The following is a 229,743-nucleotide window of genomic DNA, read 5'->3' as shown; positions in this document are numbered from 1 at the left end:
TATGGTACGAGCCGTCGGTCAGCGTGACCGCGACGTCGACCACCGGGAAGCCGAGCGGTCCATGCTCCAGCGCGTCGCGGCATCCTTCCTCGATCGCGCTGAAATAATTGCGCGGCACCGCGCCGCCATGCACGGTTTCCTTGAAGACGAAGCCCGCGCCGCGGGGCAGGGGCGCGACATCGAGCACGACGTCGCCGAACTGTCCATGGCCTCCGGATTGCTTCTTGTGGCGTCCGCGCACATTGGCGGTCTGGCGGATCGTCTCCTTGTAGCCGACGGCGGGTCTTTGCGTCTCGACGACGACGCCGAAGCGAGCCGCCAGACGCTCCAGCGCCACGCGCACATGCATTTCGCCCTGGCCGTTGAGGCGCATTTCGCCGGCCTCCTGGTCGTGGACGAACACCAGCGAGGGGTCTTCCTCGCTCAGCTTGGCGATGGCGGTGGCCAGCCGCGCCTCGTCCTTGCGCTCCTTGACCGTCACCGCCAGCGCATAGGCCGGCTGCGGCTGGGCGACGGCGGGGACGACCGGCGCGGGAACGCCGCCCTTCGCGTCGCCGAAACTGTCGCCGGTGGCGATATGGTCGAGCCGGCCGAAGGCGACGCAATCGCCTTCCTCCACCTTGGGCTGCTTGGCGCCCGCCAATCCGATCAGGCGGGACAGGCCGGACACGCGGTCTTCGCCGCTGGCGCTTTTCACAGCGGCGCCGTCCGCGAACGCGCCGCGCAACACGCGCGCGAAGGTGAGCTTGCCGCCATGGGCGGTGTGGATGGTCTTGAGCGCATGGGCGAGCGGCGCGCCCGTGTCCGAAACGCCAAGCCGCGCGCGGGTTTCGGCGACGCACGGCGCCTCGTGGCGCAACGCCTTGAGCAGGCGGGTGACGCCATGGCCCTCCGCCGCCGAGCCGATCAGCACCGGGGCGACCTTGCCCTGGCGCAGGTCGCGGGTGAGGCCGTCGAAAATCTGGTCGCGCGGCGGCTCGATGTCGGACAGCAGTTCCTCCATCAGCGCGTCGTCATAGTCCGCCAGCTTTTCCAGCATGGTGTAGCGCGCTTCCTTCTCGCTCGGCAATTCGCCGGCCGGCACGTCCACCACCACGGAGGGGGCGTGTTCGCGATAGACGAAGGCGCGTTCGAGCGCGAGGTCGATGAAGCCGGTGACGATGCCGTTCTGCCAGATCGGGATCTGGCGCAGCAGCAACGGCGTGCGCGAGGCCGGTTGCAGCACCCCCAGCGCGTCGCGGATGCGCAAGGTGGCGGCGTCGATCTTGTTGACGAACAGGACGCGCGGAAGGGCAAGATCCTCAAGTTCGCGCAGGATCACTCGCAAGGCGGGCGTCTTGCGCTCGTCGGCCTCGCAAACCACTACGGCGGCGTCGCACAGCGGCAGGACGTTGCGGGCCTCGTGCGCGAATTCGAGCGAGCCGGGAAGATCGACGAAGGTGAAACGGTCGCCGAGATAATCGACCGAAGCGATATTGGCCTCGACGCTGGCGGCGTGGGCGCGCGCCTCGGGGCTGGAATCCCCCACGGAGGAGCCGTCCCGCACCGAGCCCTGGCGGGCGAGCGCGCCGCCGCGGGTCAGGAGGGATTCAAGCAAGCTTGTCTTACCGCTCTGGAACGGGCCCACCAGCGCGATCAGGCGCGGGCCCGAAACTCTTCTGTCGCCGGGCAGAACTTCGCTCATGTCAGCCTCCTTCGGCTTCCTCCGGCCCGAATTTACGCGGGGCCTTGTCGCAAATATTTCACTTTTGGCGCTTTTTGCCAATGATCAAGATCATGGCCCGCCGGTAAGCTTCTGACGAACCGTCATAAACGCGGGCCGAGTCTGTTCGGCGCCGCAAGAAAATATTTGACTATTTCACTAGACAAAATATTCTGCAGCTCTGGATGGGAGCTGCGGCCGATGCCTTGGAATGGAATTCTGGAATGGCCCTTTGTTTTTTCGGGGCTTTTGGTTGGCGGCATGGTCGGTTTGACCGGCGTGGGCGGCGGCTCGCTGATGACTCCGCTGCTGGTGCTGCTGTTCGGCGTTCATCCGGCCACGGCGGTCGGCACCGATTTGTTCTATGCCGGCATCACCAAGATCGCCGGATCGACCGTCCACGGCGCCAACAAGACCATCGACTGGAAAGTGGTGCTGCGTCTTGCCAGCGGCAGCGCGCCGGCGGCGCTGCTCACCCTGTTCGTTCTCGGGCATATGGGCTTCAAATCGGGGCAGGCCGGCTCCGCCATTTCCTGCGCGCTCGGTCTGGCGCTGTGGCTCACCGCGCTGTCGCTGCTGTTCCGGCCATGGCTGGTGGCGCGCTTGGCGCCCCGGTTCGACAAGCTGTCTGACCGCGTGATCGCCGGGCTGACCGTGGCGCTCGGCGCCACGCTCGGCGTCCTCGTGACCATTTCCTCGGTGGGCGCCGGCGCCATTGGCGTGACGGTGCTGCTGATGCTTTATCCGCGCATGCCGACGCTGCGCATCGTCGCCTCCGACATCGCCCATGCCGTGCCGCTCACGCTGATCGCCGGGGCCGGCCATTGGGCGATGGGGTCGGTGGACTGGAGCATGCTGGTTTCCCTGCTTGCGGGCTCGATTCCCGGCGTGGCCCTGGCCAGCGTCTTCGCCTCGCGCGCGCCCGACAAATTGTTGCGCGGCCTGCTCGCGGGCGTGCTGGCGCTGGTCGGGGCGAAGCTCGCCTTGCAGTAACGACACGGTCGGCGGGCTAGTTGTAATAGCCCACGCCGCAGGCGAACTCCTGGTTCACCCTCGTCACGTAGCTCGTCTTGAGGGCGGGCTTGGGGTCCTTCGGCTTGGCGAACAGATAGTCGACCTCGGTGATCTCGCCTTCCTTCTTTTGTCCGGCGGCGTAGATCTCCTGGCCATAGGCCTTGCCGGTCTCGTCCTTCAGCGTTCTCACGTCCTGGCCGAGCAGATCTTTCGCATTGGCGTTGCCCATGGCGACGAACTTGCCGGTGTCGGCGTTGACGCAGAACACGTAGATATTGCCGTCCATGCCGGTAAGGAATTTCCCCTTGCCCTGGTTGAACGTCTCGAAGGCCTGCTTGCTGTCGGAACTCACCTCGGCCGCCGCGGTCATCAGCATGGCCTTGGCGATGAATTTGTCCGCCGGATGAGCGAACGCCGGCGAGAGCGCGAGCACCGCGCCAAACGCCGCGACAACACTATTCTTGCGCACCATGTCGTTTCCTCCGCATCGCCTCGCGCCGCCCGGTCAATCCGGCGCCTGTCCCGGCGACGCCGGCGACTTTAGCGCGAGATGGCGCGAGCGGGCAGCGCCGCGAAACTTAATTAGCTCTGATGAAGCTGTTTGTTCCCGCCTTTCCGGCGCGGCCCGACCGTCTAATGACGGGGCGCGAGCGCGATCGCCAGCAGCACGGCGAGCAGGGCCGAAACGGCCTGCCAGAACAGCAGCGGGTTCTTCTGATAAAGCGCTTTCTTCGGCGGCTCGGCGGGTCCGCCGCGCTTGACCCCGTTTTCGATCTCGAAGGCGAATTCGAGCACGTCGCCATAGCGGCGCGCGGGATCGACGGCGATGGCGCGGGCGATGGCGCCTTCCAGCCACGCCGGCAAATCCGGTCGCCGCGCCGCGAAGGACGCCGCTTTGCCGAAGCGCGGCTTGCTGAACGGCTCGATCTCGCCATACGGATATGCGCGCGTGAACAGGCGATAGACGGTGACGCCCAGGGCGAACAGGTCGGTCGCCTCGTCGCCGCGCGCGCCGGCGAAAAGCTCGGGCGCCATATAGGAGGGCGTGCCGGGCGCATGGTCGTCCGGAAAATCTTCGAGCTGCGGCAGCCTGGCCACCCCGAGGTCGAGCAGCTTCAGCCCGCCGTCCCTGAGCAGCATGACATTGTCCGGCTTGACGTCGCGGTGAATGATGCCGGCGCGATGCAGGGTGACGAGGGCGCGCGCCATGCGGGTGGCGAGCCGCGCGCCCTCGTCGAGGCCGATGGGCGGATCGCGCTGAAGGCGCGCCTCCAGCGTCTCGCCGTCGAGAAAGGGCATGGCGGAATAAAGCCGCGTCTGCCGCTTCGGGGGCAGTTCGATGGTCTCGCCGATCCAGGGGCTGCGCACGCGGCTGGCGACGAAAGCTTCGTTGAGGAAGGCGCGCCGGTAAACCTCGTCTTCCGCGACATCGGGTTTGGGGAATTTCAGCACGACCTGTCGGCCCGCGCGCAAATCCTCGGCGCGCATCAGCCGGGCGTAGCGCCCGTCGGACAACAGCGCGTCGATGCGGAAATCGTCGATGACCGCGCCGGGCTCCGGCGCGTCCGGCAGGGGCAGGCTTTCGAAGCTTTCCGAAATTTCCTCGGCGCTGGCGGGCGGCGTGTCGAGAATATCGACCACCAGAACGGTGCAATTGTCGGCGCTACCCGCCGCGAGCGCGGCTGCGACCACATCCCCGGCGGTGCGCTCGGGCGTGGCGCGCTCGACCAGAATGCGCCGGAGTTCGGCCTCGCGCAGACTGCCGTGCACGCCGTCGCTGCACAGCAGGAAGCGTTCGTGCGGCCGCAACGGAAAAGTGTGATGGTCGATGCGCAGGTTCAGCTCGACGCCGACGGCGCGGCGCAGCACGTTGAGTTCGCCGCGCCCGAGCACATGGTCTTCGGTGAGTTGTTCGAGCGCATTGTCGCGCAGCCGATACAGCCGGGAGTCGCCGACATGCACGCAATGGCCCGTCCGTCCATCGAGGATCAGCGCGGTGAAGGTCGTCGCCATGCCGGCGCGTTGCGGATCGACGCGGCCTTGCGCCACGATCCAGCCGTTGATGGCGTCGAGGGCGCGGGCGGCGGCCTGCCGCACGCCGAGCGGCGCGGGCAGGCTGAAAAAACCGTCGAGAAAGCCGCGCACGCAAATTTCGGCGGCGTCGCGGCCGCCCTTGCGTCCGCCGACGCCATCGGCCAGCGCAGCGACGGTGGCGCGGCGCGCGTCGACGCGGGGCCTGCCGATGCGCGCGGCGGCGTAATCCTGATTGTCGGCGCGTTTTCCGGTTTCGCTGGCGAAGCCGATTTCAAAGCGCAGGTCGTGATCGAAACGGTCGAGGCGGGACATGAAGGGCCGGGACGTGGCTCCCTCTCCCCGCGTGCGGGGAGAGGGCGGGGGTGAGGGGGAGCCGGGCGGGGGGCTCAGCATTCAAGCTGGTGAGACTGTTCTGCAAGCATTTTTCAGCGGCGCGCCCCCCTCACCCTAACCCTCTCCCCGCATGCGGGGAGAGGGAATTGGCGGCGTCAAATCCGGGCGCCGGAGACCGCGCCCCAGGTGGTGCGCCAGCGCGTCTTCACGAAGGTGAGGCCGGCGACGCCCAGCAGCGCCAGCACCGAGAAGAACAGGAATCCGGCCATGAAGCCGCCGGTCATGCCCTTCGAGGTCGCCAGCGCCTTGGCGAGGAAAAAGCCGCCCAGGCCGCCCGCGAAGCCGACGAGGCCGGTCATCACGCCCACCTCGTTGCGGAAGCGCTGCGGCAGCAGCTGGAACACCGCGCCATTGCCCATGCCGAGGCAGAGCGTGCCCACCGAGAACAAAGCGACGGCCAGCCAGCCCATCGCCGGAAGCTGGGTCAGCGCCCAGCCGCCATTGGCCGGGGCCGGCCTTCCGGCAGCAGCGCCACGCCGAAATAGCAGGCGGAGACCACGACGAACATGATGGTGAGCGACTTGATGCCGCCGACGCGGTCGGCGATGGCGCCGCCGACGGGACGGAAGGTGGAGCCGAAGAACACGATCAGCGACACCATCAGGCCCGCCGCCACCGGGGTGACGTGGAAATGCGCCGTGAAGTAGAGCGGCAGGGCGGAGGCGAGGCCGACGAAGCCGCCGAAGGTGATGAAGTAGAAGAACATGAACCAGCGGCTGTCGGCGTCGAGCAGCAGCCGGCCATAGGCGGCGAGCTTGATCGGCTTCACCGATCCGGGCGCGTCCTTCACCGTCGCCGTATAGATGGCGAGAATGACGATCATCGGAATCAGCAGCGCGAGGTAAACGCCCTGCCAGCCCCAGGCCTCGGCGATGGAGGGCGCGAACAGGGTGTCGAGCACCACGCCCATGTTGCCGGCGCCGGCGATGCCCATCACCACGCCTTGCAGGTGCGGCGGATACCAGCGGCTGGCCTGCGGCAGCGCCACCGAGAACGAGGCGCCGCCAAGCCCGAGCAGCGCGCCGAAGATCGCGACATGGTTCGGATTGGCGAGGCCGAATTTCCAGACGTAAAGGCAGGCGATCGTCAGGACGATCTGCGCGATCACGCCGGTGATCTTCGACCCGATCATGTCGGCGAGCACGCCCATGGGAATGCGCAGAATGGCCCCGGACAGAACGGGGATGGCGACGAGCGTCAGCTTCTGCTCGACCGGGATGTTCATTTCCTTGGCGATGTAAACCATGAGCGGGCCGAGCGAGACCCAGGCCATGAAGCTGATGTCGAAATAGAGGAAGGCCGAAAGCAAGGTCGGCCAGTGGCCGGATTGCTTGAGGTCCGAGAGTTTCATATGCGCCCTTTCCGGTTTTAGACTGTAGCGGCCTGCGCCGCATTGTGAAGAAGCCTTTCAATTTCGGGCCGGCACGAGCCGCACCCTGTTCCCGCGCCGGTGGCGTCGGAAATCTGTTCCACGCTGATCAGGGATTTGTCCCTGATGGCGTCGAGGATCGTGTTGACGCCCACATTGAGGCAGACGCAGATTTTGCGGCCGGGATCGCGCGCGTCGCGCGGCGGCTGTCCCGCGAGCAGCGCCAGCGGCGCGGAAGGGGCGGCGAAAGCTTCGCACGCCCAGGCGCGCGCCACCGCGACCGGCTCCGGGGCGAGATAAAAGGCGCCGAGGATTTCGCCATCCTTCGCCGCCACGCAACGGAAGGCGCCAGCGCGCTCGTCGCGCAGCGCGGTGAGTTCGCAGTCCCCCACGCAAAACAGGCTTCGCGCGAAAACTTCGGGATCTGCGAGCGGCGCGAGGCCGGCGAGTTCGATGCGCCAGCCGCCCGGCGTGCGCGCGAGCGCCCAATAGGCGGCATCGATGTGTGCGGGTTTTTCACGCGTCAGCGCGAAGGCGAACCACGCCGGCGCCACGGCTTGCGCCGCGACCGTGGCGGCTTTGCTTTCCGGCTGCCCGGAAACCGGATCGACGACCGGCGCGATCAGCGCGGCGACGCGGGCGTTGGCGGCGAATTGATCGGTCCAGTGGATCGGCACGAAGATCGAGCCTTGCCGCTGGCGTTCGCTGATTTGCGCGCGCAATAAAACCTCGCCGCGCGCGTTGCCCAGGCGCACCAGCCCGGCGGCTTCGACGCCCAGTCGCGCGGCGTCGAGCGGGTTCAGTTCGGCGAAGGGCTCGGCGATGTGCTGGGCCAGCTTTTCGGCGTCGCCGGTGCGGGTCATGGTGTGCCACTGGTCGCGCAGCCGCCCTGTGTTGAGCACGAACGGATGTTGCGCATCCGGCGTCGCGGCGGGGGCGCGAAACGACGTGACGATGAAGCGCGCCTTGCGGCCGGGGGTGAAGAATTTGCCGTCGGCGAAGAAGCGCTTGGGTTGGTCGTCCGGCGCTTCGCCTGCGGGCGCGGGCCATTGGAAGGGCGCGAGCCGGTCATATTGCGCGGCGGAAATTTCGGCGTGGGCCGAAATATCGAAATCGCGCGCGCCGCCGTTTTTGGCGCCGCTGAGGCGCGCGTGTTCGGCGAAGATTTCCGACGGATGTTTGTACGCGAAGGCGTCGCGAAAACCCATCCGTGCGGCGACGTCACAGATGATGCGCCAGTCGGCGCGGGCTTCGCCGGGCGCCGCGCGCAGCGGTCGCTGGCGCGAAATGCGGCGCTCGGAATTGGTGACGGTCCCGTCCTTCTCGCCCCAGGCCAGCGCCGGCAGCAGCACATGGGCGTGGGCGTTGGTGTCGGTTTTCTCGACCACGTCGGACGCCACGACGAACGGACATTTTTTCAGCGCGTCGCGGACGAAATCGGCGTCGGGCAGGCTGTCCACCGGATTGGTCGCCATGATCCACAGGGCCTTGATGCGCCCGTCATGCGCCGCCTTGAACAGATCGACCGCCTTGAGGCCGGGCTTGTCCGGCAGGGGCGCCGGCGCGTTCCAGAAGTCGCCGACCAGCGCGCGATGCGCGGCGTTGTCCAAATCCATATGCGCCGCGAGCATATTGGCGAGCCCGCCGACCTCGCGTCCGCCCATGGCGTTGGGCTGTCCCGTGACGGAGAACGGCCCGCAGCCCGGCTTGCCGATGCGCCCGGCGTAGAGATGCGTGTTGAGGATCGCGTTGACCTTGTCGGCGCCCGCCGAGGACTGGTTGACGCCCTGCGAATAGACGGTGACGCATTTGTCATGGGCGATGACGAGATCGTAAAAGCGGCGCAGGTCGTGCGGCGGCAGGCCGGTGGTCTCAGCTACGCGCGCGAGCGTCCATTGGCGCGCTTCCGCGAGCGCGTCGGACAGGCCCTCCGTGTGGCGCTTGACGAAGGTTTTGTCCGCCTTGCGGGCGCGCCGCAGCGCGTCGAGCAGGCCGAGGAACAGCGCGACATCCGAACCGGGCGCGAGTTGCAAATGCAGGTCGGCGATTTCGCTGGTCGCGGTGCGGCGCGGGTCGATGTTCACGACGAGCGGCCTGCCGCCTCGCTGTTCCCTTGCGCGCGCGATGCGCTGGAACAGGATGGGATGGCACCAGGCGAGATTGGAGCCGGTGAGCACGATGAGGTCGGCCTGTTCCAAATCCTCATAGCACCCCGGCACGGTGTCGGAGCCGAAGGCGCGCTTGTGGCCTGCCACCGATGACGACATGCACAGCCGTGAATTGGTGTCGATATTGGCCGAGCCGATGAACCCTTTCATCAGCTTGTTGGCGACGTAATAATCCTCGGTGAGCAATTGCCCGGAGACATAGAAGGCGACCGAGTCCGGGCCATGCGCGGCGATGCTGTCGCGGAATTTTTGCGCCACGAGATCCAGCGCTTCGTCCCAGTTCGTGCGCCGCCCGTTGACGCGCGGATGCAGCAGCCGTCCCTCAAGCCCCATCACCTGGTCGAGCGCCGATCCCTTCACGCACAGGCGGCCGAAATTGGCGGGATGATCCGCGTCACCGGCTACGGAAATCCTCTCGCCGTCAACCGTGGCCGTCACGCCGCAGCCGGTTCCGCAATAGGGACAGGTGGTGTTGATCGTTTGCGTCATGCTTTCCGTTCGTTCTCTCCCTCTCCCCGCGAGCGGGGAGAGGGCAGGGGTGAGGGGGAGCCGGGCGTGGGGCGCGGCGCCAGTTGCGGTGAGGATCAGAGTGGCTCACGACGCATAGGCGTCGGCTGCGAGTCGCCCCTCACCCCAACCCTCTCCCCGCATACGGGGAGAGGGAGCGCGCCCGTCACTCGGCCGGGGCGAGCACGCCCATGTCGATGTAGATGTGGCCGCGCTCGATCTTCACCGGGAATTTTTTCGCGCAGCCGTGGTCGGCGCCGGTCGCCTCGCCATCTTCCAGATTGATGATCCAGTTGTGCAGCGGGCAGGCGACCTTGCGCCCGTGGACGATGCCTTCGCTCAAGGGGCCGCCCTTGTGCGGGCACTTGTTTTCCAGCGCGAAGATGTCGTTGCTGGCGGTGCGGAATACGGCGATCTCGCGGCTCGGCGTGCGCACGGTGCGGGCGCCGCGCAGCGGCACGGCGGAGACGCGGCCGACGTCGAACCAGTAGGTCTTCTCTTCCATGGCGAACATCCTTATTCGGCGGCGACGGGGGATTTGGGGCCGAGCACGGCCAGCGGCATGAATTCGTGCATGTCCTTGCCGGCGGCGCGCTCCGCCCAAGGGTCTTTTCGCGCCGCGCGCTGCGAGATCATGAAGCGCTCGTACAGGCCCTTGCGCGCGTCATGGTCCTCGAAGATCAGCTTGCGCAGGTTTTCGAGGCCGAACTTGTCCACCCATTTGTAAACGCGTTCGAGATAGGCCGACTGTTCGCGGTAGGCCTGGAGAATGGCGGCGCAAACTTCCAGCGCCTCCTCCTCGGTCTCGACATGGCCGAGCAGGTCGGTGGCGCGCACATGCAGGCCCGCCGCGCCGGACACGTGAATGTCGTAGCCGGAGTCTACGCAGATCACGCCAATGTCCTTGATGGTCGCCTCGGCGCAATTGCGCGGGCAGCCGGACACGGCGAGCTTGACTTTGGCGGGCGTCCACGAGCCGCACATCAGCTTCTCAAGCTTGATGCCGAGGCCGGTCGAGTCCTGCGTGCCGAACCGGCACCAGTCCTTGCCCACACACGTCTTCACCGTGCGCAAACCCTTGGCGTAGGCGAAGCCCGAGACCATGCCGGCGTTCAGCAATTGCGCCCACACAGCGGGAAGATCCGCCTTCTTCACGCCGAGCAGGTCGATGCGCTGGCCGCCGGTGACCTTCACCATCAGCTTGTAGCGGTCGGCGAGATCGGCGATCACGCGCAATTCGTCGGGCGTGGTCACGCCGCCCCACATGCGCGGAACGACGGAATAGGTGCCATCCTTCTGGATGTTGGCGTGGACGCGCTCGTTGATGAAGCGGGCCTGATAGTCGTCTCTATATTCGCCGGGCCAGGTCGCGATCAGGTAATAGTTCAGCGCCGGCTGGCACGACGGGCAGCCGCCCGACGACTTCCAGCCCAGCTCCTGCATCACCGCCGGCAGCGACTTGAGCTGCTTCTCGCGAATGAAGCCGCGCACCTCTTCGTGCGTCAGGTCGGTGCATTTGCACATGTGCTTGCGCGCCGCTTGGAACGTGTCGCCGAGCGTGGCGGCGAGCAGCAGATCCACCTTGCCGGCGCATTGGCCGCAGGACGCGCTCGCCTTGGTGTTGGCGCGCACCTCGTCGAGCGTGGTCAGGCCGGATTGGATCGCCTTGACGATGGCGCCCTTGTTGACGCCGTTGCAGCCGCAGATTTCCGCATCATCCGGCAAGGCTGCAACGGCCGCCGTAGGGTCCATCGGGGACCCTCCCTGATAGGCCTGTCCAAAGATCAGCATGTCGCGGATCGCGCTGACGTCCTCGCCCTTTTTCAGTAGGTCGAAATACCAGGCGCCGTCGGCGGTATCGCCGTAGAGCACCGCGCCAACCACCTTTTCGTCGCGCAGGATCACGCGCTTGTAGACGCCGCGCGAAGGGTCGCGCAGCACCACTTCGTTGTTCTCGTCGTCGTCGGAAAAATCGCCGACCGAGAACAGGTCGATGCCCGTCACTTTCAATTTTGTCGAGGTGGCGGCGGGAACGAAACCGGCAGGCTTTTCGCCGGCGAGTTCAGCCGCCAGGGTTTTCGCCATGTCGTACAGCGGCGCCACCAGCCCATAGGTCTGGCCGCGATGCTCGACGCACTCGCCGACTGCGTAAATGTCGGCGTCCGACGTGCGCATCAGGTCGTCCACGATCACGCCGCGATTGGTGTCGAGGCCCGCCGCCTTGGCCAGCGTGGCGTTGGGGCGGATGCCCACCGCCATCACCACGAGATCGGCCGGCAGCACGCGCCCGTCCTTCAGCTTCACGCCGGTGACGCGGTCGTCGCCGAGAATGGCGTCGGTGTTGGCTTCCGTGAAGACGTCGATGCCGCGCGCGGCGATGGCGTTCTTGAGCAGATAGCCGGCGCTGGGATCGAGTTGGCGCTCCATCAGATGCGGCATCAGATGGACGACGGAGACCTTCATCCCCTTCACGGCCAGACCCGCCGCCGCTTCGAGACCGAGCAGGCCGCCGCCGATCACCACGGCGTGGCCACCCGCGTCGCAGGCGGCGTGCATCTTCTCGACATCGTCGAGGTCGCGGAAGGACACGACGCCCGGCAGGTTGGCGCCGGGAACCGGGATGATGAAGGGCATGGAGCCCGTGGCGATCACCAGTTTGTCGTAGGACACCCGGTCTCCCCCGGCGGTCTCGACATATTTGGCGGCGCGGTCGATGGCGACCACGGCCTCGCCGCGGCGCAGATCGACGGAATGGGCGGCGTACCAGGCGTCATCGTGGATGACGATGTCGTTAAAGCTTTTCTCGCCGGAGAGGACGGGCGAGAGCATGATGCGGTTGTAGTTCACGCGCGGTTCGGCGCCGAACAGGGTGACGCGCGCCGGCGTCGTGTTGCGGGCGAAAAACTCTTCCAGCAGGCGGCCCGCCGCCATGCCGTTGCCGATCACCACCAGCTTGTGCGCGGCCGCGTCCGGGGCTGGCCGATGCGGCTGCGGAAATTTCTCGATCTGTCCCATTGCGGCGCTCTCGTTGCGAGACGATCCGCGCAAAGGTTCGCTGGCGAAGTTTTTGGGGGAGAGATCAACCCGACCCGCATCGCGGCGCGCATGCGCCGAGGCTCCACGCAGCAAGCCGCCGTTGGCTTGCGCGAACCGATGAACGGGGTCGTCATTGACCTTTGATTATTAATGCAAAAGCGGCGCCATGCGAGGCGATGTCGCCGTCTCTCCTGAAAAGCGGGAGTTTTTGCAGAAATGTCTATAAAACAGGCAGCAAGGTGTTGCCTAACGTATAAGCGTTCGGCGCCTTTGTTCGGGCGGCAAAGGCGAAAAATTGGGCGTTTGGGCGCGCTATGCGCTTGGTGGAAATGTCTCCAGCGGCCCGCCCGCGTAAGTCTGGCCCAATAAATGCGGCGCCGGCGGCGCCTGTTCGCTGCTCCAGAACGCCTCGCGGGCGACGGTCTGGCTGGCCGCGTCGAACGTCGCCTGTCCCGCGAAGGCGAGCAGCGCCAGCAGGAAATCGGCCTGAAGCGCGCTGAGGCCGGTCGCCGCCGCGTCGAGCCGCAGCCAATCCGCGTCCAGGGCGGGGCGCACGGCGGATTCGGGCAGGTCCGGCGTCAGCGCCTGCGCGACGATGCGCGGCAGATCGGCGCGGTTCTGTTCGCCCCACAGCGCGGCGCGGCGCAGTGCGCGGGCCGCCGCCTTGGGAACGTCCGGGTCGGCCTCGGCCGCGCCGCGCGGAAAGGCCAGCACCTTTTCCGGGCAATTGCGCATCAGCGCCGCGCATGGGAACAGGATGCGCGAGGCGCCGCGCTGCTGCGAAAACGTGTTCCACGGCGCGCCCGCGCAAAAACCGTCGATCACCCCGGCCTCGATGCTCGCGGGCGCCAGCGAAGGCGGCGTCACCGTCAGGCTCACGGCGTCGCGCGCGACGCCGCCGAGCCGCAGCCACAACAGCAATTGATAATGGTGCATCGACCAGGGAAACACATGGGCGAAGCGCAACGGCTTGGCGCCCGCCGTCCACAGCGCCGCGAGTTTTCGCGCCGAGCTTGGCGGATCGCCGGCGATGGCCTCGGCCAGGGCCGGGGAGACCGAGACGGCGTTGCCGTCAAGCCCGAGCGCCGCCGCGCCGATCATCGGCGCGCGAAACCCTTCGAGTCCGAGCGCGGAGGCCAGCACGGCCGGCGCGAGCATATGCGCGGCGTCGTAAAAACCATACGCCAGCTTGTCGCGCAGATTGGCCCAGGACGTCTCGCGATGCAGCGTGAAGGTCAGCCCTTCCTCGCGGTCGAACCCGTTGACCGAGGCCACATGCAGCAGCGCCGCGTCGGTGAGCGGGAGATAGCCGATGCGCAGGGGTCGGGTCATCTGAGCAATTCCGCCGCGGTGAGGATGGCGCGGGCCACATCCGCAATTTTCTTGCCTTCGTTCATGGCGACCTTGCGCATCATGGAATAGGCCTGCTCCTCGGAGATTTTCTTCGCCTTGATCACCAGCGCCTTGGCCTGGTCGATGGCCTTGCGGTCGGCGAGTTGGTCCTTGGCCGCCTGCAATTCCTCGCGCAGCCGGGCGAAGGCATTGAAGCGCGAGACCGACACGTCGACGATCGTCCTGACCCGCTCCTTCTTCAGCCCGTCGACCACATAGGCGGAGACGCCAGCGTCAATGGCGGCGTTGATCATGGCGGCGTCGGAGGCGTCGGCGAACATGGCCACCGGGCGGGCGTCGGCGCCGGAAATGCGGATCATCTGTTCGAGCACGTCCCGGCTGGGATTTTCCAGATCGATCAGCACCATGTCGGGGTTCAGCGCGCAGAGCCGGGTTTCGAGGTCGAGAAACGTGTCGATCACGGTGACGTGGACATGGCCGGCCTCGCGCAACCCGTCGCGCAAAATGGAGGCGCGCAGCGGGTTGGGGTCGGCGATGACGATTCGAAGCTCTTTGTCTGGCACGTTTTTTCCGCTGGGAGCGCGACCGTTTCGATTATAGCCGCCGCCTCGTCCGGCTCAAGCGGCGCCCAGTTCGGCGGCGAGCCGCCGCAGCCGCCCCGCCTCGACCGCCGCTTCGGCGCAGCGCAGCCGCAAGGCGGCGGCGGCGTCGCTCTCGTCGGACACCTGCGCGCAGGTCGGCGGCGGCTGCGCGCAGCTTGGCCGCAATTGCGCCAGCACGGCGGCGCGGGTGTCGTCGAGCAGGGCGGCGCTGTCGCGGGCGTCGAGTTCGTCGATCCGGTTTCGGATCAGCAGGCGAATGGTGACGATCTGCGCCGCCGTGAAATAAGCCTGCGCGATCAGCTTGCTGTAGCGCGGCCAGAATTTTCCCACGCCGGGATTGTCGCGGGCCAGTTTCGAGGATTCGCCGAGGCTGGAAAAACTTTCGATCAGCGCTTTGCGCGCCAGCCGGTAATCCTGCGCCGCCACATCCCAGCGCAGCACCTTGTCGGCGTAAGAGGCGAGCCGGTCGAGAAACGCGTTGGCCAGCGCCCGCGCGCCATGACGCTCGTAATTGGGCAGCATGAAATTGAACAGGAAGGCGACGCCGGCGCCGATCACCGTGTCGATCAGGCGCGACACCACCGGCGCGCTTTCGCCGGGGTCGAGCAGATGCAGGCCGAGCAGGGCCATCACCGAGGCCGCGACGGAGGTCACCCGGTAATCGACGCGGCCGAAGGAATGGGCGATTCCCACGGCGGAGAGTTGCGCGAACAGCAGCAGCGGCTTGGAATTCAGCCACAGCAGCGCGCCGGCTATGCCGCAGCCGACCACCGAGCCGAACAGACGTTGGTCGCGGCGCTGGGTGGTGGCGCTGTAGCTTGCGCGCATGATCACGGCGATGGTCAGCAAAATCCAGTTGCCGTGGCGCAGCTCCGGCGCGACGGCGATCAGCGCATAGCCGCAGGCGAGCGCCGCCGACAGCCGCAGCGCATGGCGGAACACCGGCGAGGCCCAGCGCAGCTCCGCCCGGATCGGCGCCAGCGAGACGCGCAGCGGCGGCGCGAATTTGGTCAAGTCGAGACCTGCGAGGGCCTTCTCCGCCTCGGAAATCTCCGCCACCACCGCGGGAATGCGGGCGAGATGGTTGAGCGCCCAGGCGAGGCGGGCGCGGGTCATGCGCGCCGCCCGCAACACGCGGGGATCGGCGGAGTCCAGATCCGCGATCTCCTCGGCCAGGCTTTCCAGCGCCGTGGCGTGATCGGGAAAAGTCGGGGCGCGCCCGACGATCAGCAGATCGAGCGACAGGGCGTCGAGATCGTCCGCGACCTGGCGCAAAAGCGTCTCGACGCGGCCGGCGATGTCGGCCTGCGCGCTGGCGAGGCGCAGGGGCGCGTGGTCGGCCATGGTCGAGATCATGCCGTCGAAGGCTTCGAGCAGGACCGCGAGGGCCGCGATCAGGCGGGCGCCGGATTCGGGATTGGCGGCGTAGACGCTCAGGCTGCGCGCCGCCTGCAACTGATCGGAAAAACTCGCCTGCTGCTCCACCACCTTCAGGCAGGCCGCGCCCTCGTCGGCGCCGGGCCGGTAAAAATCGGCCATCCGGCGCAGCAGCGTGGCGAATTCGCGGATCAGCTCCGCCAGCATCACCCGCCGTCCCGAAGCGTCAAGCAGCCGGGTCAGGGTCAGCGCGATGGGGATGTAAAGTGCGCCCCCCAGCGCGATCGACTGGCAAAATTCCAGCTTGCCCCCGGGCGCGCCCAGGGTGAACACCATGGCGAGCTGGGTGAGGATCGACAGCGGGATGGCCCAGCGCCCCCAAGCGATCTGCAGGCCGGCGACAAAGCCGATAGTGGTGACGGCGGCCGCCTCCAGCGCGAGGCTCCCGTCGGCCAGAGCGGTGAGCAGCGACGCCGCGACGGCGCTGCACCAGCAGATCGGCAGGATGCGGAGCTTGGAGGACAGCGGGGAGGGCGTGTCGCCGACCGAAACGCATAGCGCGCCCGAGGCGGCGGCCAGCGCGGCGTCGAACCCTTGCAGCGCCCCGACCCCCAGCCCGACCAGCAGCACGCCGAGCGCCACCGCATAGCCGTTGAGAATGTGTTGGCCGAGCAGATATTTGAACAGGGACGGCGGGATGCGCATCAGGACAGGAGCGTCGCGATCCGGCGCAGCGCCAGTTGGTAACCTTCCGTCCCGCAGCCGGCGATCACGCCGTCGGCCCGGCGCGACACATAGGAATGGTGGCGGAATTCCTCGCGCTTGTGGATGTTGGAAATGTGCACCTCGATCACCGGCCCGTCGAACGACGACAGCGCGTCGAGCAAGGCTACGGAGGTGTGGGTGTAAGCGGCGGGATTGATGACGATGGCGGCGGCTTTGTCGCGCGCCTCCTGCACCCAGTCGATCAGTTCATATTCGCGATTGGTCTGGCGAAAGTCCAGATCAAGGCCGAGCGCGTCGCCGAGCGCCAGGCAGGCGGCCTTCACGTCGGCGAGCGTTTCCGAGCCGTAAATATGCGGCTCGCGCTGGCCGAGCAGGTTAAGATTGGGGCCGTTGAGGACGAAGACGTTACGATTCATCGCAAGGGTATTCCGGGCGAACTGTCGGCGCGGACCCAGCCAAAAATGTGGCCAAGCCTTTGTGGCGACAAAGAAATGATGCGGCTGCGGCGATGACCGAATTGCGATCTCCGTGCGGGTCGTGAAAGACGGGCGTTCGCCGATTTCCAACCGCAGGATAGGCGGGACCGGGGGGCTTGGGCAAGCCGCGCCGAAAGGCGCCGCCCTAGTCGCGTCAAAATCAAGGTGCAGAGTGTTCTTCGCGCGACAGATTCGTGTCGTAAGGTTGACGATGCAATCTTGACGGGCGCCCTTGCACGCTGCGGCGAATTTGTGCAGGTTCTGTGATTAGAGATGCGTTTACCATCAATAAATCATGGCGCGACCGCGGCGCCGAGGACTAAAAGCATGGTGAATCAAATTGACAGGGAAATTGGCGAGCGTCTGCGACGCCGAAGGGAGACGCTGGGGCTGGCGTGCGTCGCCGTCGCCAAAGCCCTCGGACTCGACGCGCAGACGATCGAAGCCTTCGAGCGAGGCGAGCGGCGCTTGAGCGCCCGTCAGTTGCAGCAATTGTGCGGCGTGCTCGACGCGCCGCCGTCCCACTTCCTGGTGGCCGATGACGAAGTCGCGCCCCCCGACGGCCGCCCGAGCGAGCGCGACGCGTTGCTCAACGACGCGCATCGGCTCTACCGGGCTTTCTTTCAAATCCAGAGCCCGGAACTGCGCGGCGTGCTGGCCGATCTGGCGGAATCCTTCGCCAAGGGCGGGCGTTCGGCCGAACTGGTCGAAGCGGCGCAAATGCTGCGTCCCGCCAGCGATCTGGACAGCAATATCGCGCAATTGCGCGCCTTCCGCCAAGGGCCCTGGTCGAACTGAAGCCGGACGCCGGCTCCGCCTTTTCGGATGTTTTTGCGCGCGAACCTCTGGAGACCGCGCGCGAAAAGTTTGGGCCAGCTCAAGAATTGGACTGGCGCCACGCATGGCTGGCGCGGACGGAGCGGGCGCTGACTTGGCGTTCGGCCGGCCGTTATTTCAGCTTCAGCGGCAGTCCGGCGGCGACGAAGACGACTTCGTCGCAGGCTGAAGCGATGCGCTGGTTGACCAGCCCTTGCGCGTCGCGAAAATCGTTGCCGAGCTTGGTTTCCGGCGACACGCCCAGGCCCAGTTCGTTGGAAATGAGCACGATCTGGCCCGGCGCGTGCGTGAGGGCCTCGGCGAGGCGCTCCGTCGCGGCGACGCAGTCCCATTCCCGGAAGAACAGGTTGGACAGCCAGAGCGTCAGGCAGTCGATCACCACGATGCGGTCCGGCCGGGCGATCCGCCGCAGCAGCGGCGCCAGATCGGTCTCCTCCTCGAACACGGTCCAATCTTCGCCGCGCTCGGCGCGGTGACGGGCGATGCGCTGCGCCATCGAGCCGTCGAGCGTGGGCGCCGTGACAATCATGAAGGCCGCGAGGCCGGAGCGGCGGGCGCGTTCGAGCGCGTGGCCGGTCTTGCCGGAGCGGGCGCCGCCGAGAACGAGCGTCGCGGGCATCAGCTTTTCAATTCGCGGTAATAGGAGGACAGCGACTCGAACCAGACGTGACGCGCCTCCAGATAATTCGCGCCTTCCACTCGGGAGGGCAGCCGCAAGTCGCTGACCAGGGTCGCGATCTCGCGCCGCGCCGTCATTTGCGACGGGGTGAGCTGGCAGTTGGCCTCCTCGATGGCGTCGAGCGCCGTGAGGCCAATGGGGAAGAGTTCGCGGAAGATCACCCGGTCGCGCAGCCCCTCGGCCACGCGGAACTGCAATTCCACCGCCAGCTTGCGCAAGGCCTGATCGACCTGGCGCGCATTGTTGGAATGGAGCGCGGCGATGCGGTTGCGCACGAGCACCCAGTCGATCAGGCCATTGTCGACCAGCCGCCTTTTGCGCCGCGCCTCCAGCACGATCTCCGCATATTGCGCCACCGCGCCGCGATGGGCGCGGTCGTGATGCACTTTCGACAGCACGTCCATGTCGATGAAACTGTCGTTCATCGGCGAGATCAGCGTGTCGGCCAGCGAATGGGCGAGGCGCATCAGATAGGTGTCGCTCGCCGGCGTGTCGATCACCACGAATTCGTAAGCGTGCTCGACCTCGCCGATGGCTTCGGCGAAGGCGGCGAATTCCGCCGATTCATTGTCCTGCGCCTGGGCGCCGCGCACATGGTCCAGCGCGAAATGCCGCGGCAACTCCACCGCCCAGGGGGCGGTGCGGGCGAAAGAGGCGCGGTTTTCGTAAAAGCGCGTCAGGCTGCGCTGGCGCGTGTCGAGGTCGATGGTCGCGACGCGATAGCCCGCCTTCATCAGCGCCACGGACAGATGAATCGACAGGGTCGACTTACCGACGCCGCCCTTTTCATTGGCGACAACGATGACATGGGCAGGCCGCAGGTCCGGCGCTTCGGCGTCAAAACTCATGGGGCCTCGTAAGGAGAGGAGCCGGTGAGCGACTCAACCCACAGTCATAAAGTTTACGTTGATTAACCCTTATGCGCGCGCCCCTCAAGCCGAATAAATCCAGTTCTGACGCGCCATCAGGCTGCGGGAGGGCGCGAGGCGCAGCACGAGATCGCGGGCCAAGGCCCGCGCGCCTGCCATGTGGTAGACGTCCGCCTGGGCGCGCGAGGCCTGCTGGATTTGGCTGGCGCGGGGCAGGCGCGCGATGGAATATTGCGCCAGCGCCTTGCCGGGGTCCTTGCCGAATTCGAGAAAGGCCAGCGACAGCGCCGCCGAGTCCTCAATGGCCTGCGCCGCGCCCTGGGCCAGATAGGGCAGCATGGGATGGGCGGCGTCGCCGAGCAGGGCGGTGCGGCCGCGCGCGTAGGATTCCAGTTTCGGCCGGTCGAACAGCGGCCAGCGCAGCCAGCGGTCGGGCGCCGACAGCAGCTCGCGCGCGGCGGGGCTCCAGCTCTTGAACCGTTCGAGCAGGGTGTCGCGATCGCCCACCTGCTCCCAGAAGCGCGGCGCGTCCGGGCGCGTCTCCTCGCCGCGCCAGTCGTCCTCGACCAAGGCGACGATGTTCACCAGCGCGCCGCCGCGTAGTGGATAATGCACCAGATGGGCCTTGGCGCCGAGCCACAGATTGGAGGCGGGTTCGCTGAAGGCCGGCGGCAGATCCGTCGCCGGAATCACCGCCCGCCAAGCCGTGTGGCCGGTGTAGCGCGGCTGATCCTTGTCCGGGTCTTCCAGCCGGGCGCGCGCCAGCGAGCGCAGGCCGTCGGCGCCGATCAGCGCCGCGCCGGAGGCCCGATGGGTCTCGTCCTGCGTGCGATAGGTGACGGCGACGCCCTGCTCGTCCTGGACGAAGCCGGTCACCGTGGCGTCGTTGCGAATTTCGATCAGGCTGTTCTGATTGGCGAGCGTCACCAGCGCCGACAGCAGGTCGGCGCGATGGACGTTGAAATAGGGCGCGCCCCAGCGTTTTTCCGCGTGGCGCAGCGACAGGCGGGTGAGGCGCGCGCCATCGCGCCCCCGGCGGATCACCACGGCGGCGGGCGCGACCGCCAGCCCGTCGAGCAGCTCCAGCGCGCCATAGTCGCGCAGGATGCGGGTGGCGTTGGGCGCGAGCTGCAATCCGGCGCCGACTTCGCGAAAGGCGGGCGCGCGCTCCAGCACCAGCGTGGGCCGGCCGACGCGCGCCAGCGCCAGCGCGGCGCACAGGCCGCCGACTCCGCCGCCGGCGATGACGATGGGCGATACCTCCACGGGGCCGGTCCGCTCAGGCCGCCTGCGGCTTCAGTTCGCACTCCGCCGGGTCGGCATGGCCGTGCAACGCCGCATCATAGACATAGCGGGTCGAGCAATAGGGGCACAAAGCCTCGGTGTCGCCGCCCATGTCGATATAGATGTGCGGATGGTCGAACGGCGGCAGCGCGCCGATGCACATGAATTCCTTCGCGCCGACCCGAATCGTCGCCAGGCCCGGCTGGTTGTGGAAATGCGGAATGGCGTGGTCGGACATCTGTGATCCCTGGAGGTTGGGCGCGACATGGCGCCGCACAGGGCGCGCACCATAATCAAAGCGCCGGGCTTTGGGTAGAGGGGAGGGGCGCGGGCGGCCTCGTCACATCAGCCGGCGCGCCCCCTCTCGCCGCCCGCTCACAACGGCTCGTGCGCCTCCCGCCGGCGGCGCAGGTGGTTGACGAGGCCGAGCGTGACATTGGCGACCGCAGAAAACGACGATCCCTGCACGCGCTGGGCGTGCTTGATGATCAGGTCGCGAAAGCCGCGTCCGTCGGTCGCCTTCTTGTCGCCGTACCAGACATAAGCTTGCAGGTCGCGCAGTTCGATGCCGAGCAGTTCGGGCGACGCGACCGGCACGTTCACCGTGGCGGTCAGATAGGCGAGCGCGTCCAGCGGGATCTGCTCGGCGCCGATCTGATGGCCGATCTCCTTCTGCAAAGTATAGAAGAACTCGTTCTTTTCGGGGTTGTAAACGGCGTAGACGCTCGCCACCACCACCTCATAGCGGAAGGGTTTGCGCGTTTCGTCGACCAGGAAAATCACGTCCACAATATGCCGGGACAGGTCGTTGCGGACGATTTCGCGGGTCCGGCATTTGAAGGCGATGAAGTAATCGAGATATTTCAGCCTGTTGTTGGACAGTTCGTTACGCAGCGCATCCATCAGTTCGTTGCATTTGTCCTGAATGTCCGGCGCGACGGCCCGGCCCGTTGTAAAAGTCTGAAAAATGCCCGACAGTTTTTGGGCTTCGGCTATTTCTGTCGTCATCAGGCGTTATCCTCGGCAACCGAACCATGCTACGCGATGTCACAAATGCGCGCCCGCGCCGGGATGTCACGAAATGCGCGCCTGCGCGCGTGGCGGCGGCTCATGTTACTCCGAAACTCCGCCGACAAAAACCGCCTGCGCCTGCGACAGCAAGGCGCGGCCCGGGCTGGAGCGCGACCGCGGCGACGGACGCCGGTTTGTTGAAAAAAAGACAGGCGCGCCAAGCGTCCAAGAGGGAAAACGATTGGGAATGCAGGAATTTTCGTCCGATGGCGTGCGGATCGCCTATCTCGATTTCCCGGCGGAGGGCGAGGATCGCGGTCAGCCGATCCTGCTGATCCATGGCTTCGCCTCGAATCACGGCGTCAACTGGCTGTTTCCGCAATGGGTCAAGACGCTGACGCGGGCAGGCCGGCGGACCGTCGTGTTCGACAATCGCGGCCATGGCCGCAGCGAAAAACTCTATGACCCCGAGGCGTACCGGCCGCAGATCATGGCCGACGACGCCGCCCGGTTGCTGGACCATCTCGGAATCGCCCGCGCCGACGTGATGGGCTATTCCATGGGCGCACGCGTCGCGGCGCATCTGGCGCTGGCCGCGCCGGAACGGATTCGTGGCCTGATTCTCGCCGGGCTTGGCGTCCATCTCATCGACGAGGACGGGCTGCCCTCCGGCGTCGCCGAAGCGATGGAGGCGGAATCGCTGGAGGATCTCGTCGATCCGAAGCAGCGCATGTTCCGCGCCTTCGCGGATTCGACCCGCAGCGACCGGCGCGCGCTCGCCGCCTGCATTCGCGGCTCGCGACAGGCCATGGCGGCGCGGGAGATCGCCGCCATAACGCCGCCGACGCTGATCTGCGTCGGCTCGGAGGACGACGTCGCCGGCGATCCCGCGCCGCTGGCCGCGCTGATGCGCAACGCCCGCGCCCTGACGATCCCCGGCCGGGATCACAATCGCGCGGTGGGGGACAAGGTTTACAAGGAAGGCGCCCTGGCCTTTCTGGACGGTTTGAAACCGGTGGTTTAACGCCTATCTGACAAGCTGGATCATGCGGGGCCGTCGCCCCCGAGGAGAACGCCATGGTCGCCGCCAATGTGCTGGCCCTGAACAAGTCCGCCGACCCGGTCTTCGCGCAGATTCGCGTGGAAGCCGAGGAGGCCATGCGGCGCGAGCCCGATCTCGGCGGATTCCTGTCGGTCTCCGTGCTCAACGCGCCCAATGTCGAGCACGCCGTGGCGCATCGCATCGCGGCGCGGCTGTCGCATCTGGATTTTCCCGGCGACCTGATCGAGCAGAATTTCCTGGAGCTGGCCGCGCGCGACCCCGCCGTCGGCGAGGCGATCCGCGCCGACCTGCTGGCCGTGGCCGACCGCGACCCCGCCTGCACCCGGCTGATGGAGCCCTTGCTCTATTTCAAGGGCTTTCACGCCCTGCAGACGCATCGTCTCGCCCATGCGCTGTGGAACGCGGGGCGGAAGGACTTTGCGCTTTATCTGCAAAGCCGGGCCTCGGCCGTGTTCCAGACCGACATCAATCCGGCGGCGCGGATCGGCAAGGGCGTTTTCCTCGACCACGCCACCGGCCTCGTGGTGGGCGCCACCGCCGTCATCGAGGACGAAGTCTCCATTTTGCACAGTGTGACGCTGGGCGGCACCGGCCACGAGCGCGGCGACCGCCATCCCAAGATCCGCAAGGGCGTTCTGATCGGCGCCGGCGCGAAAATCATCGGCAATATCGAGGTCGGCTGCTGCTCGCGCGTCGCCGCCGGTTCGGTGGTGCTGAAATCGGTGCCGCCGGGCGTGACCGTGGCCGGCGTGCCGGCGCGGGTGGTCGGCGCCTCCGGCTGCAAGGAGCCGGCGCGCGAAATGGACCAGATTCTTCCCGGCAAAACCGAGGAGGAGGCGTAGCGGCCCCCAATCCAGCTTCCCGCTACCTTGGTGTGGCGTCATGGTCGGCGGACGGATCTGAAGAATTCGCGTCGAACGGGAGGCTGGAATGGTCGCGGCGTTTTCTCACATTCTCAGGCGGCAGGCTGGGGCGACGTTCAAGGAACTCGTCGTCATCGCCGGACTGATCGGATTTTCCCTGGCGTCGATGGTCGGCATGGTCGGCTATGGCGTCTATATGACCAGCGTGGCGGTGAGCCAACGCTAGGCGTCGCCTCCAGCGCCTCGATCAGCCCCGCCGAGGCGGAGGGACCGCGCCGCGTCGCCATGGCCTTTTCCGGCCCGTGAACGTGAAATGCTGCATTCCGTTACGTTATACAGTCGTATCCACCGCGCTTCACGCCGCGCCCCTTGCGTGGCGTCTTCGTTTTTGGCAAGCCTGCCCCCTCGAAACCGCCAGGGAGTCGCGCGTTGGACAAGAGCGAATTGCGGAAGTTGCAGGAGTTTCTGCGCCAATCCTTCGGTGCGCCAGGCATCAAGGTCGGCCTCGACCCCAAGAACGAGGACGCCGCCGTCGCCTCCTTCGGCGAGCGCGTGCTGGGTCCGATCACCGTTGACGACGAGGATGGCGACCGTTCGTTCTCGTTCGCCATGAAAATTCCGGTCGAGCGCCCGGTGCTGCAGGAATATCTGCGCCGCCTGTTCGACAATGACGCGTTGAAGATCGTCGCGCGCGCCCGCAAGACCGATTCCGTCGAGCTGAACAAGGGCGACGACTTCCTGGCGGTGATTTCCGCCGACGATCCCAAGGGCAAGACCTATACGCTGCAAATGGCGATCCTCGACATTGACCTCGACGATCTCTGATCGACAGCGTCGATCTCTGATCGACAACGTCGATTTCTGATCGACAAAGTCGATTTCTGAAAGCTTCGCCCTGACGGTGGGGAACATTTTCCCGCCGTCCGGCATTTCGGCTTAAGTCGCCTGACCGAGGGCGGGGCGGCTTAAGCCTTCGGCAAGTTTCCGCGCGCAGGCTGTGACAAAACGACGCAAACAGAATAGCGTCGGCTGAGGGAGTTGCGCAGTGGAGTCGCGCCATGTTCGGATTGAACTGGAAGAATTTCGAGCGTCCGGGTGAATCCCTGTCCGCGGCGGGCGGCGGAGGAGCCGCCGTCGCCGTCAAGACGGAGCGACGCCCGCGCATTGGCCTGGCGTTGGGCGCGGGCGCCGCGCGCGGCTGGTCCCACATCGGCGTGCTTCAGGAGCTTGACGCCCGCCGCATCCCGATCGACGTCATCGCCGGTTCCTCCATCGGCGCCGTGGTCGGCGGCTGTTACGCCGGCGGCAAGCTGGCCGATCTCGAAGCCTTCGCTCGCTCCTTGACCAAGCGTCGCATGATCTCCTTGATGGATCTGTCCTTTTCCGGCGCGGGCATGCTGGCGGGCGCCAAATTGCGCGACGAATTGTGCCGCGCCCTGGCTGGCCAGCGGATTGAGGATCTGCCGCTGCAGTTCGGGGCCGTAGCGACCGAAATCGGCCTTGGCCACGAAGTCTGGCTGCGGCGCGGCGATCTGGTGCAGGCCATCCGCGCCTCCTATGCGCTGCCCGGCATTTTCGAGCCGGTGCGCTTCGACGACCGCTGGCTGTTCGACGGCGCGCTGGTCAATCCGGTGCCGGTCACGCTGTGCCGCGCCATGGGCGCGGAGATCGTGGTCGCCGTCAATCTGATCGGCGATGCGGCCTATCGCGGCGCCCTGATCTCCGATCTCGGCGGCAAGGGCCCGCTGGAGCCGGCGTCGAAGGACGAGGGCGCCGCTCCGGCGCCGGCCCCCGCCAACGACGCGCGCCGTCTGCGCCGGCAGTTTCTGCCGGGCGCCAATGGCGCGCCGGGCATCGCCACCGCGCTGCTCGAAGCCTTCAACATCACCCAGGATCGGATTGCGCGCTCGCGGCTGGCGGGCGATCCGCCCGACGTGCTGATCAACGCCCGCCTGGCCAAGATCGGTTTTTTCGAGTTCCACCGCGCCGAAGAACTGATCGCGCTCGGCCGCGAGGCCGCGCGCCGCGCGCTCGACGATATCGCGGAAATGGCCACGCTGGAGCGCAAGCTGCACGAAATGGCTTGACGCCGGTTCTGAACCGGCCGCGCCGGAGCGCGACGCGTCGAAACGCGCCGCGGCCTTGCACATTCCAGCCGCGTCGCCGGTTTACGCCGTGGCGATATAGTCGCGAATGGCGTTGAATTCGCTTTGCATGGATTCCAGGCGATATTTGACGACGTCGCCGATGGAGACCACCCCGACCAGCCGGCGATTGTCCATCACCGGCAAATGGCGGAATCGCCCGCGCGTCATCATTTCCATCACCTGATCGACCGCTTCGCCCGGCTCGGTGGTCACGATCTTGCTGGTCATATGCGCCGACACGGGGTCGCGCAGCACGGATTCGCCGGCGCGGCCGATCTCGCGGACAATGTCGCGCTCGGAGATGATCCCGAGCACATCGCCGCCGTCGGAAACGATCACGGCGCCAATGCCTCTTTCGGCCAGCACGGCCGACGCCTCCTGCAGGGTGTGGTGGGGCGATATCGTCACAACATCGGGGCCTTTGGCCGCGAGAATTTGCGCCACGCTCATGCGTTTTCCTCCCCTGGAAACCGCGGTTTATATTTTAAGTTTAAACGCGGCCGCCCCGTTTCGGGTTCCCGACGCGTGCGCGCGCCGCCGCATTTGTCGCAAAACGGCGCGTGAACCCGCCTTGCGGGCGCGGCTAGGCCTTGCGGCGCCGGTCGAACAGCGGCGCCGCCAACAGGCCCAGCAGGAAGCCGCCGATATGCGCCTCCCAGGCGATCGGCGCGTCGGACAGGCCGCTCTCTTGTCCCGCCAGCCCGGTGAATAGGTTCAGCGCGAACCAGAAGCCGACGAAGGCCAGCGCCTGTCGGTTGCGGATCATTTCGCCGAAGCCCGCCAGCGGCGGCGCCTCATCGGCCGCCCGCGCGTCGCGCGCGAAGGCGCCGGGCAGGAACACGAACCGCGCCGCGGCGCCGAAACAGGCCGATATGCCCGCCGAGGCGCCGACCATCGGGTTGAGTTCGAACGGATGCAGCGCGAATTGCGCCGCCGCCCCGGCCAGGGCGCCCAGCAGGATCAGCGCCAGGAACCGCGCTGAACCGAACCGCCGCGCCACCGGGGCGCCAAAGGCCGCCAGCCAGACGCCGTTAAGCGCGAGATGCGTCCAGGAGCCATGCAAAAAGGCGTAGCTGACCGGCGTGATCCAGAGCAGGGAAGGCGGAGCATAGGTCAGGAAGAATTGCGCGAGCTGGGCCTGATCGTCGGAAACGCGCGCCAGCGCGTTGAGATGGGCGATCACGCCCGACGGGTCCAGCGCCATGCCGAACCGTCCCGGCACGAACGCGAGGGTGGCCAGCACCTGGATGTCGACGTCGTCGGGCAGGGCCGCGCGGACGCCATGCGCCAGCGTCAGGACAAGCAGCAGCGCCGTAACGACGCCCGGAAGATTGAAAATTTTCTCGCGCATGAACCTGACTTAAGGATGACGGCCACAATTCGCAAACAAAAGGGGAGAGCAAAAAGCTCTCCCCAATGATCTGCGACGCGAGGACCTTAACCAAGCCGAACCCCGCGCGGTCAGGACGCGTGCGGCGCTTTCGGCGCGCGCCTTGACGATTTCTCAACCCCTTCGTCTTCCCGAGCAGAGAGTTCCAAGGGAAAAATCGTCCAATTACAGCGTCTTGCATTTCTTTTCGAACGCTGCGTCACCCGAGTCGCTGTTCGTTTCGGCCGCGTTCAATGAGGAGAGAGTGCCAAAGTCCTAAGAATTTGACAATGTCAACTGGTCGTTAACCTTAACCCCTGGCGTCCGATCTGATGAAGACGCCGCGGACTTCCGCATGGTCCCGCCGCGCCGTCCGGGGCCGCCCAGGACCCGATCATGGCCCGCCCTTCGCTCCTTGTGCGTTGAAAGCAAAAGAGAAGGGTGCGTCCGTGCCGCATCAGGACGGAAACGCCCCGCAACAGGTCAAGGATAAGAAAATGAGACAGGCGGCGACCCAGGAACTCTATTCCTACTGGAACCGGCTGCGCGGCGCGCGCCTGTCGCCCGAGCGCGAGGAGATCGACCCCACCGCCATCAGGCATATTTTGGCCGACACCATGATCCTGGAGGCGGACGAAGCGCTCCAGTTGCCGATCCGCATCGCGGGGACGCGGCTCAACGCGCTGTTTCTCGACGAGCAGAAGGGGAATCCTCTCGTCTCGCTGTTCGCGCCGGAGGACCGCGCCGGGATCAGCGCCATGGCGCAGGCGGTGCTGGACAGCCAGCGGCCGGCCATCGCCGGGCTCGCCGCCGAGGCCGAACTGGGCGAGGACGTCCCGCTGGAGCTGTTGATGCTGCCGCTGCGCCATCGCGGCAAGACGCACGCCCGGCTGCTGGCTTCGCTGACGCCGCAGACGCTGCCGAGCTGGTTCGGGCTGCGCGCCGCCCGCCGCCTGCGCCTGATCGCCATCCGCTTTCTCGACAGCGATGCGGCGGTGCCGACCAGCGCGCTGCTGCAACGGCCGGTTGAGCCGGCGAAAAAGCCCGCCGCCCTCGCGGCGCCACGGTCGAAATTCCGCCGCTTCTCGTTTTTCGTCATCACCGGCGGCCGCGACAAGCCGGAGGCGGAGCTCTGACCGGCGCGCGTAACGCGCGGTTAAGGCGCGCGCCCTATAGTCGTCGCGAAAGTGTTAATCTGTTGGCGGCGCCATGAGTCCCCTGCTGAAAGTCAATGCCAAGCCGGTGGAGCGGCGGCGTCATGCGCGCGTCAAGCTGGCGCTGCTGGGCCGCTACATGCTCGAAGACCGGCGCGAGTTTCCCTGCCAGACCATCGACGTCTCGGTGGGCGGCCTGGCGGTGACGGCGCCGGTGCGCGGGGCGCTCGGCGAGCGCGTTGTCGCCTATTTCGATTCGCTGGGCCGCGTCGAGGGGACCATCGTCCGGCACCTCGAATATGGCTTCGTCATGACCGCCAACATGCCGGCCTTCAAGCGCGAGAAGCTGGTCAACCAGCTGACTTGGCTGGTCAATCGCAAGACCCTGGGTCTGCCCGAGGACCGTCGCCACGAGCGCATCACCCCCAACAGGGCCCAGACCACGCTGCGCTTTCCCGACGGGACGCTGGCGCCGGCGAAAATCGTGGACATTTCCGTGTCCGGCGCGGCGATCGTCTGCACGGCGCAGGCGCCGCTGGGATCGATGCTGCATATCGGCCGCCGCCCGGCGCGGGTGGTGCGCGTGTTCGATCACGGCATGGCGCTGGAGTTCGCGCTGCCGCTGTCATTCGACGTGTTCGACGAAAACGTGGTGCTGTGAGCCGCCGGCGTCAGTCGATCCGCTTCAGCCCTTCGCGATAGCGCCGCCCGTTGGCGGCATAGTTGGCCGCGCTGGCCAGCAGCTTTTTCGCGACTGCGGGATCGAACGTCTTCTTCAGCTTGGCCGGCGCCCCGACAATCAGCGAATAATCGGGAAATTCCGCGCCTTCGGTCACCAGCGCATTGGCGCCGACAATGCTGAACCGGCCGATCCGGGCGTTGTTCATCACCGTCGCGCCCATGCCGATCAGGCTGCCTTCGCCAATCAGACACCCGTGCAGGATGACGCCATGGCCGACGGTGACGTCGTCGCCGATGGTCAAGGGGCAGCCCATGTCGGTGTGCAGCACCGACCCGTCCTGAATGTTGGTCCGCGCGCCGATCTCGATCCATTCATTGTCGCCGCGCAGCGTCGCGCCAAACCAGACGCTGGCGTCCTCGCGCAGCCGCACCCGGCCGATCAGATTGGCGTCCGGCGCCACGAAATACCGGCCCGCCTCAGGTAGTTCGGGCGACTCGCCGTCGAGCGAATAAAGCGTCATGGTTTTCTCCCTTGCGGCGTCGACCATTATCGGCTCAAAGCGGTCGCGCCTAGATTATTTGAGCTTACCATGCGCCGGTTCCTGCTTGTTCTCGGTCTTTCGCCTCTTTTGCTCGCCCTGGTCGGCGTCGCGCTGTGGCGGCTGTGGCCGTCGCCGCCGCCGCCCGGAACCGTCGAAGCGACCATCGGCGCGAAACGGCTGCATTTCGCCTCCGCCTATCTGCGCCAGGGGCCGCAGGAGCCAAATCGCGCCGACCTCGTGGTGCTGGCCCCCGATTTCGCGCCGGCGGCGGGCGATCCGCGCCGTCTGCCCGGCGCTGGTGAGGCCGAAACGGCAGGCGCGGCGCAGGTGTTCATCACCTTGACGCCGGACGTCGGAGATCCCGGAAGGCTCGCCCCCGCCGACCGTTATGCGGCCTATCTGGAGCCCGACGTTCAAGTGAGCGAAGGCGGCCTGCTGCGCCGCCGCTTCGAGGACAAGTCGCCGTTCGCGGACGAGGATTTTTACCTGAGCGCGCCGGACGGCCAGGAGTTTTCCGCCCGCTGCCAGCGGCCGAAGATTCCCGACGACGGCCTGCCGCAGGTGTGTCTCGCCCATCTCGCGACGGACGGCGTCGATATCGCCCTGCGGTTCGATCCGCGCTGGCTGCCGCAATGGGCCATGCTGCGCGACCATGCGCTAAAACTGACGCGCGGCGCGCTGCGCCCGCAAGCGACGGAGTGACGGGCGAGTCCAACCCGTCTCAGGCGCCCGCCGGCAGCGCCCCGCGCCGGAAACGCGCCGCGCGCAGCATGACCTTGAGCCGGTCGCACAGCGGCGTCAGCGCGGCCGAACCGCCGAGCGCGACGCCCGCCGCCAGCAGGGCGCGGCGCGGATCGTCGGCGGGGAACGGGCTGAGAGCGCAGGCGAGGCAGATCAGCGGATAATGCAGGCAGTAGAGCGGGAAGGTCAGCGCCCCCGACCGGCGGATCAGTCGCGTCACGGCAGGATGCGGCGCGGCTCCGGCGCCAAGCAGGCCGCGCAGCGCGACGAGCGTCAGAGCGAAGCCGAAGGCGACGCCATAGTCCTGCGCCAGATTGCGGTTGAACGCGCCGCAGCCCCAGGGGAATTGCACGCCGAAATTGTCATAGGGGCCGAACAGTTCGGGCGCGAAGACGACCAGCGCCAGACCGGCTGCTGCGGCGGCGGCGAGAAGGGCGCGGGGCGCCGTTGCGGGCGGCGTCCAGGCATAAAGCCCAAAACCCAGCGCCCAGATTGGCGCGAGAACGGCGACGGTGGGGCCGGCGCACAGCAGCAGGCCGGGAATGGCCAGGGTCTGCCAGCGGCGGGGCGCGAACAGCACGAGGCCGGCCAGCAGGTAATAGGCCGCCTCGAAACTCAGACTCCAAAATGGCGCATTGCTGCCCGGCGTGAGGCCATCGAGGCCCAGGCCCCGGAATTCGTTGACGAACAGGCCGGAGGCGGCGTAACCCGCCGCGCTGACCGGCCGCCACAGCACTTTTTGCGCGGCGTAGAAGTCGGGATTGAGCCAGCTTCCCAACGAATCCGCGAACAGCGTCACGGCGAGGGCGGGCAGAACCACCGAATACAGCCGCGACAACCGCGCCAGCGCGTAATCGCGCGCGGTCCGCTCGCGCGCGCCGACCACATGGGCGATCACGAAGCCCGACAGAACGAAGAAAACCGTCACGGCGATATCGCCATAGGCGCCCAGCCGGGCCGGGATCGCGTGTTCGGTGAAAGGCGCGGAGGAAAGATGGTCGAAAAAGACGCAGAGGGCGGCGAGGAAGCGCAACGCGTCGAGCGCGAGAGAAAAATTCTGGGTCATTCGGGATCCCGCTCCGGCCCTCCGGAGCATGGCCGTCTGGGCCTGCGCGAGGCTTGCGGCTTTACGGGCGCGAGGATTTGTCCTAACCGAACGCCCATGAACATCTTTGCCGACTTTCACGCCCGAATCGCCGATCTGCTCAAAGCCATGGGCGACCAGGGGCGCCTTCCCGCCCTCGATCCCGCGCGCTTCGTGGTGGAGCCGCCGCGCGACGCCAGCATGGGCGATCTCGCCTGCAACGCCGCCATGGTGTTCGCCAAGGACGTGAAGGCCGTCTTCCTCAATCCGCGCCAGTTTGCAACCGAACTCGCCGCCGCGCTGGCCGAGTGCGACGACGTGGATCAGGCCGAGGTCGCCGGTCCCGGCTTTCTCAACATCCGGCTCAAGCCGAGCGTTTACGGCAAGGTGCTGGGCGCCGTGCTGGCCGGGGGCGCCGACTATGGGCGCGGCGCCGCGGGCCGGGTCAAGGCGCGCGCCGTCAATGTCGAATATGTCTCGGCCAATCCCACCGGCCCCATGCATGTCGGCCACGGGCGCGGCGCGGTGTTCGGCGACGCGCTGGCGAGCCTGATCGACTTCGCCGGCTCGAAGGTGACGCGCGAATATTACATCAACGACGCCGGCGCGCAGGTGGACGTGCTGGCGCGCTCCGCCTTCCTGCGCTACCGCGAGGCGCTGGGCGAGACCGTGACCATCCCCGAGGGGCTGTATCCCGGCGATTACCTGAAGCCGGTGGGCGCCGCGCTGGCGGAAAAATACGGCGCCAGCCTCAAGGACAAGCCGGAGGCGGACTGGCTGCCGCAGGTGCGCGACGCCGCCATCGCCGCAATGATGGACATGATCCGCGACGACCTCGCCGCGCTCAACATCGTCCATGACGTGTTCTTCTCGGAGCGCAGCCTGCACGACCATAGCCAGGGCGTTTCCGACGTTGAGGCGGCGCTTGAGGAACTGTGCGCCAAGGGCTTGATCTACGAAGGAAGATTACCTCCTCCAAAAGGTCAGCTTCCCGACGATTGGGAGGATCGCGAGCAGACCCTGTTCCGCTCCACCCAATTCGGCGACGACGTGGATCGCGCGCTGAAGAAATCCGACGGCTCCTTCACCTATTTCGCCTCGGACATCGCTTATCACCGCAAGAAGATCGAGGCGGGCTATGACGTTCTGGTGGACGTCTGGGGCGCCGACCATGGCGGCTACGTCAAGCGCATGAGCGCGGCGGTTCAGGCGCTGTCCGGCGGCAAATGCGCGCTCGACGTCAAGCTGTGCCAGATGGTCAAGCTGATGCGCGACGGCGAGCCGGTGAAGATGTCCAAGCGTTCCGGCGATTTCGTCACGCTGCGCGAAGTGGTGGATGAGGTCGGCGTGGATGCGGTGCGCTTCATCATGCTGATGCGCAAGAACGACGCCCCGCTCGACTTCGACCTCGCCAAGGTCATTGAGCAAAGCAAGGATAATCCGGTCTTCTACGTGCAATACGCTCACGCCCGCGCCCATTCGGTGCTGCGTCAGGCGCTGTCGGTTTTTCCGGATATCGACCTGTCGACGGCGGCTCTGGCCACGGCGAATTTGGCCTTGCTGGAGGACGAGGGCGAACAAGCTTTGATCAAGATTTTGGCGCAATATCCGCGCGTGATCGAAGCCGCCGCCAGCGCCCACGAGCCGCATCGACTGGCGTTTTACCTGCACGATCTCGCGTCGTTGTTCCACTCGCATTGGAATCGTGGTAAGGATCAAGCCCAATTACGCTTTGTTAATCAAGATCTGAGAGAGTTGAGCTGCGCCAGGCTAGCCCTTGTGACGGGGTTAATGATTGTTTTGGCGTCAGGTTTATCTGTCTTGGGTGTGAACGCGCCGGACGAGATGCGCTGACCTCGGGTCCGCTCTCCTCCCGTCCCTTCCACCTTTTGCGCGAGGGTTGGTCATGGGTGAGTCCGCCGCCAAATATCGTCCCGAACTCGATCTCGACGAGTTCGAGCGCCGCTTGCGCGCAGCCGCGCCGACGTCCAAGGCGCGTCAGGCCTCGGCGAACGCGCCCGATCCGCTGGCCGAACTGGCGCGTCTCGTCGGCGGCGCCGGCGACGGCCGGCCCGATCCGTTCGAAGCCTTGTTTCGCGCCCAGAAGGCCGTCGCCGAAGGCTCGCCGGCTCCGCTGCAGGCGCCGCAGTCGCACGAGCCTTATTTTGAAAACGCCGCGCCCGCGCCGTCACGGGGCTATGCGCCGGAACCCGACCCTCATTGGGTCGAGGAGCCGCCGCATGTCGACGCGCCCTGGGCGGCCCAGGCCCCCGAATTCGCGCCGGAATCCCAGGCTTTCGCGCCGCAGGCGCCGCGCCCGGCCGGCCGCCGCAAGGTGGTTTACGCCATGGCGGCGGTGCTGGTCGGCGGCGTCGCGCTGTTCGCCGGCGGTCTCGCGCTGAAGAAAGGCTCGACCTCGGGCGAGGTGGTCACGATCCAGGCCGACAAGGACCCCGCCAAGGTCAAGCCGACGGCGCAGGAAGCCGCCGCGAACGGCTCGGGACAGGCGCTGTTCGACCGCAAGGACGACGCCTCCGCGCCGGCCAAGGTCGTCAGCAAGACCGAACAGCCCGCCGATCTCGCCATCGCCGCCCGGCAAGCGCAGGGGCAGACCGCCGCCGCCGCGGGCATCGCCACGCCGACCCCGCCCGCGCCGGGCTCCGCCGCCCCGGCTGCGGCTGGCGCGCAGCCGTCCGGCGAGGCGCCGCTGATGGCGCCCAAAAAGGTCAAGACCGTCTCCATCCGCGCCGACGGCAGCCTGCTCAACGCGCCGGCCGAAAAGCCGCGCAGCGGCCTGCCGACCATGGCGTCCAGCGGAGTCTCCGGCGTCACCCCGACGCCGGTCGCCCGTCCGGCCGCCCCGCGGGCGCCCTCGACGACCGAAGCGGCGCTGCAGGCGCAGAAGCCCAAGGCCAAGCCGGAAGCCAAGGTCGAACCCGTCGCCGCCACGCCCGCCGCTTCGGGCGATTGGGCGGTCCAACTCGCCGGCGCGCCGACGGAGGCCGAGGCCCGCGCCGCGGCCAACCGCTATGTCGCCAAATTCTCCTCGGCGCTGCAGGGTCATCATCCCAGCTTCGTCTCGGGGCAGGTGGGCGACAAGACCATCTACCGCGTGCGCGTCGGCCGCCTGAGCAAGGATTCAGCCACCAGCATGTGCAACGCCATCAAGGGCCAGGGCGGCGCCTGCTTCATCGTCAAGAACTGATGTTCAAGGCTTTTATCGCCGGCTGCGCCGGTCCGGCTCTTTCCGACGAGGAAAGAGCCTTTTTCGCCGACGCGCGGCCGTGGGGGCTGATCCTGTTCCGCCGCAACGTCGAATCCCCGGCTCAGGTCGCCGCGCTTACGGCGGCGTTCCGCGCGGTCGTGGGCGAAGACGCTGCGGTTCTGGTCGATCAGGAGGGCGGGCGCGTCCAGCGTCTGCGCGAGCCGCATTGGCCGTCCTATCCCGCCGCCGCGCGCCTGGGCGCCTTGCCCGACGCCGAGCGCCTGATTGAACTTTCCGCCCGGCTGATGGCGGCGGACCTGTTGGCACTGGGCGTTGACGTCGATTGCCTGCCGGTGCTCGATACGCCGATCGAAGGCGCGCATGACGTGATCGGCGATCGCGCCTACGCTCGCGCTCCCGACGAGGTGGCGCGGTTGGGGGCGGCGGCGGCGCGCGGTCTGATGCGCGGCGGGGTGATGCCGGTGATGAAGCACATCCCCGGCCATGGCCGCGCTTGCGCCGACTCCCATCTAGAATTGCCGGTGGTTTCGGCCGGTCGCGCCGAGTTGGCGCGCGATTTCGCGCCGTTCCAGGCCAATGCCGGCCTGCCCGCCGCCATGACCGCCCATGTGGTTTACGAGGCGCTCGATCCGACCGCGCCGGCCACTCAGTCTCCCTTGGTCGTGCAGGACATCGTGCGGGGAAATATCGGCTTCGACGGTCTGCTGATGACCGACGACCTGTCGATGAAGGCGCTGACGGGATCTTTCGCCGAGCGGACGCGCAAATGTTTCGCGGCGGGGCTCGATCTGGCGCTGCATTGCAACGGCGATCTCGCCGAAGCGCGCGAGGTGGCCGAGGCCGCGCCGGACCTCGCGGGCAAAGCTCTGGACCGCGTGCAGGCGGCGCGCGCCGCCGTGGCGCGGGAGCGGGCGCGCGGCTTGCAACATTTCGATGCGGAGGAGGCGCGGCGAACGCTGGCTGCGGCGCTGGCTTGACCGCGCCGCCGCTGTTCCCTGTGGACGAGTCTTAACAAATCTTTTCCGCCCTTGCGGGTTGCGCCAGCTTCCCACACCCTTCACATGGTTGATTCGCCTTGATGGAGCGCGATGGGGTTGGAAAACGACGGGCGGCTGAACTTCGAGGAAGACCGGGCGGACGAGGCTTTTCGCGTCGATCTCGACGGTTATGAAGGTCCGCTCGACCTGCTGCTCGACCTCGCCCGACGCCAGAAGGTCGATCTCGCGCGTATTTCCGTGCTGGCGCTGGCCGAGCAATATCTGCGCTTCATCGAGGAGGCGCGGCGGGTTCGGCTGGAACTGGCCGCCGATTATCTGGTGATGGCGGCGTGGCTGGCCTATCTGAAATCGCGCCTGCTGCTGCCCGCTCCGCCCAAGACCGAGGAGCCGGACGCCGCCGCGCTGGCCGCCAATCTCGCGCAAAGGCTGAAACGGCTGCAAAAGATCCGCGCCGCCGCCGAACTGCTCGGAGAACGCCCGCAACTGGGCCGCGACCTGTTCGCGCGCGGCGCGCCGGAAGGCGTGGACGTGGTGAATGCGCCGCTTTATCAGGCCAGCCTTTACGACCTGCTGTCGGCCTACGCGCGGCAGCGGCAGAAACAGGCGCTGGCCAATGTCGCCCTGCTCAAGACGCGCACGGTTTGGTCGCTGGCGGAGGCGCGCGAGGCGCTGGAGCGCATTCTCGGCATGGCGCTGGAATGGACCGCGTTGGACGATTTCCTGATTCAATGGGTCGCGCGTCCCGATCAGGCGCGCACGGTGCGGGCGTCGACCTTTTCCGCGACGCTGGAGCTGGTCAAGGAGGGGCGCATAGACGTGCGCCAGGACCGGACGTTCGGGCCGATCTGGCTGCGCCGCAAGGGCGAGCCGCCGCCGGTCGTCGCCGCCGAATGACGCCGGGCGCTCCGCCTGCTAGTGTGAAACCATGTCCGATCAGGAACAGCTTTTCGACCTGCGCGCCGCCGATGATGCGGCCTCGCATCCCATAAGGGAAACGCCGAGCGAGGCCGAGCGCACGCATATGCGCCTGTGCGAAGCGCTGATCTTCGCGGCGGCCGAACCGCTCGGCGAGGAGGAAATGGCGAAGCGCCTGCCGCAGGGCGCTGATCTCGCCAAAGCCCTGGCCAATCTCAAAGCCGAATATTTCGGGCGCGGCGTCAATCTGGTGCGGGTGGGGAAGCGATGGTTCTTCCGCACCGCGCCCGATCTCGCCTGGGCGTTGCAGCGCGAGCAAGTGGAGCCGAAAAAGCTTTCGCGCGCGGCGATGGAGACGCTGGCGATCATCGCCTATCACCAGCCCTGCACCCGCGCCGAGATCGAGGATATCCGCGGCGTCGCGCTGTCGAAGGGCACGATGGACGTGCTGCTTGAGACCGGCTGGGTGCGGCTGCGCGGCCGCCGTCGCGCGCCCGGCCGTCCCGTGACCTATGGCACGACCGACAAGTTCCTGCTGCATTTCGGGCTGGAGCAGATTTCCGATCTGCCCGGCCTCGACGACCTCAAGGCCGCCGGCCTGTTCGACGGCCGCTTGCCCAAAGGGTTTGGCGTGCCGCAGCCGAACGATGGCTCCGCGCTCATGGAAGACGAGGAGCCGCTCGGCGAGGAACCGCTCGCCGACGCCTTTGCATCGGATCTGCCCGAGAGCGACGCGGCGGACTAGTCCGCCGGGCGGCGCTCAGCCCTTGAACTTCGGCTTGCCTTCGCGGCGCTCGCCATTGGGCTTCTCCCCATTGACGGGCTCATAAGCCTTCTTGGCGAAACGCGGCTTCGCCCGCGCCTGCAGCTCGTGCTCGGTGGGGGCGTGGGTCAGGTCGGCCGGCAGCTTGTCCGGGCCGGGCCGGCGCATGGCTTTCAGGAATTCCTCGGCCTTGGCGGCGGCGATCTCCACTTTGGTGTCGTCCTGGAAAATCCTGATGGCGCCGATGTCCTCGCGGCGCAGGCCGCCCTTCTTGCACAGCATGGGCAGCAGCCATTTCGGCTCGGCCCGCTTGGACCGTCCGACGGCCAGCCGCACCCACACGGTTTCTCCCATCTCGCCCCGGCGGCGCGGTTCGTGTGGCGTCTTTTGGCTCTTGTCGCGCGGCGGCGGCGCGAAGCCGGGGTCCTTCAGCTCCTCTGCGGCCGGCCAGCGCGCGGTGAGGATTCGCGCCAGCGCCTCGGCGCATTTTTCCGCGCCATGCTGCTCCAGCAGGCTTTTCGCGAATTCCACCTCTTCCTCGGTGGGGAGCGCCAGGAAAGCCGGGTCTTCGGCGATGCGGCTGCGGTCGAGCTGGGCGATTTCCTCGGGGCCAGGCGCCGTCTGCCAGTGCGGGAACACCTGCGCGTCATGAAACAGGTTTTCGGCGCGGCGATTCATTTTCGGCGGAATCAGCAAAGCGGACACGCCCTTGCGCCCGGCGCGCCCGGTGCGGCCGGAGCGATGCTTGAGCGCCTCGACGTCATGCGGGAAATCGGCGTGAACCACCAGGCCGACGCTGGGCAGGTCAAGGCCGCGCGCGGCGACGTCGGTGGCGACGCAGACTTTCGCCCGGCCGTCGCGCAACGCCTGCATCGACAGGTTGCGCTCGTGCTGGCCGAGTTCGCCGGACAGCAGCACGGCGGAAAAGCCGCGCTCCAGCAGGGTCGCCTGCAAATGGCGCGACGCGTCGCGCGTGTTGCAGAACACGATGGTGGTCGGCGGGTCGAAATAGCGCAGCAGGTTGACGACGGCCTTTTCGATTTCGCGCGGATCGACTCGCACGGCGCGATACTCGATGTCGGCGTGGCCGTGTGATTCGCCGGCGACCTCGATGCGCAGGGCGTCGCGCTGGAATTTCTTGGCCAGCGCCGCCACGCCCCGGGGCATGGTCGCCGAGAACATCACGGTGCGCCGGCTCTCCGGCGCGGAGCCGAGAATGAATTCGAGATCCTCGCGAAAGCCCATGTCGAGCATTTCGTCGGCTTCGTCGAGGGCGATCGCCGCGATCTGCGACAGGTCGAGCGCGCGGCGTTCGATGTGGTCGCGCAACCGGCCAGGCGTGCCGACCACGATATGGGCGCCTCCCGACAGCGCGCGGCGCTCCAGGTGCGGGCTCATGCCGCCGACGCAGGTGACGACGCGCCCTCCGGCATAGGCGAACAGCCAGGTCAGCTCCTGCGCCACCTGCAACGCCAGTTCGCGGGTCGGCGCGATCACCAGGGCGCCGGGCGTTGAAGAATCGGGCAGGCGCTCGGACCCGGCCAGCAGATCGGCCGCCATGGCCAATCCGAACGCGACGGTCTTGCCGGAGCCGGTCTGCGCTGAGACGAGCAGGTCGCGGCCTTCCGCGTCGGGCCGCAGAACGGCCTCCTGCACGGGGGTGAGCGTGGCGTATTCGCGTTCTTCAAGCGCGCGGGCGAGGGCGGTGGGAAGCATGGGCAAAGTCAAGGAAGGGCCGATCTGGATTGGTCTGTTCCCCGAACGGGGGCATACAGCACAAGGTGACGTCATGCCCGGCCGGCGCCGGGCCTCCACGCCAATCCACGGGGCAGGACCCTCCAGGAGTTCCTCTGACCATACCGCAAAACTGGCCGGGGCGAGCCCGGCCTTGACGGTTCGTGTTCGTGGCGTTGCCTGTCTCTATAAGGGAGGAAATCCCCCCCGTCACTGCCCGCGTTTGACGCTGGAGGCGAATCGCAGGGCTTCTTCCGCCGCGCGGAACAAAGCGCGCGACTTGTTGACGCATTCCTGCTGTTCGCTCTTGGGGTCGGAATCATAGACGATCCCGGCGCCCGCCTGCACATGCATGAATCCGTCCTTCACCACGGAGGTGCGCAACACGATGCAGGTGTCCATTTCGCCGGACGCGCCGAAATAGCCGATGCAGCCGGCGTAAATGCCGCGCTTGTCCGTCTCCAGTTCGTCGATGATCTCCATCGCCCGGACTTTGGGGGCGCCGGACACGGTGCCGGCGGGGAAGCCGCCGCACAGCGCGTCGATCACATCCTTGGACCCGTCGAGCGCGCCCACCACATTGGAGACAATGTGCATGACGTGGCTGTAGCGTTCGATGACGAACTGCTCCGTCACCTTCACCGTGCCGGTCGCGGCGACGCGGCCGACGTCGTTGCGGCCGAGATCGAGCAGCATCAGATGCTCGGCGCGCTCCTTGGGATCGGCCAGCAGTTCGTCGGCCAGCTTGTTGTCCTCTTCCGGCGTGGCGCCGCGCGGCCGCGTGCCGGCGATGGGCCGGATCGTCACCTTGCCCTCGCGCGCCCGCACCAGAATTTCCGGGCTGGAGCAGACGATCTGGAAATCCGCGAAATCGAGATAGCACAGGAAAGGCGCGGGATTGACGCGGCGCAGGGCGCGGTAGAGGGCGAAGGCCGGCAACTGGAACGGCGAGGTGAACCGTTGCGACAGCACCACCTGGAAAATATCGCCGGCGCGAATGTAGCTCTTAGCCTGCTCGACCATGGAGAGATAGCGCGCTTCCGGCGTGTTGGAGACCGGCGCATGCGCTTGCAGCAGCACCGCGTCCTCGGCCTGCGCCTCGTAATTCACCGGACCTTCAAGCGCCGAAACCGCCGCCTCCAGCCGCTCCAACGCGTTTTCATAGGCGGCGCGGGCGGGGATTTCGCCGTTGGGGCGCACCGGCGTCACCAGCCACACCTCGTCGCGCACCGAATCGAACACGGCCATCAGGGTCGGCCGCACCATCAGGGCGTCGGGCGCGCCGATCGGATCGGGCTTGGGCGAGGCCAGCCGCTCCATTTCGCGCACCATGTCATAGCCGAGATAGCCGAACACGCCCGCCGCCATCGGCGGCAGGCCGGCGACCGCCGGAATCGCCGAGGCGTCCAGCAAGGCGCGCAGGGCGTCGAGCGGCTTTTCGGGGCAGGGGACGAAGGCGTCGCGGTCGCGCAGGGCGTCGCGGTTGATCTCCGCCTGACCGTCCTTGACGCGGAAGATGACGTCGGGATCGAGGCCGATCATGGAATAGCGGCCGCGCGCGGCGCCGCCCTCCACCGATTCGAGCAGGAACACGTCGCCCTTGCGGCCCGCCGACAGCTTTAAAAAGGCGGACACCGGGGTTTCCAGGTCGGCGACCAGCTTCAGACTGACCAGCGACGGCGCGCCGCTTTCGTATGCTTTTGCGAAAACGTCGAATTCCGGGATGAACATGGCGCTCATTGCTCCGAGCCGAGCGCAGCGCGCAGCGCCGCCTGATTGATCTTCACGCCGAGCTGCGCCTCCAGTCCGCCGACATATTGCACCAGCAGATCGTCGGCCATCGCGGCTTCGAGTTGGGGCAGGGCGCGCGCCATGGCGGGGTCCTTCATGTCGAGCGGCGGCACGGCCGAATCGGTCACTTTCAGCACGGTGCGCCCGCCATTGTCGGCCAGCGCCACGCCGGAGGCGCCCACGGGCAGAGCGAAAATCTGCGCCACGGCGGCCTCGCTCAAGCCCTCGCCGCCTGAGCGCCGCACGTTGGCGGCCTGCTGCGGCTTGGCCCCATTGGCGTTGGCGACATCGGCGAGGGCCGCGCCGCCTTCGATCTTCCGGGCGAGGTCGTTGGCCCTGGCAGCCAGCGCCTTCTGCGCCTCGGAATTTTTCAGCGCCTGCGCCACCTGGTCCTTGACCTCGTCGAGCGGTTGCTGGCGCGACGGCTCGATCGAAGCGATCTCGAACCAGGAGAAGCCGCCGTCCTTGCGCGCGACCGAATCGTTGTCCACGCCGACGTCGGAGGCGAAGATCGCCTTGACCAGTTCGGGAGAAGCGGTCAGCGCCGGGTTCGGCCCGTCCTTGCCGGCGCCGGAAGCGTCAGCGACATAGGTCTCTGCCTTGAGGCCAATCTCCTGCGCGGCCTGGGGCAAGGTCTTGCCGGACGCGCGCAGATCCTCGATGCGGTCGCGCGTCTTCTGCACTTCGCCCTTGACCTGCGCCTTGGCCAGTTCGGCCTTGATCTGGTCCTTCACCGAATCGAACGGCTGCATCGCGCCGGGGACGATCTTGGCCACCTTGACGATCACGAAGCCGAACTTGCCCTGCACCGGGCCGACCACATCCGGTTCGGCCGGCTTGAAGGCCGCTTCGGCCACCGCGGGGTCGAACACGCCCGCCTTCGCCACCTCGCCGAGATCGGCCAGCACGCCGCCCGAGGCCTTGTCGGCGGCCACCGTCATGAACAGCACGCCATTGTCGATGCGGGCGCGGGCCTTGTCGGCGGCTTCCTTGCCGGTGAACGTCAGTTGCAGCAAGGCGCGCTTTTCCGGCGTTCCATATTTGCCGATGTCGCGGTCGTAAACCGCTTTGGCCGCCGCGTCGGAAATGGTCACGCTCTTGGCCAGCGTGTCGGCGGAGACGGTCAGCACCGTCACTTTGCGATATTCCGGCTTGCGATAGGCGTCCTTGCGCAGGTCGTAAAAATCCTTGATCGCCTGCTCGCTCGGCGCCGGCAGGCTGGAGGCGTCGGGCGCCGGCAGGATGAAGTAATCCGCCTTGCGGGTTTCCGCGTTGAAACGGTTGATCGCCTCCAGCATCACCTGCGGCGCCTTGAAGCCGCCGCTGATGGCGGCCGCCAGTTGGCGGCGCACGGCGGTGGCGCGCTCCTCGTGCAAATAACTGGCCTCGTTATAGCCGTTGTCGCGCAGGATCATGTCGAATCGCGCCTGGTCGAACTTTCCGTCGGCGCCGGCGAAAATTTTCTCGGCCTTGATCGCCTTGGCGACTTCGGCGTCCGAGAGGCTCAGGCCGAGACGGGCGGCGTCCTGGTCGAGCGCGGCGTCGGTCAGCATGCGCGCCAGAACCTGCCGGTCTAGGCCCATCGCCCGCGCTTCGTCATTGGTGACGGCGCGGCGGGCCTGCCGCTGCAGACGCTGCAATTCATTCTGGTATTCCGCGCGATATTGCGCCGCGCCGACATTGACGCCGCCGACGGTCGCGAGTTCGTTGGCGCGGAAATTGGTGAACACGTCGCGAATGCCGAAAAAGCCGAAGCCCACCACGATCAGGGCGGCGAAGGCGGCGAGGATCGAGCGCCCCAACCAGTTTTTCGACATGATCCGCAGGCCGTCGAGCATCTCTTCTCTCTTGTTCGGCGCCGGGGTGGCGCAAGGCGCCGGACTATAGAAACGCGCCGCGTCCCGCGCAATCCATTTGCGACGGTCGCGGCGCGGTTGCGCAGGGTTTTCCCTGGGCCGCTCGATGACCGGGCGCCGGCGGCCCGGTCAGGACAAGGCCGAGGTCGGGATCAGACCCGGGCCAAGGCCTCCTCGTAGGTCAGTTTGGGAAAGCTTTCGCCATATTTCGCCGCGCCCTCGGCCAGGGCGTCGATCTTGGCGGCGGTGTCGAACTTCTTCATCTTGGTCTTGTCGAGATAGAAGAAGTCGATCAGTTCATTATAGACGGAAACGTCGTCATACGGCAGCACATAGACCAGCGTCTCGCCGAGGGCGATCTGATAGCGGTCGCCGCGCTTCACATCGCCGACATAGATGAAGTACTTGCCATTGGGCGCGAGCGCGTCGCCCAGGGCGTCGGCAAGAACCGGCAGTTGGCTCAGGGTCGCCAATTGTCCCGCGAGAAAGGACAGGCTGGCGGCGTTCGTATCGGCGGAAGCGATGGCCGAGGTCAGCGCCGGGGCGGCCGCTTCGGTCAGGAGAATCTCGCCGCGGAAAGCCACGCGCCCCGCGACATGGGTTGGCCCCTTGTGGGTCGGCTTGACCAATCTTGCGTCAAGGGCGTCGAGGGCGGAATTGGCGATGGCGGTCATGAGTGGACTTTCGAAAACCGGCTCTCTCTTGAACTATCCAGGAGTGTAGCGGGCAGGCGCTGATGTGTCGGATGTGCGACGCCGAAGCGGGGAGAGGTGGAGCGTTCCCAACAAATGGGGGCGGTTTGGCCGGGAGGTCGAGGGACGCGCCAGGGTGGCGGACCGATTTCGCCTCCGAAAATCTCCCGCAAACAGACAAGCAATTGGCGGGCCAGCGACTGTTTGTCGCATCTGCGACCGCATTTGTCTCCTGTGCGGTTTGGCGCCACTGGGCAACGAGCCGCGCCTCTGCTATCGCAACGGCAGATTTTTGGAGCCCGCACATGACAGACATTCGCCCGCTCGCCGCCGGAAACTGGAAGATGAACGGTTCTATTGCGTCGCTCGCGGAGCTGGCCGCCATCGCCAACGCGGTCAAGGCCGGCGAGGCGGGCCGCGCCGAGGCGCTGATCTGCCCGCCTGCGACTCTGATCGCCGCGGCGGTCCAGGCCGCTGGCGGCATGCCGGTCGGCGGACAGGATTGCCACGCCGCCGCCTCCGGCGCGCACACCGGCGACATTTCGGCTGAGATGCTGAAGGACGCCGGCGCGACCTATGTGATCGTCGGCCATTCCGAACGCCGCGCCGATCACGGCGAGAGCGACGCGGTCGTGCGCGCCAAGGCCGAGGCCGCCCTGCGCGCCGGCCTGACGGCGATCGTCTGCGTCGGCGAGACCCGCGCCCAGCGCGAGGTCGGCCAGACCCTGGCCGTGGTGGGCGCCCAGCTCGCCGGTTCGCTGCCGTATGGCGCGACGGCTTCCACCCTGGTCGTCGCCTATGAGCCGGTCTGGGCCATCGGCACCGGCCTCACCCCCACGCTGGCCGATGTCGCCGAGGTTCATGGCTTCATCCGCCGCGAACTGATCGACCTGTTGCCGGGCGAAGGCGACAAGGTGCGGATTCTCTACGGCGGCTCGGTCAAGCCGTCGAATGCGGCCGAACTGATGGGCGTCGAGAACGTCAATGGCGCGCTGGTCGGCGGCGCCAGCCTCACCGCCAAGGATTTTCTGGCGATCGCCGGCGTCTATAAGTGACGATTTTGCCTTCTCCCGTTGCGGGAGAGGGCGGTTCGCGTTGAAAGCGCGAGGCGGATGAGGGGAAGCCCTTCCTTTGGATCGTAAATTGGTCTAAGACGCCTGAAATTTCCGCCGCCGGCCCGCGTTCCGGCGGCTTGCCTTGTTGGGAAACACCAATGCAGACGGTTCTGATCGTCATTCACATGCTGATCGTCGTGGCTTTGATCGTGACGGTTCTGTTGCAGCGCTCCGAGGGCGGCGCGCTGGGTATCGGCGGCGGCGGCGGAGGAGGCTCCTTCTTCACGGGGCGCGGCAAGGCCAATCTGCTGACGCGCTCGACCGCCATTCTCGCCACCCTGTTCTTCGCGACCAGCCTCGGCCTCACCATTCTCGCCAGCTATACGCGGGCGCAAAAATCGGTGTTCGAGCAGACCGTTCCGGCCACGGCCCCCGGCGAAGCGCCGAAAAGCGGCCAACCGGCCGCGCCGCAGGGCGGCAACCTGCTCGACCAGCTGAAGAAGATGGACCAGAACCAGCCGGCGGCGCCGGCTGCTCCGGAACCCGCGCAGGCTCCGCCGCGCTCTCAGTAAGACGCCGCCGCGCGCAAGAGATGCGGCGGCCTGCCGGAAACGTCCGGACGCCGTCGCGCTCGCAACAAGTGGATATCGCGCGCGCTGTAACAGACGCGTCGCGGGATCTCGTCTAAAATCCGACGGCGATTCGCTCGCATCGGATCTCCCCATCGCAGAATGCGCGACAAGCGAAAGACTCCCGTTTTTCGCGCCTAAAAACGTGAGGATCTGACATGGCGCGGTATATTTTCATCACCGGCGGCGTGGTGTCCTCGCTTGGCAAGGGCCTGGCCTCCGCCGCGCTCGGCGCCCTGTTGCAGGCGCGCGGCTATTCGGTCCGCCTGCGCAAGCTCGACCCCTATCTCAACGTCGATCCCGGCACCATGTCGCCGTACCAGCACGGCGAATGCTTTGTCACGGACGACGGCGCGGAAACCGACCTCGATCTCGGCCATTACGAGCGCTTCACCGGGCGCTCGGCCAATCGCCAGGACAATGTCACCACCGGCCGCATCTATCAGGACATCATCGCCCGCGAGCGGCGCGGCGACTATCTCGGCGGCACGGTCCAGGTGATTCCGCACGTCACCAACGCCATCAAGGAGTTCGTGCTCGACGGCAACGACGCCTATGACTTCGTGCTGGTGGAGATCGGCGGCACGGTCGGCGACATCGAGGCCATGCCGTTCCTGGAGGCGATTCGTCAGCTTGGCAACGACCTTCCGCACAATCACACCTGCTTCATCCACCTGACGCTGCTGCCGTTCATCCCCTCGGCCGGCGAGGTCAAGACCAAGCCGACGCAGCATTCCGTGAAGGAGCTGCGGTCCATCGGCATCCAGCCGAACATACTGCTGTGCCGGTGCGACCGGGAAATCCCGGTCGAGGAGCGCAGAAAACTCGGCCTGTTCTGCAACGTGCGCGAATCGGCGGTGGTCGAGGCGCGCGACGCCGCTTCGATCTATGACGTGCCGCTGGCGTATCATGCCGCCGGCCTCGACCGCGAAGTGCTCGCCGCCTTCGGCATCGACCCGGCGCCGCGCCTCGATATGAAGCGCTGGCAGGCAGTGTCGCAGGCGATCCACAATCCCGAGGGTCAGGTCACTATCGCGGTGGTCGGCAAATATACCGGGATGCTCGACGCCTATAAATCGCTGATCGAGGCGCTGACCCATGGCGGCATGGCCAACCGGGTCAAGGTGCAGCTCGACTGGATCGAATCGGAGATTTTCGAGCACCAGGATCCCGCGCCCTATCTGGAGCATGTCCACGGCATTCTCGTGCCCGGCGGCTTCGGCCAGCGCGGCGCCGAGGGCAAGATCGCTGCGGCGCGTTTCGCCCGCGAGCGCAAGCTGCCCTACTTTGGCATCTGTTTCGGCATGCAAATGGCGGTGATCGAGGCGGCGCGCTCGCTGGCGGGGCTGAAAAAGGCCACGTCGAGCGAATTCGGCCCGACGCCGGAGCCGCTGGTCGGCCTGATGACCGAATGGCTCAAGGGCAACGAGTTGCAAAAGCGCGAAAAGAGCGGCGATCTCGGCGGCACCATGAGGCTCGGCGCCTATCCGGCGCGGTTGAAGGCGGGCTCGAAGATCGCGGAGATCTACGGCAAGACCGAAATTTCCGAGCGCCACCGCCACCGCTATGAAGTCAATATGGCGTATCGGGAAAAGCTCGAAAACTGCGGCCTGATCTTCGCGGGAACCTCGCCGGACGGCCTGCTGCCGGAGACGGTGGAGCTGGCCGACCATCCCTGGTTCATCGGCGTGCAGTATCATCCCGAACTGAAGTCGCGCCCGTTCGAGCCGCACCCGCTGTTCGCCGGCTTTATCGCGGCGGCGAAGGCGCAAAGCCGGCTGGTGTGACCGTAGGCGGCGCCCCGCCCGGCGCGCGGCCCAGGCTGTCCGCCAGCGCCGCGCCCCACAACAGCGCCGCCAGAATCAGCGCGCAAAACACAGCCGCCGAGCCCATGTCCTTGATGTCGCGGATTTCGCCGTTTTTCTCCGGCGTGACGTGGTCGCACAGTTTTTCGATGGCGGTGTTGAGCAATTCCACGCTCATCAGCGCTAAAACGCCGCCGATCAGCAGGGCGCGGCGGACGGGATCGCCGGTGAGCGCCAGCGCGGCGGGGATGGCGACGGCCAGCAGGATCATCTCCTGTCGAAACGCTCGTTCGCTTCGCAGCGCGGCGCGCAGGCCGGCGAGTGAGTTCAGCAGGGCTTGCAACAATGCGGACAAGGTTCACCTGAAAGCGCGTGAGCGCTCGCCGGTAAGGCCGAAACATTTCGCTTTAATGACAAGCCGGCGTTGCGTCTGGACGGGCGGGACCGCATGGCCCATAAAGCCGTCTCCAAACCTTAGACCAAAGCCGAATGCCTCATTTTCTCAACAGCGTCACGCTCCTGTCCGACCCCGCCGAAGCCCTGCGCGAAGTTTTTGCGCGGCTGGGGTTCTCCGTCGCGCCCGGCGGCGGCGTCGCGCTGGAGAATGCGACGCTGGCGCCGCGCGGCGCGGTCGAGGCCGGCGCGGCGCGCGAACCGCTGAGCCTCGTCATGACGGCCCGGCCGAACGACGAAACCGCCCACACGCCCCATCCCAATGGCGTCCGCGCGCTGGCCGCCGTCGTCAGGACGCTCGAAAACCCCGCTGATCACGCGGAAACCTTTTCTCGCGCGGCCAACCAGCGCGAGATGCGGGCCACTTCGGCCGGGCTGGAGCTGAAACTGGCCAACGCCCGGCTGGAAATCCTAACGTCCGCCGCGTTCGACCAGATTTACGGCGGCGCGGGAGACGCCCTGGTGTTCGCCACGCCCGATCTCGCGGCGACCCGCGATTTTTTCGAGCGGGCGCAGGTCGCCTTTGAGGAAAAATTCGGCCGCCTCGTTGTGGCCGTCGGCGCAACCCTCATGCTCGCCTTCGAGGCGCAGGAGCGATAAATGTCTGAAGCCGCCCGCCACGTCACCATTGGCTCCGGCCCGCGCGCCGCGCGTTTCGGCAACGATCTGCCGTTGGCGCTGATCGCCGGACCCTGCGCCATGGAAAGCCGCGACCACGCGCTGTTCATGGCGGAAAAACTGGCGGTCCTCGCTGAGCGGCTCAAACTCGACCTCGTGTTCAAGTCCTCGTTCGACAAGGCCAACCGCACCTCGGCGTCGGGCCGGCGCGGCATTGGCCTCGATGCGGCGCTGAAGGTGTTCGTTGAAATCAAAAGAGACTTCGGCCTGCCGGTCGTCACCGACGTGCATGAGCGCGAACAATGCGGCGCCGTCGCCGAAGTGGCCGATCTCTTGCAAATCCCGGCGTTCCTGTGCCGCCAGACCGACCTGCTGCTGGCGGCGGCCGCCACCGGCAAGCCGGTGAATGTGAAGAAGGGTCAGTTCCTGGCGCCCTGGGACATGAAGAATGTCGCGGCGAAAATCACCGACGCCGGCAATACCAATGTTCTGGTGACCGAACGCGGCGCCAGCTTCGGCTACAACACGCTGGTCACGGATTTCCGCGGCCTGCCGATCATGGCGCGGGAGATCGGCGCGCCGGTGATCTTCGACGCCACCCACAGCGTGCAGCAGCCGGGCGGGCAGGGCGCCTCCACCGGGGGGCAGCGCGAATTCGTGCCGGTGCTGGCGCGCGCGGCGGTCGCGGTCGGCGTCGCCGGCCTGTTCATCGAGACCCATGACCGCCCGGATGAGGCCTTTTCCGACGGGCCGAACATGGTGCCGCTCGATCAGTTGCCGGCGCTGCTGGAACAGCTGATCGCCTTCGACCGTTTGGCCAAGGGCCAAGTCTGAGTTCGGCGCTTTATTTCATCGCCGCCGGGAACGCGCGCCGTCCTTCGATGTTGCAGGAGCGGAGAGACAGGCCCTGCAAACGATGGCGGCGACATGGATTCGGACACGACGGTCAATCGCGCGGAACAGCTCGCGGACGAGCAGAAAAGCGCCGGCGCCAGCCGGCTTGACGACGTGGCGCGCGCTGTTCACGGCGCCGCTGACGAACTGAGCGGCGAGATGCCGCAGGCGGCCGATTTCGTCCATGCAGCGGCGTCGCGGCTGGAGCAGGGCGCGGGGCTTTTGCGCGACAAAAGCCCCCAAGAGCTTGTCGGACATATCAACGATTTCGGCCGGCGCGACCCGCTGGCGCTGTTCGGCGGCGCGCTGGTCGCGGGCTTCGCCCTGTCGCGCCTGCTGAAAAGCGCGGCGCAGCCCACCCGCTGAGGAGATCCGCATGGCTGATCCATCCCAGCGTTCGGTCGTCGAGATCGTGGGCGACCTGTTCACACAGACCACGACGCTCCTGAGCAAGGAAACGCAGTTGGTGCGCGCGGAAATGTCGGAGAATGTCGCCAGCGTCGGCCGGGGCCTCGGCCTGGTCGTCGGCGGCGCCGTTCTGCTGATTCCCGCGCTCACCGTGTTATTGCAGGCCGCCATCGCGGCGCTGACCGAATTGGCGAAGCTGAATTCCTACTGGTCCGCGCTGATTGTCGGCGGCGCGACGCTCATCGTCGGGCTGATCCTGCTCGCGGCGGGCGCCGGCCGGCTGCGGGCGGAACGACTCATGCCCAACCGCACCGTGCAGCAGTTGAAGCGCGACGCCGCCGTCGTCCAGCAAGAGGTAAGGGGGAGCGATGACATACGCCGAGCAGCTTGAGCATGAGACCGAGGGAACCCGCCGCCGCGTCGCGGAGACGCTGCACGAATTGCGCGAAGTGGCGACGCCCGGCCATGTGCTGGACGAGGTCATGGAGCGATTCGGTTTGCGCGACGGCGATGGGGCGCTTCTGGCGGGCAATTTCAAGCGCCAGCTCATCGAAAATCCGATGGCGGCGGCGCTGGTCGGAGCGGGCGTCGCCTGGCTGGTCTGGGGCCAGCGGTCCAGCGCGGCCATGATCGCCGACAGCGACGCCGAATCGGTCGGGGATTCCGTCCGGTCGGCGGCTGAGTCGGCGAGCGACACTGCTTCGGATCTGGCGAGCGACATGCGCCGGCGCGCTGGCGGCGCCGCCGAAAAGGCCCGGCAGACTGGCGACGCGATGCGGGCGGGCGCCGGCTCCGCGCTCGACGGCTCCGCGCTCGACACGGTGCGCGGCGCCGCCTCGACGGGCTACAAGTCCGTGTCCGATGGCGCGCGTTCGGCGGCGCATGGCGTCGCGGCTTCGGCGCGGGCGGCGCGGAGCCAGACCGTCCGCTCCGGCGGCGCCTTCGTCGACTTCTGTCGCGAGCAGCCGCTGGTGCTGGCGGGCCTTGGCCTCGCTATCGGCGCGGCGGTCGGGGCGCTGGCGCCCCAGAGCCGGGCCGAAAAGGAAGCGCTCGCTGACGCCGGCGCGGACCTCAAGGACAGCATGGGGGCGCAGGCCGACGATTTGCGCGACGCAGCGGAAAGGGCGGTGGACGCGGCCGCGTCGGCCTTCGACGGCCGGTCGAAGCCCTCCGGTGACACCCGGGGCGAGAAGACGCGCGCCAACGAAAGCTCGACCGACGCCGCCGATCAGGCGTCCGACCCGGCGCCCCAGGCGGCGCGGACCGAGGGTTGACGGAATGGGGCGGTCGCTCGGCGAGGACTCCGGCGCCTTGGCTCGGCCGCCGCTCTGGGCGATCGCGGCGGTCGCCGCCCTGATCGTCGTGGGCTTGCGTCCGAACCGGCGCGAGCCGCCCGACGGCGCGGAGCCGCGCGAGCAAATCAGCGAGGGCGGGGCGGAGGACGGCGGTCGGGGCCGGGGGGCGACGACTCCGGGAGAGATCCCCGCGCGCGGCTGGAAGGAGATCGCCCTCCGCGTTTACGGCAATTTCAGCGAACACCGAATCCTGGCTCTGGCGGCAGGGATGACGTTTTACAGCCTGCTCGCCGTGTTCCCGGCGCTGGCGGCGCTGATGGCGATCTACGGCCTGTTCTTCGATCCAACGACCATCACGACCCATGTGGATCAACTGTCGGGAATTCTGCCGGGCGGCGCGCTGGAGATCGCGCGCAGCCAGATGACGCGCATCGCCTCGAAGGGAACCCAGGCTCTGGGGCTGACTTTCGCGGTCAGCCTCGCCGTCTCGCTGTGGAGCGCCAATTCGGCGATGAAAAGCCTGTTCGATACGCTGAACGTCATCTACGGGGAGCAAGAAAAGCGCGGGTTCTTCAAGCTCAACGCGCTTTCGCTGTCGTTTACGCTGGGGGGAATCGTCTTTGCGCTGGCGGCGGGCGCGGCGGTGGTGGCGCTGCCCGTCGCCTTCCAGACCTTCGGCGTGCCTCAGGCGGGCGACGCGCTGTTGCGGTTTGGGCGCTGGCCCGCGCTCATCGTCGTTCTGGCTCTGGCGCTGGCGGCCATCTACCGTTATGGCCCCAGCCGCCGAACCGCGCGCTGGCGCTGGGTCACTTGGGGCAGCGCCCTGGCCGCGTTTCTCTGGCTGGTCGCTTCGCTGCTGTTTTCCTGGTACGCGGGCAGTTTTGGCAATTTCAACGAGACTTACGGGTCGCTCGGCGCCGTGATCGGTTTCATGACCTGGCTGTGGATTTCGGCCACGGCTGTTTTGCTCGGCGCCGAATTGGACGCCGAGGCCGAGCACCAGACCGCGCGCGACACCACCGAGACGGGCCAGCCGATGGGGCGACGCGGCGCGAAAATGGCCGACACGGTCGCTTGAGAGCCGCGCCGGCCGGCTTGGTCAGACGCCCTTGAGCAGGAAGCGCCGGCCGATGGCCTGCAACGGGCGGGCGTTCATCGGGAACAGGTTGACGAAGGCGCGAATGTCGTTCTCCGCCACCTCGACCGGCTGCTCGAACACGTTCCAGTCGACGATTTCCGAGCAGGGCGGCGTCGTCAGCGAGCCTTCGTAGCGGAAACGCGCCTTGGTTTTCGGCAAAAAGCTTTTCGGGTCGATGGCGGCGGCCAGCGCCGCCTCGCCTTCCGCCTTGGGCGCCGCGGCCATGATGGCGGAGAATCCCTTGTGGGCGGCGCCGGACTTCATGAAGACGCCGACCACCGCCAGCTTGCCCGCCGCATTGGCGTGCACGAAATGCACTTCCATGTCGGTGCGGGCGCCCGACAGCGCATGCTCGCTCGGCGTATGGAAATGATATTGTTTCAGAACGAAGGCCTCGCCGTCGAGTTGGGCCGTGCTGGCGCCGGCGACATTGAGCTGGATGGTGTGGCCGTTGTTGACGATCTTGTTGGCTTCGGGCGTCCAGCCGATTTTCAGCGTGCCGATATCGGCCTTGGTGGCCTTTTTCAGATCGATCGGCGATTGCTCGGCCCCGACGGCGCAGGCTTGGAATTTCGAATCCAGCTTGCCCCATTCGTCGGCGCCCCCATGTCCCTCATAGGCCCAATGCGCGCCCTCGGCGCGGGCGAGGCCGGCGCAGACGGGGCAGGCGAGCAAACCGGCAAGCAAGCCACGGCGGTTCAGATTCATTAACGTTCCTCCCGTTCAGGTTGTGGCAAGGTAGCACGGTTTTCATGACGAAAGCGCCACGAGTCGCGCTTGGGTTAATGCGACGTTCGCGTTATAAGGGTGGTCCGCAGGAATGCCAAAATGATGTTACGCCGCGCGCCCGCCCTTGTCTGGCTGACCCTTCTCGCCGGTTGCGCCGGGCGGCTCGACGGCGGTCTCCTGCCGGTGAGCGGGACCGTTCCCGGCGCGAGCCAGGTCAATGTGCTGGTGGCGACCACGCGCCGGCCCTCGCCCGAACCCGAGAAGATGTTTTCCGGCGAGCGCGACACCCGCTACAATTTCGCCGACATTCTGGTGTCGATCCCGCCCGACGCCAACCGCGTCATCGGCGAGGTGCAGCAGCCCGAAGACCGTTCGGGCGATCCGGCCCGGCAATTCGTCGCGCTGCGCGCCGAAACGCTCGACAAGGATCAGGCGAAGATCCGCTTTCACCAGCGCCTCGCCGCCTCGGGCGACCGCCGCGTGCTGGTGTTTATCCACGGCTACAACACGCGCTTCAGCGAGGCTGTGTTCCGCCTCGCCCAGTTCGCTCACGATTCCGACCTGAAGGCGACCCCAGTCCTGTTCACCTGGCCCTCGCGCGGCCGGCTGCTCGGCTATGGCTATGACCATGAGAGCGCCAGCTATTCCCGCGATGCGCTGGAGGGGCTGCTGGCGGCGCTGCAGAGCGATCCCGCCGTGGGCGAGATCGACATTCTCGCCCATTCCATGGGCAATTGGGTGACGCTGGAGGCGCTGCGGCAAATGGCGATCCGCGACAGAAGGCTCGCGCCCAAGATCAAGCAGGTGATGCTGGCCGCGCCCGATGTCGACGTGGACGTGTTCCGCCGCCAGATCACCCAGATTGGCGAGAACCGGCCGCCGTTCACGCTGTTCGTCTCGCGCGACGATCAGGCCCTGAACGCGTCGCGCGCGCTCTGGGGCGACATGCCGCGCGTCGGCGCGGTCGACGCGCGGGCCGAGCCCTACGCCTCGATGTTCCGGGCCGAGCGGATCACGCCGATCGACCTCACCGACATCCAGACGCCGGACAGCCTGGGCCACACCAAATTCGCCGAAAGCCCGGAAGTGGTGCGCGCCATCGGCGCCCGGCTGGCCAGCGGCCAGACTTTTGCGGAAAAGCCGGGTCTCGGCGGCGTGCTGGCGCAGACCGCGTCCGGTGCCGTTTCGACCGTCGGCTCCGCGGCGGGGCTGGCGATTTCAGCCCCGCTGTCCATCGTCGATGGCCACGCCGATGAACTCGGCGACCGCTTCAATCAGGTCGGCGGCAACCTTCGCTCGACGGTGGGCGGGAGCTACTGAGGGCCGGCCTTACATGCCGTCCATTCGGCGCATCCGCCGCATTTCCTGGTGATGGCGCCAGCGGCGCATCTCGTGCATGCGATGCCGCATGCGCCAGTCCTCGTGATGACGCCGCATCATCTCATGGCGAGGATAGCCGTCGCCCCTCGGTTGGGCCTGCGCCTCGATCGGGGCGAGGCTGAACGACGACGCGACGATCACGGCGGCGAAAACGGTTTTGAGCATGTGTCCTCCTGAGCCGCGCCAACGCGGCGCGGCTCATTAGGAAACGCGGCTGTATCGCCGCCGTTCCTCAGGCGCGGCCGAATACGCGCCGGAAGATCGTGTCGACATGCTTGAGATGGTAGCCGAGGTCGAATTTCTCCTCGAGTTCGGCGTCGGTCATCAGCTTCGACACGTCCGGGTCTTTCTTCAGCAGCGCGAGGAAATCGCCCTCGCCGCGCCAGACCGGCATGGCGTTGCGCTGCACGAAGCGGTACGCGTCCTCGCGCGAAGCGCCTTTCTGCGTCAACGCCAGCAGCACGCGCTGCGAATGAACCAACCCGCCGAGCAGGTCGAGATTCTTCTGCATGTTGTTGGGATAGACCAGCAGCTTGTCGATCACGCCGGTCAAACGCGCCAGCGCGAAATCGAGCGTCACCGTGGCGTCCGGGCCGATCATGCGCTCGACCGAGGAATGGGAAATATCGCGCTCGTGCCAAAGCGCCACATTCTCCATCGCCGGCAGCGCCATGCCGCGCACCAGCCGCGCCAAACCGGTGAGGTTTTCGGTCAGCACGGGATTGCGCTTGTGCGGCATGGCCGACGAGCCCTTCTGGCCCTCCGAGAAGAACTCCTCGGCCTCCAGAACCTCGGTGCGCTGCAAATGGCGGATTTCGATGGCGAGCCGCTCCACGGAGGAGGCGATCACGCCGAGCGTGGCGAAGAACATGGCGTGGCGGTCGCGCGGGATCACCTGCGTCGAAACCGGCTCGGGCTTCAGGCCCATTTTGGCCGCGACATGCTCCTCGACGCGCGGGTCGATATTGGCGAACGTGCCGACGGCGCCGGAAATGGCGCAGGTCGCCACTTCTTCACGCGCGGCGAGCAGGCGCTTTTTCGCGCGGGAGAATTCCGCATGGGCCTCGGCCATTTTTAGGCCGAAGGTCACGGGTTCGGCGTGGATGCCATGCGAGCGGCCGATGCAGGGGGTGAGCTTGTGCTCGAAGGCGCGGCGCTCGATGGCCGCCAGCAGGCCGTCGATGTCGGCGAGCAGAATGTCGGCGGCGCGGGTGAGCTGCACGTTGAGGCAGGTGTCGAGCACGTCCGACGAGGTCATGCCCTGATGCACGAAGCGGGAATCCGGCCCGATGAATTCGCCGAGATGGGTCAGGAAGGCGATCACGTCATGCTTGGTGACGCGCTCGATCTCGTCGATGCGATCGACGTTAAACGTGACATTCCCGGCCTTTTCCCAAATGTTTTTGGCGCTCTCCTTGGGAATGACGCCGATTTCGGCGAGGGCGTCGCAGGCGTGCGCCTCGATCTCGAACCAGATCTTGAACCGGGTCTGCGGCTCCCAGATGGAGACCATTTCGGGGCGGGAATAGCGGGGGATCATGGCGCGCCTGGGTTTTGGAAAGGAAAGCGACCAACTAAGCCCAGCTTTTCCGCGATGCAAGGGGCGGCGCAGGCGTCGCGCGCAAATGGCGGATCGGAAGGACCTCGCCGTCCAGACGGGCTTGCCCCGGTCCTCCACGCCGAGCCGTGGAAAGAGGGCCGCCTTCCCGGCCAAAACGGGCAGCGCGCCAAAACAAGAATCGAAATCGCCGGGGTTGACAAACGTCAAAAATCGTTCCTGTTATGTTCCACGTGAAACCGCTGCGAATTAGATCGCTGATAAACAAGGTTTTTCCGCAGACGCCTCCATGCCGGCCCCCACGCCGGGCGTGATGCAACCGCGAAAGTGCGGATGCGAAAATGAGCGTGTTTTGATCGCTTTTTCGCGTAAAAACACAGAAAATGAGCGGATTTCGATCAAATTTTGGCACGGAGATCTCAACCTTGGATTGAATTTCTGCAAATCCGGCGGCCGGGGCGAGCGAGGCGGTCCCTGCGCCTATCTGGCGTCGCAATATGAATGGCTTCACACGGTGCTGAAACGGCTCAAGCCATATCTGGCTGGTTGAGTCACGGCGTTCCGGCTCAACCCGTTGTTCTTGACGCCGGCGGGGACGCCTCGCGCAGGGCGGCGTCACTTTTTCGCAACCGCGAAACGTCTCCCGGCTGACGTTAACGCCTCCTACATTAGGATGACGCCATCGTCTAACATGGCGCGCGTTGTGCTAGGTTGAAAACATGATCAACAAGGATGTCGCCGTGCTCGGGGCCGGCATTGTCGGCGTGGCGACCGCCCTGCATTTGCAGACGCGCGGCCGGGATGTTGCGCTCATCGACCGGCGCGGGGCGGGGGAGGAAACCTCGTTCGGCAACGCCGGCATTATCGAACGCGCCACCATCTACCCCTACCTGTTCCCGCGCGACTGGCGCAAACTGGCGGTTTACGCCGTCAACGGGCTGAACGAGGCGCGCTACAACTGGCGCGACCTGCCGGGCTTCGCCCCCTTTTTGTGGCGCTATTTCATCGAGAGCGCGCCGCGCCGCGCGCTCGATCACGCCTTGTCGGCCCGCCCGCTGATCGAGGCTTGCCTCGGCGAGCATGAAAAGCTGATGCGCGACGCCGGCGCCGACCATTTGTTACGCAAGACAGGCTGGCTGAAACTGTTTCGCAACGAGGCAAGCTTCGACGAGGGGCGCGCGGCGGCCGAAGCGATCAAGCCGTTCGGCCTGAATGTGGCGATTCTCGACGCCCAGGACGTCCGGCGCGCCGAACCGGCCTTGCGCGAAACGGTGGTGGGCGCGGTGCATTATCTCGACCCCGCTTCGGTGTCCGACCCGCAGGCGCTCACGCTGGCCTATCTGCGCCTGTTTCAGGAGCGGGGCGGGCGCTTTGCGCAGGGCGACGCCCGCAGCCTCCAGGCTGATTCCGACGGCTATGTCGTCGAAACCGCCGAAGGGGTTTTGCACGCGCGCGAGGTGGTTTTGTGCCTTGGACCGTGGTCGGATCTCGCCTTGGCGCCGTTCGGCTACAAAATCCCGCTGGCGGTCAAGCGCGGCTACCATCGCCATTTTCGCCCGGAGGAGGGCGCGAGCCTGTCCCGCCCGGTGCTCGACGCCGATCGCGGCTATTTGCTCGCCCCGATGGCGCGCGGAATCCGACTCACCACCGGCGCGGAATTCGCGCGCCGCGACGCCAAGCCCGATTACACCCAGATCGAGAAAAGCGAAATTTTCGCGCGGCAACTGGTCGCGCTTGGCCCGCGCGTCGAGGACGAGCCCTGGATGGGCCGTCGGCCCTGCCTGCCCGACATGCTGCCGGTGCTCGGCGCGGCGCCGCGCCACAAGGGATTATGGTTCAATTTTGGCCACCAGCATCACGGCCTGACCCTTGCGGCGGTCTGCGGCCGGCTGCTGGCGGAAATGATGACCGGCGAAAAGCCTTTCGCCGATCCCTCGCCCTTTTCCATCGAGCGTTTCGCCTGACGGGCCGGTCGTCCCGGCCCGTCCTTGGGGCTCACCAGCCGCGATAGTAATGCCGACGCGGGCCATAATACGGGCCGGGGCCGCCCCAGCGGCGCGGGCCATAATACGGGCCGCCGCCCCAATAACGGCGGTTGGGCACGCAACGGCCCCAGGGATTGGGATGCCAGCCCGGGCCGCAGCCCCAGGCCGCCTGCTCGACCGGCGCGCTCGCGGCCGGCGCCGCGCCGGCCAGCGGCATCGCGCCGGCCTGCGACGCCCCCGCGACCGCTGCGCCGGCGAGAACGGCGGCGAAAACGACAGTTCTGAAATTCGGCTTCATCGGTTCCTCCTGTTTGGCGGCTTTTTGGCCGACCGTGGAACATATTCAGCATAGGCCGCGCCGCTGAACAGGTTCTGAACCAAAACGGGCGAAACGGCGCCCGGTTCGCCCCATCGCGGCGGTTCTGCTAACTTGCGCCAACTTGAGTCGGAATCGGAGCGGAATTGCGGCGAGGGTTGATTTTTCTCCTTGTGCATTTGGCGCTGCGCGCGGCGCCGGCGCTCGCCGGCGATTTTGACACCAAGCACATTTTTGGCTTCACCGAGGGAACCGACATCAACGCGCCCGACGAGCGCGAGGCCGAATTCGTCACCACCGCGCATGTCCTCAAACGCGGCGGCGGCCGGTATCGCGCCGTCGAACAGCAGGCCACCGCCGAGGGCGCGTTGACGCAAGCGCTGGGCTACGAGCTGACGGTGCATGGCGCGGCGGTCGATGCGCGCGGCGTGACGGGCCTGGACGCGCTGCGGCGGGTGGAGTTTTCCGGCCTGTCGGCGGAGCCGAAATTTGTTGTGCTGGCGCGCGAAACCGCGCCTTTCGGGCTCGCCTTCTCGATCGAACCGGAATGGTCGCGGATCGACGCGACCAGCGGGCGCCGCGCCCAAGGTTTTTCGGCGGGGATGCGGCTGATGGCCGACGCGGCGCTGGGCGAACGCCTCTACGCCGGCGCCAACCTGATCTACGAGCCGGAATGGCGGCGGGAAGCGGGCGCGCCGCTGGCGAAAGGCGCGCTGTTCGGCGCCACGGGCGGCCTGACGTGGCGGTTCGCCGACCGGCTGGCGCTGGGCGGCGAGGTCGAGGGCTACGCCGCGACCGAATCGCTCGGCCTGGCGGCGCCAGTGGGAACGGCCGTCTATGTCGGCCCGACCTTTTTCGTCCGGCTGGCGTCCAATCTGTTCTGCGCCGGCGCCTGGTCAGTCCAGGTCGCCGGGCGCCCCGCCGCCGGCCGGCTCGACGATTACAATGGGGCCGAGTTCAGCCGCCACAAGGCGCGGCTGACCGTCAGCGTGGCGTTCTGATTACGGACGCGGCCACAGCCGGACCGGCTCGCGCTTTCGGGCGACGGCGGCGCCGCGCTCGCGGGCGAATTTCTCCGCCTGATCGCGGCTGACGAACAAGCCGCCTTCCTGGCCATCCGCGCTGCGGGCGGCCCAGAATCCATTCGTATCGCGGCCGATGACGAAACGGGGGCTGTCTTCGGAGCGTTCAAACGCATTCATCGTCTTGGACCTTCGGCATTAAAATTGCGGGCGACGTTGTCGCGGAAAAAAATGGCGGAACCGCGCCAGAAAACATGAAATCGACATTACGGCGCGGTCATGTCAACGCGCCGATCAGCGCCCCGCCCATCAGCGACGCCAGCGTGCCCGCGATCAAGGCGCGGCCGCTCAGGGCGATAATGTCGTGCTTGCGCTCCGGCGCCATCACGCTCAGGCCCCCGACCATGATGCCGAGCGAGCCGAAATTGGCGAAACCGCACAAGGCATAGGTCAGGATCAGCCGCGAGCGCGGGCTGAGGGAGGTTTCGCGCGCCAGATCGAGAAAGGCGACGAATTCGTTCAGCACCGTCTTCTCGCCAAGCAGTTTCGCCGCCGTGGCGACATCGGCCGGTTCGATCCCGATCAGCCAGGCGAACGGCCAGAACGCCCATGACAGCGCCCGTTGCAGCGACAGCGGCGCGCCGAACGCGTCGGGCAGGGCGCCGAGCGCCGCGTTGACCAGCGCCACCAGCGACAGCAGCACCACCATCGAGGCCACCACATTGGCGAGGATGACGATGCCGTCGCTCGTGCCGCGCGACAGCGCCTCCAGCGCGTTGCGCGGCGGGTCGGCGACCACCAGCGGCTTGTCCGCGTCGGCCTGGGTCGGGAAGGGAACCATCAGCGCGGCCACCGCGATCGCCGCCGGGGCGGAAATCAGCGCCGCCGTAAGGATATGGGCGAAGGAGCCGGGCAGGACCGGCAGGAGGATGGCGCCGTAAATCGCCATCACCGTGCCGGCGATGCCCGCCATGCCCACGCTCATCAGGCAGAACAGTTCGCCGCGATGCATGTGGACGAGATAGGGCCGCACCAGAATGGGCGCCTCGACCATGCCGACGAAGACATTGACGGCGGCGCCGGTGCCCAGCGCGCCGCCGACGCCGATGGCGCGCCGCAGCACGAACGCCATGCCCGCGACCACGCGCGGCAGCACGCCCCAGTGAAACAGCAGCGACGCCAGCGCGCAGACCACTAAAATCATCGGGAAGACGCGAAACGCCAGCACCAGCGGCGAGCCTTTGCCGTTGAGGTCGAACGGGGCGGGCGCCCCGCCGACATAGCCGAACACGAAACTGGTGCCCGCTTCCGTCGCGCGGTCGAGCGCGCCGACGCCTTGCGCCAGCCAGGCCATCGCCTCGGCCGCCGCCGGAACTTTCAACAGCAGAACGGCCAGCCCGACCTGAAGCGCGACGCCGGCCGCGACGACGCGCGGCGCAATGGCGCGGCGGTCCTCACTGAGCGCGAGCGCGACGCCCAGCAGGACGGCGAGGGCGATAAAACCGTGGATCAGCGACATGGCGGTTCTTTGCGAGGGGAGCGACGCAGAGGCTTTAGTCGCAGCGGCCGGATCAGGCCAGAGCCATCGCGCAATTTGGTTGCGAAAACGTGCGGACGTTTTGCCGCGCGCCGGGCAAGCTTGACCGCTTGCGTGGATGCCGAATTCGTCAATGCGCAGCTTGCATTAACCACTGCAACTTTTTGCTTTGTCGCTGGTTACGTGTCGCAAAGGCCCCCGCCTCCACGTCCCGTCCAGGCGAGCCGGCCAAAACCAAAGCGCGTTATGCGCCGCCCTTAAGGGCGAGTTTTTGGCGGACGGGGCAACGCCAAGCTTGGAGCTGAAAATGTGCGACTATTCGCTTGAATTCTATGCGACCCGCCAGGCGCAGGAAAACGAGGTCTATGTCACGACCCGCTTCCCCAGCGGTTCGATGGGCTTCGCCGCCCCCGGCGATTGCACAACCGCTGTCTGCGTCACCTATGGAACCAAGATGACGCTGGAAAACCTGCCGCCGGAACTGCAGCATGAACTCGGGATCGGCCCGATCGAGAGCGTGGTGTTCGCGCGGATTGAGGAAGGCCTGCATCACGATGGCGTGCGCTTCTCCAACGGTCGGACCGTGCTGCTGCACCGTCTGGGCGTCGGCGTGCTCGGCAGCATGGTGAGCGACACCGCTCTGCCGGAGCGCAAGGAAGCCAAGGCCGAGGCCCAGGCCGAGATCAAGACGGAGAGGCAGATCCCCGTCGAACCGGCGGAGTGAGCATCGTCTCACTCCACGATTAAAGCCGCCGAAAGGCGGCTTTTTTTGTAGGTCGGGGAGGCGTTGAAGATCAGCCGGCCTGACGCTCATGCGCCAGCCCGCCGGCGAACACGCGGCTGGCCTCGATGTCGGCGCGCGTCAGCGTCGAGAGCGCCTGGGCGTCGACCGGCGCGCCGGCTTCGAACAGGCGGTTGGCCTGCCGCAGCCGCGCCCGGTCGAGCGCGTTGCGGATCGAGCGGGCGTTGGCGAAATGCGGCAGCGCGCGCCGCGCCGCGATATAGGCCCGCATCGCCTCCTGACCGCCCGGATCGAAGCTGTATTCGTTGTGCTTCAACATGGACTCGGCGATCCGCAGCAGTTCGGCGTCGGTATAGTCGGGAAATTCGATATGGTGGGCGATGCGCGAGCGGAAGCCCGGATTTGAGGCGAAGAACTGGTCCATCCGGTCGGCGTAGCCGGCGAGGATCACCACGAGATCGTCGCGATGGTTCTCCATCACCTGCAACAGGATTTCGATGGCTTCCTGGCCGTAGTCGCGTTCATTGTCGGGCTTGTAGAGATAATAAGCCTCGTCGATGAACAGCACGCCGCCCATGGCTTTTTTCAGCACTTCGCGGGTTTTTGGCGCGGTGTGGCCGATATACTGGCCGACGAGATCGTCGCGCGTCACCGAAACCAGATGTCCCTTGCGGATATAGCCGAGCCGGTGCAGCAGCCCGGCCATCTTCAGCGCCACCGTGGTCTTGCCGACGCCGGGATTGCCGGTAAAACTCATGTGAAGCGTCGGGGTGTCATGGGCCAGCCCCAGCTTCTTGCGGGCGCGGTCCACCAGCAGCAGCGCGGCGGTTTCGCGGATGCGCTGCTTGACCGGCGCGAGGCCGATCAATTCCTCGTCAAGTTCGCGTAAAATCGCGGCGACGCCGGAGGTTTCAAAATCCTCGGCGAGATTGATCTTTTCGGGTGTTTCGGCCGGGAGGACGGCGGCTTCGGACATGGGCGTCTCCTTGATGAAAAAAAGGACCGGCCGTCTCGGGGCGAGCGCTTTTGGGCGCTCGCGCCTTGCCGGACCGGCCCTGTCCCGGGGAGGGATTTCTTAAGGCTGCACGGTGGAGAGCGTGTAGGTCATCGAACGTCCCCGCACGTCGGTGCGGGTCATGGAGAAACGCGGCTCGACCTTCGGACGCTGCACCAGGAAGGCGGTGCGCACGGTCTCGAAGCCGCGGGTGGAATCGAAGGCGATCAGCTTGATGTAGTCGTCGGGATTGGCCTTGCGGCAGGCGTCCAGCTCCATCATCACGCCGGCGGCGTCTTTTAAGTCGAACATGGGATTGCCCCACATGTTCCAGTACGTGTTCCGGGGATGGGGATCGTCGGTGTATTCGATGCCGATGGCCCAGTCGTTGCGCAGGCAATATTCGACCTGCGCGCGGATTTGTTCGTCGTCGAGATCGGGCAGGAAAGAGAAACAGCCCTGGGTGATGCGCATGGGGTGACTCCGAATTTTCGGGAAAGGGCGAAATCTTCTCCCTCTCCCCGTTTACGGGGAGAGGGTGGGGGTGAGGGGGAGGCGGGCGTAAGCCTCGGCGCTTGTCGCAGATTGAAGCCAGCGCCGGAGTCCCCCTCACCCTAACCCTCTCCCCGCATGCGGGGAGAGGGGACAAATCCGTGGTGAGTGACGGCGCTACTCCGCCGCGACCGCCGGGGTCGGCACGAAGTCCGACGTATCCGTCGAGGCGTAGTTGAAGGTGATGTTGCCCCAGGTATCCAGCGCGGCCTCCAAGGGTTTGCACCACTTCGCCGCCGCGCGTAAAATTTCCGGGCCTTCGTTGGCGATGTCGCGGCCCTCGTTGCGGGCGAGCACCATGGCCTCCAGCGCGACGCGGTTGGCGGTGGCGCCCGCCTGAATCCCCATCGGATGCCCGATGGTGCCGCCGCCGAATTGCAGCACCACATCGTCATGGAACAGGTCCAAAAGCTGGTGCATCTGGCCGGCGTGGATGCCGCCGGAGGCCACCGGCATCACCTTGCGAATGTCGCACCAGTCCTGGTCGAAGAACACGCCGCGCTCCAGATCCATGCGCGTGAACGACTCGCGGCAGACGTTGTAATAGCCCTGCACGGTTTTCGGGTCGCCTTCGAGCTTGCCGACGGCGGTGCCCGCGTGAATGTGATCGACGCCGGCGAGTCGCATCCATTTCGCGATGACGCGGAACGACACGCCATGGTTCTTCTGCCGCGTGTAGGTGCCGTGTCCGGCGCGGTGCAGATGCAGGATCATGTCGTTCTGGCGGCACCATTCCGACATCGACTGGATGGCGGTGTAGCCGATGACCAGGTCGATCATCACGATCACCGAGCCGAGCTGCTTGGCCAGTTCGGCGCGGCGGTACATTTCCTCCATCGTGCCGGCGGTGACGTTGAGATAATGGCCCTTGATTTCGCCGGTTTCGGCCGTGGCCTTATTGACCGCCTCCATGCAATAGAGAAAACGGTCGCGCCAGTGCATGAACGGCTGCGAATTGATGTTCTCGTCGTCCTTCATGAAGTCGAGGCCGCCCTTGAGGCCCTCATAGACGACGCGGCCGTAGTTCTTGCCGGACAGCCCCAGTTTCGGCTTGGTGGTGGCGCCGAGCAGGGGGCGGCCGAACTTGTCGAGACGCTCGCGCTCGACCACGACGCCGGTCGGCGGTCCCTTGAACGTCTTCACATAGGCCGGCGGGAAATACATGTCCTCGAGGCGCGCGGCCTTGAGCGGCTTGAACGAGAACACATTGCCGATGATGGACGCCGTGAGGTTGGCGATCGAGCCTTCCTCGAACAGGATGTAGTCATAAGCGACATAAACGAAATACTGGCCGGGCTGGCCGGGCACGGGATCGACGCGGTACGCCTTGGCGCGGTAGGAATCGCAGGCGGTGAGGCGGTCGGTCCACACCACGGTCCAGGTCGCGGTGGAGGATTCGCCGGCCACAGCCGCCGCCGCCTCGATGGGATCGACGCCGTCCTGCGGGGTGATGCGGAACAGGGCGATGATGTCGGTGGGCTTGGGCTCGTATTCGCCGTTCCAATAGCCCATTTGCGCGTACTTCAGCACGCCGGCCTTGTAACGTTCCTTGCCCTTGATTTCTGTGCTCTTGCTCTCCATGGCTGCGCTCCCGTTAACGAAGTTGGTTCTGCTTGGCCCGCAAGTTACGCATCGAAATCATTTTGTTTAAGTTCATTGTTTTCAATGTTACGTGATACTAGAGTCAAACGATGCTGCGACGGATCACGCTCCACCAACTCCGCCTGTTCGCCGCGCTGGCGCGCAGCATGAACATGACGCGGGCGGCGGAGGAGCTGCATATGACCCCGTCCGCTTTCTCCATCCAGATCAAACAATTGTCGGAGAGTTTCGGCGCCGCCCTGCACGAGCAGGTTGGCAAAAAACTGTTTCTCACCGAGGCGGGCCGGACCGTGGCGGCGGCGGCCCGCGACATGATCGAGCGGCTCGATCTGCTCGGCATGGAGATCGCGGAACAGCAGGGGCTGACGCGCGGGGCCTTGCGCGTCGCCATGATCACCACGGCGCGCTATTTCGCCACGCGGATGATCGGCGATTTCTGCCGCGCCTATCCCAACATCGAATTCGTGCTGGAGGTGGTCAATCGCGACCAGATTCTGCAACGCATGCGCGACAATCTCGACGACCTCTACATCATGGGGCAGGTCCCCGAGGAGCTGGACGTGGTCGCCCTGCCGGTGGCGGAAAACCCCCTCGTCGTGATCGCGCCGGCCAACCATCCGCTGTGCGGCGAAACCGCAATCGCGCCGCGCCGGCTGGCGCAGGAGCCGTTTATCCTGCGCGAGGCCGGGTCCGGCACGCGCCAGGCGATCGAACGCTATTTCGCCCGCCATGGCGTCACCCCGTCGGTGCGGATGAGCCTGGGGTCGGACGAAACCATCAAGCAGGTGGTGGCGGCGGGCCTCGGCGTCACCGCTTTATCGCGGCATGTGCTGGCGCTCGACGCGGCTTCGGGGCAACTGCGCGAACTCGACGTGCAGGGCTTTCCGATCCAGCGGCAATGGTATCTGGCGCATCTCGCCGCCAAAAAACTCTCGCCGCCCGCGCGCGCCTTCGTCGAACTGTTGACGGGTCAGGCGCGCGGAAGGGCGTCGTAAGAGTCGAATTCAAGCCGCCCTGGCCGCGCAACTTTCTCCTGGCTTGGCGGTTTGCATTTCGTCGCAGCTACGGCGCGACTTTGCAAAAAATGGAGATTGACCATGAGAACTGCCAAACTCGCCTTGATCGCCGCGACTTTGTTTGGCGCCTGTCTGACCAGCGACGCCGCCTTCGCCGGGTGCTACCGCATGGGGCCGACCGGCTATCATTGGTATCGCTCCTGCGTCGGACCCGGCTTCCTCTATCCGCACCACCGCCGCTGCTACCGCCATCACCATCACCGCGGCTGCTGGTATCGCTGACCCTTTCGCCTCGCGCGCGGCGGTCTCCGGCGTCAAACCTTGGGCCACAGCGCCGCGCGCTTGGCGATGAAGAAATCGCGAAATTTGAGGGCCGCGCGGCTCGGGGCGGGGTCGACGCGGGTCAGCAGGAACCATTGCCGCACCAGCGGCAGGCCGGTCACCGGCAGCGAGATCAGATGGCCGTCCTTCAGCTCCATCCGGCAGGTGTGGGCCGAGATGATGGCGACGCCCAGCCCCGCCATCACCGATTGCTTGATGGTCTCGTTCGTCCCCATTTCGACCACGTTGAACGGCCGTCCGCCGCCCAGCCGCGCCAGAAAGCGCTCCATCAGGATGCGCGTGCCCGAGCCGGGCTCGCGCGCCAGAAAACGCTCCTCAACCAGATCTTCGGCGAGAATCTGGTTGTCGCCCTGTAGCCGGTGGCCCGGCGGCGCGATCAGCACATGCGGGTGATCGCCGAGCGTGGCGGTCTCAACCCTTATATGCGCGGGCGGGCGGCCCATCATCGCCACGTCATATTCGTCGCGCTCCAGCCCCGCGATGATTTCCTCGCGGTTGCCGATTTCCAGCGTCACGCGAATGTCGGGGAAGGCGCGGTTGAAGGCGGCGACGAAATAGGGCGCGAGATATTTGCCGGTGGAGACCACGCCGAACGCCACCGATCCCGTGGCGCCGGCGATCAGCGCGTCCACCCGTTCGCCGGCCCGCGCCGCGAGCCGCTCGAAGTCCTGGGCGAGGCCCAGCAGCTCCGCGCCGATTTCGGTGGGGGCGAAGGGATGGGGGCCGTCGCGGTGGAACAGCGGCGCGCCCACCATTTCTTCCAGCAGTTTCAATTGGGTCGAGATGGCGGGCGGGGTCACGCCCATGGTGATGGCGGCCCCGCTGACCGAGCCGCGCTCGACCGTGGCGGCGAAGGCGCGCAATTGCCGGCGGGTCAATCCGCGAAAATCGGGCATTTTTGTCCCTCAATCAGGGGGTGTTTTAGATAATCTAAATCCGATTTCCATTTTTTAAAATTTATTTTCCCCCCTCACCGACGTTATGTATTCTCGTCGCCTAAAGAGAACGGCCTCCAGCCGCCCGCAAGGGCGAGGCGAACAGGAAAGGACCGGCGCCAGCCGGACGGGAAGCACCCATGACCGCGATCCAAGCGCCGGCCGCACACGCCGGAGGCGAAAGCCTCATTGCCTATTTGACCGCCTGGGCCGCCAGCGCCCCGGACGCCGCCGAACGCGCCGCCGTCGCCAAATGCGTCGGCGTGCTGGCCGAAGCCGGCGCGGCCATCGCCGAAGCCATTTTGCGCGGCCCGCTCCAGGGCAGCCTCGGCGCCGAGATCGGCGTCGCCAACGCCGACGGCGACAAGCAGCGCGCGCTCGACGTGCTCGCCGACCAGAAAATCGTGACGGCGCTCAAATCCGCCGACGTCGCCTATTACGCCTCCGAGGAAGAGGAGGCGATCCTCACCCTCAACGCCGGCGGCGCGCTGGCTGTCGCGGTCGATCCGCTCGACGGCTCCTCCAACATCGACGCCAATATTTCGGTCGGCACCATCTTTTCGGTGTTTCCCGCCTCGGCCGGCGGCGCGACCGAGAGTTTTTTCCGGCCGGGCCGCGAACAGCTCGCCGGCGGCTATATCGTCTATGGCCCGCATGTCGCGCTGGTGTTCACCCTGGGCGCGGGCGTCGCGCATTTCGTGCTCGATCCGGCCGACAAGGTGTTCAAGCTGGTCGCCGACGGCGTGAAGATCGCGCCGAGCACCCGGGAATACGCCATCAACGCGTCGAACTACCGCCACTGGATTCCGCCGATCCGCACCTTCGTCGACGATTGCGTCGCCGGCGCGCAGGGGCCGCATGGCAAGGATTTCAACATGCGCTGGGTGGCCTCGCTGGTCGCGGAAACCCACCGCATCTTCGTGCGCGGCGGCGTCTTTCTCTATCCGGCCGACGAGCGCAAGGGCTACGAGCAGGGCCGCCTGCGCCTGCTCTACGAGGCCAATCCGATCGCCTTCGTGGTGGAGCAGGCGGGCGGCGGCGCCATCGACGGCTTCAACCGCATCCTCGACAAGCAGGCCTCCACCCTGCACCAGCGCACGCCGCTGATTTTCGGTTCGGCTGAAAAGGTCAACCGCATCAACTCCTATTACACCGACGTGCATTTCGAGCGCACGCCGTCCCCCCTGTTCGGCCAGCGCGGCCTGTTCCACGCCTGAAATCGGAATCATCCCATGTCGATCCAGCATCCCATCATTTCCGTCGTCGGCTCCTCGGGCGCGGGCACCTCGACCGTCAAGCACACGTTCGACCAGATCTTCCGCCGCGAGGACTATATCACGGCGTCCATCGAGGGCGACGCCTTCCACCGCTACAACCGCGCCGACATGAAGGCCGAAATGGCCAAGCGCAAGGAGGCGGGCGACGCCACCTTCAGCCATTTCTCGATGGACGCCAATCTGCTCAAGGAGCTGGAGGGCACGTTCCGCACCTATGGCGAGACCGGCGTGTGCAAGTCGCGCACCTATGTGCACGATAACGCCGAATCCGAGCTGCATGGCGTGCCGCCGGGCCATTTCACCGACTGGCGCGAGGTTGGCGAGGGCTCCGACCTGTTGTTTTACGAGGGCCTGCACGGCGCCGTGAAGCAGGACGGCGTCGATATCGCCGGACAGTCGGACCTCAAGATCGGCGTGGTTCCCGTCATCAACCTCGAATGGATCCAGAAGATCCACCGCGACCGCGCCCATCGCGGCTATACGACGGAAGCGGTCACCGACACCATCCTGCGCCGCATGCACGCCTATGTGCATGTCATCTGCCCGCAATTCACCCAGACCGACATCAATTTCCAGCGCGTCCCGGTGGTGGACACCTCCAACCCGTTCATCGCCCGGTGGATCCCGACCGCCGGCGAGTCCCTGGTGGTGATCCGCTTCCGCAACCCGCGCGGAATCGACTTCCCCTACCTCACCGCCATGATCCACGATTCCTGGATGAGCCGGGCGAATTCCATCGTCATTCCCGCCGACAAGCTTGATCTGGCGATGCAACTCATTCTAACTCCGTTGATCACCCGGCTGGTCGAACGCGGCCGTAGAGCCAAGTGAAGCGACGGCAAGTGAAGAGACGGATTGAAAGGACGTATTCCATGACCGAGGCCCTGACCGCCGACAAGGCGAAAGCCGTTCCCTTCAAGGATCTGGCCAACGCCATCCGCGCCCTGGCGATGGATGGCGTGGAAAAGGCCAAATCCGGCCATCCCGGCATGCCCATGGGCATGGCCGACGCCGCCGCGGTGCTGTTCACCAAATTCATGCGGATCGACCCGGCCGATCCGGCCTGGCCCGACCGCGACCGCTTCGTGCTCTCCGCCGGCCACGGCTCCATGCTGATCTACGCCCTGCATTACCTGCTGGGCTATGACGACATGCCGATCGAGCAGCTCAAGAACTTCCGCCAGCTCGGCGCCCGCACGGCCGGACATCCCGAATATGGCCACGCCAAGGGCATCGAGACCACCACGGGACCGCTGGGGCAGGGCATTTCCACCGCGGTCGGCATGGCCTTGGCCGAGCGTCTGCTCAACGCCCGTTTCGGCAATGATCTCGTCGATCACTACACCTATGTCATCGCCGGCGACGGCTGTTTGCAGGAAGGCATTTCCCACGAGGCCATCGACCTCGCCGGCCATCTGAAGCTCGGCAAGCTGATCGTGCTGTGGGACGACAATTCCATCTCCATCGACGGCGCCACCAGCATCTCGACCTCGATGGACCAGCTCAAGCGCTTTGAAGCCGCCGGCTGGAACACGATCCGCGTCGACGGCCACGACGAATCCGAACTGACCGCCGCCATCGAAAAGGCCCGCCAGCACAGCGACAAGCCCTGGCTGATCGCCTGCAAGACGGTGATCGGCTTCGGCGCCCCGACCCGCGCCGGCACCTCCAAGGCGCATGGCGAGGCGCTCGGCCCGGACGAGATCACCGGCGCCCGCGTCGCGCTCGGCTGGCCCTACGAACCCTTCGTCGTGCCGGAGCCGATCCTCACCGAATGGCGCAAGGTCGCGCAGAAGGGCGCCTCCGCCCGCGCCGAATGGGCCAAGCGCCACAACGCCTCCGACAAGGCCGACCTGTTCGACAAGCATATGTCCGGCAAGGTTCCGGAGGCGCAGGCGGCGTTGAAGGCGCTGATCGCCAAGCATGTCGCCGAAAAGCCCAAGCTGGCGACCCGCAAGGCCTCGGAAGTGGCCCTCGGCGCCATCAACGCCGCGACCGAACTGACGCTCGGCGGCTCGGCCGACCTGACCCATTCCAACCTGACGATCACCAAGGGCATGGAATCGGTCAAGCCCGGTTCGTTCGGCGGCCGCTACATGCACTACGGCATCCGCGAGCACGCCATGGCCGCCGCCATGAACGGCGTGGCGCTGCACGGCGGCTTCATCCCCTATGGCGGCACCTTCCTGGTGTTCTCCGACTATATGCGCGGCTCCATTCGTCTGTCCGCGCTGATGGGCGTGCGGGTGATCTACGTGCTCACCCATGATTCCATCGGCCTTGGCGAGGACGGCCCGACCCACCAGCCGGTGGAGACGGTGGCCGCGCTGCGCGCCATCCCGAACCTCCTCGTCTTCCGCCCGGCGGATGCGGTGGAGACGGCGGAAGCCTGGGCCATCGCGCTGGATCACGAAAAGACCCCCTCGGCCATGGCCCTGACCCGTCAGGCGCTGCAGCCGCTGCGCACGACCCCGAGCGAAAACCTCACCGCCAAGGGCGCTTACGTGCTGCGCGAACCGGAAGGCGGCCGCGACGTGACGCTGCTCGCCACCGGCTCCGAAGTGGAGCTGGCGGTGGCCGCCGCCGATCTGCTGGCGGCCCAGGGCAAGAAGGCGGCGGTCGTCTCGATGCCCTGCTGGGAGCTGTTCGAGGCGCAGAGCGCCGACTACCGCAAGCAGGTGTTGGGTTCGGCGCCGCGTGTTGGCGTCGAGGCCGCGCTGCGCTTCGGCTGGGATCGCTGGCTCGGCGACAATTCCGCCTTCGTCGGCATGACCGGTTTCGGCGCTTCGGCGCCGGCGCCGGAACTCTACAAGCACTTCGGCATCACGGCGGAAAAGGTCGCGGAAGCGGCCAACGCCCTGATCGCCTGACACGGCAAGTCCCCTCTCCCCGTTTACGGGGAGAGGGTTAGGGTGAGGGGGACTCCGGCATTAGCTTCCGCCTTTGGGAAGCGCCGGGATTGAAGCTAACGCCAGAGTCGCCCTCATCCCCCGCCTTCTCCCCGCATGCGGGGAGAAGGAGCCACGCCCGTCAAATTTTGAAAATTCGAGCGCGACTCCGTTTCGCGCCACGGGGACGCTCGTCCCCACGACAGGAGACCCCATGGCCCGCATCACCCTTCGCCAGCTTCTCGACGCCGCCGCCGAGCGGTCCTATGGCGTCCCCGCTTTCAACGTCAACAATATGGAGCAGGCCCTCGCCATCATGGAGGCCGCCCGCGCCACGCAGGCCCCGGTCATCATTCAGGCCAGCCGCGGCGCCCGCGCCTATGCCGGCGACATCATGTTCGCCAAGATGATGGAGGCGCTGGAGCTGATGTATCCGGAAATCCCGCTGTGCATCCACCAGGATCACGGCGAGCGCGTCTCCACCTGCCTGTCGGCCATCCAGAACGGGTTCACCTCCGTAATGATGGACGGCTCGCTGAAGGAAGACGGCAAGACGCCCGCCGACTATGACTATAATGTCGCGATCACCTCGGAAGTCGCCCGCCTCGCCCATATGGTCGGCGCCTCGGTCGAAGGCGAACTCGGCTGCCTCGGCTCGCTCGAAACCGGCCATGGCGAGGCCGAGGACGGCCACGGTTTTGAGGGCAAGCTCGACCATTCCAAGCTGCTCACCGACCCCGAAGAAGCCCAGCGTTTCGTCGCGGCCACCAAGGTGGACGCGCTCGCCGTCGCCATCGGCACGTCGCATGGCGCGTATAAGTTCACCAAGAAGCCGACCAGCGACGTCCTCGCCATCGACCGCATCCGGGAAATTCACGAGAAAATCCCGAACACGCACTTGGTCATGCACGGCTCGTCCTCGGTGCCGGAAGAATATCGCAATCTGTTCAACGAGAACGGCGGCGAGATGCGCGAGACTTATGGCGTGCCGGTCGAAGAAATCGTTCGCGGCATCAAGTTCGGCGTGCGAAAAGTGAATATCGACACCGACCTGCGCCTCGCCGCGACCGCCGAATTCCGCCGCGTCGCCACCAAGAACAAGTCGGAGTTCGATCCGCGCAAGTTCCTCAAGCCCGCCATCGACGCCATGAGCAAGGTGTGCCGCGACCGCTTCGAAGCCTTCGGCTGCGCCGGCCAGGCGCAATACATCAAGGTCAAGCCGATGGCCGACATGGCCAAGGCCTATGCCGCCGGCAAACTCGACCCCGTCATTCCGGCGCAAGCCGCCGCTCAATAAAGCCAGTTTTTCCGAATTAAGGAGAAAAAGATGGACCAGTCAGCCCGTTACGCCAATCTGAACCTGAAAGAGGCCGACCTCATCGCCGGCGGCAAGCATGTGCTGTGCGCCTATACGATGAAGCCCAAGCGCGGCCACGGCCCCTATCTCGCCGCCGCCGCCCATTTCGCCGCGGAATCCTCGACCGGCACCAATGTCGAAGTCTCCACCACCGATGATTTCACCCGCGGCGTCGATGCGCTCGTTTACGAGATCGACGAAGCCAACGAGATCATGAAGATCGCCTATCCCGTCGAGCTGTTCGACCGCAACATCATCGACGGCCGCGCCATGATCGCGTCCTTCCTGACCCTGACCATCGGCAACAACCAGGGCATGGGCGACATCGAATATGGCAAGATGCACGATTTCTACGTGCCGCCGGCCTATTTGAAACTGTTCGACGGCCCGTCGACCGGCATCAAGGATATGTGGCGCGTGCTGGGGCGTCCGGTTGTTGACGGCGGCTTCATCGTCGGCACCATCATCAAGCCGAAGCTCGGCCTGCGTCCCGAGCCTTTCGCCAAGGCGTGTTACGACTTCTGGCTCGGCGGCGACTTCATCAAGAATGACGAGCCCCAGGGCAACCAGGTGTTCGCGCCGTTCAAGGAAATGGTGCGCCTCGTCAACGACGCCATGGTGCGGGTGCAGGACAAGACCGGCGCCGCCAAGCTGTTCTCGTTCAACATCACCGCCGACGACCATTACGAAATGATCGCGCGCGGCGAATATATCCTTGAGACGTTCGGCCCCAACGCCGACCACGTCGCCTTCCTGGTCGACGGCTATGTCGCCGGTCCCGCCGCCGTCACCACCGCGCGCCGCGCCTTCCCCAAGCAGTACCTGCACTATCACCGCGCCGGCCACGGCGCCGTGACCTCGCCTTCGTCCAAGCGCGGCTACACCGCCTTCGTGCTGTCGAAAATGGCCCGTTTGCAGGGCGCGTCCGGCATCCACACGGGCACGATGGGCTTCGGCAAGATGGAAGGCGACGCGTCCGACCGCAACATCGCCTTCATGCTCACCGACGACAGCGCCGACGGGCCGTTCTACCATCAGGAATGGCTGGGCCTGAACCCGACCACGCCGATCATCTCGGGCGGCATGAATGCGCTGCGCATGCCGGGCTTCTTCAAGAATCTCGGCCATTCCAACCTGATCATGACGGCCGGCGGCGGCGCCTTCGGCCATCTCGACGGCGGCGCCAAGGGCGCGGTCTCGCTGCGTCAGGCCGAGCAGTGCTGGAAGTCGGGCCTCGACCCCGTGGAATTCGCCAAGGACCATATCGAGTTCGCCCGCGCGTTCCACAGCTTCCCGCAGGACGCCGACGCGCTCTATCCGGGCTGGCGCGAGAAGCTCGCGTTCGCCGCGAAGTAAGAGTAGTTCCCTCTCCCTGCTTTAGCGGGGAGAGGGTTAGGGTGAGGGGGACTCCGGCGCTGGCTTTCGCCTATGCGCGAGACTAAAGCCAATCCCCGACTCCCCCTCATCCCCCGCCTTCTCCCCGCACGCGGGGAGAAGGAGCCTCGCCGAGGCCTTCATCGTTCCTGAGAGAATCCGCCCATGTCCTTCGACCGCAGCATCAAGATCGCGCCATCCATCCTGTCCGCCGACTTCGCTAATTTCGGCGCGGAATGCCGCGCCATCGAGGCGCAGGGCGCCGATTGGGTCCATGTCGACGTGATGGACGGCCATTTCGTCCCCAACATCACGTTTGGCCCCGCCACCTGCGCGGCGATCAGAAAACACATCAAGGGCGTGATGGACGTCCATTTGATGATCGCTCCGGTCGATCCCTATATCGAGGCCTTCTGCAAGGCCGGCGCCGACATCGTCACCGTCCACGCCGAAGCCGGCCCGCATCTCGACCGCTCGCTGCAACTGATCCGCGGCTGCGGCAAGAAGGCCGGCGTGTCGCTCAACCCTTCGACCCCCGCTTCGGCCATTGAATTCGTGCTCGACCGCATCGACCTCGTGCTGGTGATGACCGTCAATCCCGGCTTCGGCGGCCAGAGTTTTATTCACTCGCAGGTCGAGAAGGTGCGGCAATTGCGCGCCATGATCGGCGACCGCCCGATCCACATCGAAATCGACGGCGGCATTACGCCGGAAACCGCGCCGCTGGTGGTCGCCGCCGGCGCCGACGCGCTGGTGGCCGGCTCCGCCGTGTTCAAGGGCGGTTCGGTGGACACGCCCGAAGTCTATGGCAAGAACATCGCCGCCATCCGCGCGGCGGCCGAAGCCGCGCGCGTCAAATCGGCGGCTTGACGAAAATCACAGACCGGCGGTCAACAGCCGCCCGGCCTTGAGATAGCGGGTGGGGTCCACGGCGGCCCCATCCACGCGCACTTCGTAATGCAGATGCGGGCCGGTGGAGCGCCCGGTCGAGCCGATCCGGCCGATCACGGCGCCGGCCTCCACCCATTGCCCCTCGCTCACGTCGATCTCCGACAAATGGCCGTAGCGGGTCGCCAGCCCGGCGCCGTGATCGACCTCGACCAGATTGCCATAGCCGCCCGACGATTCGGCGACGCTGACGCGGCCGCTGGCGGTGGCGCGCACGGCGTCGCCATAGGGCGCGCGCAAGTCCATCCCCGAATGCAGCGCCGGACGGCCCAAGAACGGATCGGTGCGGTAGCCGAACACCGAGGTGACGTCGAGCGCGCCGGGCAGCGGCTGGCGCAGCGGCGCATAGGGCAGGGCGCGGCGCAGTCCCTCCATCAGCGCGACGGAGCGGTTGACTTCGCCGAACAGGCGCTCGAACGCGCCGCCAGCCGGTTCGAACGGGCCGCCCACGGCGTCGGCGGGCTTGTCGGCGTTGGCGCGGCGCATCATCCGCTCGACCGGCAGGCCGGCTTCGGCGAAGGCCAGACGCAGGTTTTCCGCCCGCGCCGCGGCCGGCGCGCGAAGAGTCTCCAGCGCCGAAACCTGCTTGTGTTCAATGCGGTCCACATTGGCGGCCAGGGCCTGCAGCCGGTCCTGCGGCGAGAGAAAATCGGCGGCGTCGGACACGTCCTCGGGAACCGGCGCGCCTTCCGCGCCGCGGCGCAGGTCGAATCCTTCCGGCGCCGGCTTGGCGGGCGCGACGGCTTCCGGCGTCAGCTTGCCTTGCGCCGGGGCGGCGACGGCGGGTTTCAGCGGCGCGTAGGCCGAGGCGGCGGCGGGCAGGGGGACGCGCGTCGCGCGGTTGATGGCGCTCACGCCCTCGGACGCCGCCGGAGCGGGCGCGATCTTCGCCGCCAGCGCCGACACCAGCGCCGAACGCGATTCCAGCCGGGCCTGGCGCATGGCGAGTTCGGCCACCTTGCCCTCGACGGTGTCCTGATTGGCCAGTTGCCGCGTCGCCATCTGATCGACCTGATCGCGCAGCGCGGCGATGCGGTCCTCATAGGCGAATTGCATCTGCGCCTGACGGCGCATCAGCGCCGTCAGCATGTCGTCGCGAAACACCAGATACAACCCGGTTCCGAGCAAGGCTGCGACCAGCATGGGAACCAGCCCGAACAGCAGATAGACCCAATGCGGCGCCAGCCGCAGATCGCGGCGGAACGAGCGGAAGGCGAGGCTGATCGCCAACAGGTGCGGGTCTTGCGCGGTCGGATTTTGCGCGGCCGGGTTTTGCGCGGTTGGAGCGTGACGCATGGGGTTCCGTTTCCCCCGGCCTCGGGCAAAGGCCGGACATGGTTGAGAAACCCTATGCGATCGTGGTTAATGTTTGGAAAATGGGCGCCCGTCACATCTCCTGAACGGCTTTCAGCACCGCCGCGGCATGGCCGGTGGTCTTCACCTTGCGCCAGATGTTGACGATCTTGCCCTGGCCGTCGATCAGAAAAGTGGTGCGCTCGACGCCCATATATTTGCGGCCGTACATGCTTTTCTCCACCCAGACGCCATAAGCCTCCAGCATGGATTTGGCCTCGTCGGACAGCAGCGGGAACGACAGTTCGTATTTGTCGCGGAACTTGTCGTGCGCCTTGACCGGATCGGGCGAGACGCCGACGACGGAGGCGTTGGCCTGCGCGAACTCCATCAACAGCGCGTTGAAATCCTTGGCCTCGGCGGTGCAGCCCGTGGTGTCGTCCTTGGGATAGAAATACAGCACGAGCTTTTTGCCGCCGAAATCCTTGAGGCCGAGCGCGCCGGCGCCGTCGCGCGGCAGGCTGAAATCGGGCGCGGGATCGCCGATCTGCGGAAGCGGGGACATTGGTCTTCCTTTCGTCAGAATGTTGTGGCGTTGCTCGGCATGGCGAAGCGCCATTGTCAGCGGCGGCGACCTGCGCGAAAAACGTTCCGTCGCATATTGTGCGATTCGGCGCGCTTCGTCAGCCTTTCAGGCAAAGCCCGAGGGAAGCGCGTCACGTGCGAACGTCCCGGCGAGAATGGATCCGATCGCCAGGGGCATGAGGAAGAACCGGCCATGCCGGAAAAGCGGGGGAACGTGACGGAACGGCCGGACATCTCCATCAGTCTGCGTCCCGCGCGGCGCCGGCGCCGACGCCGCTGGCGCGCAGCCGGAGCGGCGCTGTCCCTGCTGCTGATCACGCTGACCGCCGTCGCCGGGCTGGGAGTCTATACGTTCGCGGGCGGGCGCGTCGATCTGGAGGCGGTGCGGCCGCTGGCCGTGGCGGCGTTGCAGGATCGCGTCGGGGCCGGGCGCAAGCTCGCCATCGGCGGCCTGGCGTTGGAGCGCGACGAGCGCGGCCTCGCTTTGGCGCTGACGGATCTGGCCATTTTCGATGACGACGGCCACAAGCTTTTGTCCGCGCCCAAGGCCGATGTGCATGTCTCGACGCTGGCGCTGCTCACCGGCGCGGTCGAGCCGAAGCGGGTCGATGTCGAGGATCTGCTGGTGCAATTGCGCATCCTGCCCGATGGCGGCGTCGATCTGAGCCTGGGCGCCGATGATTCCGCGCCTGTCCCCGACGCCGCCCAGACGGCCGCCCCGCAAAACCCGGCCGCGCAAGTCTCGTCCGAAGCCTCGCCCGCCCCGGCGCAGCGCGCGAAAATTGTGGCGCAGATCGGCCGCGCCATCAACGGCGTGTTTGATCTCGCCTCGGGCAAGGACAGTCCCATTGCGCAACTCGATCATTTCGGCGTGCGGCGCGGCAAGCTGGCGCTGATCGATCTCTCCGCCGGTCAGACGCGCGGCTTCGACAATTTCGCCTTCTCGCTCGACCGCAAGCGCCTCAAAGGCCAGGGCGCCGCCGAGGTCAATGTGGCGGCGGACGGGCCGAACGGCCGCTGGAGGCTGCGCGGCGAGGCGCGCGGCGCCCGCGACCAGCCGCATGCGCTGACGCTGGAGGCCGGCGGCTTCACCATCGACGAACTGGCGCTGGCGCTCGGCAAGTCCAGCCTGCCGGTCGATTCCGACATCTCGCTCGGCGTCAAGGCCGAGGCGGCGTTCCAGGCCGACGGCCACCTGCTCGACGCCCACGCCCGCCTTGGCCTGAGCGCGGGCTTCTGGCGTTATGACGATCCCGATTTTTCGCCGATCTTCATCGACGAGGGATTCGCCGCCCTGCATTGGGAGCCGGAGGCGCATCGGCTGGTCGTCGATCAGGCCCAGGTGTTTTCCGGGCCGACGCGGCTGTTCCTCAAGGGATCGCTCACCGCGCCGGCCGGGGAGGGCGACGGCTGGGCGATCCTGTTCGATCAGGTCGAACCGGCGACGATCGGGCCGGATCGCGCCGGCGAGAAGACGGTGACGCTGACCGGGTTCCACGGCGACATGCGCCTCGACCCCGCCGCGAAGAAGCTGGACGTTCGCCGCGTCGAATTGCGCGGGCCGGAAGTGGCGGCGGCGGTGCAGGGCGTGGTGGACTGGACCGAAGGCCCGCATCTTCGTCTGGGCATGTCGGCGGCGAAAATGCCGGCGGCGGGCCTGCTCGCGATCTGGCCCAATGCGCTCGGCGCCGCCGCGCGCGGCTGGCTCGGCGACCATTTGCAGGCCGGAACCCTTGACAGCCTGCGCCTTGCGGTCGATCTCGACGACATCGACCTGCGCATGATGCGCGCGCAACGCGCGCCGATGGGCGACCGCATCCTGATCGATTACGTCGTCAAGGACGCGGCCTTCACCTTTCTCGACGGCGCGCCGGCCGTGATCGGGCTGAACGGCCATGGCCGCACCACCGGACGCTCGACGCTGTTCACGGCGACCAGCGGGGCGATGGAGACGGCGCCGGGCCGCCGGATCGAACTGTCCGACGGGCAGTTCTCCCTGCCGGACCTCGCCCAGAAGCCGACGCCGATGAATATCGGCGCGCGGGTCAAGGGCGGCGTGGACGTGCTCGGCGACATTCTCGCGCGCCCCGGCTTCGCCAAGGTCGCCAGCATGCCGGTCGATCCCAAGGCCATCAAGGGCCAGTTCGACGGGACGTTCTCGTGGCGCACGCGGCTGGGGCCGGCGCCCGATCCCGCGCCAGTCCTCGATGTGAACTGCAAGGTCGAGAATTTCTCGCTGGATCGGCTGGTCGGCAAGGAAAGGCTGGAACAGGCGACCCTCAGCGTCACCGTCGCCAATGGCGCGACCAAAATCGCGGGCGCCGGAAAGCTGTTCGGCGTCCCCGCCACGCTGGATCTGCTCCGCCCCGGCGACGATCCGGCGCAGGGCACGGTGAGCTTCGTGATGGACGAGGCGGCGCGGACCAGGGCGGGCCTGCCGCTCGGCGCGACATTGACCGGCCCGGTGGCGGTCAAACTCACCGGCGCGGTCGGCGCGGCGCATCCGCAGGCGCAGGTGGAGATGGATCTCGCCAAGGCCGGCCTGAATTATCCCATTCCCGGCCTGTTCAAGCCGGCGGGGCGCCCGGCCAAGGCGAGCTTCGCCTATCGCGAGGACGAGCGCGGCGCGACGCTGGACCAGATCGTTTTCGAGGGCGGCGGCGCCGTGGCGCGCGGCTCGGCGCAACTGGGGGCGGAGGGCGGCTTCCAGTCCGCGAAATTCACCCAGCTCAAGCTGTCGCCCGGCGATTCGATGCAGGTCGAGATCGGCAAGAGCGGCGATGGGCTGAAAATCGTCGGCAAGGGCGAATCGCTCGACGCCCGGCCCTTCCTGAAGAGCCTGGCGGCCAATGGGCCGGAGCGGGCCGACTCGAGTGATCTCGATCTCGATCTGCAGGCCACGGTCATGTCCGGCGCCAACCGCCAGATCATCTCCAACGCCGCGTTGCGCCTGTCGAAAAAGGGCGCGAACCTCCGCGGCCTGACCTTTTCCGGCAAGATCGGCGGCGATCTCGTCGAGGCGAGCCTGGGCCGCGCGGAGGGGGGATCGTCTCTGTTGAAGGCGACGACGACCGACGCCGGCGCGTTCCTCGCCTTCCTTGACCTTTACAGCCATATGGAGGGCGGCAAGCTGCGCGCCGCCTTCCGCGTCGCCAATGGCGGGTTCGCCGGCCCGGTCGATATCGACAAATTCGTGCTGCGCGGCGAACCGGCCATGCGCGCCTTCGCCTCGCAGCCGGGGGGCGAGCAACTCACGGCGCGGATGCGGATCAATCCGGAAACCGTGGCGTTTACCCGGCTGCATGCTGAAATCGAGAAGCGCGACGGCGTTCTGAAAGTGCGCGACGGGGTGATCGCCTCGCCCAATATCGGCTCGACGCTGGAAGGCTCGGCCGATTTCAATCGCGATGCGGTGGATTTTTCCGGCACGTTCGTCCCGGCCTATGGCGTCAACAATCTTTTCGGGCAATTGCCGGTGGTCGGCCTGATTCTCGGCGGCGGCGACAAGGAAGGGCTGATCGGCGTCAATTTCCGCGTCACCGGGCGGCCCGGGGCGCCGGTGCTGTCGGTCAATCCGCTGTCCGCAATCGCGCCGGGTTTTTTGCGCAAGATTTTCGGGGTGATTCCGATGGATGGGGCGCCCTCGCAGTAATTCAGATTTTCTGAAGGGCGCTTGAAACTTTTAAACTACCGCTTGGGCTCACGCTGCCGCATCGTGGCGTGGGAGGCGCCATGATCAAAGCCGTGATTTTCGATGTCGATGGAACCCTGGCCGAAACCGAGGAGGTCCACCGGATCGCCTTCAACCGCGCCTTCGCCGAAGCCGGGCTGGACTGGCGTTGGGACGAGGATTTGTATCGCCGCCTGCTCAAAGTGACCGGCGGCAAGGAGCGCATCGCGCATTTTCTGGAAATCTCGGGCGGCCCCCGGCTGACGGCGGAGCAGATCGCAGCGCTGCACAAGGCCAAGACCGCCGCCTACACCGCCATGGCCGAGAGCGGCGAAATTTTGCTGCGGCCGGGCGTGGCGTCGCTTCTCGACGCCTTGACGCAGGCGGGGATTCTGCTGGCCATCGCCACCACCACCAGCCTGCCCAATATCGAGGCGCTGCTGTCGTCGGCCTTGGGCGAGAATTGGCGCGGGCGGTTTTCCGCGCTGGCGGCGGGCGACATGGTGGCGCAGAAAAAGCCGGCGCCCGATGTGTATCAGCTCGCCCTGAGCCAATTGGATCTTCCGGCGCAAGCCTGCGTCGCCATCGAGGATTCCCGCAACGGCGTGCGCGCCGCCCGGGCGGCGGGGCTGCGGACGATCGCCGTGCGCTCGGCCTATTGCGCCCAGGACGATTTGAGCGAGGCCGAGCTGGTGCTGGAGGACAGCCGCGCCCTGACGTTTGGCGTGCTGGCGACGTTCTAGTCCTTGTCGGGCCTTTCGGTCAGGATCGCGCCGGTGCTGGGATCGGCGTGGAACTCCATGCGCTGGCCGTTTTTCACGCCCTCGCCCTCCCAGCGTCCGTCGTCGGCTTCGATTTTATCGACCTGCGTGTAGCCGGTCTGGCGCAGTTTGACGATCACCTGATCGGCGGGCATCCAGTTGGCGCCGGCCTGTCCGGCGGAGGCGGGCGCGACGCCGCCAACGAGACTCGCACAAGCGGCGGCCAGGACGATGGGTCGGTTCATGTCGGACTCTCCTGTCTGTCGTCCGGCAACGAACGGCGCTCGGGAACGGTTCCGGACCCGCGCTGGCCGCGCCGCCGCAGCGCGACCATTTCCGCGACAATGGACAGCGCGATTTCCTCGGGCGTGACCGCGTCGATGTCCAGCCCGGCCGGCGCGCGAATCCGGTCCAGCGCCTCTGGCGCGAATCCCTTGCGGGCGAGCGCGCTCTTGAGGGCGGCGGCGCGGCGCGGCGGGCCGACCAGAGCGAGATAGCGGGCGGGTCGGCGCAGCATGGCTTCGAGCGCCGCGCGGTCGCCTTTTCCCTGGGTCGCGACCACCAGATAGTCGCCGCGCGCCTCCGCGAGCGGCGCCAAATCGTCCACCACGAGGTCGGCTTCGGGAAAGGCGGCGGCGTCGGCGCCCGGCGCGCCCGCCACGACAAAAAATCCCATGCGGCGCGCAAGCTCGCACACTGCGATGGCGACCGGCGAGGCGCCGGCGACCGCCACAATGGGACGCGGCAGCATCGGCTCCACAAGAACTTGCATGCCGCGCGCCGAGCGCAGGGAAATCAGGCGGGGGCGGCCGTCGCCCAACGCTTCGCGCGCCGCGCGGGCGACCGCGCCGGCGTCGCCTGTCGGCCAGGCGCCCGAAAGCGCGCCATCGGCGGCGATGACCGTTCGCGCGCCCGCCTTCGCCTTTCCGCACGCGCCGGCCCGGACCACGGTGGCCACCGCCACGGCCTCGCCGTCGGCCGGCGCGGCGCTGACGAGGTCGAGAATATCCTTCGCGACGCTCATGGCGCCCCGTCCTTATGGTTCATCGTTTCCTCCCCAACGCGCTCTGGCGGCGCGTTTTCTCTTGAAATGGCCCTGGCCGCGCCGGGCCGCCATGGCGCAAGCACAGCCTGTCGTTCAAAACTTTGTGATCGCCGGAGAAGGTATGTAATACGTGAGCTTTGCTTGTGTGCTGTTGAGAATGACTGGGCTATTATTTATATTGCCCCTGGCGCGCGCGAGGAGAAAACGAGACCTCACAAGACCGGCGGTCGCCGCCGCCATCGCGCGCAAATGGAGGAAGCCATGAATGTAGCGACGGAAAATCCGGGCGGTTGTCCCATGCATGGACGCGCCGGGCGGGGCAACAAGGAATGGTGGCCCAACCGCCTGAGTTTGCAAATGCTTTATCAGCATTCGCCGCGCTCGAATCCTATGGACAAGGCCTTTGATTATGCAAAGGAATTCAAGACGCTCGATCTCGACGCCGTGATCGCCGACCTGCGCGCGCTGATGACCGACTCCCAACCGTGGTGGCCGGCGGATTTCGGCCATTACGGCGGCTTGTTCATCCGCATGGCCTGGCACAGCGCCGGCACCTATCGCGTCGCCGACGGGCGGGGCGGGGCCGGGGGCGGCCAGCAGCGTTTCGCGCCGCTGAACTCCTGGCCGGACAACGCCAATCTCGACAAGGCGCGCCGGTTGCTTTGGCCGATCAAGCGGAAATACGGACAAAAACTGTCCTGGGCCGATTTGTTCGTGCTTACCGGCAATGTCGCGCTGGAGAGCATGGGCTTCAAGACTTTTGGGTTTGCGGGCGGGCGCGTCGACACCTGGGAGCCGGAGGAGCTGTATTGGGGGCCGGAAGGGTCATGGCTCGGCGACGAACGCTACAGCGGCGAGCGCCAGCTGCAAGGCCCGCTGGCCGCCGTGCAGATGGGCCTGATCTACGTCAATCCCGAAGGTCCCAACGGCAAGCCCGATCCGGTCGGCGCCGCCAAGGACATCCGCGAAACCTTCGCGCGCATGGCGATGAACGACGAGGAGACGGTGGCCTTGATCGCGGGCGGACACACGTTCGGCAAGACCCATGGCGCGGGCGATCCTTCGCTGATCGGCGCGGAGCCGGAAGGCGGCGAGATCGAGGACCAGGGTCTCGGCTGGCGCAGCAAGCACGGCGCGGGATTCGGCGCCGACGCCATCACCGGCGGCCCCGAGGTGATCTGGAGCCAGACGCCGACGCGCTGGAGCCAGAACTTCTTCGACAATCTGTTCAACTGGGAATGGGAGCTGACCAAAAGCCCGGCCGGCGCCTGGCAATGGGAGGCCAAGGACGCGCCCGCCGACGTGCCCGACGCCTACGATCCCAACAAAAAACATCGCCCGCGCATGTTGACCACCGATCTGGCGCTGCGGTTCGACCCCGCCTACGAGAAGATCTCGCGCGATTTTCATCAGAACCCGGAAAAGTTCGCGGATGGCTTCGCGCGCGCCTGGTTCAAGCTGACCCACCGCGATATGGGGCCTCGTCCGCGTTATCTCGGCAAGCTGGTTCCGTCGGAAATCCTGATCTGGCAGGACCCGATCCCGCCGGTCGATCACCCCCTGGTCGAGGCGCAGGACATTGCGGCGCTCAAACAGCGGGTGCTGGACTCCGGCCTGACGGTCCGGCAACTGGTTTCGACGGCCTGGGCGTCGGCCTCGACCTTCCGCGGGTCCGACAAGCGCGGCGGCGCCAATGGCGCCCGCATCCGGCTCGACCCGCAGAAGAACTGGGAGGTGAACGATCCGCCCCAGCTTGCCGAGGTGTTGCGGAAACTTGAGGCCATCAAGGCGGAATTTGACGGCGCCGCCAGCGGCGGCAAGAAGATCTCGCTGGCCGATCTGATCGTTCTCGCTGGATGCGCGGGCGTCGAAAAGGCGGCGCGCGACGCCGGCGTCGCGGTCGAGGTTCCCTTCACGCCCGGCCGCATGGACGCCTCGCAGGAGCAGACGGATCCGGTGAGCTTCGCGCCGCTGGAGCCGGCCGCCGACGGCTTCCGCAATTATTACCGTGCGGGCGTCTCGCTGATGGCGCCGGAGGAAGCCTTGGTGGACCGGGCGCAACTGCTCACCCTCACCGGGCCGCAAATGGCGGTGCTGCTCGGCGGCTTGCGCGTGCTCGACGTCAACGCCGGCGGCGCGCGGCATGGCGTCTTCACCGAAAGGCCGGGGCGGCTGACCAACGACTTTTTCGTTAACCTGCTCGACATGAGCGTGGAATGGGAGGCGACCGGCGAGAACGCCTATGCCGGCCGCGACCGCCAGACGAAGCAGCAGAAATGGACGGCGACGCGGGTCGATCTGATCTTCGGCTCGCACTCCGAACTGCGCGCCCTGGCGGAAGTCTATGGATGCGCTGACGCTTCCGAAAAATTCGTGCAGGATTTCGTGGCGGCCTGGAACAAGGTGATGATGGCTGACCGCTACGATCTCGGCCGTCACATCTGATCGGTTGTGAGGCGGCGGTTCCGCCGCCTCCATTTTCCCAAAATTTTCAAGGGCGGGTCTCCCGGCGCGAATTTGTGCGCCTAACCTCCTTGTATCCAAGGCAAAAATTGGGGCGCCAAAACAGCACGGCGGTGTTCGCCGCGCCGCCGTGACGTGTCGCCGCCGGCCTTGGCCGCTTGGCGTGCATTTGACTAATTTTTTAAATAAAACAGAAAGTTATCGTCGCGCTTGTAGGGAATTCAGACGGTTGAGTTCTCGGCGGACGTTACGTAGGCGAGAGCGTTGACCAAAGGGAAGCGGTGTCATAAAACGCACAGCTTCAGGTTGATGCTCAAGATTAAGATGAACAATCTATCGCAGCGCCTCGCGGCGTCCTTCGACACTTTGGAACCCGTCGTTCTCGAGAGCGGCAGGGTTTTTTCCTGTCGCGCCGAAGCGGAAGCCGTGTGCGAGGAGGCGAGCCGCGCGCTCGGTCTCGTGGCGGCCTGGAAGCTCGGCGCGACCACGCGCGCCGGCCGCGAAGTTTTGCGGCTCGACTCTCCATTTTTCGGTCCGCTTCCCGAACGGCGCGTGTTCGCCGATGGCGCGACGCTGACGGGCGCGGCGGCGGGGTTGCGCGGCGTCGAATGTGAATATGGCTTCAAGCTGGCGCGCGATGCGCGGCCCGACGATGCGGGTTTGAGCGATTCCGATTTCCTGACGCTGTTCGCCAGCGTTCATCCCGCGATCGAGATTCCCGGCGCGCGCTTTTCCTCGCTCGGCGCCTATGGCGGCCTGGGGCTGGTCGCGGATTTCGGCGCCGCGGGCGCGCTCGTGGTTGGCCCGGGGGCGCCGCTCGGCGATCCCGCCGCGCTCACCCGCGCGCCGGTTCGGTTGTCAATCGACGGACGCGAAGCGGCGGTCGGAAGCGCGGAAGCTCTCGATGGCGGCGCGCTTCCTCCCGTGCGCGGCTTTCTCGCCGCCGCCTTCGCGCGCGGCTACGCGCCGCGCGCCGGTCAGGTGATCGTCACCGGCAGTTGCACCGGCTACGTGATCGCCCCGCCCGGCGCGGAGGTCGTCGCGTCTTTCGACGCGCTGGGGACGGGCGTTCGTTTGCGGATGGGTTCCGACGCTTTTGAACGAAACAAATCAGGAAATCTTGAAAAAAATGCCTGAATACAAGGAGCGGGAGCCGCTTCGGCGCGCAGGGACGCGTCGGCCCGGCTCCAACGCGAGGCGGGTGTGGTGAAAATGGAGTCTTCGTCGATCGGCAGTCTGGCGGTTTTGTCACGCTCGTTTTCGCGGCATGAGATTTTGCGTCCGGAAACGCTGGCGCGCTATCCCGGCGCCGTTTTCAACGACAGCGGCCGCACCCTGGCCGGCGACGAACTGATCGCCTTCCTTGCGCCGCACGACGCCGCCATCGTCGCGCTGGAGAAATTCGACGAGGCGCTGTTTTCGGCGCTGCCGCGCCTGAAGATCATCAGCAAATATGGCGTCGGCCTCGATAATGTCGATCTTCATGCGGCGGCGCGGCGCGGCGTCAAGGTCGGCTGGCGCGGCGGCGTCAATCGCCGTTCCGTGTCGGAACTCGCGCTGTCGTTCATGATCGCCGGCCTGCGCGGCCTCGGCCATTGCCAGGCGGAAATTCTCAACGGCGTCTGGCGGCAATATGTCGGGCGCCAATTGTCCGACGTCACCGTCGGGCTGGTGGGCTTTGGCGCGGTCGGGCAGGATCTGGCCGGGCTGCTGCGGGCGTTCGGCACGCGCGTGCTCGCGCACGACATCCGCGATCTCTCGCAGGCGGCTTCGGGTCTTGGCGTCGAACTCGTCAGCCTCGACGAATTGCTGGCGCGCAGCGACGTGGTGTCGCTGCATGTGCCGCTGACGCGGCTCACCGCCGGCCTGATCGACGCCGACCGCCTCGCGCGGATGCGGCCGGGCGCGGTGCTGGTCAATACGGCGCGCGGCGGCCTGATCGACGAAGAAGCGGCGCGCGCGGCGCTGCTCGACGGACGGCTGGCGGGGCTGTGCCTCGACGTGTTCGCGGTCGAGCCGCCATCCGCCGCGCCGCTGTTCGGCACGCCGGGGTTTTTGGGGACGTCCCATATCGGCGGCAGCGCCCGCGAGGCGCAACTGGCGATGGGCCGCGCCGCCATTCAGGGCCTGTCCGAAGCGCGCGACGCGCTGGCTTTCATTCCGGACTGGCCGATCTAGGCCGCGCGTCGAAGGAGAAGAAACGTGAAATCCTTGGCGATGATTCCGGCGCGGATGGGCAGCCAGCGGCTGAAGCAGAAAAACCTCATGCCCCTGCGCGGCGAGCCGCTGATCGTCCACGCCATCCGCAAGTGCCTGCAATCCCAGGCTTTTGACGAGGTCTGGGTCAATTCCGAGCATGACGCCTTCGCCGAGATCGCGGAGCGGGAGGGCGCGCGCTTTCATCGCCGCCCCGAGGCGCTCGCCAACAATGTCGCCACCAGCGAGGATTTCGTCGCCGAGTTCCTGGAGACGCATCCCTGCGACCTGCTGTTCCAGGTCCATTCCATCGCGCCGCTGCTGACGCTGGATTGCCTCAAGGATTTCGTCCACGCCATGCAGGCGCAGGAGGTCGATGCGCTGCTGTCGGTGGTGGACGAGCCGCTCGAAGCCTTCTGCAAGGGCGAGCCGGTCAATTTCTCGCTCGAACGCAAGACCAACAGCCAGGAGCTCGATCAGATCCGGCGCATCTGCTGGGCGGTCACCGGCTGGCGGCGCGACACGTTTCTCGAAGCCGCGCGCGCCGGCCGCTGCGCCACCTATGCGGGCCGTATCGGCCTGTTCAGCGTCGGCCGCCTCGCCGGTCACGTGGTCAAGACCGCCGAGGATCTCGCCATCGCGGAGGCGCTCTACCCCCTCGCGCATGGAGCGGCGTCATGAGCGACATTCTGCTGCTCGGCGCGGCGCGGTCCGGCCTGTCGGCGACGGCGCAAAGCCTTGTCGCGGCTTGCGGCGCCGAACGCGTCGATGCGCGCGGCCTGTCGCCGCAGGCGCTCCCCGCCGCGGCGGGAAAAATCCGCCTGCTGTGCGCTGGCGACGACGCCCCGGACATCGCCCAGTTGCGGGCGGCGCCGGCCTGGCTCGACGCCTTGCCGGAGGCGCGCGCGCTGGTGGTGTGGCGCTCCGCCGTCGATTTCGTCAACAGCCGGCTGCGCGCCCGCCCGGGCGCCGACTTCATCGATCATTGCGTGCTGTGGACGCGGGCGCAGCGGGCCGCGCGCGACTTGGCGGAACGCCATGCGGGGCGTGTTCTGGCGGTCGAGCAACGCCGCCTGCTCGCCGAGCCGCAGACTGTGGCCGAGGAAATGCGCCGGTTTCTCGGCGCGCCGGAGTTCTCGGCGTCCGCCGCCGCCCGAACGCTGGCGGCGGCGCGGCCCGGCCGCAGCGCGGCCATGATGGGCGCCGCCGTGGACAATCCGGCGCAGACCGGCTGGTCCATGGCCGAGGTCGAACTTTTTCTGTCGATCTGCGGGGCGGAGAGCCATCCCGGCGAGAGCGCCGCGCTGCTGCGCGCCGCCGAGTCGCGGCGTCCGATCGACCTTCGGCAGGCTTTGCTGGACCGCGCCAGCCCGCAGGGCGTGCGGATCGAGCCGGCCGAAGCGCGCGGCGGGGCGGCCGTGGTGCGCTTCCCCCGCCGGAGCGACGCGGCGTCCGCGCAGCCGGAGGCGTTGCGGCTGTTCTCCATTGAGGCGGGCGGCCGCCGCATGGCGCGTCTGTGTTTGAAGGCGCTGGAGGGCGAGGGCGAGGCGCAGTTCGAAATCGTCGAAAGCCTCACCCGCAAGCCGCTGTGCGTCGAGAGACTGGCGCTGTCCGGCGGCGCCGAATTGAATCTGGCGCGGCTGCTGCCGCCGCATGGCGGCCTGATCGACCTGACCATCGCGCGGGCGGTTCATGACGGCGGCGGCGCGTTCGCCATCGAACGCGCCAGCCTGTCAACCGCCTGAAAATTTCGCGCCGGAGAATTTCGCGCCGACCTCGCACAAAGGCTTCCGAGACTCATATGACCACCAGCGATTTCAAAAGCATCATTGAAGCTTTGCGGACGGCGTCCTTGCGGCGTCTCGACCTGTCCGACGATTTCGGCGCTTCGTCCTTGCTGTATCGGCGGCTGGAGCGGGCGGCGCTGGAGAGCTACCAGGATGAGATCAGCGGTCTGAGCGGGCCGGACGGGCTGCAATGGCTGATGCGGCGCATGGCCCGCATCGAGGCGAGCCTCGCGGTTCTTCAGGCGGCGCTGTTGGGCGGGGACGCGGCCCCCGCCGCGACGCCCGAAGCGGCGGCGGCCGGCGTCGAGTCCGAGGTTGTGTTCGAGCCGCGCGCGGTTTCGGTCGATATGGACGAAAATGTCGTCCAAACAGGGTTTTACCACCACGAGAACCTGCCGAGCGGCCGGTCGTTCCGCTGGCTGGGTCCCGATCCGCTCGCCAGCGTCTATCTGCCGCGCATTGACGGGCCGGTCCGCGTCGTCATCCGCGCCATGAAAGCCTTCGACGGCGTGCCGCTCGACGAAACGCGGGTCTGCGTCGATGGCGGCGAATGGACCGGCGTCGTCGCCGAACGCGACGACGGCGTCCTCAAGCTGACCGCGACGCCCCGGCGCGGCGCCGCGCCGGCGACTTCGACCACGCGGGTCGATATCGACTGCATCAGGACGGCCAGCCCCGAGGGCGGCGACACGCGCCTGCTCGGGATCGCCATTTACGGCGTCGATCTCGAGCAGATGGAGAACGGCGAGGCATGAGCAGGCCGCCCCGGATCGCCTATCTCACGCCCAACGCGATCTATCCGATCAATCGCGGCGGCCGGATTCGCGCCCATCATCTGTGGCGCGCGATGAGCGCCTTCGCCGATGTGACGCCCATCGTCATCGGCGACGCGCCGCCGCCGGCCTGGCGCGGCATGATCCGGCTGGCCTCGGGCCGTTTTTATCCGCGCCGCCGCTATCGCCGCGAGGATTTCGCGCGGGCGCTGGCGAGCGAGGGCAAGATCGCCACACCCGGCCTGTGGGAGGCGCTCGGGGAAGACAATCTGGGATCGCTGGCCGCGCAATTGACGACGCCGGACGCCCTGATGCGGCACGGCCTCAATCCGGCTCGGATCGAACGGCTGCTGGCGGAATTGCGGCGGATTCGGCCCGATCTCGTCTATCTCTGCGACACGACGCTGGCGATTCTGGCACCGCATGTCCGGGCGCTCGGCGTGCCCGTCGTCGCCGGCCCGCACAATTACGACAGCGCGCTCTACGCCTCGATGTCGGCCAATGCACCGAACGAACGCCTGCGCCAGTGGAATGCGCTGGCCGCTCAGGCGTTCGACGCGGCGGAGCGGCTGATGGCGCCGCATGTGACGCAGCTCTGGGTCTGCTCGCACGAGGATGCGACGCGTTTCGCCGAGGCCGGTCTGGCCGCGCCCGAAAACATCCGGCTGATCCCCAACGTCTACGATCTCGGCGCGCCGACGCCGCCGCCGGAGGGCGCGCGCGATCTGGTGTTCATCGGTCAGGCCAATTATTACCCCAACGAGGACGCCATCCGCCGCCTGTTCGAGATCAGCCGCGAACTCGACAGGAAGAAAGTGGCGCATCGCATGCGCATCGTCGGCCGGATCGGCGACGACGTCCGGCGCGCGGCGGCCTCCTCGCCTTCGGTCGATATTGTCGGCGAGGTCGATTCCGTCCTGCCCTATATCGAATCCGCCGCCGTCGCGCCGATCGCCCTGACCTTGGGCGGCGGCACGCGTCTCAAGATTCTCGAAGCCCTTTCGCGCGCGAGACCCGTGCTGTCCACGCCGATTGGCATTGAGGGGATCGAGGCCGAAAATGGCGTCAGCGCCGTCATCGAGCCGGACCTGGCGCTGTTTCCCGAGCGGATCGCCGAATTGCTCGGAGATCCTGACCGCGCCGCCCGGATCGGGCTGGCGGGCTGGGAACTGGCGCGCGAACGCTACAGCCACGAGGCCCTGCTGGAGCAGGTCGGCGCGGCCTTGCGCGATCTCGGCCTCGTTCAGGGCGGCCCGACCGCGCGGGCGCTGGCGCGCAATCTCGGCGCGAAAGTCGTCAAGGAAACCGCGCTCTACCATCCCGCCACCCGCCTGCTCGACTGGCGCGTCGAATGGAGCGCGGCGGTGGATCACACCAATATTTCCGCGCATTTCGCCGCGACGGGCGCGGAGCCGATGGCCAACGCCTTCGTTCAGGTCAAGCGGCGGTCGCCCGGCCGTGTTCTGCTCGAAGCCACTGCGATCCTGCCGGCGCATGTCGAGCCGTCCGAGGCGCGCATCGCTGTGCGCGCCTGGGGCCGCGACGTCGACGTCACCCCGCCGCCCGCCGATCCGGTGGAGGAGAAGGCCGGCCTGCTGACGCTCGACAAGCGCGGCGAGGGGCTGGAAGCTCAGGCGTGGTCGCTCGACGGCGACGCCGCCTTTTCGCCCGATGACGCCGAGGTCGAGACGCTCGGCCGTTCCGACAGCGCCGGCGTGACGCTGCTGCGCGCGCGTTTTCCCGGCGCGAGGGCGTCGGTTGGCGTCAGCCCCGCTGAGGGCGCCGGGCAGGCGTTCAACTTCCTGGCCGAATGGATCGGCGCGCAGGCGCCGACATCGGCGCGGCTGCGGCGGCTGAAGGACAAGCACAAGGGCGAGACCGCCTGGCTGATCGGCAACGGGCCGTCGGTGCGGATCGAGGATCTCGACCGGCTCGCGGGACGGCTGACGTTCTGCTTCAACCGCTTTCATCTCGCCCATGACAAGACCCGGCTGCGCGCCGCCTATACGCTGACCGGCGACAAGCAGATGATCGAGGATTTCGGCCAGCAGATCGTCGATGACAGCGGCGGACAGGTGTTCGTCGCCCATCATTCGGCGCCGGATCTGGTCGGCGATTATATCTGGCTGCGGCAGGCCTCCGTCTTTCCGCCGCTGTTTTCGCGCGATCCCGGTCTGGTGCTGTCGCCGGGCGGATCGACGCCGTTCGTGGCCATGCAGCTCGCCTGGTACATGGGCGTGCGCAAGTTCAACTTCTACGGCGCCGATTTCTCCTTCCGTTTCGATCCCGGCCCGGCCGGCGGCGACGCCTTCCGCTGCGCACGCGGCGAGGGCAACCATTTCATCGCCAATTATCGCGCGGGAAAACCGTGGTGTCCGCCCAGCCTGCGCGACATCGGCAAGGCGTTCTACGCCGCGCGCCTGCTGGCGGAGGCCGAGGGCGGCTTCATCCACAATGTCACGCGCGGCGGCGCGCTGGAAATCTTTGAACGCGAGGATTTCGACCGCGCCCTGGAGAGCGACCGATGAACGTGAACGCAAGGCCCGAGCGCGCTTTTTCCGACTGCGCGGCGCAGATCGCGCCCGGCGAGGCGCGGCGGGTGGCGGTGATCGGCACCAACGATCCGCGCAATGTGTCGGGCGGGCGCTATCATGCGCTGATGCTGGCTTTCGCCGTGGCGGCCATCGGCTGGGACGCGCATCTCGTCACCGACCACACGCCGGGGTTCTTCGCCGATTTCGAGCCGTTGAGCGCGGCGCCGGTCACGGTCCACCTCACCCGCGACTTTTCCTCGGGGCTGCCCGATGAAAAGTTCGATTGGGTGATCGTGATCCCCACCGGCATTTTCCTGCCGGACTATTACGAATCCTGCCTGGATTTCGCGGCGCGCTCCGGCGCGCGGCTGGCGCTGGTCAATTTCGAATCGGGCGACTGGTTCAACGCGCTCGCGCCCGAACCGCGCGATCCCCGCCTGTGGGATTATTGGCGCCGCCTGCTCGCCAGCGGCGGGCTGGTGCTGTCCTCCGCGCGGGAATCCGACCGTTGGGCGCGCGGTTTTTACCAGCGCATCGAGGGCGATCTGCGCTTCGAGGTCTGGCAGCCGCCGGTCAATTCCGTGGCGGCGCGGCGGTTCGACGCCATCGAGAAGGATGGCTCGCTGGTGGCTTTCGTCCGGCCGCAGGACGGCCACAAGGGCGCGGGGCTGCTGACCAAGCTCGACCCGGCGCTGCTCGCCGGCCGCACCCTGCATCTGGTGTCCGGGCGCGATCTCCCCGACGACTTCCGTCAGGCGATTGACGACACGATGGCGCGCGCCAAAAACGCCCGCGCGGCGTTTCACTGCCGCGTCAGCGACAACCACAAGTTCCGGCTGCTGTCGGCGGCCCAGGCGGTGCTGTTTCCCAGCCGGTTCGAAGGCTATGGCTATCCGCCGGTCGAGGCGGCCTACGCCGGCGCCGAATCCGTGGCGTTTCCCCTTGCGGTGCTGAAGGAGACCGTGGGCGCCGTCGCGCATTTCGCGCCGACCGCCGATCTCGCCGGCTTCGAAACCGCATTGGCCGCCGCGCTGGCCGCGCCGGAGCGCCGCCAGGCTTTGCGGCGCGCCGTGTTCGGCATCGCCGATTTCCATCATTGCGCGTGGCGGTTGGGCGATATCCTGCTGCGCAGCGCCGACCGCGTGGCGTTGCCGCCGGCGCGGCGTTTCCGCGTCGCCGTCGGCCCGTTCCAGCGCACGCCGCCGCTGCCGCCGCAACTGGTGCGGCGCGACGCCCCGGTGGCGCCGTTCCCGCCCACCATCGTTTCGGCGGTGGCGACCACGGCGGGCGAAGCCCTGATCACCGGTCGCGCCTGGCTGGCGGAGGGCCTGCGCCGCATCGAGGCCACCGTGGTCCAAAGTGACCTGAAGCTGCCGGTCGCCTGGGAAGCGGCGGGCGAAGCGCGCGACGGCTTGCGCGAAATCCGCTTCTACCTGCTGGCGCCGAAGGAGATCGCCGGTCGCCGCATCGCGCTGTCGGTTCTCGACGCCGACGGATCTGTATGCGAACTGATTGAAATGCAGGTCGACCGCATCGCGCCGGCCAATCCGCTTCGCCCGATCATGCTGGGCGTCAGCGAGAACGCGGTCGAGCAGGATTCGCGCCGGCTGCGCGGCTGGGTTCTGGCGCGGGATCAGGCGACCTCGCTTTATCTCGCCGCCGATGGCGCGCAATGGAGCAAGATCGCCGTCGAGGGCCGGCGCAACGACATCGCCGCCAAATATCCGGCCTATGCGACCGCGCTGTGCGAATTCCGCGCCGAAACGAGCGCGAAGCCGGAGCCGGACCGCGATCGCGCCCTGCTGATTTGCCTCGCGGGCGGCGCCAAGGCGGGCCGCGCCATTGACGCGATGACCGGCTGGCCGCCGGCCCCAAAACCATGGTTCGCGGCCAACGCCGTCGCGCAAGCCCAGGCGCAAGCGCCGGCGGCGGCTCCGTCGGCGCCGCGCCAGACCGCGCGGCCAGGGCCGCGGCGTCCGAAAATTGGCGAGGTCGAACTGGTCAACCAGACCGATCCGAACTGGCGCGGCGGCGTCGCGCGGACGGGCGGGCGCGAAAAGCTCGGCGCCGTGCTGATCCGCAAGGGCGGCGCCGCCGAGCGGATCGCGCCCGGCGTCGTGCTGCGCTTCGCCAATGGCGCCGCCCGGCGCGTGACGCGCGTCGAAGCGAAGGACCATCATGTGCTGGCGGAGCTCGACGGCTTCCTCGCCCCGAGCGGCGCGCAGCACCCGGCCAAGGTCGCCGTGCATGAGGCGCTGTGGAGCCCGCGCGCCGAGCGCAGCTTCATCCTGCACGATTTCAGCGACCGCCGCTGGCGGCGCGGCGTGTGGAACGTCAACAACGAGCGGTTCCGGCGCGGCTTTTCGATCAAGACCGCGCTCGCGCGCGAACTCGGCCTGGAGGTCGGCGCCCGGTTGCGCTTCGCCGCCAGCGGATGGCGCGTCATCGTCGAGATCGACGGCAACGAGCGCGATTCCCGCGTCTGGCTCGACGATGTGATCAAGCCGTTCGGCGACGGCGCGCCCAACCCGATCCAGCTGGCGGCCGCGCCGGCCGAGCGCCCCGGCTTCGCGCTCGACCCGACCCGCGCCGCCGAAGGCTGGCCGGGCGGCGTTCTCGCCGCTCCCAAGGCGGGCGATCCCGTCGGCCGCACCCTGCTGGTCGTGGCCGGACCCGACGACATCCGGCGCGGCGACCTGCTGGAATGTGGCGACGAGGTCGTGCGCGTCCTTTCGGCGGCGCCCGACGGCGCGGCGCTGCGCGTCGTGCTCGACCGGACGATCCAGCCGTGCGGCCGCGTCTGCGTCGCTGACGAATGCGATTACCCGGATGGCGCCTCGCCGTCCTATCTGTTCCCGGACAGCGAACTGCCGGCGAAAGATCCGCTGTTCCGCACCCTCGGCCAGGAGGCCGCGCGGCGCGGGGCGGCTCTGCCTGCCTCGCGGCCGCAGATCTCGCCGCAGCGCCGGGCGCTGGTGCTTTCCTCGGTCGCCCCCTGTCCCGCCAATCAGGGCAACCGGGTGGTCACCCGCAATCTGATCCGCCGCCTGATCGGCCTCGGCTATCATTGCGACGTGCTGGTGCAGAACTGGGTGGACGCCGCCGCCACGGCGGAGGAATTCGGATCGGCCGCGCGGTTTTTCGTTTCCAGCTATCCCGAATGGGACAAGTCGCCCGCCGCCGCCAAGCGCCGCGAAATCGCCGCGGCGGCGCAAAGCCTGCAAGGCCTGGACCAGCGGATCGGCGAAGCCTTGCAGTTCGAGGCCGACACCTATCACCCGTTTTTCAACGTGCGCGACGAAACCGTCGATCTGGCGCGCACGCTTTACGCGCAGCACGCCTATGACGTCGTCGTGTGCAACTACACCCACATGATGCGCGTCGCCGCCGAATTGAACGCGCTGCGCCCGCTGCCGCCGACGGCGGTTCTGACCCATGACGCGCTGTCGCGCCTGCCGCGCAGCCATGCGGGGGTGAAGCTCGACCTCGGCTGCCGCGCCGCCTCGCCGGAACTGGAGCGCGACGCCCTCAACAGCGTGCGCGACGCCGTGATCGTCGCCATCTCCCGCAGCGAGGCCGATTATTTCCGCGAGATCGGCGTCCAGAACCCGATTGTGGTGACCGAATATGACGCCGCCGAGGAAATGGCGCCGCATCGCGTCGCCGAGGTCGCCTTCTCCCGGCGCACGCTGATTTTCCACGGCAGCGCCAATCCGATGAATGTCGCCGGCATGAGCTGGTTCTTTGACGAATGCTGGAGCGAGATCGTCGCCGCCGTGCCCGACGCCAAGCTGGTGGTGTGCGGCGGCATTGGCGCGGTGTGGCGGCCGGAGGACGAGCGGATCGAAATCTTCAAGGAGCTGCCGCGCGACGCCATGCTGGCCAAATGTGCGGCGGCGAGCGTGGCGATCAACCCCTGCGTCGCCGGCACGGGCCTGAAGATCAAGACCGTCGAGACCGTCTGCCTCGGCCTGCCGGCGGTGTGCCTGCCGACCGCCGTGGACGGGCTGGAGGACGACGCGCCCGAATTCGCGCGCATCGCGGCGGACAGCGCCGGGTTTGTCGCCGGCTGCGTCGAACTGCTCACCAATTTCGAGAGTTGGGCGCGGCTGCACAAGGGCGCGCTGGCGACGGCGGAACGGCGGTTTTCGGCCGAAGCGGTTTATGCCGCCCTCGACGACGCCATGGGCTGGCGCGCGCCGCCGCCGGTCGTCGCCGCCCCCGCGCCGGCCGAGGACACGCTGGAGGAGGTGGAGAATCCCATCGCGCGCCTCGAAGCCGATTCCAATGACGCGGCGGCGCAGTTCAGCCTCGGCGTGCGCATGTCCGGGACGGGGCAGGGCGATCTTGGCTGGCCGATGGTCGAGAAGATCGCCGAGGCGCGGCGCGGCGACTGGCGCGTTTTTTCGCGCGCGGCGGAAGTGGCCTTGACCCGCAAGGAGAATTGGCGCGCCGCCTGTTACGCCGGCGCCGTCACGGCGCAGCGCCCGACTTTGGCCGCCGGTTACGCCCTGATGGCGCGCGCCCTGACCGCGCTGGGCCAGAAGGAGGAGGCGCTGACCGCCCTGCAGCACGGCCTGCTCGCCTGTCCGGGCGACGCGCCGCTGAAAACGTCGCTGGTCGAGCTGCTCGCCGCCGACCGCCCGGACGCGGCGGCGCGCTGGCGCGCCATCGAGAGTCAGCCGAACGAACTCGGCGCCTATATCGTCTGCGACGCCCGCCGGGGGGCGCTGATCCACAGCGGTTTCGCGGTGGAGAGCGACGGCGCCCTGGCCTTGCGCTCGGGAACCGGCGCGCTGCTAATGGCGGCGCCGCATCGCGAGTCGCGCCGCATCCGCCTCGCGCTCGACCTCGATCGCACGGAGAACGCCCGCGACATCGTGCTGCGGGCGCATCTGGAGCACGAAAAGGCCGAGGTCACGCTGCGCGCCGACGGCCCGCGCATCCAGACCGTGACGCTCGCGGCGGATTTCTCCGTCTTTGCATCGGGCTTCGCCCAGTTCGGCCTCGGCATCGCCGGCGACGCCCCGCTGTCGGCGCCGCTGCGGCTGATCGGCTTTCTGATCGAAGCCGCTCCATGAGCGGCGGCGTACTTGCAAGAGGTTTGTTTCGATGACATGGACGCCCTGGCTGAGCGATTACTTCCACCGCTACAAGACCGCGCTGGCCGACGAGACGCCGGTGGCCAAGCTGGTCGCCTTTCACGATCTGGCGGCGGAGACGCGGGCGGCGGGGCGCAAGCTGATGTTCGCCGGCAACGGCGCCAGCGCCTCGATCGCCTCGCATTGCGCGGTGGATTTCACCAAGCAGGGGCGGGTGCGGTCGGTGGATTTCAACGAGCCGAACCTGCTCACCTGTTTTTCCAACGATTATGGCTTCGAGAACGCGCTGGCCAAGGCGGTGGAGTTTTACGCCGACCCGGGCGACGTTCTGGTGCTGATTTCGGTGTCGGGCCGCTCGCCGAATGTGGTGAAGGCGGCGGAATGCGCGCGGGAGCGGGGCCTCAAGGTGGTGAGCTTCACCGGCTCGGCGCCCGAAAACCCGCTGCGCGGCCTGTCCGACCTGGATTTCTGGCTCAACTCCAAAGCGTATAACGTGGTGGAATGTATCCACATGATGTGGCTGATGGCCGTGGTGGATATGCTGGTGGGTAAGGCGGAATATGCGGTGGCGTAGTTTATCTTAGGAAATAGCAGATGCCGATTGTTTTCAACGGAAGCCTCGACAAAAATAAATGTGAAGTTCAGGGCGATGTAGCGGGTAACGCCGTCGTCAACTTTGCGTCTGAGAATTGTGAGCTTTTTATCGGTCCCGACTGCCGGCTCGATGGTTTTGAGATTAATTTTCAGCGCCCGAACCAGAAAGTATTCATTTCTGGTCAGAATGCCCTGCGCGGTCAGATTCATCTGACGGCGCCAAATACCAAGGTGACAATTGGGGCGCGCACGCGCACGAACTCGTATATATGGATGAATCTCGCAGAACGGGACACGCAAGTCGCGATAGGCGCCGATTGTCTGCTTGCGTCTGTGCGCTTTCGCACGTCCGACTCTCACAAGATCATTGATATCGCCACAAACGAGCGGCTCAACCCACCCGGCGACATCATTGTTGAAGATGGCGTGTGGATCGCAGAGGACGTTTTGATGTTAAAGGGGGCTACCGTGGGCCGGGGTAGCATTATTGGTGCCCGATCTACGGTAACAAGCACCGTTCCCGCGCAATGCCTCGCTGTGGGGTCTCCTGCAAGAGTTTTGAGAACTGGTGTTAAGTGGGTTGAGTAACTCCCTGCAAATGAATGGAGCTACTCAACCGCTTTTCTTATTGGTAAAGAGTTAGGTTTCCGCGAGACACAATTTCTCTGCTCATTTCTTCTGATTCTAATATTTCCAGAAACCTTTCATAGAGTGGGTGGAACTTACTTCCAATAAATTCCGCAGAAAACTCTTCCGCGGAAAAAGTTCCCCAATTCCGGATCATGTTGAATTCAACACGATCCACGCCATAGTATTCTGCCATGCGAACGAATGCCGGCATCTCTTCGAAATTCAAAGCCTGCGCGACAAATGAAAAGGCAAGCTGCTTGATCTCGCCGGCTTTTCTGAGGTTCGATATGAACTTTAGATTTCGCAGCAAACGATCGAAACTTCCTCCTCGCCGGACAACCGCATATGTCTCGGCCTTAGCGGCGTCAATTGATATCTCCACATTTCGAACCATTCCATGCAAGCTCAACTCGGCCCAAGCGCGCTCGTCAAACAGTTGGCCATTTGTATGCAGGTCGACTTGCAAATGCGGATATTTGTCTCGATTCAAAATCTTTAATAGTGCCCTAAAATGATTGCTGCCGAAAGGGTCGCCCGAGCCGGTTATATTTATTAGACGTGCATTGCTCAAAATAGGAATTATTGATTCCTCTAAGAATATATTCAGAGCAGTCTGCTCCTCCTTTTTTGCAATGATAAAGTCTTTTCGGCAGGAGGGGCACGCCAGATTGCAAGAGCGATCGTGCGACAAAACTAGCACCTTGGGAAGTGCTAAATCTTGCTCTTCTGGCTCTTGCTTGCCCCCTTTGATTTTTATCGAATGTGCTGAATGAGATTTAGCTAAATTCAGTGTGCGGTTTGAGATTCTTCCGCAATGCAGGCGGCTACAGTAGCGGAACGAGCCGTCCAATATCGATTCCCGCAACAATTGTGCGGCATCGCCTGCCCAGATTCTTTCCGCCGTTTCTTTTTTTAGGTTACCAATTGGGACTGGTAAGTAAGAAGGACAGCAAACAAATATATTACCATCAGGTACGGTCTCGAAATGTTCAAACGGGTACGCACAAAAATGCTCAGCCAAATAAGCATCAAGTTCCTTAGGATTTTGGGCCGATGGATCGGCCCAAAAACGTATGTCCATAAAAACTCTCTGCGAATGAAGATCAGTCTGGTGCAAAGCCATTGCACGATTGATTGCCGACAATGCCTCCTCTTTGAGACCGGCGGCTTTATATTCCAGAGCTAGTGCAACGAATACTGCAGGGTCAGTCGACGCGCTGCTGCTATGCATTTGCAAAAACGAAAGCCTGTCAAAGCTGGGGTTTGCAGCCTCTTCCTGATCCAGCCACGCGATGATTGCATCGGTGCGGAATTTTCTATCGAATCCACGAAACTTGTTTGCTTCCGCCAGACAAGGCGGCAAAGGGTCGTGAGCTTTGTGGATTGAGGCATTTAAACGCCGCTGCTGTTCTGAGAAATTTGCAGTCGTTGCGGCCGAATTGACGACGGGATTATCAGTCATTCTCATGTCAAGCGACGCTGCTTGCCTCCAGAGTACTAATGGGTGTCACGCTCAATTGAGCAAGAAATGGATCATAGGTTTCAAACGAAGCGTTTGCAACGCTAAACGAGCTTCAATGCTTTTTCCATGTTATGTTACCAACAGAGAGGACGTCGCTTCTTGTCAGCAGCTCCTCGCAATTCCTGTTTTGTATGATTGCTTGCGGAGAATGCGTGCCATGCCATGCCATGAAATAAGAAAAGCGTGGAAATCTCTCTCTCAATCGAATGATCCTAAGGAAATCGTATTGATGTGTGGTGGAGGGGTTGCTGGAAAACGAATCGAGCGGTCCGAACTCGGCGATGGCGATAGGCTTGCCTGCGGCTATGAGGGTAGAAAAATCTACCGGCTTTTCGCGCTCGTCTTCATAATAGTCGAGACCAACAATATCATAGAATTGCGGCCCCGGAGCGAAGCGCATTATGTTCTGTTGCTGCGAGTCATTCCTGTTTGGACTAAATACCCATAATAGGTTGTTGAGGTGTTTTTCATTCGTGAAATAATTGAACATATCGCGCCAGAGTGTGACAAACTCCTCATTTGAGGGGTGCGCGTTGGCGCCATGGTCACCCCACCAGAACCAATTGCCGTTCTGTTCATGAAGAGGCCGAAACAAAACGATCACACCGTTATCTTGCAGTAACTTCAAACCAACAGCAACGTCGTCGAGCATTTTGCGCCATGTCGCGTAAAGAGCGCTTCTCGGCGTATAAAGGTCGGAAAAATTCCCAAGGATTCTCACGTCGTGCGCTCCGCCGCCTGTCCATGGATTTGGGGCGTGCCACATTACAGAAATCAAACCACCTGCGCGCCAATGTTGGGTCAGTATGTCCACATCGATTCGATAATCAGGTGGAGATCCATCACAATTCATAAGAGGACTCTTATGGCCGGACATAAGAGGGTTATCGATTGAGCAACCCGTTAACCTGCCGAAATTGACTCCCGCCACGCCAATGGTCTTGCCTGTTTGTGCGCGCAGTTTTTCAACATAATTTCGGTAGCCAGCTGACATATTGTCGTCTGGACCGTTGCCAAATCCCTCGATGGAGCCCAGCATCTGGCCTGAGATAATTGGATGATCCGAACGAAAAGGTAAGTCGGCCAAAAATGCTAAAAGATGGCGTGCATCTGTTGTGGCGTTCGGATTCGCTGTCTGTGCGCTCGCCATTGAGCCAGATACGACGATGCCAAAGATCACCGGAAGCATCTGAGCGATCAATAATTGTATCAGTGCGGCGCAGTTCGCCTTAGAACGCCGATGCCGCCCATCCATTGCTATTCCCCCACCACCTGCAATTTCTCATGCAGGTCATCACCGATCCGGTGATCGTTTTCATAAATCCGGTCGATCAGGCTCATCACCTCCAGCGCCTGTTCCGACGTGCCATACGTGACCGGCATGCCGAGCGTCACGGCGTCCATAAAATGCTCGGCCTCGCTGCGCCAGGAGGTGTCCACCCGGAAATGCAGCTTTTCCTCGTTTTCCCAGCACGCCGCCGGCGCGATGCTGCGGTTCTTGGCGATTGAGAGCTGCTCCTCGCCATACGTGCCCGACGATGTTTTCAATCCGTTGAGCACAAGATAGCCGCGCTCCAAAAACACCTCCAGCGAGAACAAGTGCCGCCATTGCGTCATGGTGGAGTGGAACGACACTTCGATGCCGGTGTCGCGGTTGCGCATGATGGCGAACACGTTGTCCTCAATGCCTGGAATGTTCCAGTAGCGCGAGGAGACGAAGGCGTGGACCTCGTCGAAGGGAACGTCGCCCATGTGCAGGAACAGGTCGAGCATGTGGATGCCCTGGTCGAGCAGGATGCCGCCGCCGGCGCGCGCGGAATCGGCGCGCCAGGTGTGCAGATAGTTCTCGTCCACGCTCTTGCCGTAGCGGCCGCGCATCCACAGCACGCGGCCGTAAACGCCGCTGGCGATCACGTCCTTCATCTTGCGCACGCCGCCGTGGTGGCGGTGGTTGAAGCCGTACATCAACACCTTGCCGCAGGCGCGCTCGACCTCCATGATCTCGCGAACCTGCGCGGCGTTGAAGGCTGGCGGCTTCTCGCAGAACACATGCTTGCCGGCGCGCAGGGCGGCTTGCGTCAGCGGCATATTGGCGTCGTTGACGCCGCAGATGAAAATGCTGCCGATCTCGGGATCGTTGATGATTTCCTGCGCGCTGGCCGCGACCGGATATTTCGGCGCGTCAATCGGCAACGGGTCGAAGATTTTCACAACGGTCGCGCGTCCGTCCTCCTCCAGCGCCTGGGCGCGGATCTGGCCCATCTTGCCGAAGCCGACAATGCCGACGGATTTCGCAGCTTGCGCGTTCATTATTGTTCCTCTCACGCCGCCACGGCGACGTCCATTGCGTAGCCGTCGCGCGGCGCGCAGTCGATGCGGCGGGCGCCTGCGGCTCTGGCCAGCGCCAGGCCGGCGGCGACGTCCCACCACATGATGTTCTGCTCCTCATAGCCGTCGAGCCGGCCCAGCGCCAGCCAGGCCAGCGACAGGGCGGCTGAGCCGATCATGCGGATTTTGGTGTAGTCGCGCGTGGCGGCGCCGAGCCGCGCGGTGACAGCGGCGGGATCGGATTTGGAGGGGTAGCCGGTGGCGAGGATCTGCCGTCTGGCCGCCACGAGGCCGGAACAGGGCGCGCCGTTGAGGGTTAAAGGCGCGTCCTCGCCGCCCGCGATCATTTCGTCGCGCGAGGGATCGTAGATCACGCCCAAACGCGCGCGCGGGGCGGCGGGGGGGCCGTCGCACAGCGCGATCGAGACCGCGAACAACGGGATGCCGCGGGAAAAATTGAACGAGCCGTCGAGCGGGTCGATCACCCAATGCGGCCCGTCGGTCGGCGATGTCTCGCCCCAACCGGTTTCTTCGCCGAGAATGGGGTAGGGGCTTCGCGCGGAGAGCGCGGCGCGGATGGCCGCTTCGCAGGCGGCGTCTTCGGCGAGCTTGATGTCGCGCCCCAGTTGGGAGGCGACATGGGCGCGGCCCGGTTGCAAAAGGAACCCGGCGGCGCGGGCGGCTTCGGCGGCGATCTCGATCGGGTTCATGGCGTTCCGGCGATGATGCGGTCGTCTTAGCACTGTTTTCGGCCGCGTTCGAGCTTTATAGTCAGGTTTTGGTTTCCACTTCGGAGTCCTTCGCCCATGGCCGGCGTGTTCGCCCTTGCGCTCGATTGTCGTTGCCAGCTCGGCGAATCCCCGGTCTGGCTCGCCGATGCGCAGGCGCTGCTGTTTGTCGATATCAAGGGGCGGCGCCTTCATCGTTTCGCGCCGGAGACGGGGGCGCATGAGGCGGTCGCGGTGGATGAGGAGATCGGCTGCGTCGCGCCGGTTCGGGACGGCGGGCTGATCGCCGGCCTTCGCAGCGGGCTGTGGCTGCTGCGGCGGGACGGGAGCAAGCTCCGGCTGTTGGCGGCCAATCCGGAAGACCATGCGACCAGTCGGTTCAACGATGGCCGGGTCGATCCGCGCGGGCGCTATCTGGCCGGCACGGTGGACGAACCCAAGGCGGGCGGCGCCGCGGGCCTCTATCGCTACGACGCGCGCGGGCTGACGCGGATCGCCCAGGGACTGCTGACCTCGAACGGACTCGCCTTCTCGCCCGACGGCCGCACGCTGTATCACGCCGACACGCCGCGTTATCGGGTCGATCGCTACGATTACGATCCGGAGACCGGCGCCGTTGCGAACCGCCGAATGTTCGTGCAACTCGATCCGGCGGTCACCGGGCGGGCGCGGCCCGACGGCGCGGCGGTCGATGCGCAGGGCTGCTACTGGACCGCGCTTTACGATGGCGGCCGGGTGCATCGCTATAGTCCCGACGGCGATCTCATCGCCTCCTATCCGGTTCCGACCGCGCGTCCGACCATGCCGGCTTTCGGCGGCGCGCGGGGGACGACTGTGTTCGTGACCAGCGCGCGCGACGAGGCCGGCGACGGGGGCGGACTGTTTGCGATGGAGGCGGATGTCGCGGGGGCGCCGCCGCCGGCGTTCGATCCTTCCGTCTAGTCGAAGGCGGTCGGCGCGGAAGCGGGGTTGGAACGATTGAAAACGGATTGACCATTTTGGACGCGAATTGCGAACATGCCGTCGAGAGCGGCGACGCGACGGACCCCCATGCGCTTTATGAATTGGGGCGTCGCGCCAGGGAGGAGGGGCGCGACGATGAAGCCGTCGCGCTATTTACGCGCAGCCTCGCCCTGAATCCGGAGTTTTCGCGGGTCTGGCATGGCCTCGGCCTGATCGCGCGCGAGCGCGGGGCGCGGACCGAGGCGCTCGCGCATTTCCGCGAGGCTTTCGCGCGCGAGCCTGAGAACGTCTGGATCGGCCACGACTATGGCCATGAATTGCGTGAGGCCGGCCAGCTTGAGGAGGCGGAGGCGGTCTATCGCGGGTTGGTCGACAAGATGCCGGATTTCGCCCGCTGGCGGCAGGCGCTCGGCCAGATCCTGCGCCAACGCGGCGCGCGGGCCGAAGCGCTCGACCTATTTCGCGCAGCCTGGAGCCTCGACGCCGAAAATATCTGGATTGGCCACGACTTTGGCCATGAATTGCGGGAGGCCGGCCGGATCGAGCAGGCGGAGGCGGTTTATCGCGAGGTGATCGCCAAACAACCGGATTTTTCGCGCGGCTGGCAGGCGCTCGGCCAAATGGCGGCGGCGCGCGGGGCGCATGAGGAGGCGCTGGGTCATTTTCGCCGGGCTTTGGCCTGCGAACCTGGCAATGTCTGGATCGCAAATGCTTTGGGGCAGGCCTTGCGCGAGGCGGGGCGCCTCGATGACGCGGAGAAAGCGTTCCGCGACATCGTCGCGAGCGCGCCGGATTTCGCCCGCGCCTGGCAGGCGCTCGGGCAGATCGCCAGCCAGCGCGGCGCCTGGGACGAGGCGCTGGCCCATGCGCGCGCCGCCGCCGCTCAAGAACCCGACAACATCTGGATCGGCCAGGATTTGGGCCGCGCTTTGCGGGAGAATGGGCGTCTCGACGAGGCCGAGTCGGTGTTTCGCGGCCTTGTCGCCCAAAAACCCGATTTTTCACGGGGCTGGCAGGCCCTCGGCCAGATCGCCCGGCAACGCGGCGACTGGGAAGCGGCGCTGGCGCATTTGCGTCAGGCGCTGGCCTGTGAGCCGGACAATGTCTGGATCGCCAACGAACTCGGCCAGAGTCTCAGGGAATGCGGCCAACTCGACGACGCCGAGGCGATCTTTCGCGCGCTCATTGGCCAAAAACCCGATTTCGCGCGGGCGTGGCAGGCCCTTGGCCAGATCGTTCGGCAGCGCGGCGAGTGGGAGGAGGCGCTGGCGCATTTGCGCGCCGCGCGCGCCGGCGAGCCCGACAACGTCTGGATCGGTCTCGATCTCGCCTATGCCCTGAGGGAGACCGGGCGACTGGACGACGCGGAGGAGGTGTTCCGCACCCTCATCGCCCACAAACCCGATCTCGCGCGGGCGTGGCAGGCCCTTGGCCAGATCGCCCGCCAGCGCCGCGCGCCCGAACCGGCGCTCGATCATTTCCGCGCCGCCCACGCCGCCGAACCGGACAATGTCTGGATGGCGCAGGATGTCGCCTTCACGCTGCGCGATCTCGGCCGGCGCGACGAAGCCGAGGATTTTGCGCGCGCGTTCGCGGAGGCCCATGAAAATTTGGGGCTCGCCTGGACGGTCGTGGCCGACCTGTCCCGAGGCCACGCGTCCGACGAGGACATCGCCGCGCTCCATCGCCGCGCCGTTCAGGCTGAGCCGGATTGCGTTCACGCGCGGCGGGCGCTGGCGAACCATCTGGCCTCCAAGGGAAAGCTCGCCGCCGCCGCCGAACAGTTCGACGCCATTCTCGCGCTCGACGGCGCCCATGTCGCGGCTTTGATCGGCAAGGGCCAGATCGCGGCGCGCATGGGGCAGGGCGATCTGGCGCGGGACTGTTTCGGCCGCGCCGCCGCGGCGCCGGGCGCCCCGGTCCAGGCGCTGGTCGAATTGGCGCGGCTGGATTTCGAGGCCGGTCGCCTTGAGGAATCCGAGCGTCGCCTGCGACAGGCGATCGCGCGCCAGCCCGGTTCGGCCTATCTTCACATGCGGCTTGGCGCCAATGCGCGCGCCCTCGGCGATTTCGCCGCCGCCGAAGCCGCTTTTGCGGCGGCCGCCGAGGCGGACCCTTCCGTGGTTCAGGCGGCGACCGAGCGGGCGATGTGCGAGTTCAGCCGTGGCGACGCCGCATCGGCGCTCGAACGCGTGCGCCGCGCCATCGCCGACTTTCCACGGCATCCGGCGCCGTTGGAGACGATGGCCTTTTTTGCGCAGGTCTTCGACGATTTCGCCACGGCGGCGGACTTGCGGCTGCGGGCGCTGGCGTTGGACGCCGGCAATCCCGGCTCGCATATAGCCCTGGCTTTTTGCCTCGTCCGGCTGGGCCGCGTCGCGGACGCCGAACAGGCTTTGGCGCGCGGCGAGCGGAATTTCGGGGCGACGCCCGCGCTGGCGATGAGCCGCGCCGACATCGCCCGCGATCGCGGCGAACCGACGGTCGCGCTGAAAATTTTGGACGCGGCGCAAGCGCATTTTCCCGACGAGTTTGAAATCGCGTCGCGACGGATCGGGCTTTTGATCGCGCTTGGCCGTTTTGTCGAAGCGGAGAGTGAACTGGCGGCGCGCGATTCCCTCAACGCGCGGGAGCGGGCGCGCCTCGCCGGTTGGCGCGGGCTGCTGGCCCTGGCCCGCTGGCGTCCGCGCGAGGCGCGCGGCTGTTTCGACGAGGCGCTCGCGCTCGATGGCGGCGACGCCGGGCTGAACGAACAAGCGGCCCGCGCGGCTATGCTGTTGCCGGATGTGGCTCTGGCGCAGCGTCATCTCCGCGCCTCCGCGCAGCGGAACGTCGGGCATCGCCTGCGCAACCGTGGCGAGGGCCGCGCCACGCAGACCATGACGGGGCAGATTCTCGACGAATTCCGCCTGGATTGCGGTTTGCTGGAGCAGATCGCGGCGGCGAACATCGGACCCGACGCGGCGCAGCGGCTCGCCGTCCTGGCGCGGGACAATCCCGACCATACGCCGACCGCCCTGCTATTCGTCGTCGCCTTGCGCCGCGCCCGGCGCTTCGCCAAGCCGCGCTTTGGCGCCGGGGCCGCGCGCGGCGCCATCCCCGCCAATATCGCCCAGTTTTGGGACCAATCGCTTCCGGCCGATGTGGCCGTCTATTGCGACAGTTGGCGCAGCCTCAACCCGGATTGCGCCTATCGGCTGTTTTCGTCCATCGAAGCCCGGGAGTTTCTGAGGCGCCACGACATGACGCGCGTTCTGGGGGCCTATGACCGCGCCTGGGAGCCGGCGATGAAGGCCGATCTGTTCCGGCTGGCCTTTCTCTATGCGTGCGGGGGCTACTGGGCCGACGCCGACGACCGCTGCGTCGCGCCGCTGTCCCATCTCGACAGCGCGCCTTACGATCTGATCCTGTCTCAGGAAGATATAGGCTCGATCGGCAATAATTTCCTCGCCGCCGCGCCCCGGCATCCGCTGATCGCCGCCGCGCTGGCGGCGGCGACGGAGGCGGTCGAGAACGGCGATTCCGACATGGTCTGGCTCTCCACCGGGCCGGGCCTGATAACCCGGAGCGCCGCCTTTTATTTTGCGGACGACGCCAACGCGTTGGCAAAAACCCTGGTGCTCGACGGGTTCGAACTGGGGCATTTCGACGCCACGCGTTGCGTCGCCGCCTACAAGTTCTCGCGCAAGCATTGGACCCGCACGACGTTCGGCGACGTTCCGCGCGATTTGCTGGCGAGCTTTTCGCCGCAACCGGACGCGGACTGATCGCGTCGGCGCCGAACCGGCCTCCTGCGCGTTACCAGCGGACAGGAGACCGGCATGCGAATCTACCGAAAGAACCCGATGATGAGTCTTTGGTTGAGCGGCGCCAACAGCGTCATGGGCAAGGCGACGAGCGCCGCGCGCGGCCTGATGACCGCCGCCGCCCGCCAACAGCAGCGCGCCATGACGCGCGAAGCGGAAAAAATGGCCGCCGCTCTGTGGCCGCGTCCCCGCAAAGAGGCCGCGCCAAAAAAACGCCGCAAGTGACGCACGGCGCCTGAGGCCGCGCTGGCGGCGGTTCGGGGGCTTGTCGGCCGCGTCGGGCTCAGGCTCGCCCTGCTGGCGTGGGGGCGTGACCGGAACGGCGGCGGGGCCTGCGGCGTTGCCTTGTCGATTCCTGCCCGGAGCCGGCATGTATATTCTTGGCCTCGCCACCGATTATGATGGCACCCTCGCGCATGACAGCCGCGTGGATGACGCGACGCTTGCCGCGATGAAGCGTTTCAAGGCGTCAGGGCGCAAGCTGATCCTGGTCACAGGCCGAGAAACGCCCGATCTGGAGCGAGTCTTTCCGCATCTCGCCGTGTTCGACCGGGTGGTCGCGGAAAATGGCGGGGTGCTGGTCGATCCGGCCGGCGGATGGCGAAGACCGCTGGCGCCGCCGCCGCCCGAACGTCTGGTGGCGGCGTTGCGGGAAAAAGGCGTGACGCCGCTGTCGGTGGGGCAGACCATTGTCGCCACGTGGGAGCCGCATGAGGAGACCGTGCTGCGCGCGATCCGCGACCTCGGGCTCGAATTGCAGATCATTTTCAACAAGGGCGCCGTGATGGTCCTGCCGGCGGGCGTCAACAAAGCCTCGGGCTTCGCCGCCGCGCTCGACGATCTCGGCCTGTCCGCCCACAATGTGGCGGCGGTCGGCGACGCCGAAAACGACCACGCCTTCTTGCGCGCCAGCGGCTTCGCGGTCGCGGTCGCCAATGCGCTGCCCATGCTGAAGGCCGGGGCCGATCTCGTGACCGAGGCGCGGCAGGGCGCCGGCGTGGTCGAATTGATCGAGGCGATTTTGGCGCGCGATATCGACGCCTTCGCCGTGCCCGAGCGCGAGCGGATCGAGATCGGCGTCGAGGGCGAGGGGGAGGACAGGGTGACGCTGTCGCCCGCCGGCGGCGCCGTCCTGATCGCCGGGGCGTCGGGCGGCGGCAAATCCACCACGGCGGCGGCGCTGGCCGAACAGATTGTCGGCCAGGGCTTTCAGGTTTGCGTGTTCGACCCGGAAGGCGACCATGTCGATCTCGCTGGGACGGTGGCGCTTGGCGATCCGCAAACCGCGCCGCGCGCTCAGGCGGTTCTGGACCAGTTGCGATCTCCGGATGTCAATGTCGTCGTCAATCTGCTCGCCCTGGACGCCGCCGACCGGCCCGCGTTGTTTTCCGGCATCATGGCGCAACTCGCCGTCTTACGCGCCGAAACGGGGCGGCCCCACTGGATTCTGATCGACGAGGCGCATCATCTGCTGCCGTGCGAGCGCCCGGCCCATGCGCTCGCCCTGCCGCAGCGATGGCCCGGGGCGATCCTGCTGACCGTCGATCCCGGTTGCGTCTCGCCGTCGGCGCTCGCCGCGGTCGAAAATCTGTTTGCATTGGGCGCGGAGGCCGAGAGCGTCTTGCGCGCCTTCTGTGCGGCTGTCGGCGAGGCGCCGCCATCTGTTCCAGCCGCGCCGTCGCCGGGGCAGGCGTTGCACTGGCGCCGGGGCGGCGGCGCGCGGCTGGTTTCGCTGCGCGCGCCGCAAAAGAAGATCGAGCGTCACGTGCGCAAATATGCCGAGGGCGAGCTGGGGCCGGACAAGAGTTTTTTCTTTCGCGGCCCGCGCGGCGCGCTCAATCTGCGCGCGCAGAATTTGACGGTCTTTTTGCAGCTCGCCGAGGGCGTGGACGACGAAACCTGGCTGCACCATCTGCGCCGCCACGATTATTCCGCCTGGGCGCGCGGGGCCATCAAGGATGATGCGCTCGCCGACGAGATCGCGGCGGCGGAAGACGCCGGCAAAAACGACGCCAAGACAAGCCGCGCCAGCGTCAAGGCGGCGATCGAGCGACGCTATACCGCGCCGGCGGTCGCGCGCGCGCGCCGTCCGGCCTGAAAAGAAAAAGACCGCCCGAAACGGGCGGTCTTCTGTGTCTTGTCGAGCGGGCTGCGCCCGCCCGAGGTCGATCCTAACGGATCAGACCGAATAGTACATGTCGTATTCGACCGGATGCGGGGTCATGTCGGTGCGATAGACTTCCTGCATTTTCAGCTCGATGTAGCTGTCGATGAAGTCGTCGTTGAACACGTCGCCGGCCTTGAGGAAGGTGCGGTCCTTGTCCAGCGATTCCAGAGCCTGGCGCAGCGAGCCGCACACGGTCGGGATCTTCTTCAGCTCACGCGGCGGCAGATCGTACAGATCCTTGTCCATCGCGGCGCCCGGATCGATCTTGTTCTGGATGCCGTCGAGGCCGGCCATCAGCATGGCCGCGAAGGCCAGGTACGGATTGGCGGTCGGATCGGGGAAGCGAACTTCCACGCGCTTGGCCTTCGGGCTGTTCGTCCACGGAATACGGCAGGAGGCCGAACGGTTGCGGGCGGAATAGGCCAGCAGCACCGGAGCTTCGAAGCCGGGGACCAGACGCTTGTAGGAGTTGGTCGACGGGTTGGTGAAGGCGTTGAGCGCCTTGGCGTGACGGATGATGCCGCCGATGTAGTACAGGCATTCCTGCGACAGGTCGGCGTATTTGTCGCCAGCCATCACCGGCTTGCCGGCCTTCCAGATCGACTGGTGGACGTGCATGCCCGAGCCGTTGTCGCCAAAGATCGGCTTCGGCATGAAGGTCGCGGTCTTGCCATACGAGTTCGCGACCTGATGGATCGCGTACTTGTAGATCTGCAGGTGGTCGGCCATCGTGGTCAGCGTGCCGAACTTGAGGCCGAGCTCATGCTGGGCCGAGGCCACTTCGTGATGGTGCTTTTCGACCTTGGCGCCCATGGCCGCCATGGCCGCCAGCATCTCGCCGCGCATGTCCTGGCAGGAATCGACCGGCGGGACCGGGAAATAGCCGCCCTTGGTGCGGACGCGGTGGCCGAGGTTGCCGCCCTCATAGGGGGTGTCGGAGTTGGTCGGCAGTTCGACGTGGTCGAGCACGAAGCCCGTGTTGTAGGGGTCGGCCTTGAAACGGACGTCGTCGAAGACGAAGAATTCGGCTTCCGGGCCGAAGAAGGCGGTGTCGCCGATGCCGGTGGACTTGAGATAGGCCTCGGCCTTCTTGGCGATGCCGCGCGGGTCGCGGTTGTAGGGCTCGCCGGTCATCGGGTCGAGAATGTCGCAGACGATCGACAGGGTGGAGGCGGAGAAGAAGGGGTCGATGCAGGCGGTGGCCGGATCGGGCATCAGCTTCATGTCGGATTCGTTGATCGCCTTCCAGCCGGCGATCGAGGAGCCGTCGAACATCTGGCCTTCGGCGAAGAAGTCCTCGTCGACCATGGTGATGTCGAAGGTGACGTGCTGCCACTTGCCCTTCGGATCGGTGAAGCGGAGGTCGACATACTTGATGTCTTCGTCCTTGATTTTTTTAAGCACGTCCTTGGCAGTCGTCATTTTGCGCCTCTTGAGAAGATGACGTTTTTGGGAGGGGGAAGATCAGACGGCGTCCACGCCGGTTTCTCCGGTGCGGATGCGAATTGCGCCTTCAATGTTGGAAATGAAAATCTTGCCATCGCCGATCCGGCCGGTCTGAGCCGCCTTGCGGATCGCCTCGACGGCGCGCTCCACGGCCTCGTCGGCCAGAACCAGCTCGATTTTGACCTTGGGGAGAAAGTCCACGACATATTCGGCGCCGCGATAAAGCTCTGTGTGGCCTTTCTGACGCCCGAAACCCTTGGCTTCCGTTACGGTGATGCCATGAAGGCCCGCCTCCTGGAGCGCCTCCTTGACCTCGTCGAGCTTGAAGGGCTTGATGATCGCTTCGACTTTTTTCATTCCCGGGGGCTTCTCCCTGTCAAACGCGGGTTTTCGGCCGCCGCGCGTAACCAAAGCGTCATAGCACCGCAACGCTTGCCTTGCCAGCGAGTCGAGGAAGGATTTTTTCGCAAACTGCCTACAAGAAAGGCAAACTTGCTGAAAAGGTGTGCAGGCGTGAAAGAGTCTCGTGGGAGTCGCGCGAACGCCCTCTCGGGCGCGCGTTCACGCGCTCCGGCGCGTTTTTCGCCTCAGGCGGGGCCGATGGCGACCGGTCGATCCGAGACCTGCCCCCATTCCGACCACGAGCCGTCATAAACCGGCGCGATGTCATGGCCGGCGTTGGCGAGGGCGAAGGATAAAATTGAGGCAGATACGCCGGAGCCGCAGGTGGTCAGCGTCGGCCGCGCCGGATCGATGCCCGCCTTTGCGAAAGCGGCCTCGAGATCCTCGCGCGGACGCAACCGGCCCTCGTGCAGCAGGTCGGTCCAGGGCAGGTTGCGCGCGCCGGGAATATGGCCGGAGCGCAGGCCCGGCCGCGGCTCGATTTCGTCGCCCTGGAAGCGGGCGGCGGAGCGGGCGTCGAGGATTTGCGTCGTCTTCTTCTCAGAGGCCGCGCGGATGTCGTCGAGCGAGGCCACCAGCGAATGGTCGAGCCGCGCGGTGAAATGGCGCGGCTGCGGCAGGGCGGGGCCGTCCGCGACCGGGCGTCCCTCGGCGAGCCATTTGGGCAGGCCGCCGTCGAGGATCACGACGTCGCGCGCGCCGAAAACCCGGAACGTCCACCACACGCGCGGCGCGGAAAACAGCCCGAGCGAGTCGTAGACCACGATCTTCATGCCGTCGCCGACGCCAAGCTTGCGCGCCGCGCTGGAAAAGGCGACGGCGTCGGGCAGCATGTGCGGCAGATTGGTGGATTTGTCCGCGATGGCGTCGATGTCGAAATGCACCGCATGCGGAATGTGCTGGCGCAGGAACTCGGCGTGAGCGTCGCGGTTGGCGCTGGGCAAATGCCAGGAGGCGTCGACGATGGCGAGGCCCGGCGAGCCCAGGCGCTTCGCAAGCCAATCGGTGGACACCAGCAAATCTTGATTCAAACCGGTCATGCGCGTCTCCCTTGCGGCGACAAGTTAGCGCAACGGCGCGCGGATTGAAGCCCTTTCGAAAGACGCGCCGCAGTTTGGCGCCGCGCCGCGCCTCGTCAGGCGCCGCGCCGCCGCCCTCTTACGCCAGCCAGCCCGGAACCGGCAGGCCCTTCTCGCGCAAGAACGCGGGATTATACAGTTTCGACGCATAGCGCGCCCCGCTGTCGCACAGCACGGTCACAATGGTCTTGCCCGGCCCCAGCTGCTTCGCCAGCCGGATCGCCCCGGCGATGTTGATCGCCGAGGAGCCGCCAAGCAGCAGGCCCTCCTTCGCGGCGAGATCGAACACGATCGGCAGCGCCTCCTCGTCGGGGATCTGATAGGCGAAATCCACCGGCGCCTGCGCCAGATTGGCGGTGATCCGCCCCTGGCCGATGCCTTCGGTGATCGACGAGCCCGAGGACTTCAGCTCCCCGGTCGTATAATAGGAATAAAGCGCCGCGCCCATCGGATCGGCTAGCGCGATCTTCACGTCGGGCTTGCGGCTTTTCAGCGCCCGCCCCACGCCGGCCAGCGTGCCTCCGGTCCCCGCGGCGCAGACGAATCCGTCCACCTGCCCGCCGAGCTGCTGGTAAATCTCCGGCCCGGTGGTCTCCTCGTGTCCCCGCAGATTGGCGACATTGTCGAACTGGTTGGCCCAGACCGCGCCGTTCGGCTCCCTGGCGTTCAATTGCTGCGCCAGCCGCCCGGAATATTTGACGTAATTGTCGGGGTTGGAATAGGGGACCGCCGGCACTTCGATCAGTTCGGCCCCCTGCAGCCGCAACATGCTCTTTTTCTCGTCCGACTGCGTGTCCGGAATCACGATCACCGTGCGATAGCCCAGCGCATTGGCGACCATCGCCAGCCCGATTCCCGTATTGCCCGCCGTGCCTTCGACGATGGTGCCGCCGGGTTTTAGCGCGCCGGTCGCCTCGGCGTCGCGGATGATGGCGAGGGCGGCGCGGTCCTTGACGGAGCCGCCGGGATTCATGAACTCCGCCTTGCCGTAGATGGCGCAGCCGGTGGCCTCCGACGCCGCGCGCAGTTTCACCAGCGGCGTGTTTCCGATCGCGTCCAGCGCCGATTCCGTGACTTTCATGATCAATCCCATCAACTTTTCGGGCCGAAGCTAGTCCCCGCGTCCGGCGCCTGCAAGCCGCGCGCCGGCCGTAATTTGTCGTTTTTCTTTCATCCGTTCGCGGCCGCCGCGAGAAACGCTTCGGCAAGCCGCTGAAATCGGGGCGTCTCCGCCGCAAACGCCGCCGCGGGGCAAATTGGCGTTTTCCGCGAGAATCGCATAGAAGAACGGCAAAATCAGAGAACAACCCAGAGTCGATCTTGCCCGACAACACCGATCCGCCGGTCCCGCAGCCCTCCGACATCCGCCCGGTGTCGATCACCGACGAGATGAAAAGCTCCTATCTCGCTTACGCCATGAGCGTGATCGTGAGCCGCGCGTTGCCCGACGTCCGCGACGGGCTCAAACCGGTGCATCGGCGCATCCTGCATTCCACGCAGGAAAACAACTTTTTGCCCGACCGCCCCTACGTCAAGTCGGCGCGCATCGTCGGCGAGGTCATGGGTAAGTACCATCCCCACGGCGACGCGGCGATCTACGACGCCCTGGTGCGCATGGCGCAGCCGTTCTCGATGAGTCTCGCGCTGATCGACGGTCAGGGCAATTTCGGCTCGGTGGACGGCGACCGCGCGGCGGCGATGCGCTACACCGAATCGCGCCTGGCCCGGCCTGCGATGGCGCTGATCGAGGACATCGATTCCGACACGGTCGATTTCCAGCCCAATTACGACGGCAAGGAGAGGGAGCCGTCGGTCCTGCCGGCGCGCTTCCCCAACCTGCTGGTCAATGGCGCGGGCGGCATCGCGGTGGGCATGGCCACCAACATCCCCCCGCACAATCTCGGCGAGGCCATCGACGCCTGCGTCGCCATGATCGACAATCCCGAGATCACCCTGCCGGAATTGCTCGAAATCATGCCGGGGCCGGATTTCCCCACCGGCGGCTCGATCATGGGCCGCGCCGGCATCCGCCAGGCCTACGAAACCTCGCGCGGCTCGGTTCTGATTCGCGGCGTCGCCACCATCGAATCGCTGCGCAAGGACCGTGAAGCCATCATCTTCACGGAAATCCCGTATCAGGTGAACAAGGCGACTCTGATCGAGAAGATCGCCGAACTGGTGCGCGACAAGAAGCTCGAAGGCATTTCCGACCTGCGCGACGAGTCCGACCGCGAGGGCATGCGCATCGTCATCGAGCTGAAGCGCGACGCGGTGGCCGACGTCATCCTGAATCAGCTCTACCGCTTCACTGCGCTGCAAAGCTCGTTCGGCGTCAACATGATCGCGCTGAACGGCGGCCGCCCGGAAAGCCTGACCCTGATCGACTGCCTGCGCGCCTTCATCGACTTCCGCGAGGAGGTCGTCAGCCGCCGCACCAAGTTCAAGCTCAACAAGGCGCGCGACGGCGCCCATATCCAGGTCGGCCTCGCCATCGCCGTCGCCAATATCGACGAGGTCATCCGCCTGATCCGCACCTCCGCCGACGCCGGCGAAGCCCGCGCCGCGCTGATGGAGCGGGTGTGGCCTGCGCGCGACATGGCGCCGCTGGTGGCGCTGATCGCCGACCCGCGCCACGGCCTCGACGAGGACGGCAATTGCCGCCTGTCGGAGGAGCAGGCCCGCGCCATTCTCGAGCTGCGCTTGCAGCGCCTGACCGCGCTGGGCCGCGACGAGATCGCGGAAAACCTGAACCGCCTCGCCGCCGAAATCGCCGAATATCTGGAAATCCTGCACTCGCGCGAAAAATTGTTCGGCATCGTCAAGGACGAGATGCTGGCGGTGAAGGCCGCCCACGCCATTCCGCGCCGCACGCAAATCCTCGATGTCGACGGCGACATGATGGATGAGGATCTCATCCAGCGCGAGGAGATGGTGGTGACGGTGTCGCACGCCGGCTACATCAAGCGCGTGCCGCTTTCCACCTACCGCGCGCAAAAACGCGGCGGCAAGGGCCGCTCGGGCATGCAGACCAAGGACGAGGATTTCGTCCACCGCCTGTTCGTGGCCTCGACCCACGCCCCCGTGCTGTTCTTCTCCTCGCGCGGCAAGGTGTATAAGGAAAAGGTGTGGCGGCTGCCGTTGGCGGCGCCGCAATCGCGCGGCAAGGCGCTGGTCAACATGCTGCCGCTGGAGCAGGGCGAAGCCATCACCTCGATCATGGCGCTGCCGGAGGACGAGGCGAGCTGGGAGACGCTCGACGTCATGTTCGCCACCACCTCGGGTTCGGTGCGGCGCAACAAGCTCAGCGATTTCACCAGCGTCAACCGCGCCGGCAAGATCGCCATGAAGCTGGGCGAGGGCGAGGGCATCGTCGACGTGCAGATCTGCACCGAGTCCGACGACGTGCTGCTGACCACGGCGCGCGGCCAATGCATCCGCTTCCCGGTCACGGACGTGCGCGTGTTCAAGGGCCGCGATTCCATGGGCGTGCGCGGCGTTTCGCTGGCCGATGACGATCACGTCATCGCCCTGTCGATCCTGCTGCACAGCGACGCCAGCGGCGACGAGCGCGCCGCCTTCCTGAAGATGAGCCGGACCAACGGCGACGAGGAGGCGGTCGAAACCGAGGAGGCGGCGGAGGACGCGGCGATCACGCCCGAGCGTTTCGCCGAGATGCAGCAGCGCGAGCAGCGCATCCTGACCATTTCCGCCAACGGCTTCGGCAAGCGCACCTCGTCCTACGAGTACCGGGTCACCGGGCGCGGCGGCAAGGGCATCGTCGCCATGGCGGTCAACGCCCGCAACGGCGAGCTGGTGGCCTCCATGCCGGTCGAGCCGACCGACCAGATCATGCTGGTGACCAATGGCGGCCAGCTGATCCGCTGCCCGGTCGAGGGCATCCGCATCGCCGGGCGCGGCACCCAGGGCGTGATCGTGTTCAACACCGCCGACGACGAGAAGGTGGTGTCGGTCGAGCGCATCGGCGAAGTCGAGAACGGCGACGGCGAGGGCGACATTGGCGTCGAGGGCGCGGACGCCGGCGAAACGGAGGCCTAAGGGCCGAGGCGCCGGCGGCCCCCTTTCCCCGCCGAAGCGGGGAGAGGGCAGGGGCGTTGGCCTCGGCGTCCTCAGGAAAGCTCTCGCACGACATCCGCGCCGTCCCGCCCGCCCCTTGACAGTCCGGCGCGCCGGTCCTACCGACATTTCATCCAGTATCCCGGAACGCGGTGCAAATCCGCGGCGGTCCCGCCGCTGTAATCGGGGACGAGACGGACACGGCGAAGCGCTCCGGCGCCGAGCCAGCCACTGGCGGGGTCCACCCTGCTGGGAAGGCGTCCGTTTCGGACGATCCGAGAGCCAGAAGACCTGCTGGATGTGACAAACGGGGGACGAAATCCGATGGAAAGGATTTCGGCCGGCGCTTTTGCTTGGCCGACGTTCCTCATTGCGCATCGGAGCAATGCCGTGAACACGACTTCCAACACGACACATGCCACGCCCGCCCGTCCGGCGGTAATCGCCATCCGCAAGACCTGCGACGCCGAAGGCACGGGCCTGTCGCATTACGTGCTGATGGACAAGCAGGTGAAGCGTTGAGCGCGCCTGCGCTCGTCATCGCGGAGGGCTCCGAAAGGAGCCCTCTTGCGACTCTGGAGCCGTTTGACATCGGCCACCCCAGCCACATCGCCGTGGTGAACGCGGACACCGCCTTCTGGGGCCTGGTGCGCAAGGAAAACCTCGCGGAAAGCCTCACCGGCGGGCCTTTGGTCGAAATCCTGCGCGAAAAAGGCGCGGAATTCGCCCGCGAAATGGACATGCTGCGGTTTCATCTGAAACCCTCGGCGGTCTATTTCAACGCCACCGAGCGCTGCAACCTCGACTGCGCCTATTGCTACATTCCCGGCGAAATGCGCAAGCGCGGCAAGCAGATGGACACGGCGGAAGTGCTGGACGCGCTGGAGCGGCTGCACACGTATTTCCGCGGCCATATGCCGGAAGACCGCCTGCCGCAGGTGATTTTCCACGGCGCCGAGCCGATGCTGGCGCGCGAGGCGATTTTCGCCGGCATCGACGCTTTTAAGGACAAGTTCCGCTTCGGCGTGCAGACCAACGCCACGCTGCTGGATGAAGACGCCGTCAAATTCCTCACCGAACGCGGCGTCGGCATCGGCCTGTCGCTCGACGCCCCCGCGCCCGACGTCGCCAAGCGCACGCGCAAGCGCTGGAGCGGCGAGGGCGTGTTCGACCATGTCATCCGCGCGATGAAGATGCTCGACGGCTATCCCGGCTATAACGTCATCTGCACGATGACCTCGGAGAATCTGCCGTATCTGACGGAAATGGTGGAGTTTTTCCACGAGCACCGCGTGCCCGCCTGCATGTTGAACGTCACCCGCTGCACCATGCCGGGCGCGCGCGCGGTCAATGGCGGCGAGGCCCAGGTCGCCAAGGCGTTCATCGCCGCGCTGGAGCGCACCCACGAACTCTACAAGGAAACCGGCCGCAAGATGGTGGTGGCGAATTTCGCCAACATCCTGATCGCGATCCTGGCGCCGACGGCGCGGCGGCTGATGTGCGACATCTCGCCCTGTGGCGGCGGCCGCAGCTTTTTCGCGCTGGCGCCCGGCGGCGACATGTTCCCGTGCAGCGAATTCATCGGCCTGCCGAATTTCGCCGGCGGCAATCTTTACACGGACAAGATCGCCGATGTGCTCGATAGCGAGCCGTTCCGGTTGGTGACCGGCCGCAAGGTCGAGGACATCGAGGAGTGCGCGACCTGCGCGATTCGTCATTTCTGCGGCTCGCCCTGTCCGGCCGAAGCGCATGAAATGAACGGCGGCATGGAGAAAAAGGGCGCGTTCTGCGACTTCTACAAGGAGCAGACCCGCTACGCCCTGCGCCTGATCGCCGACGGTCGCCACGAAGACTTTTTGTGGGACGGCTGGGACGAAGGCGCGCAAACCGCGTGCAGCATCGGCGCGGCCTGAGCCATTGGGGCGGCGCGGAAACGCCGCCCCTTTTTTTCCGCCGGCTTGACCTTTTTCTCGCGTGTTCGTAATTTGTTCGCGTTAGGGGGAGATGGCGATGAAACTCTATTGGGCTCCGCAAACCCGCGCCCTGCGCGTGCTCTGGCTGCTGGAGGAGATTGGCCGCCCCTACGAGCTGCACAAACTCGATTTGCGCGCTGGGGCGCACCACACCCCCGCCTTCCACGCCATCAACCCTATGGAAAAAGTGCCGGCGCTGCAGGACGGCGCCGCGACGGTCGCCGAATCCGGCGCGATCTTCGCCTATCTCGTGGAAAAATTCCCCGATTCCGGCCTCGCGCCTCCCGTCGGCGACCCGTCGCGCGGAAAATTCTGGCAATGGCTGTTCTTCGCCAGCGCCAATATCGAGGCCGCCATGACCGAAAAGGCGGCGCAGGTGAAGCTGCCGGAGACGGCGGCGGGCTGGGGCTCGGCCGCGCGGGTCTTCGCTGTCGTCGAGGAGCAGCTCGCCGCGACGCCTTATATTCTTGGCGAGACGTTTTCCGCCGCCGACGTCATGCTCGCCTCGAACCTGAATTACGTCCTAAAACTCTTGAAAATGTTCGAAACGCGCCCGGCGTTCGACGCCTATCTGGAGCGATGCCGCACGCGTCCCGCTTTCCTGCGCGCCGTCGCGCGCGATTCGCATGACGCCTGAGCGCCCTTTCCTCGGCGTCCAGTCCAGCGTCACCGGCAAGATCTGGCGCGACCGTCTCGACGAAGCCGGCCGGGCGCGGGCGCTGGCCATCGCCCAATTGTCGGGCCTGTCGGACCTGATGTCGCGCATTCTCGCCGGCCGCGACGTCGCGCCGGATGACGCGCTCGGCTTCCTCGATCCCACGCTGCGGACGCTGCTGCCCGACCCGTTCGCGCTCACCGCCATGGAGGCGGCGACCGAACGCCTCGTCTCCGCCATCCTGCGCCGCGAAACCGTGGCGATTTTCGGAGATTACGACGTGGACGGCGCCTGTTCGGCGGCGCTGCTGGCGGAATTTCTCGATTATTGCGGCACGCCGCGCCTGCTGCACATTCCAGACCGCATCACCGAGGGCTACGGCCCCAATGTCGAGGCGATTCGCGGCCTCGCCCGCCAGGGCGCCAAGCTGCTGGTCACCGTGGATTGCGGAACCACCTCCTACGAACCGTTCATCGAGGCGAAGAAGCTCGGCCTCGACGCGCTCACGCTCGACCATCATCAGGCCCCTGAAAGCCTGCCCGAGGCCGTCGTCGTCAATCCCAATCGCCAGGACGACATCTCCGGGCAGGGGGCGCTTTGTGCGGCAGGGGTGGTGTTCCTCACCCTGGTCGCGGTCAACCGCGCCCTGCGCCAGAGCGGCTACTGGCGCGAGCATCCCGAGCCCGACCTGCTGCTTGGCCTCGATCTGGTGGCGCTGGCCACGGTGGCCGACGTCGCCCCGCTCACCGGCCTCAATCGCGCCTTTGTGGTCAAGGGCCTCGCGCTGATGCGCAATCGCGCGCGTCCCGGCCTGCGCGCCCTGGCCGATGTCGCCGGCGTCAACGGCCCGCCGCGCGCGTGGCATCTCGGCTTCCAGCTCGGGCCGCGCATCAACGCGGGCGGCCGCATCGGCGACGCGGCCCTGGGCGCCAAGCTCATGCTCGAGCGCGACGATCTGCAGGCGGGCCTGATCGCCGCCGAACTCGACCGGCTCAACGGCGAGCGGCAGGTGCTGGAAAAGGCCATGGTCGAACAGGCCATGGCGCAGGCGGAGCTGACGCTGGATCCGGAGGCGGCGGCGCTGGTCGCGGGCGGCGACGACTGGCAGCCGGGCATCGTCGGCCTGGTCGCCTCGCGTCTGAAAGAGGCTTATGGCCGCCCGGCGTTTGCACTGGCGTTTTCCGGCGATCTGGCGACCGGCTCGGCGCGTTCGATTCCCGGCGTCGATCTCGGCCGCTGCGTGCGGGCGGCGGTGGAGCGCGGCCTGCTGGAGAAGGGCGGCGGCCACGCCATGGCGGCGGGCGTCACGGTCCGGCGCGACAAGCTGCCGGCGTTCCAGGCCTTTCTCGAAGAGGCGCTTGCGGCGCCGGTGGCGCAGGCGCGCAAAGGGCCGGGGCTGTCGATCGACGGGCTGCTGACGGCCGGCGCCTGCGCGCCGCGTCTGGTCGAGGAGATGGAGAAGGCGGGTCCGTTCGGCTCCGGCAATCCCGAGCCGGTTTTCGTCCTGCCCGAACATCGAATCACGGAAGTGAATCCGTTCGGCGCGGACCACCTGCGGGTGCGGGCGCAGGCGGGCGACGGCTCGAAGCTGGAGCTGGTCAGCTTCCGTTCGGCGCAAACGACGCTGGGGCAGGCGGTGGCGCAAACGCGGGGACGGGCGCATCTGGCCTGCGCTTTGTCGCTGGATCATTGGGGCGGGCGTCCCAAGGTGTCGGCGCGTCTGGTGGACATGGCGCCGGCGTGAAACAAAAATCGAAAAGAGCGGTTTGAGGGGCTTGCGCTGGAGCCGAACCGCATCTATACACGCCCTACTTCGCGCGGCAGCGCTGCGCGGAAGCGCCCATCGTCTAGCGGTCTAGGACGTCGCCCTTTCACGGCGAAAACAGGGGTTCGATTCCCCTTGGGCGCGCCAATTCGGCGCACATTCTCATCGCCTCCACCCGGCATAGCTGCGTCCGGCGCGGCATGGTCTCACGCCGATGTCTTGCGGGTCATCCGCGCGACGCCGTCACCGCCCGCGCCAGATCGACAGGATGATCCACACCCCGCCCAGCATCGCGCCCAAAAAGCCGAACATGGCGAAATAGGACACGTCCACCGGCAACCGGCCGCCGGAGGCGGTCATCGCGATCGAGGAACCCAGGATCAGCGCGGAGGTGACCAGAGCCAGCGCAAGCCGCGCCGCGCCGCGCTCGATCTTGTCGCCGACCTCGCCGAGCTTCTCGACGTCGAGACGCAGCTTCAGATTGCTGGATTGCGCCTGCTTGACCAGCTTGCGCAAATCGGCGGGCAGGCCGCTCATCACCTCGATCATGTCGCCAAGGCCCTGCCGGCTCCGCCGCGCCAGCGTTTTCGGCGAATAGCGCGCCAAAATCAGGTCTTTCAGGAACGGCTCCGCCGTCGCCATCATGTCGAAATCCGGGTCGAGCTGGCGGCCCATGCCTTCGAGCGAAATGAACGCCTTGGTCAGCAGGGCGAGATCGGACGGCAGCGCCAGATTGTGTTCGCGCAACAGCGCCACGAGATCGTTGATCAATCGCGGCAGGTTGAGCGATTTCAGCGGGACGGAATGGACGCTGTCGATCAGCGCGTCGACGTCGGTGGTGAGCGCCTCCTCGTCCACGACGTCATGCTTGGCCCATTGCAGCAGGATGTCGACGGCGCGGCCCGGGTTGCGCTCGACAAACCCTTGCAGCAGGTCGACCAGTTCGCGCCGCCGCGCTTCCGACAGCCGGCCGACCATGCCGAAATCAATGAAGGCGACGCGGTTTCCGGGCAGGAAGAACACGTTGCCCTGGTGCGGGTCGGCGTGAAAGAAACCGTCCTCGAACACCATTTTCAGCACCGCCGCGCCGCCGCGCCGGGCGAGCAGCTTGCGGTCGAGCCCGCTGGCTTCGACGGAAGCGAGATCGCGGCCGGGAATGCCGTCGATGAATTGCTGGACGTTGAGCCGCTCCGAGGTCCAGCGCCAATAGACCTTGGGCACGACGATGGTGGGGTCGTCGGCGAAATTTTCGGCGACGCGCTCGGCGTTGCGACATTCGGCGGCGAGGTCGAGTTCGCGGCGCATGGTGCGCGAAAACTGCGCGGCGATTTCGATGGGACGGTAACGGCGGACTTCGTCGATGCGCGACTCCGCGATTTCGGCGAGGCGCTTCAGCAGGCGCAGGTCGGCCTCCACCACCTTCCGCACGCCGGGGCGCCTGATCTTCAGCACCACGCGCGCGCCGGTTTTCAGCCGCGCCAGATGCACCTGCGACAGCGACGCGGCGCCGACCGGCGTGGGATCGACCTCGGCGAACAGCTCTTCAAGCGGCGCGCCCAAATCCTGTTCGAGCACGGCTTTTAACGTGTCGAACGGCAGCGGCGGCGCCCGGTCCTGCAGCTTGCAGAATTCGTCGATATAGTCCTGCGGCAGCAGGTCGATGCGCGTCGCCAGGATTTGCCCGAGCTTGACGAAGCTCGGTCCCATGTCCTCCAGCAGGCGGCGGATGCGCTGCGGCGGCTCCAGCCGCGCCAGTTCCTCCGGCTCGGCCCAGTGCAGCAGGCGGCCCGCGTTCTCCAGCGCCCGCCCCAGCCCGAGGCGCCGTGCGAGATCGCCGAACCCGTAGCGGATCAGCAGCGAGGTGAGGTCCTGCACCCGTCCGAGGTCTTGCGCCGCGCCGAGAACATCGAGAAGCATCAGGCCTCCGCAGCGCCGGCTTGACGGTTGGAAAGAGCAGCCATGCGTCCCCGCGACAGCGCCCGCGCGCGATCGGGAGATCGCCGGACATGGACGCGTTTTAGTCGATGGGGCGCCCCGTCGCAACCAGGTAGGGGGAGGTCGCCGGCGCTTGGGCGGCTCTCATATGTAAAGCTCAAGGTTTCACGCCGGGAAACGGCGCAAAGGCGCCCTCGACAGGCGTCATCGGCAGGGGCGGCGCGGCGAAAACAGGCGAAAATGCGTGGAGGACGGCCAGATTTCCCGGTTTGCGACGGCGGATTGGGCGGCCCGGTCCGCAACGGCCGCCTCGTTCAGGGCGCCCTCCCCAGAGTTTTCTCCCCATTCTCTCCCTTTATCGACATTAATTTGAGCATAAAACTTGCCTTTCCCGTCAAGACTGTGCGACGAGACGGCGCAATCGTAAGCGTGTCTTGACTTTCAGACGTCTTGAGCGTCGCCGGGCCTCGCTTTACTTTGCGGAGCTTTTTCAAAGCGATGCTTGTGGTGTTTTCAACTCTCGACCTTGAACCGCGCCCCGCCCGGGAGGCTGTCGCCGCCCTGGCCCGGGTTGGTTTGAAACCAGGAATGTCCAGATGAGTCTGAGCGAAACGGCGCCGTCCCTTCAGCCGAGCCCCTGTTTCGAGCCGGAGATCGGCCCGCGTCGCTACGACATGGCGGTCGCCCTCGTCCTCGCCGCCGCCGTGCTGCGACTGATTCTGTCCGCCCTGGGGATGCCCTTCGTCTTCGTGACCTTCTACCCCGCCGTCATGCTGGCGGCGCTGTCCGGCGGCATGCTTGCGGGACTGCTGGCGACCATTCTATCGGTGGCCATCGCCGGCGCTTTCTGGATCGAGCCGGTCGGGGCGCTGATCGCGCCGCCGCCGTTCAACGGGCTGGGGGTGGCGATCTTCGTCGTCAACGGCTTTCTCGTGTCCTGGGGCGCCGAAAAAGTTCAGCAGTCGCAACTGAAGCGGCGGCGCGTCGAGGACGTCCGGCGCGTCGAGCTTGAACGGCTGGTCGCGGAACGCACGCTTGAACTGTCGAAGCAAATTGTCGAACGCGAGGCCGCCGAAGCGCGGATGCAGCTCGCTCTGGAAGCCACCGAATCCGGGATCTGGGAATGGACCCTCGCGACTGGCCGCAACGTCTGGTCGGACAACGTCTGGGGCCTGTTCGATCTCGAAGCGACGGGCCGAGAGGCGTCCTATGAGCTGTGGGAGCAATCGGTCCATCCCGACGACCGCGCGCGGGTCGCGCAATTGATCGGCGCCGAGGCGGCGGCGGGCCGGGAGTTCGAGACGTCGTGGCGGGTCAACACGCCCGCCGGCGCGCCGGAACGCTGGCTGCTGTCGCGCGGGCGCCCGCTGATGGGCGCCGGCGGCAAGCCGGAACGCTATATCGGCATCGTCCTCGACATCACCGAGCGCAAGCGGGCGGTCGACGTCGCCGAACGCAAGCGGGCGGAGGCGGCGCTGCGCGAGAGCGAGGAACGGTTCCAGGCGTTATTCGAAACCATGCCGGACGGGTGCGCCTATGGCCGGATGGTTTATGACGAAACCGGCCAACCCGTCGATTTCATTCCGCTCGCCGCCAACTCCGCCTTCGACCGGCAGAGCGGCGTGGACAGCGTCGTCGGCAAACGCGTGACGCAAGCGCTGCCGCAAATGCGCGAGGCCTTGCCGAGGCTGATCGAAACCTTCGGCCGGGTCGCGCGGAGCGGGCGGCCGGAGCGGTTCACCATCGAGTTCAAGCCGACCGCGCGTTGGCTCAATATCTCCGTTTGCTGCCCCGGCCCCGATCATTTCGTGGCGATCTTCGACGACATCACCGAGCGCAAGCAGGCGGAAGACGCCTTGCAGTCGAGCGAAAAACGGCTGAAGGCGTTCCTCGACAACAGCGCCCTGGTCGCCTGGCTCAAGGACGAAAACGGCCGTTACGTCTTCATGAGCGAAAATTTTCGACGGCATGCCGGGCTGCGGCTGGAAGACGCCCTCGACAAGACCGATTTCGACCTGTTCCCGCCCGCCGTCGCCGAAGCCTGCAAGGCAAGCGATCTTGCGGCCCTCGCGGCGGAAGCGCCGATCGAATCGCTCGAAGCCATGCCGAAAGCCGACGGCAGCCTCGGCTGGTGGCTCAACAACAAATTCACCTATCTGGATTCGTCGGGGCGGCGCTATGTCGGCGGCCTCGGCGTGGACATCGCCGCGCGCGTCGAGGCCGAAGCGGCGCTGCGCAAGAGCGAACAGCGGTTGCAGCGTTTCTATAATTCGGGGCTGCTGGGTCTGTTCTACTGGAACAGGAACGGCCTGGTCGTCGACGCCAACGACAAGTTCCTGGAGATGACCGGTTACCAGCGCGGCGATCTGGCGGCCGGACGGATCGATTGGCGGCGCATGGTTCCGCCGGAGTTCGAAAACCTCAACGAGCAGTCCTATGCGGAACTTATGGCGCTCGGCGCCAATTCCGCGCCGTTCGAACAGGAATATGTCCGCAAGGACGGCTCGCGTCTTCCCGTCCTGATCGCCGCCGCCATGCTCGACGAGTCGCGATACGACGGCGTGTCCTTCGTCGTCGACATCACCGAGCGCAGGCAGGCCCAGGAGGCGCTGGTTCTCGCCAAGGCCGAAGCCGAGCGCGCCAATATCGCCAAGTCGAAATTCCTCGCCGCCGCCAGCCATGACTTGCGTCAGCCGCTGCAATCGCTCACGGCGTTGCTGCGCGTCATCGAGGTGCAGATCGCCAACCGGCAGGCCCCCAACCGCGCCATGGAGAAGGCGCAGGACGCCGTGAACAGCCTGAACGGCCTGTTGCGGGGGATTCTCGACATCGCCCGGCTCGACGCCGGCGTCGTCGAACCCGTCAAGACCAGCGTCGATCTGCGTGAAATGCTGACGCGGCTGGCGGACGAGTACGGCGCCCGCGCGGCGGAAACCGGCCTCGCGCTGCGCTTTGCGCCCCGCGCCCTGCGCATCCACACCGACCCCACTTTGTTGGAGCGGATCGTTCGCAACCTGATCGAGAATGCGCTGCGCTACACCCGCTCCGGCGGCGTTCTCATTGGCCTGCGCCGCCGCGGCGCCCATGTCCGGCTTGACGTCATCGACACCGGCGTCGGAATTCCCGCCGACAAGCAAGGCGAGATTTTCCAGGAATTCCATCAGCTCAACAATCCCGGGCGCGACGCCAGCCGGGGCCTGGGCCTGGGCCTCGCCATCGTCGCGCGCCTCGCCAGGCTGCTCGACGTGGAGGTGGCCGTCAGCTCGCGCCTCGGGCGCGGCACGCGCTTTTCGCTTTTGCTGCCGCTGGAGCGGACCACGCCGGCCGCCGTCGAAGCCCGGCGGGCTGTCGTCGGTCCGGGCGGCCGCATTCTCGTCATCGACGACGACGAGGCGGTGCGCGAGGCGCATGAAATCTTGCTGCAATGTATGGGCTACGAGGTCCGCAGCGCCGACACCGGCGAAAGGGCGCTGGCGCTGGCCGAACGGGAACAGTGGAGATTCGACGCCATTCTCGCCGATTACCGGCTTGGCGCCGGCTTGACCGGCACGGAGACCGCGACGGAAATCTCCCGCCGCGCCGGCTTCGCCATTCCCACCGTGATTCTGACCGGCGACACGGCGGTCGAGCCGATTCTGGAGGTCGCCGCCACCGACTTCGTCATGCTGCACAAGCCGGCCGATCCCGACGAACTGCTGGAAATCCTGGCGTCGTTGTCCTCGGGCCAAGCCCGCTCGGGACACAGGGCGCGAAGCCCATGCCGCGCTCTGTCGTGAACCGCCGGCGCGGCGCGATCAAGCGGGCGAAGACGGCGGCGGCTTGCCTTCTCGCCGCCGCCGTGGAATGACGCCACGCAAGCTATTGCGCGCAGGAGCCATTGCATGACCTTCTGGTTGGACATCGCGGCCTTCGCCTTGAAGGCCCTTCTCATCGTCGCGGCGTTCGGCGCCGTCGTCGGCCTCGTCGCCTCGCTGAAGCGCCGCGATTCCGCGCGCGATTGCGAGATCGAGGTCCGCTCGCTCAACGCGCGCTACGATCGGATGCGCGACGATCTCGACGAGGAAATCCTCGACAAGAAGGAGCGAAAAGCCCTCGCCAAAGCCCGCAAGCGCGAGGCCAACGCCCGCAAGCGCGCGGCGTCCGGCGCGGAAAACGCCGACAAGAAGCGCATCTTCGTTCTGGCCTTCAAGGGCGACCCGATGGCGACCTCGGTCGAGCGCCTCTCGCAGGAAATCGACGCCGTGCTCACCGTCGCCCGGCCGGAGACCGACGAAGTCGTGCTGCGCCTCAACAGCCCCGGCGGCACGGTCACCGGCTACGGCCTCGCCGCCGCCGAAATCGGCCGGTTCCGCGCGCGCAAAATCAAGGTCACCGTCTGCGTCGATCAGGTGGCGGCGAGCGGCGGCTACATGATGGCTTGCGCCGGCGACAGGATCGTCGCGGCGCCGTTCGCGCTGGTCGGCTCCATCGGCGTGGTGGCGCAGACGCCCAATCTCCACCGCTTTCTCAAGAAAAACGACATCGACTACGAGGAGCTGACGGCGGGCGAATTCAAGCGCTCCATTTCGGTGTTCGGCGAGATCACGCCGGCTGGCCGCGAGCACGCCATCGGCAAGATCGACGACATCCACGCGGCCTTCAAGGCTTTCGTCGCGTCGCGCCGGCCGGGCGTCGATCTGGCCAAGGTCGCCAATGGCGACGTGTGGCTGGGCGGCGAGGCCGTGGGCCTCGGCCTGGTGGACGCGCTCGCCACCGGCGACGAATGGCTGTTCGGTTTGAAGGACGAAGCGCGCCTGTTCGAGGTGACGATCGCCGCGCGCAAGACGCTGCTGCAACAGGCGCTCGGCCGGCTCGGTTTCGACGAGGCCTCGGCGCTGGCCCCGCAGGGGGCGGCGATCGCCGGCGCGCTGGCCCAGGCTTTCGGCGCGGCGCGGCGCGGCTGACCGCGCGAATCCCGAATCGGGGCGGCCCGTGCTCCGCCCCGAATGTTGCGCCGCACACATTTCATCTGCCGAAGACTTGCCAAGCTTATGCGGCGGGCCGCGCGCCCGTCTCCAGGCCGCTTGCGTAGTCATGCGGAGGCGCGCCGCAGCGTCCGCGCCAAAAATGCGAGTGTTTCCGATCCGGTTTCCGTGGAATGACGCTGCGCCCGCGCGCAAGCTGCTCGGGAGGTCGGAGAATAATGTAAATTAAATTAGCCGATTCTTGACAATTTATTCCCCGCTATTTAAATTGATGGAAATTAAATACTGAACCGGTGGCTTTGGTCACCAGGACTGCGGCAGCTTACGCGCTTTATTTGCGTCGGGCCGCCAAGGCCAAATTCCCCGTCACCGCAGCGCAAGAGCCACTGGATGACGAAACCTTCCGATTTAATTCAGTTTCGCAACGCATCCACCGCGCCGCTTTGCGACTGTCCCGATCCGCTTGCGGCCGACCGCGCCGACCGCTGGCATGTGGTCTATACGCAGGCCCATGCCGAGGCGATGGCGCGCCGCCATCTGCAAGAGCAAGGCTTCAAGGCCTTTCTGCCGCGCTTCGTCAAAAACGTGCGGCACGCGCGTCAGGTCCGCAAAGTGTATGCGCCGCTGTTCCCGCGCTATCTGTTCGTCGCCTTCGACCCCGGCTTCCGCCCGTGGCGCGCCATCAATTGCACGCGCGGCGTGACCTGCCTGTTGACGCAGGATGGCGCGCCCGCCGCGATCGCCTCCGACATCGTCGATGCGCTGCTGGCGCGCAGCGGCCCCGACGAGATCGTGCGCTTTTTCGATCTGCGCCCCGGCCAGCAGGTGCGCGTGCTCACCGGCCCCTTCGCCGAACAGGTCGCCGTGCTCGAACGCCTGTCGAGCCACGAGCGGGTGCGGGTGTTGCTGGACATGGCGCACCGGAAAATCCCGCTCGATCTGGTGCAGGACGCCGTCTCGCCCCTCTGACGACACGCCCGGAACCGCCATCGTCCGCGCGCTTTTTGCGCGCGGCCGTCACGGAGCTCGCCCATGACAATCCAATCCATCGACAGCTCGCGCCTCGTCGTCGAACCGTCGCTGCGCGCCTGGGACGGCCCCGATCGGTCGTCGAGCGAGCGGACGGCGCGGGTCTCGCGCCCGAGCCAGCTGTTTTGGGCATTCGCGGCGTCCCCGCCACCCATGGCGGTTTCGAGACCTATGACGGCGCGTTCGGCGAGGCGGCGGCGCTCGACGCGCTGCTCGGCGAAGCGTCGCCCGCGATCGAGATCATCGACGTCGCCGCCAACCGCCTGATCGCGTCGGCGCGCGTCGGCTGCGACATGGCGGGATCGCTGCGCGCCGCGTTGGAAAACGTGCTCTCCCAAACCGGCGCGCTGATCGCGGCGGCGGTCGCGGGGCGGGGATCGTCGTCGGCGCTGGAGCGCGCTGCGGTCCCGCGCGCCGGCTGCCTGCGGGTCGCCCGCTTCGTTTCGGCCGAGCTGGCGCGCGGCCTGCGCCGCCGCCTCTACCACATCACCCATTACGCGCCGCATTGGCGCGTCGGCTGGCGGGTGGCGGACGGCCCCGACGTCATCGACCTGCGCGCCCATCCCGCGACGGGTTGGACCGACCTGCCGGACGACGGCTTCCATTTCTGCGCCGACCCGTTTCCGTTCATCTGGCGCGGCCGCGCCTTTCTGTTCGTCGAGGATTACGACCACCGCGTCGGGCGCGGCGTGATCTCGGTCGCGGAATTCGACAGGTCCGGGCCGAGATCGGCGCCGCAGCCGGTCCTGAGCGCCGCCACGCATCTGTCCTATCCCTTCGTGTTCGAGCATGAGGGCGAGGTCTGGATGGTTCCCGAATCCGGCGCCGCGCGCTGCATCGACCTGTTTCGCGCCGAAAACTTCCCCTTTGGATGGCGCTGCGAGGCCCGGCTGGTCGCCGATGTGGTGGCGAGCGACGCCACGCTGTTCCGGCGCGGCGATCTCTGGTGGATGATGGCGACCGTGCGCGCCGACGGCGGGTCGTTTTCCGACTCGCTGCATCTGTGGTCGGCGCCGAGGCCGCAGGGGCCGTGGACGCCGCATCGGCGCAATCCGGTGCTGATCGACGCCGGCGCCGCGCGCCCGGCGGGCCGAATGGTCGAGCGCGGCGGGCGGCTGATCCGGCCGGTGCAGGATTGCCGCGCCGGCTATGGCGCGGCGCTCGCTCTCGCGGTCGTCACGCGGCTGGACGCGCAAGGCTTCGAGCAGCGGGTCGAGACGATCCTGCGCCCCGGCCCGCTGTGGCCCGGCCGGCGGCTGCACACGCTCAATCGCGCCGGCTGGCTGGAATGCGTCGACGGCTCCGCGCATTCGCTCAAGGCGGCGGCGCTCTGGCGCGGCGCGCGCGCCCGACGGGGCGGAGGCGGCGCAAGCCTCCGCCTGGATTTCGCGCGGCGCGGACCCGTCCGGTCGGCGGCGCGGCCCTTGAGAGAGTGAGGCGCTCCCATGAAAGCTGGAGACTGGGTCGAGGTGCGGCCCCTGCACGAAATCCTTGCGACGCTCGACAGCCGGGCCAGTCTGGAGGCCTTGCCCTTCATGCCGGAAATGGTCCGGTATTGCGGGACGCGCTTCACCGTCTGGAAGTCGGCGCACAAGACCTGCGATCCCACCGGCGCCACGGACATGCGCCGCATGAAGGACGCCGTGCATGGCGAAATGCGCTGTAGCGGCGAGGCGCATGGCGGCTGCGAAGCGCGCTGCCTGATCTTCTGGAAGGAGGCCTGGCTGAAGCCCGCCGGGCTTGACGCGGGGGCCGCCCGCGCCGAGGCCGGCGCGATCGGGCTGCTGATGGAGGGCGCCCGCGCCCCGGCCTTCCCGGACGGCTCGCCGCGCTTCCGTTGCCAATCGACCGAGATCGCGCCGGCGACGACGCCGCTGTCGCCGACGCGGCTCAATCAATATCTGGACGACATCGCCACCGGCAACGCCAGCGCCGCTCAGGTCGGCGCCCGCGTCTCCGTCGCCGCCCTGACCGGAATGCTCAAGCGCCTCTCGCCCCGCGGCGATGCCCCGCCGCGGCCGAGCCGGCGCCGGCTCCGGCCAGCTATGAACCGCTCGGCTTGCAGCCCGGCGAACTGGTGGAGGTGCGGCCCGCCGAGGACATCATGCGGACGCTGAACCGCGACTGGAAAAATCGCGGTCTGGTGTTCGAGCGCGAAATGCTGAAATATTGCGGCGGCCAGTTTCGCGTGCTCGGCCGCGTTCGCCGGCAAATCGACGAAAACACCGGGCGCATGCTGACGTTCCGCAATGGATGCGTCATTCTCGACGGGCTCTACTGCACGGGACTCGGCAAAAGGTCGCGGCTGTTTTGCCCCCGCGCGCCCTATTATTACTGGCGCGAAGACTGGTTGCGACGCGCCGACCCTGACGCTTGCCTTCGGCGGGTGAACGCGTGAGCGCGCCCTCGGTTCCGCTGGACGGCCTTGCGTCGCAGGCCATCCGGCCCGCCGATCCCTCGCCGTTCGTGGTGCAGGCCACCCGCGATTTCGCCATCGCGGCCCCGGTCTGGTCCGAGCTCGATCCCGCCGGCTCGGCGTTCCAGACGCAGGAGTGGATCAAGCCCTGGTTCATGACGCTGGGCGTCCCGAGCGGCGCCGAACCTTTGTTCGTGACGGCGCGCGCCCGCGCCACCGGGCGGCCGGTGGCGTTTTTCGTCCTGTGTGTGCGGCGGCGCTGGGGCGTGCGGATCGCCGAATTTCCCGATTTTGGCGTCAGCGACTACAACATGCCGATCTGCGCGCCCGATCTCGCCGTGACCGACGCGGAGCTGGCGGCGCTGTGGGTTGGCGTGCGCGACGCGGTCCCCGGCGTGGATGTGTTCTGGTTCGACAAAATGCCGGAGGCGCTGTACGGCCGGCCGGTTCCGTTCGCCCGTCTCGGCTGGATGGCGCCGATCGACCTGCGCTGCTGGACCCTCGAATTGCCGGCCAGCCGCGCGCTCTACGACTCCCAGTCGCTCAAGGCCAAGGACCGCAAGGAGCACAAGCGCAAGCGGCGCAATCTCGTCGAACGGCTCGGCGAATTGCAACTGGTCGAGGCGGCGACGCGCGAGCAGGCGCAGGCGTTCTATCGCGCGCTCAAGGCGATGCGCGCCGAACGGTTCCGACGGCAGGGTCGGCGCGACCTGCTCCGCATCCGGCGCTTCGCGCGGTTCTACGAGACTTTGGTCCTGACGGGATGGCCGGGGCGCGGGGCCGCGACGTCTATGTCTTCCTCGATCCGAACGCGGGCGCCGACATGCGCGATAGCCTGGCCTGGCTGGTGATCTTCACGGGCGCGCTAAAAATGTCGTCGGCGCGCCGGATCGTGGTCATCGCCCCCTGTCTGCGCCGCGCCGGCGAGGCGGGGGAAGAGGCGAGGGACGACGTCTCCCCGGCCCATGTCGCGCGGCTGCTGCGGGCGGTCGGCTGCGATCGCGTCGTCATCGAGGCGGACGACGCGGCCCATTCCGGCGCCCCGCCCGGCCGCCGTCCTCGCGCGGCCCAACAACGTTAATACGCGCAAGAGCCTTATGGCGTTCCAGCGCGTTAAGTGGCCCAGGGAGGGGCGCGATGTCGCAAGCGCCGGACGTTTGGAACTTCGCCACCCATGAGGTGACCAATCAGCCGGCGCCGCTGGCCGACGTCAACCTGTTCTCCGGCGATTCCGCGCTGCGCGAGGGCGTCGCCCGCGAGGGCGCGGCGGCGGGGCTGGCCGAAATGGAGGCGTTCGGCGCCGCCTGCGGAAGCGAGGCGCGCCTCGAACTGGGCCGGCTGGCCAACGCCATCCCGCCGCAGCTCGCCACCCACGACCGCTATGGCCAGCGCATCGACGTCGTCAGCTATCACCCGGCCTATCACGCGCTGATGCGCGGCGCGATCGAAGCCGGCCTGCACGCCGCGCCCTGGCGCGCGCCCGGCCCCGGCGCCCATGTCGCGCGCGCCGCGCGCTTCTACGTGCAGACCCAGGTCGAGGCGGGCCATCTCTGCCCGATCACCATGACGTTCGCCTGCGTGCCGGTGATCGCGCGGGAGCCGGGGCTGGCGGCGCTGTGGCTGCCGAAAATCCTGTCCGACCGCTATGACGCCCGCGACCTGCCGCTGTCGCAAAAGCATGGCGCGACCGTCGGCATGGCGATCACCGAGAAGCAGGGCGGCTCCGACGTCCGCGCCAACGCCACCACGGCCACGCCGACCGGCGACGGCGAGAGCTGGCGGCTGGTCGGGCACAAATACTTCGTCTCCGCGCCGATGAGCGATGCGTTTCTGGTGCTGGCGCAAGCCGAGCCGGCGGGCGGCTCGGCCGGGGGCCTCACCTGTTTCCTGATGCCGCGCTGGCTGGAGGAGACGCGCAATTTTTTCGAAATCGTGCGGCTCAAGCCGAAAATGGGCAATGTGTCCAACGCCACCGCCGAAATCGAGCTGCGCGGCGCGCTGGCGTGGCGCATCGGCGCCGAAGGGCGCGGCCTCGCCGCCATTCTCGGCGCGGTGGCGATGACGCGGTTCGATTGCATGGTCGGCTCCGCCGCGGGCATGCGCGCGGCGCTGGCGCAGGCGCTCGATCATTGCCGCCAGCGCATGGCGTTCGGCCGCGCGCTGGCGGACCAGCCGCTGATGGCCGTCACGCTCGCCGATCTCGCTCTGGAAGCCGAAGCGGCGCTCGCGCTGGTTTTGCGCGTGGCGCGGGCGCTCGACGCCTCCGACAATCCCGCCGAGGCGGCGCTGGCGCGCGCCGCCGTTCCGCTCGGCAAATATTGGCTGTGCAAGCGCGCCCCCGGCCTCGCGTCCGAGGCGATGGAATGTATCGGCGGCTCCGGCTTCATCGAGGACGGCCCGATGCCGCGCCTCTATCGCGAGGCGCCGGTCAATGCGATCTGGGAGGGCAGCGGCAACATCCAGTGCCTCGACCTGCTGCGCGCCTTCTCCCGCCAGCCCGAGACGGCGGAGGCGCTGCTCGGCGAGATCGAACAGGCGCGCGGCGTGGACGGCGGCTTCGACCGCGAGGCGGCGGCGCTGCGGGCGGAGTTCGCCGCCTGGGCCGCTTGCCCCGAAGGCCAGGCCCGCGCCGTGGCCGAGCGACTCGCCTGCGCGTTGCAGGCCAGCCTGATGCTGCGCGGCGCGCCTTCCGCCGTGGCGCAGGCCTTTTGCCGGTCCCGCCTCGGCAACGCCGGCGGCCGGCTTTACGGCGCCCTGGCGGCGGACGCCGATCTCGACGCGATCCTGACGCGGGCGGCGCCGCGCTGAACCATCAAGGCGAAAACCCGGCTAAATTACGTGTAACCTTCTGATAAAAATCCTAAATTTCGCCAAAGCCCCTCTCTATGGCTTGCGATGCGCCCGACGCCGCGCGCGGCGGCTCGATCCCGCTTTCGCGCGGCTCGGGCGTCGCTCAAGCGGTCAAAAGAGAGGACCTCATGCGAAAAATGCTCGTTTCCGCCCTTTGCCTGTTTGGCGTCGGACAGGCCCAGGCGGCCGACCTGCCGTCGAACAAGGCGCCGCCGCCGCCGGCGTTCACCTCCGCGCCCGTGGTCTTCAGCTGGACCGGATTTTACGCCGGCGTCGAGGGCGGCGCCGATTTCATGCGCCGGCAGGGCGTCGTGACCAATCCGGCGCTGGCGACCACCACGCCGTACCGCATGAACGGCGTCGGCGGCGCGCTCGGCGGCATGATCGGCTACAATCAGCAACTCGGCCCGATGGTGGTCGGCGTCGAGGCCAATGGCGACGGCGTGATCGGCGGATCGCGCACGACCAATGTCAGGGACGCGACGGGCGCCGTCTACGGCGTCAACGCGCGGCACAACTATGACGCCGATCTGCGGGGACGGCTCGGCTTCGCCCTCGACCGCGCGCTGATCTTCGCGGCGGGCGGCGTCGCCTTCGGCGACGTCAAGACCACCATGACCGGCGCCGCCCCGACCATGATGAACGCCAACGCCAACCGCGTCGGCTGGACCCTCGGCGGCGGCGTGGAATACGCCTTCACCGACCATGTCATCGGCCGCGCCGAATATCGCTTCACGGATCTGGGAACGGCGACGACCACGAACGCTGCGACCGGCGTGTCCGACAAGGTGCGCTACGATTCCAATTCGGCCATGTTCGGCCTGATGTACAAGTTCGGCGGGCCGTGAAGGTCTAGCGCGCCTCCTTACTGTGCAGGCAGGCCACCTTGGCGTATTCGCGATCCGGCGCCGGCTTGAGCGCGTTGCGCGCCAGCGCCTCCTGCGCCAGCGCGCCGCAATTGTTCGCCGTGCGCGCCTGCCCGCCGTTCACCACCTGAAGGGCGTTGGTTTCCCGGCAATCGGCGGGCGCGGTGGCGATCGAGCAGATCAGGATCACGATGGACAGCATGAGCGCCTCGCGGCGAAGGGAGACGCGCGACCGCCGCGCGTCTCCTTGGGAACGTGGTCATTCCTGCTCGACGGCGAACACGGTGAGGCTGCCGCCGAGCGAGGTGTAGTTGCTCAAGGCCGCGTAGCCGCCGACCGCGCCGAGACCCGCATGGGGATCGGCCAGCCCGGCGGCGAGGCCGATGCCGGCCCAGCCGCCGATTCCCGACAGCACCGCCACATATTGCCGGCCCTTGTGCTGATAGGTCATCACATTGCCGATAATGCCCGACGGGGTCTTGTACTTGTACAGCTCCTTGCCGGTCTTGGCGTCCACCGCCTTCAGATAGCCTTCCAGCGTGCCGTAGAACACCAGATCCCCGGCGGTGGCCAGCGCCCCGGACCAGACCGAGAAGCGTTCGGGATTGGACCAGACGATCTTGCCCTTGGTCGCGTCCCAGGCGATGAAATTGCCCATGTTCGCCTGGCCCTCGGGCGGATACATCGACAGGGTCGCGCCGACATAGGGCTGCCCCGGCGTGTACGCCACCCGGAACGGCTCGTAATCCATGCAGACATGGTTTGTCGGCACGTAGAACAGCTTGGTTTCCGGCGACCACGCCGCCGGCTGCTGGTCCTTGGAGCCGAGCGCCGCCGGGCAGACGCCCTTGGTGTTGGCGTCTTCCCCGTTCGCTTCGGTGGAATATTGCTTCACCCCCTCGGGCCGTCCGTAATTGGGGCTGCTCTTGTCCATCTCGACCTTGGTCGCCCAGTTGACGGAGGGGTCGAATTTTTCCGCCACCAGCAATTCGCCGTTGGTCCGGTCGAGCGTGTAGCCGAAACCGTTGCGGTCGAAATGCACCAGGGTCTTGACGGTCTTTCCGCCCATGTCCTGATCGGCGAGAATGCTCTCGTTGACCGCGTCATAGTCCCATTGGTCGTGCGGGGTGAGCTGATAGACCCATTTGGCCTCGCCGGTGTCGGCGTCGCGCGCGAAGATCGAGGTCGACCATTTGTTGTCGCCGGGCCGCTGCTTCGGGTTCCAGGTCGAGGGATTGCTGGTGCCGTAATAGATCAGGTTGACCTGCGGATCGTAAGAGAACCAGCCCCAGACGGCGCCGCCGCCGATCTTCCACTGGTCGCCTTCCCAGGTCTTCAGGCTGGAATCCTTGCCGATCGGCTTGCCCAGCATGGTGGTCTTTTCGGGATCGACCAGCATGTCCTTGTCCGGGCCGGTCGAATAGGCGCGCCAGATCTGCTTGCCCGAATTGACGTCATAGGCGGTGATCGCGCCGCGCACGCCGAACTCGCCGCCGGAATTGCCGACGAACACCTTGTCCTTGATCACCAGCGGCGCGGCGGTGCCGGTCTCGCCCTTGGCGGGGTCGCCGTTTTTCGCCGACCAGACCTGCTTGCCGGACTTGGCGTCGAGCGCGACCAGCGTGGTGTCGGCCTGATAGAGGAAGATCTTGCCGTCGCTGAAGGCGAGGCCGCGATTGACGGTGTCGCAACACATCACGGGAATGACGTTGGCGTCCTGTTTCGGCTCGTATTTCCACAGGATCTTGCCGTCATTGTTGAGGTCGAGCGCGTAAACGATATTGGGGAAGGGGGTGTGGACATACATCACGTCCCCGATCACCAGCGGCGCGCCCTCATGCCCGCGCAGCACGCCGGTCGAGAAGCTCCACACCGGCGCGAGCCGGTTGGCGTTGCTCGTGTTGATCTGCTTGAGCGTGGAATAGCGCGTATTGGCGTAGTCTTTCGCCGGCATGACCCATTGGCTGGAATCGCGGCTCATCTGTTCTATCGACTGTTTGGAGTCTTGTTTTGTTTCTTGTTTCGTCTCTTGTTTCGTTTCTTGCGCCCATACGCCTTGCGTCGCGCAAAGCGCCAGGATGGAAGTCGAAACGGCCAGCAGCTTAGTCACATGCGCCTCCCCAGGGTTGACGCCGGCGGCGGGCGGGAAAGCAGGTTCAAGCTGCGGCGCCCATATGCGGATGAGAAAGGCCCCGGCGTTCGCGTGGCGGGATCGTCGCGTCGCGTGAGCGCCGTCCCGCCTTCTTTCGCTTGCGTCAATAACGCCGGGGACGCGCTCCGGTTCACCCGAATCCGCCTTAACTCCTTCTAAAGTGTGACGCTTTTCATTTCGGCCAAATAGCTGCGGGTGCGCCGTTCCGCCCAGAGGTCCATGATCGAGCCGATGTCCAGCGCCACGCCTCCGGCGGCGCGGATGGCGTCGCAATAGGCCTTGCCGCACGGGCCGGCGCCCACCAGACTCAGCCCGGCGAAATCGCCCCGGTGGATTTCCTCCAGCACCGCCTCGAACACGTCGGGAAAATGCGGCGGCCGCCGCTCCCAGCCGTCGCGTTCGGCGGCGAACTTGTATTCGGTGGGCACGCGCCGGACCCGCAAAAACTTGTCGGGAAAACGCGCGGCGAACCGCGCCTGAAGATCGTTGCCGCTGATGATGTTGACCTGCGCGGCGCGCGACACGCATTGCTTGAGAACCCCGGCCGTCTCCAGTTCGCCATGCACGGCGGTGGTGGCGAGGATTTGCCCCGGCGCCAGCAGGGGCGCGGCCAGATGGGCGAGCACGCCCCATTCGACCGCGCTGATCGCCTCCTTCTCGGCCTGGGTCAGGCGCCCGCCCTTGGCGCCCAGCCGCGACAGGCGTGCGCGGGCGTCGTCGAGATCGCTCCATTTTCGGGGGGAAAGCCCGACCACGTCGGCGTTGCGGATCGCGTGGACGAGATAGGCCCGCAAAGTGTCGAACCCATGCGTCGGCTTGGCGTGGGGGCCGAAGAAATTGCCCATCCAATGCGCGAAGCGGGTCGGATGAATGAGATCTGGATAACCGAGCAGAACGGCTTCGCCATCGCCCAACCGAATGAGGCTGAACGGTTTTTGGGCGTCAAGCGCGTCGAGAACGCACGCCGAAACGCGCTCGATGCTGGCCATTTCAAATCCGCTGGCGACGAGCATGGCCGGACTTTTTTGGATTTCATTCCGCGCGTCAAGCAGAATGGGAGCTTTGGGCTTGTGCCGCCGCCGCATAATGTGAAACCTTCATCCGGCGCCGCGCAACGTCTCGAAACGGGACGGGGGCGTTGGGTCGGGAGCGCCTCGGAAAGCGTCGCTGGAATGAACGGCAACATCGCGTTGATTGGCTTTGTCGAGACCTGCGCCTCGGGGCCGGGCTATATCGTGGTGTCCGGATGGGCCGCCACCGCCGAAAAAGAGCGGCTGCGGCGCCTGTTGCTGACGATCGAGGGCGTCGGCGAGGCGTCGATCACGCGGTTCCATTTCCGGCCGGATCTGGCGGCGGCGGGCATCGCCGGCGGCTATGCCGGCTTTGAACGTGTGATCCTGACCATGGGGGAGGCCCCGGAGAGGCCGGCGATCCACGCGATCACCCCCGGCGGCGCGGTCCCGCTGGTCGGCGCCGGCACGCGCTTTGTCCCATTCGAGCCGCGCGGCGCGCTCGACCTCGCCGATGAGCAGGACCTGTCCGGCTGGCTGGTCGATCCCGGCCTGGTCGCGGAGGACGCGGGCGCCGCGCGCCTGCGCATCGACGGCCGCCATGAATTGCCGGTGCGCCTGAACCTGCGGCGCGACGATCTCGCCATCGACTTTGGCGGCGACGACCCCCTGTTCGGCTTCCATGTCGCGACCGCCGCGCTGCGCGACTGGCGGCTGGCGCATCCGGCCGACCCCACCGAAATCGAGCTGATGGCGGGCGAGCGCGTCGTCGCGCGCGCGCGCCTGCCGGCCCTGGACGGCGGCGCGGCGCCGCCCGCCGCGATTCAGCCGAAAACCGCCGCCGTCGGCGAATTGACGGTGGTGATGGAGGAACGGGTCCAATCCGGCGCGCATCTGTTCGTGTCGGGCTGGGTCGCCGGCGCCGACGCCAGCGCCGCGGCGCCGCCGCTGACATTTTCCGTCGAGGGCGCCGCCCCGGTCGCTGTGCTGTCGCTGGACGACCGGCCCGATCTGGCGCAGGCGGGGATCGCGGGCGGGCAGGGCGGTTTTCGGGCGCTGTTCCATTGCGAACCCGGCGCCGGGACGCCGCAAACGCTGCGCGTCGCCGGCGACGGCTGCGTGGGGATGGCCGCGCTCGACAGCGCGCAGCGATCGCCCGGCTTTCCCAAGGCGACCCTGACCGTGCAAGCGGGCGTCGGCGTGTTCGGCGAAGTCGTGGGTTTCCCGGATGAGGGACCCGGCGCCGGCTTTGAGCTGCGCATCGGCGACGTCTGCTTTCCCGTCGAGCTGAAAGGCGCGAAGGACGCCAACCGGGTTTGGAGCGCGGCGGGCGTGGCGCCGACCGAATATTGCGTTGGCGCGGCGTCGATCCTGAACGCGTTGCGGGCGGCGGGCGCCGCCGCCTTCCCGCCCGAACACATTTTCACCGCGACCCTGCATCGGCGCGGCGCGGCGGTGGTCTCCGGCGCCGGCGCCTTGTTGTCGCCGCACCAGGGCCGGCTGGAGCGCGTGTCCAACCGCAGCATTTCCGGCTGGCTGGCCGGTCATCCCGAAATTCCGGCGGAAGCCGACGTCTATCTCAACGGAATCCGCTATGCGACCGTTTGCGCCGACCGTCCGCGCGCCGATCTGATCGAGAAGAACATCGTCACGCGGGGCGGAGGCTTTCAGCTCGACATCGCCAACCCCAGCCCCTGCGACGAGCATCTGGTCGTCTCGGTCCATCCGGCGTTCCAGACCGGCGGCGTGCTCGGCTCCGACCAGGCGACGTCGCCGCCGCCGGCGGGGCCTTATGTCCACAGCGCCTATGCAGTGTCGCTGGCGGAGAAATCGCGCGGCGTCTCCATCGTCATACCCATTCACAACGCCGCCGACGATCTGGAGATCTGCCTGAAGTCGCTGTGCGACTGGACCACCTTTCCCTGTCGCGCGATCCTGATCGACGACGCCAGCACCGACCCGCGCATCGGCGAAATCCTGCGCCGGCATGAGGGGATCGCGGGAATCGAAATCCATCGCAACGCGGTCAATCTCGGCTTTACCCGAACCGTGAATCGCGGCGTCGCGCTGGCGGGCGAGGACGACGTGGTGCTGCTGAATTCCGACACGGCGCTGACGCCGCTGTGGCTGCAGGGCTTGCGCGCCGCCGCCTATAGTTCGCCGCGCGTGGCCACGGCGACGCCTTTGTCCAACAACGCCGGGGTTTTCTCCGCGCCGGAAATGAACGGCGCCAACCATATCCCCGCCGAACTTGGCGTCGAGGGCATGGCGCGGCTGGTTCAGCACTGCGCGCTGAGCGCCTATCCGCGCGTGCCGACCGGCAACGGCTATTGCCTGTACATCCGCCGCGCGTGCCTCGACGAAATCGGCGCGCTCGACGAACAGGCGTTTCCGGTCGGCTATGGCGAGGAAAACGATTTTTGCATGCGCGCCCTGCATGCCGGCTTCGAGCATGTGATGGACGACCGCACCTATGTCTATCACCGGCGCTCCGCCAGTTTCGGCGCGTCCCGCCTCGCGCATTACGAGGCGGGCATGGCGGCGCTGAAGGCGCGCTATCCCGAATATTCCCGGCTGACGGCGGTGTTCGCCGAGTCGGCGGAAATTCTCGGCGTGCGCTGGCGGCTGCGGCGCGCGCTGCAGGCGGCGGAGCGGCCGCGCCCGCGCGCCCTGTTCGTCATCTCCACAGAAACCGGCGGCACGCCGCAGACCAACCGCGACCTGATGCGCGCCCTGCGCGATCATTTCGAGCCGTGGCTGCTGCGCTGCGACGGGCGCGAGATCAAGCTGTGGCGGGTAGAGGCGGACGGAGACGTCGAAATCGAGGCCATCAGGCTGAAGGTTCCGTTGGAGCCGCTGATCCATCGCTCGGAAGAATACGATATCGCGCTGTTCGACATCCTCACCCGGCATGCCTTCGAACTCGTCCACATCCGGCATCTCGGCTGGCACGGGTTGGGGATTCAGGCGGTGTGCGAGCGGATCGGCATCCCCTGGATCTTGTCGCTGCACGATTTCTACACAATATGTCCCTCAGTGAAATTGCTCGACGAAAACAACACGCATTGCGGCGGCGCCTGCACGCCCACGCCGGGCGAATGCGCCGTGGAACTGTGGGACCGCGTCAGCTTCCCGCCGCTCAAGAACCAGTTCGTCGCCAAATGGCAGGCGACTTTCGGGCGCCTGCTCGGCCGCGCCGACGCGCTGGTGACCACCTCGCCCCAGGCGCGCGAGATTTTCCTGCGGCGCTATCCCGCGCTGGCGGACCGCGACTTCCGGGTGATTCCCCACGGCCGCGATTTTTCGGACATGGGCCTCTACGCCGCGCCGGTCCAAGCGGCGGGACCGCTGCGAATCCTGGTTCCCGGCAATATTTCCACCGCCAAGGGCGCGGGCCTGATCGCCGCCATCGTGGCGCAGGATCAGGGCCGCACCGTCGAATTTCATGTGCTGGGGGATTTCGGACGCCTGAAGGCGCAGCCCGGCCTCGCGCTGCACGGGCGCTACGACCGCGAGGAATTTTCGCACAAGGCGCGCGCCATCCAGGCGCATGTCGGGGCGGTGTTTTCGATCTGGCCGGAAACCTATTGCCACACGCTCACCGAAATGTGGGCGTTCGGCCTGCCGGCGATCGGCGTCGACATCGGCGCGGTCGGCGAGCGGATCGCGGCGCATGGCGGCGGCTGGCTGATCGCGCCGGAGGCCGCGGCCTCGGCCGACGCCGTGCTGGCGCTGGCGCGCGGCATTCTCGCCGATCCCGGCGCATTGGCCGGCAAAATCGCCGAAGTCGCGCGTTGGCAGCAGGGGCCGGGACGGCAATATTCCACCCACGCCATGGCGTCGCGCTATCGTCAGCTTTACGCCGACGTGTTCGACCGCGCGCGCCGGCTGCGGCCCGGGGAGAACGTGCGGGGGCGCGCGAAAAAGATCGTGGAGGCGCGCCAGGCGAGCCTCGTCGAAGGTTGAAGCTTTCCGGCGCCGGTCTTGCTCGTTTGGGCGCAAGACCGACAATCCGGCCAGAACAGGAAAGGCCCGTCATGGAGACGACCACGCTCGCCAGTTTCAGGTTTCCCCGTCGCCTGACCGAGACGGCGAAGCCAGATTTCGCGCCGCAGGAGCTCGTCGATCATCTCAAGATCGACCCGTCCTATTTCCACCAGTCGTTCCGGCGCAAGTTCAAGCCCAAGCCGGCGGAAGCCGAGCCGGGCGACATCGTCAACGGCGCTCCGGCGCGCGCCCGCGCGCTCGACGTGGCCTCCGCCAGCCGCAGCGGGCCGGACCTGTTGGAGACGATGGCCGCGCTGGCCGATTTCCACAAGCTCGTCGTGCGCGAGGACGTCGAAAGCTTCGCCGCCATCGAGCCGGATTTCACGCGCTGGCGCGAGTTCCCCGGCGCCTATGTGCTGTGGACGGCGCGAATCGTCGCCGCCGCGCCGACGGGCGAAGGCGAGGCCGCGCGCCTGCGCGTCGTCCGCCAGATGGTCAGCGACGAGCGCGCCGCCGCCGCCGTGGCGGAATCGCTGGCCCTGTTCCCGCAGGTCGCCGTGGAAGGCGACGACATGATCGTCGCCTATCTCGGGGCGAGAACGCGGCGTCCCGCGCATGCGGACGGCCGATGACGTAACGGCAGGCCCAAAACGGCGTATTTTCAGCGAATTCGCGGGCGAGGACTGCAATTGACTCGCTCAAGCCGCGCCTCTACTAAATTAGGCATTGACCCGCGTAAATTTGCGCGACGACCCGGTGAAGCGGTGGAGCCTGCGATGGAACACCAGACCTTTGAGATTGCCGGCCCTGTTTTGCTGACCCCGAAAAAATTCGGCGACGCGCGCGGCTTTTTTTCTGAAACCTATAACGAGCGCGCGTTCGCGCCGCTGATCGGGGCGCAGCGCTTCGTTCAGGACAATCAATCGCTGTCCGGGCCTGTCGGCACTTTGCGCGGCCTGCATTTCCAGATCGACCCGATGGCGCAGGGCAAGCTGGTGCGGGTGGTGCGCGGCGCGATCTTCGACGTCGCGGTCGATTTGCGCCGCTCCTCGCCCACATTCGGCCAACATGTCTCGGTGATGTTGAGCGCGCAGAACTGGAGCCAGTTCTGGATTCCCGTGGGCTTCGCCCATGGCTTCTGCACGCTCGAACCAGACACCGAAGTGGTTTACAAGGTCACTGAATATTATGCGCCGGACTGCGACCGCGGCCTCGCCTTCGACGATCCCGCCCTCGGCATCGTCTGGCCCAAGCCGGCTGGCGAGTACCTGCTATCGCCCAAGGACAGAAACCATCCATCCTTGCGCGACCTGCCGGCCTGTTTCGCCTGAATCCAGTCTGTTGCGGGGAGGCATCGAATGAAAGGCATTGTCCTGGCGGGCGGCTCGGGCACGCGCCTGCACCCGGCGACTCTGGCGATCAACAAGCAATTGCTGCCGATTTACGACAAGCCGATGATCTATTATCCGATCTCGGTGCTGATGCTGGCGGGCATACGCGAGATTCTGATCATCTCGTCGCCGGAATATATCGAAAATTACCAGCGGCTGTTCGGCACGGGCGAACAGTTCGGCCTGCAGATTTCCTACAAGGTGCAGCCCCGGCCCGAGGGGCTGGCGCAGGCCTTCGTCATCGGCGCCGATTTCGTCGGGACCGATCCGGTCTGTCTGGTGCTCGGCGATAACATTTTCTTCGGCGCCGGCCTGCGCGCGGCGCTGCAGCGCGCCCGCGAACGCGGCGCCGGCGCCACCGTGTTCGGCTATCATGTCGAGGACCCCGAGCGTTACGGCGTGGTGACGCTCGACGCCGAGGGACGTCCGGTCGCCATCGTGGAAAAGCCGCAGCAGCCGGACTCGCCCTGGGCGGTCACCGGCCTGTATTTCTACGACAATTCCGTGATCGACATCGCGGCGAACCTCAAACCCTCGCCGCGCGGCGAGCTTGAGATCACCGACATCAACCGCATCTATCTCGAACGTGGCGCGCTGCAGGTCGAGCGCCTGTCCCGCGGCTACGCCTGGTTCGACACCGGGACGCACGACAGCCTGCTGGAGGCCGCCGAATTCGTCCAGGTCATCCAGAAGCGCCAGGGCATCCAGGTCGCCTGCCTGGAGGAGATCGCCTATCTCAACGGCTTCATCGACCGCGACCAATTGATCGCGCGTGGAAATCTGTTCGCCAAGACCGCCTATGGCCGCTTCCTGCTGCGCATCGCCGACGGCCGGATCTGAGGAGGAAACCATGCGGATTCTGGTGACGGGCGGCGCGGGGTTCATCGGTTCGGCGGTCTGCCGCTATCTGGTCGGCGAACGCGTCTCGGTGCTCAACGTCGACAAGCTGACCTATGCCGGCAACCAAGACTCGCTGCGCGAGATCGAGAAAAACGCGCATTACGATTTCCTGAAAGCCGACATTTGCGACCGCGCCGCGATGGACGCCGCCTTCGCCAATTTCCAGCCCGACGGCGTGATGCACCTCGCCGCCGAAAGCCATGTCGACCGCTCGATCACCGGCGCCGGCGATTTCATCGCCACCAATGTCGTCGGCAGTTTTACGCTGCTCGAAGCCGCGCGCGCCTACTGGTCCGCGCTGCCGCCCGGCAAGCGCGAAAACTTCCGCTATCTCCACGTCTCGACCGATGAAGTCTATGGCTCGCTCGGAGCCGACGGCCTGTTCCAGGAGACCACGCCCTACGACCCGTCCTCGCCCTATTCGGCGTCGAAAGCGGCGTCCGATCATCTGGCGACCGCGTGGGGCCGCACCTATGGCCTGCCGGTGGTGATCTCCAACTGCTCCAACAATTACGGGCCGTACCATTTCCCGGAAAAACTGATCCCGCTGATCATCCTCAACGCGCTGCACGGCAAGCCGCTGCCGGTTTACGGCGACGGCTGCAATATCCGCGATTGGCTCTATGTCGAGGACCACGCCCGCGCGCTGCTGACGATTCTCACGCGGGGCAGGGTAGGGGAGAAATACAATGTCGGCGGCCGCAACGAGCGCCGCAACATCGACATCGTCCGCCGCATCTGCGCGATTCTCGACCGCGAGGCCCCCACGGCGAACAAGCGCGAAAAGCTCATCACTTTCGTCGCCGACCGCCCCGGCCACGACGCCCGCTACGCTATCGACGCCACCAAGCTCGAAACCGAACTGGGCTGGCGCGCGCAGGAAAATTTCGACACCGGCATCGAGAAGACGGTGGCGTGGTATCTCGATAACGAATGGTGGTGGCGCCCGTTGCGCGAAAAGGTCTACGCCGGCAAGCGGCTCGGTCTGATCGCCGAGAGGGAGACCGCGCTGTGACTCCAGTTTGTAGGGCGCCATTTGCTCTCCAAAGGGAGTTCGTAGCCTAAATGCCCGTCGCCTACGTTGAAGACGGCCTGCTCAAGGTGGGCGGTCAAGCGATCCGTGAATTTGGCGTAAACACGCCCGAGTTGCTGATCCGTTGGCTTAATGGCCCCGGCTCGGTTTCGCCGCGTGCGCCGTTGGTTCTGACGCCAACGCTGCAACGCGATCACCTACTACGAGTTCTGGCTGACAACGGCATTCGGTTCGTGCGCTTCGCACCGTTCGGGAATCGTCCGCTGACGCTGCGAACCGCTTACCTGGAAAATCGCGAGAGCTTTCTTGGAGCTTTTGACTCCCTTGTTCGTAGCGCCGAATCCCTCAAAATGGCGCTCATTCCGTCTCTCTTCTTTTCAGCGACTCAGATCCCGCCTCTTTTTGGGGAGAATCTGCCGGCGCTGGCGGACCCGCAGAGCCGGTCTTACGAACTCGTGGCCGACATCACCACGACCATCGTGTCGCGTTACAAGGGGAGCAGCGCCATCGGTTATTGGGAGTACGGGAATGAAATGGACGGCTTTCTCGGCATTCCCAGTCCAAAGTTTTCCACAGCGCCGGATATGGGCACGCCGGCAGCTTGGACGGACGACGATAGCCTTCCTCTGGAAATCTGCCACAAGCTCACAAAGACTTTTTTAGAAAACGTCCGCGTCATCGACTCGGAACCCGCCTATCGGAACTCACCTCCACGCGCCACGGCATCCGGTTGGGTTGGATGGCGCTTCAAGCTTTCAGACCGACGCGATTGGAATTCTTCGGTAGAGGAGAGGTTTTACGACGACGCGACCGATACGCTCACGATCCATCCTTATGAAGGGCTCGGGTGGCACAACCGAAATTATACCGGGCTCATGATCTATCTGAGTATGTTGCGGTCGAAAGCTAAACTGAGACGCAAACCCGTAATTGTCGGCGAGTTCGGCGTGAGCACCAAGTATCAAGTTCCCCAGTCTAACTCGGACGAACTTTTCCTGAGTGTGTTGCAGCAGGTCGCTAGATCCCACGTGCAACTGGCCCTTCTATGGGCGGTTCACGTCGCCAACAGCACCGATCCGGATTGGAATTTCGGCCCGCATTCACGCAATCAAGCCCGCTGGCATATGTTTCTCAACGCAGTCAGGAACATTGACGCTCTATGAAAATTTATACAAACGCAAATTGCAAAAATGAGGTCAGTCGCGTCAAGATGTTGTATATTTACGCTCTTGCCGCGGCAAACATTGGGGCTGCGGCGCGCATTTTTGACATTATTTTCAGCGAAACAACCTATATTTGCATGGCGTTAATTATATTATCGATAATAATATCGGCTATTATTTTGGCGCGCAGAAGCGAATATCGGCCACTTTTTGTATTCTCCATATTCGCAATAACAATAATTGCACAAAAAATCGCCTATTCAGCGCAAGCGGATGTTGGTTTTAATATAATAGGTGGTTTAGACATCGCTCTATGCCTTCAGTTCATCGTTTTTTGTGCCTTAAGGGTTTATCCCCAAATCATTTTAAAATCAATATACATCGCTTCTGCTTCGTATGTTATAATATATATATTTTCGACTTTTGCTATCACCGCTATTCCGACAAAAGAATTGGCAGATGTGTCCGGGGTCATGGGGGCAGACTCAGCCAGAGAAACGCGAGTTGTTTTGGCAACATCATTCGCGGTATTTGTAGTATATTATGCGATTAGTCAGTTACGACAAAAAGTCTCATTATTCCACATAATTTCCGCAACTTTAGGAATTGCCGCACTCGCTCTTTCCCATTCACGGGTTGCACAGGGGCTTTTCGTCGCCACTTTGATATTGTTTATCCCGAGTAGCTTTATTCGAAAGACAGCTTCAGTTGCATCGGCTCTCGTCTTCATCGCCGTTTTTTTGGTAGCCTGCATAGGTATTATAGACTACCGATTCAATCCATTTATTGAATTGTCTCATGATGATAGTGCGTGGGCTAGAGCCAATGAGTACACTGCGGCCATTCGCATATTGGGCGAACATCCGCTCACCGGCGCGGGTCTTGGATCTAGCACGACGTTAGAGTATCAGATGTATATAAACAGCGGAGCACTATTTTTTCCAAATGATTTAGGCGCGTTAGGTATATGGATTGCATTAGGACTTCCTGGTCTCGTTATTTTTTTCGCATGCACATATTTGTGCTTCTTTTGGTGGCACCATTTCAATGTAAGCGAACCGCTGAAAAGCGTACTGTTTTCGGTCGGAATCATGAATGGGTTATATGGCATCATCGCGCCAACTATCTTCATGGCATCAGGTCGCGTATTTTTAGCTTTTTTCATTTTTCTATATTTAGAACATTTGAGCAGAAGAAGAGCGGCCCGTCATTCCGCAGTTCCGGTCAACGTCGGGTCGAGCCTCAATTCTAGGGTCAACAAAAAGCCATTTGTCTCTGCATCTTAAGGTCGTTCCATTCTGATGGAGGGCGACGTGTTTCGGAAGTCAGATTATTTCAGGTCAACACATATGCAAAGCTTATTTCGGTCGAGTTGGGTGTTTGCACTGTCCCACTTTATAGGTCTGCCCACATGAGCAACCCAGTTAAAGAGGTCACTCGCTTCGAAAATCATAACAACGCGTTCGGCTTTATAAGACTCGTTCTTGCATCTCTTGTAATTGTAGCCCATACACCGGAATTAATAGACGGGGATCGAAGCCGAGAGTTACTCACACGTATTTTCGGCACACTCTCGTTCGGAACGGTGGCAGTCGATGGGTTTTTTGTCGTGAGCGGCTACCTAATAGCTGGAAGTTACATCAGCAATAATGGAATAATTAATTATCTTGTAAGAAGAATAGCAAGAATATATCCGGCGTTTTTGATGTGTTGTGTTTTTTGTCTAGCAATTATCGCCCCATTGGGCGGGGCATCTATTGCGGATATCTTCTCGTCATTAATCATCAACGTAAAAGAAGCGATGATGCTTCGCCCGCCGTCGGTACCTAATGTTTTTGTAGGCACGGCGCATCCCGTTTTGAATGGCGCAATGTGGACTATCAGTTATGAATTCAGATGTTATATATTGGTAATTATTCTAGGAATAACAAAAATAATCAATCGTCCAATATTTATCTTAATAAGTGCGATATTGTGCATGATCGCATATAAAAACCAATATATGAATGAACACGCACTAAACTTTCGATTTGCTGGCATATTCTTGATTGGTGTTCTATTTTATACAAAGCGTGACATAATAGTTTTTAAAAAATCATATTTGATTATATCTGGATTTGGATTAACATTATTTATGTTCAGCCAATATATGGCGGAGCCTGCGTTTGCGATATTTGGGTCATACATTATATTTTCGATAGCGTCGTTCGGTGGTTCGCGGGCGATATCTCAGATCAATAATCGTGATGACATATCGTATGGATTGTATCTGTATGCGTGGCCTGTGGAAAAGACGATATTATGGTATTATCCGTTGATAAATCCATTAATTGCAGGAACAGCAACTTTTATTGTTGCCTGCGCCTTCGGCTGGATAAGCTGGCACGCCCTTGAGAAGCGAGTTATGCGTCTAAGCATGAAATGGGATGCGCCAAAGAAGTTGGAGCGAAAGGTATCCGAAGTCATCCGCGCGGTCAGCATTAGAGTCGACCCGACGAGGGGCTGAACTCCGCGCCATCATCAGACAACTTTTCGGCGACTATCGACCTGCCCTCCAATGGGCGATTGCCGGGCAGCAACGAACCAGTCTAGCGCAGTTTGAATTATGACAGAGCCGTTCAAATGAAAATCCTCTTCGTGACCATGTCCTTTCCTGAAAAACGCGCGAACGGCGCCGATACCGCCACCGACAATTACGTTTCGGCAATGCGGAAGGCGGGTTCGGACGTGGACGTGGTCGCCTATTCGCGCGATGGCGCTAGTCCCAATAATCCCCATTCGATATCGGCGGGGCATTGGAATATCGAGATAGAGACGGCCGGCAAAACCGAGATTGGCGGTTGGCTCCTGCGCTCCTTCGTCTCCGGGCGCCCTTTCATCAACAGCAAGTTCGTGTCCCGTCAGATGATCGAGACGCTGCGTCGATGCGTGGCGCGCAAGGCCTATGACCTCTTGGCGATCAACCAGACGCACATGGCCTGGGTGGCCGATCTCGATTTCCTGCCCAAGAAAACACTGTTCATACCGCACAATCTCGAGTCGAAGCTCTATGGCGACATGGCCGGCTTCACCGGCGCCGGCAACTTGGTGAAGCGCAGTCTCTACGCCCGCGATTCACGTCTGTTGACGGGGGTGGAAGGGAGATTGGCCCGGGGAGCCGCGCAAGTGTGGACGCTCAGCGAGAGCGATCAGGCAGGCTTCGCACGGCTGGCCCCCGAAGCAGATATCCGCAACTTTGATCTGCCAGGTCGAGCGCTTCCTCCGGTATTCGGCGCGCCAGTGAAGAGCCGCGACGTGGGCATTCTCGGAGCGTGGCTCTGGGAGGTCAACCGCAACGGATTGCGCTGGCTGGTAGATGCTGTGATGCCGGACATCCCCGCCGACATTACGGTCCACGTCGCCGGCAAGGGGGCCGAAACCGTGCCACATGCTTTCGGGAACCTGCGTTACGAAGGTTTTGTGGAAGATGCGGCGTCATTTTTGCGCAGCTGCCGCGTTCTGCTGATACCGACCGTTTCCGGCGGCGGCGTGCAACTGAAGACCATCGAGGGGATCTCCTCAGGCGTGCCAATCGTCGCGACCCACCTTGGCCTTCGAGGCATGACGAACATTCCGGATCATGTCGTCGCGGCGGATGATCCTCAAGGCTTCGCAGCGGCGATTGTCCATCTGGTCCGGGCCGACGCCCCCTCGAGATACGAGGTCGGCCAGAAATGGGCGAACGATCGGCGCGCGACGTTCGAACAACGCGTCGCCGATGCGATCGACGCCTTAGGCTCTGGTTTGCCGCGCACTGTCAGCACCGACGCAGCCTAGGCGCGCATCCGTCGATCAATCTCGAGGGCTCGACTGGCGGTTCTCGCGGTTGGGACGGTGGGACTTTGGACCAAAGGACTGAAATGACCAACGTCAGGGCAGGCTCACCATGACTGTTGCAGCGACGAATCAACCGATGGCCCAGGTCGGAGGCGGCTTCGAATTGCGACATCTCGTCTTCGGAGTGTTGGCGCTGGCCTTTGTGAATGGCCTGTTTCTCCGTGTTTCCGAATACGTCAATGAGAATGGACTCGGGGAGGGCTTGCTGGCGACTTTCAACATCTCCATCGTGATTTGGGTGGCGATGTGGCTCGCGCTTGATCTGGTCCGAAAGGCCGATTTTGGCCCAACCCGCCGGCTGGACTACGTGGCCATCGGTGTGATGCTGGGCTTCATCGGACTTCCGGTCTCAGCCCTGAGTTGGGTCGGTCTCACCGGTTTCAGTCTTTATTTTCTCGTGACCCGCCCCGGCAATCCATCCATTCGCGCCACGTTCTCGGTCGTGCTGGCGTTATGTTTCTCGTCGGTGTGGTCGCGGCTGATCTTTCGCTTCTTTATGGAAACGATCTTGCGGATCGACACCTTGTTGGTGGCGACCGTGACCGGCCGGCCGTTCACGGGAAACTTGATAAACGCGGCGGACGGATCGACCACGCTTCAGGTGCTTGAGGCCTGCTCGTCGTTCAGCAACATGTCGCTGGCGTTCGTTGGCTGGATTGTCGCGCGCAGCTACTACGGCGCCCGGGGTGTTGTTCGCTCGATATTTTTTGTTGCGCTTTCCTGCCTTGCGGTCGTGACGGTCAACACGGTCCGCATCGGCGTAATCGCGTTGAGGCCGGATCTCTACGACATCGCTCACGGAACAATCGGCGCCAACATCGCCAGCCTGATCATGACGGCTGCGATCGCAACGATCTCGTTGAAGGGAGCGCGTCGGTGAAGGTCGCAACAAAGGGACTGCTGATCGTCTTCACGCTCGCGGTCGCGTCGTTGGGGTTAAAGGGAAAAGTCGAGAAACCGATGAGTCAATCGAAATATAATCATCGGATTATCCAGGGGATACGCGGTGCGTTGACGGACCAGAACTTCGTCATTCTCGCCCAGACCGACCCTCTAACGGTGACGGCCTATAAGGATGGCTGCATGCTGTCGATTGGGCCGTCTCAAACTGAAGGCGGCGGCGATTCGGCGTTCAGGGCGACCTACGGGCAACTTGGGGTGATTTCATTTTGGTATCTTGGTAAACTGTACGGGAGTCTTCCCAGCGCCGAAGGATTGGTCAATCGCTATCTGGAACGGCTGAAATTCGCATTTGGCGGCAGCCCGCAGCTTCACCCGATCTATCACGTCATCCGGTCGCCATATTGCGATCCGAGCCAGGTGGAGTCGCTGGAGTTAGACTCCAATTTGCGGCTCGACAGGCTGTAATAGAAAATGCGTTCCGACAAAATCGCCATGGCGATTTCGACCCTGGCTCGGCTGGGCTTGGGCTTGATCATGTTCATCGTGATGGCCCGCTATCTTGGCGCCCAGCAGTTCGGCGTTCTTGCGGGCGCCATGGCTTACTCGGGGCTGCTCAATCTGCTCTCAGATTTCGGGCTCGCCACCTACGCATTACGTCTGGCGGGAATGGAGCCTCAACGCACCGTCGAGGTTATTCGGCGTGCTCTGCTGGTCAAGACCGCAACGACTTGCGCAGGTGCGCTCATCGGCGGCGCGCTGCTCTTCTGGAACTCCATAGACGGCAAGATCGCGGAATTACAAATCGTCGTCTTCCTCGCGATGACCGTAGCCGCATACGCCGATCTCGCCTTCGTCGCGTCGCGGGCCCTCGGCCGGTTCGATATCGAACGGAGGACCGTGCTTTGGACCAGTGCGATTGTCCTCGTGATTGTATCGGTGGCGGCGATTGGAACCTGCGACGCCGTGGCTACCGCTTGGGCGCTGCTGGCAGGACGGATTGTTTACGCCCTCGGCGTCGCTCGCGCCCTGCGGCGGTGGCTGTGCGCCGATGAGCCCTGGCCGCTCGATGCGCCGGGTTTCTTGCGCATGGCGCGAGGCGCCCTTCCTTACGCCGTCGACGGCGCTCTTACCAATCTGTCTAACCAGATCGATATCGTGATGGTCACGATGCTGCTCGATGCGACGTCGGTCGGCATCTATCAGGCCGGCGCACGGCTGGTGCAGAGTATTTCGCCGGTGGCGGTCATCCTTTCGACCGTCTATCTGCCGCGCTTGGCTCACGCTCACCGCCACAATAATTCGGATGAGGTTCGCCGCCTGGCGAGCCGTCTCAATTTCGAATTCGCTGGACTGGCGCTGTTCGGGTTTCTCGGCTTTCTGCTCGTTGGGCCGTTGTGGACCACTTACCTGCTCGGTCCGAAATATCAGCCGTTGCTCATGTTGTGGCCGGGCTTCGCCACCTTCGTATTCACCCGCTTCGCCGCAGCCGCGTTTGGCATCCAGTTGGCGGCGTATGGTGAAATGCGGTTCCGGATCGTGGCCCAGGCGTTAGCGATCGCGACGATCGTTCTCGTCGATTTGATACTGCTGCCGAAACTCGGCATCATGCCGGCATCGTGGGTGTTGGCCGGGTCGAGCCTGATCCCCTTGCTTATTTATGCGATCCAGTCGGCGCGTATCTCGGGTGCGCGCATGCAGACGGCGGTCAGCCTGGGACTGAGCTTCGCCATCGTAGCTCTCCAATTTCATTACATCGGCGCGCATTGACCCTCAAATGACGACAACTCTCGCCGAGACGTGTTCTCGGACGCATCTTCGTCCTTCGAGCGCTGTCCTCCACGCAATTTCGTAACGATGCCGGGGACCAGCGATCAGGGCGCTGCGGCAGCTTCCATTGCCAAGGCGCGCGCTCGGGACTGCGCGCGACGACAGGTCGCTCCCGGATTTCGCCGAAACAGATTTAAAAAGAGGAAATCCACAATGAGGAATGGCGGCAATCGCGCCGGCGAAATCCGGGTCGCCCTTGTCTGGCACGCCTTCGGCCACGCCAATCTTGGCGTTGACGCGCTTTCGCGCGCCAATGCCTCCATCGTCGAGGCCGCCGCTGCACGCGTGGGATGCGACGTCCGGCTCGTCACCATCGACTTCGGCCAGAAGCCGTATGTCGATGATTTGCCTTCAACGGTGGAGATCGGTCCGGAACCGAGCCTCAAGCAGATCCTTCAAGGCCAATCGCGGTTCCTATCTGTTCTTCGGAGTTGCGATCTGGCGATCGACATCGGCGAAGGCGACAGTTTCACCGATATCTATGGACTGCGCCGGTTTATCACCCTGACCGGGAGCAAGGTCGCATCGCTCTTCTTCGGCCATCCCCTGATTCTCGCGCCTCAGACCATTGGTCCCTTCGACAACCGGCTGAGGCGTTGGATCGCCGCACGTGTGCTCGACCGAGCGGCGGCGGTCTACACCCGCGACCGCCTTTCGACTGAGTTTGTCGCGAGCCTCGGCGCGACTGGCCCTCGGGACGAATTCATCGACGTGGCCTTCAGGCTGCCGTTCACCAGGCGCGCCAAAGCCAACGATCGGATTCGGATCGGCATCAACGTTTCCGGCTTGCTCTACCACGGAGGCTATACCGGCGGCAACGAACTCGGCATGAGCCTCGACTATGCGGCATTGACCGAACGACTGGCGACCTACTTTCTGTCACTCGAGGGGGTCGAGGTCCATCTCTTCGCTCACGTCGCCGGCGGCGGGGGACGTGACGACGATGCGCCAGCGATCGCCGACCTCGCCGCTCGCCTTCCCGGCGTCGAAGTAGCGCCAGTCTTCGCCTCGTCGGTTCACGCCAAGAGCTGGATGTCTGGTCTCGACTTCGTCGTGGCGGGCCGAATGCATGCCTGCATCGGCGCTTATTCCGCGGGCGTCCCCGTCGCGCCGATCGCCTACAGTCGAAAGTTCAACGGCTTGTTCAAAACGCTGGATTATCCCTACTTCATTGATGGCAAGGTGACGGCCACGGCCGAAGCATTCGCCAAAATCACCCGCTGGTTCGAACGACGCGACGAACTCGCGGCCGCGATCGAAGCCAGTCGATCGCTCATAGACGAACGGTTGCAACATTATGAAGATAGTATCGCAGCGCATCTCGCTTCTGTGATGAGAAGACGGAGCTGAGCAATGCGTTCGGAGACAATATCGATAGCGGATGTCCTCGCAGCCAACTTGTGCGTGGGATGTGGCGCGTGTGTTCTGGATGCGGGCGGAACCGCCGCGATGGCTATGTCCGACGACGGCTTTCTACGTCCCGCGAGCGGTTTATCGACCGGCCGAGCTGAGGCTGTATGCCCCGGCGTCGCGCTCAGCCACGAGAGTTCGGGCGGCTGCTACGATCCCTTGTGGGGGCCGATCGTTCGAACGGCGACTGGGTTTGCGCTCGATTCGGAACTGCGGTTCACCGGGTCGTCCGGAGGCGTCCTGTCGGCGATATCGCTCGGGTTGATCGAAAGCGGCATGGTCGCCTTCGTTTGGCAGACCAGGGCCGATCTGGACGATCCGATTGGAAACGTCACTGGCGCCAGTCGCACGCGCGCGGAAATTCTGGAAGCGGCAGGCTCTCGCTATGGCCCATCGTGCCCACTCGCCAATCTCGGAGACGCGCTCGCGACCGGCGAAGTGTTCGCTTTCGTCGGCAAGCCATGCGATGTCGCCGCCCTTCATAAACTCGCCGTGATTGATCCGCGGATCGATCGCCAGATCCCTTATCGCCTGTCCTTCTTCTGCGCCGGCGTTCCGAGCAGACACGGGACCGAAGCTCTCATTCGGGCGCTCGACACCCGCATAGAGGACGTGAAGAGTTTTCGTTACCGAGGCGAAGGTTGGCCAGGCGTTGCGCGCGTCATGAGACATGACGGAACGACCGGTACGATGGACTATAATTCGTCGTGGGGCGCGATCCTTAACCGCCGTCTTCAGTTTCGGTGCAAGATCTGCCCGGACGGCACCGGTGAATTCGCGGACATCGCCTGCGCCGATGCCTGGTACGGCCGCGACGGTTATCCCGATTTCGAGGAACGGGAAGGACGTTCTTTGATTGTGACGCGAACCGATGCAGGCGACAAGCTGCTGAAAAAGCTGATTGAAGGAGGGTATCTCTCGGTTTCCCCTCTACCTGTCGCCGAAATCGAAGCCATGCAGCCTTATCAGGCCAATCGCAAGCGCAATGTTCCGGCGCGGCGCGCTGCTCTCTTGCTATGCGGTCGCCTCGTTCCCCGCTTTGCCGGTTTCGGTTTCAAGACACTTGCGCTGCGGCATTCATGGATCGATCAGGCGCGTAATTTCATGGGCACTTTGCGTCGTCTGTTGCGGGAGGGCCGGACGCGGTGATCGCGATCATACTCGTGAACTGGAACGGTTATCGCGACACCATCGAATGCTTGGAGTCGCTGCTGCGCCAAAACGCTGGCGACTTCGTGGCGCTGGTGATCGATAACGGGTCCGAGGACGACTCTGTCGACAATCTTCTCGCTTGGGGAGCCGAGGTAGACCCGCCGCGACCGGACGGACCGCCGTGGGACCGGCTGCCGATTGCGCGGGTCCGCCCGGCAAGGATGATCCGCAGGCGGCAGCACGAAGGGATCGCCGACGTTGCGGCTGGTTCGATCGTGATCGTGGAAACGGGCGCCAATCACGGGTTCGCCGGGGCAAACAACATCGGCATGGAGATGGCCCGACGGGATCCGCGTGTCGCGCACTTTTGGCTGCTCAACAACGACACAGCTGTCGAACCGGAGTGCGCCGACCGCCTCCTCGCGGCCAGTGTCGCCGAACCGCGCGTGGCCATCGTCGGAGCTCGATTGATGTTTCACCACAGTCCCGACATGGTTCAGGGTGTCGGCGCACGTTTCAATCCATGGACGATTTCTGCCGAGGCCATCGGGCTCGGGGCCAGCCCGACGACGCTCCCAACCCTCTCGGAGATCGAGCGGTCAATCAGCTACGTCATGGGCGCATCGATGTTCCTGCCGGTCGCTACTTACGACGCCATCGGCCCCATGGAAGAAGCGTACTTTTTGTATTTCGAAGAACTCGATTGGGCGCTGCGGCTGGCCCGCGCCGGCGCCGGAAGACAGACGGTGGCGCTCGATGCGGTCGTTTACCACAAAGAAGGCGGTAGTATTGGCACGAGCATGTTGAAACGATCAAGTGAGAAGAGCTTATTCTATATGAACCGCAATCTCGTCCTTTATACGCGAAAGTTGGGCGTATTTTTCGCCGCCATCGCGGTCGTCCGTATTTTGTTTCGGATACCCGTCTATTTCATACGCTACGATGCCAGCGCTGCAAAATCAGTGGGGCGGGCCCTGGTGGCGGCCCTGTCCGGTCGAAAAGGGCCGTAGTGCGCGCGCCTCCTATAGCAAATTTGCGACATGCACTTCAGCCCAAAGCTGGGGTATATTTAAAGTCCGCACTCTGAAAAATAAATATTTTATTATCTATGCAGAACTGCAAATCATATTATATAATTATAATTATGTCCTCATCGAGATTATATACCCATCACAGGCGCATTTTTCATGATCGACGTTCGCCATGCCGTTGAACCTAGAGGAGTGAAACGAATTGAATTACCTAACCGCATCCCTTGCCCTTAAGGCCGCGTCGTTATCACCACAAACACGTGCCGCATACCATTTTCTTGCACGACTTAAGAGCAAACGTCGGCCATTCCAGAAAACTCACGTAGATTGGCTATTGTCAAGCCTACCTAATACGCCAATGAAAATTCTCGAACTTGGAACTGGCTGGACCAGCACATACGGCATAATTCCTTCATTAGCTCGCCAGGACTGTAAATTTGTTTGTTTTGACGTCAAAGACATTCGACACACTTGTTCCAAATTTAAGGAATCATTAAATTATAATATTTCGGAATATTTTTCGAATGAAGGCAGGGATTCTGAAATTTCAAAAAAAATAGTTCGAGCCATAAGCAAGGATAATATTGACGATATATATTCTGAATTTGGTGTTGATTATTGTGTTAACGAAGAAGGCGTTCCGCCATATCGGGATGGCGAATTTGATGTGATATATTCATTCGATGTTCTTGAACATATTCCCGCTGATGCGTTTTCGCGCATCGCGAAAAAGTGGTATGATATACTCCGTCCCGGCGGACGTTTCATGGCGCGAGTCAGCTTGTGCGATCATACATCGTATTGGGCTGATAGAAGTATAGATAAGCGTTACCTTGGTTATTCGCAATCCGTATGGCGCAACATTCTTGAGAATGATGTGCAGTATATTAATCGCCTATCAGCGAGTCAGATTGTGGAAATAATTGAAGATGTTGGTTTTGTAACTCTTGAGAAAAGCGCAGAGCAGATAGTCGGCGATTTCAGGGTTCATCCGAGTTATAAATGGCAAAGCGACACGGACCTGCGAGCTCTCAGCCTCCTCTATATCGGGAAGAAACCATAATTTTTTATCTGCCCATTGCCGAAGATCGCTTTCTGATCAATCCGCCTCGGCAGCGATGCGCCAGATGATTTCGGCGCTCGCACCGCAGCTATCGGCGACGAGGATCATATCGCCGGACTGACAGCAGAAAATAAGCGCGTGCTTTTCAGCGCAAGGCTCCTTCGGCATTTCGGCGTCGGGAAGAATGCGCATCAGCAGGCGGAGGTTTTGAGGCCCGCAGCTTCAGCGCCGATGAGCGGCGGGGCTGTGCGTCAGGAGAAGACGCGATCGTTCTTGGTCGTCTTCGCGCCTTGGTCGTACGAAAAGCTTTCCTCTCTCAATCGGAAAAGTATCGAAACCGTCGGCGTGCGCGTGGCTTATCTTCCGCTCTACAGCCCTGATTTCAACTCAATCGAAATGGCCTTTGCGAAGCTGAAAGCCATCCTGAGATCGATGGCGGCGCGCACCGTGACGAATTTATGGGCCGCCCTACCGCTGCAGACCGTCGTCATTTCATGTGGGCGTCAAGTCGGCGGATCGCCTTGGTGATCGCGGGACCGCAACAGGCCTAACTTCTGAGCGACAGAAGTTCATCGATGGCGTCAATCGCGGCATATTTACGTCCGGCGATGAACATTTCGTTCTGTTCACGGTCTCCATCCAAGCGAAGCTTCGTGAACGCCAGGTCCCTTAGCGTCGTTCGAAACAGGTCCTTGTCCGCCGCTTGCCGCGCCATAGCTTCAACAACCGCCTTTACGACAGCGCGAAGACCCAGATCGGAGCCGACGATCTCTCCCTCGGCGTAATCAGCCAATTCCCTATCCGTAGCCTCAAGCATGAGTTTCTTCCAACTGGGGACCACTGTTGCGGATTTCACGTATTGCTTTGCCTGCCATCTTTGCGCCTAAGGCTGTATCCTTCTAGCGTCGATTGGCGGCTCCCGCCAGCACAATCAATGCGCGAATCTGGACTGATCATCCACACGCAATCCGATACGAAGCAGCATTCACGTTCTGCAACTCGCGTCCTTCTTGCGTGTGAAAGGGTCGATCACTTCGACCCTTTTATTGTAGTTTCAGCCCTCGGTGGCAAGTACCCTTCGTCACCCCGCGCCGTTACGGTATTTTCGTGGCGAAGGGCTTAGTGGCATCCGTCGGAAGATATTCAAGCTCAAAATAGTAAGCTAGGGTCTGCGTGTCTGCTTTGCGGATCGCGCATCGAGCAATACGTACGGCGAGGAGCGCGTCGATCAGCAGCGCGTGGCCATAAGGCGCCAAAGCTCCGCGATCAGAACCATTGTTCGACCATCGCTGTAACAGAGACAGCGGAGGAAAGTTGATGAGGCTTCGGTCGTACAACGCAATAAAACGTTTTATTTGGCATTTGAAGCTAGTGTTTTTTATCGATCTAACAGGTTTCATACATGTTCCGCGCGAATAAATGCGTAAGTCCGCTTTGTGTCGGCCTCGCGATCGTCTTTACTGGCGTCGCTCAGGCGACCCCGATCACTGGCGACCAAGAAAAGGTGAAGCCTGCGGCTACGCAGCTCCCCGCCGGGCCGGCTAAACAGCCCGAAGGGCCGGCGAGATCGGTTTCCGTGCGCCGCGCCGAACTCCTGAAGAATGCCTGCGGCGAGATCGCCACCGCAGCCAAGAACTTCGGACTTCCGGAAAAATTTCTTGTGCGACTGCTGTGGCAAGAGAGCCGCTTCAACCCCCGCGCCGTGAGTTCGGCCGGCGCTATGGGCATTGCGCAGTTCATGCCGGGAACGGCGCAGTGGCGCGGGCTGGACGATCCCTTCGACTTGTCGCTGTCCATCCAGCATTCAGGGCGCTGGCTGGGGGAACTGCGCCAGAAGTTCGGCAACCTCGGCCTGGCCGCCGCCGCGTACAACGCCGGGCCCGCCCGGGTTCAGGATTGGCTGGCCGGCGCGCGCGCGTTGCCTCAGGAAACCAGGGACTATGTGCGCAACATCACCGGGCGTGAGGCCAACGATTGGATTGGCATGCGGGATGCGGAAGGCGGTCCGGAAACGCGCAAGGCCGACTGCCCGCCGGGAGGCGGACTCGTGGCCTTGAACGCCGCGCCGGGCGCAAAGGCGGCCGCCATGCCAGAGAAACCAGACGACGTCGCGAGTCCGAAACGGCCAGCGGGGTCCTGGGCGCTGCAATTGATCGGAGATCGTTCAAAATCAACCGCTCTCCTTCAGTTTGCCGAGATGAGACGACAATTTCCGAAAATCCTGGGATCGCATGCGCCGGAAGTGGTGACGAGGCGCCTCGGCGGCCGCGCGCCGGCCTACTGGTATCAGGTCAGGGTGTCCGAGGTTTCCCGTCAAAGCGCGACAATGTTGTGCGGGCGCCTGAAATCGGCCGGCGGCCAGTGCCTGATCATCCGCAACTAGCGCGATGCTCTCAATCGAAAGACCGCGCGCGGGTTCGTCCCGTCGGGACAATTCGTCAATAGACATTGCGGTTGGCGAACAGTTCCTTCACGGTTCGGATGATGATCCAGAAATCCAGCCAGATCGACCAGTTGGCGATGTACCAGAGGTCGTATTCCACCCGCGCGGACATGTGAGCGGTGGTCGGCGTTTCACCGCGATGCCCATGGATCTGGGCCCAACCCGTCAGTCCGGGCTTGATGTGGCGGCGCAGCGAATAATCCCCGATGACCGTGTCGAAATGGTTGTCGTGGGCGATCGCATGGGGGCGCGGGCCGATCAGGGACATCTCGCCACGTAGGACATTGAAGAGTTGCGGCAACTCATCAAGGCTCGTGGCCCGGATGAAACGGCCGACGCGTGTGACGCGAGCGTCGTTTCGCTTGGCCTGCGGCACCTTGTCGCCGTCCTCCATCACGCGCATCGACCGGAATTTGAAAATCTGGAATTCCTTGCCGCTAAAGCCCTTGCGATGCTGCCGGAACAATACCGGCCCGGGCGAGTCCAACTTCACCGCAATCGCCACCAGCAGGAGCACCGGCGAAAGGATGAGGAGGCCGGCGCTCGAAGCGACCAGGTCGAGCGCACGCTTCTGGATAAGCTGGATCAATGTCAGCGGCGGCGCTTGCAGCTCAAATGCCGTCAACTCGCCGTGCAACGCCATGGGACGTTGAAACGCCCGCGTCAGCCATTCGTCTGTAACGACCAGCGAGGGGATGGGGAGGCGCCGCAAATATTCCGACAAATCGTCGATCAGCGGAAGATGCGCAGCCGGCAGTTGCACGAGAATCTTCCTTGCTTTGGCGCGCACCGTCTCACGCAGGAAGGCCTTGAGGTCCCGATCCAGCGCCTCCTTGTCCGTTAGAGAAACAACTTGTGAGTGGAGGATCACGCATTCGGACGGAACGTCCTTGCTCATTTCGACGCCGGCGCCGACCTGCAGCACGGCGACGCGGTCCTGGATGATGTGCCCGTGGCTGACCGCATTCGAGAACCATCGGCCGACAAGAGAGCGCGACCCCGCGAGCAAGAAGGGAGACAAACCGACCACGGCGGCCGTCGAAGGCCGCGATAATTCCGGCGCGGCGTTCAGAGCAATGGCCGTAAAACCGAAGAAAGCCCAAGTGATGGCCCAGATGACAAAGATGCCCTGCGCGCTAACGGGAAAGTTCGTCAGGACATCCAGCCGGTAGTCGTCGCGCAATTGGTTCAGCGCGATGAAGACGAAGGCGACGGCGGCTCCGAACATTGGCGCCGAAAAAACCCGGGCGCCGACGTCCGGCGCCACCAAATGATCAATCGTTGGCAGCGCACAGCATATTGCAACGATCGTGGCGAAATCCACGATGCGGGCCACCATTGGCAAGCTGAGGTAATCAATCGTGATATGACGGGACGGCGGATATAAAGATGTTTCAAAAATGCTGGACATTGGATGCTCCTAGTCCCACCGCTTGGGCGCGAAGTTCATCAAGGGGGCCGATCCCGTCGTTCTCTATGAGCCCAGCACCGCGCCAAAACTTTCGCGCGGCGGCGTGATCCTCTCCCGTTCAGTCTTCGAAGTCAGGCGACGTTCTTCCAAACTGATTTTCATTTTAATCTCATTGGGGTCCAAAATGGCGGCTCCCGCAACGTTACGGGGCGTAGCGACACGGTGCCGTAAAGGCCCCCCCGAGGAGACGGCCTGCCGGCGCGCGAAGCGACGCCAGTCGTCCGAGGAGCCGAACGCTGCGGTTCGGGGTCGGATGAAAGGGAACGGCGACGTGACGCAACGTGACGTCACGGTGATTCAAGGGAATGTGGAGCCAAATTCTGCCATTGTTTCGGGCGTTCCGGCCGTAATGGGCGGGTCCTGACGCGACTCGGATAGGGTTCATGAACTTTTGGGTTTTCGCGCCGAACGGGAAGGACGCGGCCGCTTCCGTTTCCGGGGTTCCCATAGGAAGTCGACTTTACGTCGTCGGGGATGTCCACGGACGACTTGATCTGTTGTATGAAATTGAAAAGGCTATCGAACAGGATCTCCGAACGGCGCCCTCTTCGGTGCTGACAATTTTCCTTGGAGACTATGTCGATCGCGGCTTCCAGTCCGCCGGCGTGCTCGAAAAGCTCAGTTCCCGGCAGTTTTGCACCGATTTTGTCGCGCTGCGGGGAAATCACGAGCAATATCTCTTGGACTTCCTCTCAGACGCTTCGTTATTGCAATGGTGGCGGAAGTGCGGGGGGCTCGAGACGCTGCATTCCTATGGCCTGGACATTCGGAAAGCGGCCCGCGGCGAAGCGTGCGAGGCCGCACGGTCGGAGCTCATGGAGCGTATTCCTGCAAAACACCTGGATTTCTTGAGCACGACCTTGTTCAGCTTCGTCTTGGGAGAGTATTTTTTCTGCCATGCCGGCGTGCGGCCGGGTGTCCCGCTCGAACGGCAGGCTCCCAACGATCTTCTAACGATCCGAGATGATTTCCTTCAGTTCAGCGGATCATTCGGCAGAATTGTCGTGCATGGACATTCTCCGATTTTGAAGCCTGACGTAAAGTTGAACCGCATCAACATCGACACGTGCGCCCACGCGTCAGGTGTGCTGACCGCTCTCGTGCTTGAAGCGGATTCACGACGGTTTCTGTCGACCGGTCATGCAAAACCACCATTCCGCATGCCCGCGGATTGACCCGCTTCAGATTTGGCTCCGGCAATGGGCTTGCGGAGCCTAACTCATTGATTGAGAATGGCGTTTCGATCCGGGCGCGAGGTCTTCGGGTCGGCTGCTCGGGTGCGTAGATATGCGGAAGCGTAGAGGCAAGATTTGTCCTCTTCTTCCCCGCGAGGCGGGGGCGCCGCTAAATCGAGCGTTCCGGCAGCCGTCAAGCTTATTTTCCTCAGCGAAGCGTTACCATACGTTACATATTGCGAGGAAGCACGCGAGCTTTCCCAAGTTCGCGCAATCGCTCAAAAATACCGGTTTTGCACCATGGCGGCCTGTTGACCTTGCGGGATAGCTTGGCTGTGTCACATAAGCTGGACAGAAATTCCCGTACGTAACGTTGAGCGCTCCGCCTGGGCCGAACTAGATGGCGGACAGTAGCCGCAAGCACTGTTGACCTGCGGTGACGACGGAGCGTTTTGCATTGAGCCTTTCTGGAAGTTCGCCCGCAGTCGCTGTGGGTTCATCTACGTCAGCGCGCCCGGCAAAGCTGAGCGAGGCCCGATCATGGAGCCGCTAACCGGCGCCGCGCTGCGTCCAGAAGCGTTGGCTCTCGGGGCAAGCGAAAGATGGTATGCTGTCCAGACGCTCTCCAAGAGAGAGGAAAGGGCGAAGTTTCATCTTCGACAGCAAAGCTTCCGGGTTTTCTTGCCGGCGATCTCGACCGCTGTGCGTCACGCCCGCAAGACGCGCGTTGGAAAATCGGCGCTATTTCCGGGGTACCTTTTCGTCGCCCTCGACCTGCAAAGAGATCGGTGGAGATCGATCAACGGCACGATTGGCGTATCGCGTGTCGTCATGGGGAGGACTTCACCTTCTCCCGTGCCGCAGGGCGTGGTCGAATCCTTGATCAACTTTGTCGATGAAGAGGGAATCTGCCGATTCGATCAAGGGTTTGAGCTTGGTCAAACCGTTCGCGTCGCCGCAGGTCCTTTCGCCGATATGGTTGGCACAATCATCCGCCTCGACGCGAGAGGGCGTGTTCGGGTCCTGCTCAGCCTTCTCGGCGGCGACGTTCCAACCACGCTCGATCACAAGGATGTCCAGGCTGCATGAACGGCGGCGGCCGTTGGGTCGGCCGTGAATTGCAGGGGAGTCAACCGTCGCCCCAATCAAGTTTCCTCCGCGGCAAAGTTGCGTGGGCGCATCCAATCGAAAAGAGCGTGTGGACGCAGCTTCACCCGAACTGCGGTAGCGTGGAATATCACTACATTTGCTCGGTTGAATTCCGCAAAAGAATATTTGTTCGCCATGAACTCCGTCTTCAGAGTGATGGAGTTTTGGCTGACTACGGACAGGATAGTGTGAGAGTAGAAGAAAATGCGATTCGCCAAAAAAGATTTGAGAACTGTTGACAGCCCAGGTCTGCGCTTGGAAATCGATAAGCCAAGCCGGCGGTCCTTTATGACGCTGGGTCTGGGGTTGGCTCAGTTTTCTCTTCTCGGAGGCTGCAGCATTCTTTCGCGTGATGGTCCTTCGGTCGAGTCGATTGAGGGCGCCGCCGCCGCCAGCGTCGCCGCCGGCGCGGGGCCCGTGTTCGACTATGTTCTGCTCGATATCACCGAACAGGCGGTCAAGATCTTCGGAACGCCGCCGGTTTCCTCACTCTTCGCCACTTTTGGTCGTGATAAAGGGCCTCCGCCCGAGATTCGGGTCGGCGTTGGCGACGTTGTTCAAGTCACAGTATTCGAAGCGCAGGCCGGCGGTTTGTTCATTCCTGCCGAAGCCGGCGTCCGTCCTGGCAATTATGTCACTATTCCCCCAGAAGTCGTCGATCGGCGCGGCACTTTGACAATTCCCTATGCGGGTCGGATCCCAGCCGTCGGCAAGACGATCCCCGATCTGGAAAACGCGATTACTCAGGCGCTTTCGAACCGCGCTATTGAGCCGCAAGTGGTCGTTTCGATCGTGAGCCGCTCGTCGAGCCAGGCTTCTGTGGTTGGCGCCGTCAACACGCCGTCCAAGATCGAGGTCGGCCCCAAGGGCGAGCGCGTTCTTGACATGATCGCCAAGGCGAACGGCATCAACGCGCCTGGTTATGAGATTTACATAACGGTTCAACGCGGCAACCGAAAAGCGACTGTTTATTTCGACACGATCTTGGCGAACCCGAAAGAGAATATTTTCATCCGTCCGGGCGATACGATTTACGCCTATCGCGACCCTCACCGCTTCTCGGCTTTTGGCGCGGTTAGAACGTCCGGCTTGATCGATTTCGGCCAGCCGCGCTTGACGCTTGTCGAGGCGGTCGCCAAGGCGAGCGGCCTTGACGACGCGCGCGCCGATCCGCGCGACGTCTTCCTGTACCGGAACTCGCCGAGAGATCTTCTGCTTGATGCAAATGTGAACCTCGATAAGTTTCCGCCGGACCAGGACACGATACCGGTTATATTCAGAGCGAATTTCCGGGATTCCTCTAATTATTTCGCGGCGCTCGATTTCAAGCTCTCAAACAAGGACGTCATATATGTGTCGAACTCCGGCGCATATGAACTCTATAAGTTCTTGGATTTGATCAACAACACGTCAACGACGGCTGCGACGGTTCCCTATAACCTGGCGACTTCGCGCGCTTCAGGCGCCGCGCTCGGCTTGAAGGCGGTTCCAATCACGCCCACCACGCCTTGAGCTTGCGTCGGGCGCCGCGCGGCGCCCGACCCGCATCACATAAAGTTCAGAGATGAAATCAGGCGAGAGCACCTGGAGCGCGCCCGTGCATTATAGGTTCCTGAACATCAATTGCTTTGAGAGGCTAAAACAACGCGGTCGCCTTCCGTTGATTGCTTCGGTCGTTGTCTGCGTTTTGATGACGCCAGCAATGATCGCGGCGCAAACGCGGAACAGCGCTATTGACGCCATTGTGGCCGATGTCAGCTCCATAGGGGGAACTGTCGAGATCGGCGCGACCGAACCCGGAAGCGGCCCCGACGACATTCGCCTGAGCAATCTCAAGATCGCCTTTCCCGGCGACAAAGCTGGCGCCGGCGTCGTGGTCGCTTTCAAAAAGCTTGAGCTTTCCGGCTTCAGATTGGCCGGCGCGAAATTTGAACTCGACCACGCCAAAAGCGAGCGCGTCACGGTCGCCAGCGACGCCGGCGCGGTGTCTCTCACGAATGTTGCGCTCGATAAATTTTCGGCGCCGAGATCTCACACGAACGCGTCGGGCTCCCGCGCCTACGCGTCGTTGGATGTGCTGAAGCAGATTGCCGAAATTGAATTCAAGCAGATATCCGCAAATGGGGTGAAGTGGGAAAGTCCGTTGCATGACGGGGTGGCGGTCGCAATCGAGCAAATCGCACTCTCCGAAGCCAGAAACGGCCAGATCGGCCGTGTCGCCCTGTTCCAACCCAAGCGTCTCCAGGGCGGCGGAGAGAAACGCTTCGGCGCGGATTCCATCACGATCGACGGGTTGGCGGTCGCAAGACTCCTGGAAATCTGGAACCCTGGAGTTCCGACTTCGAATCTTCAGGCCAACAATTCGCGCGAGTGGAAGACTCTCGCGCAGGACACGACGATTGACAACTTCCAGCAAGTCGAGAACGCCGCGCGTACCGATGTTGCACAGATACAATTTTCCGGCCTGCGCGTGCGGCGGATCGACCCGGATGCGCTGCGCTCTTTCGATCTCGCCATGGCGACGCCGACCTATCTCGGAGAGCATCCGGACCAGGCGCGCAAACTGGCCGAAGCCTTTGCGGACGCCGTCAAACTGGACCATGTCACGGCGGTCAAACTTTCGGGCACGGACGGCCAAAGCCCTGTCCCGCGACGCTTCGGCATCGCACGCATCGAACTTGTCGATCTTGATCCTCTCCGGGCCGGCTCAATTTCTCTGAACGAGATCGAGAACGTCGGCGGGGGCGCCGGTCTCAGCGTCGGTCGAGTCAACATCACGGACTTGCGGCTGGTCGTCAGCGGACCGGCTGCGGGGGACCCGCAGCCCAAGGTCCCGATAGTCGGCGGCGCGGAGATCGAGAATGTCAAATTCGTTCAGCCCGGCGCTCTTGTGGAGCTTGGCGCCTTCAAATGGGACGCGCCAAACTATCGTGGCGTCGTACCGACGCATCTGCAGGCGACTGTGTCCGGCCTGAAATTGCCCGTCGCCATGACGCCCGATCCCGCCATCCGGGAAAGCCTGATAGCGTCCGGCGTGACCTCGCTCTCCGTCGAGGCCGACGTCAGCATGACGCTCGACGAACTCAACGAACAGGCCAGCGTGGAACATTTCGGTCTGGGGGTTGAGAAACTTGGCCAAATCGACATGTCAGGCACAATGGTCGGCCTGCCGTCGACGGCTTTCGACGGCATGGGGTCGCTCCGCGCGGCGGCTTTCGCGGCTGCGGTCAAGAGCCTCAAATTCAGGTTCCGCGACTCCGGCTTGGTTGGTCACAGCATCGACGCGATTTCCCGCGCGAACAAACAGCCGGCCGATCAGATCCGAAAGGCGCTGACGACGAATATGCCGATGATCCTGGGAGCTATACCGGACGCGTCGACTCGCAACAATCTGGTCTTCGCCCTGGTCGGCTTCATCAACGATCCCCGCGGCATTGAGCTGACCTCGCTCACACAATCGCCGGTTCCGGTTGCTGCTCTCGACAAGGCGGTGCGCGAGGCGCCCGCGACAATTCCGGCGCTCCTGAAAATCAACGCGACGTTGGTGCGAACGCCATGAGGTCTCGCGCGGGCCCTTCCGTCAGGGCCCGCGCAAAAAGTTCAGCGCCATCATCTTTTCTCAAAATGAAGCTTTTCTCATGAACGAGCCTACGCAATCTATGTTTGATGGTGAGCGATCCGTCTCGCAATTGCCGGCGACCTCCCCCAGCGAAGAGGCGGCGAAAGTCTTCGGAATCCTGAAGCGCCAGAAGCGGCGCATCGTTTACGCCGTCCTGATCAGCACTGGCCTTGCCGTCGTCTACCTTGCCCAAGCCGTGACAAGATACACATCGACAGCAGCCGTTCTCATCGATTCAAAACTCGCCGGCCTGAGCGCCACAACCCCCATGGAAGAAACGCTCATATTCGAAACCGGCGCCGTCGACAGCCAGGTGCTGTTGCTGCAATCGGACCGTATGGCGGAACGCGTCATCCAGCATCTCGACCTGACGCACAATCAAAGCTTCCTCCAGCCGCCGACCAGCGTCATCGGCGCCATATTCGGCGGCGTCAGGCGCGGCGTCGGAAAGTTCGCGACGCTGCTCGGCGCGAATCCGGCGCTGGAGTACGACGCTATGCCGCCGGATCTGCAGCGCAATGTGGTCGTCGAGCAATTGCAGGACGACCTCAAGGTCACCCGCAATGCGCGCACCTACGTGTTGACGATCGCCTATACGAGTTATGATCCGGGCTTGGCGCGCACAATCGCCGCCGCCTACGCGGCGGCCTATCTCGAAGATCAACTGGAGTCCCGGTTCGAGACGTCGCGACGCGCGTCGGCATGGCTTGAGGACCGTATTCAGGAGGTGAAGCGAAAAGCGGACGCCGCCGAACGAATCGCGCAGGATTTTCGCGTCCGCAACAGGCTGACCGAAGCTTCCGGCCGCCTGATCAACGAACAGGCGCTGACGGACATCAACGCGCAGCTTTCGCAAGCGCGCAATGACCTTAATGTGGTGAAATCCAAATATGATCGCCTGAAGCAGATCGTCGAATCCCAGGCTTATGACGGCTCGAGCCTGGATGCGCTTAGCAGTCCCATCATTTCAAGTTTGCGCGCGAAATATCTCGACGCGTTCAAGATGAACTCCGATATTTCCGCGCGCCTCGGCCCTCAACACGAGAGCGCCGTCCGCGCCCGGAAGGAAATGAACGAATATGCGAAGGTGATGTTCCAAGAAGTTTCGCGCTTGTTGGAGAGCTACCAGAGTGAGGTTCAAATCGCCTCCGGCCGCGTCGCCAGCCTTGAACAGGCTATCGAGCAGACGCGAACCGCCAGCGATGTCGATTCCGTCGCCATGGGCAAGCTGAAAACGCTGGAAAACGAGACCCTGACCTACAAGAATATTTACACGATCTATCTTCAGAAAGCACAGGACCTCATCCAGCAGCAGTCCATTCCGATTTCGAATGCGCGCGTCATCGCCGATGCGGAGCTCCCGACCAGATCGTCCAGCCCGAAGACGCTGTTGATTCTGCTCGTCTCAGTGTTCCTGGGCGGGATAGGCGGCGGTTGCTGGGCCATGGTCCGCGAGTTCCGTGAGCGAGGTTTTCGTGTTTCCTCCCAAATACGCGATGAGCTTGGTCTCGACTTCACCTGTTACCTGCCGAGGCTCACGGAAGACGCATTTTTACAGCGCGCCGCCCTCGACACAGAGAGAACCGGGACGTTCAAGTCGACCCTCAAGGCCTTGGACATCACGATCGAAGACGCCACATCGCAATTCTCGGAATCGCTTCGGTCGATCAGGCTGGCTGTCGATTATCACTTCGGCATGAAGCGACCCTTGAAGTTGGGCGTAATCTCCGTTTTTCCAAACGAAGGCAAATCGACCATCGCGAAAAATCTGGCGAGTTTGATCGCCCGCCAGGGTGAGTCCGTTCTTCTGATGGATTGCGATTTGCGCAATCCGCAACTGACGCGGTCGCTCACGCCAACGGCTCGCATCGGCCTGCTCGAGACGCTGAACGGTTCGGACTACGCCGCCGAAGATGCGATCGTTCATGAGGAGTCTTCGGGGCTGGCCTTTTTCCCCGCCTGCGCCAGAGGCCGCGTCCCCGCCACCGGCGATCTTCTGTCGTCGCCGGCGATGGCGCGTCTCGTCCAAGAGTTGCAGCAAAAGTATAGTTACATTATCTTCGATCTTGCTCCGCTAGGCCCGGTCAAGGACGCCAGCGCCGCCGCGACTTTCCTCGATGCTTTCCATCTCGTGATCGAATGGGGCGCCACGCCGCGCGGCGCGGTCGCGGACGCGCTTGCGACCGATCCCGCAGTGGCCGCCCGCGTCGTGGGCGTGACTCTTTCTAAAGTTGAGCTCGACAAACTCGAACTGTTTGAAGCGCATTCCATGTATGGATATGCGAGCAGCTATAATTACCGTTATTACCATACTCCGCTCGCAGCGGCGTCCGAAACGCCGCGGATTCGATCCTGGCGCGATCGGATGAGAGAGATTTTGCAATGGCGCGGAAAGGCGGCGAATTGACAACTTGGCCGCGCCCGGTTCGCGCAGCGCCCTCGTTGGAGGTGGACGCCTTCTGGAATCAGTCAAAGGGCTTTGGTTTAAAAGTTTCTGGTCGTTCGCGGGTTTTAAGCCTCTGTTCGTGGCCGCCGGCATCGGAGCCGTATTCCGGGCGGGATGATCTGCGGGGAAAAATGCTGCAGCGCCCAGCCGTTTGATCTAAACGCTTGTCCCGCAGGACCCTGCGCCGGATCATACGCAATAAGTCCATCTCGATCACTCCGAGGCCCACCGCTGAAGCGGACTGGGGGGCACCATGATCAGTTCTTGGCGGAAATATTCCGCGTCGCGGGTCGGGCCTCAGTGAAAATCAACAATTGGCGTAGCGACGGTTCCCTGCGGGCGTATTTCGTGAGCTTCACGATGGGCGACATCGGCGGCGCCTCCAGAGACGGGGCGCAGCATTTGAATCGCAAATAACTCAAGCGATTTAAATTATTTTAGGGCGGACACTTAGATCGACTCTCCTTCAGTTTTTCCATGCAAACACAAGAACGCGGCTTTTGATGATGATCTCCCCGAACATCCGCTGCGGCGCTCTATCGGTCGCGCGATCGTCGGACCAATCGATCTCGAAGCGCCTTTTCCTACGCCATGGCGCAGGTAATCCCACCGCATAACCGGGGGGCAACAATTCGACGCGGCAACGCACTGGGGCGCCGCGTCGAGTTAACGTTGGAGTGTGGAATGAGTGATGTCTATGTTCAAAAGCCGGAGGAAAATCGGTCCAACGATTCTCACCGCTTATCGGACGAGCCTCTGCGTCGGCACAACGGCTGGCGGAAGCCTTCACGAAAGGAGCCAAAGGCCCCCTTTCGATGGGGAGAAGCTGTTGCTGGAGCCTTCTGCGGGCTTTTGATCGGCGTGGTCGCCGGTAACGCGCCGCTGCCGTCAAAGGATGACCGCCCCACTCCGAAGCTGCCCCTGCCGCAAAGTGGTTCACGCTTGTATTTTAAGTTGGGACAAGACGCCGTCGTCACTTGCGTTGGCAAATATCCCACGGTGTTCTTCATCGCCCAGGGCGTACTCCAGACCCTGCCGGCGGGATCGTTCCTGTTGACTGACCCGAACGGCCAACAGATCGAGCTTTCGACCCTCTTGAACGGCGAAAACGGCTCCGTCGCCAAAGTCGTCACGCCTGATCTCAGATCCGTATGCCTGCCTTGAAATTGGCCGTCATGAAGACGAACTGACCTCCGATCGATTCGGTCGCCACACACAGGTTCAGATTTTTTCACGCGGAGGAATCGCGGGACGACTCCTCGGGGTCAAATCGAGCTGTCCCACAAAATCGTGAAGTCGGGCTGCAAAGCGGAAGAGTCGAAATTGCGCACCGCCGACCGGCTCCCCAATCCTAGATAATGGCGCCGGTCGCCGTTTTGCAACCCGATCCGCCGAGCGCAGGAAATCGCCGTTATGACCGGGCCTATGACGAATCCCTGATGTGCGTTCAGCCCGGCATGCGCCAGTTGATGACGCAAAATACCGCCACCAGATTGCCTTCAAGAGCCCTCACGCAGCCTCGCGCGAACGAATCGCGTGCAGCAACGTCACGTCTCCCAGTGTTATCGCGAAGTTACGTAACGTTGCGCGCAACGCAGCTTCACCGCTACCGTCGCGTGCATAAAAAGAATTACAGAACCGCACACATTCGCTTGGTTAACGTTTCATCGCCACGGAGATAACGCGGTTCGTCCCTGTTTCACGCCGAAACGTTGGCGCGTCCGAGGAAAGTTTTGAACCATGCGGCAATGTGGAACGAGAGAACTTTTCGCCTACTGGAACGCCTTGCGAGGATCGCGTGTTGCGCCCGACAGGGGCGACATCAACCCTGCTGCTCTCAGTCACATGCTGTCGGACGTCATGGTCCTCGAAGGGGATGAGGCTGAGACCTTCCCGCTTCGAGTTTCATGCTTGCGGCTCAACATTCTTTTTGGCCGCGAACGGCGCGCCAGTTCCTTTATCGATTTGTTCGCGCGCGAGGATAAGCAGGAAATGCGCGCGGTCATTCGGGCGGTGATCGACGGCATGTTGCCTGCGGTCGCCGGTTTGACGGCGGCTCCGGCTGGGCAGAGCGCCGCTTCTTTGGAAGTGATTCTCCTGCCTTTGTCCAATGGCGACGGCAATCCGCGACTGCTATGCGGAATCGCGCCGATCGTGATGCGGTCATGGTTCGGACGGTCCGAGGTCGCCTGCCTGCGACTTTGCTCGTCACGTTTCCTGCACCAGTCCGAAACCGTTCCGCAGACAAAGCCGCTCTCGCGGGCGGTTCAGTCCATCGACGACAATCGGCGGCTGTTGAGCGCCTTCTTTGGGTTATCGCCATTGCCGGTAGGTTTCCGGGGCTCGGGGGCGCGAAATGGTCCGAGCGGTCAAGTCGTTCCCTTTTTGCGAGAGTTCGCGGGCATAGGCTATGATAAACCGGAAAATAAATGAATTCAGGGCGAAGGTCGTCCATCGAAAAATTAAAAGAGTCGAGAATGTTGCAAAAATTAAATAAAGGGCTACGTTCGCGCTCACGCTTACGTTTGGGTAAGCCCACCTTCGGGTCGGACTTGCCGGATAATATCAAATGATTGACGTCACCGTATCAAAAGAAGATAAATTGCGGGCCCTTAATCGAATTCTGGCCTCGAAGGAATTCAATTCCTCTCCTCGGCGGCGCGCGTTTTTGCGTTATATCGTGGAGGCGGAAGCCGCGGGAAAAGGGCATCTTATCAAAGAATATTCCATCGCGGTCGACGCCTATCGTGAGGATCCAAGTTTCGACAGTTCGTCCCGGTCCAACATTCGCGTTCAGGCCAGGCGCGTGCGCGAAGCGCTCGACCGATATTATGCTGACGCGGGCGCCGCCGATCCCCTCCGAGTCGTCATTCCCGTTGGATCCTACACGCCAATCTTTGTCGATCAGGACCCCGCTTCCGCAGCGCTTGCTTCCGAGCGTGCCGAAATAACATCAGAGACGGCACCCGAACCGGCGCCCGTGGCGTCCCCGCCGGAAGAGCGCGCTGGGCAGGAAAGCTGGCCGCGATTCCGCAAGCTGTGGGCCGTCGTCGGCTTGGCGCTGGCGGCGTGTCTGGCCGCCCTTGCCGTGACGTTTGGGGCCGTCGAACTTCCCCGCGCGCCGTCCACGCGCAACGCGATGCCTCGGGTGACGTTGGATTCGGCCAGCTTGGCCACTTTGAAGACCGCCGATTCTCCCGATCTTGCTTTTGCCTCAAATCTCAGGACGTTTCTTGGGCTTTACGACACGGTTCAAGTCACGGAGGAGGCCAAGTCTGACGACCCCTTGGCTTATCGCGTGGTCTTGACGCCGTTGGAATATACGGGAACGCGGGTGTTGCTGTCCCTCAGCGTGCTTGGTAGCGATGGCCGGGTGATCGTCACTGAGAGAGAGAACTTTTCGGAGAATGGCGAGGACGGTCCCATCGAAGCGGCCGGAAAGGCCGCCGCCTTGATCGCCGACCGGTACGGGATCGTCAATCAGGATTTGATGACGCGGAAGATCCCGGATTCGCTTCGATGTTTGCTCCAAAGTCACGACTTTATCCGGCAACCGCGCCAAGACGATTATCCACGGCTCAAGCGATGTCTGATCGACGCGACGCATGAGCCGTCGATTGCGTCCTACGCTTACAACGATCTTGCGCGGCTTATGCTTTTGCATTTTTATTCAGGAGAAGAGACGGACTCTGACGGTCCGCTGCTTCGTCAAGCGAAAGATTATACACAAGCTGCATTGGATTTATCGTCACAATCGATTTCTAGCTATGTCAATCTTTTCACAATACTTCGCCTGGAAGGACGCGACAGCGAGGCGGAGGAAGCGGCTCGGAAAGTGCTGCGCATCAATGCGAACTCACCTGAAGTCCTGGCTCGAATCGGCATGCGCCGCGTTGCTGCGGGCGCGACAGTGGAAGGTATGGGCTTGCTCAAGCGGGCGGTTGTCCTGGCTCCCAGGCCGCCAAGCGTGGTGGCGGTGTTTTTGTTCGTTGGCGCCTTCTCCCTTGGCGACACAGATGCGGCGGCTTCCTATTCGGATTCGCCGCGCATAGAATTCCATCCGATCGGCCTCTTGGCCAAGATCATCGTCTCGCATATGCGAGGCGATCAGGAATCGGTCGCCAAATATGATCGTTTGCTGATCGAGCGTTTCCCAACCTTCGCGCGCGATGTTCCCGGCGCATTGAAGCGAAATGGCATGGAGCCGGCGATTATGACCAAACTCCTTGACGCCGTCAGGGCGGCGGGAGCGAGTTGCGTCGGCTCGGTCGCGTCTACGCGGCCGTAACCGGCGCACAAGATGTAACGGCTCTACAGCGATACGTGACGCAACTGATACGTGTGGTGACGCTCGCATTGCGCGAGGCCGCTCTTGGAACGCATGATTGCTCAAAGGAATACGACTTTCGCCCTGCTTGGCGCTGTCAGGCGGAGCGTTCCGGGTTCCGGAGGCCAATTTTAGATTCCTGGAGTTCCTGCAATGAATGTACCGCAACATGCCGCGCGACAGATCAATGAGATCGTTGGAGCGCGGATCAAATCGAATCGGACTGTATTAGGATTAACGTGCGGCGACCTGGGCGAGGCCGCCGGCGCGTCTGCGGCGACGATCGAGCGGTATGAGAATGGCGACGTGCGCGTTCCCGCCCAGCATTTGCTGGAGATCGCAAAGCGGCTGCACGTGCCGCTGACTGAGTTTTTCGTGCTTCCGGCGTCCGACGGAGAAAAGCGGGAGCGCACCTGCGCGCAGGCGGAAGAAAGCGATGAAGCGATTCAGATTCAGACCGCTTTGCGGGCGATCGCCGATCCTGGCAAACGCCGGCTTGTGCTCAATCTGATGCGCGGTTTTGTCGCCGCCGAGCGCAATGCGTCCGGTTTCCCGAGTCGGTCGCTGTAACGGTCCCGCTTAAAGCGGATGGCGCGGCGCATCCCCGGATGGTCGCCGCGGGGTTTGCGCGCTCAAAAGACAGTTCTGAGCCAAAACCTCAGGAACGGCGGAGCCGCCTGAGGTTAAAACGATTCATGCGCGCATAGATCGGCGCAGCCTCGATCAATGCCGCACCTCGGTTTCGGCGCGGCGCGCGTTTCTGAGATGACGCGCCTCGTCGATATTTTTGATGACGGCGAGGAGGTGCTCGAGCGCTGCCTGCACGCGCGCGTCATCGAGAATCTTCAGCTCGAGCAGTGCGTAAGCGGCTTCAATCCACGCCAATTCCAAGATTTCGAACAAGACCGCGTCGGTCAGCATATCGTTCGTCGCTTTCGATTGAGGCGAGACGCGGCCGGTTCGGCGTTGTCCTTCATTCCGTCGACAAAGGCGTTCTCGCGCAATCGCGGCTTGTATTGCGGTTCGTCCACGCGACATTTGATGGCGAGACGCAACGTCAGAATGGCCTGGTCAAGTTCCTGACGTTTCTGCTCCAGAAAAGTTAGCTGGGATTCAATAGTCTGCAGGTCCAGCTTGGTCGCAACGTCCTGTTCGCCGTAATGATGGTTTTGCAGAAAGCTGGCGATTTCCTGGAGCGTGAAGCCGAGGCGTTTCGCTTCAAGGATGGTTTGCAGGCGCTTCACCTGCTGGTCGTTGTAAAAGCGCGACCCCATGAACCAGCGCGGCGTCAGTAGCCCTATTTGTTCATAAAAACGCAGCGTGCGCGCGGTAACCCCAAATTGCTGCGAAGCTTCGCCGATGCGCAGCCCAAAAGTCGACCCGGTTTTTTCATCGGTTTTGATGGTCATCTGCCAACGTCCAATCTGCAAATGATCAATAGAATTTAGAGAAAGCGCCTCGACCCAGCTTGCGAAACGCACGCCTCAATTTAGAAAAATAACAGCTTGCGGCCCTTCCGGCTCCTGCGCGAGGGTGACGTCACGGTCACGGTCGCGCTTAAGCCCGCGAGGCAGGTGACTTGCGTGCGAAACGGGCGTTCAGGCGCGGCGGCGCCGGATTGTTTCAGGTCCGCGCTCGCCCTGCCGCCGGGACAGCTTCCTCCCGATCCACCAAAGAACAGCCAGCAGCGCTGGCGCTCCGCCTGCGCCCAATTGCGGCCCGGGCGTGTCTATCACCACGGTGCGGGTGGCGTAGGATGAGCCGTAGCTGGGCGATGGGGCGACGAAGCTGAAACGCTGCGCGTCGCTGTTCTGCGCCAGTGCGCTCATTACATAGCTTTGGTGGTTTTGGCCGAAATTCGTCTGCGGGCTGCCGCCTACGCCACCCCCGCCGCCCCCGCCCGATCCGCCGCCGCCACCCGAGCTGACGGCGCCTGTCGGGATCTCCGGCGCAAGGGCAGGCAGCCTACAAGAGAGGGCTCCCTGAATGCAAAGGCCCACCAACACCCCCTGAAAGACCGGCAAGTTTGGGCCAGCGCCCGCCTTGACCGCCTTCACAATGGTCTCTGCGCTGTTCGGGTCCGTCGCAATGGCGCCGTTGAGCTCTTGCAGCACCGCGCCCTTCAAGGCGTCGCCGGACTTGTTGTTAAGGCTGTCCAATATGGAGCCGACGGCGCGGTTGAGGGTGGAAAGGCGATTGTCCGGCGCAGTCTGCGCGAGCGCGGTTCCGCCACAGCAAAGGAGTAGAACGGCAAAAACGGAGAAGCGACGCACGATATCCTCACTCAAACTGCAATTCCTGAAGCGAACTCTGATCATCCGTCTTGTCGTCACTGTGTCGAATTGCGGATAGTGTAGAGTCCGATCCCGATCGGTCGCGGACCGCCAAATGGAAAACGAACGCCAGATCGCCGCCTGCAGCGATCTGGCGAGCTTGGCGGAGCACGAGGCGCCTCGCCGCAGTCCTGTTAGACCATTTTCCGGCGGCGGATGGCCCAAGCGGCGCCGACAAGGCCGAACAAGGCGGGTAGTCCCGCGCCGACGATCGGACCGGGAACGCTGTTGATCTGGCTAATGCCGGGGTGGGCCGTGTTCGAAAAATCCACGACCTGAAACCAAGCGCCATTGCCCAAGATCGTCACTTTATTGGCGATGGAGAACGGGGCCGGGCTTTCCCAAGACTTGCCGAAATTATCCAGCGAACTCTTGATGCCGTCCAGGCCGACGGTCGGGTCGGACACCGCGAAATTAAACGCCTGGACGAACTTGTCATAGCCGAGCGAGCTGTAAAAAGTCTGCGCATTGCTCGGCGAGATCGAGTCTTGGTAGATTCCGAGCCGGTCCGCGACAGTCGCGGCGCCGGAGCCGACTGTCATGCCGAGCACGAGGCCTGCCGCCAGAGAGAGGGACGAGAAAGTTTTGTTCATTTGAGCCACCGATAGGGTCAGATTGCGATTCTGTTGTGCAATCGCGCCGCCCGAGAGCGAAGCGCGCAATATGCGCGACGCCTCAGGGCGTCAGCCGAGCGCAGGGGATTCTGAAACCACCTTGCGGCGACGAAGGACAAAAGCTCCGCCCAGCAGCGCCATCAACGCGGGAAGGCCAGCGCCGGCGATCGGGCCGGGAGCGGACAGGCTTCCACTGACTTTGTCGACCGTGAGCGTCGTGGTGTTCACAGTTCCGCCGTCATAGGCGAGAGACTTCGCGGAAGTGTTGAACAACAGGCTGATGTTCCAGGAAGCATCGTTGCTGCTTGAGAACAGTTCGAGGCTACTGCCGCTGCCGCTGATTTTGGTGTAGACGCCGCCGTGCTTGGTGTCGTTGTTGGTCTGGCCATAGGTGTCGACTGCGGCGACGATTGCATCGAAGCTGGTTTTGTAACCACTGTAAGAAGAATTCCAGATGCCCGTCAGCGCGGCGACGAAAGACTGCGCTGTGTCCTGGGTGCTGTAGAACGAGTTCTTCCCACCGGTGACGGCTGTGACCTTGCCGACCAAGCCCAACGTCCCCGCGATGTCCGAGACGACGTCCGCCTTGACGGAAACAGTCGATAACGCGACGCTTAATGCGACTGTCGCGATCTTAAATCCGATATTCATTGAGATCACCATGCTTCAAGAGTTGTGAGTTCAGGATTGCGCGACGGCGGACCCGAGCACACCTTACCGCGTGGGGAGACTATATGGCGGCGACGGAGCGCGGTACGGCGAGGTAACCTGTAACCCCCCATCGCGCGGTGACTTGGCCGTTGGCGCAAGGCGTTGCGCGCCCGCGCCTGAAATTCGCGCCCGTCTCGAAGAGGGCCGCCAGCCGTCCAGGCTTCCTCTGTGCTGGCGATTGCGACGCCGCGAAGGACTGTGGACTGATCCGCAGGACAGATGAGAGCTCTCGCCCATCAGATCGGCGCCATCCGTGACGGGCGATGCGCGACGTTACGTGAGGCTCAAGCATGCGCGGGCGGAAGGCTGATCGAGAATGCAATGCAACGGCAATAAGTTGTGCGTAACAGAGCTTCGCTCATGACGCGAGACCTCCATCGCGCGAAGTGGAACGTTACGACACGCAAGGCGCGTAGTGACGCACGCATTGCGTGTGCCGTCGGGTAAGGCGCATCCTCATCGCTGCGATCACGGAGGTGCAGGATGTGTTCATGGCGAACGACGGCGCGGGACGCCGCAATCGGCGCGCGGATCAGGACGCGCCGCGAGCGGCTCGCCATCACGGTCCAGGAGCTTGCCGAATACGCCGGCGTATCGCCTGCGGCGGTTCGCCTGTACGAAGAGGGGTTGACGCCCGTGCCGCCCGAGCAGTTGCTGAAAGTTTCCAAGCGATTGTCGGTCATGCCAGGCTATTTTTTTGATTTGCCGCTTCGGAGCGCGCCCAAGCCAAAGCAGCGCGTCCGCGTTACGCGGGCCGCGAGCCCCAGCGAGTTGATCGAGATTGGAAACATGTTTTTGTCGGTTTCAGACGGTCAAAAACGACGCTTCATGCTGCGGTTTCTGCAACGCGTCGCGCAGGACGAGGCGAAACACGGCTTTGGCGCTTGCTCTGATGCGTGAGTTTGGCGACAGAAGGAAAAATCGTCGGCGGTCACGTTGACATAGGCCGCCATTCCGCTGTCGCGTCCATCGTGTGGCGTTTGCTGTAGGCGAGGCGCAGATCGGCGATGGCGGACTGGATTTCCTCACGCCTGCGCTCGAGCATTTCCAGTTGAGCCTTCATCGTTTCCAGATCGAGATCGAGTTTAATATTAAAATCGTCTCCGCCCGGAAGTCCCTTCCCGCGACTGAGGAAGTTTCTGATTTCCTGAAGCGTGAAGCCCAGCCGCTTGGCCTCGATGATTGCGCGAAGGCGCTTGAACTCCTCGGGGCCGTAATAGCGGGCGCCCATGAATCGAGCCGGGGTGATGAGGCCGACTTGTTCGTAAAATCGCAAAGTGCGTAGCGTAAGATCGAAGTATTGCGCGACTTCTCGGATGCTCGATCCCGAGGGATATTGTAGAGTCAAGTCAACACTCCTTCTCGCTGAATGTTATTTCAATGTTCATTTCATAGGTAAAAGGTTGCGATTGAGCCATGGCGTTGTGGATATGCGACCAAGTCACGATAGTGCGTTTGAATAAATACCAAGGTGGAGCTTTGCTATCTTCGTAGCGTTACGTCACCGTCAACCAGGGGGGCGTCGCCGATCAGTGGCGGCGGTTCGCCGAAACAGATGCAAGGCCGAGGTCCGCACCCTGTTGCGTTTCCGACCCGCCGTCGTCCCCTTTTGTCGAGGCGCGTCCGTTTCAGCCGCCATGTCCGGCGGATCTCCTGAATTGTGATCATCCTGGATCAGGCCCGCGCGGTCCCGTTTAAAGTCCCCGCACATTTTGAATCCGTCTAAAGAGCGTCGATCCGCTTGGGTCCAGCTTGCGCATGGCGCATGATCGTGCGCGTCGCAAAGATCATCGCCGTGGCGGGAATGGGATTTTAGTCAGATGTTTCGCACCGGCGGCGCTCGGGGAATAAGCGCCTTAAAAAATAAAACCGTACGTAAGGTTAGGTCGCTGCAATTGACTTGGATCAAGCTTCGAAGCCCTGGAAGTATTCTATATTTGAATATTGGACGCCATTGCCACGCCGCGCTTCGGGGTACGCTTCATTGAAACAGACAAGTCTTTTTGCGTCCGACCTGCCCGGCCGGATTCGGCTGCGCCATCCCATGCTGCGCAATCGCGACGCGCATGCGCGCTTTCATGATCGTTTGCGCGAATTCGCCGAAGTTGAGAGCAATCCGTCGGCGGGATCGCTGCTGCTGCGGTTCGATCCCGCCGACGCCGGCTTGAATGCGCGCATCCGTGCCGAGATCGCCGCGCTTTTTGGTGAGGCCGCGCCTTCGCCAGCCCAACCGAACGCGGCGCCGGAGCGGCGCTCGAACGCGCCCGTTTTGAACGCGCGCGCGAAGTGGGAGATCAATCGCGTCGCCAAAATCGGCGCCATTGCGGCCATGGCGTTTTCGATCGCCGCGCTGCGCTCGAGCCGGAAGCTCCATGCTCAGGCGGGGGCGTTGTCCGTCTTCCTCATGCTGGTTCACGTCGCCATCCATTGGCGGCGCGCGTTTCGCTAGGGGCGCCTATGTCCGCCGCCGCCTCCCCGCTGCTCGGTTTCGTCCGCCAGCTCAACATCGCGCACCACATTCCCGGCCGCATTCGCCTGAAAATGAGCGGATCGCTTCCCGCCGAACTGCTCGGCGAGGCTAAGCGTTTCGGCAAGGCGCTGGGCGCCGTCGAGGGCATAAGGTCGATCGGTCTCAACGTCCTGGCTCGGTCCTGCACCATTGAATACGACGCGCGGGAGATCCCGCCCTCGGCCTGGATCGGTTTTCTTTCGGGCGAAATCACGCCCGAGAGCCAACGGCTGGAGCGCCTGCTGCTCGGCGCTGCGCACGCGTGAATTTTTTGAAAGGAGTTCGTCATGCTGCCCGTTCTGACTTTCGTGGCCGGCGTCGCGGCCGGCGCCCTCGGGGTGCGAATGCTGAAAAAATCCAAGACTCCCGCCAAACTGACGGCCCTCGCGCATAAAGCGCGGAGCGGATTCGACAAGGCCGGCGAGGAATTGCGGGATGTCACGGTGTCCGGCCTGAGCGCCGTTGAAAAATCTTCCGCCAACCTGCGCGCCAAACTCGCGGGACAAACGGAGACGTCCGTGGACCAGACGGACGCCGCGCCGGCGAACGATGAACCCGACGCCGATCCCGCCGCCCATGAAAGCGCGAAGCATGAAGAAGCGTAAGACGAAAGCGGCGCCGCCGCTCGCGCCGGTGGAACTCGCCAACAATTTTACGCGAGGGTTGGTCGCTACGGGCTTGTTGGCCGCGATCCAGAATCGCGCCGCCGGCGCGCCGCCCAATCGCAAGGTCGCGCAATTGGCCTTGCAGGGCGGCTTCGCCCTGGCCGCTGGCGTCGCCACCGCCGACAGCCTGCGCCGGCAGGATTTTTTCAGCGCCGTGCTGGCCGTCGCTTCGGGGGTCGCCGGCGTCATGGTTGTCGAAACCCTGCTCGCAACAGAAACGCATGATGAACCGAAGGAGGCCGAAATTGGCTAAGAAGAAAAAGAAGAACAAGGGAAAAGGTCTCAAGCGCCGCCATCTGGAGCGCCTGCTCGCGGGGCAGGCCAATATGGCGCCGCCGGCGAACCAGGGCGTGTTCGCATCCCTCAACAACCTGCTGCCCAAAGGCCGCAACGAACAGTTCCTGCTCGGCCTCGCGCTCGGCGGCGTCGCGGCCTACGTTTTGTCCGACGAGGACATCCGCGGCAAACTGTTCAAGGGCGCGATCCAGGCCTATTCCAGCGTGATGGGCGGTTTCGCCGAAATGAAGGAGCAGATGGCCGATCTCGCGGCGGAGGTCGAGGCGGAAGAGAGCGGCGCGGCATGACGGCGGCGCCCTGGCTGCGCACGTTGGAAGTGGCGCACCGGTTGCCCGGGCGCGTCCGTCTGCGCTATCGCCGCAACGCGCACGCGCCTGACGCCGCCGTGCTCGAAGGCATGGCGCGGCTGATCGACGGCGTGACGTCAGCCAGGGTCAACGCCCGGGCGGCTTCGCTGGTCATCGACTTCGACGCCCAGCGCACCACCCTCATGGCCATTGTCACGGCGCTGGGCGATCTGGGCTGGGATGCGGTCAAGGCCCGGCCGCGCGACGACGAAGGCGCCGGGGCGGTGGCCGCCGCGCTCGCCGTGCTGGTCGGCGCCAGCGTCGCGCCCATGCCGGCGCGGCTGCCGCTCAGTCTGGCGGCGGCGTTGCCGATGCTGCGCGCGGGCGTGGACGACTATCGCGAAAACGGCGTCACCAGCCATGTGCTCGAGTCCATGGCGGTCGCCATTTCGCTGGCGCGCTCGGATTTCCTCGCCGCCAACGCCACCACGTTCATGCTGGCGCTTGGCGAATATATGGAGCAGTCGATTGCGCGGCGCTCCGACGATCTGTTGAAACATTTGTTGCGCCCGAGCAGCGATCTCATCTGGGTTCTGCGCGATGGCGAGGAAGTGCAAATCCCGGCAGGCGAGGTCGCCGTGGGCGACACCGTCGTGGTGGGCGCCGGCGCGGTCATTCCCGTCGACGGCACGGTGATGTCCGGCGAGGGCGTGGTCAACGAAGCCGCCATGACCGGCGAAAGCGTGTCGGCGATCAAAACGCGCGGCGCCAAGGTTCTATCCGGCACGACCATGGAGGACGGCCGCCTCGCCATTTACGCCGAGCAGGTCGGACGGCACACCGCCGCGGCGCGCATCGCCGATTATGTCGAGCAATCGCTGACCGCCAAGAGCGAGGCGCAGCTCGACGCCGCCCGTCTCGCCGACCGGCTGGTGCCGACGGTGCTGAAACTCGCCGGCGTCTCCGCCGTGCTGACCGGCGACTGGCGCGCGGCGGCCTCGGTGCTCCAGGCCGATTATTCTTGCGCGCTAAAACTGGCGACGCCGGTGGCGTTCAAATCCGCCATGTTCAACGCGGGCCAAGCCGGGATTCTGGTCAAGGGCGCGACCGCTCTGGAGCGGCTCGCTCACGCCGACACGTTCATTTTCGACAAGACGGGGACGCTGACGACGGGCCATCTGGAGATCACGGACTCCATCGCCTTCGATTCGACTTACAGTGCGGAAGATCTGATCTGCCTCGCCGCCTCGGTCGAGGAGCATTATTTTCATCCGCTGGCGCTGGCGGTGGTCAAGGCCGCGCGGGCGACCGACCAGCACAGGCACTTCGATCACACCGAAGTCCAGTTCATCGTCGCCCATGGCGTGGCCAGCGAGGTCAAGGGCCAGCGCATCGTCGTGGGCTCGCGCCATTTCGTCGAGGACCACGAAGGCATTGACGTATCAGCGCATGCCGATGTGGTGGAGCGGCTCTATCTCGAAGGCAAGACGCTGCTGTTCATCGGCTTCGGCGGCCGCCTGCTGGGCATTCTCGCGCTCAAAGATTCGTTGCGCGTCGACGCCGCCGCCACCATCGCGCGGCTGCGGCGTGCGGGCGTCAAGCGCGTGCTGATGCTGACCGGCGACCACCGGGACCGCGCGGCGGAACTGGCGGACCAACTCGGCCTCGACGGTTTTCATGCCGAACTGACGCCCGAGGACAAGGCCGGGATCATTGCCGGGCTCAACGCGAAAGGGGCGAAAATCGCCTTCGTCGGCGATGGCGTCAATGACGCGCCCGCTTTGGCCGGCGCGCATGTCGGGGTCGCCATGCAGAAGGGCGCGGATATTGCGCGGCTCACCGCCGACGTGGTGCTGCTGGAGGATTCGATCGCCCGCGTCGCCGACGCCCGCGCGCTGGCCAATTCCGCCATGGCGCGGATCGCGACCAATTACAAGCTGACGGTCGGGCTCAACACCGCCATTCTCGGCCTGGCGGCGCTGGGCGTATTGTCGCCGGTGGCCACCGCCGTGCTGCACAATGGAACCACCATCGGCATATTGCTTAACGCGTTCCGCGGTTCGGCGCCGAAAGCGGACAGGCGCCCCGGCTGACGGGGCGCTTACAAGGCGCGCTCACCACACCGCGATCAGCACGCCGGCCATGAAGGCCAGCGCGGCGCAGACCGAGAGAAATTCCATACGCGCCGCCGCCGAGGGGTTGGTCATGACGCCTCCGTCATCGGGGCCAGATCGGCCTCCAGCGCGCGCAAGAAGGTGGTGGCGCTGGCGCTGCGCAACGGCCGCATCGGCTTGCCCTCGCTCTGGCAGATTTTCTTCACCGCCTCCGCCGCGCCATGGCTGACGCAATCGACCGGAAAGAACACCGCATCGGCCTGGCGGACCAGTTCGCCCAGACGGGCGGGCGAGTTTTCCAGCCCGCCGTCATGGTGCAAAAGCTGGCCGTTGCGGCCGGCGATCAACTGGCGCAGCTTGCACACGGTCTGCGGGCGCCCGCCGACGTAAAGCAGGCAGCGGCCGCACAGTGTCGCCGTTTTCGCCTCACCCTCGGCGGCGCTCCCGTCCGCGCTTTCCTCCGCCGTCCAATCGGGCGGCGGTTCGGCGCCGCCCCGGGTTTCGGCGGCCTGCAATCGGGCGCGAAGATGCTCGCATTGCAGCTCGAAGCCGGTGGACTCGCGTTTCAGCAGCGCGTTCTCCTGCCGCAGCAGGTCCAGTTCGCTGACATGCGCGCGCAGCTCGGACGCCAAAAGGTTCTCGTCGGCGAGGCGCCGCAGCCGCGCGCATTCGTCTTCCAGCGTCTCCAGCGCGCCGAGGCGCGCGCGCAGCCGCGCAAGCTCGGCGTCGGCTTCGCGCAAGCGGGCGTCGCGCTCGCCGATCCGCGCCGACAGCCGTCGCGCCAACTCGCCCTTTTCCCGTCGCGCTTCGGCGATGGCGCGGGCGTCGCCGCGATTGGAGGCGCCGGACATGTGCGACATCATGTGGATTTCGCCATAGACGCGCGCTTCCACCTCAAGCGGCAGTTTGGGATGCGTGACCATCGCCCAATAGGCGCCGGGCGCGAGGCCGGCGTCCACGGCGGCCTCCCAATAGGCGATGAAATCCTCGGCGCTTTGCAGCGGACGCGCTTTGCGGATCGCGCCTTCGAACTTGGCGTCGAGATGTTTCGTCACCGCGCGCGCTTCGGCGCTGTCCGTGCTCATGCGCGCGGTCAGCGTGCCGTGAATGTCGTAGTCGCTCAGGCGCCAGGGGTCGTCGACCACGGCGCATTTTTTCGCGATGCGCCGCAATTCGGCAAGGGAAAGGCATGTGCCGATGATCGAGCACAGCGAGGCGCCGCGCACCTCCCAGATGGCGAGGCGCCGCCCCTCGCCGCGATGGTCGGCGGCGGGGCTGCCCGCCGGAGGACGGATCAGTTCGGACAGGATCGGGGTCATGGCGGAAGAGGCCAGCGCCAGCGCAGCCGGCGCGCTCGCGGCGTCCTTCCTCATGACCGCGCCGCTTTCGCGACGTCCTTGCCGCAATCCAGCCTTCCAGGGCGCTTGCCGGTCATGAAGCCTCTCCAAAGCGAATGACGCCGATAGACGCAACAACACGCCGCGCGGCGGCGGCGTTCAAGGGAAACGAAACTAATTTGAACGAGTCTAAAACCGGGCGATCGCCTTGACCGGCGCCCGCCGCGCGCGAATAGTCGAAGCCTGATCGAAACGAACTTATTGCCGAACGAGGCGCTTATGACGGACCGTGCGATTTCCCTGCAGACGATGAAGCCGGGGGATTCCGCCCGCATCACCGGTTTCGTCAAAGGCGAGCGCGAGTATCGCCAGCGCCTGCTGGCGATGGGGCTGACGCCGGGAACCGTGTTTTCCGTGACGCGGGTGGCGCCGCTCGGCGATCCGCTGGAGCTGTCGGTTCGAAATTTCACGCTGACGCTGCGGCGTCGCGAGGCCTCCATCCTTCTGGCTGAAAGGCTTTGAGCATGACTCATGTCGTCGCCGTCGCCGGCAATCCCAATTGCGGAAAAACGACCTTGTTCAACGCGCTCACCGGCTCGACGCAGCAGGTCGGCAACTGGCCCGGCGTCACCGTCGAGAAGAAGGTCGGCTGTTACACGTTCGCCGACGAAAAATTCGATCTGGTCGATCTGCCCGGCATCTACATGATCGGCGGCCTGTCGAAAGGCTCCGAGGACGAGCGGGTCGCGCGCGACTACATTCTGTCGGGCGAGGCCAAGATCGTCGTCAACATTCTCGACGCCGCGAATCTCGAACGCAATCTGTATCTGACCGCGCAATTGCTGGAGATGCGGGTTCCCGTCGTCGTCGCCGTCAATATGGTGGACATCGCCGAAAAGACCGGCGTCCGCATCGACGTGGCGGCTTTGTCGCGCGTGCTGGATTGCCCCGTGGTCGCGCTGGTCGCTAGCCGGCGCAAGGGGCTGGCCGAGCTGAAGGCCGCCATCGCGCGCGCCTGCCGCGCGCCGGCGGTTTCCTCGGTCGAGGTCGCCCACGCGCCGGCGGTGCAAGCCGCGCGCGCCGCCCTTGCGCCCGCAGTCGCCGAGGCCGCCCGCGAAAAGGGCGTCGATCCCGGCTGGGTGGCGCTCAAGCTGCTGGAAGGCGACGGTTTCGCCGAAGCCCTGGCCGGTCGCGGCCTGAAGGACGAGATCGCGCGCCACGGCCAGGCCATCGAGGACGCCTGCGGCGAGGAGGCCGACATTGTCATCGCCGACGGCCGCTATCGCTTCATTGGCGAGGTCATCGCCGCCTGTTTCCACCAGCCGCGCAAGATTTCGCTGAAACTGACCCGGCGCATCGACAAGGTGGTGTTGAACCGCTTCCTCGGCGTGCCCGTGTTCCTGTTCGCCATGTATCTGATGTTCCTGTTCACCATCAAGGTGGGCGGCGCCTTCGTCGAATTCTTCGGCCTGACGGCGGAGGCGCTGTTCGTTGACGGCGTCGGCGCGGCGCTCAAGGCGGTCCTCGCGCCGGAATGGCTGACCGTGTTGGTCGCCACCGGCATCGGCGGCGGCGTCAAGACGGTGGCCACGTTCATCCCCATCATCGGCGCGCTGTTCCTGTTCCTGTCCTTCCTCGAAGATTCCGGCTATATGGCGCGCGCGGCCTTCGTGATGGACCGCGCCATGCGCGCCATCGGCCTGCCCGGAAAAAGCTTCGTGCCGCTGATCGTCGGCTTCGGCTGCAACGTGCCGGCGATCATGGCGACGCGGACGCTGGAGAACCGCCGCGACCGCATCCTCACCATGATGATGGCGCCGTTCATGTCATGCGGCGCGCGGCTTCCGGTTTACGCGCTGTTCGCGGCGGCGTTTTTCAGCAGCAACGGCCAGAATGTGGTGTTCGCGCTCTATCTGCTCGGCATCGGCTTCGCCGTGGCGACCGGCCTGCTGCTCAAGGCCACCGTGCTCCAGGGCGCGACCTCGCCCTTCGTGATGGAATTGCCGCCCTATCACCTGCCGACGCCGCACACCGTCTTGTTGCAGGCCTGGCGCCGCTTGCGCGAATTTATTTTCCGCGCGGGACAGGTCATTGTGCCGATCGTCGCCATCCTCAGCTTTTTCAACGCGTTGGGAACCGACGGCACTTTTGGCAAGGAGAACACGCGCGAGTCCGTGCTGGCGGTGGCGAGCCAGGCCGTCACCCCCGTGTTCCGTCCGCTGGGCGTGACCGACGAGAACTGGCCGGCCGCCGTCGGCCTGTTCACCGGCGTGTTCGCCAAGGAGGCGATCGTGGGAACGCTGAATTCCCTCTACGCCGCCGACGCCGCCGTCCAGGCGAAATCCGATGGCGCCGAGGCGCCGAAGGAAAGCGGCGTCCTCGCCAAGCTTTCGGACGCCGTCGCCACCATCCCCGCCAAATTCGCCGAGATCGGGTCGGCGCTGGCCGATCCGCTAGGGCTGAACGTGTCCTATACCGGCGACGCCGAGGCCGCCGCCGCCGAACTCAAGGTTCAAGGCGGCGTGTTCGGCGCCATGGCCAGCCGCTTCGACGGCCTAGCCGGCGCCTTCGCCTACATGCTGTTCATCCTGCTCTACACGCCCTGCGTGGCGGCGCTGGGCGCCATCCGGCACGAGGCCGGGCTGAGGTGGACCGCGTTTTCGGCGGGGTGGAACACGCTGCTGGGCTATACGTCGGCAGTGGCGTTCTACCAGATCGCCACTTTCGCGCGCGATCCCGCGGCGGCGGCGAACACGCTCGCGGCCTGCTTCGGCGTCGGCGGGCTGGCGATCGGGCTGATGATCGTGGCGGGGAGGCTGCGCCTGCGCGCCCACGCCGCGGCGCCGGCCGAGTGACCGTCATGGCCATGACATTGACCGAGGCCAAGGCCTATCTGATGGATCGCCGCCGCGCCCCTTTGTCTGACATCGCGCTGCATTTCGACTCGTCGCCTGAGGCGGCGCGGCAGTTGTTGCAACACTGGGTCGGCAAGGGCCGGGTCAGGCTGATCCAGTGCGAGGCGTGCAAGGCCGGCTGCGCTTGCGCCAGCCGGCCCGACGACGTCTATGAATGGGTGGCCTGAGCCTCGCCGGAGCGGGGCGCGCCAATTCACGTGCGCGAAATCCTTTTTTGCGATCGCTGGCTTTATTCCTGCTGCGCCGCCGCGCCAACGAACGCGCTCAGCGCGAGGCCGGCCGCGGCCAGGGCGGCGGCGAGGCCGGCCACGGCGCTCCAGCCGCCGTGCTGCCAGAACCAGCCGCCGAGCGAGCCGGTGACGCTCGACCCGATGTAGTAGAACAGCAGGTAGAGCGAGGCGGCGTGGCCCTTGGTCTTGCCGGCGAGAGGACCGATCGAGCTGCTCGCCACGGAATGGCCGACGAAAAAGCCCGTCGTCATCAGGGCGATGCCGATCACCACCGCGACCAGGGACGCGGCCAGCGTCACGCCGACGCCGGCGAGCATCAGGCCGAAGCCGGCGATCAGCAGCGGGCGGCGGCCGAACCGGTCCGCCAGCGCGCCCGCCAGCGATGACGACACGATGCCGAAGGCGAAGGCCAGGAAGATCAGGCTGACCTGGGTCTGGCCGAGCCCGTAAGGGGCGCCGGACAGGCGGAAGGTGGCATAGTTGAAGATGGTGACGAAAATGCTCGTCAGCACGAAGCCGATGGCGAAGATGCGCCGCAGTTCAGGGCGGCCCAAATGTCCCTTCCAGGCCCGCATGTGAAAACTCAGGCTGCTGGCCGCGCCCGGCGTGAAATTGCGCGAGGGCGGCAGCAGCGCCAGCGCCGCGAACGCCGAAAGCAGGCACAAGACGCCCAGGCCGCCCATCGCGACGCGCCAGGACGCGAATTCGGTCATCATGCCCATGCCGACGCGCCCCATCATGGCGCCGAAAGCGGTGCCCGCGATGTAGAGGCCCATGGCCTTGCCGAGATGGCTGGGCGCGATCTCCTCGGCCAGATAGGCCATGGACACCGCCGGCACGCCGCCGAGCAGGAAACCTTCCAGCGCGCGCGCCGCCAGCAGCGTGTGCCAGTCGGGCGCGTTCGCCGCCACGAGATTGAGCAGGCCCGCCGAGATCATTGAGCCGATGATCAGGGCGCGCCGGCCCAGCCCTTGCGAAAAGGCGCCGGCCAGCACGATCGACACCGCCAGCAGGCCCGTGGTCAGCGACAGCGCCAGCGAGCTTTGCGCCGGCCCGACGTGAAAGGCGGCGGTGAAGGCGGGCAGCAGCGGCTGCACGCAATAGATCAGCGAAAAGCTGGCGAAACCCACCAGAAACAGCGCGATTCCGGCGCGGCGGAATTCGCGCGACCCCTGCTCGATCCAAAGGTTGGGACGTTCGATCTTGCCGCGCGCGGCGCCATTCGCGTCGAACGCGGCGATATCCGCCGGTGGGGCGGCTGCAAGTTCTGTAGACATGATCCTCGCTCACTTGAGGGAGGTTTTGGTCCCCACGCGGCCATATGTCCAATATATGTTTTGTGCGTGTTCGATCTGTTTTTCGAATGACTGAGATGGTCAGGACGCGGTTCTGGCGGCGCCCATGACCGCCAGCAGGATTTTTGCGAAATTCAGCGCGGGCTGCGCCGGGTTTTCGCCGAGATGGGCGAAGGCGATCGCAACCGTCGGGACCGGCGGCTTGAGCGGGCGATAGGCGACGCCGCCAATGCCGATGCGGCGCGTCGAGTCCGGCACCAGCGCGATCCCGAGTTCGGCCGACACCAGCGAGAGAATGGCGGCGATATGCGGCGCGCCCGGGCCGATCGGCGGGTCGAAGCCGGCGGCGATGCAGGCGCGGATCGAGGCGTTGCGCAGGCCTAAGCCCGCCGAGGGCGGCGTCATGATGAACGGGTGTTCGCGCAGCGCCGCGAGTTCGATCTCGCCCGGGCCGAAGCGGCCCGCCAGGGCTGTGGGGAGCGCCGCCGCCAGCGGCTCGTCGATGAGGTGGTGGACGGCGAGTGTCGCCGGCTCGGCCCCGTTCGGACGGATGATGGCGAAATCGAGGTCGCCGGCGAGCAGATCGTCGATCAGGCGCAGCGAATTGGCTTCCTCGAACCGGAATTCGACATCGGGAAACTTGCGCTTGAACGTGCGCACGGCGGAGGGAATGGCCGGGTTCATCGCGGTGGTGGTGGTGACCCCGAGGGCGAGCCGCCCGGTCTCGCCGCGCGCGGCCCGGCGCGCCGCGCGGATCGCCTCCTCCGCGCGCGTGGGGATGGATTTGGCGATGGCGAAAAAGGCGCGGCCGGCGTCGGTGAGTTCGGCGCCCGAGCGCAGCCGATGAAACAGCGGCGCGCCGATCTCCAGCTCCAACTCCTTGATCTGCATGCTCAACGGCGGCTGGCCGACGCCGAGGCGCGCGGCGGCGCGGGTGAAGTTACGCTCCTCCGTCACCGCGAGGAAGTAACGGATCTGTTGCAGTTTCATGGTCCGGACGGCTCATTGTATTTTTGGCGCGCGAATTCGAAGCGGCTTTGGATTCATTCTTTCATACCCTGCCATCCCCGACGCGAATGTCGAGGTCGAACCGCAGCGTCGAGGTCGCGCCGTCGCCGAAAAAACCGCCTTCCACCGGCATGGTCGAAAGCTGGTCGGCGCCGGCGCAGAGCGCGACATGGCCGGAGGCTGCGGCGCATCCGTGCGTCGGATCGTAGCCGCGCCAGCCGGCGCCGGGCAGGAAAACTTCCGGCCAGGCGTGCAGATGCCGCTTGCCGTCCGGCGTTTCCGCGTGGGCTTGATAGCCGCTGACGAAACGCGCCGGGATGTTTTGGCTGCGCGCCGCCGCCATGAATAATAGGGTGAGATCGCGGCAGGCCCCTCGCGCGCGAGCCAGCGTCTCCTCGGGATCCTGGGCGTAGCCGATGTCACGAATTTTCCGATCGGTGCGCGCAAAAAGATCGCCAGTGAGCGCGTCGAGAAAGGCCAGGGCGTCGCCGCCTGTGCGGGCGAAAAGTTCGGCGGCGTAAGCGCGCACGCGCGGGCCGGCGCCGCCGCCGAACTCCGCCCGGATCTCGCGCTCATCAAGCCAAGGCCGAGGCGCCGGGTCCGTCTCCAGCTCGAAGCGGGACTCGATCAGCAGCCGGTCGGTTTCCCCGGCGAAGGCGACCTCCGTCGTCCTGTTGCCGTAGCGGTCGATGCGCTCGGTCTGCGACGCCGGCGCCGGCTCGATGCGCAGGCTTTCGCGGACGATGCGCACGCCGGTTTGACGCGGGCGCAGGCGCAGCAGATGGTCGCCCAGCCGCACCGGCGCGGAATAGGCGTAGAGCGTGCGGTGACGGACGGAAAACAGCATGGCGAAGCGCCCCCGGTGAGTCTCCCGATGATAGGCCGTCCAACGCCCCGCGTCATGGCGCGCGGACGTCGATCACCACCGCCGTGACATTGTCGGCGCCGCCGGCCGCCAGCGCGGCGTCGCGCAAATCCTTGGCCGCCTGTAGCGGCGAGGCGGCGGCGGCGAGCAGCGCCGCGATTTTTTTCGCCGGCAGCGCGCCATGCAGGCCGTCGGTGCACAGCAGCAGCCGGTCGCCGGGCGTCAGGTCGAGCGCCACATGATCCACGCGCACGCGCGCGTCAAAACCGATGGCGCGGCGCAGGCGCAGCATGGGTTCGCCGAAATCGACCACATGGTCGAGCGTCAATTGCTCCAGGCGGCCGGCGGACAGGCGATAGGCGCGGCTGTCGCCGACATGCAGGATGCGCCCCTCGCCTTCGGACAGCAGCAGCGCGGTGAACGTTGTGGCCATATGCGCCAGGTGCGGGTCGCGTCGGCCGATCGCAGCGATCCAGTCGTTGGCGGCCTCGATGGAGCGGCTCGCGGCGGCGAGCGGCGACAGCTGCGGCGCCGCGCCGAAATAGCCGTCGAGGAAGGCGCGCACCACGGTTTCCGCCGCCTCGCGCCCGCCCTTGTGGCCGCCAAGGCCATCCGCGACCGCCGCGACGAAACCGCGCCGTCGCGACGGATCGCGGCAGCAGGCGGCGAAATCCTGGTTGTCCGGACGTTTTCCTCGCGACGTCACCAGGCCATAGGCGAGGCGCGGCGGCGCCAGCGTGAGGTCGGGCGCGGACATCAGCGCTTCCAGACCAGCAAAGCGACGCACAGCAGCGCCAGAACGGCGGTCGCGATCCGCCAGGGCGTCGCGGGGTCGAATCGGCGCCGGTTCGGCGCGCGCCAGTTCTGATGCGCCAGGCCGTGCTCCAGCGCGTCGCGCAATTGCGCCGCGTCGGCGAAGCGGGCGCCGGGGTCGGCGGCGATGGCGCGGGCGATGATCTCGCCTAACCATTGCGGCAGGTCGGGCCGCGCCCGCGCCAGCGGGAACGCCTCGCGGCGGCCGAATGGAAACGCGCCGCCGCTGAACATGCGATAGAGCGTCACGCCGAGCGAAAACATTTCCGTGCGCGGCCCGGCGGCGGCGCCCTTGAACAGTTCGGGGGCCATGTAGCGCGTGGTGCCGCCGAGATCGTCGCGGACTTCGCCGAGCCCCGGCAGCGCCGCCAGCCCGAGGTCGAGCAGTTTGATCTCGCCGGTGGAGAGCAGGAAAATGTTTTCGGGCTTGATGTCGCGATGCACCACCTGCTTGCGCGCGAGATCCTCGATGGCGTCGCAAAGGCTGGCGGCGACGCCCGCGCCCTCGGCCAGCGACGCCGGCGGCGTCTCTTTGAGCCGCGCCTCCAGCGTCTGGCCGTGATAATACGGCATGACCAGATAAAGACAGGAGCGCCGCTCGCGCGGGACGTCGAGATAATCCACCAGGAAGCGGCTGCGCGCGCGGGCGCCGATCCAGGCTTCGCGCAGGAACCCCGCCTGGAACACCGCATCCTGCGCCATGGCCGGCAGCGGCAGCTTTAACACGACATCGCGGTTTTCGACGGCGTCGCGGGCGCGCTTCAGCAAAGTGTAGGGGCCGCGATAGAGCGTGCGGCCGATGACGAAACCGTCGAGCGTGTCGCCTTCCTGCGGCGGCGGCCGGAGCGGCAGATCGGCGAAATCGCGGGCGATGTCCTCGATCTCGGGCGCGGCGACTCCGCGCACGTCGAGCACCAAGGCCGCGCCGCCCGATCCGGCGAGGTTTTGCGCAAGAATTTGCGGCGAGTCGCCGCGCAGCAGGGCTTCAAGCTGTTCCGCGCGGCTGGCGCCGAGCAGGACCAGGCGATCCCCCGGCCTTGCGTCGAATTCGACGACATCCGCCTGCGCCTCGCGGTCGAGGCCGATGGCGCGGGTGAGGATTTTAGCGCCGGAGGGCAGCGGGCGCAGGTGATCGGCGGTGAGGGGCTGAATCTGTCCGTCGCGCAGCAGCAGGGCGCGGGTGTCGCCGAGATGCAGCACCACGCATGTCTTTGACGCCGGCAGCGCCACGGCGCAGAGCGAGGCGGCCATGCCCAGGCGCTGGACGTCGGCGCGCGATTGGCGGTGCATCCACGCGTTGGCGCTGGTCAGGGCGCGGGCGGCGGCGCGCGTGGGCGAGAGGGTGGCGAGGCCGCCGAAATAGCCTTCGGCGAACAGGCGGGCGGCGAGTTGCGCGGCCTCCTCCGGCGCCCCGCCGACGCTATCGCCCCGCGCGATCAGGGCGAGCAAGCCGCGGCGCGGGGCGCCGAAATCCTCGCCGCGGTAGACCGCGCGGAATTCGGCGCCGTCGCCAGCCTCGCCGAGTTCGACAGTCCATCCGGCGGCGGCGACGGGCGGGCTGTCGTTCATGGCGATTCCTTTCATGGGAGAACCGGGGCGAGGGCTCGCCCCGGCGGCGTCAGGCTTCGCCGGCGACTTCCATGTCGTGCTCGATGCCGAGCAGGGTTTGCGGCGCCCGCAGCTTCAGGATGAAGTACCAGGCGACGCCGACGGCGAGATAGGCGACGAAGATATAGGGCAGCAGGTTCAGCGGATAGGCCGGCGCCGGATAGACGCTGCCCACCAACGCGCCGCCCATCAGAATCATGCCGAGCTCCCCGACCATGTTGTGCCGGCGCTTCTCCTTGCCGATCTGGCGGAAATAGAGCGGCGCGCACAGCGAGCACATGAAATAGACCACGATGAAGCCGAACGAAGCCATGGTGCCGTACCAGCCGAACGTTTCGGTTTCCGAGCCGGCGGCGACAAGGACGGCGCACAGGACGAAGTTGAGGGCGGCGCCGACGCCCAGGGCGACATGCGGCGTCTTGTGCTCCGCATGGACCATGCCCATCGACTGGTGCACGAACTGGTAGCGGCCGAGCGAGTACAGCAGGCGGCCGAACGCGTTCAGCGAGGCGAGCGCGCAGGCGAACGAGCTGATTGTCGCGCCGAAATAGACGAACGCCGTTAGCAGCGGGCTCTCGCCGCTCAAAATGTCCGCGAGCGGGGCGGAGCTGCCGGCGAGTTTTGCGGTGTCGTCGTCGAAACCCATAGTGATGACATAGGTGGTGAAGACGAAGAAGGCGCCGGCGGCGACCGCCGTCCAGTTGATGGCGCGGGGGATGGTGGCTTCGGGATTGCGCGTCTCCTTGGCCAGCGTCGCGGCGCTTTCAAAGCCGACAAAGCCGAAAATGCCGAACACCACCGCCTGCGGAATGGCGCTGGCGTCAAGCCCGACCATCTTGACCTGCTTCATGTCGAGGCTGAAGCCGTGCGTGAACAGAATGGCGATGCAGACGAACAGGATGATGGCCACCGAAATGGCCTCCAGCGTCAGGCCGATGCGCGAGGACAGGCGGATGTCGCGCGACGACAGGAACCAGGCGAGCGCCGAGACCACGACGTAGAGCAGCAGCGCCGGCGGCGCGACGGTCACGCCGAGGGCGGTCAGCATGGTCTTGACGAAGATCGAGGTCGCGACCGTCAGCGCCATCGCCGTGGCCAGATAGGCCAGCAGCATCGACCAGCCCGACAGCATGCCCCAGGACGGGCCGAGCACGCGCGAGACATAGATGAAGAACGAGCCGGCGACCGGAAATTGCCGGGCCAATTTGCCGATATTGACGCCCACCACCAGCATGGAGATCGCGGACAGAAGGTAGACGAACCAGGAGCCTGTGCCGGCGGTCCCGGCGACCACGGCGATGGAGAGCGCAGGCGTCAAGGTCGGCGAGACGTTGGCGACCGATTGGCCCAGCGTCTCGACGAACGACAGACTATCTTTCCTCAATTCTGACATGTGGGTCTCCGAGCCCTGGAGGACGCCGCAGCGGCTGCTTACCGACGTTTCACACTAGGAACAAAAAGTTCGTAGCAATCACTGTGCCATCAGTTGACCCAGAGCGCGGCCTTGATCTGTCTGGCTTTATTTCTCAGGAGTTTGGGCGGCGCGATCACGAAATGGCGCGCGATTGGGCGTTTTGCGCGATTTAACGCTAATTCTCGGAAATATAGATGATATATTAGGCAGAAAATTTCGTGCCTTAAAAGAAACATTTGGCGCCGCCGCGCAAGCGCGTCAGGCGGCCTGCCGCGACGACCTCGACAATTTCGTGCGCGGACGGCGCAGGTCCCGTTTTGGGCGCGCCGCCTCCGCTGTCATCACGGCATCAATCCATCGAGACGCCGGCGCGGCGCGCCGTGAGGATCCTCCGCGTCATGAGTCCCGACCGATTCAGTCGTGAAGTCAACGCGCCGAGGACCGGCGTCGCCGCATCACCTGTGCAGGAACTCGGACGTCGCGGACACCAGCGTGACGCCGACGCCGCCGGCGCCCGGCGTGATCGTGTAATCGGCCGCGCCGCCGCCGACCGCCACGGTCAGGCGCTCATTTCCCTGGGTCAGCGTCAGCGCGCCGCCCGCCCCCGCGCTGTTCGGCGTCCATTCCATCACCGTGGACATGTCGAAGGCGTAGAGGTCGAGATGGGACGTCCCGTGTGCCGTCGCCGTGGCGACCTCGGCCACGCTTCCGTCGGCGTTCCAGTCCTCGATCTTGACTGCCGCGCCGTGGGACAGCCAAACCGCCGTCAGCGGTTTGCCATCGGCGCCGTAGAACACGTCGGTTTCGTCATAGCCCGAAGTCTTGAGGCCAAAGTTCTGGATTTCCCAACCGCTGGCGTTGGCGGATTTCGCCTGCGCCAGCACGTTGTCGACGAAGATCGCCCAGCCGCCGTCGCTGGCGAAGGTCTCGTGCGCGGCATGCCCGTCGGTGGTGGCGTAATCGGCCGTCGTCCTCACGCCATTGACATACTGGTTGTCGACGGAGGCGTAGGCGTGGCCAAGGATCGTTCCGGGCGTGAAGGTCTGGAGGTCCGTGACCTGACCGGTCGTCGGATCCCAGGTCTTGATCTGCCAGGGATCGCCGTCCTTGGTCCAGCTTTCCGCAACGGCCTTGCCGTTCGCGTAATGCGTGTCGGTCGCGTCGTACTTCTGGCCGGGGATTCCGGCGATGACCGCCTCGGTCACGGCCCCGCCGGCGTCGTAGCTCCACGTCTCCGTCTGGCCGTTCGCCCAGGTCTCGCTCAGGGGCTTGCCCGCCGCATTAAAGATGACGTCGTGGTCGAATTGGCCCGTCGCGTCATAGGTGAGAATGTCGTAGCCGCCGACGTTGGCGGGGTCGGCGCTCATCGTCTTCGCCTGCGCCGGCGCGTTGTCGACCAGGATCCGCCAGCCGCCGTCGCCGGTGAAGGTCTCGCGCGCCGTGTGGCCGTCGGTGACGGCGTAATCGACCGTCGTCCTCACGCCGTTGACATATTGGGTGTCGACGGACGTATAGGCGTGGCCAAGGATCGTCCCGGGCGTGAAGGTCTGGAGGTCCGTGACCTGACCGGTCGTCGGGTCCCAGGTCTTGGTTTGCCAGAGGCCGTCGTCCTTGGTCCAGCTTTCCGATACGGGCTTGCCGCCGGAATAGATCGCGTCGGTCGCGTCCCACATCTGGCCGGCGATGCCGAAGCACTGGATTTCATGGGCCGAGCCGTCGCCATTGAATGTGACGATCTGCGTGGCGCCGCCGCTATACGGCTGCATCAGCGCAACGCCGGACGATCCGAGCGCCGCCTTCTGCGCCAGGCTCAGCCCGACAGCCTGATCCGTGACCGAGATCCGCGACACGCCCGCCGCCGCCAAGGCGGCGATCTGCGCGGCGGTCAGGCTGGCGACATGGGTTTTGACATCGACGATGGTCAGGGTGTGCGGCGTTGCGATCCGGGCGAGCGCGGCGGCGTCATCGGCCGCCTGCTTGAGCGTCACGTTGAGCGCCGGCGTTCCCGCATCCGTCAGCGCGATCGACGCGATATGCGCGTCGCCGGCCAGCGCGTCGAGTGCGGACGCGACATTCGCCGCGGTGTCGGCGATGTCGAAGGGGTGGCCGCTCTGGTCCAGCTCCGTCCGTCGCGCCTGGAATTCCGCCACGGTCACTGTGGGCTCGTGGAAAAACGTCACCAGCGCGCCCCCCGCGCCGTCGTCGGCGAGGCTGAACTTGGCCTCGCTGTAATCGGCGTTGGGGTCGAGCGTGACGGCGACATCGCCCGCGCCGCCGGAAATTTTGAGAACATTGCCGGCGACGAGCGTCGCCGTGGCGGCGCGGCCGACGCCTTCGAGATCCAGCGTGTCGTCCGCGCCGAAATTGTCGATGGCGCCGTCGAAATGGCCGTCGGCCAGCGTCGCCGCGCCGAGACGCAGCACATGGGCGCCGTCCGACAGGTTGACGGCGGCGACGCCGTCGCCGTTCAGCGTCCAGTCGGCGCCGGCGACATTGAGGATTTCGACCGAGACGAGCGCGCCCAGCGTTCCCGTGGCGGCGTTCAGGTCGATCGTGTCCGTTCCGGCGCCGCCGTCGATCGTTCCGGAAATGCCGCCGCCGTTGAGGATGATGCGGTCGTCGCCGCCGCCAAGCGCGACGCTGCCGATGATGGTTCCGCTATTGATCAGCGTGTCGGCGAACGTGTCGACAATGGCGATGGCCTCGCCATTGTCGCCTTCGATCAGGCCGGCGTTGGCGATGGTGGTGGCGGCATAGGCGTCGCCGTCGTTGCTGTCGTCGACGGTGATGGCGCGCTGGGCGCTGACGATCTGGCCGCCGGCTTCGTTGACGATGGTTCCTCCGCCGATGGTCACGGCCTCCGACAGGCCGGCGCTCGACGTTCCCGTCGCCTGGATCAAGCCGGAATTGTCGAGACTGAGCAGATAATCGACGTCGATGGCGTCGCCATCGGTCGAACCGGCGGCATGGCCGGCGATGGTCCCGGAATTGACGACCACGGTGGTTCCGGCGGTGGTGTCCATGTTGACGCCGGAGCCAAGCTGTCCCGAGATTGTCCCGGAATTATGCACGGTGATCGCGAGCTTGCCGGTGACGCCGTGGCGCGCGCCCTCGATGAGGCCGGTGGCTTCGTTGGTGACGGCTCCATAGCCGGCGTCCTGGAAATCGACGCCGTCGTCGCCGCTGTCGCCGGCGCCCGACTGGCCCAGAATCTTGCCGGCGTTGTCGATGGCGGCGTTGGCGCCGGGCCGGAGCGCGTCGGCGTCGGCGGCGCCGATCAGGCCGCCGGCGCGATTGGTGATCGTCGTCGTGGCCGCGCCCGAAGTCAGCGCGCCGAGATCGATGGCCTGGCCGCTCTTGGTTCCGGAAATGACCCCGGACGCGTCCACCGCGCCGGACACGATGGTTCCGGAATTGTCGATGGTCAGCGCGCCATTGAGGTCGGCGTTGATGCGGATGGCGTCATTGGTGTTGGCGACGATGGACCCCGTGTTGACGATGGCGATCCGGCTGCCCGCCGCCAGCGTCGCGGCGCTGTCGACGACGCGCGCATTGCCCGAGGCCGCGATGGCGGTCATCGCGCCGGCGTTGGTCAGGGTCGAGGCGCCGCCCGTAAACGTCACGCCGGAGACGTTGGTCTTGCCCGTCGCGCTGACGGCGAACGCGCCATTGGCCTGCACCTGTCCGTTCTGGCCGTCGCCGAGCGTCTGCGCGCTGGTCAGGGTCTGGCCGGACGGAACGGTGAAGCCGCCGAGCGCGAGCGCGGTCACCAGCGGGTCGTGATCGCTGGTCTGGTTTGAAAATTCAGAATTGATATGGACCACGTCGAACTGCGCCGCATTCGCCAGCGCATTGCTCACCAGAATATGGTCGAGATCCTCGGCGTCGCCGTCGAAATTATAGTCGTATTGCTCGTGCGCCGGCAGGGTCGCGATCAGGTCGTTGAGCACCTGGACTCCGCCCGGCGTATAGGTTCCGGTGATGGCCGGGCTGCTGTCATAGGCGTAGCCGGAGACGGTGGCGGTCCCTTCGAGCACCTTCAGCGGCTCCTCGAACTGGAATTCGTTGAGATCGCCGGCGACCACGATTTTTGCGTTCGCGTTGGCCGCGAGCAGGCTGTCCACATAGGTATTGACGGCCTGGGCCTGGGCGGCGCGCTTGTCCTCATAGGCGTCGAGCGGCGTCGGATCGGTTCCCTCCAGCACGCCGCCGCCGCCCTTGGACGAGAAGTGATTGTCGATCACCGTGACGGTCTGGCCGTTGAAGCTGAAGGTGGCGACGAGCGAGGGACGGGCGCTGCAGAACGGGTTGTTGGGGTCGCTGACCTGGGTCGGATCGGCGGCGGTCAGAGCCGAGCCGTCGGCGCCGATGGTCCGCAGCGAACCCTCGACCAAGGCGACGCGGTCGGTGCGGTAAATGTAGGCGTTGCGGATATTGCCGCCGGGCGCGCCGCCATTGGCGGTTCCCGGCGCATTGTTGTTGAGGAAGGGATTATCGATGAAGGCGTAATGCGCGGAGCTTCCGGCGGCGGCGGCCTGGCTGTTGAGATCGTCGACGAGATCCTGCAGCGTGGCGGAGGCGGAGGTGACCGCGCTGACGGTCGTCCCGTCATTGTCCTGGATTTCCTGCAGCGCCACCACGTCGGGCGCGCCGAGATTGTTGAAAATTTCGCTGGCGTGGGCGGCGATCCGGGCGGCGTCGCCGGGCGCGAGGTTTTCCAGATTGTAGCTGGCGAGCGTCATATGGCCGGCGTCGCCGGTCAGCGCGGTGGTTTCCTTCTGGATCGCGCTGGCCTTGGTCACGGAATAGGCTTGGGTCGCCAGCACCTGCTCGACGCCATAGGCGTAGGACATGATGCCGGTGACGTCAGAAAATTGCGCGCCGGCGTCGACCACCGGCTTGGCGAAGCCGGCGAACATGCCGGTATCGACGTCGATCTGGACCGCTTCCGGATTGAAGTCGCCGCCGGTCACGTCGGTATGGCCGAAATCCGGCGCGCCGCCCGTGACGGTGAGGCCGCCGTGGGCGTTCATGCCGGTGGCGTAGGGCGTGGTTCCGTCGGGCCCGGCCACGGCGACATAGGTTTCGCAATAGGTGGAATCGGTCGCGCTGACGGCGGTCGGCGCCTTCAGCGTGACCTCCATGCTTTCAAGGCTTTCCCAGAAAGCCGCGCCCGCCGCCATGTCGGAGGTCGGCGGCAGCAGACCGCCCGCCCCGCCGATCTGGACCGGCGCGATGGTCGGGCCGACGCCCAGGTCCGACAGCTTGCTCGCGCTCATCTCGGTGAGGGTGGGGCTGTCGAGATAGGCGGAACTCGACACATATTCCGAAACCTTGCCGGTGACCTCGACCATGTGGCCGACCGTCGGCAGGGTTCCGCTCGGCACATAGACGAAAATGGCGTCGGACGTGCGGCTATCGCCGTCGCCGGCCGCATCCTGAATATAGAAGCCCCGGCTGCTCTCGCCGCCATTTGTGTCCACGGCGGTGACCACGCCGCGGGTGGTCACGGTCTGGCCGGCGAGCGGCGAGGTCGCGCCTGAACCCTGGATGGCGTAAATATGGGTGTAGCTGTCGTCGTCGACGAGCGTTCCGGCGGCGGTCTGGTTCGACGCGCCGAGCGCGATGGCGATTCCGGCGACATCGTTGGACGGCGGCCCCGCCAGCGTCAGCGTGAAGCTCTCGTTGGCTTCCGGCGCGATGTCGCCGGCGACGGGGATGGTGAGCGTCGCGCTGGTCTGGCCGGCGGCGATGGTCCCGGAAATCGTCGTGGATGGCAGCGCGCCGCCGGCGTAATCGGCGGCGTCGGTGGTTCCTTGCGCGAACTTCACCGTGAACGAGGCGTCGCCGGTGGTTCCGCCGTCGCGCTGCACGGTGAAGGTGAAATTGGTGACGCCGGAATCGCCTTCCGCCTGCGAGATCGAGGTCGTGGCGAAGGACAGGGTCTGGGTTTCCGAGGCCGCCGTGGTGAAATTGTAGCTGGTCGCGTCGGCGATGCCGGCATAGGCGTTGCCGGCGAGGTCGGCGAAGGCGCCCGCCGCGATCTCGACGTGGTAGGCCGTCCCGCCCGCAAGAGCGCTCGGCGGATCGACCGTCACCTGCTGTCCCGAGATGGCGACGGCGCTGGAATGGACGTCGATCGACTGGACCAGGCTGTTGTCGCTGTCGCGATAAATGGCGATGGCGCCGCTTCCCGCCTTCACCGCCTCGGAAAAGGTCAGCACGAGATCGCCGGAGGCGGGAACGCCCGCCGCATCGTCGGCGGGCGCGGCCGAGACCAGGGTCGGCGGCGTGGCGTCGACCGGCGCGGCGGCGGCCGGCGCGAAGGCCACGCCGCGGAACGCCTCATTGGCGGCGGCGGTGGCGAGGGTCTTGGCGGTCGCGGCGAAGGCGCCGTTGTAGCCGGACGCGTCGGTCAACAGGTCGAGCTTGCCGCCGCCGGTCGAACCGGAGCCGCCGGCGCCGGTGGCGAACAGGCTGACGGAGCCGTCGGCGTTCACTTCCCCCGTAAGACCGCGATAGGCGTCCGAGGATGCGCCGGCCTTGCCGTTGGCGACCCAGCTGCCGTTGACCAGCGAATATTTCAAGACGCCGGCGCCGTCGTCGGCGACATAAAGCGTGTCCATCCCCGGAACCGAACCGGAGAGATCGGCCATGAAGATTTCATAGGGCGATCCCGTCGAGGTCGGCAGGCCCGGCAAGGCGACGATGGTCTGGCCGGAGGTCGTCGGCTCGCCCGTCCCCACCGCGCCGACGCGCGTCAGCGAGCCGGAGGCGTCGGTGGCGTAGAGCTGGCCGTTGAAGATCTCGACTTCACGCAGATTGAGGACGGTGGAGCTAACCTGGATCGAGCTGGTCGCGCCCAGGGTGGCGTAGCGCAAGCCGCCGGAGGCGCCGGCCACCCAGATGTCCACGCCATTGCTCGAATCCGCCGAGCGGATGTTGTTGCCGCTCGCCGCGTCGGTCAGCGCGGTCGAGGTGTTGACGTCGCCATTGGCGCCGACCAGCCCGACCACGCGCGCGACAGTTGACGTCGAGGTGCTGGCGACGCCCGTGGTTCCCGGCGCGGCGTCGTAACCCGTGAGAACCAGAAAACGTCCGTCCGCCGACAGGTTGAGTTCGCCTTCCGAGGTCGCGGAGCCGCTTGCGGTCAGCATCTGGTTGGCGCCGCTGTCGGCGGTCGGCAGCGCGATCGACTGCACCCATGCGCCCGTCGGCGAATATTCGTCGAGGAACACCGCCGTGGCGGCGCTCGACAAGGCGCCGGTTCCCGTTCCGACGCGATAAACCACGATGTTTCCGGCAGTGAAGGCGCTCATCTTAAAGCCTTGTTCAAGAAGGCGCTTCAGCCATTGCGCAAAGGCGTCATGCTGAAACGCACAAAAACTGTGCGGCAGGCCATAAAACCCGACGATGAGGCATTGCCTAATTTGGCGCTGTTGCAGTTTTAAGACTGTTATGCGACGCGCCGATGCGATTGATGCTCTACGTCATGTGGCGGGGCAAGGCGCTGATCGAACAGGATGAGCCGTTTCAATCGGTTTGCTTGGAGTTCCCCAAGCAACGCGGGCGCCGATAGACTGGCCCGGCGCCAAACGCCCATGCCGTTTCGTAATTCAAATAACGAGCGTCACATGTTTGTCGTGGACCCCACCTAAAGCGGACCGCAGGCCGAATTGTGGCGGAATCGCGACGGGGTGAAACAGATGGCGTGGACATTTTCGAGGGCATTCAAGACGGCGCTGTTCTCGGGAGTCGCCGCGTCAATCCTGCAACCGCTCGCCGTTCTCGCCGATCCGCTCGTCTACAAGACGCCGAACGTCATCAGCGTCGCGGGTTCGACCTCGGCCACGCTCAACGGAACGACCGTCGTCAACCAGGGCCTGCAGGGCATGGCGCGGCTCCCCGCCGATTCGACCTTCGATTTCGCCGGCGACACCTTCGGCGCCTTTTCGGGCTTCGCCCTCGATCTGAGCCGCTGGCGCAAGACGGCGACCGGCTATGTCGGCGCCATGTACGCCCTGCCCGACCGTGGCCCGAACGGGGTCAGCAGCGTCGCCTTCAGCGATTACGCCGCGCGCGTGAACATCCTGTCGATGGCGTTCACGCCCTATGTGTCGAACGCCAATCTCCCGGTCAGCGAAGCCTCGCAGCACCAATTGCAGCTGACCATGAACGGCGGATTCTATCTGCGCGATTTCAACGGCAACGTCACCACCGGCCTCGACGCCGGCGGGACCACCGTGCAGAACGGAATCACCCTGCCGAGCCCGGCCGCGGGAACCGCCGGCGCCGGCAAGATCAGCTTGGACGCCGAGGGCCTGCGCTTCCTCAACAACGGCAATTTCTACGTCTCCGACGAATATGGCGCCAACGTCTATTATTTCGACGCTACGGGCAAGCTGCTCGGCGTGATCACGCCGCCGGCGGCGCTGGTTCCGCGCGACGCCTCGGGCCAGCTGAACTACACGTCGCTGGTCGACGCCAAGACCGGACGCCGCCTCAACCAGGGTCTTGAAGGCCTCGCCATCACGCCCGACCAGAAAAAGCTGGTGACGCTGCTGCAAAGCGCGGCCATGCAGGACTCGTCGTCGAGCCAGGAGACCCGAACCAACACCCGGCTGATGATCTACGACATCGCGTCGAGCAAGACGCCGGCCAATCCGATCGCCGATTACGTGTTGCAACTGCCGATCTACAATTCGACCGGCGGCGGGGGCGCCGCCAACCGCACCGCTGCGCAGTCGGAACTGCTGGCGCTGAACGATACGCAGTTCCTGGTGCTGTCGCGCGACGGCAACGGCCTGGGACAGTCCGTCGGCAATAATCCGGTGTTCAAGAGCGTGCTGTTCGTCGACGTCTCCGGCGCGACCAACATCGCCGGGTCGGTGTACGAGACCACCGCCACGCCGCTTTCGCCCGGCGGCAAGCTGGTCTCCTCCATCGCGCCAGCGCAGCAGGTCGAAGCCCTGAACATTCTGAACACGGCGCAGCTGAGCAAGTTCGGCGTCAACGTCGACAACAAGAATCCGACCCGCCTCACCCTGACGGAGAAATGGGAAGGTATGGCGCTGGCGCCGGCGCTGGAGGAAGGCAAGCCGCAGGATTTCTTCCTGTTCATCGGCAATGACAACGACTTCCTGTCCACTACCTGCGTCACGAGCGGCGTCAGCTGCGCGCAATCGGTCAACAGCGACGCCGAGGTGCTGGTCTATCGCATGACCCTGCCGACCTATGTCGATCCGCAATATCTGGCCTGGATGATCGGCACGGGGCCGCTCGCGGTCGCCGCTGTGCAGCAATCGGCGCTGTCGCTCGCCGGAATCAATTCCGGCAACGTCGCCGCCCAGCTCAACGCCAACCGCCGCGCCGGCGGCTCCGCTCCGGGCACGTTCACGCCCTGGATCATCGGCTCCTTCGGCTATGTGAACGGCGACAACCTGACCAGCCCGACCGGAGAGACCGGAACCCGCAACGGTTTTCAGGGCTCCATCGGCCTCGATTATACGTTCTCGCCCAATCTGGTTTTCGGCGGCGCCTTCGGCGCCGGCCAGATCAACCGCCACGGCGCCTTCGGCCATGACGCCGACGGCTATGATTTCAGCCTGTACGGGCGCGCGATGGCCGACGGCTTCTACGCCCAGGCCGGCTATTCCTTCGGCTACGCCAATTTCGACAACATCAACCGCCCCGCGGCCTATGGCCTGACGGCGCTCGGTTCGACCTCCGGCGATTTGCAGTCGGCGTTCGTCGAGGCGGGCTATGATTTCGATTTCGGCGTGGCGAAGGCTGGTCCGGTCGCCGGCTATCAGCTGCAATGGGCGAAAATCGACGGCTATACCGAAACAGGCGCCGCCGGCGGCAATGTTTTGATGCCGCAGACCATCGCGCGCAGCCAGACGCTGATGGCCGGCGTCGAGGCGTTCGGCGCCTTCATGGGCGTCACGCCGTTCGCGCGGCTGACCTACAACCACGATTTCGACGCCGAAACGCGCTACGCCACCTTCAAGCTCGCCAGCGCCAACGCCGCCATGGCCTCGGCGCGCGTGGCGATTCCGCATGTGGCGCTCAATTATGGCGAACTCGGCCTGGGCGTGCAGGGCCGGGTCGGCGTGGGCGTGTGGAGCGTCGGCTACACCGCCCAGCTCGCCGAGGGCGGCCATGTCTCCAACGCGGTCCGCGTCGGCTATTCGCACGCGTTCTGAGCCGCGTCGGGGAGGTCCGGTCGCTCAAGGCTTTGGCGTGAAATCGAGGGTGGCGGTCACCCCCTCGCCCTCGATGCGCTCCCATTGGAACGCGGCGCGGTGGACGGCGGCGATGCGGCCGACGATCTTCAAGCCCAGGCCTGTCCGGCCGGACGCCGCCGGCGCAGGTCGGCTTCCCCCGATCCGGCCTCCATCGTCGATCACGCGGAGGACCGCGCCCGGTCCGGCCTCGACGCGAATCTCGGCGCCTTTCGGCGCATGGCGCGCGGCGTTCTCGATCAGGTTGCGCAGGGCGTTCTCGACCAGGGCCGGATGCCCTTTGAAGGGCGTGGCGCCCTCGTCGGCGAAGGCGATGCTCTTGCCAGCGCGATAGACGAAATCGGCGAGATCGACCACCGCCTGCGCCGCCAGCGCCGCGGGATCGATCTCCTCCATCGGCGCAAGCTGCGCAGATTCGACCCGCGCCAGACCCGTCAATTGCTCGACCAGATGGTTGAGCGCCTCCAGATCCTCCTCGACTTTTCTCGCGCGGGGATCGGCGATTTTTTCCAGCTCGAGCCGGGCGACCGCCAATGGCGTGCGCACTTCGTGCGAAATGGCCGACGTCAGCAGCCGTTGCGAGCGCATCAGCTCGGCGGCGCGGTCGAATGCGGCGTTGACGGCCTGGGTGAATTCGGCGATTTCGCCGGGCATGCCGGTGGTCGGCAGCTGCGCGGCCTCCGCGTGCGGGTCGAGCCGCGCCAGACGGCGCGCGGCGTCCTGCACCGGGCGCAGGCTGCGCGCCACCGAAAAGATCGTCGCGCCCAGCACGAACACCAGCATCAGGCTCATGGGCAGCAGCATGTGGTCGATCACCTCCTGCGCGAACACGCGGGCCATCACCCCCTCGCGGTCGTCAACAATGGCGATCTCGATCATGACAGGCTCGGGGCGCTCGGCCACGACACGCCCGCCGACGACTTGCAGCGTCTCGCCGGGCTTCACCTGCCGCATCCAGAACACCAGAGGCGTCACATCGAGCGGCGGAAAGTGTTTTTCGCAGGCGCGGTCGCAATTGGAGTAGAGCTGGGCGCCCGCCGCCGTGCGCACCCGCACGAGATAGCCGCTGTCGCCGCCGCCATAGCGCTTGCGCGCGTCCGGCGGCAGACGGAAGGCGGCGCGGTCGTTCTGGACGGAAACGCCGGGCGCCAGCGCCTCCGTCTCCATTTCGATAGCGTAGCGTTCCAGCGTCTGGTTGTCCGACCAGTATTCCCAGAAAACGCCGGCGAGCTGCGCGATCATGGCCAGCGCCGCGAAAAACGCGATGCGCTGAACCACCAGGCCAACGAGCGAAGGCCGTCGGCGCGTCAAGAGGCGGCCTCGCGCCGTGCGTCGACGGTCGGGCCGACGCTTGCGCCCGCTTTTGCGCTCATTCTTGGCGGATTCGAAACACTTGCCACTTCAGCCTCCCTCGTGGTTGCGGCGGTGAGCATCGCACAAACCGGTCTTCCGCGCAGGCCCCGTTCCGCATGCGCTGCGACGCCCGATTTTTCCGCATCCCTTGACAGGCAAACGACAGGTTCGCGCCCGCAGCCTTGGCGCATAAGCCGAACTGCGCCCCGCGCAGGCGATAGGGCGAACGAGAGGAACGATGCTGAATCACATGGCGACGAAAATCAAAGGCCGAAGTTTTATGGCGCTGGCGCTCGCCGCCGCGCTTTCCCCCGTAGCTGCGCGCGCGGAATCCGACGCGGACGCCCCGCCTCCTGTCGGCGTGGTCACGGTCGAGCGCAAGGAAATGGTGATGACCAAGGACGCGCCCGGCCGAATCGCGCCGATGCGCATCGCCGAAGTGCGCCCGCGCGTGTCCGGCATCGTGCTCGAACGCGCGTTCGAACAGGGCAGCCTGGTCGAAAAGGGCGCGGTGCTCTACCGCATCGACCCCACCCAGTTCCAAATCGATCTCGACAGCGCCCGCGCCGCGCTGGCCAAGGCCGAGGCGATCCTGTTCAACGCCGACCGCCAGGAGAACCGCCTCAAGGCGCTGCTCAACGGCCAGACCACGACGCAGTCCCAATATGACCTCGCGCTGGCCGCCGAACGGCAGGCCGAGGCCGATGTGCTGGCGCAGAAGGCCGCCGTGCGCCGCGCCGAAGTCAATCTCGAATACGCCACCATCCGCGCCCCGATCGCCGGCCGCATCGGCCGCGCCCTGGTCACCGAAGGCGCGCTGGCCTCGCAGGATCAGCCCGCCCCCTTCGCCACCATCCAGCAGCTCGATCCGATCTACGCCGACTTCACCCAGTCCGTCTCCGAAATGAACGCGCTCAAGGAGGAGATGGAGCGCGGCGGACTGAAGCCCAAGGACGCCGCAAAGGGCGCCGTCATTCGCACGCGGCTGATCCTCGAGAATGGCAAGACCTATCCGCTGGAAGGCAAGCTGCTGTTTTCCGACGTCACCGTCGATCCCGGCACCAACCAGGTGACTCTGCGCGCCCAGTTTCCCAATCCCGACGCGGCGCTGCTGCCCGGCGCCTATGTGCGCGTGCAGATCGAGGAAGGCGTGCGCGCCAACACCATCGTCGTGCCGCGTCAGGCGGTCCAGCGCAACAACGCCGGCGGCGCCGAAGTGTTCGTGGTCAACGACCAGGGCCGCGCCGTGCTGCAGCCGGTGCGCCTCGGCCGCACGCTCGGCGATCAGGTGGTGGTGGAGGAGGGCCTGCACACCGGCAATCGCGTCGTCGTCGAGGGGTTCCAGAAGTTCATGTCGGGCGGTCACGTCGACCCACAACCCGTTTCGCCCGGGCGCCCGCAAGCGCGGGCGGAACGCGGATAAACGCGTTTCGTAAAACGACAGCCGAATCCCTTTCCGGAGTCCTGACTGCATGCCCGCGTTTTTCATCGCGCGCCCGGTTTTCGCCTGGGTCATCGCGATCTTCATCTGTCTCGGCGGCATTCTCGCGCTGCCCTTCCTGCCGGTGTCGCAATATCCGATCGTTGCGCCGCCCTCGATTTCGATTTCGACCTCCTATCCCGGCGCCTCGACGCAGGATCTGTATTATTCCGTCACCCGCCTGATTGAGGAGGAGCTCAGCGGCGCCGCCAATCTCCTGAACTTCGAATCAACCGGAGACACCACCGGCGAGGTCGAGATCAACGTCGATTTCAAGCCGGGAACCGATCTCGCGCTCGCCGCCGTCGACGTGCAAAACCGCATCAAGCGCATCGAGCAGCGTCTGCCTCCGGCGGTGCAGCAGCAGGGCATTTCGATTCTCGAAGCCTCGACGGCGATCCTGCAATTCGTCACGCTCACGTCTCCCGACGGTTCTCTCGACGAGATCGGGCTGGGCGACGTCGCCACACGCTACGTTCTGCCGGAACTCCGCCGGGTGAACGGCGTCGGCCGCGTCAGGTTGTTTTCGACCGAGCGCGCCATGCGCGTCTGGCTCGATCCTGACAAGATGCGCGGCTATGCGCTGACCACGGAAGACATCACCTCCGCCATCCGCGCGCAAAACGCGCTGGTGTCCTCCGGCATGTTGGCGCAGCCGCCGAGCCCCTCGGCCGAGCGCACCCAGAACATGGTGCTGGTCAAGGGCCAGCTGGAATCGCCGGAGGAATTCGGCGCCATCGTGTTGCGCGCCAATTCCACAGGCGCCGCCGTGCGGCTGCGCGATGTGGCGCGTGTTGAAGTCGGCGGCCTCACCTACGCATTTTCCACGCGCCTCAACGGCAAGCCCGCCGCCGCCATCGCCGTGCAGCTCGCGCCGTCAGGCAATGCGCTGGCGACAAGCGCGACCGTGCGCGAAAAAATGGCGGAGCTTGAACAATTTTTCCCGCCCGGCGTGAAGGCCGAGGTGTCCTATGACGTGACGCCGGTGGTGAAAGCCTCGGTGAAAAAAGTGCTGATGACGCTGGTCGAGGCGGTCGTGCTCGTCTTCGCGGTGATGTTCCTGTTCCTGCAGAACTTCCGCTATACGCTGATCCCGACCATCGTCGTGCCCATCGCGCTGCTCGGGACCTGCGGCGCGCTCTATGCGCTGGGCCTGTCGATCAACGTGCTCACCATGTTCGGCATGGTGCTGGCCATCGGCATTCTTGTCGACGACGCCATTGTCGTCGTCGAAAACGTCGAGCGCATCATGGCCAAGGAGGGGTGTTCGCCACGCGAGGCCACCGTCAAGGCGATGGAGCAGATCACCGGCGCGGTGATCGGCGTCACCATGGTGCTGATGGCGGTGTTCGTCCCGATGGCTTTCTTCCCCGGCTCGGTCGGCATCATGTACCAGCAGTTTTCGGCGGCCATGGTGGTGTCCATTGGGTTTTCGGCCTTCCTGGCGCTGACGCTGACGCCGGCCCTTTGCGCCACGCTGCTGAAGCCGCTCGCCCATGACCATCACGAGAAAAAGGGCTTTTTCGGCGCCTTCAACCGCTTCTTCGACGCGCTTACCGACCGCTACGCCGCCGTGACGCGCTGGGCGATCGGTCGCCGGCCCGCCTTTCTCGCGTTCTATCTCGTGATTGTCGGCGCCATGAGCTACGGCCTGTGGAAGGCGCCGTCGGGCTTCGTGCCGGTCGACGACCAGGGCTATGTGATGGCCGACGTTCTCTTGCCCTCCGACGCCAGCGCCTCGCGCGCGCTGGACGTGGTCAAGCAGGTTGAGGCGCGGCTGTTGAAGGAGCCGGCGGTCGAATCCGTCACCTTCATCACCGGCTACAGCTTCTATGGCCAGGGGTCGATGACCGCGCAGGCGTTCATCACGCTGAAGGACTGGTCGCAGCGCGGCAAGGAGGATTCTGCGGACGCCATCATCGCCCGCTCCAATCCGCTTCTCGCGCGCATTCCCGACGCGCAGACGTCCCTGCTCGCGCCGCCGCCGATCCCCAATCTCGGCAACAGCTCGGGCTTCTCGTTCCGGCTGCAGGATCGCGGACAACGCGGCTATGAGGCGCTGATGTCGGCCAAGGACGCTCTCATCGCGGCGGCGGCGAAATCCCCGGTGATCGAAAAGATCGTCGAGGAGGGGCTGCCCGGCGCCGCGCTGGTGCGCATCGAGATCGACCGCGAAAAGGCCGGCGCGCTCGGCGTCTCCTTCACCGACGTCAACGACGTCATTTCCACCCATCTCGGCTCGGTCTATGTCAACGACTTCATCAATCGCGGCCGCACCCAGCGCGTGGTGGTGCAGGCCGACGAGGACAAGCGCGTCCGCGCCGAGGACATCCTGACCTATAGCGTGCGCAACAAGGCCGGCGAAATGGCGCCGCTGTCGGCCTTCGCGCGGGTGGCGTGGTCGGTGGGGCCGACGCAGATCATCGGCTTCAACGGCTACCCGTCGGTGCGCCTGACCGGCGAACCGAAACCCGGCTTCACCAGCGGCGACGCCATCGCCGAAATGGAGCGGCTGATGGCGACGCTGCCCAGCGGTTTCGGCTATGACTGGACCGGGCAATCGCTGCAGGAAAAGCTCGCCGGCTCGCAAGCGGCCTTCCTGCTGGGCCTGTCGGTGCTGTTCGTGTTCCTGTGCCTCGCCGCGCTTTACGAGAGCTGGGCGATCCCGTTCTCGGTCATGCTGGCGGCGCCGCTCGGCATCGTCGGCTGCGTGACCGCCGGCTATCTCAGCACGCTGCCCAATGACGTCTATTTCACCGTGGGCCTGATCACCATCATCGGCCTGTCGGCGAAAAACGCCATCCTCATCATCGAGTTCGCCCGGGATTTGCGGGCGCAGGGACTGACGCTGGTGGCGGCGACCATCGAGGCGGCGCGGCTGCGTTTCCGCCCGATTGTGATGACCTCGCTGGCCTTCATCCTCGGCGTCGTGCCGCTGATGATCGCCAGCGGCGCCAGCGCCAAGAGCCAGCAGGCGCTGGGCACCGGCGTGTTCGGAGGCATGGTCTCGGCGACGCTGCTGACCGTGGTGTTCGTGCCGGTGTTCTTCGTCGCGGTCATGGCGTTCTTCGTCGGCCGCAGGGAGCGTCGGACGGCCCCGCCAGCGGCCCTGGCGCCAGCGGCCTCGGTCGATTCGCCTTAAGAGGAGCCGCTCTCAAGGGCGACGCGGAATGGGACAAGCCCCCGCGTCGCCTCGCTCGTCCCCGACAATTTTCGCGGGCGGCAAACAGCCGCTTGCCAAGATGCGCCGCTGGCGCCACAATCGCCGGGATGGTGCTTCGGCGTTTCGACGCCGAAGATAATAGGGAACACGGTTCAACGCCGTGGCTGCCCCCGCAACTGTAAGCGGCTAGCCTGTTTCGAAAAGCCACTGACCCCTTGGGTTGGGAAGGCGGATTCAGGCGGCGATCCGCGAGCCAGGAAACCTGCCATCGTCGATTGGACTCAGACCCGCCGGGTGAGGCGAGGCAGGAGGTTTGTGATGATGAATGTATTGGTGATCGCAACGCGGCTTGGCAGGGATTCGGCCCTCAGTTAGCGCGCATCGCCCCCTCGCGACATTCCCAATCGTCTGACGCTGTCGTTCGCGTGGAAACACGCGGCTTTCGGCCGTTTGCGCCCCCGCGCCGCGATCAGTCTGTCCGCCCATGAGCGCGAGATTTTCAAGCCTTTGACCTGACGCCGCCCGGCTGGGGCGGCGCGGCTTCATCCAGAGTTTTCACATGCGGATTCCCACCCACCCGAATGATCCCTCCGCCGATCGCAAAAGCGGTTGCAACGGAGGCCAGTCATGATTCTGGTTCTGGCGATGTCGCCTGACGACGAACGGCGCCTCGCAATGACGCGAGAAAAGCAAGACGCTTCGCGCGCATCGTTCCGTCTTGCGAGCCGTTTCTGGCGCGATCTGGAGATCGTGTTGCGCTGGATTTTCCTCAACGCGCAGGAGCGGAAGGCCCATCCCCGTTCGCCGGGCGTTCGCGCGCAAAATCGCAGCGGCGCCGAACCGGTCAAGACCGCCGGCCTCGCGCCGGCCTCCCGCGCCGCGACGCTTCCGTCCAAGTCAAGGCCCAACGTGCTGGTCGCCGGCCGTGCGAAATTCACCGAGGGCGTGTTGCGCTGTCTGCTGTCCGAGGATGTGAACGTCCACGCCATCGCCGTCGACCGCGACGAGGCGTGCGCCCTGATCCTCATGGGCGCCACGCCGCATGGCTTGGCCGACCTCGCGGAGCAGGCGGCGCCGTTCGACCTCGTTCTTTCCACCGACCTGATGCAATATATCGGCGCCGACGTTCTGGCGCGGCTGCCCGAACACGCCGTGATCCTCGATCTCGCGCCGCCGCCCGGCAGCGTCGATTACGAGAGCGCCAAAGCCTTGGGCCGCAGGGCGATCTGGGCGCGCGCGGCGATTTCGGAAGGCCGCACCGTGTTCTGTCCTGCGACCTGGGGCCAGATTCGCCACGTGCTCGACTTCTGCCGTCGCCGGGCCGTGGGCGCGCCATGAAGTGTTCAAAGGCGCGTTCAGATCATCTCGTCGGCGTCCGCGCTCCAGTCGAGCGGCAGGGCGAACGGCGGCGCGTCGCCGTCGAATTCGCAGCCGCGTCCGATGGCGTCGATCGCATCGACCATCTTTCCGCCGCGCGCCAAAAGCTCGTCGGCCAGCGACACCAGCAGGCGGTTGGGCGTCGCCGTCGGGGCGCGGCGGCGCAAGGCGTCGGCGATGGCCTTCTCCTCGCCCGGCGCCCGCGCGCAGGCGATGATATAGGCGGCGGCCGGCGAACGGCTGACGCCCATCCAGCAATGCGCGAGCACATGGTCGTCGGCGCGGCAGGCGCGGCCGAAATCGACGATGGCGCCGACAAGGGCTTCGTCGGGGACGACGCAGCCGGGCTGCGGCGCGGTGATGTCGTTGAACGCCAGAATCAGCCGGTCGCGCGGCAGGATTCCGTCATCGAAAATGACGGTTTGCCAAGGCGCGAGCAGCGACAGCGAGCGCGTAAAAGTCCGCTCGGCCACGAGGCGCTCGATGTGGCGAAGGGCGCTGACGATGATCACGCGGCCTTGGTAAAGCCCGCCTCCCCCTGAAGTCAATCGCTTCCAAGCCCGCTCCACGCCCATCCGCGGCGCGCGGGCGCTTGCCGAATTGAGGAAAAACATGACGCCTCCCGAGGTCGCCGAATTGATCTCCCGCATCGCCTACACGCCGCACGCCAGCGCCGCTCCGCGTCGGGCCAAAAGCCTGATGATCCAGGGCACCAGCTCCGACGTCGGCAAGAGCATGGTGGTGGCGGGCCTGTGCCGCGCCTATGCCCGTCGCGGGCTGGCGGTGCGTCCGTTCAAGGCGCAGAACATGAGCAACAACGCCGCCGTCGCCGCGAATTCCGACCTGCCGCCCGGCCCCTACGGCCGGCCGCCGCATGGCGAGATCGGACGCGCCCAGGCGCTGCAGGCGCGCGCCTGTTTCGCCAAACCGTCGATCCACATGAATCCCGTGCTGCTGAAGCCGCAAACCGACATTGGCGCGCAAGTGGTTCTGCGCGGGCGCGTGCTCGGCAATTGTCCCGCGAAGATCTATCACCACATGCGCCGCGAACTGATGCCGGCGGTGGTCGACAGCTTCGAGCGCCTCGCCCGCGAATCCGATCTGGTGATCGTGGAAGGCGCCGGCAGCGGCGCGGAAGCCTATTTGCGCGCCTCCGACATCACCAACATGCGCTTCGCCGAGGAAGCCGACCTGCCCGTCATCTTCCTGTCCGACATTGATCGCGGCGGGACGATGGGGGCGCTGGTCGGCTCCTGGGCGCTGCTCGACGAGGCGGATCGCGCCCGCGTCGTCGGCTATATCATCAACAAGTTTCGCGGCGACTTTTCCATTTTCGAGCCGGGCTGCAAGACGATCACGGCGCGCACCAATTGGCCGTTCCTCGGCGTGCTGCGCTGGTTCCCCGCCGCCGAGCGCCTGCCGGCGGAAGATTCGCTGGCGCTGGAGCGCGCCGCCGCCGGCAGCCGGGGCAGGCTGAAAATCGCCGTGCTGCGGCTGACGCGCGCCGCCAATTTTGACGATCTCGATCCGCTGGTCGCCGAGCCCGACGTCAATCTGAAATGGATTCAGCCGGGAACGCCCATTCCCGGCGATGTCGATGTCGTCGTCATTCCCGGCTCGAAGGCGACGCGCGCCGAACTCGACCTCATCCGGCGCGAGGGCTGGGACATCGACCTGCGCGCCCATGTGCGCCGGGGCGGCCGCGTCATCGGCCTGTGCGCCGGCTATCAGATTCTCGGACGCGTCGTGCGCGACCCGCAGGGACTCGAGGGCGCGCCCGGCGAGACGGAAGGGCTCGGCCTGCTCGACATTGAAACGGAAATGTCGGGGGAAAAGCGTCTGGTGGAGATCGACGCTTTCGACCGCCTCACCGGCGCGCGCGTCTCCGGCTATGAGATGCACATGGGGCGCACCACCGGCGCCGGCCTGGCGCGGCCCTGGCTCGAACTGGATCATGGCGACGGCGTTTTTTCGCCGGAGGGCGCGGTTTCGCCCGACGGCCGCGTCGCCGGCGCCTATCTCCACGGCCTGTTCGCCGGCGACGCCTTTCGTTCGGCCTGGCTGCGCCGGATCGGCGCGCAGACGTCGCAGCTCGATTTCGAGGCCCGCGTCGAGGCGACGCTGGAGGCGCTCGCCGACCATTGCGAAGCCAATCTCGATCTCGACGCCCTGCTGGCGCTGGCGCGATAGGAAACAGCCATGAGAAAAATCTTTCTGATCGGCATGGGGCCGGGCGGGCTGAAATATTTGACGGCGCAGGCGATTGCGACGTTGCGCAAGGTCGATGTGTTCTTCCTTCTCGACAAGCCGGGGCGCGGCAAGGCGGAGCTTGGCGACGCGCGGCGGCGCATTCTCGATCTCTATCGCGGGCCCGGGGCCTATCGCATTATCACGGCGGAAAGCCCGCCGCGCCCGCCGGCGCAGGACGATTATCTCGACGTGGTCGCCGACTGGCACGCGCGCAAGGCCGAGATTCTTTCCACCCTGTTCGAGACGCATCTGGCCGAGGGCGAAACCGGGGGCGTGCTGGTCTGGGGCGACCCCGCGTTCTACGACAGCAGCATCGCCATTCTGCGCCGGATTCAGGCGGAACACCCCGGAAAATTCGAGGTCGAAGTGACGCCGGCCGTCAGCAGCCTGAACCTGCTGGCCGCGCGCCACGCTATTTCCCTGCATGAGATCGGCGGCGATTTGTTGGTGACCACGGCGCGGCGGCTGCTGGCGGGCGGCGCCAAGAATTTCGACTCCGTCGTGGTCATGCTCGATTCCAACGCCGCCTTCGCCCGCATCGATCCGGAAGATTTTCATATTTATTGGGGCGCCTATCTCGGGACGGAGCACGAGGTTCTCAGGTCCGGCCCGCTGGCGGACATCGGCCCGGCCTTGGCCGAGACCGTGCGCCGCGAGAAAGAGCGTCACGGCTGGATTCTCGACATCTACCTGCTGCGGCGCGGCGCGGCGACGGCGCCCGCGTCATGACGGCGCGGATCGTCATCGCCGGCGCCGGATCGGGGTCTGGCAAGACCCTGCTCACCGCCGGATTGATCGGCGCGCTGCGCCGGCGCGGCCTGGTCGCGCAGCCGTTCAAATGCGGCCCGGATTATATCGACCCCGGCTGGCTGGGCGCGGCGGCGGGGCGGCCCTGCCGCAATCTCGACGTCTGGATGCTCGGCGAAACCGCCATGCGCGACAGTTTCGCGCGAGCCTGCGCGGATGCCGATATCGCGGTGATCGAAGGCGTGATGGGCCTGTTCGACGGCGCCGGTTTCGACAGCGACCAGGGCTCGACCGCGGCGATCGCGCGCGCGCTCGACGCGCCCGTGCTGCTGGTCCTCGACATTTCCGGCGCGGCGCGCAGCGCAGCCGCCACGGCGCTCGGGTTTTCGCGTTTCGACCCGGACAAACCGGTTGCGGCGCTGGCGCTGAATTTCGCGGGATCGGAAGGTCATGCGAGGGGGTGCGCTGCCGCCATCGCCGCCGCCACCGGCCTTCCGACGCTCGGCTGGCTGCCGCGCCTGCCGGATTTCGCCATCCCCGAGCGGCATCTCGGGCTGGATCAGGCGGCGCATCGCGGCGACAACGCGACGACGCTTACGCGGGCGGCAGAGGCGGTGAAGGAAAATTTCGATCTTGACGCCCTGCTCGAAATCGCGCGGGCGGCGCCGTCCCTGCCAAAGCCGCGCGCCGCCCCGGCGCGTCGCGCGCAACAGGACGGCCCGATCCTCGCTCTGGCGTCCGACGCGGCGTTCTCCTTCTATTACCAGGACGACATCGACCTCCTGTCCGCCGCGGGGGCGCGCGTCATCCGCTTCAGCCCCGTCGCGGGCGAGACGCTTCCGCAGGGCGCGTCGGCGGCGTTTTTTGGCGGCGGCTATCCCGAACTCTACGCCCGCGAACTCGCCGCCAACACGGCGCTGTGGCGCGACCTCCACGCCTTGCAAGATGCAGGCGCGCCCATCGTCGCCGAGTGCGGCGGCTTCATGGTTTTGACCGAAGCGTTGATCGACGCCGAGGGCGTGCTGCATCGCATGGCCGGGTTAATTCCGGGAACCGTGCGGATGACCGACCGGCTGGCCGCGCTGGGCTACCGTCAGGCGACGGCGCTGGCCGATACGCCGCTGGCGGGCGTCGGCGACACGCTGCGCGGCCATGAATTTCATTACAGCGTGTGGGATCGCGCGAGCGCGCCGCCGTCGCCGGCCTGGCTGTTGCGCGGCGCCCGCGACGGTGATCCCGCGATCCGCGCCGGCCATGCCGAGCGCGGTCTCGTCGCCAGCTATCTTCACATTCCCCTGGCGCAAGAACCCGAACGCGCCGCGCGCCTCGTGGCGCGGATGCGCGTGGTCGAGACGCGGCGGCGCGCACCCGTCGCGCGCCGGGTCGGATAAACCGAATTTGTCATGGAAGGAAGCGCATGCAGCCCAAGGATACGACCAGCAACACAGCCTATATGGGCTTCACCAATTCGGCCTGTCCGTTCATGCCCTGCCATCCCGGCGTGGAGCGCGAGTTCAACTGCCTGTTCTGCTATTGCCCGCTCAGCGCGCTGGAATGTCCCGGCCCCTACAAGGTCTTCGTCGACCGCAACGGCGTCAAGCGCAAGGATTGCACCGCCTGCACGCTGCCGCACAACGGCTACAAGCGGGCGTGGAATTTCATCCAGCGCTGGCTGGAGCGTCCCGTGTTCTGGAAGGGCTGCGAGCAGGACCCGGAGCGCGTCAAGAACGCCGCCGATTGATCAGCGCGACGCCCGCCCGATGGCGTCCGACAGGCGATCCAGCGCGGCGGGCAGCATCGGCCCGCCGCACATGGTCAGGGCTTCGGGAATGACAATGCGGCGCGCCGGCGGATAGCGGCGGTCGAGCGCGGGATGCAGCAGCATCGCCTTGCCCTGGTCCTCGGCGCGTGGCGACGATTCCGCCACCAGGATCAAATCGGGTTCGGTCGCGATCACGGTTTCCAGCGTGACGAAGCCGCCGCTTCTCAATCCGAGGTCCGATGCCGAATTGGCGAGGCCGACGGTCGCCAGCAGCGATGACAACAGACCGTTGCTCCCAGCGACCCAGCCCCTGCGCGACACGGCGAGCACGCGGATGCGCCCATCGGCCGCCGAGGCGCGCGCCCGCGCCGCCGCCGCGTCGATGCTGTCGTTCAACGCGCGGGCGCGCTCGGGATGCCCGACGATCTCGCCGACGCGGCGGACTTGAGTCTTCACATCTTCGATGCTGCGGGGAACGTCGAATTCCGCGATCTTCACGCCATGGTCCTGCAGCAGATCGCGCGTGGCCTTCTTGCCATATTTGCCGGCCAGCGCCAGATCCGGATTCAAGGCGATCAGGTCTTCGGCCTCGCCGCTCAGGCGCGGATAGTTTTTCGCTTGCTCGGCCAGCCACGACATCTGCGGATCGCGGGCATAAGGCCCCAAACCCGCGATCTGCTCGGGATCAGCCAGCGCCAGCAGGAGTTGATCCGTACACATGTTGATCGAGGCGATGCGCGCCGGCGCGCTCCAGGCGCAGGGCGCAAAACACGCCAGCGCCGCCGCCGCGGCGAGCCGCCCGAAAACATTCATCGCGCGGCCCAGGGCACGATGACCGGCTCGCTGGCGTGATCGCAGCGAAACGCGTCGATGGCGAACACCTCCGCGAGCTGGGCGGGCGCGAGCACATCGCGCGGCGCCCCCGCTTCTTCCAGACGGCCGGCGCGCAGCATCAGCACGCGGTCGGCGAAGCGCGCGGCGGCGCCGAGATCGTGCGTCACCACGAAGACCAGCGCGCCCTGCCGGGCCTGCCGCCGCAACAGGGTCATGATCGAAAGCTGGTAGTGCGGATCGACCGAAGCCGTCGGCTCGTCGGCGAACAAAACCGGCGCTTCCGTCGCCAGCGCGCGCGCCACCGCCACCCGGCGACGCTCGCCGCCCGAAAGCTGCGTGACCGCCCGCTCCGCCATGTCGCCGAGATCGACCGCGTCGAGCGCCCGCGCAATGGCCTCGACATCGCGCGGACGCAGTCGGCCGGGGCGCGTCGCGCCATGCGGATAGCGTCCCAGCGCCACGACGTCGCGGACCGGCAGCGGCCAATGCACCGCATCGTCCTGCGGCACATAGGCGAGTTTTTGGGCGCGCTGCGCGACCGACAGCGCGCGGAGATTCTCGCCGGCCATGACGATGCCGCCTTCGCTGGGAATCAGGCCCGCCAGCGCCCGCAACAAAGTGGTTTTGCCGGCGCCGCTGGGACCGACCAGCGCGATCAGCGCGCCGGCTTGCGCGCTGAAGGAAATCTCGCGCAACACGTTTCGGCCGCCGAGGCGGACATGGAGATTGCAAACCTCGAAATTCCCGCTCGTCATGCCGTCGCGCCTCCCAGTCTGAGGCGTTCGCGGAACACCAGGTAAAGAAAGAACGGCACGCCGATCAGCGCCGTCATCACGCCGACCTTGATCGAGGAGCTGGAGGGAATGAGGCGCACGGCGATGTCGGCCGCCAGCAGCAGCGCCGCGCCGGCCAGCGCGCTGGGCGCCAGCAGCCGGCCCGGATCGTGCCCGACCAGCGGCCGCATCAGATGCGGCGCCACCAGGCCGATGAAGCCGATCGTGCCGGAGACCGCGACCGAGGCGCCGACGCCGAGCGCGACGCCGAGAATGACCTGGAGCCGCAGCGCCGTCACGTTGACGCCGAGGCTTTGCGCCGCCTCCTCGCCCAGGCTCAGCACGCGAAAGGCGTCGCGCCGCGCCCACAGCAGCCAGGCGCCGCAGGCCATGAACGGCCAGGCCAGCAGCACATGGCGAAAGCTGCGGTCATCGAGCGAGCCGAGCAGCCAGAATGAAATTTCGAGCGCCGCGAACGGGTTGGACGCCAGATTGAGCGCGAGCGCGGTGGCGGCGCCGGCGAGGCTGGACAGCGCCAGCCCCGCCAGAATCAGCAGCAGCAGGTTCGACTCGCGCCCGACGATCGCGACCAGGATGCAGGCGGACAGAAACGCCATCAGGATCGCCGACAGCGGCAAGGCGAAGGACAAGGCGTCGCCGAGTCCCGTCGCTATAGCCAGCACCGCGCCGAAGGCGGCGGCCTGCGGCGCGCCGAACAGCGAGGGCGCCGCCAGCGGATTGCGCAACAGGCCTTGCAGGGCGGCGCCCGACAGGCCGTGCATCGCCCCGATGGTCGCGGCGAGCAGCGTGCGCGGCAGGCGGATGTCCTGAACGATCACGCGATGCGCCTCGCTCCCCGCGCCGAACAGGGCGTCCACTACCGCGCTCACGGGGAGTTTTGCGGCGCCGACGCTCAGCGAAGCCAGCGTCAGCACGGCGACCAGACCCGCCAGCGCAGGTGAGATCAGCGCCCGCCCCAGTCCCGCGCGGTCGGTCGCGGGGGGCGCGCCTGTCGTCGCGCTCATGGCGCGACGGTCGTCGTTCGCGCCAAAACAGAATGCAGCGAGCCGCCCGCCAGCACGGCGGCGCGACGCTTGGAGAGCGTAGCCATGGATCCTCCTGCCGTCCCACCGACGGCGTTAGGTTATGCTGTGCATCGGCCGGTCTCCTGGCTCGCGACCCGTCTTCCGCCGCCTTCCCGGAAGCCAAGGCTTCCAGTGGCGTAAGGGCGGAAGGAAAGTCGCCTACAGTTGCGGGGGCAGCTGCGGTTTTGGACTTTTCTCCTGTTCGGAGATTTGTCCTGACCGCATTCCCGTTTCACCCCGGCTTGACCCGGGGCACCGATGACATGCGCTTACTAGTCGTGACCTTCCGGCGAAGCAAGCGCCGATTTGCGAGCGCGGCGCGCTCAGCCGATCCCGAATTCGGCGTTCCATTCCCGCGCGCCTGCGCTGGTGGCCTCATAGACCGCGCCGCCGATCGCTTCGCCCACAGCCGTATGCAGCCCCGCGCAGCACAGTGGCGTTCCGTTGCAGGGCGCGGCGATGACAAGGCAATCGGTGCCTGTGCCGGTGACGGGCTTTTCCGCGCTTGCAGGCCTTGTGTCGAGGATCGCCGCCGTTCGCGCTTGCACGGCGATGGACAAGGCTTCAACCAGCGCGCCGTCGCTCAGGCGTTGCGACACATGGACCAGCGTGTTGATCGTTCCTGCCAGCGCGGGCGGCTGTTTTCGCGCGCCGACGCGTTCGCCATTGGACAAGCCGACGGTGGTCAGGCACGCCGCCTCGATCCCTTCGACGCGGCTTTGGCGAAAATGGTGCCGCCGAATGTCGCGGGAGGTCATGAAGGCGAGCGCATCGCCTTGACCGGCTTGCGCCAGACGCGCCCGCAGAAACGCATGGGCGTCGACATCGAGGCCGAGATCGCTGTTGCGCACCTCCAGCCAAACCACGTCGCGGACGGTGGCGAAGCCGGGATGCAGCATCGACCAGCCCAGCGTGCGGCGCGGGGCCGGAAAACGCGCGATCAGCAAGGGCGGGGCGCAGGCGTAGTCGAAAGGCGCGGCTTCGACCGTTTCTCCAACGTCAGTCATCTCGAATCGTCACACCGTTCGTTCCCGCGGGCGCGTCAGAACTTGGTGGCCGGGCGCAGGCCCAGGACCGCGCGCGTCGCGCAGCCAAGGCGCCGCTGACGCGTTTCCTCTAGTCAGTTCTCCGGGGCCATGCAAGGGCGGGCCGATGCGGAGGACGTCCGACCGCGCCTGTTCCGAGCCTTGTCTATTTTAGAAAATTTCTAAAAAGCACGGTTTGCTTTGCGGCATGGCGTTGAGCTTGGCAGTCTGTCAGCATCGGAACCGCGGCTTTGCCGCCTCTCGGAAACCTTGATCATGACATCTGCAATTCGCGCGGCGGCCCGCCGCGCGGAAACGGGGAACTTTTGCTGCGAGGGTGGGCATGGATGAACTGAACGGCCGCATGATGGCCTTCCAGATCCTGCTGACCGGCCTGATCGCGCGCGTCGCCAACGACAGCCGCGACCCGCTCGGATTTCTGAGCGACTACCGCGACGAAATGCGCGCCGTCATTCGCGGCGTTCGCATCGACGGCCTGCCGGACGACGGCGGCGCGCGCGAACATGCGCTGCGCATGGCCGATGAAATGTTTGCGCTGATGAAGGCGCCAAGCGCCGAATAAACAACAAACCAGGGATGTACGACGTGACCACTGAAGCGACCCATTCTTCCATTCGGCGGCCATTGTCGCTGCGCGGCTCCGCCGTCTCGCCCGGCGCGAAGCTGGCCGCCGCCTGCCTCGCCGGCGTCGCCGCTTCCGGCAAGGCGGAAGCCCAGGAGTCGGCGCTGCCGGCGCTCACCGTGGATGCGCCGACCCAGCGCCATCGCGCCGCCGCGCCCAAACCCACGCCGTCGCATCAGCGCGCCCGCGCCAGCCTGCGCCAGATCGCCCGCGCGCCCCAACCGGCGGCGCGGCCGGCCGCCTCGCCGCAACCCGCGCCCGTCGCCGCGCCCGCGCAGCCCAATGCGCAGCAGGCGCCCGACGCCAATCCCTATGCCGAGCCCGGCGCGCCCTACAAGGTCAACCACGTCGCCAACGCGTCGAAATTCCCCGAAAGCATCGCCAACACGCCCAAGACCATCACGGTGCTGTCCAAGGAGGTGCTGGAAGACAAGGGAACGACCTCGCTGAAGGATGTGGCCCGCACCACCGCCGGCGTCACGCTCGGCACCGGCGAGGGCGGCAACGCCTTTGGCGACCGCTTTTTCGTGCGCGGCTTCGATGTGCGCAACGACATTTTCATCGACGGCGTGCGCGATCCCGGCGTCAGCATCCGCGAAAACTTCTTCACCGAACAGGTCGAGATCATGCGCGGCCCCGGCTCGTCCTACGCCGGGCGCGGCACGGCGGGCGGCGCCATCAATATCGTGCCGAAACAGGCGACTGATCAGAACTTCCAGAACATAGAAGGCACGATGGGGACTGATCGCACCCGCCGCATCACCTTCGACATCAATCAGGTGATCACGCCGACCCTGTCGGTGCGCGCCGGCGGCCTGTTGCAGGGCGCGAGCGTCGCGGGCCGCAACGTGACGACTGACGACCGCGAGGGCGCGTTCTTTGCGGTGAAATGGACGCCGCTGGATTCGCTCACCCTCAGCGCCAATTACATCTACACCAAGCTGCACGGCATCCCTGATTTCGGCGTGCCCTGGTATCGCGCCTCCAACGCCGTGACCGGCGCGCCGGTCACCGAACTGGGCGTGAAGCGCGACACGTTCTACGGCTTCGCCAACCGCGATTTTCAGGAGGCGCAGCAGAATATCGCCACGCTCAACGGCGAATACCGCGTCAACGACTTGCTCACGTTCAGCAATAAACTGCGCGCCGAGGAATCGCTGCTGGCCTATGTCGGCTCGCTGCCGCAGCGCGTCACCGCCACGGGGCCGTCGATCTCCAACTGGACGGTGAGCGCCAATCCGCAAAGCCGCTATCAGGTGACGGACGTGCTCGCCGATCAGGTCGAGGCCAAGCTGACGTTCCGCACCGGCGAGGTGAAACATACGGCGGTGGCGGGCGGCGAATTCTCGCATGAATTCGTCAAGGTCCACAGCTACGCCAATCTGGTCTCGGAAGCGTTCGGCGGCGGCTCCACCAGCTCCACCGTCACGCAGAGCCTGACCGATCCGCAATACACCAACATCGCCTTCCCGACGCCGACGGTGAACCCGGCCTCGACCGGAATCCATGTCGCCACGCAGAGCGCCTATCTGCTCGACACCGCCAATTGGAACGATTTCATCATCGTCAACGGCGGCGTCCGCATGGACAATTACACGATCACGTCAGGCAATTCGTCGGCGCATAGCAAGGCCGACGCGCTGATGTTCAACTCCAACGCCGGCGTGGTGGTGAAGCCGCTGCCGATCCTGAGCCTCTATGGCGCCTACGCCACCTCCTCCAATCCCTATGGCGCCGAACTCGACTCCACCAGCTACGCCTATGGCGGCCTGTCGCCGACCACGACGCAAATTTTCGGGCCGGAGCGCAATCTCGGCTACGAGACCGGCGTGAAGGCCGAACTGTTCGACCGCAAGCTGCTCGCCACCGCCGCCCTGTTCCGCACCGAGAAGAAGAACGCCCGCGACGTCGGCGCGACCACCACGGCGGGCGCCGCCTATTACATCGAAGGCGTCGATCTCGGCCTGGGCGGCAACATCACCGAAGACTGGAGCGTCAACGCCGGTCTGGTGCTGATGCGCTCCAAGGTGACGGAATCGCACACGGCTCCGGCCAATACGACGATGTACGCGACCAATGTCGGCCTGCAGCTCGCCAATATCGCGCACGAAAGCTTCAACCTGCTGACCAAGTACCGGATCGACCCGACCTGGGAGGTTGGCGGACAGGCGACGTACATGTCGAAGATCTACGGCGGCACGCTCGCGGCCAACGCTGGCACGGTCCTGCCCGACCATTGGCGGTTCGACGGCTTTGTCGAGGCCAACCTCGCCAGGAACGTCACGATGAAAGTGGCCGTGAACAACATCTTCAACAAGCTCTACTACGACGCTTTCTACCGCAGCCTGTCGCCTTTCGTGATGGTCGCGCCGGGACGCGCCGCCTATGTCACCCTGACGGCGAAGTTTTAAAATGCTGATCTGCATCCCCGACGTTCTCAGCAAGAAGGAGGTCGCGGAATTCCGCGGCCTCATGGACGCCGCGGCCTGGGAGGACGGCAAGAAAACGGCCGGCGCGCAATCGGCCGTGGTCAAGGCCAACGAGCAATTGCCGGTGGATGGCGAACTGGCGCGGGCGCTCGGCGCCCGCATCATCCAGAAGATCACCGCGAACCCGCTGTTCATCTCGGCCGCCGTGCCGCAGCACATTTTTCCGCCCTTGTTCAACCGCTACGGACCCGGCGCGACCTTCGGCCTGCATGTCGACAATTCCATTCGCGGCGACAAGCTCACCGGCCTGCGCATCCGCACCGATCTGTCGGCCACCTTGTTCCTGACGGAGCCGGAGGATTACGACGGCGGCGAATTGACGGTCGAAACGGCGTATGGCGCGCAGCAGGTCAAGCTGCCCGCCGGCCATATGGTGCTCTATCCCGCCTACAGCCTGCATCTGGTGGCGCCGGTCACGCGCGGCGCGCGGGTGTCCTCGTTCTTCTGGATTCAGAGCATGATCCACGATCCGCAGGCCCGCGCCCTGATCTTCGATCTCGATCAGGCGATCCAGGGCGTCACCGCGAAACTCGGCATCGACGCGATTGAGACCGTGCGGCTCAGTCATGTCTATCACAATCTCATTCGCGCCCATGCGGAAGTTTAGGAGCCGTCATGCATGATCTCTCGCCCTGGTCGATGTTTCTGAACGCCGACCTTTTCGTCAAGGCGGTGATGACGACGCTGGCGCTCGCCTCCCTCGTCACCTGGACGGTGTTTCTCGCCAAGAGCTACGAACTCCGCCGAGCGCGTCGCGCCGTGGAGGGCGCGCTGGAGCGGGTGGCTTCGGCGCGCAGCCTCAACGAAGCCCGCATGGAACTCGGGGATGATCTCGGCGTGGTCGCGCGGCTGATACAGGCGGCGGCGCGCGAATGGAACTTTTCCGGGGAGGCCGTGAAGGATTTGCAGGAGCGCGCCGCCTCGCACTTCGCCGAAATCGCCAAGGACGAGGCGGCGCAGGCGCGGCGCGGGACCGGGGTGCTGGCCACCGTCGGCGCCATCGCCCCCTTCGTCGGCCTGCTCGGCACCGTCTGGGGCATCATGAATTCCTTCATCGGCATTTCCAAGGCGCAGACCACGAATCTCGCCGTGGTCGCGCCCGGCATCGCCGAAGCTCTGCTCGCCACGGCCATCGGCCTTGTCGCCGCCATTCCCGCCGTGGTGTTCTACAACGCAGCCTCGCGCGCGGCGAAAACCTATCTGGAGAGCGTGCAGCGCGCGTCCGGGGTGACGGCGCGGCTGCTGTCGCGCGACCTCGACCGCGCTTACTTTCCCTATGGCGTGAAAAACCCGCCCAACGTCCGGCTGGCGGGAGAGTGACATGGCCGCAGCCCTGCCCAATTCTGAAGACGACGATTTCGCCGAAACGCATGACATCAATGTCACGCCGTTCATCGACGTCATTCTGGTTCTGCTGATCATCTTCATGGTGGCGGCGCCGCTTTCGACGGTCGATCTGCCGATCGACCTGCCCAGCGCCAATGCGGCGCCGCAGAAGAAGCCGGAAAAGCCGGTTTACGTCAGTTTGAAGGGCGATCTGGAGCTGTTCGTCGGGGAGACGCCGGTGAAGCGGTCGGACCTCGCGCGGCGGCTGAGCGAGGACTCCGACAGCAAGGAGCGCCGCATTTATTTGCGCGCCGACAAGAGCGCGCCTTATGGCGAGCTGATGGCCGTGCTCGATCTGATCAAGGGCGCTGGTTTCACCAAGATCGCATTGGTGGCGTTGGAAGGCGCGCCGGCGGGAGGGCAGCCATGACCGAGCTTGCGCTTCCCGAGCTCGCCCCACCCTGGCGCGAGGCGGCGTCGCGCCGCGTCGCGCCGCATTGGCTGATCGCCGGTTGCGCCGCTCTGGCCCTGCACGGGGGCGCGGCGGCTTTCGCGCTGATGGAGCGGGAGACCGAACTCGACGACGCGGTCGGCGCCGCCGCGATCGAGATCGGCCTTGATTTCGAAGCGCCTCACAACGACCCCTCCTTCCTGCCGCCGGGACAGGAGGCCGAGGAGTCGCGCGCCGCGCTCGAAACGCCCGAACAGAAGATGAAAACGGACGACAAGGCGCTGCCCGAAGCGCAAATGACCGACGCCGAGGACGCCGAGCAGCAGGCGGCGCCCAAGCCGGTGGAAAGACCCGACGAGAAAAAGCCGGAGGAGGCGAAGCAGAATACAGTGGCGACGCAGGCGGCGGTCGAGGCCGAGGCCGCGGCGGCGCCTTCGTCAGAAGCCGCCAAGGAGTCGCCCCGGTCGCGCGCGCCGGATCTCGGCGTCGGCGAAAAGGCGCGCCGCGCCGTGCTGACCTGGCAGAAGCAGCTCGCCGCCCATCTTGACCGCGCCAAGCGCTATCCGGCGGAAGGCGCCGGGCGCGGCGCCACCGTCAAGGTGCGCTTCCGCATCGACCGGATGGGACGGCTGCAAATGTCCGAACCCGGCGCGCCGGGCCAGGACGCCGCCTTCGAGGCGGCGGCGCTGGCCATGCTGAAGCGCGCCGACCCCGTTCCGCCGCCCCCGCCGGAGATCGCCGACGTCGGCCTGACGTTTTCGCTGCCCGTGGTGTTTCGCGCCCAGCGCGGAAGCCGCTGACATCGGGGGGCGTCCGGGCGCGGCTTCGTCACAAGGCCTCGGACTGAATTTCCAACATACGCGCAAATGCGCGCGCGGATGTCCGTCTGGGGGCGCCGCGCAGGCTCGGTCGTTCACATGCGCTCGACGCCCGGCGCCGGTTCGCCTGGCCGGACGCCTGACGGCGTGTTCGCTGGCGCGAGGCGGCGAAGCCGGGCCAAATCCTCCCAATTCATATAAATCTATATTGACTATAGTATTAATCAATTTTAGCCTCCTGCATCGTACGGTTCGGCCGACGACCGCCAATTCCCGGGCGCGCGGCTGTTTCAGGAGGTCACGATCATGGCGCGTTCCAGATTTCTTCGCACGGTCGCCGGTTCCGCGCTGCTCGCCGCGCTTTCCGGCGCAGCCTGGGCGGAGGCGCTTCCCAAACCCGAGGCGCCGTTCGCGGGAGTGATCGACCCCGATCGCGCCAAATCGAGACCCGATCTGCCCAAGCCGCCCGCCGCGCCGAAAAACGCCCCCAATGTCGTGTTGATCCTGCTCGACGACGTCGGCTTCGGCGCGACCTCGGCCGTCGGCGGCCCGGTCGCGACTCCCGCGCTGGAAAAGCTCGCCAATGGCGGCCTCCGCTACAACCAGTTCCATGTCAACGCGCTGTGCTCGCCGACCCGCGCGGCGCTGCTGTCGGGCCGCAACGATCATCAGGTCGGCTTTGGCACCGTCGCCGAAATCGCCAGCGGCTATCCCGGCTATAACGCCCTGTGGCCGAAAACCGCCGTCCCGCTCGCCGAAGTGCTGCGCCGCAACGGCTATTCCACCGCCGCCTTCGGCAAGTGGCACAACACGCCGGTCAGGGAAATCAGCCCGACCGGCCCGTTCGACCATTGGCCGACCAGCCTGGGCTTCGAATATTTCTATGGCTTCCAGGGCGGCGAGGACAGCCAGTGGGAGCCGCGGCTGTGGCGCGGAACGTCGCCGGTCGAACCGGCGCGCGCGCCGAGCGAAGGCTACCACCTGACCACCGACCTCGCCAATGACGCGATCACCTGGCTGCACCGCCACGACGCCGGCGCTCGCGACAAACCGTTCTTCCTGTATTTCGCCACCGGCGCGACCCACGCGCCGCACCATGTCGCGCAGGAATGGATCGACAAGTACAAGGGCAAGTTCGACCAGGGCTGGGACAAGCTGCGCGAGGAGACTTTTGCCAAGGAAAAGGCGCTCGGCGCCATCCCCGCCGACGCCGTGCTGACGCCGCGCCCCGAGGAATTGCCGGCCTGGGATTCGCTCTCCGCCGACCAGAAAAAACTGCTGGCGCATCAGGCCGAGGTCTACGCCGCCTTCCTCGCCCATACCGACCACGAAGTCGGCCGCGTGCTCGACGCCATCCGTGAAGAAGGCCAGGCCGACAACACGCTCGTGCTCTACATCGTCGGCGACAATGGCGCGAGCGCCGAGGGCGCGCTCGAGGGCATCGGCGCCCGCTCCTCCGACGGCAAGCCGGCGCCGCTGGAAACCCGGCTCGCGCGCGCCAACGAACTCGGCAGCGACGCCTTCTACAATCATTATTCCGCCGCCTGGGCCTGGGGGTTCGACGCGCCGTTCCAGTGGACCAAGCAGGTGGCCTCGCATCTCGGCGGCGCCACCGATCCGCTGATCGTGTCCTGGCCGGCGAAGATCGGCGACAAGGGCGCGGTGCGCGGCGGCTTCCATCACGTCACCGACATCGCGCCCACCATCTACGAGGCGACGGGGATAACCTTCCCCGACGAGGTCGACGGCGTGAAGCAATTGCCGCTCGAAGGCCAGAGTTTCGTCGACAGTTTTACGGACGCCAAGGCGAAAAGCCGCCACACGGTTCAGGTGTTCGAAATGGTTGGCAACCGCGCCATCTACAAGGATGGCTGGTGGGCCGGCGCGCGGAACCTGCCGCCGTGGGCCACCTTCACCGAAAAATGGCAGGGGACGCCGGTCGGCGAGGCGCATCCGTGGGAACTCTATAATCTCGACGCGGACTACAGCCAATCGAAGGATCTCGCCAAGGAAAACCCGGAAAAACTCAAGGAGCTGGTCGAACTGTTCGACAAGGAGGCCAAGCGCACCAACATCTACCCGCTGGCGCCCCTCCCCGATCTGTATTCCGTTAAGGACGACCAGAGTCCGAAGCATTTCGTCTTCCGCGAAGGCGTCAACCGCATCGGCGCCCTGCGCGGGCCGCGCACGGCCTCGCACTCCCACACCATCACCGCCGAGGTCGAAATCCCCGCCGGCGGCGCCAAGGGCGTGATCATCGCCGAAGGCGGCAAGCTCGGCGGCTACACGCTCTATCTCGATGACAAGGGGCGCGTTGTCTATGACCTCAACGCCCACAACAACATCACCGGCCACATCGCCGCCTCCGCGCCGCTTCCGGCCGGAAAGGCGACCGTCATCGTGGACTTCGTCGCTGATCCCGCCGAGTCCGACGCCACGGCCGCCGCGTGGCGGCGGGGGCGGGCGGCGCAACCGGGAACCGCGCGCCTGCGCGTGAACGGCGCCCTCGTCGGCGAGGCGCATGTCGAGAACCTGTTCGCGGATTATCACGAAACGCTGGATGTCGGCTCCGACCTCGGCACGGCGGTCAGCCCCGCCTATGCCGTTCCCAACGCCTTCACCGGCAAGATCCAGACCGTGACCATCGACCTTAACGACGCCGCCCCCGGCGCGGCCGGATCGACCCAGGCCGGCAAGTAATCAGACGCCCCCCAAGACCGCGGCGCCTGAAACCGGCGCCGCGCCTTCGGCCGCCCGACAACCAGGAGAAGACTGATGCGTTTCCGACCCATCGCCGTGGTCATCGCCGTTTCGGCGCTTGCGCTCGCTGCGGCCGTCCAGGCTGGGACCAAGTCCACCGCGACCGCGCCCACCCTCGTCACCGCGACCCAGAAGCAGATCGATCTGGCCGCGACCTCCCTCCTGAGCGATCCGGCGATCCGGGCGGCGCGGGACTCCGTGCTGAAATCCTGGTCCGCCCTGCCCCCTGCGTCTCTGAAGGACGGAAAGGAACAGCTGGAAGGCGCCGTGGACGATCTCGTCTTCTCGGCCGCGCGCGCCGCCGTGGAGCGCGA

The 229,743-nt window shown here is 65.3% G+C and carries 195 protein-coding genes, 1 tRNA gene, 1 pseudogene and 3 riboswitches (2 of these 200 cut by a window edge); of the genes and pseudogenes, 122 read left to right on the top strand and 75 right to left on the bottom strand.

Going from position 1 to position 229,743, the window contains the following annotated elements; genetic code table 11:
- A protein-coding gene (locus CFB24_RS02170; protein ID WP_088518917.1) for an elongation factor G crosses the window boundary here: on the bottom strand, positions 1–1,684 show its 5' portion. Its footprint begins 389 nt before the window's first position; only the first 1,684 of its 2,073 coding nucleotides appear in the window; the start codon lies at positions 1,682–1,684; the stop codon falls past the left edge of the window.
- A gap of 219 nt (positions 1,685–1,903) precedes the next feature.
- Here CFB24_RS02170 and CFB24_RS02165 point away from each other — a divergent pair, with 219 nt between their 5' ends.
- Positions 1,904–2,695, top strand: coding sequence for a sulfite exporter TauE/SafE family protein (locus CFB24_RS02165; protein ID WP_088518916.1), 792 nt, complete (start codon positions 1,904–1,906; stop codon positions 2,693–2,695).
- Positions 2,696–2,711: 16 nt separating this feature from the next.
- Here CFB24_RS02165 and CFB24_RS02160 read toward each other — a convergent pair whose 3' ends face one another.
- The 11 genes from CFB24_RS02160 to aroQ form a co-directional block, all read right to left on the bottom strand.
- A complete protein-coding gene (locus CFB24_RS02160; RefSeq protein WP_088518915.1) occupies positions 2,712–3,188 on the bottom strand; it encodes a cache domain-containing protein in 477 nt (158 codons plus the stop codon).
- Between the two features lie 161 nt (positions 3,189–3,349).
- The gene (locus CFB24_RS02155; RefSeq protein WP_088518914.1) at positions 3,350–5,062 is read right to left on the bottom strand and encodes a bifunctional protein-serine/threonine kinase/phosphatase; all 1,713 of its coding nucleotides are present in this window, start codon (positions 5,060–5,062) and stop codon (positions 3,350–3,352) included.
- Positions 5,063–5,238: 176 nt separating this feature from the next.
- Entirely contained in the window at positions 5,239–5,553 is a 315-nt protein-coding gene (locus tag CFB24_RS23540) for a hypothetical protein (protein ID WP_244593299.1), read from the bottom strand.
- A 14-nt stretch (positions 5,554–5,567) separates the two neighbouring features.
- A complete protein-coding gene (locus CFB24_RS02150; protein WP_244593300.1) occupies positions 5,568–6,494 on the bottom strand; it encodes an MFS transporter in 927 nt (308 codons plus the stop codon).
- Positions 6,495–6,511: 17 nt separating this feature from the next.
- Positions 6,512–9,169 (bottom strand): nitrate reductase, encoded by a 2,658-nt coding sequence (locus CFB24_RS02145; protein WP_088518913.1) that lies wholly within the window; start codon positions 9,167–9,169, stop codon positions 6,512–6,514.
- Between the two features lie 184 nt (positions 9,170–9,353).
- Positions 9,354–9,692 (bottom strand): nitrite reductase small subunit NirD, encoded by a 339-nt coding sequence (gene nirD, locus CFB24_RS02140; protein ID WP_088519487.1) that lies wholly within the window; start codon positions 9,690–9,692, stop codon positions 9,354–9,356.
- Positions 9,693–9,703: 11 nt separating this feature from the next.
- The gene (gene nirB / locus CFB24_RS02135) at positions 9,704–12,202 is read right to left on the bottom strand and encodes a nitrite reductase large subunit NirB (RefSeq protein ID WP_088518912.1); all 2,499 of its coding nucleotides are present in this window, start codon (positions 12,200–12,202) and stop codon (positions 9,704–9,706) included.
- A 333-nt stretch (positions 12,203–12,535) separates the two neighbouring features.
- Positions 12,536–13,555: a CmpA/NrtA family ABC transporter substrate-binding protein gene (locus CFB24_RS02130; RefSeq protein WP_088518911.1), complete on the bottom strand. Its 1,020-nt coding sequence runs from the start codon at positions 13,553–13,555 to the stop codon at positions 12,536–12,538.
- On the bottom strand, positions 13,552–14,139 hold the full coding sequence (locus tag CFB24_RS02125; RefSeq protein WP_088518910.1) for an ANTAR domain-containing response regulator: 588 nt from the start codon (positions 14,137–14,139) through the stop codon (positions 13,552–13,554). Before CFB24_RS02125 ends, CFB24_RS02130 begins: the two co-directional genes overlap by 4 nt.
- Before the next feature lie 54 nt (positions 14,140–14,193).
- Complete coding sequence (locus CFB24_RS02120) at positions 14,194–16,260, bottom strand: FUSC family protein (protein WP_088518909.1); 2,067 nt, start codon at positions 16,258–16,260, stop codon at positions 14,194–14,196.
- Complete coding sequence (aroQ, locus tag CFB24_RS02115; protein WP_088519486.1) at positions 16,260–16,697, bottom strand: type II 3-dehydroquinate dehydratase; 438 nt, start codon at positions 16,695–16,697, stop codon at positions 16,260–16,262. The genes CFB24_RS02120 and aroQ overlap by 1 nt, the downstream gene beginning before the upstream one ends.
- Before the next feature lie 387 nt (positions 16,698–17,084).
- Between aroQ and CFB24_RS02110 the strand changes: the two genes are divergently transcribed.
- Entirely contained in the window at positions 17,085–17,555 is a 471-nt protein-coding gene (locus tag CFB24_RS02110; RefSeq protein WP_158255312.1) for a helix-turn-helix domain-containing protein, read from the top strand.
- A gap of 151 nt (positions 17,556–17,706) precedes the next feature.
- On the opposite strand, the gene cobU is transcribed toward CFB24_RS02110, so the two are convergent.
- The 5 genes from cobU to CFB24_RS02085 all read right to left on the bottom strand — a co-directional run bounded on the left by cobU (position 17,707) and on the right by CFB24_RS02085 (position 21,434).
- On the bottom strand, positions 17,707–18,213 hold the full coding sequence (gene cobU / locus CFB24_RS02105) for a bifunctional adenosylcobinamide kinase/adenosylcobinamide-phosphate guanylyltransferase (RefSeq protein WP_088518907.1): 507 nt from the start codon (positions 18,211–18,213) through the stop codon (positions 17,707–17,709).
- On the bottom strand, positions 18,213–19,121 hold the full coding sequence (locus CFB24_RS02100) for a division plane positioning ATPase MipZ (protein WP_088518906.1): 909 nt from the start codon (positions 19,119–19,121) through the stop codon (positions 18,213–18,215). The genes cobU and CFB24_RS02100 overlap by 1 nt, the downstream gene beginning before the upstream one ends.
- 84 nt (positions 19,122–19,205) lie before the next feature.
- Positions 19,206–20,408, bottom strand: a complete 1,203-nt coding sequence (locus CFB24_RS02095; protein WP_088518905.1) for an FAD-dependent monooxygenase — start codon at positions 20,406–20,408, stop codon at positions 19,206–19,208.
- Between the two features lie 13 nt (positions 20,409–20,421).
- Positions 20,422–20,664 carry a zinc-finger domain-containing protein gene (locus CFB24_RS02090; protein ID WP_088518904.1) on the bottom strand — a complete coding sequence of 81 codons (243 nt, stop codon included), beginning with the start codon at positions 20,662–20,664 and terminating at the stop codon, positions 20,422–20,424.
- 137 nt (positions 20,665–20,801) lie between these two features.
- Complete coding sequence (locus CFB24_RS02085) at positions 20,802–21,434, bottom strand: hypothetical protein (protein ID WP_088518903.1); 633 nt, start codon at positions 21,432–21,434, stop codon at positions 20,802–20,804.
- A gap of 250 nt (positions 21,435–21,684) precedes the next feature.
- On the opposite strand from CFB24_RS02085, the gene CFB24_RS02080 reads away from it, so the two are divergent.
- The 5 genes from CFB24_RS02080 to CFB24_RS02065 all read left to right on the top strand — a co-directional run bounded on the left by CFB24_RS02080 (position 21,685) and on the right by CFB24_RS02065 (position 25,450).
- On the top strand, positions 21,685–22,461 hold the full coding sequence (locus CFB24_RS02080; RefSeq protein ID WP_088519485.1) for an alpha/beta fold hydrolase: 777 nt from the start codon (positions 21,685–21,687) through the stop codon (positions 22,459–22,461).
- 53 nt (positions 22,462–22,514) lie between these two features.
- On the top strand, positions 22,515–23,342 hold the full coding sequence (cysE, locus tag CFB24_RS02075; protein ID WP_088518902.1) for a serine O-acetyltransferase: 828 nt from the start codon (positions 22,515–22,517) through the stop codon (positions 23,340–23,342).
- Between the two features lie 88 nt (positions 23,343–23,430).
- Complete coding sequence (locus CFB24_RS22965) at positions 23,431–23,589, top strand: hypothetical protein (protein ID WP_158255313.1); 159 nt, start codon at positions 23,431–23,433, stop codon at positions 23,587–23,589.
- A 203-nt stretch (positions 23,590–23,792) separates the two neighbouring features.
- A complete protein-coding gene (locus tag CFB24_RS02070; protein ID WP_088518901.1) occupies positions 23,793–24,188 on the top strand; it encodes a DUF3126 family protein in 396 nt (131 codons plus the stop codon).
- 233 nt (positions 24,189–24,421) lie between these two features.
- Positions 24,422–25,450, top strand: coding sequence for a patatin-like phospholipase family protein (locus CFB24_RS02065; protein WP_088518900.1), 1,029 nt, complete (start codon positions 24,422–24,424; stop codon positions 25,448–25,450).
- Between the two features lie 81 nt (positions 25,451–25,531).
- Here CFB24_RS02065 and CFB24_RS02060 read toward each other — a convergent pair whose 3' ends face one another.
- Both CFB24_RS02060 and CFB24_RS02055 read right to left on the bottom strand, forming a co-directional pair.
- Entirely contained in the window at positions 25,532–25,960 is a 429-nt protein-coding gene (locus tag CFB24_RS02060; protein WP_088518899.1) for a CBS domain-containing protein, read from the bottom strand.
- A gap of 133 nt (positions 25,961–26,093) precedes the next feature.
- Positions 26,094–26,861: a rhomboid family intramembrane serine protease gene (locus tag CFB24_RS02055; protein WP_088518898.1), complete on the bottom strand. Its 768-nt coding sequence runs from the start codon at positions 26,859–26,861 to the stop codon at positions 26,094–26,096.
- A 515-nt stretch (positions 26,862–27,376) separates the two neighbouring features.
- Here CFB24_RS02055 and CFB24_RS02050 point away from each other — a divergent pair.
- Both CFB24_RS02050 and CFB24_RS02045 read left to right on the top strand, forming a co-directional pair.
- Positions 27,377–28,015 carry a PAS domain-containing protein gene (locus tag CFB24_RS02050; protein WP_158255314.1) on the top strand — a complete coding sequence of 213 codons (639 nt, stop codon included), beginning with the start codon at positions 27,377–27,379 and terminating at the stop codon, positions 28,013–28,015.
- A gap of 73 nt (positions 28,016–28,088) precedes the next feature.
- On the top strand, positions 28,089–28,694 hold the full coding sequence (locus tag CFB24_RS02045; protein ID WP_088518896.1) for a PilZ domain-containing protein: 606 nt from the start codon (positions 28,089–28,091) through the stop codon (positions 28,692–28,694).
- Between the two features lie 10 nt (positions 28,695–28,704).
- Here the strand turns inward: CFB24_RS02045 and CFB24_RS02040 are convergent, their stop codons facing one another.
- The gene (locus CFB24_RS02040) at positions 28,705–29,235 is read right to left on the bottom strand and encodes a gamma carbonic anhydrase family protein (protein ID WP_088519484.1); all 531 of its coding nucleotides are present in this window, start codon (positions 29,233–29,235) and stop codon (positions 28,705–28,707) included.
- A gap of 69 nt (positions 29,236–29,304) precedes the next feature.
- Here CFB24_RS02040 and CFB24_RS02035 point away from each other — a divergent pair, with 69 nt between their 5' ends.
- A complete protein-coding gene (locus CFB24_RS02035; protein WP_088518895.1) occupies positions 29,305–29,958 on the top strand; it encodes a hypothetical protein in 654 nt (217 codons plus the stop codon).
- A gap of 19 nt (positions 29,959–29,977) precedes the next feature.
- On the opposite strand, the gene CFB24_RS02030 is transcribed toward CFB24_RS02035, so the two are convergent.
- Complete coding sequence (locus tag CFB24_RS02030) at positions 29,978–31,063, bottom strand: acyltransferase family protein (protein ID WP_158255315.1); 1,086 nt, start codon at positions 31,061–31,063, stop codon at positions 29,978–29,980.
- 96 nt (positions 31,064–31,159) lie between these two features.
- Here CFB24_RS02030 and argS point away from each other — a divergent pair, with 96 nt between their 5' ends.
- From argS to scpB, 5 genes are all read left to right on the top strand, one after another.
- Positions 31,160–32,935, top strand: coding sequence for an arginine--tRNA ligase (gene argS / locus CFB24_RS02025; RefSeq protein WP_088518893.1), 1,776 nt, complete (start codon positions 31,160–31,162; stop codon positions 32,933–32,935).
- Positions 32,936–32,987: 52 nt separating this feature from the next.
- Entirely contained in the window at positions 32,988–34,286 is a 1,299-nt protein-coding gene (locus CFB24_RS02020; RefSeq protein ID WP_088518892.1) for an SPOR domain-containing protein, read from the top strand.
- A complete protein-coding gene (gene nagZ, locus CFB24_RS02015) occupies positions 34,286–35,284 on the top strand; it encodes a beta-N-acetylhexosaminidase (protein ID WP_176440405.1) in 999 nt (332 codons plus the stop codon). The genes CFB24_RS02020 and nagZ overlap by 1 nt, the downstream gene beginning before the upstream one ends.
- Positions 35,285–35,395: 111 nt before the next feature.
- Entirely contained in the window at positions 35,396–36,199 is an 804-nt protein-coding gene (locus tag CFB24_RS02010; RefSeq protein ID WP_088518891.1) for a segregation and condensation protein A, read from the top strand.
- Between the two features lie 31 nt (positions 36,200–36,230).
- The gene (gene scpB, locus CFB24_RS02005; RefSeq protein WP_088518890.1) at positions 36,231–36,965 is read left to right on the top strand and encodes an SMC-Scp complex subunit ScpB; all 735 of its coding nucleotides are present in this window, start codon (positions 36,231–36,233) and stop codon (positions 36,963–36,965) included.
- 15 nt (positions 36,966–36,980) lie between these two features.
- On the opposite strand, the gene CFB24_RS02000 is transcribed toward scpB, so the two are convergent.
- The 4 genes from CFB24_RS02000 to CFB24_RS01985 form a co-directional block, all read right to left on the bottom strand.
- A complete protein-coding gene (locus CFB24_RS02000) occupies positions 36,981–38,699 on the bottom strand; it encodes a DEAD/DEAH box helicase (RefSeq protein WP_244593301.1) in 1,719 nt (572 codons plus the stop codon).
- Positions 38,700–38,927: 228 nt separating this feature from the next.
- Entirely contained in the window at positions 38,928–40,448 is a 1,521-nt protein-coding gene (gene trpE, locus CFB24_RS01995) for an anthranilate synthase component I (protein ID WP_088519482.1), read from the bottom strand.
- Positions 40,449–40,453: 5 nt separating this feature from the next.
- The gene (locus tag CFB24_RS01990) at positions 40,454–42,346 is read right to left on the bottom strand and encodes a SurA N-terminal domain-containing protein (protein WP_088518888.1); all 1,893 of its coding nucleotides are present in this window, start codon (positions 42,344–42,346) and stop codon (positions 40,454–40,456) included.
- Between the two features lie 170 nt (positions 42,347–42,516).
- Positions 42,517–43,038, bottom strand: a complete 522-nt coding sequence (locus tag CFB24_RS01985; protein ID WP_088518887.1) for a hypothetical protein — start codon at positions 43,036–43,038, stop codon at positions 42,517–42,519.
- 323 nt (positions 43,039–43,361) lie between these two features.
- On the opposite strand from CFB24_RS01985, the gene tpiA reads away from it, so the two are divergent.
- The 3 genes from tpiA (at position 43,362) to CFB24_RS01970 (ending at position 46,527) form a co-directional block, all read left to right on the top strand.
- Positions 43,362–44,111, top strand: a complete 750-nt coding sequence (gene tpiA, locus CFB24_RS01980) for a triose-phosphate isomerase (RefSeq protein WP_088518886.1) — start codon at positions 43,362–43,364, stop codon at positions 44,109–44,111.
- A 158-nt stretch (positions 44,112–44,269) separates the two neighbouring features.
- The gene (gene secG, locus CFB24_RS01975; RefSeq protein WP_088518885.1) at positions 44,270–44,683 is read left to right on the top strand and encodes a preprotein translocase subunit SecG; all 414 of its coding nucleotides are present in this window, start codon (positions 44,270–44,272) and stop codon (positions 44,681–44,683) included.
- A 215-nt stretch (positions 44,684–44,898) separates the two neighbouring features.
- Entirely contained in the window at positions 44,899–46,527 is a 1,629-nt protein-coding gene (locus CFB24_RS01970; protein ID WP_088518884.1) for a CTP synthase, read from the top strand.
- On the opposite strand, the gene CFB24_RS01965 is transcribed toward CFB24_RS01970, so the two are convergent.
- A complete protein-coding gene (locus tag CFB24_RS01965) occupies positions 46,490–46,900 on the bottom strand; it encodes a diacylglycerol kinase (RefSeq protein ID WP_088518883.1) in 411 nt (136 codons plus the stop codon). The genes CFB24_RS01970 and CFB24_RS01965 overlap by 38 nt on opposite strands.
- A gap of 134 nt (positions 46,901–47,034) precedes the next feature.
- Between CFB24_RS01965 and CFB24_RS01960 the strand changes: the two genes are divergently transcribed.
- The 6 genes from CFB24_RS01960 to CFB24_RS01935 all read left to right on the top strand — a co-directional run bounded on the left by CFB24_RS01960 (position 47,035) and on the right by CFB24_RS01935 (position 51,291).
- Positions 47,035–47,598, top strand: coding sequence for a hypothetical protein (locus tag CFB24_RS01960; protein WP_088518882.1), 564 nt, complete (start codon positions 47,035–47,037; stop codon positions 47,596–47,598).
- Positions 47,599–48,450: a 3-deoxy-8-phosphooctulonate synthase gene (gene kdsA / locus CFB24_RS01955; protein WP_088518881.1), complete on the top strand. Its 852-nt coding sequence runs from the start codon at positions 47,599–47,601 to the stop codon at positions 48,448–48,450. It begins immediately after the preceding gene.
- A 93-nt stretch (positions 48,451–48,543) separates the two neighbouring features.
- On the top strand, positions 48,544–48,876 hold the full coding sequence (locus tag CFB24_RS01950; protein ID WP_088518880.1) for a hypothetical protein: 333 nt from the start codon (positions 48,544–48,546) through the stop codon (positions 48,874–48,876).
- Between the two features lie 10 nt (positions 48,877–48,886).
- A complete protein-coding gene (locus tag CFB24_RS01945; RefSeq protein WP_088518879.1) occupies positions 48,887–49,309 on the top strand; it encodes a phage holin family protein in 423 nt (140 codons plus the stop codon).
- Positions 49,287–50,192: a DUF3618 domain-containing protein gene (locus CFB24_RS01940; protein WP_088518878.1), complete on the top strand. Its 906-nt coding sequence runs from the start codon at positions 49,287–49,289 to the stop codon at positions 50,190–50,192. The genes CFB24_RS01945 and CFB24_RS01940 overlap by 23 nt, the downstream gene beginning before the upstream one ends.
- A gap of 4 nt (positions 50,193–50,196) precedes the next feature.
- The gene (locus CFB24_RS01935; RefSeq protein ID WP_088518877.1) at positions 50,197–51,291 is read left to right on the top strand and encodes a YihY/virulence factor BrkB family protein; all 1,095 of its coding nucleotides are present in this window, start codon (positions 50,197–50,199) and stop codon (positions 51,289–51,291) included.
- Between the two features lie 21 nt (positions 51,292–51,312).
- Here the strand turns inward: CFB24_RS01935 and CFB24_RS01930 are convergent, their stop codons facing one another.
- A complete protein-coding gene (locus CFB24_RS01930) occupies positions 51,313–52,059 on the bottom strand; it encodes a carbonic anhydrase (RefSeq protein WP_088518876.1) in 747 nt (248 codons plus the stop codon).
- A 120-nt stretch (positions 52,060–52,179) separates the two neighbouring features.
- Here CFB24_RS01930 and CFB24_RS01925 point away from each other — a divergent pair, with 120 nt between their 5' ends.
- Complete coding sequence (locus CFB24_RS01925) at positions 52,180–53,400, top strand: alpha/beta hydrolase (RefSeq protein ID WP_088518875.1); 1,221 nt, start codon at positions 52,180–52,182, stop codon at positions 53,398–53,400.
- A gap of 9 nt (positions 53,401–53,409) precedes the next feature.
- On the opposite strand, the gene CFB24_RS01920 is transcribed toward CFB24_RS01925, so the two are convergent.
- The gene (locus tag CFB24_RS01920; RefSeq protein ID WP_088518874.1) at positions 53,410–53,625 is read right to left on the bottom strand and encodes a hypothetical protein; all 216 of its coding nucleotides are present in this window, start codon (positions 53,623–53,625) and stop codon (positions 53,410–53,412) included.
- 67 nt (positions 53,626–53,692) lie between these two features.
- Positions 53,693–55,000 (bottom strand): adenylosuccinate lyase, encoded by a 1,308-nt coding sequence (purB, locus tag CFB24_RS01915; protein WP_088518873.1) that lies wholly within the window; start codon positions 54,998–55,000, stop codon positions 53,693–53,695.
- A 307-nt stretch (positions 55,001–55,307) separates the two neighbouring features.
- Here purB and CFB24_RS01910 point away from each other — a divergent pair, with 307 nt between their 5' ends.
- Together CFB24_RS01910 and CFB24_RS01905 are read left to right on the top strand one after the other, a co-directional pair.
- Positions 55,308–55,568 (top strand): hypothetical protein, encoded by a 261-nt coding sequence (locus CFB24_RS01910; RefSeq protein WP_088518872.1) that lies wholly within the window; start codon positions 55,308–55,310, stop codon positions 55,566–55,568.
- A 169-nt stretch (positions 55,569–55,737) separates the two neighbouring features.
- Complete coding sequence (locus tag CFB24_RS01905; RefSeq protein WP_088518871.1) at positions 55,738–56,982, top strand: NAD(P)/FAD-dependent oxidoreductase; 1,245 nt, start codon at positions 55,738–55,740, stop codon at positions 56,980–56,982.
- Between the two features lie 31 nt (positions 56,983–57,013).
- Here the strand turns inward: CFB24_RS01905 and CFB24_RS01900 are convergent, their stop codons facing one another.
- A complete protein-coding gene (locus CFB24_RS01900; RefSeq protein ID WP_088518870.1) occupies positions 57,014–57,301 on the bottom strand; it encodes a GCG_CRPN prefix-to-repeats domain-containing protein in 288 nt (95 codons plus the stop codon).
- Between the two features lie 176 nt (positions 57,302–57,477).
- Between CFB24_RS01900 and CFB24_RS01895 the strand changes: the two genes are divergently transcribed.
- Positions 57,478–58,320: a hypothetical protein gene (locus tag CFB24_RS01895; protein WP_088518869.1), complete on the top strand. Its 843-nt coding sequence runs from the start codon at positions 57,478–57,480 to the stop codon at positions 58,318–58,320.
- Here the strand turns inward: CFB24_RS01895 and CFB24_RS01890 are convergent, their stop codons facing one another.
- Both CFB24_RS01890 and CFB24_RS01885 read right to left on the bottom strand, forming a co-directional pair.
- Positions 58,321–58,521 (bottom strand): hypothetical protein, encoded by a 201-nt coding sequence (locus tag CFB24_RS01890; RefSeq protein WP_088518868.1) that lies wholly within the window; start codon positions 58,519–58,521, stop codon positions 58,321–58,323.
- 97 nt (positions 58,522–58,618) lie between these two features.
- On the bottom strand, positions 58,619–59,860 hold the full coding sequence (locus CFB24_RS01885) for a NupC/NupG family nucleoside CNT transporter (protein WP_088518867.1): 1,242 nt from the start codon (positions 59,858–59,860) through the stop codon (positions 58,619–58,621).
- Between the two features lie 325 nt (positions 59,861–60,185).
- On the opposite strand from CFB24_RS01885, the gene CFB24_RS01880 reads away from it, so the two are divergent.
- Positions 60,186–60,602, top strand: a complete 417-nt coding sequence (locus tag CFB24_RS01880; RefSeq protein WP_088519481.1) for a hypothetical protein — start codon at positions 60,186–60,188, stop codon at positions 60,600–60,602.
- A 70-nt stretch (positions 60,603–60,672) separates the two neighbouring features.
- On the opposite strand, the gene cbbX is transcribed toward CFB24_RS01880, so the two are convergent.
- The 3 genes from cbbX to CFB24_RS01865 all read right to left on the bottom strand — a co-directional run bounded on the left by cbbX (position 60,673) and on the right by CFB24_RS01865 (position 63,747).
- On the bottom strand, positions 60,673–61,596 hold the full coding sequence (cbbX, locus tag CFB24_RS01875; RefSeq protein WP_088518866.1) for a CbbX protein: 924 nt from the start codon (positions 61,594–61,596) through the stop codon (positions 60,673–60,675).
- A gap of 99 nt (positions 61,597–61,695) precedes the next feature.
- Positions 61,696–62,088, bottom strand: coding sequence for a ribulose bisphosphate carboxylase small subunit (locus tag CFB24_RS01870; RefSeq protein ID WP_088518865.1), 393 nt, complete (start codon positions 62,086–62,088; stop codon positions 61,696–61,698).
- A gap of 195 nt (positions 62,089–62,283) precedes the next feature.
- Positions 62,284–63,747: a form I ribulose bisphosphate carboxylase large subunit gene (locus tag CFB24_RS01865; RefSeq protein WP_088518864.1), complete on the bottom strand. Its 1,464-nt coding sequence runs from the start codon at positions 63,745–63,747 to the stop codon at positions 62,284–62,286.
- Positions 63,748–63,857: 110 nt separating this feature from the next.
- Between CFB24_RS01865 and CFB24_RS01860 the strand changes: the two genes are divergently transcribed.
- Complete coding sequence (locus tag CFB24_RS01860; RefSeq protein ID WP_088518863.1) at positions 63,858–64,763, top strand: LysR family transcriptional regulator; 906 nt, start codon at positions 63,858–63,860, stop codon at positions 64,761–64,763.
- 102 nt (positions 64,764–64,865) lie between these two features.
- Entirely contained in the window at positions 64,866–65,066 is a 201-nt protein-coding gene (locus tag CFB24_RS01855; RefSeq protein ID WP_088518862.1) for a hypothetical protein, read from the top strand.
- Between the two features lie 32 nt (positions 65,067–65,098).
- On the opposite strand, the gene CFB24_RS01850 is transcribed toward CFB24_RS01855, so the two are convergent.
- Complete coding sequence (locus CFB24_RS01850; RefSeq protein ID WP_088518861.1) at positions 65,099–66,022, bottom strand: LysR family transcriptional regulator; 924 nt, start codon at positions 66,020–66,022, stop codon at positions 65,099–65,101.
- 179 nt (positions 66,023–66,201) lie between these two features.
- Here CFB24_RS01850 and CFB24_RS01845 point away from each other — a divergent pair, with 179 nt between their 5' ends.
- The 6 genes from CFB24_RS01845 to rpe all read left to right on the top strand — a co-directional run bounded on the left by CFB24_RS01845 (position 66,202) and on the right by rpe (position 73,827).
- Positions 66,202–67,278, top strand: coding sequence for a class 1 fructose-bisphosphatase (locus CFB24_RS01845; RefSeq protein ID WP_088518860.1), 1,077 nt, complete (start codon positions 66,202–66,204; stop codon positions 67,276–67,278).
- Between the two features lie 15 nt (positions 67,279–67,293).
- On the top strand, positions 67,294–68,169 hold the full coding sequence (locus tag CFB24_RS01840; RefSeq protein WP_088518859.1) for a phosphoribulokinase: 876 nt from the start codon (positions 67,294–67,296) through the stop codon (positions 68,167–68,169).
- A gap of 41 nt (positions 68,170–68,210) precedes the next feature.
- Positions 68,211–70,208: a transketolase gene (tkt, locus tag CFB24_RS01835; RefSeq protein ID WP_088518858.1), complete on the top strand. Its 1,998-nt coding sequence runs from the start codon at positions 68,211–68,213 to the stop codon at positions 70,206–70,208.
- A gap of 232 nt (positions 70,209–70,440) precedes the next feature.
- Positions 70,441–71,523, top strand: coding sequence for a class II fructose-bisphosphate aldolase (gene fba, locus CFB24_RS01830; RefSeq protein ID WP_088518857.1), 1,083 nt, complete (start codon positions 70,441–70,443; stop codon positions 71,521–71,523).
- Positions 71,524–71,553: 30 nt separating this feature from the next.
- A complete protein-coding gene (locus CFB24_RS01825) occupies positions 71,554–72,939 on the top strand; it encodes a ribulose-bisphosphate carboxylase (RefSeq protein WP_088518856.1) in 1,386 nt (461 codons plus the stop codon).
- 183 nt (positions 72,940–73,122) lie between these two features.
- Positions 73,123–73,827 carry a ribulose-phosphate 3-epimerase gene (gene rpe / locus CFB24_RS01820; protein WP_088518855.1) on the top strand — a complete coding sequence of 235 codons (705 nt, stop codon included), beginning with the start codon at positions 73,123–73,125 and terminating at the stop codon, positions 73,825–73,827.
- 6 nt (positions 73,828–73,833) lie between these two features.
- Here rpe and CFB24_RS23890 read toward each other — a convergent pair whose 3' ends face one another.
- A complete protein-coding gene (locus CFB24_RS23890; RefSeq protein ID WP_088518854.1) occupies positions 73,834–75,201 on the bottom strand; it encodes a M23 family metallopeptidase in 1,368 nt (455 codons plus the stop codon).
- Positions 75,202–75,292: 91 nt separating this feature from the next.
- Positions 75,293–75,763 carry a peroxiredoxin gene (locus tag CFB24_RS01810; protein ID WP_088518853.1) on the bottom strand — a complete coding sequence of 157 codons (471 nt, stop codon included), beginning with the start codon at positions 75,761–75,763 and terminating at the stop codon, positions 75,293–75,295.
- Positions 75,764–75,976: 213 nt separating this feature from the next.
- On the opposite strand from CFB24_RS01810, the gene CFB24_RS01805 reads away from it, so the two are divergent.
- Both CFB24_RS01805 and CFB24_RS01800 read left to right on the top strand, forming a co-directional pair.
- Positions 75,977–79,435, top strand: coding sequence for a YhdP family protein (locus CFB24_RS01805; protein ID WP_111390721.1), 3,459 nt, complete (start codon positions 75,977–75,979; stop codon positions 79,433–79,435).
- Positions 79,436–79,515: 80 nt separating this feature from the next.
- The gene (locus CFB24_RS01800) at positions 79,516–80,196 is read left to right on the top strand and encodes an HAD-IA family hydrolase (RefSeq protein WP_088518851.1); all 681 of its coding nucleotides are present in this window, start codon (positions 79,516–79,518) and stop codon (positions 80,194–80,196) included.
- Here CFB24_RS01800 and CFB24_RS01795 read toward each other — a convergent pair.
- Both CFB24_RS01795 and CFB24_RS01790 read right to left on the bottom strand, forming a co-directional pair.
- Positions 80,193–80,459, bottom strand: a complete 267-nt coding sequence (locus CFB24_RS01795) for a PepSY domain-containing protein (protein WP_088518850.1) — start codon at positions 80,457–80,459, stop codon at positions 80,193–80,195. The two genes, CFB24_RS01800 and CFB24_RS01795, sit on opposite strands and share 4 nt — an antisense overlap.
- On the bottom strand, positions 80,456–81,238 hold the full coding sequence (locus tag CFB24_RS01790; RefSeq protein ID WP_088518849.1) for an XdhC family protein: 783 nt from the start codon (positions 81,236–81,238) through the stop codon (positions 80,456–80,458). Before CFB24_RS01790 ends, CFB24_RS01795 begins: the two co-directional genes overlap by 4 nt.
- Positions 81,239–81,520: 282 nt before the next feature.
- Here CFB24_RS01790 and katG point away from each other — a divergent pair, with 282 nt between their 5' ends.
- The 10 genes from katG to CFB24_RS01745 all read left to right on the top strand — a co-directional run bounded on the left by katG (position 81,521) and on the right by CFB24_RS01745 (position 97,296).
- Positions 81,521–83,704, top strand: coding sequence for a catalase/peroxidase HPI (gene katG / locus CFB24_RS01785; protein ID WP_088519480.1), 2,184 nt, complete (start codon positions 81,521–81,523; stop codon positions 83,702–83,704).
- A gap of 342 nt (positions 83,705–84,046) precedes the next feature.
- On the top strand, positions 84,047–84,859 hold the full coding sequence (locus CFB24_RS01780) for a 2-keto-4-pentenoate hydratase (RefSeq protein ID WP_141098316.1): 813 nt from the start codon (positions 84,047–84,049) through the stop codon (positions 84,857–84,859).
- A gap of 75 nt (positions 84,860–84,934) precedes the next feature.
- On the top strand, positions 84,935–85,900 hold the full coding sequence (locus tag CFB24_RS01775; protein WP_088518847.1) for a phosphoglycerate dehydrogenase: 966 nt from the start codon (positions 84,935–84,937) through the stop codon (positions 85,898–85,900).
- 24 nt (positions 85,901–85,924) lie between these two features.
- Positions 85,925–86,599, top strand: a complete 675-nt coding sequence (locus CFB24_RS01770; protein WP_206605490.1) for an acylneuraminate cytidylyltransferase family protein — start codon at positions 85,925–85,927, stop codon at positions 86,597–86,599.
- The gene (locus tag CFB24_RS01765; RefSeq protein ID WP_088518846.1) at positions 86,596–87,663 is read left to right on the top strand and encodes a hypothetical protein; all 1,068 of its coding nucleotides are present in this window, start codon (positions 86,596–86,598) and stop codon (positions 87,661–87,663) included. The genes CFB24_RS01770 and CFB24_RS01765 overlap by 4 nt, the downstream gene beginning before the upstream one ends.
- Before the next feature lie 56 nt (positions 87,664–87,719).
- Positions 87,720–88,460 carry a hypothetical protein gene (locus CFB24_RS22960; RefSeq protein ID WP_158255279.1) on the top strand — a complete coding sequence of 247 codons (741 nt, stop codon included), beginning with the start codon at positions 87,720–87,722 and terminating at the stop codon, positions 88,458–88,460.
- Entirely contained in the window at positions 88,457–91,006 is a 2,550-nt protein-coding gene (locus CFB24_RS01760; RefSeq protein WP_111390722.1) for a glycosyltransferase, read from the top strand. Before CFB24_RS22960 ends, CFB24_RS01760 begins: the two co-directional genes overlap by 4 nt.
- Complete coding sequence (locus tag CFB24_RS01755) at positions 91,003–96,093, top strand: glycosyltransferase (RefSeq protein ID WP_088518844.1); 5,091 nt, start codon at positions 91,003–91,005, stop codon at positions 96,091–96,093. Before CFB24_RS01760 ends, CFB24_RS01755 begins: the two co-directional genes overlap by 4 nt.
- A gap of 31 nt (positions 96,094–96,124) precedes the next feature.
- Entirely contained in the window at positions 96,125–96,688 is a 564-nt protein-coding gene (locus CFB24_RS01750) for a D-sedoheptulose-7-phosphate isomerase (protein WP_088518843.1), read from the top strand.
- Between the two features lie 20 nt (positions 96,689–96,708).
- Positions 96,709–97,296 (top strand): acyltransferase, encoded by a 588-nt coding sequence (locus tag CFB24_RS01745; protein WP_088518842.1) that lies wholly within the window; start codon positions 96,709–96,711, stop codon positions 97,294–97,296.
- A 37-nt stretch (positions 97,297–97,333) separates the two neighbouring features.
- Here the strand turns inward: CFB24_RS01745 and CFB24_RS01740 are convergent, their stop codons facing one another.
- The 4 genes from CFB24_RS01740 to CFB24_RS01725 form a co-directional block, all read right to left on the bottom strand.
- Positions 97,334–98,800 carry a radical SAM protein gene (locus tag CFB24_RS01740; protein WP_158255278.1) on the bottom strand — a complete coding sequence of 489 codons (1,467 nt, stop codon included), beginning with the start codon at positions 98,798–98,800 and terminating at the stop codon, positions 97,334–97,336.
- Between the two features lie 112 nt (positions 98,801–98,912).
- Positions 98,913–100,049 carry a glycoside hydrolase family 26 protein gene (locus CFB24_RS01735; protein ID WP_170133765.1) on the bottom strand — a complete coding sequence of 379 codons (1,137 nt, stop codon included), beginning with the start codon at positions 100,047–100,049 and terminating at the stop codon, positions 98,913–98,915.
- Between the two features lie 68 nt (positions 100,050–100,117).
- On the bottom strand, positions 100,118–101,170 hold the full coding sequence (locus tag CFB24_RS01730) for a Gfo/Idh/MocA family protein (RefSeq protein WP_088518839.1): 1,053 nt from the start codon (positions 101,168–101,170) through the stop codon (positions 100,118–100,120).
- A gap of 11 nt (positions 101,171–101,181) precedes the next feature.
- Complete coding sequence (locus CFB24_RS01725) at positions 101,182–101,898, bottom strand: inositol monophosphatase family protein (RefSeq protein WP_088518838.1); 717 nt, start codon at positions 101,896–101,898, stop codon at positions 101,182–101,184.
- Between the two features lie 96 nt (positions 101,899–101,994).
- Here CFB24_RS01725 and CFB24_RS01720 point away from each other — a divergent pair, with 96 nt between their 5' ends.
- The 4 genes from CFB24_RS01720 to CFB24_RS01705 all read left to right on the top strand — a co-directional run bounded on the left by CFB24_RS01720 (position 101,995) and on the right by CFB24_RS01705 (position 108,783).
- Complete coding sequence (locus CFB24_RS01720) at positions 101,995–102,858, top strand: SMP-30/gluconolactonase/LRE family protein (protein WP_088518837.1); 864 nt, start codon at positions 101,995–101,997, stop codon at positions 102,856–102,858.
- Between the two features lie 47 nt (positions 102,859–102,905).
- On the top strand, positions 102,906–106,646 hold the full coding sequence (locus CFB24_RS01715) for a tetratricopeptide repeat protein (protein WP_088518836.1): 3,741 nt from the start codon (positions 102,906–102,908) through the stop codon (positions 106,644–106,646).
- Positions 106,647–106,700: 54 nt separating this feature from the next.
- On the top strand, positions 106,701–106,910 hold the full coding sequence (locus tag CFB24_RS01710) for a hypothetical protein (RefSeq protein ID WP_104469675.1): 210 nt from the start codon (positions 106,701–106,703) through the stop codon (positions 106,908–106,910).
- Between the two features lie 145 nt (positions 106,911–107,055).
- Entirely contained in the window at positions 107,056–108,783 is a 1,728-nt protein-coding gene (locus CFB24_RS01705) for an HAD family hydrolase (RefSeq protein WP_088518834.1), read from the top strand.
- 81 nt (positions 108,784–108,864) lie between these two features.
- Here the strand turns inward: CFB24_RS01705 and glnA are convergent, their stop codons facing one another.
- From glnA to CFB24_RS01685, 4 genes are all read right to left on the bottom strand, one after another.
- Positions 108,865–110,274, bottom strand: a complete 1,410-nt coding sequence (gene glnA, locus CFB24_RS01700; RefSeq protein ID WP_088518833.1) for a type I glutamate--ammonia ligase — start codon at positions 110,272–110,274, stop codon at positions 108,865–108,867.
- A 42-nt stretch (positions 110,275–110,316) separates the two neighbouring features.
- Positions 110,317–110,655, bottom strand: coding sequence for a P-II family nitrogen regulator (locus CFB24_RS01695; protein ID WP_088518832.1), 339 nt, complete (start codon positions 110,653–110,655; stop codon positions 110,317–110,319).
- 230 nt (positions 110,656–110,885) lie between these two features.
- Positions 110,886–111,740, bottom strand: coding sequence for a 3-mercaptopyruvate sulfurtransferase (gene sseA / locus CFB24_RS01690; protein ID WP_088518831.1), 855 nt, complete (start codon positions 111,738–111,740; stop codon positions 110,886–110,888).
- Between the two features lie 118 nt (positions 111,741–111,858).
- Positions 111,859–112,860, bottom strand: coding sequence for a cysteine synthase A (locus CFB24_RS01685; protein WP_088519478.1), 1,002 nt, complete (start codon positions 112,858–112,860; stop codon positions 111,859–111,861).
- Between the two features lie 239 nt (positions 112,861–113,099).
- Here CFB24_RS01685 and gyrA point away from each other — a divergent pair, with 239 nt between their 5' ends.
- From gyrA to CFB24_RS01655, 6 genes are all read left to right on the top strand, one after another.
- The gene (gyrA, locus tag CFB24_RS01680) at positions 113,100–115,835 is read left to right on the top strand and encodes a DNA gyrase subunit A (RefSeq protein WP_244593269.1); all 2,736 of its coding nucleotides are present in this window, start codon (positions 113,100–113,102) and stop codon (positions 115,833–115,835) included.
- 136 nt (positions 115,836–115,971) lie between these two features.
- Positions 115,972–116,166, top strand: a riboswitch (cobalamin riboswitch).
- 77 nt (positions 116,167–116,243) lie between these two features.
- Positions 116,244–116,375, top strand: coding sequence for a modified peptide precursor CbpA (gene cbpA / locus CFB24_RS01675; RefSeq protein ID WP_088519477.1), 132 nt, complete (start codon positions 116,244–116,246; stop codon positions 116,373–116,375).
- On the top strand, positions 116,372–117,766 hold the full coding sequence (cbpB, locus tag CFB24_RS01670) for a peptide-modifying radical SAM enzyme CbpB (protein ID WP_206605489.1): 1,395 nt from the start codon (positions 116,372–116,374) through the stop codon (positions 117,764–117,766). Before cbpA ends, cbpB begins: the two co-directional genes overlap by 4 nt.
- A gap of 97 nt (positions 117,767–117,863) precedes the next feature.
- On the top strand, positions 117,864–118,463 hold the full coding sequence (locus CFB24_RS01665; RefSeq protein ID WP_088519475.1) for a glutathione S-transferase family protein: 600 nt from the start codon (positions 117,864–117,866) through the stop codon (positions 118,461–118,463).
- Entirely contained in the window at positions 118,453–120,225 is a 1,773-nt protein-coding gene (gene recJ, locus CFB24_RS01660) for a single-stranded-DNA-specific exonuclease RecJ (RefSeq protein WP_088518829.1), read from the top strand. Before CFB24_RS01665 ends, recJ begins: the two co-directional genes overlap by 11 nt.
- Positions 120,226–120,317: 92 nt before the next feature.
- Positions 120,318–120,393 (top strand) — tRNA-Glu (locus CFB24_RS01655).
- Positions 120,394–120,489: 96 nt separating this feature from the next.
- On the opposite strand, the gene CFB24_RS01650 is transcribed toward CFB24_RS01655, so the two are convergent.
- A complete protein-coding gene (locus CFB24_RS01650) occupies positions 120,490–122,163 on the bottom strand; it encodes an ABC1 kinase family protein (protein WP_088518828.1) in 1,674 nt (557 codons plus the stop codon).
- Positions 122,164–122,777: 614 nt separating this feature from the next.
- On the opposite strand from CFB24_RS01650, the gene CFB24_RS01645 reads away from it, so the two are divergent.
- The 10 genes from CFB24_RS01645 (at position 122,778) to CFB24_RS01600 (ending at position 134,288) form a co-directional block, all read left to right on the top strand.
- Positions 122,778–125,957, top strand: a complete 3,180-nt coding sequence (locus CFB24_RS01645; RefSeq protein WP_088518827.1) for a hybrid sensor histidine kinase/response regulator — start codon at positions 122,778–122,780, stop codon at positions 125,955–125,957.
- A 105-nt stretch (positions 125,958–126,062) separates the two neighbouring features.
- Positions 126,063–127,124 (top strand): protease SohB, encoded by a 1,062-nt coding sequence (sohB, locus tag CFB24_RS01640; protein WP_088518826.1) that lies wholly within the window; start codon positions 126,063–126,065, stop codon positions 127,122–127,124.
- Positions 127,125–127,535: 411 nt separating this feature from the next.
- Positions 127,536–128,114 carry a transcription termination/antitermination protein NusG gene (gene nusG / locus CFB24_RS01635; RefSeq protein WP_088518825.1) on the top strand — a complete coding sequence of 193 codons (579 nt, stop codon included), beginning with the start codon at positions 127,536–127,538 and terminating at the stop codon, positions 128,112–128,114.
- A 185-nt stretch (positions 128,115–128,299) separates the two neighbouring features.
- The gene (locus tag CFB24_RS01630; protein ID WP_088518824.1) at positions 128,300–129,610 is read left to right on the top strand and encodes a glucosamine inositolphosphorylceramide transferase family protein; all 1,311 of its coding nucleotides are present in this window, start codon (positions 128,300–128,302) and stop codon (positions 129,608–129,610) included.
- Positions 129,611–129,619: 9 nt separating this feature from the next.
- On the top strand, positions 129,620–130,291 hold the full coding sequence (locus CFB24_RS01625; RefSeq protein WP_088518823.1) for a hypothetical protein: 672 nt from the start codon (positions 129,620–129,622) through the stop codon (positions 130,289–130,291).
- A complete protein-coding gene (locus tag CFB24_RS01620) occupies positions 130,279–130,572 on the top strand; it encodes a hypothetical protein (protein WP_158255277.1) in 294 nt (97 codons plus the stop codon). The genes CFB24_RS01625 and CFB24_RS01620 overlap by 13 nt, the downstream gene beginning before the upstream one ends.
- Positions 130,569–131,441, top strand: a complete 873-nt coding sequence (locus tag CFB24_RS01615; RefSeq protein ID WP_088518821.1) for a GNAT family N-acetyltransferase — start codon at positions 130,569–130,571, stop codon at positions 131,439–131,441. Before CFB24_RS01620 ends, CFB24_RS01615 begins: the two co-directional genes overlap by 4 nt.
- Positions 131,414–131,671 (top strand): ribose-phosphate pyrophosphokinase-like domain-containing protein, encoded by a 258-nt coding sequence (locus tag CFB24_RS01610; RefSeq protein WP_244593268.1) that lies wholly within the window; start codon positions 131,414–131,416, stop codon positions 131,669–131,671. Before CFB24_RS01615 ends, CFB24_RS01610 begins: the two co-directional genes overlap by 28 nt.
- Positions 131,672–131,727: 56 nt before the next feature.
- Positions 131,728–133,398, top strand: coding sequence for an acyl-CoA dehydrogenase family protein (locus CFB24_RS01605; RefSeq protein ID WP_088518819.1), 1,671 nt, complete (start codon positions 131,728–131,730; stop codon positions 133,396–133,398).
- A gap of 170 nt (positions 133,399–133,568) precedes the next feature.
- The gene (locus CFB24_RS01600) at positions 133,569–134,288 is read left to right on the top strand and encodes an outer membrane protein (protein ID WP_158255276.1); all 720 of its coding nucleotides are present in this window, start codon (positions 133,569–133,571) and stop codon (positions 134,286–134,288) included.
- Positions 134,289–134,292: 4 nt separating this feature from the next.
- Here CFB24_RS01600 and CFB24_RS01595 read toward each other — a convergent pair whose 3' ends face one another.
- From CFB24_RS01595 to CFB24_RS23530, 3 genes are all read right to left on the bottom strand, one after another.
- The gene (locus CFB24_RS01595) at positions 134,293–134,508 is read right to left on the bottom strand and encodes a hypothetical protein (protein WP_088518817.1); all 216 of its coding nucleotides are present in this window, start codon (positions 134,506–134,508) and stop codon (positions 134,293–134,295) included.
- A gap of 57 nt (positions 134,509–134,565) precedes the next feature.
- A complete protein-coding gene (locus CFB24_RS01590; protein ID WP_275936882.1) occupies positions 134,566–136,416 on the bottom strand; it encodes a methanol/ethanol family PQQ-dependent dehydrogenase in 1,851 nt (616 codons plus the stop codon).
- Between the two features lie 197 nt (positions 136,417–136,613).
- Positions 136,614–137,471 (bottom strand): GT-D fold domain-containing protein, encoded by an 858-nt coding sequence (locus tag CFB24_RS23530; protein ID WP_244593266.1) that lies wholly within the window; start codon positions 137,469–137,471, stop codon positions 136,614–136,616.
- A gap of 159 nt (positions 137,472–137,630) precedes the next feature.
- On the opposite strand from CFB24_RS23530, the gene CFB24_RS01585 reads away from it, so the two are divergent.
- From CFB24_RS01585 to CFB24_RS01510, 16 genes are all read left to right on the top strand, one after another.
- The gene (locus CFB24_RS01585; protein WP_158255275.1) at positions 137,631–141,434 is read left to right on the top strand and encodes a glycosyltransferase; all 3,804 of its coding nucleotides are present in this window, start codon (positions 137,631–137,633) and stop codon (positions 141,432–141,434) included.
- 71 nt (positions 141,435–141,505) lie between these two features.
- Complete coding sequence (locus CFB24_RS01580) at positions 141,506–142,087, top strand: hypothetical protein (RefSeq protein WP_088518815.1); 582 nt, start codon at positions 141,506–141,508, stop codon at positions 142,085–142,087.
- A 144-nt stretch (positions 142,088–142,231) separates the two neighbouring features.
- Complete coding sequence (gene rfbC / locus CFB24_RS01575) at positions 142,232–142,786, top strand: dTDP-4-dehydrorhamnose 3,5-epimerase (protein WP_088518814.1); 555 nt, start codon at positions 142,232–142,234, stop codon at positions 142,784–142,786.
- A gap of 27 nt (positions 142,787–142,813) precedes the next feature.
- A complete protein-coding gene (gene rfbA, locus CFB24_RS01570) occupies positions 142,814–143,686 on the top strand; it encodes a glucose-1-phosphate thymidylyltransferase RfbA (protein ID WP_088518813.1) in 873 nt (290 codons plus the stop codon).
- Between the two features lie 10 nt (positions 143,687–143,696).
- A complete protein-coding gene (gene rfbB / locus CFB24_RS01565; RefSeq protein ID WP_088519473.1) occupies positions 143,697–144,761 on the top strand; it encodes a dTDP-glucose 4,6-dehydratase in 1,065 nt (354 codons plus the stop codon).
- Between the two features lie 50 nt (positions 144,762–144,811).
- On the top strand, positions 144,812–145,942 hold the full coding sequence (locus tag CFB24_RS01560) for a glycoside hydrolase 5 family protein (protein ID WP_088518812.1): 1,131 nt from the start codon (positions 144,812–144,814) through the stop codon (positions 145,940–145,942).
- The gene (locus tag CFB24_RS01555) at positions 145,939–147,228 is read left to right on the top strand and encodes an O-antigen ligase family protein (RefSeq protein ID WP_088518811.1); all 1,290 of its coding nucleotides are present in this window, start codon (positions 145,939–145,941) and stop codon (positions 147,226–147,228) included. Before CFB24_RS01560 ends, CFB24_RS01555 begins: the two co-directional genes overlap by 4 nt.
- Positions 147,229–147,353: 125 nt before the next feature.
- Positions 147,354–148,448, top strand: a complete 1,095-nt coding sequence (locus CFB24_RS01550; RefSeq protein ID WP_088518810.1) for an acyltransferase family protein — start codon at positions 147,354–147,356, stop codon at positions 148,446–148,448.
- 116 nt (positions 148,449–148,564) lie between these two features.
- Entirely contained in the window at positions 148,565–149,758 is a 1,194-nt protein-coding gene (locus tag CFB24_RS01545) for a glycosyltransferase (protein WP_088518809.1), read from the top strand.
- Positions 149,759–149,867: 109 nt separating this feature from the next.
- Positions 149,868–150,698, top strand: coding sequence for a hypothetical protein (locus CFB24_RS01540; protein ID WP_141098314.1), 831 nt, complete (start codon positions 149,868–149,870; stop codon positions 150,696–150,698).
- The gene (locus CFB24_RS01535) at positions 150,695–151,186 is read left to right on the top strand and encodes a hypothetical protein (protein ID WP_088518807.1); all 492 of its coding nucleotides are present in this window, start codon (positions 150,695–150,697) and stop codon (positions 151,184–151,186) included. Before CFB24_RS01540 ends, CFB24_RS01535 begins: the two co-directional genes overlap by 4 nt.
- Positions 151,187–151,213: 27 nt before the next feature.
- Complete coding sequence (locus tag CFB24_RS01530; RefSeq protein ID WP_210190735.1) at positions 151,214–152,488, top strand: oligosaccharide flippase family protein; 1,275 nt, start codon at positions 151,214–151,216, stop codon at positions 152,486–152,488.
- A 213-nt stretch (positions 152,489–152,701) separates the two neighbouring features.
- The gene (locus CFB24_RS01525; RefSeq protein ID WP_158255212.1) at positions 152,702–153,898 is read left to right on the top strand and encodes a polysaccharide pyruvyl transferase family protein; all 1,197 of its coding nucleotides are present in this window, start codon (positions 152,702–152,704) and stop codon (positions 153,896–153,898) included.
- Positions 153,899–153,997: 99 nt separating this feature from the next.
- Positions 153,998–155,107 (top strand): Coenzyme F420 hydrogenase/dehydrogenase, beta subunit C-terminal domain, encoded by a 1,110-nt coding sequence (locus tag CFB24_RS01520; protein ID WP_158255213.1) that lies wholly within the window; start codon positions 153,998–154,000, stop codon positions 155,105–155,107.
- On the top strand, positions 155,104–156,120 hold the full coding sequence (locus tag CFB24_RS01515) for a glycosyltransferase family 2 protein (protein WP_088518803.1): 1,017 nt from the start codon (positions 155,104–155,106) through the stop codon (positions 156,118–156,120). The genes CFB24_RS01520 and CFB24_RS01515 overlap by 4 nt, the downstream gene beginning before the upstream one ends.
- A 223-nt stretch (positions 156,121–156,343) precedes the next feature.
- A complete protein-coding gene (locus tag CFB24_RS01510; RefSeq protein ID WP_483414375.1) occupies positions 156,344–157,204 on the top strand; it encodes a class I SAM-dependent methyltransferase in 861 nt (286 codons plus the stop codon).
- A 36-nt stretch (positions 157,205–157,240) separates the two neighbouring features.
- Here CFB24_RS01510 and CFB24_RS22955 read toward each other — a convergent pair whose 3' ends face one another.
- The gene (locus CFB24_RS22955) at positions 157,241–157,396 is read right to left on the bottom strand and encodes a hypothetical protein (RefSeq protein ID WP_158255214.1); all 156 of its coding nucleotides are present in this window, start codon (positions 157,394–157,396) and stop codon (positions 157,241–157,243) included.
- A gap of 156 nt (positions 157,397–157,552) precedes the next feature.
- On the opposite strand from CFB24_RS22955, the pseudogene CFB24_RS23525 reads away from it, so the two are divergent.
- Positions 157,553–157,675, top strand: a pseudogene (locus CFB24_RS23525) (IS630 family transposase); the annotation flags it as partial.
- A 76-nt stretch (positions 157,676–157,751) separates the two neighbouring features.
- Here the strand turns inward: CFB24_RS23525 and CFB24_RS01500 are convergent.
- Complete coding sequence (locus tag CFB24_RS01500; RefSeq protein ID WP_088518800.1) at positions 157,752–158,021, bottom strand: hypothetical protein; 270 nt, start codon at positions 158,019–158,021, stop codon at positions 157,752–157,754.
- Between the two features lie 585 nt (positions 158,022–158,606).
- Here CFB24_RS01500 and CFB24_RS01495 point away from each other — a divergent pair.
- Complete coding sequence (locus CFB24_RS01495; RefSeq protein WP_088518799.1) at positions 158,607–159,587, top strand: lytic transglycosylase domain-containing protein; 981 nt, start codon at positions 158,607–158,609, stop codon at positions 159,585–159,587.
- A 55-nt stretch (positions 159,588–159,642) separates the two neighbouring features.
- Here the strand turns inward: CFB24_RS01495 and CFB24_RS01490 are convergent, their stop codons facing one another.
- Positions 159,643–161,058, bottom strand: coding sequence for an exopolysaccharide biosynthesis polyprenyl glycosylphosphotransferase (locus CFB24_RS01490; RefSeq protein ID WP_088518798.1), 1,416 nt, complete (start codon positions 161,056–161,058; stop codon positions 159,643–159,645).
- Positions 161,059–161,501: 443 nt separating this feature from the next.
- Between CFB24_RS01490 and CFB24_RS01485 the strand changes: the two genes are divergently transcribed.
- The 9 genes from CFB24_RS01485 (at position 161,502) to CFB24_RS01445 (ending at position 174,404) form a co-directional block, all read left to right on the top strand.
- Positions 161,502–162,293: a metallophosphoesterase family protein gene (locus CFB24_RS01485; RefSeq protein ID WP_088518797.1), complete on the top strand. Its 792-nt coding sequence runs from the start codon at positions 161,502–161,504 to the stop codon at positions 162,291–162,293.
- Between the two features lie 540 nt (positions 162,294–162,833).
- Entirely contained in the window at positions 162,834–163,382 is a 549-nt protein-coding gene (gene nusG / locus CFB24_RS01480; RefSeq protein ID WP_141098312.1) for a transcription termination/antitermination protein NusG, read from the top strand.
- Between the two features lie 264 nt (positions 163,383–163,646).
- Positions 163,647–164,954, top strand: a complete 1,308-nt coding sequence (locus CFB24_RS01475) for a polysaccharide biosynthesis/export family protein (protein ID WP_088518795.1) — start codon at positions 163,647–163,649, stop codon at positions 164,952–164,954.
- An 85-nt stretch (positions 164,955–165,039) separates the two neighbouring features.
- Complete coding sequence (locus tag CFB24_RS01470; protein WP_141098311.1) at positions 165,040–167,001, top strand: hypothetical protein; 1,962 nt, start codon at positions 165,040–165,042, stop codon at positions 166,999–167,001.
- Positions 167,002–167,080: 79 nt separating this feature from the next.
- Positions 167,081–169,468 carry a GNVR domain-containing protein gene (locus tag CFB24_RS01465; protein ID WP_088518793.1) on the top strand — a complete coding sequence of 796 codons (2,388 nt, stop codon included), beginning with the start codon at positions 167,081–167,083 and terminating at the stop codon, positions 169,466–169,468.
- 723 nt (positions 169,469–170,191) lie between these two features.
- Positions 170,192–170,671, top strand: coding sequence for a hypothetical protein (locus tag CFB24_RS22390; protein WP_141098310.1), 480 nt, complete (start codon positions 170,192–170,194; stop codon positions 170,669–170,671).
- A gap of 576 nt (positions 170,672–171,247) precedes the next feature.
- A complete protein-coding gene (locus tag CFB24_RS01455) occupies positions 171,248–171,940 on the top strand; it encodes a PAS domain-containing protein (RefSeq protein ID WP_088518791.1) in 693 nt (230 codons plus the stop codon).
- A 136-nt stretch (positions 171,941–172,076) separates the two neighbouring features.
- Positions 172,077–173,795: a tetratricopeptide repeat protein gene (locus CFB24_RS01450; RefSeq protein WP_141098309.1), complete on the top strand. Its 1,719-nt coding sequence runs from the start codon at positions 172,077–172,079 to the stop codon at positions 173,793–173,795.
- 192 nt (positions 173,796–173,987) lie between these two features.
- Entirely contained in the window at positions 173,988–174,404 is a 417-nt protein-coding gene (locus CFB24_RS01445; protein WP_088518789.1) for a helix-turn-helix domain-containing protein, read from the top strand.
- Between the two features lie 153 nt (positions 174,405–174,557).
- Here CFB24_RS01445 and CFB24_RS01440 read toward each other — a convergent pair whose 3' ends face one another.
- The 5 genes from CFB24_RS01440 to CFB24_RS01420 all read right to left on the bottom strand — a co-directional run bounded on the left by CFB24_RS01440 (position 174,558) and on the right by CFB24_RS01420 (position 177,432).
- Complete coding sequence (locus CFB24_RS01440; protein ID WP_088518788.1) at positions 174,558–174,755, bottom strand: hypothetical protein; 198 nt, start codon at positions 174,753–174,755, stop codon at positions 174,558–174,560.
- The gene (locus CFB24_RS01435; RefSeq protein ID WP_088518787.1) at positions 174,749–175,243 is read right to left on the bottom strand and encodes a MerR family transcriptional regulator; all 495 of its coding nucleotides are present in this window, start codon (positions 175,241–175,243) and stop codon (positions 174,749–174,751) included. The genes CFB24_RS01440 and CFB24_RS01435 overlap by 7 nt, the downstream gene beginning before the upstream one ends.
- Before the next feature lie 189 nt (positions 175,244–175,432).
- The gene (locus CFB24_RS01430; RefSeq protein WP_141098308.1) at positions 175,433–176,122 is read right to left on the bottom strand and encodes a hypothetical protein; all 690 of its coding nucleotides are present in this window, start codon (positions 176,120–176,122) and stop codon (positions 175,433–175,435) included.
- Between the two features lie 179 nt (positions 176,123–176,301).
- Positions 176,302–176,760, bottom strand: a complete 459-nt coding sequence (locus CFB24_RS01425; RefSeq protein ID WP_088518785.1) for a hypothetical protein — start codon at positions 176,758–176,760, stop codon at positions 176,302–176,304.
- Between the two features lie 90 nt (positions 176,761–176,850).
- Positions 176,851–177,432 (bottom strand): hypothetical protein, encoded by a 582-nt coding sequence (locus tag CFB24_RS01420; protein ID WP_111390680.1) that lies wholly within the window; start codon positions 177,430–177,432, stop codon positions 176,851–176,853.
- A 543-nt stretch (positions 177,433–177,975) separates the two neighbouring features.
- Between CFB24_RS01420 and CFB24_RS01415 the strand changes: the two genes are divergently transcribed.
- Positions 177,976–178,392 (top strand): helix-turn-helix domain-containing protein, encoded by a 417-nt coding sequence (locus CFB24_RS01415; protein WP_088518783.1) that lies wholly within the window; start codon positions 177,976–177,978, stop codon positions 178,390–178,392.
- A gap of 31 nt (positions 178,393–178,423) precedes the next feature.
- On the opposite strand, the gene CFB24_RS01410 is transcribed toward CFB24_RS01415, so the two are convergent.
- Positions 178,424–178,840: a MerR family transcriptional regulator gene (locus CFB24_RS01410; protein ID WP_088518782.1), complete on the bottom strand. Its 417-nt coding sequence runs from the start codon at positions 178,838–178,840 to the stop codon at positions 178,424–178,426.
- Between the two features lie 738 nt (positions 178,841–179,578).
- On the opposite strand from CFB24_RS01410, the gene CFB24_RS23365 reads away from it, so the two are divergent.
- From CFB24_RS23365 to CFB24_RS01380, 6 genes are read left to right on the top strand one after another with little or no spacing between them, the layout of a single operon-like run.
- A complete protein-coding gene (locus CFB24_RS23365) occupies positions 179,579–179,941 on the top strand; it encodes a hypothetical protein (RefSeq protein WP_244593288.1) in 363 nt (120 codons plus the stop codon).
- Positions 179,942–179,949: 8 nt separating this feature from the next.
- A complete protein-coding gene (locus CFB24_RS01400; RefSeq protein ID WP_088518780.1) occupies positions 179,950–180,267 on the top strand; it encodes an HMA2 domain-containing protein in 318 nt (105 codons plus the stop codon).
- Positions 180,268–180,288: 21 nt separating this feature from the next.
- The gene (locus tag CFB24_RS01395; protein WP_088518779.1) at positions 180,289–180,606 is read left to right on the top strand and encodes a hypothetical protein; all 318 of its coding nucleotides are present in this window, start codon (positions 180,289–180,291) and stop codon (positions 180,604–180,606) included.
- The gene (locus CFB24_RS01390; RefSeq protein WP_088518778.1) at positions 180,593–180,919 is read left to right on the top strand and encodes a hypothetical protein; all 327 of its coding nucleotides are present in this window, start codon (positions 180,593–180,595) and stop codon (positions 180,917–180,919) included. Before CFB24_RS01395 ends, CFB24_RS01390 begins: the two co-directional genes overlap by 14 nt.
- Positions 180,912–181,250, top strand: a complete 339-nt coding sequence (locus tag CFB24_RS01385; RefSeq protein WP_088518777.1) for a hypothetical protein — start codon at positions 180,912–180,914, stop codon at positions 181,248–181,250. Before CFB24_RS01390 ends, CFB24_RS01385 begins: the two co-directional genes overlap by 8 nt.
- The gene (locus CFB24_RS01380; protein ID WP_088518776.1) at positions 181,247–183,343 is read left to right on the top strand and encodes a heavy metal translocating P-type ATPase; all 2,097 of its coding nucleotides are present in this window, start codon (positions 181,247–181,249) and stop codon (positions 183,341–183,343) included. Before CFB24_RS01385 ends, CFB24_RS01380 begins: the two co-directional genes overlap by 4 nt.
- Before the next feature lie 110 nt (positions 183,344–183,453).
- Here CFB24_RS01380 and CFB24_RS01375 read toward each other — a convergent pair whose 3' ends face one another.
- Positions 183,454–184,737, bottom strand: a complete 1,284-nt coding sequence (locus tag CFB24_RS01375; RefSeq protein WP_088519472.1) for a DUF2325 domain-containing protein — start codon at positions 184,735–184,737, stop codon at positions 183,454–183,456.
- A 243-nt stretch (positions 184,738–184,980) separates the two neighbouring features.
- Between CFB24_RS01375 and CFB24_RS01370 the strand changes: the two genes are divergently transcribed.
- Genes CFB24_RS01370 through CFB24_RS01360 form a run of 3 tightly spaced genes read left to right on the top strand, consistent with a single transcriptional unit; the run spans position 184,981 to position 187,783 of the window.
- Positions 184,981–185,223 carry a FeoA family protein gene (locus tag CFB24_RS01370; protein ID WP_088518775.1) on the top strand — a complete coding sequence of 81 codons (243 nt, stop codon included), beginning with the start codon at positions 184,981–184,983 and terminating at the stop codon, positions 185,221–185,223.
- Positions 185,224–185,225: 2 nt separating this feature from the next.
- Positions 185,226–187,556: a Fe(2+) transporter permease subunit FeoB gene (gene feoB / locus CFB24_RS01365; RefSeq protein WP_088518774.1), complete on the top strand. Its 2,331-nt coding sequence runs from the start codon at positions 185,226–185,228 to the stop codon at positions 187,554–187,556.
- Positions 187,557–187,561: 5 nt separating this feature from the next.
- On the top strand, positions 187,562–187,783 hold the full coding sequence (locus CFB24_RS01360; RefSeq protein WP_111390682.1) for a FeoC-like transcriptional regulator: 222 nt from the start codon (positions 187,562–187,564) through the stop codon (positions 187,781–187,783).
- 62 nt (positions 187,784–187,845) lie between these two features.
- Here CFB24_RS01360 and CFB24_RS01355 read toward each other — a convergent pair whose 3' ends face one another.
- From CFB24_RS01355 to CFB24_RS01325, 7 genes are all read right to left on the bottom strand, one after another.
- The gene (locus CFB24_RS01355) at positions 187,846–189,123 is read right to left on the bottom strand and encodes an MFS transporter (RefSeq protein ID WP_088518772.1); all 1,278 of its coding nucleotides are present in this window, start codon (positions 189,121–189,123) and stop codon (positions 187,846–187,848) included.
- A 99-nt stretch (positions 189,124–189,222) separates the two neighbouring features.
- Positions 189,223–190,131 (bottom strand): LysR family transcriptional regulator, encoded by a 909-nt coding sequence (locus CFB24_RS01350; RefSeq protein WP_088518771.1) that lies wholly within the window; start codon positions 190,129–190,131, stop codon positions 189,223–189,225.
- 61 nt (positions 190,132–190,192) lie between these two features.
- Positions 190,193–190,996: a transglutaminase family protein gene (locus CFB24_RS01345; RefSeq protein WP_088518770.1), complete on the bottom strand. Its 804-nt coding sequence runs from the start codon at positions 190,994–190,996 to the stop codon at positions 190,193–190,195.
- 52 nt (positions 190,997–191,048) lie between these two features.
- Positions 191,049–191,771 carry a PP2C family protein-serine/threonine phosphatase gene (locus CFB24_RS01340; protein ID WP_158255303.1) on the bottom strand — a complete coding sequence of 241 codons (723 nt, stop codon included), beginning with the start codon at positions 191,769–191,771 and terminating at the stop codon, positions 191,049–191,051.
- Positions 191,771–193,396 (bottom strand): bifunctional protein-serine/threonine kinase/phosphatase, encoded by a 1,626-nt coding sequence (locus CFB24_RS01335; RefSeq protein ID WP_158255302.1) that lies wholly within the window; start codon positions 193,394–193,396, stop codon positions 191,771–191,773. The genes CFB24_RS01340 and CFB24_RS01335 overlap by 1 nt, the downstream gene beginning before the upstream one ends.
- A gap of 49 nt (positions 193,397–193,445) precedes the next feature.
- A complete protein-coding gene (locus CFB24_RS01330) occupies positions 193,446–194,828 on the bottom strand; it encodes an APC family permease (protein ID WP_088518767.1) in 1,383 nt (460 codons plus the stop codon).
- A 476-nt stretch (positions 194,829–195,304) separates the two neighbouring features.
- Entirely contained in the window at positions 195,305–202,168 is a 6,864-nt protein-coding gene (locus CFB24_RS01325) for an Ig-like domain-containing protein (protein WP_088518766.1), read from the bottom strand.
- Positions 202,169–202,555: 387 nt separating this feature from the next.
- Between CFB24_RS01325 and CFB24_RS01320 the strand changes: the two genes are divergently transcribed.
- A complete protein-coding gene (locus CFB24_RS01320; protein ID WP_088518765.1) occupies positions 202,556–205,054 on the top strand; it encodes an esterase-like activity of phytase family protein in 2,499 nt (832 codons plus the stop codon).
- Between the two features lie 24 nt (positions 205,055–205,078).
- On the opposite strand, the gene CFB24_RS01315 is transcribed toward CFB24_RS01320, so the two are convergent.
- Positions 205,079–206,404 carry an ATP-binding protein gene (locus CFB24_RS01315; RefSeq protein ID WP_141098307.1) on the bottom strand — a complete coding sequence of 442 codons (1,326 nt, stop codon included), beginning with the start codon at positions 206,402–206,404 and terminating at the stop codon, positions 205,079–205,081.
- Positions 206,405–206,684: 280 nt separating this feature from the next.
- On the opposite strand from CFB24_RS01315, the gene CFB24_RS01310 reads away from it, so the two are divergent.
- From CFB24_RS01310 to CFB24_RS01300, 3 genes are all read left to right on the top strand, one after another.
- Positions 206,685–207,869: an efflux RND transporter periplasmic adaptor subunit gene (locus CFB24_RS01310; protein ID WP_088518763.1), complete on the top strand. Its 1,185-nt coding sequence runs from the start codon at positions 206,685–206,687 to the stop codon at positions 207,867–207,869.
- Between the two features lie 49 nt (positions 207,870–207,918).
- A complete protein-coding gene (locus tag CFB24_RS01305; RefSeq protein WP_088518762.1) occupies positions 207,919–211,068 on the top strand; it encodes a multidrug efflux RND transporter permease subunit in 3,150 nt (1,049 codons plus the stop codon).
- Positions 211,069–211,180: 112 nt separating this feature from the next.
- Positions 211,181–211,373, top strand: a riboswitch (cobalamin riboswitch).
- 343 nt (positions 211,374–211,716) lie between these two features.
- Positions 211,717–212,427, top strand: a complete 711-nt coding sequence (locus tag CFB24_RS01300) for a hypothetical protein (protein ID WP_088518761.1) — start codon at positions 211,717–211,719, stop codon at positions 212,425–212,427.
- A gap of 17 nt (positions 212,428–212,444) precedes the next feature.
- On the opposite strand, the gene CFB24_RS01295 is transcribed toward CFB24_RS01300, so the two are convergent.
- A complete protein-coding gene (locus tag CFB24_RS01295; RefSeq protein ID WP_141098306.1) occupies positions 212,445–213,014 on the bottom strand; it encodes a tyrosine phosphatase family protein in 570 nt (189 codons plus the stop codon).
- A gap of 64 nt (positions 213,015–213,078) precedes the next feature.
- On the opposite strand from CFB24_RS01295, the gene CFB24_RS01290 reads away from it, so the two are divergent.
- From CFB24_RS01290 to CFB24_RS01275, 4 genes are read left to right on the top strand one after another with little or no spacing between them, the layout of a single operon-like run.
- Positions 213,079–214,656, top strand: a complete 1,578-nt coding sequence (locus tag CFB24_RS01290; RefSeq protein ID WP_088518759.1) for a cobyric acid synthase — start codon at positions 213,079–213,081, stop codon at positions 214,654–214,656.
- A 9-nt stretch (positions 214,657–214,665) separates the two neighbouring features.
- Entirely contained in the window at positions 214,666–215,445 is a 780-nt protein-coding gene (cobF, locus tag CFB24_RS01285) for a precorrin-6A synthase (deacetylating) (protein WP_088518758.1), read from the top strand.
- Positions 215,442–216,854, top strand: coding sequence for a cobyrinic acid a,c-diamide synthase CobB (locus tag CFB24_RS01280; RefSeq protein ID WP_088518757.1), 1,413 nt, complete (start codon positions 215,442–215,444; stop codon positions 216,852–216,854). The genes cobF and CFB24_RS01280 overlap by 4 nt, the downstream gene beginning before the upstream one ends.
- Before the next feature lie 26 nt (positions 216,855–216,880).
- Entirely contained in the window at positions 216,881–217,204 is a 324-nt protein-coding gene (locus tag CFB24_RS01275) for a cysteine-rich small domain-containing protein (RefSeq protein ID WP_088518756.1), read from the top strand.
- On the opposite strand, the gene CFB24_RS01270 is transcribed toward CFB24_RS01275, so the two are convergent.
- The 4 genes from CFB24_RS01270 to CFB24_RS01255 form a co-directional block, all read right to left on the bottom strand.
- Positions 217,205–218,038, bottom strand: a complete 834-nt coding sequence (locus CFB24_RS01270; protein ID WP_088518755.1) for an ABC transporter substrate-binding protein — start codon at positions 218,036–218,038, stop codon at positions 217,205–217,207.
- Positions 218,035–218,814 (bottom strand): ABC transporter ATP-binding protein, encoded by a 780-nt coding sequence (locus CFB24_RS01265; protein ID WP_088518754.1) that lies wholly within the window; start codon positions 218,812–218,814, stop codon positions 218,035–218,037. The genes CFB24_RS01270 and CFB24_RS01265 overlap by 4 nt, the downstream gene beginning before the upstream one ends.
- Positions 218,811–219,857: a FecCD family ABC transporter permease gene (locus CFB24_RS01260; protein WP_088518753.1), complete on the bottom strand. Its 1,047-nt coding sequence runs from the start codon at positions 219,855–219,857 to the stop codon at positions 218,811–218,813. The genes CFB24_RS01265 and CFB24_RS01260 overlap by 4 nt, the downstream gene beginning before the upstream one ends.
- Positions 219,858–219,973: 116 nt before the next feature.
- A riboswitch (cobalamin riboswitch) is annotated at positions 219,974–220,192 on the bottom strand.
- Positions 220,193–220,240: 48 nt separating this feature from the next.
- Entirely contained in the window at positions 220,241–220,924 is a 684-nt protein-coding gene (locus tag CFB24_RS01255) for an adenosylcobinamide amidohydrolase (RefSeq protein WP_088518752.1), read from the bottom strand.
- Positions 220,925–221,285: 361 nt separating this feature from the next.
- Here CFB24_RS01255 and CFB24_RS01250 point away from each other — a divergent pair, with 361 nt between their 5' ends.
- From CFB24_RS01250 to CFB24_RS01215, 8 genes are all read left to right on the top strand, one after another.
- Positions 221,286–221,525: a hypothetical protein gene (locus CFB24_RS01250; RefSeq protein ID WP_088518751.1), complete on the top strand. Its 240-nt coding sequence runs from the start codon at positions 221,286–221,288 to the stop codon at positions 221,523–221,525.
- Positions 221,526–221,548: 23 nt separating this feature from the next.
- Positions 221,549–223,996 carry a TonB-dependent receptor gene (locus CFB24_RS01245; RefSeq protein WP_244593287.1) on the top strand — a complete coding sequence of 816 codons (2,448 nt, stop codon included), beginning with the start codon at positions 221,549–221,551 and terminating at the stop codon, positions 223,994–223,996.
- Position 223,997: 1 nt separating this feature from the next.
- Positions 223,998–224,681 (top strand): Fe2+-dependent dioxygenase, encoded by a 684-nt coding sequence (locus CFB24_RS01240; RefSeq protein WP_088518749.1) that lies wholly within the window; start codon positions 223,998–224,000, stop codon positions 224,679–224,681.
- An 8-nt stretch (positions 224,682–224,689) separates the two neighbouring features.
- A complete protein-coding gene (exbB, locus tag CFB24_RS01235) occupies positions 224,690–225,394 on the top strand; it encodes a tonB-system energizer ExbB (protein ID WP_088518748.1) in 705 nt (234 codons plus the stop codon).
- Position 225,395: 1 nt separating this feature from the next.
- Positions 225,396–225,830 (top strand): TonB system transport protein ExbD, encoded by a 435-nt coding sequence (gene exbD, locus CFB24_RS01230; protein WP_088518747.1) that lies wholly within the window; start codon positions 225,396–225,398, stop codon positions 225,828–225,830.
- Positions 225,827–226,651 (top strand): TonB family protein, encoded by an 825-nt coding sequence (locus tag CFB24_RS01225; RefSeq protein WP_088518746.1) that lies wholly within the window; start codon positions 225,827–225,829, stop codon positions 226,649–226,651. Before exbD ends, CFB24_RS01225 begins: the two co-directional genes overlap by 4 nt.
- 324 nt (positions 226,652–226,975) lie before the next feature.
- A complete protein-coding gene (locus CFB24_RS01220) occupies positions 226,976–229,369 on the top strand; it encodes an arylsulfatase (RefSeq protein WP_088518745.1) in 2,394 nt (797 codons plus the stop codon).
- Positions 229,370–229,444: 75 nt separating this feature from the next.
- Positions 229,445–229,743 carry the 5' portion of a DUF1214 domain-containing protein gene (locus CFB24_RS01215; protein WP_088518744.1) on the top strand. It continues 1,021 nt past the right edge of the window, so the window shows 299 of its 1,320 coding nt (coding positions 1–299); it begins with the start codon at positions 229,445–229,447; its stop codon lies off the right edge, out of view.

The organism is Rhodoblastus acidophilus (genome assembly GCF_900187365.1).
Classification (GTDB): domain Bacteria; phylum Pseudomonadota; class Alphaproteobacteria; order Rhizobiales; family Beijerinckiaceae; genus Rhodoblastus; species Rhodoblastus acidophilus.
Note: the sequence above shows the minus strand (reverse complement) of the source record. Positions and strands in the feature narration are given on the sequence as shown.

Coding starts and splice junctions, on each gene's coding strand:
- CFB24_RS01845 (WP_088518860.1), top strand. CDS start 66,202: ATGACCGCGATCCAAGCGCCGGCCGCACACGCCGGAGGCGAAAGCCTC.
- CFB24_RS01795 (WP_088518850.1), bottom strand. CDS start 80,459: ATGAACCGACCCATCGTCCTGGCCGCCGCTTGTGCGAGTCTCGTTGGC.
- CFB24_RS01605 (WP_088518819.1), top strand. CDS start 131,728: ATGTCGCAAGCGCCGGACGTTTGGAACTTCGCCACCCATGAGGTGACC.
- CFB24_RS01425 (WP_088518785.1), bottom strand. CDS start 176,760: ATGAACAAAACTTTCTCGTCCCTCTCTCTGGCGGCAGGCCTCGTGCTC.
- CFB24_RS02050 (WP_158255314.1), top strand. CDS start 27,377: ATGAGACAGGCGGCGACCCAGGAACTCTATTCCTACTGGAACCGGCTG.
- CFB24_RS02080 (WP_088519485.1), top strand. CDS start 21,685: ATGCAGGAATTTTCGTCCGATGGCGTGCGGATCGCCTATCTCGATTTC.
- CFB24_RS01455 (WP_088518791.1), top strand. CDS start 171,248: ATGCGGCAATGTGGAACGAGAGAACTTTTCGCCTACTGGAACGCCTTG.
- CFB24_RS01840 (WP_088518859.1), top strand. CDS start 67,294: ATGTCGATCCAGCATCCCATCATTTCCGTCGTCGGCTCCTCGGGCGCG.
- CFB24_RS02120 (WP_088518909.1), bottom strand. CDS start 16,260: ATGCGCATCCCGCCGTCCCTGTTCAAATATCTGCTCGGCCAACACATT.
- CFB24_RS02160 (WP_088518915.1), bottom strand. CDS start 3,188: ATGGTGCGCAAGAATAGTGTTGTCGCGGCGTTTGGCGCGGTGCTCGCG.
- CFB24_RS01730 (WP_088518839.1), bottom strand. CDS start 101,170: ATGAACGCGCAAGCTGCGAAATCCGTCGGCATTGTCGGCTTCGGCAAG.
- CFB24_RS02030 (WP_158255315.1), bottom strand. CDS start 31,063: ATGACCCAGAATTTTTCTCTCGCGCTCGACGCGTTGCGCTTCCTCGCC.
- CFB24_RS01990 (WP_088518888.1), bottom strand. CDS start 42,346: ATGCTCGACGGCCTGCGGATCATGTCGAAAAACTGGTTGGGGCGCTCG.
- kdsA (WP_088518881.1), top strand. CDS start 47,599: ATGTCTGAAGCCGCCCGCCACGTCACCATTGGCTCCGGCCCGCGCGCC.
- sseA (WP_088518831.1), bottom strand. CDS start 111,740: ATGACCGGTTTGAATCAAGATTTGCTGGTGTCCACCGATTGGCTTGCG.
- CFB24_RS01855 (WP_088518862.1), top strand. CDS start 64,866: ATGAGAACTGCCAAACTCGCCTTGATCGCCGCGACTTTGTTTGGCGCC.
- CFB24_RS01945 (WP_088518879.1), top strand. CDS start 48,887: ATGGCTGATCCATCCCAGCGTTCGGTCGTCGAGATCGTGGGCGACCTG.
- CFB24_RS02100 (WP_088518906.1), bottom strand. CDS start 19,121: ATGAGTTTTGACGCCGAAGCGCCGGACCTGCGGCCTGCCCATGTCATC.
- CFB24_RS01300 (WP_088518761.1), top strand. CDS start 211,717: ATGATTCTGGTTCTGGCGATGTCGCCTGACGACGAACGGCGCCTCGCA.
- CFB24_RS01440 (WP_088518788.1), bottom strand. CDS start 174,755: ATGCTGACCGACGCGGTCTTGTTCGAAATCTTGGAATTGGCGTGGATT.
- CFB24_RS01950 (WP_088518880.1), top strand. CDS start 48,544: ATGGATTCGGACACGACGGTCAATCGCGCGGAACAGCTCGCGGACGAG.
- CFB24_RS02090 (WP_088518904.1), bottom strand. CDS start 20,664: ATGTCCGACCACGCCATTCCGCATTTCCACAACCAGCCGGGCCTGGCG.
- CFB24_RS01345 (WP_088518770.1), bottom strand. CDS start 190,996: ATGCTGTTTTCCGTCCGTCACCGCACGCTCTACGCCTATTCCGCGCCG.
- CFB24_RS01960 (WP_088518882.1), top strand. CDS start 47,035: ATGCCTCATTTTCTCAACAGCGTCACGCTCCTGTCCGACCCCGCCGAA.
- CFB24_RS01335 (WP_158255302.1), bottom strand. CDS start 193,396: ATGAACGACAGCCCGCCCGTCGCCGCCGCCGGATGGACTGTCGAACTC.
- CFB24_RS01390 (WP_088518778.1), top strand. CDS start 180,593: ATGAAGAAGCGTAAGACGAAAGCGGCGCCGCCGCTCGCGCCGGTGGAA.
- CFB24_RS01970 (WP_088518884.1), top strand. CDS start 44,899: ATGGCGCGGTATATTTTCATCACCGGCGGCGTGGTGTCCTCGCTTGGC.
- CFB24_RS01275 (WP_088518756.1), top strand. CDS start 216,881: ATGCAGCCCAAGGATACGACCAGCAACACAGCCTATATGGGCTTCACC.
- CFB24_RS01880 (WP_088519481.1), top strand. CDS start 60,186: ATGTGCGACTATTCGCTTGAATTCTATGCGACCCGCCAGGCGCAGGAA.
- CFB24_RS01255 (WP_088518752.1), bottom strand. CDS start 220,924: ATGACTGACGTTGGAGAAACGGTCGAAGCCGCGCCTTTCGACTACGCC.
- CFB24_RS02150 (WP_244593300.1), bottom strand. CDS start 6,494: ATGAAACTCTCGGACCTCAAGCAATCCGGCCACTGGCCGACCTTGCTT.
- CFB24_RS01220 (WP_088518745.1), top strand. CDS start 226,976: ATGGCGCGTTCCAGATTTCTTCGCACGGTCGCCGGTTCCGCGCTGCTC.
- CFB24_RS01545 (WP_088518809.1), top strand. CDS start 148,565: ATGAAAATCCTCTTCGTGACCATGTCCTTTCCTGAAAAACGCGCGAAC.
- CFB24_RS01355 (WP_088518772.1), bottom strand. CDS start 189,123: ATGTCTACAGAACTTGCAGCCGCCCCACCGGCGGATATCGCCGCGTTC.
- nirB (WP_088518912.1), bottom strand. CDS start 12,202: ATGGGACAGATCGAGAAATTTCCGCAGCCGCATCGGCCAGCCCCGGAC.
- CFB24_RS22955 (WP_158255214.1), bottom strand. CDS start 157,396: ATGCGCATTCTTCCCGACGCCGAAATGCCGAAGGAGCCTTGCGCTGAA.
- CFB24_RS01705 (WP_088518834.1), top strand. CDS start 107,056: ATGTATATTCTTGGCCTCGCCACCGATTATGATGGCACCCTCGCGCAT.
- CFB24_RS01500 (WP_088518800.1), bottom strand. CDS start 158,021: ATGCTTGAGGCTACGGATAGGGAATTGGCTGATTACGCCGAGGGAGAG.
- trpE (WP_088519482.1), bottom strand. CDS start 40,448: ATGTTCATCCCGGAATTCGACGTTTTCGCAAAAGCATACGAAAGCGGC.
- CFB24_RS02130 (WP_088518911.1), bottom strand. CDS start 13,555: ATGACCCGACCCCTGCGCATCGGCTATCTCCCGCTCACCGACGCGGCG.
- CFB24_RS01805 (WP_111390721.1), top strand. CDS start 75,977: ATGCCGGAAAAGCGGGGGAACGTGACGGAACGGCCGGACATCTCCATC.
- CFB24_RS01650 (WP_088518828.1), bottom strand. CDS start 122,163: ATGCTTCTCGATGTTCTCGGCGCGGCGCAAGACCTCGGACGGGTGCAG.
- CFB24_RS01550 (WP_088518810.1), top strand. CDS start 147,354: ATGAGCAACCCAGTTAAAGAGGTCACTCGCTTCGAAAATCATAACAAC.
- CFB24_RS01555 (WP_088518811.1), top strand. CDS start 145,939: ATGAAAATTTATACAAACGCAAATTGCAAAAATGAGGTCAGTCGCGTC.
- CFB24_RS01725 (WP_088518838.1), bottom strand. CDS start 101,898: ATGAACCCGATCGAGATCGCCGCCGAAGCCGCCCGCGCCGCCGGGTTC.
- CFB24_RS01930 (WP_088518876.1), bottom strand. CDS start 52,059: ATGAATCTGAACCGCCGTGGCTTGCTTGCCGGTTTGCTCGCCTGCCCC.
- CFB24_RS01375 (WP_088519472.1), bottom strand. CDS start 184,737: ATGAGGAAGGACGCCGCGAGCGCGCCGGCTGCGCTGGCGCTGGCCTCT.
- nirD (WP_088519487.1), bottom strand. CDS start 9,692: ATGGAAGAGAAGACCTACTGGTTCGACGTCGGCCGCGTCTCCGCCGTG.
- cysE (WP_088518902.1), top strand. CDS start 22,515: ATGGTCGCCGCCAATGTGCTGGCCCTGAACAAGTCCGCCGACCCGGTC.
- CFB24_RS01720 (WP_088518837.1), top strand. CDS start 101,995: ATGGCCGGCGTGTTCGCCCTTGCGCTCGATTGTCGTTGCCAGCTCGGC.
- CFB24_RS01560 (WP_088518812.1), top strand. CDS start 144,812: ATGCCCGTCGCCTACGTTGAAGACGGCCTGCTCAAGGTGGGCGGTCAA.
- CFB24_RS01350 (WP_088518771.1), bottom strand. CDS start 190,131: ATGAAACTGCAACAGATCCGTTACTTCCTCGCGGTGACGGAGGAGCGT.
- CFB24_RS02145 (WP_088518913.1), bottom strand. CDS start 9,169: ATGACGCAAACGATCAACACCACCTGTCCCTATTGCGGAACCGGCTGC.
- CFB24_RS23530 (WP_244593266.1), bottom strand. CDS start 137,471: ATGCTCGTCGCCAGCGGATTTGAAATGGCCAGCATCGAGCGCGTTTCG.
- CFB24_RS01280 (WP_088518757.1), top strand. CDS start 215,442: ATGACGGCGCGGATCGTCATCGCCGGCGCCGGATCGGGGTCTGGCAAG.
- CFB24_RS01620 (WP_158255277.1), top strand. CDS start 130,279: ATGCGGACGCTGAACCGCGACTGGAAAAATCGCGGTCTGGTGTTCGAG.
- CFB24_RS01900 (WP_088518870.1), bottom strand. CDS start 57,301: ATGAAGCCGAATTTCAGAACTGTCGTTTTCGCCGCCGTTCTCGCCGGC.
- CFB24_RS01225 (WP_088518746.1), top strand. CDS start 225,827: ATGACCGAGCTTGCGCTTCCCGAGCTCGCCCCACCCTGGCGCGAGGCG.
- CFB24_RS23540 (WP_244593299.1), bottom strand. CDS start 5,553: ATGGGCTGGCTGGCCGTCGCTTTGTTCTCGGTGGGCACGCTCTGCCTC.
- CFB24_RS01465 (WP_088518793.1), top strand. CDS start 167,081: ATGAACGAGCCTACGCAATCTATGTTTGATGGTGAGCGATCCGTCTCG.
- CFB24_RS01320 (WP_088518765.1), top strand. CDS start 202,556: ATGGCGTGGACATTTTCGAGGGCATTCAAGACGGCGCTGTTCTCGGGA.
- tpiA (WP_088518886.1), top strand. CDS start 43,362: ATGACAGACATTCGCCCGCTCGCCGCCGGAAACTGGAAGATGAACGGT.
- CFB24_RS01600 (WP_158255276.1), top strand. CDS start 133,569: ATGCGAAAAATGCTCGTTTCCGCCCTTTGCCTGTTTGGCGTCGGACAG.
- CFB24_RS01380 (WP_088518776.1), top strand. CDS start 181,247: ATGACGGCGGCGCCCTGGCTGCGCACGTTGGAAGTGGCGCACCGGTTG.
- CFB24_RS01760 (WP_111390722.1), top strand. CDS start 88,457: ATGAGCAGGCCGCCCCGGATCGCCTATCTCACGCCCAACGCGATCTAT.
- CFB24_RS01340 (WP_158255303.1), bottom strand. CDS start 191,771: ATGTCCGCGCCCGACCTCACGCTGGCGCCGCCGCGCCTCGCCTATGGC.
- CFB24_RS01890 (WP_088518868.1), bottom strand. CDS start 58,521: ATGAATGCGTTTGAACGCTCCGAAGACAGCCCCCGTTTCGTCATCGGC.
- CFB24_RS01530 (WP_210190735.1), top strand. CDS start 151,214: ATGGCGATTTCGACCCTGGCTCGGCTGGGCTTGGGCTTGATCATGTTC.
- rfbA (WP_088518813.1), top strand. CDS start 142,814: ATGAAAGGCATTGTCCTGGCGGGCGGCTCGGGCACGCGCCTGCACCCG.
- rfbB (WP_088519473.1), top strand. CDS start 143,697: ATGCGGATTCTGGTGACGGGCGGCGCGGGGTTCATCGGTTCGGCGGTC.
- CFB24_RS02055 (WP_088518898.1), bottom strand. CDS start 26,861: ATGCGCGAGAAAATTTTCAATCTTCCGGGCGTCGTTACGGCGCTGCTG.
- CFB24_RS01645 (WP_088518827.1), top strand. CDS start 122,778: ATGAGTCTGAGCGAAACGGCGCCGTCCCTTCAGCCGAGCCCCTGTTTC.
- CFB24_RS01270 (WP_088518755.1), bottom strand. CDS start 218,038: ATGAATGTTTTCGGGCGGCTCGCCGCGGCGGCGGCGCTGGCGTGTTTT.
- CFB24_RS01370 (WP_088518775.1), top strand. CDS start 184,981: ATGACGGACCGTGCGATTTCCCTGCAGACGATGAAGCCGGGGGATTCC.
- CFB24_RS01290 (WP_088518759.1), top strand. CDS start 213,079: ATGACGCCTCCCGAGGTCGCCGAATTGATCTCCCGCATCGCCTACACG.
- CFB24_RS01925 (WP_088518875.1), top strand. CDS start 52,180: ATGATGTTACGCCGCGCGCCCGCCCTTGTCTGGCTGACCCTTCTCGCC.
- CFB24_RS01695 (WP_088518832.1), bottom strand. CDS start 110,655: ATGAAAAAAGTCGAAGCGATCATCAAGCCCTTCAAGCTCGACGAGGTC.
- CFB24_RS01740 (WP_158255278.1), bottom strand. CDS start 98,800: ATGACTGATAATCCCGTCGTCAATTCGGCCGCAACGACTGCAAATTTC.
- CFB24_RS01540 (WP_141098314.1), top strand. CDS start 149,868: ATGACTGTTGCAGCGACGAATCAACCGATGGCCCAGGTCGGAGGCGGC.
- CFB24_RS01825 (WP_088518856.1), top strand. CDS start 71,554: ATGGACCAGTCAGCCCGTTACGCCAATCTGAACCTGAAAGAGGCCGAC.
- nusG (WP_141098312.1), top strand. CDS start 162,834: ATGGAGCCGCTAACCGGCGCCGCGCTGCGTCCAGAAGCGTTGGCTCTC.
- CFB24_RS01325 (WP_088518766.1), bottom strand. CDS start 202,168: ATGAGCGCCTTCACTGCCGGAAACATCGTGGTTTATCGCGTCGGAACG.
- cobF (WP_088518758.1), top strand. CDS start 214,666: ATGAGAAAAATCTTTCTGATCGGCATGGGGCCGGGCGGGCTGAAATAT.
- nusG (WP_088518825.1), top strand. CDS start 127,536: ATGACGAAACCTTCCGATTTAATTCAGTTTCGCAACGCATCCACCGCG.
- CFB24_RS02010 (WP_088518891.1), top strand. CDS start 35,396: ATGGGGTTGGAAAACGACGGGCGGCTGAACTTCGAGGAAGACCGGGCG.
- CFB24_RS02035 (WP_088518895.1), top strand. CDS start 29,305: ATGCGCCGGTTCCTGCTTGTTCTCGGTCTTTCGCCTCTTTTGCTCGCC.
- rfbC (WP_088518814.1), top strand. CDS start 142,232: ATGGAACACCAGACCTTTGAGATTGCCGGCCCTGTTTTGCTGACCCCG.
- CFB24_RS01710 (WP_104469675.1), top strand. CDS start 106,701: ATGCGAATCTACCGAAAGAACCCGATGATGAGTCTTTGGTTGAGCGGC.
- cobU (WP_088518907.1), bottom strand. CDS start 18,213: ATGCCCGCGACGCTCGTTCTCGGCGGCGCCCGCTCCGGCAAGACCGGC.
- CFB24_RS01475 (WP_088518795.1), top strand. CDS start 163,647: ATGCGATTCGCCAAAAAAGATTTGAGAACTGTTGACAGCCCAGGTCTG.
- CFB24_RS01885 (WP_088518867.1), bottom strand. CDS start 59,860: ATGTCGCTGATCCACGGTTTTATCGCCCTCGCCGTCCTGCTGGGCGTC.
- CFB24_RS02045 (WP_088518896.1), top strand. CDS start 28,089: ATGAGTCCCCTGCTGAAAGTCAATGCCAAGCCGGTGGAGCGGCGGCGT.
- CFB24_RS01490 (WP_088518798.1), bottom strand. CDS start 161,058: ATGTCCAGCATTTTTGAAACATCTTTATATCCGCCGTCCCGTCATATC.
- CFB24_RS02020 (WP_088518892.1), top strand. CDS start 32,988: ATGGGTGAGTCCGCCGCCAAATATCGTCCCGAACTCGATCTCGACGAG.
- CFB24_RS01940 (WP_088518878.1), top strand. CDS start 49,287: ATGACATACGCCGAGCAGCTTGAGCATGAGACCGAGGGAACCCGCCGC.
- CFB24_RS01870 (WP_088518865.1), bottom strand. CDS start 62,088: ATGCGCATCACCCAGGGCTGTTTCTCTTTCCTGCCCGATCTCGACGAC.
- CFB24_RS02040 (WP_088519484.1), bottom strand. CDS start 29,235: ATGACGCTTTATTCGCTCGACGGCGAGTCGCCCGAACTACCTGAGGCG.
- CFB24_RS02060 (WP_088518899.1), bottom strand. CDS start 25,960: ATGAGCGTGGCGCAAATTCTCGCGGCCAAAGGCCCCGATGTTGTGACG.
- CFB24_RS23890 (WP_088518854.1), bottom strand. CDS start 75,201: ATGCGTCACGCTCCAACCGCGCAAAACCCGGCCGCGCAAAATCCGACC.
- CFB24_RS01750 (WP_088518843.1), top strand. CDS start 96,125: ATGACATGGACGCCCTGGCTGAGCGATTACTTCCACCGCTACAAGACC.
- CFB24_RS01240 (WP_088518749.1), top strand. CDS start 223,998: ATGCTGATCTGCATCCCCGACGTTCTCAGCAAGAAGGAGGTCGCGGAA.
- CFB24_RS01850 (WP_088518861.1), bottom strand. CDS start 66,022: ATGCCCGATTTTCGCGGATTGACCCGCCGGCAATTGCGCGCCTTCGCC.
- CFB24_RS01610 (WP_244593268.1), top strand. CDS start 131,414: ATGCGCGATAGCCTGGCCTGGCTGGTGATCTTCACGGGCGCGCTAAAA.
- CFB24_RS01580 (WP_088518815.1), top strand. CDS start 141,506: ATGGAGACGACCACGCTCGCCAGTTTCAGGTTTCCCCGTCGCCTGACC.
- glnA (WP_088518833.1), bottom strand. CDS start 110,274: ATGACGACTGCCAAGGACGTGCTTAAAAAAATCAAGGACGAAGACATC.
- CFB24_RS02065 (WP_088518900.1), top strand. CDS start 24,422: ATGTTCGGATTGAACTGGAAGAATTTCGAGCGTCCGGGTGAATCCCTG.
- CFB24_RS01860 (WP_088518863.1), top strand. CDS start 63,858: ATGCTGCGACGGATCACGCTCCACCAACTCCGCCTGTTCGCCGCGCTG.
- CFB24_RS02000 (WP_244593301.1), bottom strand. CDS start 38,699: ATGCTTCCCACCGCCCTCGCCCGCGCGCTTGAAGAACGCGAATACGCC.
- CFB24_RS01685 (WP_088519478.1), bottom strand. CDS start 112,860: ATGAAAGTCACGGAATCGGCGCTGGACGCGATCGGAAACACGCCGCTG.
- CFB24_RS22390 (WP_141098310.1), top strand. CDS start 170,192: ATGAGTGATGTCTATGTTCAAAAGCCGGAGGAAAATCGGTCCAACGAT.
- scpB (WP_088518890.1), top strand. CDS start 36,231: ATGTCCGATCAGGAACAGCTTTTCGACCTGCGCGCCGCCGATGATGCG.
- CFB24_RS02085 (WP_088518903.1), bottom strand. CDS start 21,434: ATGACGACAGAAATAGCCGAAGCCCAAAAACTGTCGGGCATTTTTCAG.
- CFB24_RS01905 (WP_088518871.1), top strand. CDS start 55,738: ATGATCAACAAGGATGTCGCCGTGCTCGGGGCCGGCATTGTCGGCGTG.
- CFB24_RS01305 (WP_088518762.1), top strand. CDS start 207,919: ATGCCCGCGTTTTTCATCGCGCGCCCGGTTTTCGCCTGGGTCATCGCG.
- CFB24_RS01775 (WP_088518847.1), top strand. CDS start 84,935: ATGGAGTCTTCGTCGATCGGCAGTCTGGCGGTTTTGTCACGCTCGTTT.
- argS (WP_088518893.1), top strand. CDS start 31,160: ATGAACATCTTTGCCGACTTTCACGCCCGAATCGCCGATCTGCTCAAA.
- CFB24_RS01865 (WP_088518864.1), bottom strand. CDS start 63,747: ATGGAGAGCAAGAGCACAGAAATCAAGGGCAAGGAACGTTACAAGGCC.
- nagZ (WP_176440405.1), top strand. CDS start 34,286: ATGTTCAAGGCTTTTATCGCCGGCTGCGCCGGTCCGGCTCTTTCCGAC.
- CFB24_RS01800 (WP_088518851.1), top strand. CDS start 79,516: ATGATCAAAGCCGTGATTTTCGATGTCGATGGAACCCTGGCCGAAACC.
- CFB24_RS22960 (WP_158255279.1), top strand. CDS start 87,720: ATGACCACCAGCGATTTCAAAAGCATCATTGAAGCTTTGCGGACGGCG.
- CFB24_RS02165 (WP_088518916.1), top strand. CDS start 1,904: ATGCCTTGGAATGGAATTCTGGAATGGCCCTTTGTTTTTTCGGGGCTT.
- cbbX (WP_088518866.1), bottom strand. CDS start 61,596: ATGTCCGAAGCCGCCGTCCTCCCGGCCGAAACACCCGAAAAGATCAAT.
- CFB24_RS01790 (WP_088518849.1), bottom strand. CDS start 81,238: ATGAGCGTCGCGAAGGATATTCTCGACCTCGTCAGCGCCGCGCCGGCC.
- CFB24_RS01260 (WP_088518753.1), bottom strand. CDS start 219,857: ATGAGCGCGACGACAGGCGCGCCCCCCGCGACCGACCGCGCGGGACTG.
- CFB24_RS01985 (WP_088518887.1), bottom strand. CDS start 43,038: ATGACCGCCATCGCCAATTCCGCCCTCGACGCCCTTGACGCAAGATTG.
- CFB24_RS01920 (WP_088518874.1), bottom strand. CDS start 53,625: ATGCTCAAAACCGTTTTCGCCGCCGTGATCGTCGCGTCGTCGTTCAGC.
- CFB24_RS01525 (WP_158255212.1), top strand. CDS start 152,702: ATGAGGAATGGCGGCAATCGCGCCGGCGAAATCCGGGTCGCCCTTGTC.
- CFB24_RS01735 (WP_170133765.1), bottom strand. CDS start 100,049: ATGCTTCCGGTGATCTTTGGCATCGTCGTATCTGGCTCAATGGCGAGC.
- CFB24_RS01585 (WP_158255275.1), top strand. CDS start 137,631: ATGAACGGCAACATCGCGTTGATTGGCTTTGTCGAGACCTGCGCCTCG.
- CFB24_RS01745 (WP_088518842.1), top strand. CDS start 96,709: ATGCCGATTGTTTTCAACGGAAGCCTCGACAAAAATAAATGTGAAGTT.
- CFB24_RS01330 (WP_088518767.1), bottom strand. CDS start 194,828: ATGTCAGAATTGAGGAAAGATAGTCTGTCGTTCGTCGAGACGCTGGGC.
- CFB24_RS01435 (WP_088518787.1), bottom strand. CDS start 175,243: ATGACCATCAAAACCGATGAAAAAACCGGGTCGACTTTTGGGCTGCGC.
- CFB24_RS01595 (WP_088518817.1), bottom strand. CDS start 134,508: ATGCTGTCCATCGTGATCCTGATCTGCTCGATCGCCACCGCGCCCGCC.
- exbD (WP_088518747.1), top strand. CDS start 225,396: ATGGCCGCAGCCCTGCCCAATTCTGAAGACGACGATTTCGCCGAAACG.
- katG (WP_088519480.1), top strand. CDS start 81,521: ATGAATGTAGCGACGGAAAATCCGGGCGGTTGTCCCATGCATGGACGC.
- CFB24_RS01395 (WP_088518779.1), top strand. CDS start 180,289: ATGCTGCCCGTTCTGACTTTCGTGGCCGGCGTCGCGGCCGGCGCCCTC.
- CFB24_RS01360 (WP_111390682.1), top strand. CDS start 187,562: ATGGCCATGACATTGACCGAGGCCAAGGCCTATCTGATGGATCGCCGC.
- CFB24_RS01485 (WP_088518797.1), top strand. CDS start 161,502: ATGAACTTTTGGGTTTTCGCGCCGAACGGGAAGGACGCGGCCGCTTCC.
- CFB24_RS01520 (WP_158255213.1), top strand. CDS start 153,998: ATGGCTATGTCCGACGACGGCTTTCTACGTCCCGCGAGCGGTTTATCG.
- CFB24_RS01450 (WP_141098309.1), top strand. CDS start 172,077: ATGATTGACGTCACCGTATCAAAAGAAGATAAATTGCGGGCCCTTAAT.
- CFB24_RS01935 (WP_088518877.1), top strand. CDS start 50,197: ATGGGGCGGTCGCTCGGCGAGGACTCCGGCGCCTTGGCTCGGCCGCCG.
- aroQ (WP_088519486.1), bottom strand. CDS start 16,697: ATGAATCGTAACGTCTTCGTCCTCAACGGCCCCAATCTTAACCTGCTC.
- sohB (WP_088518826.1), top strand. CDS start 126,063: ATGACCTTCTGGTTGGACATCGCGGCCTTCGCCTTGAAGGCCCTTCTC.
- CFB24_RS01445 (WP_088518789.1), top strand. CDS start 173,988: ATGAATGTACCGCAACATGCCGCGCGACAGATCAATGAGATCGTTGGA.
- CFB24_RS01250 (WP_088518751.1), top strand. CDS start 221,286: ATGGATGAACTGAACGGCCGCATGATGGCCTTCCAGATCCTGCTGACC.
- tkt (WP_088518858.1), top strand. CDS start 68,211: ATGACCGAGGCCCTGACCGCCGACAAGGCGAAAGCCGTTCCCTTCAAG.
- CFB24_RS02155 (WP_088518914.1), bottom strand. CDS start 5,062: ATGTCCCGCCTCGACCGTTTCGATCACGACCTGCGCTTTGAAATCGGC.
- CFB24_RS01400 (WP_088518780.1), top strand. CDS start 179,950: ATGTCCGCCGCCGCCTCCCCGCTGCTCGGTTTCGTCCGCCAGCTCAAC.
- rpe (WP_088518855.1), top strand. CDS start 73,123: ATGTCCTTCGACCGCAGCATCAAGATCGCGCCATCCATCCTGTCCGCC.
- purB (WP_088518873.1), bottom strand. CDS start 55,000: ATGATCCCCCGCTATTCCCGCCCCGAAATGGTCTCCATCTGGGAGCCG.
- CFB24_RS01265 (WP_088518754.1), bottom strand. CDS start 218,814: ATGACGAGCGGGAATTTCGAGGTTTGCAATCTCCATGTCCGCCTCGGC.
- CFB24_RS01780 (WP_141098316.1), top strand. CDS start 84,047: ATGAACAATCTATCGCAGCGCCTCGCGGCGTCCTTCGACACTTTGGAA.
- CFB24_RS01755 (WP_088518844.1), top strand. CDS start 91,003: ATGAACGTGAACGCAAGGCCCGAGCGCGCTTTTTCCGACTGCGCGGCG.
- exbB (WP_088518748.1), top strand. CDS start 224,690: ATGCATGATCTCTCGCCCTGGTCGATGTTTCTGAACGCCGACCTTTTC.
- CFB24_RS01665 (WP_088519475.1), top strand. CDS start 117,864: ATGAAACTCTATTGGGCTCCGCAAACCCGCGCCCTGCGCGTGCTCTGG.
- CFB24_RS22965 (WP_158255313.1), top strand. CDS start 23,431: ATGGTCGCGGCGTTTTCTCACATTCTCAGGCGGCAGGCTGGGGCGACG.
- CFB24_RS01310 (WP_088518763.1), top strand. CDS start 206,685: ATGCTGAATCACATGGCGACGAAAATCAAAGGCCGAAGTTTTATGGCG.
- CFB24_RS01810 (WP_088518853.1), bottom strand. CDS start 75,763: ATGTCCCCGCTTCCGCAGATCGGCGATCCCGCGCCCGATTTCAGCCTG.
- CFB24_RS01420 (WP_111390680.1), bottom strand. CDS start 177,432: ATGAATATCGGATTTAAGATCGCGACAGTCGCATTAAGCGTCGCGTTA.
- CFB24_RS01495 (WP_088518799.1), top strand. CDS start 158,607: ATGTTCCGCGCGAATAAATGCGTAAGTCCGCTTTGTGTCGGCCTCGCG.
- feoB (WP_088518774.1), top strand. CDS start 185,226: ATGACTCATGTCGTCGCCGTCGCCGGCAATCCCAATTGCGGAAAAACG.
- CFB24_RS02110 (WP_158255312.1), top strand. CDS start 17,085: ATGGTGAATCAAATTGACAGGGAAATTGGCGAGCGTCTGCGACGCCGA.
- recJ (WP_088518829.1), top strand. CDS start 118,453: ATGACGCCTGAGCGCCCTTTCCTCGGCGTCCAGTCCAGCGTCACCGGC.
- CFB24_RS01415 (WP_088518783.1), top strand. CDS start 177,976: ATGTGTTCATGGCGAACGACGGCGCGGGACGCCGCAATCGGCGCGCGG.
- fba (WP_088518857.1), top strand. CDS start 70,441: ATGGCCCGCATCACCCTTCGCCAGCTTCTCGACGCCGCCGCCGAGCGG.
- CFB24_RS01910 (WP_088518872.1), top strand. CDS start 55,308: ATGCCGGCCCCCACGCCGGGCGTGATGCAACCGCGAAAGTGCGGATGC.
- secG (WP_088518885.1), top strand. CDS start 44,270: ATGCAGACGGTTCTGATCGTCATTCACATGCTGATCGTCGTGGCTTTG.
- CFB24_RS01765 (WP_088518846.1), top strand. CDS start 86,596: ATGAGCGACATTCTGCTGCTCGGCGCGGCGCGGTCCGGCCTGTCGGCG.
- CFB24_RS01625 (WP_088518823.1), top strand. CDS start 129,620: ATGAAAGCTGGAGACTGGGTCGAGGTGCGGCCCCTGCACGAAATCCTT.